Origin of the sequence: Stenotrophomonas acidaminiphila (genome assembly GCA_002951995.1) — a bacterium.
Lineage (GTDB): Bacteria > Pseudomonadota > Gammaproteobacteria > Xanthomonadales > Xanthomonadaceae > Stenotrophomonas > Stenotrophomonas acidaminiphila_A.
In genome coordinates, this window is record CP019797.1 from 1,688,507 (window position 1) to 1,919,192 (window position 230,686).

Genomic DNA, 230,686 nt, shown 5'->3' on the forward strand with positions numbered 1-230,686 from the left:
ATCCGCGTGCGCGCGCTGCTGGACAACCGCGACCGCCAGTTCACCCGGGCCTGTTCGCGCGCGTGCGGCTGCTCGGCAGCGGTGCGTTCGAGGCCATGCTGATCGACGACCGGGCGGTGCTGACCGACCAGGACCGCAAGTACGTGTACGTGGTCGACAAGGAGGGCAAGGCGCAGCGCCGCGATGTCCAGCTGGGGCGCAGCGCGGAGGGCCTGCGCATCGTCGAGGCCGGGCTGGCGCCGGGCGACAAGGTGATCGTCGATGGCGTGCAGAAGGTGTTCATGCCAGGCATGCCGGTGCAGGCCAGGGCAGTGGCGATGCAGCCCACGCCGGCGTCCGGCGTGGGCCATGACGCCACCGCGCTGAACTGACCCCCGTTTCAACCTGACGCCGGCCCGGCGGCCGGCCGCCTGGCCTTCGCCCGCATGGGCGGGGGCAGGCGGGCTGCATGCCCCCGCCCGGCCATTGCAAGGATTCCGCAGATGGATTTTTCCCGTTTCTTCATCGACAGGCCGATCTTCGCGGCGGTGCTGTCGATCGTGATCTTCGCCGCCGGCCTGATCGCGATCCCGATCCTGCCGGTCGGCGAATACCCGGAAGTGGTGCCGCCGTCGGTGGTGGTGCGCACGGTCTACCCGGGCGCCAACCCCAAGGTCATCGCCGAGACCGTCGCTACCCCGCTGGAGGAGGCGATCAACGGCGTCGAGGGCATGATGTACCTGAAGTCGGTGGCCGGCTCGGATGGCGTGCTGCAGATGACCGTCACCTTCCGCCCGGGCACCGACCCGGATGCGGCCGCGGTGAAGGTGCAGAACCGCGTGGCGCAGGCGCAGGCGCGCCTGCCCGAGGACGTGCGCCGGCAGGGCGTGACCACGCAGAAGCAGTCGCCGACCTTCCTGATGGTGGTGCACCTGACCTCGCCGGGCGGCAAGTACGACACCCTGTACCTGCGCAACTACGCGCGCCTGCACGTCAAGGACGCGCTGGCGCGCATCCCCGGCGTGGGCGACGCGCAGGTCTTCGGCGGCGGCGACTACGCCATGCGCGCGTGGCTGGACCCGGGCAAGGTGGCCTCGCGCGGCCTGACCGCCAGTGACGTGGTGCGCGCGATGCGCGAACAGAACGTGCAGGTTTCGGCCGGCCAGCTCGGCGCCGAACCGCTGCCGGACAGCCGCTTCCTGACCCTGATCAACGCCCAGGGCCGGCTGAAGAGCGAGCAGGAGTTCGGCGACATCGTGCTCAAGAGCGGCGGCGACGGCGAGATCGTGCGCCTGTCCGACGTCGCCCGGCTGGAGCTGGGCGCCGGCGACTACACCCTGCGTTCGCAGCTGGACGGCAAGAACGCGGTGGGCATCGGCATCTTCCAGGCGCCCGGCGCCAACGCACTGGAGATCCGCGACCAGGTCATCGCCAGCATGGACGCCATGCAGAAGACCTTTCCGGCCGACGTGAAGTACGAGGCGGTGTACGACACCACCATTTTCGTGCGCGATTCGATCAAGGCGGTGGTGTCCACGCTGCTGGAGGCGATCGCGCTGGTGGTGCTGGTGGTGATCCTGTTCCTGCAGACCTGGCGCGCTTCGATCATCCCGCTGATCGCGGTGCCGGTGTCGGTAGTGGGCACGTTCGCTGCGCTGTACCTGCTGGGCTTCTCGATCAACACGCTGAGCCTGTTCGGCCTGGTGCTGGCGATCGGCATCGTGGTCGACGACGCGATCGTGGTGGTGGAGAACGTCGAGCGCAACATCGAGGAGGGCCTGTCGCCCACCGCCGCCGCGCACCAGGCGATGAAGGAAGTGTCCGGGCCGATCATCGCCATCGCCCTGGTGCTGTGCGCGGTATTCGTGCCGATGGCGTTCCTGTCCGGCGTCACCGGCCAGTTCTACAAGCAGTTCGCGGTGACCATCGCCATTTCCACGGTGATCTCGGCGATCAATTCGCTGACCCTGTCGCCGGCCCTGGCCGCGCGGCTGCTCAAGCCCCACGGCGCGCCGAAGGACGGCCCGAGCCGGTTGATCGAACGCCTGTTCGGCTGGGTGTTCCGCCCGTTCAACCGCTTCTTCAGGTCCAGCTCGGAGAAATACGAGCGTGGCGTGGCGAAGATCCTCGGCCGCCGCGGCGCGGTGTTCGTGGTTTACGCCGTGCTGCTGTTCGGTACCGGCGTGATCTTCAAGCTGGTGCCGCCGGGCTTCATCCCGACCCAGGACAAGCTGTACCTGATCGCCGGGGTGAAGCTGCCGGAAGGCGCGTCGATCGCGCGTACCGATGCCATGCTGCGCAAGGTGGCGAAGATCGCCCAGGAAACCGACGGCGTGGCCCACACCATCTCGTTCCCGGGCCTGAACGCGCTGCAGTTCACCAATACCCCCAATACCGGCGTGGCGTTCATCCCGCTCAAGCCGTTCAACGAACGCAACGGCCGCAGCGCCGCGCAGATCAATGCCGAGATCAACCAGAAGATCGCCGGCCTGCAGGAAGGCTTCGCGTTTTCGATGATGCCGCCGCCGATCCTGGGCCTGGGCAATGGCAACGGCTACCAGATGTTCATCGAGGACCGCGGCAACCTCGGCTACGGCGCGCTGCAGAACGCGGTGCAGGCGATGCAGGGCGCGGTGGCGCAGACCCCGGGCATGGCCTTCCCGATCACCAGCTACCAGGCCAACGTGCCGCAGCTGGACGCGGAGGTGGACCGGGTCAAGGCCAAGGCGCAGGGCGTGCAGCTGACCGAACTGTTCGACACCCTGCAGACCTACCTGGGGTCGGCCTACGTCAACGACTTCAACCAGTTCGGCCGCACCTGGCAGGTGATCGCCCAGGCCGACGGCCCGTTCCGCGAGAGCGTGGAGGACATCGCCCGGCTGCGTACCCGCAACGACCGTGGCGAGATGGTGCCGATCGGGTCGATGGTCACGATCAAGGAAACCTACGGCCCCGACCCGGTGCTGCGCTTCAACGGCTACCCGGCCGCCGACCTGGCCGGCGAGGCCGACCCGCGCGTGCTGTCCTCGGCCGAGGCGATGAACCGACTGACCGAGATCGCCGGCAAGGTGCTGCCGGTGGGCATGACCACCGAATGGACCGACCTGAGCTACCAGCAGGCCACCCAGGGCAAGGCCGCCTTCATCGTATTCCCGGTGGCGATCCTACTGGCCTTCCTGGTGCTGGCGGCGCTGTACGAGAGCTGGTCGCTGCCGCTGGCGGTGATCCTGATCGTGCCGATGACGCTGCTGTCGGCACTGTTCGGGGTATGGCTGAGTGGTGGCGACAACAACGTGTTCGTGCAGGTCGGGCTGGTGGTGCTGATGGGCCTGGCGTGCAAGAACGCGATCCTGATCGTCGAATTCGCCCGCGAACTGGAGATGGGCGGCAAGGGCATCGTCGACGCCGCGCTGGAGGCGTGCCGCCTGCGCCTGCGCCCGATCGTGATGACGTCCATCGCCTTCATCGCCGGCACCGTGCCGCTGGTGCTGTCGCATGGCGCGGGCGCCGAGGTGCGCTCGGTCACCGGCATCACCGTGTTCGCCGGCATGCTGGGCGTGACCCTGTTCGGCCTGTTCCTGACCCCGGTGTTCTACGTCGCGCTGCGCACCTTCGTCACCCGCAACGGCGGCGGCCAGCTGGTGCGGCATGGCGAACCGACCCTGCACCACTGACCCGACCTTCGGCCGTCGCCTGACACCCTCCGGCGACGGCCCATCCAACCGAGACATGCATCCATGACTACCCAACACAACAAGATCGCGCTGGTCACCGGCGCCACCCGTGGCATCGGCCTGGAAACGGTGCGCCAGCTGGCCCGCGCCGGCGTGCATACGCTGCTCGCCGGCCGCCAGCGCGACACCGCGCTGGCACTGGCACTGCAACTGCAGGCCGAAGGGCTGCCGGTGGAGGCGCTGCAACTGGACGTCACCGATGCCGCCAGCATCGATGCGGCGGTGCGCGATGTCGAGCAGCGCCACGGCCGGCTCGACATCCTGGTCAACAACGCCGGCGTGCTGCTGGAAGACCCGTCGCTGCCACCGTCGGCGCAGCCGCTCGATACCTGGCGCCGGACCTTCGACACCAACGTGCATGCGCTGGTGGCCGTCACCCAGGCGTTCCTGCCGCTGCTGCGGCGCTCGGCGGCCGGGCGCATCGTCAACGTGTCGAGCATCCTCGGCTCGCAGGCGTTGCATGCCGATCCCGGCTCGCCCATCTACGACTTCAAGGTGCCGGCCTACAACGCGTCCAAGGCGGCGGTGAACAACTGGACCCTGTCGCTGGCGTACGAACTGCGCGGCACGCCGATCAAGGTCAACACCGTGCACCCGGGCTACGTGCGGACCGACATGAACGCGGGCGCGGGCGAGATCGACGTCGCCGACGGCGCGCGCTCCAGCGTGCAGATGGCGCTGCTCGGCGCGGACGGGCCGAGCGGCAGCTTCACCCATCTCGGGCAGGTGCTGCCATGGTGAGGGCGGCACTGGCCGCGGCGTTGTCCGGCCTGCTGCTGGCCGGCTGCGTCAGTGTCGGCCCGGATTACCACGCCCCGGCGCAGCCGCCGGTGGTGCTGCGCGGCGCCGCCGCACCGGTGTACAGCGCGCAGTCGCCGGTGGCGGGCTGGTGGGCGCAGTTCGATGATCCGGTGCTCGCGCAGCTGATGCATGCGGCGTTGTCCGACAACCTCGACCTCACGCTGGCACTGGCGCGCGTGCAGCAGGCGCGGGCGGTGTTCGTCGAGCGCCGGCTCGACCAGGCGCCGCACGTCACCGCGGCCGCCAGCCAGGAACGCCATCGGCAACCGGATCCGGCGCAGGGCGGTGCACGCGTGTCCGGCGAGCAGTACCAGCTTGGTTTCGATGCCGGCTGGGAGCTGGACCTGTTCGGACGCCAGCGCCGCGCCGCCGAAGCGGCGCGGGCCGACCTGGACGCCGAATGGGCCAACCTGGTCGATGCACAGGTGCTGGTGGCCGCCGAGGTCGCGCGCAATTACTTCGAGCTGCGCGGTACGCAGAAGCGCATCGCGGTGGCCGAACAGACCCTGGTCAACCTGCGCGACACCCAGGCGCTGACCGAGACCCGCTGGACCCTGGGCGCGGGCAGCGAACTCGACGTGCAGAGCAGCCGTGCGCGGCTGAAGGCGATCGAGGCCGACATCCCGCTGCTGGAACTGGCGCAGACCCAGTCACGGCACCGGCTGGCGGTGCTGCTGGGGCAGCGCCCCGGCACCCTGGATACGCTGTTGCAGCCGCGCCCGGTCCAGGCGTTCGCCAGGCCGCTGCCGCTGGGCGATACCACCGTGCTGCTGCAGCGGCGCGCCGACGTGCGCGCCGCCGAGCGCCGCCTGGCCGCGGCCACCGCGCGGGTCGGCGTGGCCACCGCCGACCTGTTTCCGCGGCTGTCGCTGACCGGCTTCGTCGGTTTCCTCGGCGGCGATGCCGGCGGCCTGGTCAATGGCGCCAACAAGGCCTGGTCGCTGGTGCCATCGCTGCGCTGGAGCGCGTTCGACGTGGGCAGCGTGCGCGCGCGGCTGCGCGCCAGCCGCGCCCAGGCCGACGGCGCGGCGGCCGAGTACGAGAAGACCGTGCTGCTGGCGCTGGAGGATGCCGAGAACGCGCTGGCACGCTACGCCAGGCAGCAGGCGCGACTGCTGATCGTGGCCGAACAGGCCCAAGCCGCGCGTCGTGCGCAGGCGCTGGCGCAGGTCCGTTACCGCGAGGGCTCGGCCGATTTCCTGGCGCTGCTCGACGCGCAGCGCAGCCAGTTGGCGGCCGACGATGCGCTGGCCGACGCCGAGGCCGGGGTCAATGTCAGCGTGGTGGCGGTGTACAAGGCGCTCGGCGGCTGGGGCCAGGTCTCGGCCACCGCACCGTCGGTCGCGGTGGTCGAAACGCACTGACTCGCCCGGCAGATGCGCGGCTTGCCTGCATGCAGCCTTGCCGGCCGAGCGCCGTGCCGGGCAAGCCCGGCACCTACGGGTGGGTTCCTGCAGTGCCGGGCAAGCCCGGCACCTACGGTGGGTTCCTGCAGCCTTCGCATTTCCGTGGATGCGGGTCTCGCCCCGCATGCGGCTTGCCCCGGATGGAAAAAGGCGGCCAGGTGGCCGCCTTTTTCCGCTTTCCGTCTGTCATCTGCCCGGGGCGTGCAGGCCTTGCCGGCCGAGCGCCGTGCCGGGCAAGCCCGGCACCTACGGGTGGGTTCCTGCAGCCTTCGCGTTTCCGTGGATGCGGGGCTTGCCCCGCATGGGCTTTCCCCATGGAAAGAGGCGGCCAGGTGGCCGCCTCTTTCAGCTTTCCGTCTGTCATCTGCCCGGGGCGTGCAGGCCTTGCCGGCCGAGCGCCGTGCCGGGCAGGCCCGGCACCTACAGGTGGGCTCTTGCAGCCTTCGCGCTTCCGTAGATGCGGGGCTCGCCCCGCATGGGCCTTCCCCATATGGAAAAAGGCGGCCAGGTGGCCGCCTCTTTCCGTTCTCCATCCCTTGCGGCAATCAGGCCGCGTCGGCCTGCTCGCGGCGCGGGCCTTCGGCCAGCGCGCGGCCGACCATGTCCACCAGCAGGTCCAGCTCGGCTTCGTCCATGCCGAAATGCGGGGTGAAGCGCAGCGAGTTCTCGCCGCCATGGATCACGTTGACGCCGTGCATGCGCAGCCATTCCTCGGTGGAGTTGGCGCCATAACACTTGAACTGCGGGGCCAGTTCGCAGGAGAACAGCAGCCCGGTGCCCTGGACCTTGGTGATCAGCCCGCCCAGCCTGGCCTTGAGCGCCTCGAGCTTGCGCACCGCCTGTTCGCCGCGTTCGCGGATGTTGCGGCGTACCTCCGGGGTCAGCCGGGCCAGGGTGGCGCAGGCCACGTCCAGCGCGCGCGGGTTGGTGGTCATGGTGTTGCCGTACACGCCCTTGCGGTACAGGTGCGCGGCGTGTTCGGTGACGGCCAGCACCGACAGCGGGAACTGCGCGCCGTTCAGGGCCTTGGAGTAGGTCTCCATGTCCGGCGGGTCCAGGGTCTCGTAACCCGGGTAGTCGACGAAGGACAGGGTGCCATGGGCGCGCAGCGCGGCCTGGATCGAGTCGATCAGCAACAGGCTGCCGTGGGCGCGGGTCAGTTCGCGGGCCAGCTTGTAGAAGCTCACCGGCACCGCGCGGCCCGGGTCGCCTTCACCCATCACCGGCTCTAGGAACACCGCTTCGATGAACCAGTTGTGGGCCTTGGCGTCGTCGAACACCTTGCGCAGCGCCGCCTCGTCGTACGGGGCGATCGCGATCACGCTGTCCTCGCCGCGGTAGCTGGCCAGGAAGCGGTCGTAGGTCTTGCGGGTCGAGTCCGAATACAGCGCCGGGCGGTCGGTGCGGCCGTGGAAGCTGCCCTTGATGACCACGCGCTTGATCGTGGCGCCGGCGTGCGGCGCGCCCGGGTCGGTCTGCAGCTTGGCATTGATGTCGGCGATGCGCGCGGCCAGGCCGACCGCCTCGGAGCCGGAGTTCAGGCACATGAAGTGCGAGAACGGGCAGCCGCCGCGGGTATGGCCGATCTCCTTGCGCAGCGCCTGCACGAAGCGGCGCTGGGACAGGCTCGGGGTCATGATGTTGGCCATCACCTGCGGCTTGGCCGCGGCGGCCAGCACCTCGGGCGGGGTGTGGCCGAAGCCGAGCATGCCGTAGCCGCCGGCGTCGTACAGCACCGCGCCCTTGAGCGAGACCACCCACGGGCCGCAGGCGGCCAGTGCGATGTACGGCACCACCGCGTCATCGGCGTAGAAATTGACGAACCCGGACTGCATCGCGGCGATCTGGTCCTTCTCGTCCAGGTCCAGCAGGTCGGCCGCCTCGTCCTTGATGCGGGCGTATTCGCTGGCGGCCGCGGCGATCGCCGCGACCAGGTCGGGATGGGCGGCGGCCAGGCGTTCGACGGCGGCATCGTCCAGCCCGTGGTCAGGCGGGCGCCGGCGTGCGCGCGGAGCGCGGCGAGGGGGCCGAGTACGGTCATGCTCATCTCCAGAAAGGTCTTGTATAGCCATTATCTGGAGATTCTGGTCATATGGCAGCTGTCATTCCGTCGAAAATCGGGTTAATTTCGTCGAATCGACGAAACCGGGCCAAGATGTGAAGATTTCCCCCGCCGACGAACGCCTGTTGTCCGTGCTGCGCGAGGACGCGCGCGCGTCCACCGCGCAGATTGCGCGCCGGCTCGGGCTGTCGCGCACCACCGTGCAGAGCCGCATCGACCGGCTCGAGCAGCAGGGGGTGATCGCCGGCTACACGGTGCGTACCCACGAGGATTACGAGCAGGGCCAGGTACGCGCGCACGTGCTGATCACCGTGTCGCCGCGCAAGATGCCGGCGGTGGTCAAGGCGCTGCGCGAGATCGCCGAGGTGCGCAGCCTGCATTCGGTCAGCGGCGCCCATGACCTGGTGGCGATGGTGGTGGTGGGCGGGGTCGGCGAGATGGACGTGGTCACCGACGCCATCGGCGTGATCGACGGGGTCGAGCGCACCACCAGCGCCATCATCCTGTCGACCAAGTTCGAGCGCTGACGCATCCGGGCGTCCACGCAGGTGCGGGGCAAGCCCCGCACCTGCGGGTATGCGGCGCGCGCCCGGTACAATGGCCGGCTCCCCCGTTCGATGTTCCGGCCTTGAAGAAGTCCGATTTCCACTACGACCTGCCCGAGGAACTGATCGCCCAGGCGCCGCTGGCCGAGCGCTCCGCCAGCCGCCTGCTGGTGGTGCCGCCGGCGCCGGCCGCCTACGACGACCGCCACGTGCGCGACCTGCCCGAGCTGCTGCAGCCCGGCGACCTGCTGGTGTTCAACGATACCCGGGTGATCCCGGCGCGGCTGTTCGGACACAAGGCCAGCGGTGGCCGGGTGGAGATACTGATCGAGCGCCTGCTCGGTGGCCAGCAGGCCCGTGCCCAGGTCGGCGCCAGCAAGTCGCCCAAGCCCGGCAGCCGCATCCAGCTCGACGCCGGTGGCGAGGCCGAGGTGCTCGGCCGCGACGGCGAGTTCTACCTGCTGCGCTTCGACCTGCCCGAGCCGCTCGAAGCCTGGCTGGCGCACGCCGGCCGGCTGCCGCTGCCGCCGTACATCCAGCGCGAGCCGGGCGCCGACGACCGCGAGCGCTACCAGACCGTGTTCGCGCGCGAGGTTGGCGCGGTGGCGGCGCCCACCGCCGGCCTGCATTTCGACGACGCCCTGCTGCAGCGGCTGCGTGCGCGCGGCGTGGCGTTCGGCCATATCACCCTGCACGTGGGCGCCGGCACCTTCCAGCCGGTGCGGGTGGACGACCTGTCGCAACACGTGATGCATCGCGAATGGCTCAATGTCGGTGCCGGGCTGGTGCAGCAGGTGCGGCGGACCCGCGCCGCCGGCGGTCGCGTGATCGGGGTCGGCACCACCGTGGTGCGGGCGCTGGAGAGTGCGATGCGCGAGGGCGAGCTGCAGCCGTTCGCCGGCGAAACCCAGATCTTCATCACCCCGGGCTACCGCATCCGCAGCGTGGACGCGATGGTCACCAACTTCCACCTGCCCGAAAGCACCCTGTTGATGATGATCTCGGCGTTCGCCGGCAGGCAGCGGGTGTTCGACGCCTACGCCCACGCCATCGCCAGCCGTTACCGGTTCTTCAGCTACGGCGACGCGATGCTGCTGTTCCCGCAGCCCGATGCCTGATCCCGCCTTTCCTGCGCCAGCGTCGCCGATCCGCGACAATGGACGGCAGACCGACCGAAGCACACCCATGTCCAGACTGCAGTTCACCCTCCAGGCCACCGACGGCAACGCGCGCCGCGGCCAGCTTTGCTTCCCGCGCGGCACCGTGCAGACCCCGGCGTTCATGCCGGTGGGCACCTACGGCTCGGTGAAGGGCGTGCTGCCCGAGCAGATCCGCGCGCTCGGCGCCGAGATCATCCTCGGCAACACCTTCCACCTGTACCTGCGCCCGGGCCTGGAGGTGATCGGCGACCATGGCGGCCTGCACGGCTTCTGCCGCTGGAACGGACCGATCCTGACCGACTCGGGCGGCTTCCAGGTGTTCTCGCTGGCGCACCGCCGCAAGATCACCGAGCAGGGCGTCACTTTCGCCTCGCCGACCGATGGCGCCCGCGTGTTCCTGGGGCCGGAGGAGAGCATGAAGATCCAGAAGGTGCTCGATTCGGACGTGGTGATGATCTTCGACGAATGCACCCCGTACCCGGCCACCGAGGACGTGGCGCGGCGCTCGATGGAACTGAGCCTGCGCTGGGCGCGGCGCTCGCGCGATGCGCATGATGCGCTGGGCAACGACGCGGCGCTGTTCGGCATCGTCCAGGGCGGCGTGCACCCCGACCTGCGCAGCCGCTCGGCCGAGGGCCTGCAGCAGATCGGCTTCGACGGCTATGCCATCGGCGGGCTGGCGGTGGGCGAGCCCGAGCACGAGCGCAACGCCATGCTCGAGCACATGCACCCGATCCTGCCGGCCGACCGCCCGCGCTACCTGATGGGCGTGGGCCGCCCCGAAGACCTGGTCGAGGGCGTGGCCCGCGGCGTGGACATGTTCGACTGCGTGATGCCGACCCGCAACGCGCGCAACGGCCATTACTTCACCTCGACCGGCACGGTGCGCATCCGCAACGCCCGCTACGAGCGCGACATGGACACCATCGAGCCGGGCTGCGGCTGCCATGCCTGCAGCAGCGGCTACACCCGCGCCTACCTGCGCCACCTGGACCGCTGCAACGAGATGCTGGCGCCGATGCTCGGTACCCTGCACAACCTCTATTACTACGAGAAGCTGATGGCCGACATGCGCGCGGCCATCGAGGCGGGAACCTTCCTGGCCTTCCGCGAGTCCTTCTATGCGGCGCGCGGGGCGCTCGCGCCGGCGCTGTAGCGTTTTTCCTGCCCCCACAGCAGGGTGGCCGCCGGGCCGGGCCGCGCCGGCAGGCGGTAGGCAGGGGCAGGGCGGGCGGACAGGCACGACACGGGCGCCCGGGAGTAGGGCCGTGCGGCAGTCAGCGGCAGGCCCCGCCTTGCAATTGGACCGGCCCGCCTCTATGGCATACTTCCACGCTTGAATCCGTTCCGCGGCGCCGGCCCCGGCAGGCACCGCCCGACAGTTAAGGACACACGATGAACCCGATGGCTATCCTGCTTCCCGTCGCCCAGGCCGCCCCGGCCGCCCCGGGCATGGGCACTTTCCTGCTGCCGATCGCCCTGATCGCGGTCATGTACTTCCTGATGATCCGCCCGCAGATGAAGCGCCAGAAGGAACACAAGGCGATGCTGGAGAAGATCGCCAGGGGCGACGAGGTGCTGACCAACGGCGGCATCGCCGGCGTGGTGACCGACATCGGCGACAACTTCATCACCGTCGAAGTGGCCGACAACGTCCGCATCCGCGTGCAGAAGGGCGCCATCGGCAACGTGCTGCCCAAGGGCACGCTGAAGTCCGCGGCCTGAGCCCGAGTTTCCCTTCCGTCATGACGCGGCGCCGGGACCGGCGTCGCGCAGGAACCCGCAATGCTTGAATTCCCACGCTGGAAGTACTTCCTGATCCTGGTCGTCCTGGCGGTCAGCGCGCTGTATGCGCTGCCCAACGTGTACCAGAAGGACCCGTCCGTGCAGATCACCGCCAACCGCGGCGGGCAGATCGACGATGCCCTCAAGCAGCGCGTCAGCGCGGCGCTGGGCGAGGCCGGGGTCACGCCCAAGTCGGTGGAGAAGGAAGGCGAGAGCCTGATCGTCCGCCTCGGTTCGCTCGATGCCCAGACCCGCGCCAACGACGTGCTGCGCGAGACGGCCGGCGAGAACTACACCGTCGCCCTGAACCTGGCCTCGACCGTGCCGGACTGGCTGGCCGGGCTCGGCGGCAAGCCGATGGTGCTGGGCCTGGACCTGGTCGGTGGCGTGCACTTCGCCCTGCAGGTGGACAAGAAGGCCGCGGTGGACAAGCGCTTCGACGCGTTCGCCGAGGACATCCGCACCACGCTGCGCGACAGCCGCGTGGGCTACCGCGCGGTCGAGCGCCGCGGCGAGAGCGACATCCAGGTGACACTGGCCAATGCCGCCGACGCCGACAAGGCCCGTGCCGCGCTGGTCAAGGCGCAGCCGACCCTGACCTACTCCGGCAGCGGCGAGCGCATCACCGTGACCGTGCCGCAGGCCGAGATGCTGCAGATCGCCTCCGGCGCCATCGAGCAGAACCTGACCACCCTGCGCAACCGCGTCAACGAGCTGGGCGTGGCCGAGCCGATCATCCAGCGCCAGGGCGACGACCGCATCGTGGTCGAGCTGCCGGGCGTGCAGGACACCGCAGAAGCCAAGCGCATGATCGGCGCCACCGCCACCCTGGAGTATCGCCTGGTGGTGGACGGCAACGCGCAGGACGCCATGACCAGCGGCCGCATCCCGCCGGAAGCGCGCCTGTACCGCGACCGCCGTGGCATGCCGGTGCTGCTGAACAAGCGCACCATCGTCACCGGTGACCAGATGGTCAAGGCCGAGGTCTCCACCGACCAGAACGGCCTGCCGGCGGTCGCGGTCACGCTCAACAGCGTCGGCGGCCAGCGCATGTTCGACGTCACCAGCGTCAACGTGAACAAGCCGATGGCCGTGGTCTACACCGAGCGCATTCCGCAGGTGACCATGGTCGATGGCAAGGAAGTGCGCAGCTTCCGGGTCAAGGAAGAAGTCATTTCCGTGGCCAACATCAACAGCCCGCTGGGCAAGAACTTCATCACCACCGGCCTGGAGAAGACCGAGGCCGACAGCCTGGCCAAGCTGCTGCGCGCCGGTTCGCTGGCCGCGCCGATGGACTTCGTCGAGGAATACGTGATCGGCCCCAGCCTGGGCGCGGAGAACGTGGCCCGCGGCGTCAAGGCGGTGGTGTTCTCGTTCGTGTTCACCCTGGTGTTCTTCACCATCTACTACCGCATGTTCGGCGCGATCACCTCGGTGGCGCTGCTGTTCAACCTGCTGATCGTGGTGGCGGTGATGTCGCTGTTCGGCGCGACCATGACCCTGCCGGGCTTCGCCGGCCTGGCGCTGTCGGTCGGCCTGTCGGTGGACGCCAACGTGCTGATCAACGAGCGCATCCGCGAGGAACTGCGGCTGGGCATGCCGGGCAAGGCCGCCATCGCCGCCGGTTACGAGAAGGCCTCGGGCACCATCCTCGACGCCAACCTCACCGGCCTGATCGTGGGCGTGGCGCTGTATGCGTTCGGCACCGGTCCGCTGAAGGGCTTCGCGCTGACCATGATCATCGGCATCTTCGCCTCGATGTTCACCGCGATCACCGTGTCGCGTGCGCTGGCGGTGCTGATCTACGGCCGTCGCAACAAGCTCCAGTCCGTGGCGATCTGACGCGAATCCCTTCGCGAAAGCCCGCACATGCGTGTGCGGGTTTTTTAAGGAAAATCCCTGCATGAAACTATTCCCGCTCCACATCGTCCCGAACGACACCAACATCGACTTCATGCGCCACCGCAGGCCGGTGCTCGCGTTGATGGTGGTGCTGCTGCTGGTGTCGCTGGCGATCATCGGCTTCAAGGGCTTCAACTACGCGCTGGAGTTCACCGGCGGCACGGTGGTGCGTACCCACTTCGAGAAGAGCGTCGACGCCGAAGCGGTGCGCGAGCGCCTGGCCGCGGCCGGCTTCGAGAACGCCCAGGTGCAGAGCGTGGGCGGCGGCAACGACCTGATGATCCGCCTGCCGCCCGATGGCGAGCACAACAACGCCGCCGACGCCGCGCAGAAGGTCGCCGAGAAGGTCCGCGCCGCGATCAGCCTGCCCGGCAACGCCGCTACCGCGCAGCCGGGCGAGTTCGTCGGCCCGCAGGTCGGCAAGGACCTGGTGATGAACGGCATCTACGCGACGCTGTTCATGGTGATCGGCTTCCTGATCTACATCGCCGCGCGCTTCGAGTGGAAGTTCGCGATGGTGGCCAGCATCACCGCGTTCTTCGACCTGATCCTGACCGTGGCCTACATGTCGCTGCTCGGCCGCGAGTTCGACCTGACCGTGCTGGCCGGCATGCTGTCGGTGATGGGCTTTGCCATCAACGACATCATCGTGGTGTTCGACCGCGTGCGCGAGAACTTCCGCAGCCTGCGCGTGGAGCCGCTGGAAGTGCTGAACCGCTCGATCAACCAGACGCTGTCGCGCACGGTGATCACCGCGGTGCTGTTCTTCCTGTCGGCGCTGGCGCTGTACCTGTACGGTGGCGAGTCGATGGAAGGCCTGGCCGAGACCCACATGGTCGGCGCGGTGATCGTGGTGGTGTCGTCGGTCATCGTGGCCGTCCCGCTGCTCAGCATCGGGCCGTTCAAGGTCTCCAAGCAGGACCTGCTGCCCAAGGCCAAGGACGTCGAGGAACTGGCGCGCCGCCCGTAAGGCCCGCCACCTCCCGACCGCGAAAGAGCCGCGCACCGCGCGGCTCTTTCCATTTGCGGCCTGCCCGCGATGACGCCGCCGGGGCGCCGGTTCCATGCGGTGGCGTCGGTTGTTTTCGCTGCGGGCGCACACTACGATCCTCGCGGTTCGGCGCCTGCCCGGCGTGTGCCGCGGCGCTGTTTTCCCGTATCCAACCGAGGTTTCCATGGTCATCAAACCGCGTGTGCGCGGCTTCATCTGCGTCACCACCCATCCGGCCGGCTGCGACGCGGCGGTCAAGGAACAGATCGACTACATCAAGGCGCAGCCCAGGCTCGCCCATGGCCCGAAGAAGGTGCTGGTGATCGGTGCGTCCACCGGTTACGGCCTGGCCGCGCGCATCAAGGCCGCCTTCGGCAGCGGCGCCGCCACGCTGGGCGTGTTCTTCGAGCGGCCGGGCAGCGAAAGCAAGCCGGGCACGGCGGGGTGGTACAACTCGGCTGCGTTCGAGAAGTACGCGCACCAGGCCGGCCTGTACGCGCGCAGCGTCAACGGTGATGCATTCTCCGACGAGGTCAAGGCCAAGGTCATCGAGATCATCAAGGCCGACCTGGGCCAGGTCGACCAGGTGGTCTACAGCCTGGCATCGCCGCGCCGCAAGCACCCGAAGACCGGCGAGGTGATCAGCTCCACGCTCAAGCCGATCGGCGCGCCGATCACGCTGCGCGGCCTGGATACCGACAAGGAAGTGCTGACCGAGACCACCCTGCAGCCGGCCAGCGCCGAGGAAATCGCCGGCACCGTGCAGGTGATGGGCGGCGAAGACTGGCAGATGTGGATCGACGCGCTGCTGGAAGCCGGGGTGCTGGCACCGGGCGCGACCACCACCGCGTTCACCTACGTCGGCGAGGAAATCACCCAGGCGATCTACTGGAACGGCTCCATCGGCGCCGCCAAGAAGGACCTGGACGCCAAGGTCAAGGACATCCGCGCCCGCCTGCAGGGCATCGGTGGCGACGCCCGCGTGTCGGTGCTCAAGGCGGTGGTCACCCAGGCCAGCTCGGCGATCCCGACCATGCCGCTGTACCTGTCGCTGCTGTTCAAGGTGATGAAGGACGAGGGCACCCACGAAGGCTGCATCGAGCAGCTCGACACCCTGTACGACATTCTCTACAACGGGCCGCAGGGCGGCGCCAACGCCGCCGACCACATCCGCCGCGACCTGGTCGACGGCAAGGGCCGCAGCGTCGCGCTGGTGGACGAGGAAGGCCGCCTGCGCGCCGACTACAAGGAAATGGCGCCGGAGGTGCAGGGCAGGGTGGTCGCGCTGTGGCCGCAGGTGACCAACGAGAACCTGTACGAGATCAGCGACCTGGCCGGCTACAAGGCGGACTTCCTGCGCCTGTTCGGTTTCGGCATCGACGGCGTGGACTATGACGCCGACGTCAACCCGGACGTGAAGATTGAGAACCTGGTTGACCTGACCTGATACGCAAAAGGCCGGCGTCCACGCCGGCCTTTTCGCATGCGACCCGGGCCGGCCGCTGGCCGGCGCGGTCTTACGCGTTGAACTCGAAGTTCATCTCCGGGCCGGCGGGGCCGACGAAGTCGCCCTGCACGTAATCCACGCCGGAGGTGAACAGCAGGCTCATCGTCGCCGCATCGGAGACGAACTCGGCGATGGTGCGGATGTCCTGCGACTGCGCGCGCGTGGTGATTTCCTGGATCTTGGGCAGCTGCTCGCGGGCCAGTGCCGGGTCCGCGGTGAAGCTGCTGTCCAGCTTGAGGAAACCCGGCTGGAAGTGGGCCAGCAGCTGGAACGAATCGAGCCCGGAACCGAACTGCTCCAGCCCGACCTTGCAACCCAGCGCCGAGGCCGCGGCCAGGAACTGCTGGGCATTGCGCAGGTGGGTGAACACCTTGGCCTCGGGGACCTGCAGCCACAGCTGGTCGCCGGACACCCCCTCGGCCTGCAGGCCGTCGCGGATCACCGCCAGCAGCTGCGGATCGGAGAACGATTCGGGCGTGATCCGCACCATCATGCAGGTGCGATGGCCGGCGCGGCGGCGTTCGCCCAGCGCCTGGATCGCATGCCCGACCACCCAGCGGTTGATCGGCGCCAGCAGGCCCTGGTCCTCGGCGATCGGCAGGAAGGTCGAAGGCCCGACCATCTCGTTGTTGTTGCGCAGCTGCAGCGAGGTGTCGTACAGCTGGATCGCCTCGCCCATGAGGTTGATGACCGGGCGGAAGCGCAGCTGGAAGCCCTCGCCCTCGAGCGCGCCGCGCATCAGCTCCACCCAGCGCTGGATGCGCTCTTCCTCGACGCGGTCGGCGGCCCCCGGGTCGAACACCTTGACCGTGTTGCCGCCCAGTTCGGTCGCGGTGCGGGTGCAGTCGCTGGCGCGGGCCAGCACCTGGCCGACGCTGGCGATCTTCTCGCCGACCTGCACGCCGCCGATGCTGACGGTGACCGTCGCCGAGCGTGCGCCGATGCTGAATACATGTGAGGCGAAGGCGCCGCGCACGCGTTCGGCCAGCCCCATGGTATGCGCGTAGTCGCCCTGGGCGAGGATGGCGAAGCTGTGCTCGCCGAAACGCGCCAGCGACAGGCCGTCGCCGAGCGTTGCGGCCAGATGCTGGCCGAGCGCGGCAACCAGTGCGTCGGCCGAGTCCAGCCCGATGTCGGGCAGCAGCCGCGCGTAGTGGTCCGGCTCCACCAGCAGGAAGCCGTACTGGCCGTCGCTGCGGCTGACCTGGGCCACGGCGTTTTCCAGGTGCACCATGAAGGTCGGGCGGTTGAGCAGGCCGGTGACCTGGTCGCGCTGGCGCAGCGCCTCGACCTCGCGCGCCAGTTCGGGGTCGAACTCCTCGCGGCGGCGGAACACCACCTGGAAGCAGGACTCGCCCTCGTAGGTGGCGGCGGTGAACTCCATCGTCGCCGGGAAGCTCTCGCCATCCTGGTTGCGCGCATGCACCTCGTACTGCGGCGGCGGCGGCTCGCCCTTGCCCAGCGCCTTGAGCAGCTGCTTGAAATCCTCCACATGCTGCGGCGCGACCATGTCCAGCAGCGAAATGCCTTCCACGTCCTCGAACGCGTCGTAGCCGAACATCTCCAGGTAGGCCTCGTTGGCGCGGATGTGCATGCCTTCGTGGATGTAGGCGATGGGGTCGCGCGAAGAGGCGATCAGCGCGTCGCAGCGGCGCTCGGTCTCGCGCATCTGCGCCTCGATGCGGCGCAGGCCGCGGCGGGCCTGCAGGTCGGTCCATTCGTCGCGCACCACGGCCAGCAGGTGCTCGGGCCGGTGGCGCAGGGCAATGGCGCGGATGCCATTGGCACCCGATTCCACCAGCGTCTGCTCGTCCACCTGCTCGGCCAGCGCGATCACCGGGATGTCCTTGCCGCTGGCGGCGATCTGCTGGCTGAGCAGCAGCTGCGGGATCACCTGCGACGGCGCGCACAGCACCAGGTCGATGGCCTGGCTGGACACGATGTCCGCCAGTTCCGCCGGTGCCTGCGGCCGGTATGGGCGGACGGCGATGCCGCTGTTGCGCAAGGTGCTGACGATCGCCTCTGCGTTCTCGGCGCTGTCATCGACGATCAGCAGGCGCAGGGTTGATTCTTTGCCGTTCTGCATTCAGGACTCCCCTCTGACCGGGTTTAATACAACATGGCCGCGGTGCCGTCCATGAGCCGATCGCTTGCCTGTGACGCGGTTCCTGTGCCGGGCTCAGGCCGCCTGTCCGGCCGCGTGCCCGGAGGCCCAGGCCCACTGGAAGTTGTAGCCCCCAGCCAGCCGGTCACGTCCAGCACCTCGCCGACGAAATACAGCCCCGGCACCTGCCGCGATTCGAAGGTGGAGGACGACACCTGGCGCGTGTCCACGCCGCCCAGGGTCACCTCCGCGGTGCGGTAGCCCTCGGTGCCGCTGGCCACCAGCGGGAAATCGGCCAGCAATGCCGCCGCCTGTTTCAACTGCGGCTCGTCGAGCTGGCGCACCGGCCGGTCCGGCAGCCAGTGCTCGCACAGGCGCTGCGCCATCCGCTTGGGCATGACCTCGGCCAGCAACGTGCGCAGTTCGGAGGCGCCGCGCTCGCGTTTCATGCCGCGCAGCCATTGCAGTGCGTCCTGGTCCGGCAGCAGGTCCAGGCGCAGGTCGTCACCGGGCTGCCAGTAGGAGGAAATCTGCAGGATCGCCGGGCCGCTGATCCCGCGGTGGGTGAGCAGCATGAAGTTGCGGAACGCCTGCCCGTTGCAGCGCGCCTCCACCGGCAGCGCCACGCCGCTGAGGTCGGCCAGCCGTTCCTGGTGCCTGCCGCTGAGGGTCAGCGGCACCAGCCCGGCGCGGGTGGGCAGCACCGCGTGGCCGAACTGGCGCGCGACCTCGTAGCCGAAGCCGCTGGCGCCCATGCTGGGAATGGACAGGCCGCCGCTGGCGATCACCAGCGACGCGCAGTGGAACAGGCCGTGGCCGGTGCGCACGCGGAAGCCGTCGGCGCCACGCTCGATGCCCTCCACCGCGCAGTCGGTGCGGATCCGCACCGCGGCCTGCTGGCATTCGTCCAGCAGCATGCGCACGATCAGCTTGGAGGAGATGTCGCAGAACAGCTGCCCCAGCTCCTTCTCGTGCCAGGCGATGCGGTGGCGCTCGACCATGGCGATGAAATCGGCCGGGGTGTAGCGGGCCAGCGCCGATTTGCAGAAATGCGGGTTGGCCGAAATGAAGTTGGCGGCGGTGGTGCCGGTGTTGGTGAAATTGCAGCGCCCGCCGCCGGACATCAGGATCTTCTTGCCCGGCTTGTTGGCGTGGTCGATCACCTGCACCACGCGGCCGCGCTGGCCGGCGGTAAGCGCGCACATCAGGCCGGCCGCGCCGGCGCCGATCACCAGCACGTCGCAGTGCTGGGCAGCCATGCACTGGTTCATCGCAAGCGCGCCACTCAAGCCGCCGCGCGCTTGCGCCAGGCGGGGGTGACGTCGAGCTGGACCTGGTCGTTGAGGATCTGCAGCTCGCCGTCCTGGATCAGCACGCTCCAGCGCATCGCCCGCTGGATCTGCTGGCCCCAGCGCTCGACGAAGCCGGCGTCCAGGTCCACCACCGAGAGGTTGCCGAAGCGGGCCAGGCCCTTGCCCTGCTTCTGCCACCAGATGTCCGAGGCGTTGCCGCCGTAGTTGATCACCTGCACCTGGCGGCTGCGGTTGCACGCCTTGCGCACCCGCGACTCGTCGGGGTGGCCCAGGTCGATCCACTGCAGGATGTCGCCGGTGTAGTCGTGCTGCCACAGGTCCGGTTCGTCGTCGGTGCTCAGCCCGCGGCCGAACTCCAGGCGGTCATCGGCGTTCAGCGCGAAGGCGAGCAGGCGCACCATCAGGCGCTCGTCGGTCTCGGAGGGGTGCTGGGCCAGGGTCAGGTGGTGGGTCGCGTAGTAGCCGCGGTCCATGTCGCTGATCTGCAGCTCGGCCTTGCGGATGGTGGCGGTAAGGGCCATGGGATCACGGGGCAAAGACCGCCATTCTACTGCGCGGGCGCAGCCGCGACGGGCCGCGCTTCAGCGCTGCCGCGCCAGCCACTGGTCCAGGCGCGCGGCGAAGGCCTGGCGGTCGCGCGCGTGCAGGCTGGGCGGGCCGCCGGTCTGCACGCCCGCGCCGCGCAGTTCGGCCATGAAATCGCGTATCGACAGGCGCTGGGCGATGCTGTCGGGCTGAACGGCACGCCGCGCGGGTCCACGGCGGCCGCGCCCCTGGCCAGCACCCGTGCGGCCAGCGGAATGTCCTGGGTGACGACCAGGTCGCCGGCGGCCACGCGTTCGGCGATGGCGTCGTCGGCCACGTCCGGGCCACCGGCGACCTGCATGGCGCGGATGAAACGCGAGGGGGGCGTCTGCAGCCAGCGGTTGGCGACCAGGATCACCTCGATCCGGGTGCGCTCGGCGGCGCGGTACAGGATGTCGCGGATGACCGCCGGGCAGGCGTCGGCGTCCACCCAGATGCGGGGGGAGGGGGCGGCAAGGGTGGATTCCATGGCGCGCAGTCTAGCCGCTGCGCGGGCCCGGGACGGGCCGGAGCCGCCCGATGCGGGGCGCCAAGCCAATGAATTTAGCGGGATTGTTGCCGGGAGGTGGGGTTTCGGTGCGGATGAATGCGGTATTTGTCGCTTTTTGCTGGAAAGCCGCGTATCTTTCGCCCCACTGTGCTTGCAAGGGTCACCGTGAATCGTGGCCTGATGCAGCTGATCTCACCGATCCGCTCATCGTTCCGTTTTACCAACGCCTGCAACTCAGTCTCGGCCCCGATCCCCGGCGGCTGCGATTTCCAATCAATAGTTCCAGGAGTTTGTAATGTCTGAGCGTCAGACCGGCACGGTGAAGTGGTTCAACGATGCCAAGGGTTTTGGTTTCATCACCCCGGAAAGCGGCCCCGACCTGTTCGTGCACTTCCGTGCCATCCAGGGCACCGGCTTCAAGTCGCTGCAGGAAGGCCAGAAGGTGACCTTCGTCGCCGTGCAGGGCCAGAAGGGCATGCAGGCTGACCAGGTGCAGGCGCTGTAATCCAGCCCCCGCAACCGCAAGGTCGCCACGACGCCGGAAGCGAAAGCTTCCGGCGTTTTTGTTTATGGCGCCAGCGCTCCCGCCGGTTTTTGCGCCCGCCCTGCACGGCGGCCTCTCCGGGGCCTTCGGCCGGGGTGCCGGAAACCGGGCTGCCATCGCCGCCGTGCTTGTGACCCCGGGCCCAGCCCCCATCTGCTATCGATGACTATCCCGGTGCTGCATTTCGACAACCGTTTCCTGCGCGAACTGCCCGGCGACGCCGAAACCGGACCGCGCCGGCGCGAGGTGCCGGGCGCGGCCTGGTCGCAGGTCATGCCCAGCCCAGTGGCGGCGCCGCGCCTGCTGGCGCATGCGCCGGAGGTGGCGGCGATGCTGGGTTTCGACCGCGCGGCCGTGCAGGCGCCGGATTTCGCCGCGGTGTTCGCCGGCAATGCGTTGTACCCCGGCATGCAGCCATGGGCGGCGAATTATGGCGGCCACCAGTTCGGGCACTGGGCCGGGCAACTGGGTGATGGCCGCGCCATTTCGCTCGGCGAATTGCTGGCCGATGGCCGGCGCTGGGAGCTGCAGCTCAAGGGGGCCGGGCCAACGCCCTATTCGCGCGGCGCGGACGGCCGCGCGGTGCTGCGCTCGTCGATCCGCGAATTCCTGTGTTCGGAGGCCATGCATCACCTGGGCGTGCCGACCACGCGTGCGCTGAGCCTGGTCGCCACCGGCGAGACGGTGGTCCGCGACATGTTCTACGACGGCCATCCGCGCGGTGAGCCGGGCGCGGTGGTGTGCCGGGTGGCGCCTTCGTTCCTGCGCTTCGGCAGTTTCGAGTTGCCGGCGGCACGCGGCGACCGGGCGTTGCTGCGGCAGCTGGTGGATTTCTGCATCGACCGCGACTTTCCGCAGTTGCCGCCCGGCCCCTCGCGCCATGCCGACTGGTTCGCCGGGATCTGCACGCGCACCGCGGTGCTGGTGGCGCAGTGGATGCGGGTGGGCTTCGTGCACGGGGTGATGAACACCGACAACATGTCGGTGCTGGGCCTGACCCTGGACTACGGCCCGTATGGCTGGATCGAGGATTACGACCCGGACTGGACGCCGAACACCACCGACGCGCAGGGCCGCCGCTACCGTTTCGGTGCGCAGATGCAGGTGGCGTACTGGAACCTGGTGCGGCTGGCGCAGGCGCTGTCGCCGCTGTTCGCGGAGGCGGCGCCGCTGCAGGCGGGGCTGGATGCGTTCCAGGCGCGTTACGCGGCCGAAGCCCGCGGCCACCTGGTCGCCAAGCTCGGGCTGGGCGACTACCGCGAGGGCGACGAGGCGCTGATGGCCCGGTTCCAGGCACTGCTGCATGCCGGCGAGATGGACATGACCCTGGCGTTCCGGGCGCTGCTCGACGTCGACCCGCAGCGGCCGGACGTGGCGGCGCTGGAGGGTGCGTTCTATTCGCCCGCGCGCCGCGAGCGGGTGATGCCGGATCTGCTGGACTGGCTGCAGTGCCACGCCGCGCGCGTGCGCGGGGCCGGCCTGGATGCCGCCGCCCGGCGCCGGGTCATGCAGGTGGCCAATCCAAAATACGTACTGCGCAACTGGCTGGTGCAGCAGGCCATCGACCGCGCCGAGCAGGGCGACAGCGGCGGCATCGACGAACTGCTGGAGGTGATGCGGCGTCCCGGCGACGAGCAGCCCGGCCGCGAAGCGTTCGCCCGGCGGCGTCCCGACTGGGCGCGTACGCGCGCCGGCTGCGCCATGCTGTCGTGCAGTTCCTGATTCCTTCCCTTCCGAATGACCCGATGACGAACCCCTATCCCGACTGGTCCAGCACGATCCGCGACGTGGCCGACTTCCGCGGCCCGGTATCCGCTTCAAGGACATCACCCCGCTGCTGGCCGATGCCGATGGCTTCCGCGCGGCGATCGCGGCGATGGCCGAGCCCTGGCGCGCGGCCGGCGTGCAGGCGGTGCTGGGGGTGGAGGCGCGCGGCTTCATCCTCGGCGCCGCGCTGGCGCTGGAACTGGGCGCCGGCTTCGTGCCGGTGCGCAAGCCGGGCAAGCTGCCCGGCGCCACCCTGGCCCAGGAGTACGCGCTGGAGTACGGCAGCGACCGCATCGAGGTCTGCGCCGGTGCCATCGCCCCGGCACTAGGGTGCTGCTGATCGACGACGTGCTCGCCACCGGCGGTACGCTGGCCGCGGCGCTGCTGCTGGCGCGGCGGCTGGAGGCCGAGGTACTCGGGGCGGCGGTGCTGGTGGAACTGGACGGGCTGGGCGGCCGTCCGCGCTGGCCGGCAGGGCTGCCGCTGCAGGCCACGCTGGTGTATTGAGTCCCGGCTTCGTGGTGAGGCGTCGGTAGGTGCGGGGCTTGCCCCGCACGGAACCTGCCGGTGGAGCCTCGGTGCGGGGCAAGCCCCGCACCTGCGGCCTCATGCCAGCCGGGTCCGCTGGAGGGGCAGGATCGTGTTCTGGCTTACAGCTTGCGCACGCGGAAGCGCCTGCCCTTGATCTTGCCCGCTTCCAGTCGTGCCACCGCCTTGCCGGCGTGCTCGCGGGCGATGGCCACATAGGAGCGGGTGGGGAAGATGTCGATCTTGCCGATGGTCTTGGCCGACAACCCGGCATCGCCGGTGAGCGCGCCGAGGATGTCCCCGGCGCGCAGCTTGTCGGTCTTGCCGCCATCGATCCGCAGCGTGGTCATCGCCGCCTGTGGCAGCTGTGCCGGGCGTGCGGTGGCCAGCGGGGTCTTCTGCCAGTCCAGCGCGCTGCCCTGGTCGGCTTCCAGTGCATCGGCGCGGTGGCGCTCGCGGCCGGCGACCAGGCTCAGCGCCAGGCCGCGGCGGCCGGCGCGGGCGGTGCGGCCGACGCGGTGGCGGTAGGTGTCCAGGTCGCTGGGCATTTCGTAGTTGACCACCGCGGCCAGCTCTTCCACGTCCAGGCCGCGCGCGGCCACGTCGCTGGCGACCAGCACGTTGCAGCTGCGGTTGGCGAACTGCAGCAGGACCTCGTCGCGGTCGCGCTGTTCCATGTCGCCATGCAGGGCCAGCGCCGAGAAGCCGAACTGGCGCAGTGAATTGGCCACCTCGTCCACGTCCTTGCGGGTGTTGCAGAACACCACCGCCGATTCGGGCGTGTACCTGAGCAGCAGCCCGGCCAGCGCCTTCTGCCGGTGCGCCGGCTCGACCTCGAAGAACAGGTGCTGGATCGCCGGGGCTTCCTGCTGGCCATTGATGGTGACTTCCACCGGGTCATCAAGCAGGGCGCGCGCCAGTTCGCGGATGGCGTCGGGGAACGTGGCCGAGAACAGCAGGCTCTGCCGCTCCTTGTGGGTGCGCCCGGCGATCTCGCGGATGGGCTCCTCGAAGCCCATGTCGAGCATGCGGTCGGCTTCGTCGAGCACGAACGTGCGCACCTGGCCGAGGTTGAGCGCGCGCCTGCGCGCCAGTTCCTGCACGCGGCCGGGCGTGCCCACCACCACCTGCGGGTCGTGCGCCTCCAGCGACGCCAGCTGCGGGCCCAGCGGCACGCCGCCGGTCAGTACCAGCAGCTTGAGGTTGGGGATGCCGGTGGCCAGTTTGCGCAGCTGCCGGCCGACCTGGTCGGCCAGTTCGCGGGTAGGGCACAGCACCAGCGCCTGGGTACGCAGGGTGGCCGGGTCGAGCCGGTTCAGCAGGCCCAGGCCGAAGGCGGCGGTCTTGCCGCTGCCGGTGGGAGCCTGGGCGATCACGTCGCGCCCGTCCAGGATGGGCGGCAGGCTCTGTGCCTGCACCGGGGTCATGGCGGTATAGCCCAGCGCGTCGATGCCGGGTGCGAGGGCCGGGATCAGCGGCAACGAGGAGAAATCGGTCATGCCGTATTTTCGCAGATGCCGGCGGGCCGTGCCGCCCTGGTGGCCGCCGCGGCGCGCCCGATTCAGGACAGCGCACGTACCGCGAGGTTGATCAGCAGACCGCCGCCGAGCAGCCAGGCGGCCAGCAGCGCGGCCAGCAGCATCGGCCGCGGACCGGCCTGGCGCAGGGCCGAGACATGGGTGGTCAGGCCCAGCGCGGCCATCGCCATCGCCAGCAGCGCGGTGTCCAGCTCGACCAGGGCGGCGACCAGCCCGGCGGGCAGCAACTGCAGCGAGTTGAAGCCGACCATGCCGATGAAGCCGAACGCGAACCAGGGCACGGCGATCCTGGAGCGCGTGCCCTGGCGGTCGCGGCGGCCGCGTGCCAGCAGTGCCGACAGGCACACCAGGAACGGCGCCAGCATCATCACCCGCACCATCTTGGCGATGACCGCCGCGTCGGCGGCCGGCTGGCTGACCGCGCGGCCGGCGGCGACCACCTGGGCCACCTCATGCACGGTGGAGCCGGTGAATACGCCGTAGCCGGTTTCGTCCAGCGGCATCCAGCCGGCATGCAGGCCCCACTGGTACAGCAGCGGGTACAGGAACATCGCCAGGGTGCCGAACACGACCACCGTGGCCACGGCGATGGCAACCTGCTCGGCGCGGCCCTTGACCACCGGCTCGGCGGCCATCACCGCCGCGGCGCCGCAGATGGAGCTGCCGGCGCCGATCAGCAGCGCGGTGTTGCGCTCCAGCCCAAGCACGCGGGTGCCCAGCCACCACGCCAGGGCGAAGGTGGAGCACAGCACCAGCGCGTCGATCAGCACCCCGGCGACGCCGACCTGGCCGATGTCCTGCACGGTCAGGCGCAGGCCGTAGAGGACGATGCCGGCACGCAGCAGGGTCGCCTTGGAGAAGCCCACGCCTGCCGCCGCGCGCGGCGCCAGCCTGCCGTAGGCGGTGTTGCCCAGGGCGATACCGAGCAGGATCGCCAGCGTCAGCGCACTGATGCCATGGGCCTGCAGCCACGGCAGGGTACCCAGCCACAGGGAAAGCATGGCGATGGCGGCGGTCAACAGCAGGCCGGGGAGGCGATGTGGGTGGGCCGGGGCGTGGCCCTGGAGGGCGGTGTTCATGACGGACGGTTATGAGGAGATGGCCCATCCTGCCGTCGCGCCAATAATCTGTAAAACAGATAATATTCGTATGGATAAACAATATTTCAGGTAAATAATGCATCTCTCCCTGCGCCAGCTGCAGATTTTCTCCGCCGTCGCCGAAACCGGCACCACCACCGCCGCGGGCGAGGCCATCGGCCTGTCGCAGTCGGCGGTAAGTGCGGCCCTGGGCGAGCTGGAGAGCCTGCTCGGGCTGGCCGTGTTCGACCGCGTCGGACGCCGGCTGGTGCTCAACGGCCACGGCCGTGCGCTGCTGCCCGAGGCACGGGCGCTGCTGGCGGCCGTGGACGATATCGAGCGCCGCTACGGCCGGGCCGGGGAGGCCGCCGCGCCGGTGCGCTGGCGGGTCGGCGCCAGCACTACCATCGGCAACTACCTGATGCCGTCGCGCATCGCCGACCTGCGCGAGCGCAACGACCAGGCCCGGGTCGACCTGGTGATCGGCAATACCCGCGAAGTCGCCGCTGCGGTGCAGCGGCTGGAGGTGGACATCGGCCTGATCGAGGGCCCGTGTCACGAGCCGGGGCTGGACGTGGCGCCCTGGCGCGAGGACGAACTGGTCGTCGTGTTCGGCGATCGCCACCCGCACGCGGCGGCACTGCGGGCCGGTGCGGACATGGCGCGGCTGCGCGGTGCCTGCTGGTTGCTGCGCGAGCCGGGCTCGGGCACCCGCGAGGCGGCCGAGCAGGCGCTGCTGCCGCACCTGCACCGGTTCGCCGAGGTACTGCAGCTCGGCGGTACCGAGGCGATCAAGCAGGGCGCCGTCGCCGGGCTGGGCCTGGCCTGCCTGTCGCGGCACGCGGTGGCCGATCTCATCGCACTGGGCCGGCTGCACGTGCTGGCCACGCCGTTGCCGCCGCTGCGGCGGCAGCTGTGGGTGCTGCGGCACCCGGGCAGGCCGGTGGCGGCCAGCCTGCGGCGGCTGCTGGCGCTGGATCCGGGCACGTTCGCCGACGCCTGAGCGCGGCTCCCGTACAATGCGCGCATGCCTTTGATCACCCTGCAGAACGTCGACTACAGCGTCGGCGGCCCGTTGTTGCTGGAGAAAGCCGAACTGTCGATCGAAAGTGGCGAGCGCATCGCCCTGATCGGCCGCAACGGCGCCGGCAAATCCACCCTGATGAAGCTGATGGCCGGCGAACTGAAGCCGGACGACGGCGAAGTGCGCGTCCAGCAGGGCGTGCGCGTCACCCGCCTGGAGCAGGAGGTACCGCATGGCGCCGCCGGCAGCGTGTTCGACGTGGTCGCCGATGGCCTGGGTGAACTCGGCCACTGGCTGGCCGAGTTCCACCGGCTGAGCCATGCCGACGTGTTCGATGGCGATGCCATGGGCAAGGTGCAGGCCAGGATCGACGCCGCCGATGGCTGGGCGCTGGACCAGCGCGTGTCCGAAACCCTGACCAAGCTGGAGCTGGACGGCGATGCCGAGTTCGGGCGCCTGTCCGGCGGCATGAAGCGCCGCGTGCTGCTGGCGCGCGCGCTGGTCGCCGGGCCCGACGTACTGCTGCTGGACGAGCCGACCAACCACCTGGACATCGAGGCCATCGACTGGCTGGAAGGCTTCCTCAAGGGCTGGAACGGCTGCGTGGTGTTCGTCACCCATGACCGCCGCTTCCTGCGTGCGCTGGCCACCCGCATCGTCGAGATCGACCGCGGCCAGGTGACCAGCTGGCCGGGTGACTGGGACAACTACGCGCGCCGCCGCGAGGAACGGCTCAACGCGCAGGCGCAGGAGAACGCACGCTTCGACAAGCTGCTGGCGCAGGAGGAAGTGTGGATCCGGCAGGGCATCAAGGCGCGCCGCACCCGTGACGAAGGCCGCGTGCGCCGGCTCAAGGCCATGCGCGTGGAACGCAGCCAGCGCCGCGAGCTGGGCGGCAACGTCCGCCTGGAAGCGGCCTCGGGCGAGAACTCCGGCAAGAAGGTCATCGACGTCAGGGACGTCAGCTTCGCGTTCGGCGAGCGGGTGATGATCAGGGATTTCTCGACCACGATCCTGCGCGGCGACCGCATCGGCCTGATCGGCCCCAACGGCAGCGGCAAGACCACCCTGCTCAAGCTGCTGCTGGGCGAACTGCAGCCGGATGCCGGCGAGGTGCGCCAGGGCACCAACCTGCAGATCGCCTATTTCGACCAGTACCGCGCCACCCTGCGCGAGGACTGGAGCGCGATCGAGAACGTGGCCGAGGGCGCGGACTTCATCGACCTCAACGGCAAGCGCAAGCACGTGCACGCCTACCTGCAGGACTTCCTGTTCACCCCGAGCGCGCGCGGGCGCCGATCACCCGCCTGTCCGGCGGCGAGCGCAACCGCCTGCTGCTGGCCAAGCTGTTCGCGCAGCCGTCCAACCTGCTGGTGATGGACGAACCGACCAACGACCTGGACGTGGAGACCCTGGAGCTGCTGGAGGAGCTGCTGGGCGACTACACCGGCACCCTGCTGCTGGTCAGCCACGACCGCGATTTCCTCGACAACGTGGTCACCTCCACCCTGGTGCTGGAAGGCGAGGGCAGGGTCGGCGATTACGTCGGCGGCTATACCGACTCGCTGCGCCAGCGCCCGGCGCCGGCGCAGAGCGGCATGGCCGTGGCCAGGGCCTCGGCCACGGCGGTACCGGCCGCGAAGCCGGCGACCACGCCGGCGGCCGCTGCCGAGCCGGCGCCGGCCAGGCGCAAGCTCAGTTTCAAGGACGCGCGCGAACTGGAACAGCTGCCGGCGAAGATCGAACAGCTGGAGCGCGACGTGGAAGGCCTGACCGGCGCGATGAACGACCCGGCGTTCTACACCCGTTCCAGCGCCGAGGTCAGCGCGCACACCCAGCAGTTGGCCCGGGTGCAGGCGGAACTGGATGCGGCCTACGCGCGCTGGGAAGAACTCGACGGCTGAGCCTGGCTGCCGCCCGGCCCACCGGTGCTCACGGGTGGGCGCAGCGCCGCGGCGTTCCTCCAGCGCCGCGCCAACCGCGGTTGCGGCCGTGTGACAATCGCCGTGCACGGGCGCCGGTCATCGACCCCGCTTCCCGGGTTTCTGCATGGAGCATGCGATGGAAATGCCGTTTTCGGTGCAGCGCATCGACCATGTGGTGTTCCGCGTGCGCGACCTGTCGCGCAGCACCGCCTTCTACCAGGCCGTGCTCGGCTGCGAGGTGGTCAGGCGGCGCGCGCACCTGGGCCTGGTACACCTGCGCGCCGGCGCGTCGATGATCGACCTGGTCAGCGTGGACGGCGCCCTGGGCGCCCGTGGCGGTGCCGCGCCGGGGCAGGGCGCGCGCAACGTGGATCACCTGTGCCTGCGGGTCGAACCATTCGACGAGGCGGGCATCGTCGCCCACCTGGGGCGCCATGGGGTCGCCGTGCCGGCCGCGGCGGAGGTCAACTTCGGCGCCGAGGGCGACGGACTGTCGCTGTATTTCAGTGATCCGGACGGCAACGTGATCGAGCTCAAGGGCCCCGCGCGGCCGCCGGGCTGACGGCGCCGGCTCAGAGGTCGTCCGTTGCTGCGGCCTCGCCGCCGTGCGGCAATTCGAAGAACGCCCAGAACGGCACGTTGTCCGCGGCCCAGCTGGCCGCGGCTTCGGAGAGGACGTCCAGCAGGGTGTCGAAATCCGCCGGGCTGGCGTCGCGCAGGTCGCCGGCATCGCCGAACAACAGCGCATACCCCCTGGCCGGCAGCCAGGACAGGTCGCGCAGCGCATCGGACAACGCATCCCAGTTGCGGCCGCGGCCCGCCGGGAAATCCAGTTGGGTGCCGATGCGCAGCAGCAGGGTGCGCTTGTCGGTGCATGATTCCAGGTCCACGCGCAGCACCTTGAGCCCGGCATCGCGCGCGGCCGCCGCCAGCCCGCCGAGATCGCCGTGGGCCACGCCATAGACCCCGGCCTGGCCCACGTCCTCCAGGCCCATGTCGAATCCGCTGTCGCTCATTGCGCGCCTCCGTTGGCCGGGACCTGGAAATCACGGAAGGTCTCGTAGTGGTCGTCGGTGTAGTACCAGACGTCGGGCGGATCGCCGCCGGTGACGATCCGCCGCGCGCCGCGGTGGCCGAGGTCGGGCGTGCGCACGGTGTACTCGCGGTAGTAGCCGCGCGGGCGCTGCGGCAGGCGCCGTTCGCGGTTGCCGAACACGCTGCCGTCCTGGCGGTGCGGGAACGGGCCGCCGCGCAGGATCAGCGCGATGGTGTCGTGCGCCTCCGCTGGCAGGAAGGCCGGCAGTGCGTCGCCCGCGCCGGACCGGCGCGGCTCGCCAGCGCGCTCCGGCGCCACGGCCTGGCCCAGCGCCGGCGCGAACTGCGGGGGCGCTGGCTGCTGCAGCGTGCGCATGGCCCACAGGCCGGCCACCAGCACGACCACGGCGGTGAGCAGAAGCAACGGTTTGCGCATGGAGCCGGGCCTGTGTCGCGTGCAAAGGGCGATTATCGCGCCTGCGCGCGTTTTTTCTTGAACGCGGGCCATCGGCCGGCGGCGGCGGGCGCTGTGCCGTGCCGGCGCGTGGAACACGCGGATTTCGCGGCGCGCGTGAGGTTTGTACCCACGGCAGGACGAAGTTTCCTTTACATCGACCTTGGTAAGTTGCCGCTTCCTGCCTACCATTGCCGGTGCACTGCCCGGCATGCGCCGGGCCCCCGAACCCAGGCATCACACCCAAGGAGAATCCTCATGGCCTACACCCTGCCCAAGCTGCCCTACGCTTACGACGCGCTGGAACCGTACATGGATGCGGCCACGGTGGAGATCCACTACTCCAAGCACCACCAGACCTACGTCAACAACCTCAATGCGCTGGTCGAGGGCACCGAGTACGCCGACCTGCCCATCGACGACCTGCTGCGCAAGGTCAAGACCCTGCCGGAGAACCTGCAGCAGGGCGTCCGCAACCAGGGCGGCGGCCACGGCAACCACTCGCTGTTCTGGGACGTGATCGGCCCGAACGCCGGTGGCACCCGGGTGGCGCGCTGGGCAAGGCGATCGACGAGCAGCTCGGCGGTTTCGACAAGTTCAAGGAGGCCTTCACCAAGGCCGCGCTGACCCAGTTCGGTTCGGGTTGGGCCTGGCTGAGCGTGACCGCCGACAAGAAGCTGGTGGTGGAGAAGACCGGCAACCAGGAAAGCCCGCTGATGGAGGGCCGTACCCCGGTGCTGACCATCGACGTGTGGGAACACGCCTACTACCTGAAGTTCCAGAACCGCCGCGCCGAGTTCATCGAGACCTTCTACAGCCTGATCAACTGGAAGGAAGTGGAACGCCGCTACGAGGAAGCCGTGGCCTGACCGGTCGCGGTGATCGACGCGGGCGGGGCAGTGCCCCGTCCCGCGCACGGATGACCAACGAAGCCGGGCGGAAACGTCCGGCTTCGCCGTTCACGGCGCCGATGGATCGGCCGGCGTTTCGCCGATCAGGCGCAGGGTGGTCATCACCCCCAGCACCAGCGGCGCCGGTTCCTCGCCGGTGGGTGCCAGCGCCACTGCCTGCTGGGCCACGTCGGCGAAGCTGCGGACCTGGTAGAGCACGTCCAGGCCATGCGGGCGGCCCCCGGACGTGCCGCCGGCGGCCGGCTGCCGCGCCGACGGGTTCCGCCGTGCCGGCTGGAAGCCCGGCAGTTGCCGGACCAGTTCGTCGGTGGGCGCGGAGAACTCGCCCACGACCAGCGATGGCTGGTCCGCGTCGGTCGCGCCGATCCAGGCGAGCAGGTCCGCCGCCTGCCGCGCCCGCACCTCCGGGTCGTTGCCCTCCGGGGCGATGCGCGCGACGTAGATGTTGACCGCCTGCCGCTGCAGGCGCGCACGCTGCATGCCGGCGGCGGTGAGCTGCCCCGGGCCATGCAGCAGGGTCAGCCCGTCCTCGATCACGTCCAGTCCGGCCAGCAGCGCGCTGCCGCGGCGCTGCGCATGGCTGGGCGGGTCGGCGGTGATGAAGTCGCAGCTGTAGCTGAGCCGGGTGGCCAGCCAGCAGGCGGCGTTGGGTGCGCCCGGCGACTGCCGCACGTCCTGCACCGCGATCACGTCCGCGCGCAGGTCCGCCAGCAGTTCCAGGATCCGCCCGCGCTGGCGCTCCCACTGCGCGCTGTCCTGGGGCAGCCGCAGGCTGGCGATCCGCAGCACCGGCGGGGCGGGCTCGGCGGCCACGGCGAAAGACAAGGCGAGCAGCGCCAGACAGCCCCAGTGCTTCATTGCGACGACCAGTACGGACTGGCGGCCATGCTAGCGCGCGGCGCTGTCGAGGGCCCGTGCAGGCGCGGCGTCGTGCGCTGCCGCGCGCGCGCGGGCGGCCGCTTGCGTTACCCTTGCCCCCTTTGCATTCGCAGGATCGCCTTACAGATGACGAGCAACGACGTGGCAGCAGCCCCCGCCGGCAAGGCCGGCATGCCCCGCCAGATTCCCTACATCATCGGCAATGAAGCCTGCGAGCGCTTCAGCTTCTACGGGATGCGCAACATCCTGGTGCAGTTCCTGATCACCTCGCTGCTGCTGCAGGAGTTGACCGCCGACGGCCGTGCCGGCGAGGCCAAGGACATCATGCACAGCTTCATGATCGGCGTGTATTTCTTCCCGCTGCTCGGTGGCTGGCTGGCCGACCGCTTCTTCGGCAAGTACCGCACCATCCTCTGGTTCAGCCTGGTCTACTGCGCCGGCCACCTGTGCCTGGCGCTGTTCGAGAACAGCCGCGAGGGCTTTTTCCTCGGCTTGGGCCTGATCGCGCTCGGTGCCGGCGGCATCAAGCCGCTGGTGGCCTCGTTCATGGGCGACCAGTTCGACCAGGGCAACAAGCACCTGGCCAAGATCGTCTTCGATGCCTTCTACTGGATCATCAACTTCGGTTCGCTGTTCGCCTCGCTGCTGATCCCGCTGGCGCTGAAGAACCTGGGTCCGCAGTGGGCGTTCGGCATCCCCGGCATCCTGATGTTCATCGCCACGTTCGTGTTCTGGCTGGGGCGCAGGCGCTACGTGCTGGTGCCGTTGCCGCCGAAGGACCCGCATTCGTTCGCCAACGTGGTGCGCACCGCGCTGCTGGCGCGCGCACCGGGGCAGGGCAATGCCGGGCTGCTGGTGGCGCTGGCCGGCATCGCGCTGGCGTTGTGGGCGCTGGTGCTGGCGGCGCTGACCCTGGGCGGGCTGCATGAAGGCGGGCTGGGCGTGGTGATCTACCTGTGCCTGGCGCTGGTGGCACTGCTGGCCGGCATCGGCGGCGGCACCATGCTGCAGCTGGACCGCGCCCGCGGCGCGCATCCGGACAGCGCGGTGGAAGGCGTGCGCTCGGTGCTCAAGGTGCTGGTGATCTTCGCCCTGACCACACCGTTCTTCTCGCTGTTCGACCAGAAGGCCTCGACCTGGGTGCTGCAGGGCCAGCAGATGACCATGCCGGCCTGGTTCACCGCCTCGCAGATGCAGGCGATCAACCCGCTGCTGGTGATGATCCTGATTCCGTTCAACAACCTGGTGCTGTACCCGATGCTGCGTCGCTTCGGCTTCGAGCCGACCGCGCTGCGGCGCATGACCGCCGGCATCGCCTTCAGCGGCCTGGCCTGGGTGGTGGTGGGCGGCCTGCAGGTGGCGATGGACGGCGGCGACGCGTTGTCCATCTTCTGGCAGATCCTGCCCTATGCGCTGCTGACCTTCGGCGAGGTGCTGGTGTCGGCCACCGGCCTGGAGTTCGCCTACAGCCAGGCCCCGGCGTCGATGAAGGGCGTGGTCATGAGCTTCTGGAACCTGACCACCACCATCGGCAACCTGTGGGTGCTGCTGTCCAACGCGGCGGTGCGCAACGACACGGTGACCGCGCGCATCGCCGGCACCGGGTTGAGCGAGGCGGCGTTCCTGATGTTCTTCTTCGCCGGCTTCGCGTTCGTCGCGGCCCTGGCGTTCGGCCTGTACGCACGCCGCTACAGGATGGTCGACAACTACCGGGCAGCCTGACCATGCAAGGACCGATAACCCTGTTGCTGATCGCCGTCACCAGCCTGGTCTCGTGGCTGGCCTTCAGCAACCGCAAGCTCGCCGACCGGCTGATCCTGTGGCCGCCGGCGGTGGACCGCCATCGCCAGTACGACCGGCTGGTGACCTACGGCTTCATCCATGCCGATTTCGCCCACCTGCTGTTCAACATGGTCACGCTGTTCTTCTTCGGGCGGCTGATCGAACAGATCATGCTGCGCGTCACCGGCAACTGGTGGACCTACCCGCTGTTCTACGTGGCGGCGCTGGTGGTCTCGATCCTGCCCAGCTACCTGAAGAACCAGAAGAACCCGAACTACCTGAGCCTGGGCGCGTCCGGCGCGGTGTCGGCGGTGCTGTTCGCCTTCATCCTGATTTCCCCGTGGTCGCTGATCTTCGTGTTCTTCATTCCGGCGCCGGCGATCCTCTACGGGGTGTTCTACGTCGGTTACAGCATCTGGATGGACAAGCGCGGCAACGACAACGTCAACCACAGCGCGCACCTGGCCGGTGCCGCGTTCGGGGTGATGTTCATGCTGTTCATGGAACCGCAGGTGCTGCAGGTGTTCCTGGAGCAGCTGATGAACCCGCGCTTCGGGCGCTGACGCGCAGCGCCACCGGCCCGGGACGGTGCGGCGCGCCGTCACCGGGGCAGGGCCCAGCGGGGGCCGTGGCCAGCACCGGCCGCGGCCGGCCGTACTAGGCGGCGTAGGCCGCCAGCAGGCGGGCGTGCACTTCCTCGTCGATCTTCTTGAACTCCCAGCCCTGGGTCTCGCCGTTGAAAGCCAGTTGGAACAGGCCTTCAAGCAGCAGTGCATCGGGGTCGTCGGGGGCAGCGGGTGCGAAACGTCGAACGGTACGGGCATGGGACGGCGAGCGGAAAAACGTCCACGTCCCGCAGCAAGCCGCGTGCCAGCCGCTCCGCCCGCGCGTGGCGAAGGGCGACCGGCCGCTGGGCGCCGGGTGGCCGGTCGGAAAGTGACGTCCCGCGGCGGTGCGCCGCGCTTTTCACGTCACACCGGCGCGCGACCGCGGCACAATGGGCTACCCCGTCCAGCGAGTCCTGCCATGAGCCATGATGACACCGCGCTTCCACCGGTGGCGCACGATGCCGCCGCGCACCGCTTCAGCGTGGTCGTCGACGGCCACCCGGCGGTGCTCGATTACCTGCGGCGCGGCGACGCGATGGTGATCACCCACACCGGCGTGCCCGGCGCCATCGGCGGCCGCGGCATCGCCGCGTGGTTGACCCGGGCGGCACTGGCGCATGCACGCGCGGCCGGCCTCAAGGTGATCCCGAGTGCAGCTATGCGGTGGCCTTCATGCAGCGTCATGGAGAATATGCGGACCTGCTGGGATAATCCGCGGCGGACGCGGCTCCGGGTGGAGCCGCGCGATCCATCCACAAGGGAAAGGACATGAAAAGGTCGGGACAGGGAGCCTGTGCGGCGGCATTGATCGCACTGGCGATGGCAGGATGCGGGAAACACGAGGCGCAGGCACCGGTGGCCGCGCCGGATGCGGCGCCGGTGGCGGAGGCACCTGCCGATGCCGCGCCGGTGGCGGTGGAGCTGCATGACGTGATCGACACCAATGCCCGCTACGTGCTGGGCATCAGCTACCCGCCTGCCGCCAACGCCTACCCCGGTCTTGCCAAGGCCCTGTCCGACTATGCCGAACATGCCCGGTCCGAGCTGCTCAAGGCGGTGGACGAGCTTGGCAACGACACCCCTACCGCGCCTTACGAACTGTCGCTGGCCTTCGACATGGCCGTGAACACCCCGAAGGTGGTGGCGGTGTCGGCCGAAGGCAGCAGCTATACCGGCGGCGCGCACGGGCAGCCGCTGGTGGCGCGCTTCGTCTGGCTGCCGGAACGGCAGGAACTGCTGACCGCGCAGGCGCTGGTCGATTCGCCCAGGGGCTGGCAGGCGGTCAGCGACTACACCCGCGACAAGCTGCTGGAGCAGGCGATGGTCCGCGCCCAGGGCGAGGACATGACCCCGGAAGAGCAGCAGGCGCAGGTGCGCAACCTGTCCAAAATGATCGACCAGGGCACCACCGCCGACGCCGCCAACTTCGCGCAGTTCGAACCGGTGATGGACGCCGCCGGGCGCATCGCCGCGCTGCGCTTCGTGTTCCCTCCCTACCAGGTCGGTCCATACTCGGACGGCACCCAGACCGTGGACGTTCCGGCGTCCGTGCTGTTGCCGCACGTGGCCGCCGGTTACCGGGAGCTGTTCGCACACCCCTGAACCGTGGAGGCCAGCGATGGATGCAGGGCTGCAACGACGCGTCGAGGCACTGCTGCACGAGGCGGGCATCACCCCCGGCGGGGGCCGCCCGCAGGACATCGACATCCTCGACCCGCGCTTCCACGCGCGGGTGCTGGCCGACGGCTCGCTGGGCCTGGGCGAGAGCTACATGGACGGCTGGTGGCGGGCGCGTTCGCTCGACGCGTTCCTGGCCCACCTGCTGGAGGCGCGGCTGGACGAGCGCGTGCATGGTGGCGGCGAGGTCTGGGACGCACTCAAGGCACGGCTGTTCAACCTGCAGGCCGGGCAGGGCAGCTATGAGGTCGGCAAGCGCCACTATGACCTCGGCAACGACCTGTACCGGGCCATGCTCGGCAAGCGCCTGGTCTACAGCTGCGGCTACTGGCGCGACGCGGGCAACCTCGATGACGCGCAGGCGGCCAAGCTCGACCTGATCTGCCGCAAGCTCGGCCTGCGCCCGGGGATGCGCGTGCTGGACATCGGCTGCGGCTGGGGCGAAGCGCTGAAATACGCTGCGCAGCACCATGGCGTGGAAGGCGTGGGCATCACCATCTCCCGGGAACAGGCCGAGTTCGCCCGCGGACTATGCGCCGGCCTGCCGCTGGAGATCCGCCTGCAGGACTACCACGAGCTGGACGAACCGTTCGACGCGATCCTGTCGGTGGGCATGTTCGAGCATGTCGGGGTCAAGAACTACCGCGGCTACTTCGAGGTGGCGCGGCGCTGCCTGCGCGAGGACGGGCTGTTCCTGCTGCACAGCATCGGCAGCAATGTCAGCCGCGAGCGCACCGACCCGTGGATCGCGCGCTACATCTTTCCCAACTCGATGCTGCCCTCGGCCGCGCAGATCACCGCGGCGATGGAAGGGCTGTTCGTGCTCGAGGACTGGCATAACTTCGGCACCGACTACGACCGCACGCTGCAGGCATGGCGGGACAACGTGGAGGCGGCGTGGGAGCAGCTGGATCCGCGCTACGACGAGCGTTTCCGGCGCATGTGGCGCTTCTACCTGGCGGCCTCGATGGCGAGTTTCCGGACCCGCCATGCGCAGCTGTGGCAGCTGGTGCTGTCGCCGCGCGGGGTGGCGGGCGGCTACGTCGCCCCGCGCTAGCCGCCCCCCGGCGCATACCCCGCCGCCGCGGTCATCGGCGTGCCAGCAGCGCGGCAAAAACAAAGCCGCCCGGCGAACCGGGCGGCTTTGCGCGGAGCGCGGCTGGAGGGCTTACTTGCCTTCGGCGCCGGTCAGGCCACGCTTCTCCAGCAGCGGCCCGATCTGCGGTTCGTGGCCGGCGAAGTTGCGGAACAGTTCCATCGCATCGACGCTGCCACCGCGCGACAGCAGGGTCTTGCGGAAATGGTCGCCGTTGGCGCGCGACAGGCCGCCATTGTCACGGAACCACTTCTGGGTGTTCGCGTCGAGCACCTCGGACCAGATGTAGGCGTAGTAGCCGGCCGAATAGCCGCCCATGATGTGGCTGAAGTACGTGGTGCGGTAGCGCGGCGGCACCGGCGCGTAGTAGATGCCGTCCTTGACCAGCGCCTCATGCTCGAACTTGACCACGTCCTGCGGGGCCGGGACCTGGTCGACGCCGATCTGGTGCCAGCTCTGGTCCAGCATGGCCGCGCCGAGGTACTCGGTGGTGGCGAAGCCCTGGTTGAACTTGGACGCGGCGATCACCTTGTCCAGCAGCGCCTGCGGCATCGCCGAGCCGTTCTGGTAGTGCTTGGCGTAGTTGGCCAGGATGCTCGGCTCGTCGGCCCACATCTCGTTCACCTGCGAGGGGAACTCGACGAAGTCGCGCGGCACCGCGGTGCCCGAGAAATACGGGTACTTCACGTTGGAGAACATGCCGTGCAGGGCGTGGCCGAACTCATGGAACGTGGTGGTCACCTCGTCCCAGGTCAGCAGCGTCGGCTTGCCGGCCGGCGGCTTGGGGATGTTCAGGTGGTTGGCGACCACCGGCTTGTCGCCGGTCAGGCCCGACTGCGACACGTAGGCGTTCATCCACGCACCGCCGCGCTTGGACTCGCGCGCATACGGGTCGAAGATGAAGATCGCCAGCTGGCTGCCGTCGGCGTCGAACACGTCATAGACGGTGACGTCGTCGTGGTACACCGGCAGGTCGGTACGCTGCTTGAAGCTCAGACCGAATTCCTTGCCGGCGGCGAAGAACACGCCGTTCTCCAGCACGTTCTTCAGCTCGAAATAGGGCTTGAGCTGGGATTCGTCGAAGTTGTACTTGGCCTGGCGCACCTTCTCGCTGTAGAAGGCCCAGTCCCACGGCTGCAGCTCGAAGCCCGGCTTGCCGGCGGCCTTCTGCTCGGCGTCGATCATCGCCTGCAGGTCGGCGGCTTCGCGCTTGGCGTTGGCCACGGCGGCCGGGGCCAGCTGGCCGAGCATGGCGTTGACCGCCTCCGGGGTCTTGGCGGTCTGGTTGCCCAGGCCATAGGCGGCGTAGTTGGCGAAGCCCATCAGCGCGGCCTTCTGCGCGCGCAGGGTCATGATCCGCGAGACCAGCGCGGTGTTGTCGTATTCGCCGCCCTTGCTGCCGCGCGACACCGACGCCTCGTAGATGCGGCGGCGCAGGTCGCGGTTGGTCAGGTTGGTCAGCGCCGGCTGCCCGGTGGTGTTGAGCAGGGCGATGACGTACTTGCCGTCGAGCTTGCGCGCCTTGGCGGCTTCGGCGGCGGCGGCGATCTGTTCGGCCGACAGGCCATCGAGCTGCCTGGCATCGTCGACCACGATGTAGGAGGCGTTGACCTCGGCCAGCACGTTCTGGCTGAACTTGGTGCCCAGCCGCGCCAGCTCGGCGTTCATGTCCTTGAGCTTGGCCTTGTCCGCGTCGGACAGCTTGGCGCCGGCACGCACGAAGTTGTCGTGGTACTTCTCGACCAGGCGCAGGCCTTCGGCGTCCAGGCCCAGCTTGGCGCGGTTGTTGTAGAGGGTCTCGATGCGCGCGAACAGCTTGCCGTTGAGGTTGATCGCGTCGCTGTGGGCGGCGAAGCGGGCCGAGTAGTCGGCCTGCAACTGCTTGCGCGCATCATTGGTGTCGGCGCCGATCAGCGAGAAGAACACGGTGGTGGCGCGGTCGAGGATGGCGCCGCTCTTTTCCAGCGCGATCAGGGTGTTGTCGAAGGTCGGCGGCGCCGGGTTGTTGGCGATGGCCTCCACTTCCTCGAGCTGCTGCTTCATGCCGGCGTCGAAGGCGGGGGCGAAATCGGCGTCCTTGATCTTGTCGAACTGCGGGTAGTGCAGGGGCAGCGGACTCTCGGCGAAGAACGGGTTGGCCTGCTGGGCGGTTTGCCCGGTGGCGGCGTTCGCGGCCAGGCTGTAGGCCGGCACGGCGACGCCCAGGGACACGGCCAGGGCGAGGGCAAGACGGGTGTTCAAGGTCGGAAACTCCGGAAAAATGCTGAACCTTCAGGGTAACCCGGTGGCCCCGCCGGCGGGTGTGTCGAATGGCAGGGTTGCGGCGGAACGCCTGCTGCTGCAAAGCCATGCCGGCGAATGGCGTACGCTGGAGCTCCGCCTGGAGCCTGCCGTGACCGTTGCCACCGATTTCGAACTCACTGCCCTGGACGGCACGCCGTTGCCGCTGTCGGCCTACGCCGGCAAGGTGCTGCTGGTGGTCAATACCGCCTCGCGCTGCGGCTTCACCCCGCAGTACGCGGGGCTGGAGCGGCTGTGGCGCCAGTACGCGGCGCAGGGGCTGGTGGTGCTGGGCTGCCCCTGCGACCAGTTCGGCCACCAGGAGCCGGGCGACGCGGCCGCGATCCAGGCGTTCTGCAGCCTCGATTACGGGGTCAGCTTCCCGATGTCGGCCAAACTGCAGGTCAACGGCACCGGCGCGCACCCGCTGTGGCGCTGGCTGCAGCGCGAGAAGCGCGGCGCGCTGGGAATCGCCGCGATCAAGTGGAACTTCAGCAAGTTCCTGGTCGGGCGCGACGGCCGGGTGATCGCCCGCTATGCGCCCACCGCGCGCCCGGAGTCGCTGGAAGGCGATATCCGGGCGGCGCTGGGCTGAGCCGCCGGCCGCTCAGGCCGGCGTCGCGTCGCCGGCGGCTTCCAGCAGGTCCTGGTGCTGCAGCCGGGTGCGGGTCGGGTCGCCATCCTGCGCCATCGCCCGTTGCAGGGCGCGACGGGTGGCGGCGGTGACCAGCGATTGCAGGTCGCGCCCGGAGCGGCCTTCGGTGGCCGCGGCCAGCGCATCCACCACTTCATCGACGGCGAAGTCCAGCGGTTTGCCGGCCAGCTGCAGGCGCAGGATGGCGGCACGCGCCCCGGCGTCGGGCAGGCCGATCCGGATCTTCCGCTCCAGGCGCGAGAGCAGCGCGCTGTCGATGGCATCGGGGTGGTTGCTGGCGGCCAGCAGGAACACCTGGCCCTGGCGGGTGCCCACGCCATCCAGCTCCTGCAGCAGCTGGGCGACGATCTCGGCGTTGAGCTTGTCCGAACCTTCGCCGCCGCGTGGCGGGGCGATGGTGTCGATTTCGTCCAGGAACACGATGCACGGTGCCTGCGCGCGCGCCTTCTCGAACAGCTGCTTGACCCGTGCGCCGCCGTCGCCGAGGAACTGCCCCTTGACCTCGGTGGAGGACGCGGCGATGAACGACAGCCCGGACTGGCTGGCCAGCACGCGCGCGATCTGGGTCTTGCCGGTGCCCGGCGGGCCATAGAGCAGGATGCCGCGCGGTACCGGGATGTTCATCCGCGCCAGTTCCTCGGCGTGCAGCAGCTCCTTGCCCAGGCTTTCGAACTCGGCGCGGGTGGAGGCGGGCAGGATCACGTCGTCCCAGCCCAGCGCCTGCACCGAGGTCGAATTCTTGCCGCGCAGGCGCGCGATGGCGGCGCTGAAATCGTCCGCCGTCGGGCGCCCGGCCGGGTGGGTGGAGACCACGCTGGTCACCAGCGTGGACAGGTCGCGCCCGGACATGCCGCTGGTCTCGCGCACCAGCGCCTCGGTCACCGGCAACGCCAGCTGCGCCTTGCCGAACTCCGCCTGCAGGATGCGCTCGCGCGCGGTTGCGTCCGGTGCCGGCAGCTCGATGGACACGGTGAAGCGCGACAGCACCGCATCGTCGATCAGTTCACGGCGGTTGGTGGCACCGATCACCAGCACGTTGCCGCCGCCCTGGTTGAAACCGTCCCATTCGGCGATGAAGGTCTGCACCAGCTCGTTGCCGAAATTGTCGGTGTCGCGGCTGCCGCGGCGCGCGAACGCGCTTTCGCATTCGTCCACGAACAGGATCGTCGGGCCTTGGCGCGCGCCTGCTCCCACAGCTTCTTGACCTTGGGCCCGGTGTGGCCGATGTGCTCGCCCTTCAGGTCGGCGATGGTGACGGCGACGAAGTTGCAGTCCACGTGCCGGGCCAGCTTGCGCGCGATCAGGGTCTTGCCGGTACCCGGCGGGCCCCACAGCAGCATGCCCTTGGGCAGCGGCGGCTGGCCGGCGGCGAACCGGTCCACCAGCTTGACCACCTGCTCCAGGGTCGCCTCGGGAATGGCCACGTCCTGCCAGTTGGCTTCCATCTTGTCGAGCGAACCCAGGCGGGTGAGCAGCGACTGCAGCACCTGCTGCTCGCGCTCGTGCGGCGCGCTGAGCTGCTGCAGCTCGACGATGGCCGGCGCGAACGGCACCAGCAGCGGCGCCAGCTTGGCGGCCAGCGGCTCCCAGACGGCACGGTGGCCGTCGACTTCGGCACGGACCCGTACGAAGCCGCCCGGATGGCCGTTGAGCGGCAACCGGATGAAGATGTCCGGGTCCTTGTCGGCGGCGATGTCGGTGCCCAGGCCGACCATCACCGCATGGGAATTGTCGTGCTTGTCGGCCAGCTGCCAGCTGATGCCCAGCTTCTCCGCCGACGGTGCCGGTGCGCGCACCACCGGGTAGGGATGCGCGCGGCCGTCCTCATGCTTCCTGCCGAAGGCGTTCAGCTGCAGCTGGCGCTTGCCCAGTTCGTCGATCGAGGCCAGCACCGGGGCGGCGTTGCGTCGTACCAGCCGACGCCGGCCCAGCCACACCAGCGCGGCGTACAGCGGCAGCGCCGGCGGCACCACGGCGCACAGGCCGAACAGCAGGCTCACCGGGAACGGGAAGCGATAGCTGTACAAAGTGAAGATCTGGCTGAGCTGGAAGTACAGCAGCAGGCTGCCGAGCAGGCCCAGCCATACCAGCAGCCGCAAGCCACCGGTGCCCAGCGCCGCCTTCAGGCTCAGCGCCGGGCCCAGGGTGCCCTTGCGCGCAGCCTGCAGCGCATCGCGGCGCGCCTGCGCCAGGCCCTGCTCGAATGCCGGGCGCATGGCCTGGGCGGCCTGGCAGGCGGCAGGGTAGGCAGTGCCGAGCGCCTGCTTGGCGCTGTCGAGGCGTTGCCGGCACTGGGCCAGTTCTTCAAGCAGCACGGTGCGCTGTCGGTCGATGAAGCTGCTGCGTGAAGCGACTGGATCCATGAACTGTGTCCTGTAAAGAAAACGGCCGGATCTTCGTGATCCGGCCGGTACGTTAAACGATCGACATGGCGCTTCAAAGGCGCCGGCTGTCGGTGAATTCCCTACAGCCTCACTTCTCCACGAACGCGCGCTCGAACACGTAGTGCCCCGGCGAACCGATCCGCGGCGAGACCTCGAAGCCGCGTGCGTCCAGCACCGTGCGCAGGTCGGCCAGCATCTGCGGGCTGCCGCAGATCATGAAGCGGTCGCTGGCCGGGTCGAACGCCGGCAGGCCCAGCGTGCGCGGCATCTCGCCGGTTTCGATCAGCGTGGTCAGGCGGCCCTGGTTGCGGAACGGCTCGCGCGTGACCGCCGGGTAGTACAGCAGTTTGTCGCGGACGATGTCGCCGAGGATATCGTCCTCGAACAGCGCCTTCTCGAAGTACTCGCGGTAGGCCAGGTCGCGCTCGTAACGCACGCCGTGGCAGACGATGACCTTCTCGAAGCGCTCGTAGGTCTCCGGGTCCTTGACGATGCTCAGCCACGGCGCCAGGCCGGTGCCGGTACCCAGCAGGTACAGGTGCTTGCCGGGGTGCAGGTCGGAGATCAGCAGGGTGCCGGTGGGCTTCTTGCCGACCAGGATGGTGTCGCCGGGCTTGAGGTGCTGCAGCCGCGAGGTGAGCGGGCCGTCCTGCACCTTGATGCTGAAGAAGTGCAGCTGCTCTTCCCAGTTGGCGCTGGCGATGGAGTAGGCGCGCATCAACGGCCGGCCGCCCTCGTTTTCCAGGCCGATCATCACGAACTGGCCGTTCTCGAAGCGGAAGCCATTGTCACGGGTGGTGGAAAAGCTGAAGTAGGCGTCCGTCCAATGACGGACTTCAAGCACCGTTTCGGTGCCGTAAGCGGAAGACATGCCGGGATTCTTCGGGGGATGTAAACCTGCGCATTCTAGCAAACCGCCTCCGGGCGGCCGTAATGCGACCGTTTGTCGCCCCTGCCGGCGGGGGGCGCTGCTGCCGGCCGGGGCGCCGGCGCGCTGCGCGCGCTCAGCGGTAACCGGCGGCCTGCAGCTCGAACAGCTCGGCGTAGCGCCCGCCCTGGGCCATCAGTTCGGCATGGGTGCCGCTGGCCTCGATGCGGCCGTCGGCCAGCACCAGGATCCGGTCGGCCATGCGCACGGAGGAAAAACGGTGCGAGATCAGCACCGCGGTGCGCTGTTCGGACAGTTCCTTGAAGCGCTGGAACACCTCGAACTCGGCACGCGCGTCCAGCGCCGCGGTGGGTTCGTCCAGGATCATCACCTGCGCGTCGCGCATGTAGGCGCGGGCGATGGCGATCTTCTGCCATTGGCCGCCGGACAGGTCCACGCCGTTCTTGAAGCGGCGGCCGATCAGCTGCCCATACCCTTCGGGCAGGGCATCGATCACCTCGTCGGCCAGCGCCCGCCGCGCGGCGTCGCGGATGCGCGCCGTGTCCGGCATCGCATCGACCTGGCCGACGCCGATGTTCTCGGCCGCCGTCAGGTGGTAGCGCACGAAGTCCTGGAAGATCACCCCCATGTTGGCGCGCAGGTCGTCCAGGTCGTAGTCGCGCAGGTCGCGCCCGTCGAGCAGGATGCGGCCTTCGTCCGGGTCGTAGAGCCGTGCCAGCAGCTTGACCAGGGTGGTCTTGCCGGCGCCGTTCTCGCCGACCAGGGCGATCACCTCGCCGGCCCTGAGCTGGAAATCGAGATGCCGCACCGCCCAGCGCTCGGCATCGGGATAGCGGAAGCCCACGTTCTCGAACACGAATCCCTGGCGGATCGGGCGCGGCACCGGCAGCGCATCCGGGCGCGAGCGGATCTCCGGCTCGATGGCGAAGAACGAGAACAGGTCGTCCAGGTACAGCGCCTGCCCGGCGACCTGCGAAAAGCCGGTCAACAGGCCTTCCAGCAGCTGCCGCAGGCGCAGGAAGCTGCCGGACAGGAAAGTCAGGTCGCCGATGCTGAAATCGCCGCGGATCGTGCGCCAGGCGATGTAGGCATAGGCGGCGTAGTAGCCCAGCGTGCCCAGCGCCGCCAGCACCGTGCCCCAGAGCGCACGCTTGCGCGCCAGCCTGCGGTTGGCCTGGTAGAAGCGCCCGGCCAGCAGTTTGTAGCGGTCGATCAGGAACCGGTGGAGGTTGAAGATCTTCACCTCCTTGGCGGTTTCCACGCTGGCGCCGACCTGGCGCAGGTAGTCGAGCTGGCGCCGCTCCGGGGTCCAGCTGTAGTTGAGCGAATAGCCCAGCGTGTTGAAGTGCGACTCGCCCAGGAACGCCGGCACCAGCGCCAGCGCCAGCAGGGCGATCAGCCACGGCGCATAGGCGACCAGGCCGGCGGCGAAGCTGATCACGGTGACCATGTCCTGCGCCTGCCCGAGCAACTGGCTCATCAGGTTCATGCGGCCCATGGTCTGGCGCCGGGCGCGGTCGAGCTTGTCCTGCAGCTCCGGGTCCTCGAAATCTTCCAGGTCCAGTTCGGCGGCGTGTTCCATCAGGCGCACGCTGGTGGCGTTGGTGAACAGCTCCGACAGCAGGGTGTCGGCATAGCTGACGACACGCCCCAACAGGTCCGAGGCGATGGCGATGCCCAGCTCCAGTACCAGCAGCTCCAGCAGCGTGTCCAGGTGGCCGCTGGCCAGTGCCTCGCCCAGCGGCGGCATGGCACCGGCGCCGGCCAGGCGCACCGCCTCGTCGATGATCAGCTTGCCCACGTACAGCATCGCCACCGGCAGCAGCGCGCGCAGCAGGCGCAGGCACAGGCTGGCCAGGGTCAACCCCGGGCTGGTCTGCCATACCTGCCGCAGGAACGGCGGCAGGTTGCGCATGGCGTTCATGCGCTCGCGGAAGCTGGGGCGTTTGCCGGTGGCGGAAACGGACGGCGCGTGCGGCATGCGGGGCTCGTGCGAGGGGCCGGCTCAGGTTAACCGTTGCCGCCGGGATTCAGCCGTTCCCGTCCTGGCCGGTGGCGCCGCCGTGCGCGGCACCATCGCCGCCCGGGTCGTCGCGCACCGCACGGCCGCGCGGGCCGAAGGAATGGCTGCCGCTGTCGATGTTGAGGTGGCTGCGCACGCCGCGGACGCCGTCGATCGCCGCCACCGTGGCTTCCACCTGCCGCCTGGTCGCCGCGTCGGGCACGTCGCCGGAGAGCGTGACGTGGCCCTCGCTGACCTGTACCAGCACCTGCGAGAAACGGCCCTCGGCGCCCAGCGTGCGCACTACTTCGTCACCGATCAGCGTATCGGAACGTTCCGCGGCCATGGCCGTCTCCTGCGGGAAGGGGGTTCCACCATGGCGCAGGCGGCGTGAGTGCCCCGTCACCTCAGCGGCGCGGGCCTTCCGGTGGCGGCGGGTCGGAGGACTGCAGCGCCACCGGCAGGTGCCAGCCATAGTGCATGGCCATCATCCGCAGCCCGAAGCACAGCCCGGCACCGGCCAGCGCGCACGGCAGCGGCGCCAGCCCGAGCCAGTAGCCGAGCGCCACCACCGCGGCGCCGGCCAGCGCGGCCACGGCGTACAGCTCGGCCTGCAGCACCAGCGGCACCTGCGCCAGCAGCACGTCGCGGGCGATGCCGCCGCCGATGCCGGTGAGCATGCCCAGCGCTGCGGCCATCGGCGGGGCGATGCCGAAGGCCAGCGCCTTCTGCGTGCCGGCCACCGCGAACAGCGCCAGGCCCATCGCGTCGAACATGCGTACCGGGTACTGCAGGCGTTCGATCAGCGGCGCCCAGAAAAAGGTCACGATGCCTGCGGCCAGGGTGATGGCCGGGTAGCGCCAGTCGCTGATCGCCGCCACCGGGGTGGCGCCGATCAGCAGGTCACGGGTGATGCCACCGGCCAGCGCGGCGGCGAACGACAGCACCAGCACGCCGAAGATGTCCAGCCGTCGGCGTACCCCCATCGTCGCCCCGGACAGGGCGAAGACGAAGGTGCCGATGAGGTCGAGGATCAGTACCAGGGTTCCCATGCGGCGGTATTGTGCCTGATCGAGTGGATCGAGCAGGGGAGGGCGAGTCGCTTCGGGAGGGGATCTATCTACAAGTCCGAAGGTCACGCCTGTTTTTGGATGTCTAAGTCTGCCGGAGTCAGTCCTCTGTTCAAGGCATGCCGGCGCTATGGGGTATTTTGAGCATCTTGATATAATCGAGATGCTCGTTTTTCTGGTGAACGTTGGCTTGGGTTGTAAAAAAAATAATTTGATCCAATGAATAAAATATTGTCAGCAGCATAAGGTTCCAGTAAGTCGATGGATGTAGTAGTGAACTCCATGCTCGATCATGGAGCGCCCTCAGGGGGTTGGGGCGCTGGACTGCGTAATACGTGTAGGGCGAGCATAGATGTCAAATTCGCTGATTGCCATTGAATGCTGAATGCCATCGCGAACGACTACTCGTCTGACAAGTGGCCGGATTTTTACGGATGAATCATCAGAGCCGCCCCATTGCCATCCATATGTGGGCGGGAATGGCATGCTTGGCACATCTTGGTCGCTCAAGTAAGTTAATTCTTCCATTTCAACTATTGAGCCGGCTGGTGTTTTTAGGCGTGAGCCGAGTAGTCTCCCTTCGTTTAGCATATAGACAATTCCAAAGTCAATTTCGCGGCGAGATCCATCCGGTTCGATAGTGACGAACGTCTTCTTTAGCGGGCAGGTGGTGCATGGTGGAATGCTGCCAGTCCATAGTTCAAAATTAAATCCGCTGTATTGGTAATTCCATGTCAGCGGAGATGGGAGGCCAGGGCCGTGTAGTGTTTTGGATGTTATGGCGAAGAGTTCGTAAAATATTGGAATAGTTGGATAAAAGAAGATGGTAGACTGATTTGTGTCAACTTGAGCGACACAACTTATTTCGGGAATGCCTGATCTATATTCCTGAGTATGGCTGAAGTTGAACGTTCCAGTGGCGCCGGATGGATGCCCGATAGTGAGTGATAGGCTTCGTTCGGTCATGGGGGGCCGTCCAGACAACCGGGCCCCAGTCGATCAGCCCAGTAAATATCGGGCATGAGCATGTCTGCTGTCGACGAAAACGTCCACTTGCTTGCATCAGGAAGTATGACCGTAGAGAGTCCTGTTGTTGAATACTGGTAGCTCCAGGTTCTTCCGGATGCTGTCACAGTTGCAACGCTTCCATTGGAATAGGTAATTGTGATCTGCCGACCATCGCTGGCTGTGATTGCTATGGGGAGTCGGCTGGGCGTATTGTCGTAGGTATATTCAACCCAATTACCATATCTATCTTCAATTTTGCTGGCAAGAAAAAATATTTCGGCACGATTGTACGAGTCTCCATTTTCATAATTTCCCATTGCTCCTGCATTTCGTTCGGTTGCAACATTTAGATAATATTTTATTCCGGAGGTGGTTTCTATCACAAAGCCTTCGCCGGGATAATTTCCGAGCATGCTTGTGCATGAAACAGAATCCAGTTTGCTTGTCGTCCACTTCCTAATTTTACCGTCTTGCTTTACAAACTGCTGATGATTGACGGCAATCAGTGACCTCTTGCCGTCTCCCGGTATGCTGAATGTAAATCCTGAAAATATGTCGTCTATTCGCGATGGTGGAGCTGTTCTGGGAAAGAAGTTGGAGGAGCAGCGTGGCTCAGGATTGGGGCCGGATCCGCTCCAGCCATAGCGTTCATCGAATACGCCGGAAAGATGTGGAACCTCTATTTCCCAGTCTCCCGCGCCGCCATATGTCTTCGCCTGGGACGAAGCCAGGATTGGGCGAATCTTCAATTTTCTAGAAAAAGAGACCGGGAGATTGCTGTTGCCAGGCAAGTCTACATCTACGTGTCGGAACTCCACCGTGCCGTCAAATCCATTTATGGCATCGCCGAAAAGATCAGACTTCAGTGGGCCGACCACCTCGGCTGATCTTACTTTCTTGTCGTAGTCTGCCCACGGCGGAAGAGCGGCACTGGCAATTTTTAAAAATATTACATTTATCGTAATTATTAAATAAATCCATTTCTTCATGATCCACTCCTGGATATTGTCTGTCTGAGGGTGCTTGATGGCGAGGTTGGTGCAATCGATACACGGGGGCTTTCAGGGTGATGTTATCCAGTGCGGATCTCGAACATGCGCACCGGGTACTGCATGCGCTCGATCAGTGGCGCCCAGAAGAAGGTAACGATGCCCGCGGTTAGAGTGATGGCCGGATAGCGCCAGTCGCTGATGGCCGCCACCGGGGTGGCGCCGATCAGCAGGTCGCGGGTGATGCCGCCGGCCAATGCGGCGGCGAAGGACAGCACCAGCACGCCGAAGATGTCCGACCGCCGGCGCACCCCCATCGTCGCCCTGGACAAGGCGAAGACGAAGGTGCCGATGAGGTCGAGGATCAGGACCAGTGTTCCCATGCGGCGGTATTGTGCGGCCTGCCGCCGGTGGAGGCCATTGCAGCCGCCAGGCGTGCCGGCGCGTCATGGCGGTACTCCCCCATGGGCCGTCATGGACGGGAGCCCGTGACGGATGGTGGGGCGGACAGGAAACCGCCGGAGCGGTTTCCAACATCGCGCAGCGATGGCCCACAGGGCGCCCGCCATGGATGGCAGGGCGTAAAATGCCCGGCTCAACCCCCGCCAGCCTCGAGCAAGCCGTGACATCGATCAAGCAGGAAGACCTCATCCAGTCCATCGCCGACGCGCTGCAGTACATCTCGTACTACCACCCGGTCGACTACATCAAGAACCTGGCCGCGGCCTACGAGCGCGAGGAGTCGCCGGCGGCGAAGGAGGCGATGGCGCAGATCCTGATCAACTCGCGCATGTGCGCCGAGGGCCACCGCCCGATCTGCCAGGACACCGGCATCGTCACCGTGTTCCTGGAAATCGGCATGAACGTGCGCTGGGACGACGCCACCATGGGTGTGGAGGACATGGCCAACGAGGGCATCCGCCGCGCCTACGCCTACCCGGACAACAAGCTGCGCGCCTCGGTGCTGGCTGACCCGGCCGGCAAGCGCACCAATACGAAGGACAACACCCCGGGCGTGGTCAACGTCAAGGTCGTGCCCGGTGACACCGTGGAGGTGATCGTCGCGGCCAAGGGCGGCGGTTCGGAGGCCAAGAGCAAGTTCGCCATGCTCAACCCGTCCGATTCCATCGTCGACTGGGTGCTCAAGACCGTGCCGACCATGGGCGCGGGCTGGTGTCCGCCGGGCATGCTCGGCATCGGCATCGGCGGCACCGCCGAGAAGGCGATGCTGTTGGCCAAGGAAGCGCTGATGGAGCCGATCGACATCAACGAGCTCAAGGCCCGCGGCCCGTCCAACCGTGCCGAGGAGCTGCGCCTGGAGCTGTACGACAAGGTCAACGCGCTGGGCATTGGCGCGCAGGGCCTGGGCGGCCTGACCACGGTGCTGGACATCAAGGTCAAGGACTACCCGACCCACGCCGCCAACCTGCCGGTGGCGATGATCCCGAACTGCGCTGCCACCCGCCACGCGCACTTCACCCTGGACGGTAGCGGCCCGGTGATGCTGGACCCGCCGTCGCTGGAAGACTGGCCGCAGATCACCTACGACGCCTCCAAGGGCACCCGCGTCGACCTGGACACCATCACCCCGGAAGAAGTGGCCAGCTGGAAGCCGGGCCAGACCCTGCTGCTCAACGGCAAGCTGCTGACCGGCCGCGACGCCGCGCACAAGCGCATGGTCGACATGCTCAACAGGGGCGAGCCGCTGCCGGTGGACCTGAAGGGCCGCTTCATCTACTACGTCGGCCCGGTCGATCCGGTGCGCGACGAGGTGGTGGGCCCGGCCGGCCCGACCACGGCGACCCGCATGGACAAGTTCACCCGCCAGATCCTGGAGCAGACCGGCCTGCTGGGCATGGTCGGCAAGGCCGAGCGCGGCCCGGCCGCGATCGACGCGATCCGTGACAACAAGTCGGCGTACCTGATGGCGGTCGGCGGCTCGGCCTACCTGGTGTCCAAGGCGATCAAGGCCTCGAAGGTGGTCGGGTTCGCCGACCTGGGCATGGAGGCGATCTACGAGTTCACCGTGCAGGACATGCCGGTGACGGTGGCGGTCGATTCCACCGGCGAGTCGGTGCACACCACCGGCCCGCGCGAATGGCAGGCCCGCATCGGCAAGATCCCGGTGGTCGTGGAGTAAGGTGCGGCCGCCCTGGCGGTGTCTTCGAAGCGGCCCGGGCGTATGCTCGGGCCGTTTCTCTTTGAGGCGTGCAGACATGCGTAAAGGGCTGTGGGCGGTGCGGGTGGGCGTCACCCTGCTGGTGGCGGGGTGCTCCAGTGACGGCGGGTGGCGCGATCCACCGCGCGACGACCCGGCCGCATGCGTGAACCACTGCCAGAGCGCCTATCAGCGCTGCAACGCCAATCCACGCGGCTACGGCGATTGCGGCCAGGCCAGCCGCGACAACCAGTGCGACACGATCACCAACCCCGAACTGCGCGGCGCCTGCCAGACCTCGCAGGCGTTCTGCCAGAACCGCTCGGCGGCCGCGGTCTGCGGCGAGCGGCTGAACAGCTGCATGGCTGGCTGCAACTGAGCGGCCACCCCGCCACGGCGGGCCTGGGCGGGCGGGAGGCAGTCGCGGCGCGGCGGCCGCGGCGACGCTAAGATGGCGCACCACTGCCAGGGAGAGCCGCATGTCCGTCGTCCTGTATGGATCGCAAAGTACCGCTTCACTGGTGGTGCACTGGTTGTTGATCGAACTGGGCATCGAGCATGAGCTGCACCAGCTCGATTTCGAGCGGCGCGAGCAGAAGTCGCCCGGTTACCTGGCGATCAATCCGGCCGGCCGGGTGCCGACGCTGCTGATCGATGGCCAGGTGCTGACCGAGTCGGCCGCCATCGCCATGCACCTGGCCGACCTGCACCCGCAGGCGGGCCTGGCGCCGGCCCCCGGCACCGCGGCGCGCGGCGCGTACTACCGCTGGATGTGTTTCTGCGTCTACACCCTGATGCCGGCCTACCGGGCGTGGTTCTATCCGCATGAACCGGCCGGCGAGGGCAACATCGACGCGGTGAAGGGGCGTGCCCGGGTGCAGTTGGAGGCGGCCTGGCAGCAGGTGGCCGATCACCTGCAGGACGAGGGGCCGTACATGCTCGGCGCGCAGCTCTCGGTGGTGGACTTCATGATGACCATGCTGATGCGCTGGTCGCGCAACATGCCGTGCCCGAGCGACGCCTGGCCGGTGCTGGCCGCGCATGCGCGGCGGATGAAGGACCGCCCCGCGCTGGCCGAGGTCTACCGCCGCGAGGGCATCAGCGACTGGACCTGAACCCGCGCCGCGGCCGTTGCCCGCCCGTGCGGGCGCGCTGCCGGGCACGGGCCTGCCTGGGGCGGCTCAATCCACGTAATCGTCGAATTTGCGGCCGCCCTGGAATGGCATCAGGTGCTGGCGCACGATGCCCTTGGGCACCGTTTCCAGTTTCATCACGCCGTACTCCTGCGGCCACTGCGCCGGGTCGCGCGGCAGCTTGAAGGTGCCCATCAGCATGTCCACCAGCGGCAGGTGGATGGCGTAGTTCACGTCCACGTACTCCCGCTGCCGGGCGTGGTGCCAGTGGTGATAGCGCGGCAGCACCACCAGATACTCCAGCCAGCCGAAGCGGAGCCCGAGGTTGGCATGGGCCAGCACCGCCTGCAGCCCGACCAGGATCACGTAGGCGTTCACCGCCGGGGTCGAGAAGCCCAGCACCAGCAGTGGCAGCAGCACCGCGCTGCGGGTCATCACGATCTCGACGATATGGATGCGCGAGCCGGCCAGCCAGTCCATGTGCCGGCTGGAATGGTGCACGGCGTGGAAGCGCCATAGCCACGGGATGTTGTGGTACGCGCGGTGCAGCAGCGCCTGCGCCATGTCGGCCACGAACACCGCGATCAGGAACTGTGCCCAGACCGGCAGCGACTGGATCGCCGCCTTCAGCGCCGGGAACGCGGCCAGCCCGGCGAGGGTGGAGGTGGAGGCGGTGACCAGGATCAGGATGAACTGCACCAGCACGTGGCTCATGAAGAAATAGGCCACGTCGGTGCGCCAGCCCGGGCGCAGCGGCGACAGCATGCGCTTGCCCAGGTAGCGCTCCAGCGGCACGAACACCAGCGCCGAGAAGAACAGCGACAGCACGAACCAGTCCAGTCCCAGCGAATAAGGGGTCTGCCCGATCGCGTCGAACTGCACGTTGGTGCCGCCCAGCAGCACCGCGAGGGTCGCGCTGCCGACGCCGATCATGGCGATGCGCTTGTTGCGGTTGCGCAGGATGGCCAGCGTGCCCAGCACGAACGCGGCGGCCAGGCCGACCAGCAGCAGGTGGCGGGCGAACTGTTCGTTGTAGACGGCGCGGAACTCGCGGCTGGTCAGCAGTTCGGGAAAGTGGAAGCAGGCCACCGCCATCAGGCTCAGCAGCCCCAGCAGCGCGGACGCGTGGGCGAAGAAGGAGCGGTGCGGTCGGGCCATGCGCGGACTTCCTGTCGAGGGGCCGCGCGATTCTGCCTGTACCCGGCGAAGGGCCACAAGTCCGGCCCTGCCGGGTGCAGGGCGCGTGGTGGCGGCCGGCGGCGGCATTGCCCGCCGCCGCGGAGGCCTGCGCCGTTGCCGGCGCGTGCCCGCGAGGACTACAGCAGCGTGCGCACCGTCTCCGGCGGGCGGCACAGCGCGGTGCCCTTGGGCGTGCGCACGATCGGCCGGTTGATCAGCGCCGGGTGCATCGCCATCGCCTCGACCAGCGCGGCCTCGTCGTCGAGCCGGTCGGCCAGCCCCAGTTCGGCATAGGCGGGTTCCTTGCTGCGCAGCAGCGCGCGCGCGGGGATGCCCATCTCGTCGAGCAGCTGGCGCAGGGTGGCCGGGTCCGGCGGCGTGGCCAGGTAGTCGATGACCTCGATGTCGGCGCCGGCCTGCTGCAGCAGGGCCAGCGCGCCGCGCGAATTCGAACAGCGGTTGTTGTGCCAGATCGTTGCTTTCATTGCCTTCAGAACCATTCCAACAGCGAGACGCCGACGCCGACATAGGTGGCGCGGTGGTTGTAGTCGATCATGCTTTCGCCATAGCCGTCGAACACCTGGACGTGGCCGCGCAGCAACCGGCTGAGCGGGAAGCCGTAGTCCAGCTGCACCGAACCGTGCGAGCGGTCGCCGCCGCGCAGCGAATGGCGCGCGGTCACCGAGAACTCGTGGCCGTTGCGGTTGTAGACCACGGTGGCGTCGCCGCGGCCGATGTAATCCTCGATGTCCGGGTTGTTGTCGTCGCGGCCGTTCTCCGGGATGCGATACCACGGCCGCAGCATGATCGCCCAGTTGTCACGGTCCAGGCCGACGTTCAGGATCACCCGGTTCCAGCTGCGCGACAGCGGGTCGCTGCGGCCATTGGACTGGTGGTTGAGGCTGATGCCGGTCATGCGCCCGTTCCAGCCGAACAGCGAATAGCCGTTGCGGAACACCAGCATGGCCTCGGGCTCGTAGTTGGTCTCGCGGAACGGGCGCGAGATCTCGCTGTTGTAGGCCTGCCAGCGCGAACTCTGGGTATAGCCGACCCAGATGTCGCCGTTGTCGCCGAACAGGTTCTCGGCGACCTTGGTCTTGAAGCTGAGCTGGAACTTCAGTTCGGTGGCGTCCAGGTCCTCGGCCTCGGTCGCGGTGTTGGCCGGGTTGGGCGAGTGCGGCAACCGGTTCGGCTTGCTGCTCCAGAACGCGGGCAGCAGGTACACCGGCTTGTAGGCGCGCAGCTGGAACAGGCCGAGCTTGGAGTCTTTCGCCAGCTCCCAGCGACTGTCCAGCATCGACCCCCGGCCGGCGTTGGCCACGGCCGAGGCCAGGTCGTCATGGGCGAACAGCTCGTTGCGTCGTGGCAGCGGCTGCTCGGCCTCGCGGGCGCTGGCCTTGGCCTCCTTGAGCGTCTGCTGCGCGGCGCTGGCCGCGGCGTCCGCGGCACGGGTATCGGCCGGGGTGCGGCCGAGCGCGCTGTCGTAGCAGCTCAGGCGCGCAGCGTCCGAATCCAGGGCGAAGCAGGCCTGCGGCGAAGCGGGCGTGGTGATCGACTCCTGCGCCAGGACGGCGGCGGAGCAGCCCGACAGGGCCAGCAGCAGGGCGGGGCGGGCGCGGGAGATGTGCATGCGGGAACGGTCCATCGGTACAAAGGGCAGGCGCCCTGCGGCCAGGGCGTGATCCAGGGGGATTGTCGGTCATCCCCGTGTGCAGCGGGAGTCACGGGTGCCGTACCCGCGGTTCAGACGAACCAGGCGACGGCGAATACCCCGAGCATGGCCACCGCCAGCCCGAGCTTGAGCGCGACGCCCAGCACGATGCCCAGCCAGGTGCCCAGGCCCACCCGGGCAGCCTGGCCCAGCCGGCGGCCATGCAGGTATTCGCCGAGCAGGGCGCCCACGAAGGGGCCGGCGAACAGCCCGACCGGCATGAAGAACAGCCCGACGATGGTGCCCAGCACCGACCCGGCCAGCGCCAGCCGGCTGGCGCCGAGCCGTTGCGCCCCAGGGTGGTGGCGAGCACGTCGATCACGATGGACAGTGCGGTAAGGGCGCCCAGCACCACCAGCGGCAGCCAGCCGACGTGGGCAAACCCGTCGGCCCAGGCCGCCACCAGCAGGCCGGCGAAAACCAGCGGCAGCCCGGGCAGCGCGGGCAGGATCACGCCGGCCAGGCCGACGAGCACGAGCACGGCCGCTAGCAGATACAATATGAATGAATAGTCCATGCAGGTTCCGGGGGAGGACCAAAAGGGGTTGACAAGATTGTCTTTAGCCGATTGATTTTTGGTTATGGTCGGGTTAAGTTTCAGCCGCTGAGCTTGGCAAGGTCACCGTGAATCGTGGCCTGATGGGTAGATCGCATGATTTGCTGCATCGTTGCACCTCGCTTCCTCCTTGCAGTCAGCCGCCTTCCAGGGCGTATCCATCAAACGAGAGAGCAACAGGGAGTCAGTCGAGATGTCCGATCGCGAAACCGGCATTGTCAAGTGGTTCAATGACGCCAAGGGCTTCGGCTTCATCAGCCGCGAGAATGGCGAAGACGTGTTTGTGCACTTCCGCGCCATCCAGACCCAGGGCTTCAAGAGCCTGAAGGAAGGCCAGAAGGTCACCTTCACCGTGGTGCAGGGGCAGAAGGGCTTGCAGGCTGACGCCGTGCAGCCGGTCTGATACCACACGCGGTACCGCAGAAAGGAAAAGGCCCGCGGATGCGGGCCTTTTCCGTGCGCTCCATGCGGGCGGGCCGGGCTCAGCGCAGCACCACGCGGCCGTTGACCACGCGCACGTAGGTGTTCTCGCGGATGCCGCCCAGGTCCTTCTGGTTGACCACGATCACCCGGCCGTCGTCCATCCGCACCTGGATGTCGTAGGAATTGCCGGTGACGTTCTGCTGGATCTTGTTGCCGGCCAGCGCACCGGCCGCCGCGCCGGCCGCCGCGGAGATGTTCTGGTTGCCCTTGCTGCCGCCGGTGTGGCTGGAGATTTCATGGCCGGCCACGGCGCCGACGATGCCGCCGAGGATGGCGCCGGTGGCCGAGGGTGCGGTGCGGCCCGAGGCCACCGTGTCGATGCGGGTGACGATGCCGCAATCGGCGCAGCGGGTGGTGTTGTAACCGCCGTTGTTGTAGCCGCCATTGTTGTAGCCACCGCCATAGCTGCCGCCATAGCCCGGGGAGGTCGCGCAGCCGGCCAGGGCCAGGCTGGCGATGGCGCCCGCAGCGATCAACTGGATCTTCATGGTGATTCTCCTTGCCAGATGGGTAGCGGGTATGGCCATACCCGGCAGGGTGAATCCTCCCTTTTCACGCGTGAATGGCGAGCCAACCACGCGTGAAACCCGGGTCGAATCACCTGAAATCCTGGTGGCAGGCCTTGCAGTCGTTTCCAAGCTGTTCAGTGACCGCGGCCAGTGCGGTGCAGTCGGCCGGGGCGCGGCCAGGGCGTCGTTCAAGGTGGCGCGGAAGCGGCTTGCGTGCTGCTGGAAGCGCGCATCGTCGCGCAGGCCGGGGAAGGCCAGGTCCAGGTCGTTGGTCAGCAGGCGCAGGGTCTGCAGGCGCGGGGTCGAGTCGTTGATCGTGCAGCGGTTCTGCTTGCGGCTGTCGCCCAGCAGTTGGGACTGGCGTGCCATGACATTCATCAGGCTGTGCGGGAACGGATCCTGCCGCGCCTGGATGGCCCGCATCGCCATCACGGTGGCGACCCCGCCGATCAGCAGGCCGGCGATCAGCACGAACAGGTAGCGGGATGCGTTGGACTGGGTGCGGCTGGGTTCGGTCATGGGCCCGGGCTCCTTGGGGAATGCACCGATGGTACGACGCACGGCACCTTTGCGGCCACGTTTAGAATGCGCGGATGAAAGCACAACTGCGCGAACGTTTCGCCGGCATCGACCGGCTGTATGGCGCCGGCGCCATCGAACGGCTGTCCGCCAGCCGGGTGGCGGTGATCGGCATGGGCGGCGTCGGGTCCTGGGTGGTGGAGGCGCTGGTGCGTTCGGCGGTCGGCCACCTGACCCTGATCGACGCCGACGACATCTGCGTGTCCAACACCAACCGGCAGCTGCCGGCGATGGCCGGCCAGTACGGGCGCAACAAGGCGGTGGCGATGGCCGAGCGCTGCCGTGCGATCAACCCCGATGCCAGCATCGAACCGGTGCAAGCATTCCTGACCGCAGCCAACATGGCCGAGCTGCTGGATCGCGGTTTCGACCTGGTCATCGACGCCTGTGACAGCTTCCGGGTGAAGGTGGAGGCCATCGCCTGGTGCCGACGCCGCAAGCTGCCGTTGATCACGGTGGGCGCGGCGGGCGGCCGCACCGACCCGACCCTGGTACGGGTGCGCGACGTGTCGCGCACCGAGCACGACGCGATGCTGGCGCTGATCCGCAAGAAGCTGCGCGGCGAATTCAACTTCCCCAAGAACCCGCAGCGTTATTTCGGCGTACCGGCGGTTTACTCGCTGGAGAACGTGAAATACCCGCAGGCCGATGGCAGCGTCTGCGGGCTGCGCCCCAACCTGGGCGCCGACGCGGCGCTGAAGCTCGATTGTGGTGCCGGCCTCGGCGCGGCGACCCACATCACCGGCGCGTTCGCCTTCGCCGCGGTCGGCAAGGCCCTGGAAATGCTGCTCAAGCCGAAGGCCTGATCACGCCGTAGCGCGGCAACCGGTGTCGGCCCGCGCCGTTGTCACGGTCGCCGGCGCCGCGGATCATGCAGGCGGCAGCTTGAACAGGCGCCGCGCGTTCTCGCTGGTGCGCGCGGCGATCTCCTCCACCGTTTGCCCGCGCAGGCCGGCGATGGCCGCGGCCACGGCGGGCAACCGCGCCGGTTCGTTGCGCTGGCCGCGGATGGCGGCATCGGGCTGGTCGGGCGCGTCGGTTTCCAGCAGCAGGAACTCCAGCGGCATGGTCGCCACCAGCGTGCGCAGGCGGTTGGCGCGCGGGTAGGTGAGCGGTCCGCCCAGGCCGATCAGGAAGCCCAGGTCCCACAGCTGCCGCGCCTGTTCCGGGCTGCCCGAGAAGCTGTGGACGACCCCGCGCAGGCCGCCCACGCGGCGCAGGGTGTGGATCACTTCCTCGGTGGCACGGCGGGCATGCACGATCACCGGCAGCCCGGCCTCCCGCGCCAACTGCAGCTGCGCGTGGAAGTACTGGCGCTGGGTGTCGGCGTCCAGGCCTTCGACGAAGAAGTCGAGCCCGCACTCGCCGATGGCACAGGGCGCCTCGCGCTCCACCCAGGCGCGCAGCGCATCCAGATGCGGCGGGCGATGCTCGGCCAAGAACATCGGGTGCAGGCCGTAGGCCGGATGCAGCGCGGGGTTGGCGGCGCAGGCCTGGCGCAACCCGGGCCAGCCCGCCGCGGTGACCGCCGGTACCACCATCGCCGCCACGCCGGCGGCACCGGCGCGCGCCAGCACCGCGTCACGGTCGCCATCGAACGCCGGGGCGTCCAGGTGGCAATGGCTGTCCACCAACTGCATGGTTCAGCGCTTGCGCGGCAGCGCGGGCGGCTCGACGGCGGCAACCGGATCCTTGCGCCGCTTCCAGTTGGCCAGCAGCAGGGTGCCCAGGCCGAACAGGATCTCGTCGATGAAGGGCACCGGGTCAGGCAGCAGCAGGCTCAGCACGAACAGGCCGGCCGTGATCTTGAACAGGGTCGGGTAGCGCAACTTGCGCGCCCATTCCATGAAGGGCAGCAGCAGGGGACTGGACATGGGGGATCCTTGGCGGCGGACGGGGACGGCAGGTGCAATATTGCGACAGCCGGCCGGCATTTCACGAGCGGGCGGGTCCGTGCGATGCCTTCGTTCAGGTTTATCGTGCTGGAATTGCGCGCAGGTCAACAGGCGGACGACCCGCTGGGAGCAGACGATGAAGAGCAACACGACTACTGTTCTGGTGGCTGCCGGTGCCCTGCTGGTGGGAGGCATCGCCACGGCGGCGTTCATGAGTACCCGTGACAAGGCCGTACCGCTGGCGCCGGGCCAGGCGCCGGTACTGGACAACACCCCGCTGGCCGACGACGCCGCGGCCGGCAACGCGCTGGCGCCGCAGCAGGGCATGCTGGAGTACGCCGACGTACTCAAGGTCGAGCCGGTGACCCGCAGCGAACCGGCCTACGCCACGGTCATCGGCAGCGAGCCGGTCCGCGAAACCTCCACCACCACAGTGCCGCGCGAGGTGTGCGAGGACGTGGTGGTGCAGGAGCGCCTGCCCGAGCGCGATGGCAACGTCGGCGGCACCGTGGCCGGCGCGGTCATCGGCGGCCTGCTGGGCAACCAGGTGGGCAAGGGCGACGGGCGCAAGGCGGCGACCGCGGCCGGCGCCGTGGCCGGTGGCGTGATCGGCAACCAGATCGACAAGCGCCATGTCGGCGGCCGCGTGGTGCAGCGTACCGAGCGCCAGTGCCATACCGAGCAGACCGCGTCGGAATCGTCGCGGGTCACCGGCTACAACGTCACCTACCGCAAGGCCGACGGCAGCACCGGCAGCATGCGCATGGACAAGCAGCCGGGCAGCCGCATCGCCCTGGGCAATGCCAGCCGCACCGTCGGCTATGACGTCACCTACCGTTTCAACGGCCAGGAAAAGAAGGTGCGGATGGATGACAAGCCGGCCAGCGACCGCCTGCCGGTGATCGACGGCCAGGTGGTGACGCAGACCGCCGCGGTGGATGCCGCGGCCGCCCGCCGCTGAGTTCCCCGCGGGAAGGCGTCCGCTTCCCACAACCGTACGCTTCAGGCAGCGCCCCGCATCGGGGCGCTGTTTTCATCTGCCATCCGCGGCGGCAATTCGGCGGCGGCAACAGCGGCGGCGCAGAGCACGGCGGGGCGGCGAGAAGCAGTAAAAAAAACAGGCCCCGGTTTCCCGGGGCCTGTCATGGATCAAGCGGTCGCCCGGCGGGCGCGGCTCAGGAGGCGGCCTTGCTCTTGGCCAGCCGCAGCCAGGTATCGACCACGGTGTCCGGGTTCAGCGACACCGACTCGATGCCTTCCTGCATCAGCCATTCGGCCAGGTCCGGATGGTCGGACGGGCCCTGGCCGCAGATGCCGACATACTTGCCCTTGGCGCGTGCGGCCTTGATCGCCATCGACAGCAGCTTCTTGACCGCCGGGTTCCGCTCGTCGAACAGGTGGGCGACGATGGAGGAATCGCGGTCCAGGCCGAGCGACAGCTGGGTCAGGTCGTTGGAGCCGATCGAGAAGCCGTCGAAGATCTCCAGGAACTCATCGGCGAGCAGTGCGTTGGACGGCACCTCGCACATCATGATGATCTTCAGCCCGTTCTCGCCCTGCTTCAGGCCGTTCTGCGCCAGGACCTCGACCACCTTGCGGCCTTCCTCCAGGGTGCGCACGAACGGGATCATCACCCACAGGTTGTCCAAGCCCATTTCGTTGCGCACGCGCAGCACGGCCTGGCACTCCAGGGCGAACGCGGCCGAGAAGCTCGGGTCGACATAGCGGCTGGCGCCGCGGAAGCCGATCATCGGGTTCTCTTCATGCGGCTCGTAGTTGCTGCCGCCGATCAGGTTGGCGTACTCGTTGGACTTGAAGTCCGACAGGCGCACGATCACCGGGTTCGGCGCGACCGAGGCGGTGAGGGTGGCGATGCCCTCGGCCAGGCGATCCACGTAGAAGCTCACCGGGTCCTTGTAGCCGGCGATCTTCTCGTCGATCTTGTTCTTCGTTGCCTCGTCCTGGCGGTCGTATTCGAGCAGCGCGTTCGGGTGCACGCCGATGTGGCTGGCGATGATCATTTCCAGGCGGGCCAGGCCGATGCCGGCGTTCGGCAGCTGGCCGAAATCGAAGGCGCGTTCCGGGTTGGCCACGTTCATCATGATCTTCAGCGGCGCCGGCGGCATGTTGCCCAGGTCGGTGGTCGCGCGCTCGAAGCCCAGCTTGCCCTCGTAGATGAAGCCGGTATCGCCCTCGGCGCAGCTGACGGTGACCAGCTGGCCGTCCTCGATCACCTGGGTGGCGTTGCCCGAGCCGACCACGGCCGGCACGCCCAGCTCGCGGGCGATGATCGCCGCGTGGCAGGTGCGGCCACCGCGGTTGGTGACGATGGCCGAGGCGCGCTTCATCACCGGCTCCCAGTCGGGGTCGGTCATGTCGGCGATCAGCACGTCGCCGGGCTGCACGCGGTTCATGTCGTCCAGGGTCTTGACCACGCGCGCCACGCCGGCACCGATCTTGGCGCCGACCGCACGGCCTTCGGCCAGTACCTTGCCGCCCTTCTCGGTCAGCGCGAAGCGCTCGATCTGGGTGGCGTGGCTGCGCGATTTCACCGTTTCCGGGCGTGCCTGCACGATGAACAGCTTGCCGCTGACCCCGTCCTTGGCCCACTCGATGTCCATCGGGCGGCCATAGTGCTTCTCGATGGTCAGTGCCTGCCGGGCCAGCTCGTGCACGTCTTCGTCGCTGATGGAGAAGGTGTTGCGCAGCGCGGCCGGGGTGTCCTCGACCTTGACCCGCTCGCCGGGGACGTCCGAATACACCATGCGGATCGCCTTGCTGCCGAGCGCGCGGCGCAGGATCGCCGGCTTGCCGGCCTGCAGCGTGGGCTTGTAAACGTAGAACTCGTCGGGGTTGACCGCGCCCTGCACGACCATCTCGCCCAGGCCGAACGAGGAGGTGACGAACACCACGTCGCGGAAGCCGGACTCGGTGTCCAGGGTGAACAGCACGCCGGAGGAACCCACGCCCGAGCGCACCATCAGCTGCACGCCGGCGGACAGGAACACGTCCTCGTGCTTGAAGCCGTGGTGCACGCGGTAGGCGATGGCGCGGTCGTTGTACAGCGAGGCGAACACTTCCTTGACCTTGCGCACGACGTCGTCGGCGCCGGTGACGTTGAGGAAGGTTTCCTGCTGGCCGGCGAAGGAGGCATCGGGCAGGTCTTCGGCGGTGGCCGACGAGCGCACCGCCACGGCCACCTCGCCGCCGCCATTGTCGGCGCACAGGCGGGCGTAGGCGTCGCGGATGTCCTTGTCCAGCGCCGGCTGCAGCGGGGCGTCGATCACCCAGCCGCGGATCTCGCCGCCAGCGGCGGTCAGGGCGTTCACGTCCTCGACGTCGAGCGTGGCCAGGCGGTCGAAAATGCGCTTGGACAGGTCGTTGTGGGCGATGAAATCCTTGAACGCCTCGGCCGTGGTGGCGTAGCCGCCCGGCACCGAGACTCCCAGGCCGGCAAGGTTGCCGATCATCTCGCCGAGCGAGGAATTCTTGCCCCCCACGCGGGCCAGGTCGGCCAGGCGCAGTTCATGCAACCACAGGATGTTCTCGTTCAAGCGCGATGCTCCGTTGAGGCCATCGCCCGAGGCGGGCTGGTATGGCCACGTCCGTAGGAAGAAGCCAATATGATGCAGTGCACACCTAAGCGGCACAAGCTTGTGACATTACTTTGTCTTGTGCTTGTCTTTCCCGGGACAGCGGCGGGTCATCCGCCGCCCCCCGTGCCATCCCCCCTCCAAAGGAGTCCTGCATGACGGCGATCCGGCCGGTGTTCTATGTCTCGGACGGTACCGGCATCACCGCCGAAACCGTGGGCCACAGCCTGTTGACCCAGTTCTCCGGCTTCAGTTTCGTGACCGATCGCATGTCGTTCGTCGACGATGTGGACAAGGCGCACGAGGCCGCGCGCCGCATCCGTGCCGCCGGCGAGCGCTACCAGGTGCGCCCGATCGTGGTCAGCTCCTGCGTGGACTCGGCGCTGGGGCGGATCCTGGAGGAGAGCGGGGCGCTGGTGCTGGACGTGTTCGCGCCGTTCATCGGCCCCCTGGAGCAGGAGTTGGAGTCGACCCGGCATTCCAGGATCGGCCAGGCCCACGGCATGGTGGATTTCGACACCTACCACCGCCGCATCAATGCGATGAACTTCGCGCTGAGCCATGACGACGGCATCGCGGTGAACTACGACGAGGCCGACGTGGTGCTGGTGGCCGTGTCGCGCGCGGGCAAGACGCCGACCTGCATCTATCTGGCGCTGCACTATGGCATCCGCGCGGCCAACTATCCGTTGACCGAGGAGGACCTGGAAAGCGACCGCCTGCCGCCGCGCCTGCGACCCTACCGCAACAAGCTGTTCGGGCTGACCATCGACCCCGAGCGGCTGCAGCAGATCCGCCAGGAACGGCGGCCCAACTCCCGCTATGCCAGTGCCGAGGTCTGCCGGCGCGAGGTGGCCGCGGCCGAAACCATGTTCAGGATGGAACGCATCCCGACCCTGAGCACCACCCATACCTCGATCGAGGAGATCTCCAGCAAGGTGCTGGGCACGCTGGGGCTGCAGCGGGAGATGTTCTGAACCCGGGGCGCATGCCGCGGCCGGGGCGCCGTGTAGGATCGGCGCATGAACCAGGCTCTTTCCCGCGTCGATCGCATTCCCCGGCTGGGCCGCCTCGGCTGGCTGATGGGGCTGTACGCGGAAAACTACCAGCACCTGATGCGGCTGTTCGCGCCGGACCGCCTGCACCCGGGGCGTTACGCCTCGTCCATCGGCGACGGCCTGGACCTGTACCTGGACGTGATCGAGTGCCACCGCTACACGGTCGAACTGCGCATGACCTACGGCATCCTCGATCCGCTGACCGGCGAGCCCGATCCATCGGCCTACGTGCGCCTGTACCGGGATGCGCGGCAGGTGGAGACCACACACTGCTATGTCGGGCGGCGCTGGCAGGACGTCATGGGCATGTACCCGCCCGCGGACGAACTGGTCAGCCACCGCCTGCGCATGAACACGTTCCTCGGCAAGTGGCTGGAGTACCTGGCAGAACGCGGCCATGGCGTGGCCACGCTGCGCCGCCTCGACGAGGCCGGCGTGCTGGTCTAGGCCCGGCGCGGCCGTCGTGCCGCGGGGCGATCGGTCATACTGCGGGTTTTCGCCGCGCGCTCCGAGTCCGATGCCCTATACCCCGATTCTCGCCACCCTGGGTTACGTGTTGTCCAAGGACGGCACCCAGGCCCTGATGATCCATCGCAACACCCGTCCCGGCGACATGCACCTGGGCAAGTACAACGGACTGGGCGGCAAGATGGAGCCGCAGGAGGACGCGCTGGCCTGCATGCACCGCGAGATCCGCGAGGAAGCCGGGATCGAATGCGGCACCACCCGCCTGCGCGGCACGCTCAGCTGGCCGGGCTTCGGCAAGCAGGGCGAGGACTGGTTCGCGTTCGTGTTCGTGATCGATGACTGGACCGGTACCCCGTTGCAGTCCAACCCCGAAGGCACGCTGGAGTGGGTGCCGGTGGACCAGCTCGAATCGTTGCCGCTGTGGGAAGGTGACCGCCATTTCCTGCCGCTGGTGTTCGACGCCGATCCGCGGCCGTTCCATGGAGTGATGCCGTATCGCGACGGGCGCATGCAGTCGTGGAGCTATACGCGGCTGTAAGCCGCCGCCGCTCACCTTGGCTCACCTGGCCGCACCGGCGCCGTGCGCATCCGACATGGCCGTATTCACGGCAATCGCGCTAGGCTGACGCCGCCATGATCCGGAAACCCGACATGAAACGCCATTTCTCGATGCTGCGCGAGTTCCGGCTCGCGGACTGGTTCACCCTGGGCAACGCCTTCTGCGGCACCGGCGCGGTGTTCGCGGCGATGCGCTTCCTGCAGGACGGCCAGCGCGGTTTCCTGCTGTTCGGCATGGCGCTGATCCCGCTGGCGTTCGTGTTCGACGCGCTCGACGGCCGCATCGCCCGCTGGCGGCAATCGTCCTCCACCCTGGGGCGCGAACTGGATTCGCTGGCCGACGTGATCTCCTTCGGCGTCGCACCCGCCGCGCTGGCCTACGCCTGCGGCATGCAGGGCGGCTGGGACTGGCTGGTGCTGAGCTACTTCGTCTGCTGCGGCGTCAGCCGGCTGGCGCGCTACAACGTCACCGCCGAGGAAATCGCCGGCGACTCGGACAAGGTCCCGTACTTCGAGGGAACCCCCATTCCCACCAGCCTGGCGCTGGTGATCCTGCTGGCGGTGGCAGCGCATTTCGGCGCGATCGGCGCCAGCCTGTGGGGCGGCGTCTGGCAGCTGGGACCGTGGCAGCTGCATCCGCTGGTCCTGCTGTTCGCACTGTCGGGCTCGCTGATGATCAGCAAGACCCTGCATATTCCCAAACCCTGACCGCGGCGACGCGGCCGCGTTGCTATCATCGCCGCGACAACGGCGGAGCAGGGCAAGGGCAGTGGCCGACGACAACGACAGCACGGGGTTCGACGCCGGCCTGAAGCGCGCCTGGGAGGCATGGCAGCAGGCCGTGGGCCGGGGCGGCGCAGGCGCCGCCGAGTCCTTTCCCTGGCAGGAGGGCATCGCGCAGTGGGCGCGGCTGGTCGGCACCGGCGCCACGCCACAGGTGCATGAACTCGGCGCGCGCTTCCAGCAGCAGGCCGGCGACTGGCTGGGCACGATGCAGCAGGTCGCGGCGCGTTTCGCCGGCCGCGACAGCAGCGCCGCCGAAGTCGCTGGCGCCTGGCGCGACGCCGTCGAGGGCCAGGGCGACGCCATGATCCGCTGGATGCTCGATGCGGCCCGCGGTGGCAACGCGCTGGGCGACCAGCCCTGGATACGCGATTTCGTCCACGCGCTGCAGGCCGGTCATGGCGAGGACGGTTGGCTGAACGCCCCGGCGTTCGGTCCCGCGCGCGAACACCAGGCGCGCTGGCAGGCCCTGCTGCGTGCGCAGCAGGAACACCAGGCCCGCATGCAGGCCTATGTCGGCTCCATCCGCGGGGTGCTGGACGACGCCTTCCACCGCTTCGAGGCCAAGCTGGCCGAACACGAGGCGCCGGGCAGCCAGCTCACCAGCGCCCGCGCGATGTTCGACCTGTGGATCGACGCCGCCGAAGAGGCCTACGCCACGGTTGCCATGTCCGAGGATTTCCAGCGCATCTATGCCGATCTGGCCAACACCCAGATGCGCCTGCGCGCCGCCACCCAGCACGAGCTGGAGCGCGCCTGCGAGCTGATGGGGGTACCCACGCGTACCGAGATGGATGCGGCCCATCGCCGCATCGCCGAACTGGAGCGCTGGATGCGGCGCATGGCTGCCGGCAATGCCGCGGCCGCCCCGCCGTCGGCGCCCGCGACGCCCCGGGCCAGGGCGAAGTCCGCGCGCAGCGCCGGCACCGCGCCGCAGGACCGGCCCGCGGCAACCAAGGCCAGGAAAACCAGCAAGCCGGCCGCACCCGGCAGTGCCGGCGCACCCAGCAGTGCGTCCCGCCCGGCCAGGTCGCGGCGTGGAGGCGGGCCATGAAGGGGCCGCTCGGGTTCGGCATGGACGACCTGCTGCAGGAAACGCTGCAGCTGCAGCAGAAGCTGGCCGACGGGCTGAAGCTGTTGCCGGGCGTGGAGGACGTCGACTATGGCGTCACCGAACGCCAGCCGGTGTGGCGCGACGGCAAGGTCACGCTGTACCGCTTTGTCGGTGGCGCGGCGCCGTCCGGGCAGCGGCCGCCACTGCTGATCGTCTACGCGCTGGTCAACCGGCCGTACATGGTGGACCTGCAGGATGGCCGCTCGCTGGTGCAGAAACTGCTCGCCGCCGGCCAGGATGTGTACGTGCTGGACTGGGGCTACCCGGACCGTTCCGAGCGGTTCCTCACCCTGGAGGACTACCTGCTGCGTTTCCTCGATGGCGCCGTCGACCACCTGCAGGCGCAGCACGGCGGCCCGCCCAACCTGCTGGGCATCTGCCAGGGCGGGGTGTTCTCGCTGTGTTACGCCGCGCTGCGTCCGCACAAGGTGCGCAACCTGGTCACCATGGTCACCCCGGTGGATTTCCACACGCCCGACAACATGCTCTCGCACTGGGCGCGGCACGTCGACGTGGACCTGTTCGTCGATACGCTGGGCAACATCCCGGCCGACCTGATGAACGCCAGCTACCTGATGCTCAAGCCGTTCCGGCTCAACGTGCAGAAGTACGTGGGGCTGGTGGACATCCTGGACGACCGGCAGGCGCTGGAGGATTTCCTGCGCATGGAGAAATGGATCTTCGACTCGCCCGACCTGGCCGGCGAGGCGTTCCGCGAGTTCGTCAAGCAGTTCTACCAGGGCAATGGCCTGATGCATGGCGGCATCCACATCGGCGCCGAGGCGGTGGACCTGGAAAAGCTGCGGATGCCGGTGCTCAACATCTACGCCGAACAGGACCACCTGGTGCCGCCGGCGGCGTCGCGGGCACTGCGCGGACGCACCGGCAGCAGCGACTACACCGAAGTGGGCTTCCGGGGTGGCCATATCGGCATCTACGTGTCGGCGCGGGCACAGCGCGAAGTGCCCGCCGCCATCCACGACTGGCTGAGCGCGCGGACATGAGCCACGGCCCGCTGCTGGCGGTGTTGCTGGGGCTGGGACTGGCGGCGGTTCCCGCTACCCTGCCGGCCGCGCCGGACGCCACCGCCCGGCAGGAGATCGACGGGCTGATGCAGGCGCTGGCCAGTTCCGGATGCCGCTTCCAGCGCAATGGTAGCTGGCACGATGCCGGCGAGGCGCGCAGCCACCTGCAGCGCAAGTACGATTACCTGCTCAAGCGTGGCCTGGCCGACACCGCCGAGCAGTTCATCGAGCGTGCCGCCAGCCGCAGCAGCCTCAGCGGCAAGCCCTACCGGGTGGCCTGTCCCGGCCACGCCGAGCAGGACGCCGCGCCTTGGTTCCGGCAGCAGTTGCTGCGGCTGCGCGGCGGTTGACGGTTCCAATGCATCTTCCAGGCGGCGCGGCCGCGGGCAGGCACGGGCGCGTGGCGGCATGGGCCCTGCGCCTGGCATGCGCGCTGGGCGCGCTGTGGACGGCGCCCAACACCCTGTTCGGCCTGGTGGCGGGCCTGGCGGGCATGCCGGCCGGAGCGCGGCCGCGCTGGAACCGCCGCGACTGCGCGCTGGTATTCCACCGCTGGCCGTGGGGCCCGGGCGGCGCGATCACGCTGGGCATGGTGATCCTGCACACCGGCGACAGCCTGGACGTGGCCTGCGCGACCTACGAGCACCGTGCGGGCCGCTGCCTGCATCCGCCGGTGCGGCTCGGCGACCATGAGCGCGCGCATGTGTTCCAGTACATGGTGCTGGGGCCGCTGTTCCTGCCGGTCTACCTGGCCTGCGGCGGGGTCAGCGTGCGCAACCCGTTCGAACGCGCCGCCGACCGCTATGCGCTGCAGGGGCGCGGCTGGTGGCCGCGCCTGCGATGAGCGGTGGCCGGCGCCTGTCTTCGGCATGCAACCGGCGCGTCATGGCGCATCAACTTTTTTTGTACATCCTGGTAACGCCCGCCCACCTAGAGTGGGCCCGTTACAGACGCAACAGGAGTACCGGTCACCATGGCAGTCGTTCTTTATATCGGTGGCAGCAAGGATGGCGAGAAGGGCGTGGTGCCCTATGGCTTCAGCAAGACCCGCAGGGATACCGAGGCAGGCCCCGAGATCTACGTGGAACGGGTGATGGACGTCAGCGGCCGCGGCCGCATGCGGGTGATGGTGCTGGAAAGCCTGCGCGACGATATCGCGTTCCAGCGCCTGAGCCGGCACCTCGGCTAGCCGCCGGTCGCCGCGCCGCGAAGCAATCCCGGGCCGGGCTGTCAATGGCTTTCCCCTCCCGGGACGCGCTGCCAGAATGCGGGCTTCCCCAGTAGCGGTAGCCCCCTGGAATCCATGCAAGACAGCAAGCTCGCGCAGCAGATCGCGCAGACCATCGCCGACGAGATCGGCGCCCAGCCCGCGCAGGCCAAGGCCGCCATCGCGCTGCTCGACGAAGGTGCCAGCGTCCCGTTCATCGCCCGCTACCGCAAGGAAGTCACCGGCGGCCTGGACGACACCCAGCTGCGCAACCTGGAAGTGCGCCTGACCTACCTGCGCGAGCTGGAAGACCGCCGTGCCGCGGTGCTGGCCAGCATCGCGGAACAGGGCAAGCTGAGCGACGAACTGCGCAACGAGATCCTGGCCGCCGACACCAAGTCGCGGCTGGAGGACCTGTACCTGCCGTACAAGCCCAAGCGCCGCACCCGCGCGCAGATCGCCCGTGAGGCCGGGCTGGAACCGCTGGCCGACGGCCTGCTCGCCGACCCGACCCGCGATCCCCAGGCCTTTGCCGCCGGCTTCGTGGATGCCGGAAAGGGCGTGGCCGATGCCAAGGCCGCGCTGGAAGGCGCCCGCGCGATCCTGATGGAGCGCTGGGGCGAGGATGCGGCACTGGTGGGTGAGCTGCGGCAGTGGCTGGGCGAGGTCGGGGTGATCCGTGCCCGCGTCGCCGAAGGCAAGGAAACCGAAGGCGCCAAGTACCGCGATTACTTCGAGCATGCCGAGCCGTTGGCGAAGATTCCCTCGCACCGGCTGCTGGCGCTGTTCCGCGCGCGCCGCGAGGAAATCCTGTTCCTGGAACTGGACCCGGGCAGCGACGCCGACGCCGGCCACCAGTACGCCGAGGGCCGGGTGGCGCGCAGTGCCGGCGTCGCCGACCAGGGCCGTGCCGCGGACCGCTGGCTGCTGGATGCGTGCCGCCTGACCTGGCGCGCCAAGCTGCACATGCACCTGTTGCTGGACCTGTTCAACCAGGCCCGCGAAAAGGCCGAGGCCGAGGCCATCGCCGTATTCGGCGACAACCTCAAGGACCTGCTGCTGGCCGCGCCGGCCGGCCCCAAGACCGTGCTGGGGCTGGACCCGGGCATCCGCACCGGCTGCAAGGTCGCCGTGGTCGACGCCACCGGCAAGCTGCTCGCCACCGAAACCATCTATCCGCACGAACCCCGGCGCCAGTGGGAGCAGTCGCTGCAGACGCTCCGCCACCTGTGCGTCAAGTACAACGTCGAGCTGATCGCCATCGGCAACGGTACCGCCAGCCGCGAGACCGACAAGCTCGCCGGCGAGGTCATCAAGGCCTGCGACAACCCGAAGCTGCAGAAGGTGGTGGTCAGCGAGGCCGGCGCTTCGGTGTATTCGGCCTCCGAGTTCGCTGCGCGTGAGTTTCCCGATCTGGACGTGTCGCTGCGCGGCGCGGTGTCGATCGCGCGGCGGCTGCAGGATCCGCTGGCCGAACTGGTCAAGATCGAGCCCAAGGCGATCGGCGTCGGCCAGTACCAGCATGACGTGGACCAGTTCCGCCTGGCCCGGGCGCTGGACGCGCGCGTCGAGGACTGCGTCAACGCGGTGGGCGTGTTCGTCAACACCGCCTCGGCCGCGCTGTTGTCGCGGGTGTCGGGGTTGTCGTCGACGGTGGCCGAGAACATCGTCCGCCATCGCGACGAGAACGGCCCGTTCCGGCGCCGTCGCGACCTGCTGAAAGTGCCGCGCCTGGGCGACAAGACCTTCGAACAGTGCGCCGGCTTCCTGCGCATCGCCGATGGCGACGAGCCGCTGGACGCCTCGGCCGTGCATCCCGAGGCCTACCCGGTGGTCGAGCGCATCGTCGCCGCGGCGCAGCGGCCGATCAAGGCGCTGCTCGGCGACGGCAGCTTCCTGCGCGGGCTCAAGGCCGAGCAGTTCACCGACGAGACCTTCGGCGTGCCGACCGTGCGCGACATCCTGAAGGAACTGGAGAAGCCCGGCCGCGACCCGCGCCCCGAGTTCAAGGCGGCGCGCTTCGCCGACGGCGTGGAAGACATCAAGGACCTGCGCGAGGGCATGGTGCTGGAGGGCGTGGTCAGCAACGTGGCCGCCTTCGGCGCGTTCGTCGACATCGGCGTGCACCAGGACGGGCTGATCCACATCTCCGCGCTGTCGGATACTTTCGTCAAGGATCCGCGCGACGTGGTCAAGGCCGGCGATATCGTCAAGGTGAAGGTGCTGGAGGTCGATGTCGCCCGCAAGCGCATCGCATTGACCCGTCGCCTGGACGACAGCCCGGCCCCGGCCCGGCGCCCGGACAGGGGAGCGGACCAGGGGCGGGGCAGGGCACGGCCGGGCGCCGCGAGGGGGGGCGTGGTGCGCCCGCGCGGGGGCGCGTCCCGGCAGCGCCGCGCCACCGGCCAACAACGCATTGGCCGAGGCGTTCGCGCGCGCGCGTCGCGGTTGATGCGGCGCTGATCGCGCCCATGGCGGAGGGCCTGTCGCCCGGCCTTCCGCCATGCACCCGCGCCAGGGCCAGGGACGCAAAAAAGCCAGGCATCGCTGCCTGGCTTTTTGCTGTGCTGGTGCCGAAGGTGGGACTCGAACCCACACGCTTTTAAGGGCGGCGGATTTTGAGTCCGCTGCGTCTACCGATTCCGCCACTTCGGCTGGCAGGGGCGCAAGTATAACGGAGGGCCTCCGGGTTGGGCAGGTCCGGGCGGCTGTTTTCGCAAAGTGGGCGCGGGTGGCGCTGGCTATACTTCCCGCATCCGAGACCAAGGGATGGCGATGGATCCGCTGCACTCCATGCGTGTGATGATCGTGGAGAACGACGATTTGAACGCGACCCTGCTGCAACTGCAGCTCGAGCGTGAGGGCATGCGCGTGGTCGGCGTAGCCGCGACCGTGCAATCGGCGCTGGGCATGATCGACGCACTGCAGCCGCAGTTGGCGTTCCTGGATTTCTGCCTGGCCGACGACGAGGACAGTACGCCGGTTGCCGAGGTGCTCGCGGGGCGCGGCATTCCCTTTCTGGTCGCCACCGGCATGGATGCGGCGCGGTTGCCGCGGATATTCGATGCGGGCGTGAAGCTGATCAAGCCCTATGTCGGAAGTGACCTGCGTCAGGCCCTGCACAGGGCCGTGCGGCCGCAGTGAGCCGCCCTGCAGGCCGGCAGCGGCGCGCACGTCTTTTCCCGAGGCATCAAAAAAGCCCTGCCTGGGCAGAGCTTCCTTGAATTGGCGTCCCCACGGGGATTCGAACCCCGGTCGCCACCGTGAAAGGGTGATGTCCTAGGCCTCTAGACGATGGGGACGCGTATGCTTCGTTTTCATTCAACCCGGACGGCCTAATGTCCGGATTTGGTGGAGCCAAGCGGGATCGAACCGCTGACCTCCTGCATGCCATGCAGGCGCTCTCCCAGCTGAGCTATGGCCCCGTATCCAAATTTTCGAGCGCGGAATACTACCGGACTCTTCGTTGGAGTGGAAGCTCTTTCTTCCTCATTGCCTGTTGGGCAGGGCAATGACTCCAACAAAAAAGACCCTGTGACTGCCTGGGTCTTTGTTTTTCGATGAATGGCGTCCCCACGGGGATTCGAACCCCGGTCGCCACCGTGAAAGGGTGATGTCCTAGGCCTCTAGACGATGGGGACGCGTAAACTTCATCAAATTTTTTCGGCTTCCGGACGGCCTAATGTCCGGATTTGGTGGAGCCAAGCGGGATCGAACCGCTGACCTCCTGCATGCCATGCAGGCGCTCTCCCAGCTGAGCTATGGCCCCGTTGTTGCGTTGTTGCCGAGAACGAAATGATAGCCCGGCTTTTCGGGCCGAGCAAGCCATTTGTGAAAAAAAATTGCATGCGCGCATCGGCGGGTTGCCTGACCTCGAACCGGGTATCGCGCCGACGCGAGGCGAGGCCGGAAGGCGATGTTTCCGCCGCGTTGCCTGCCTCAGCATGGCTCCGGAAATGGCTGAACGGAGTCGGCGATGGCGACCCTTGGAATCCCCATGGGCATCCTGTTCCTGCTGGCGGCGGCCGGGCCACCCCGGGCAGTGCCGATGCAGGTGTTCAAGTGTCTCGACGACGGCCAGGTGTCGTACCAGTCGTTGCCGTGCGCAGGACCGCCTGCCAAGGCATGGACCGTCCTGCGCCTGCCGCCGGCGGCGCCATCCGTGGTGGTGCCGCCGGCGGCGAGGGGCGAGCCGCGATCGCGCCGCCTGGCTCCGGCGCGGCGCAACGCCCGCGCGGTGGAGAGCGCATGCGCCAAAGCCAGGCGGCAGCGGGAAGCGGCCTTCCGCAAAGCCGGGCTGAAGCGTGGGTTCGCGCTTTCCAGTGAATGGGACAACAAGGTCCACGAGGCCTGCTGGTAGGTCTGCCTGGCAAGGCCGGTACTGCAGCCCGGCCACCGGTGCTGCCTGCAGGCGCCTGCACGTGGCGGTGCGTGCGCCCCGGCAGGAAACGCAGGGGAGAGGCAGGGCGCCACGATGCCGGCGGCGGGGGAGGGCGCCGGCGGCGTGACATGCGGCCTGTGCCAGATGCGGGGCAAGCCGCGGCCCGTGAAAGGGGCACTCAGTCGCATGCACGGGAGCAGCGCAGGTGCGTTCCGCGCAAACGACGCCATGCGTGCCGTGGCGGGCGCAACCACCGCCCGCGTGGCGATGCCACGCCAGGTTGGGTGGCGGTGTTTCGTGGCGGGAATGCCATGGGCTGGATGCTGGCGGCCGCGGTCAAGCGGGGCATTCACGGCACCTGCACCGATCTTCCCGCGCCGGTCACGTCGCGGGCGCTATGACAGTGCTCCCGCCGTACCGCAGGAGAAGGGTGATGAAGCGCTTGCTCTCGCGCAGCTTTTCAGCCGTTGTCTACATGTCGCTCGGCGCGCTTGCGGCGATCATGGCGCAGTCGATCTGGTCCAGTGCCGTGGCGGCGTATTGAGCAGCGTACGCGTCATGATGGGGTGGGGGTCACCCTGCTGCGCCATTGGCCGCGGATCCGCGCGGGTTGCCGCCTGCCTGCCGGCGCCATCGTTGCGTGGTCCACGTGGACCCATCCACGGTTGCCGCCGAGCCGCACCCGCGCCCGGCCACGCTGCCGCAATGGCGGTGCCGCCGCCGGCATCGGGTGTGGTCAACGGTGCATGCAGCGCCCGGTGCCCACGACGTGCGCGCGGCAGACCTTGGCGCAACACCGGTGTCGCGCGCCACGCCCGCGGCTTCGACGGCGCACGCCGGTCCTGCGGGGGCTGCGCGCTGCAGCGCGCCGGGTCTGTCGCAGGTCTGTCCCCTTCCCGGAGGCGGGCACATCGCGTGCCGACGAACGCCGACGGTCGTGTGTCGCGCTGTCGCCGGCGCGGGCCCCGTATCCGTTGACCAATGTCATGTCGAGGTGATTCAACAATGAAACGAAGCCACTGGATGTTGCTCATAGGCGCCGTCGTGCTGGCGCTGGTGCTGGTGCTCGTCATCCCGCCGTGGTGACCGGCATGCGGCGGCCGCGTTGGCCGGGAGCGGTGTCGCGGCGTCCGCCGATGGTCCGGCGCGGCGATGGCTGAGGCAGGGCTGCGCCACGTCCACGACCGGCAGCCGGGCATCGCCCGGTTGCGCGTGGGCAAGGGTTTCCGCTACGTCGACGCCGATGGCAGGCCGGTGCGTGATCCCGCGGTGCTGCGGCGGATACGCCAGCTGGCGGTCCCGCCGGCATATACCGATGTCTGGATCTGTGCCAGCCCGGAGGGGCACCTGCAGGCGACCGGCCGCGATGCGCGGGGCCGCAAGCAGTACCGCTATCACCCGGACTGGATGCGCCAGCGCGGCACCGACAAGTTCGACCGCATCCTGGCCTTCGGAAAGGCATTGCCGGCATTGCGCAGGCAGGTGCGCCGGCACCTGGCGCTACCCGGCATGCCGCGCGACAAGGTCCTGGCGCTGGTCATTTCGGTCATGGGCCGCACCTATGCGCGGATAGGCAACGCGGCGTATGCCCGCAGCAATCATTCCTACGGACTTACCACGCTGCGCGCGCGGCACGTGAGCCTGCCGGGCAAGCGCGCCGCGCAGATCCGGTTCGCTGGAAAGTCCGGCCGCCTGCATGTGCTGCACATAGACGATCCCCGGCTGGTGGCGCTGATCCGGCGCTGCCACGACCTGCCCGGGAAAATGCTGTTCCAGTACCAGGATGACGACGGGCAGGTGCGGCCCATCGATTCGGGCGACGTCAACCACTACCTGCGGCAGGCCGCCGGCGACGATTTCAGTGCCAAGGATTTCCGCACCTGGGGCGCGACCCTGACCGCGTTGATGGCGCTGGCACGGTTGCCGGTGCCCGATGACGCCAGCCCGGCCCGGTGCCAGGCACTGCAGAACGAGGTCATCGGCGTGGTGGCCGCCATGCTCGGCAACACCCCGGCGGTATGCCGCAGGTCGTACATCGACCCGTGTGTGTTCGACGCCTGGCGCGCCGGACGGCTGCAGCCGCTGGCGGCGCTGCGCGGCATCCGCCAGATGGAAGCGGCGGCGCTGCGGCTGTTGCGTTCCTGCCACCGCTGACCGCACGCCATGGCCGCTGCTGCGGCGCCGGCGCCGTGCACATCGCGTCCACGTTCTTTCACGGTTGACCCGCAGGGGGGCATCCAATAATCCGTGCATCACCCGGCAACCACGAGCACGGAGTCCGTCATGGCAACCTGCGATGTCTGCGGCAATGCATACCGGAACAGCTTCACGGTCACCCAGGGCGCGGTAACCGGTACCTTCGATTCCTTCGAATGCGCGATCCACGCCATGGCCCCCCGTTGCGCGCACTGCCAGTGCGCGGTCATCGGCCACGGCACTGAGCGCGACGGGGTGGTGTACTGCTGCGAGCACTGCGCACGCCATGCGCGGGGGTGAGGCGATGACCGGCACGCAGACCCGCGCGGAGGCATGACCGATGGCAACCAGCAGGAAAACGACATCCAGGAAGGCGCCGCCGCGTGCCACCACGCCTGGCGCGACGTCCCGTGGCCAGGCGGCGGGACGGCAGGCGGAACGCACCGCCTTGCGCCAGCGCGACCTGCAGGCCCAGGCCGGCGGGCGCAAGGCGAAGAAGCCCGAAGCGAAGCGCGGCGGTGTACAGGCCGGCGCGCGGCGGCAGCCGGCGAAGATGCCGGCGCAGCATCTGGACAAGCCGGGCAACGAGCATGAACTACAGCTGCCACCGCGCTACCAGGCGCCGGGCTACCGCGGCAGCGGCAAGCTGCAGGGCATGCGTGCCCTGGTGACCGGCGGCGACTCCGGCATCGGTCGCTCGGTGGCCGTCCTGTTCGCGCGCGAAGGGGCCGACGTGGCGATTCTGTATCTGGACGAGCATGAGGATGCGCAGGTGACCCGGGCGGCGGTGGAGGCGGAGGGCAGACGCTGCCTCGCCATCAGCGGCGACGTACGCGACCCGGTCTTCTGCGACCAGGTGGCACGGCAGGTGCGTGAGGCGCTGGGCGGCATCGACATCCTGGTCAACAACGCGGCCTTCCAGCTGCATTGCCATCGCCTTGAGGACCTGCAGGACGCGCACCTGCAGGAAACCCTGCAGACCAACATCGCCGGTTATGTGCACATGGCGCGGGCGGTGCTGCCGCATCTCGGCCAGGGTGCCAGCATCATCAACACCGGCTCGGAGACGGCGCTGTTCGGCAGCCAGTCGCTGGTCGACTATGCGGCCACCAAGGGCGCGATCCATGCCTTCACCCTGTCCTTGGCGGCGCAGCTGTTGCCCCGCGGCATCCGCGTCAACTGCGTCGCGCCGGGGCCGGTGTGGACGCCGTTGAACCCGGCGGACAAGGCGGCTGCGGACGTGGCCACGTTCGGCAAGGACAGCGACATGGGCCGGCCCGCGCAGCCGGAGGAGCTGTCACCGGCGTATGTGTTCCTGGCCTCGCCGGTCAGCGCCAGTTACATCAGCGGCGTGATCTTGCCGGTGATGGGCGGCCCCCGGGGTTGAGTCCGGCACCGCGGGCATGGCATCGCGCAAGGCAAACGCGACCGCGTTGATCATCCTGGACATGGTCAACCTGTTCGACTTCGAGGGAGGCGACGCGCTCGGTGCGCGGGCAGTGGCGATCTGCGCCCCCATCGCGCGCCTGCGCCAGCGCTTCGACGCGGCGGCGCAGCCGGTGATCCACGTCAACGACAACTTCGCCCGCTGGCAGGGCCAGTTCAGCGACCTGGTGGACGCCTGCCTCGCGGCCGGCGGCGATGCCGCGGCCACGGTGAGGCGGTTGTCACCGCGCCGGCATGATTATCACGTGCTCAAGCCGAAGCATTCGGCGTTCCACGCCACGCCACTGGCGATCCTGCTGCACAAGTTGGGCGTGCGGCGGCTGGTGTTGACGGGGGTGGCCGCCGATTCGTGCATCCTGGCGACCGCGCAGGACGCCAAGATGCACGAGTTCGGGCTGTGGGTGCCGGCCGACTGCGTGGCCGCCATCAGCCCGCGGCGCAAACGCGATGCGCTGGCGGTGGTCGCGCAGTCGCTGCTGGTGCCGGTGGTGCGCTCGCGCGACGTGCGCGGGGTGTTCCCGGCACAGCCGTGAACGCGCCGGGGCGGTTCTTCACGCCTGCTTTAGCCGTGATTGGCGAGCGTTGCCGGCAATCCACCACGGGAGGCACGCCATGGCGCGTCCGATCTGGACGGGAACCCTGTCTTTCGGCCTGCTGAATGTCCCGGTGTCGCTCATGAGCGGCGAACGCCGGGTGGACATCAGCTTCCGCATGCTCGATTCGCGCGACCGCAAGCCGATCCGCTTCGAGCGGGTCAATGCCGAGACCGGCGAGGAAGTGCCGTGGAAGGACATCGTGAAGGCCTTCGAGTACGACAAGGGCAGCTATGTGGTGGTGGACAAGGAGGACATCGCCTCGGCCGCGCCGCAGACCCATGATTCCATCGACGTCGAAGCGTTTGTCGAGCGCGGCGAGATCAGCCTGCGCTTCTACGAGAAGCCCTATGTGATCGTGCCCGGGAAAAAGGCGGAGAAGGGCTACGTGCTGCTGCGCGAGACCCTGCGCGACACCGGCCGGGTCGGCATCGCGCGGGTGGTCATCCGCACCCGCGAGTACCTGTGCGCGGTGGTGCCCGAGGGCGATGCGCTGCTGCTGCTGATGCTGCGCTACCCGCAGGAGCTGGTGGACCCGGCCGAGTACCGGCTGCCGGAGGGCAAGCCCGCCGACTACCGCATTTCCAGGCGCGAGTCGGAGATGGCCGCCAGCCTGATCGAGTCGATGTCGGTGGCCTGGCGCGCGGACGATTACCAGGACGAGTTCCGCGGCCGGCTCGAGGCCATCATCCGCAAGCGCCTGAAAGCCAAGGGTGCCACCACCCGGATCGTCGACGAGCATGCCGAGCCGGAGGACGCCGCCACCAACGTGGTCGACTTCATGGCCCTGCTGCAGAAGAGCCTGGACGAGAACAAGCGCACGCCCGCCGGCAAACGTGCGCCGGCCAGGAAGACCGCTGCACGCAAGACGCCGGCGAAGAAGCCCCGCAAGAGCACGCGGCGCACGGGCGCGTCCTGACGATGGTCGGTGGTCGCCGCATCGTTCCGCTGGGCAGCATGGGCCGCCGCATGCGGGGCCACACCTGCCTCTACGTGCTGCCCTGCGCCAACGAGGACCACGTGAAGCTGGGCATCGCCGGAGACCCGATGACGCGGATGCAGGCGTTCTCGTCGCGTTACTTCGAGTTCTTCGACCTCGATGCAGGCTGGCTGCTGGAGGCGGGCAGCGAAGCCGAGGCACGGGGTTGGGAGACCGCGTTGAAGCGGCAGTTGCGCGCCCATGCCGCGCCGCCGCCGCTGCGGGTGCCGGCGCGTGCCGGCGGGCGTACCGAATGGCTGCGTGGAGCGGGCGCGCTGCTCGCCGCCTGGCGCGACGGGCAGGTGGCGCGGGGATTCGTGGCGCACGCTCCACTGCGTGGCTGGGTGCGCCAGCGCCTGATCCAGGCGCATGAGCGGTGGCACCACGACGTGCAGGCGCTGCTCGACCGCTTCGGTCCCGCCGGGGATTGGCCGGCCGCCGACGGCAGCACGCCGCTAAGGCAGCTGCGCGATGCGATGGATGCGCAGGTGGTGCTGGATGCGCGGCCGCCGGATGACGATATTCCCGGCCTGCGCGCATGGCATGCACGCAACCGCCTGGTGGCAGCGCCCGCCTGCCCGGTCCAGGAGCACGCATGAGCCTGCACGAGTACCGCCGCAAACGGCAGTTCGAACGCACCCCGGAGCCATCCGCCGAGGCCCGCCGCGCACCGGCCGCGCAGCCGATCTTCGTGGTGCAGCTGCACCACGCCAGCCAGCGCCATTACGATTTCCGCCTGCAGGTGGGCCCGGTGCTGCGCAGCTGGGCGGTGCCCAAGGGACCCAGCCTCGATCCCACGGTGAAACGGCTGGCGGCCGAGGTGGAGGACCACCCGCTTGATTACGCGCGGTTCGAGGGCGACATCCCCGCAGGGCAGTATGGCGCCGGCCATGTCGCCATTTTCGACCACGGCGTGTGGAGCAGCGACGGTGACCCGGAAGAACAGCTGGCCAAGGGCCACCTGCGTTTCGAACTGTTCGGCGACAAGCTGAAGGGCAGCTGGCACCTGGTGCGCTCGGGTGGCCGCGGGCGCAAGCCGCAATGGCTGCTGTTCAAGGCGCGCGACCGCTACGCCGCGAAGCAGGAGGCAGACGACCTGCTGGACCAGCCCGCGCCGGCGGCGCAGCACGCCGCGGGCAAGCGGCGGCGGCCGGCCGCGGCGACCGCGCGGATCCGGCGCCTGCTCGACAGCGTCGCGACGCTGCCCGGCGCCCGCCGCACCCGCCGCGCGCCGGCGTTCCATGCGCCGCAGCTGGCCACGCTGGCAACGGCGGTTCCGGCCGGCGAGGGCTGGCTGCACGAGGCGAAATGGGACGGCTACCGGTTGCTCGCCCAGCTCGGCGGCGGCAAGGTGCGCCTGTGGTCGCGCAACGCGCTGGAATGGACCGCACGCCTGCCGGCGATCGTGCAGGCGCTGCAGGCACTCGGCGTCGAGGCGGTGCTGGATGGCGAGCTGGTCGCCGGCGCAGGCCGCCAGCAGGATTTCGGCCTGCTGCAGGCGACCTTGTCAGGCGAACGCGCCGCCCCGCTGTCCTACGTGCTGTTCGACATCCTGCAGCTGGGCGACGTCGACCTGTGTGGTTGCCGCCAGGAGGCGCGCAAGAGCGTCCTGGCCGCGCTCTTGGGGCAGCCGGAGCCGCCGCTGGTGTACAGCTCGCACGTGAGCGGTGACGGCCAGCGCGCCCTGGCCATGGCGGTGGAACGCGGGCTGGAGGGCATCATCTCCAAGCGGGCCGCGGCACCGTACCGCGGCGGCCGGGGCGACGACTGGCGCAAGATCAAGCAGCGCGCTTCGGAGGAGTTCGCGGTAGTGGGTTACACCGCGCCCAAGGGCAGCCGCAGCGGCCTGGGCGCACTGCTGCTGGCGGCACCGCAGGGACGCCGCGGCTGGCGTTATGCCGGGCGCGTCGGCAGCGGTTTCGACCAGCACACGCTCGCCGACCTGGTACGGCGCCTGCGGCCGCTGGCCCGCGACACGCCCGCGGTGGCGACCGGCGTGGCGGTCACCGGTCTGGGCCAGGTGCAGTGGGTGAAGCCGGCCATGGTGGTCGAGGTGTTCCACCACGGCACCGGCAACCTGGGCCTGCTGCGTCAGGCGTCGTTCAAGGCCATTCGTGCCGACAAGACGGTCGCCGACCTGCGCGCGGCCGGGTCGGCCCCGCCACCGGAGGTCCCCGTGCCGCATACGCCCGCCCCATCCGCCCCCCGTGCCAGCGCCGACGCGGTGGTGCTGAGCAGTCCGACCCGGGTCGTGTACCCGGATGCGGGCATCCGCAAGCAGGACGTATATGCGTATTACGAGGCCATGCTGCCGTGGCTGCTGCCGGAGATCGCCGGCCGGCCGTTGTCCGTGGTCCGTTGCCCACAGGGCATCGCGCGCCCGTGCTTCTTCCAGAAACACCTGCCGGCCGGCATGCAGCATGTCGATGCGGTTGCGATCGAAGAGGAGGACGGCACCCGCGCCGATTACATCGTGGTGCGCGACGGCGCCGCGCTGCTGGAACTGGTGCAGTTCAACGCACTCGAGTTCCATCCGTGGGGCGCGCACGCCGAAACCCCGGACAGCGCCGACCGTATCGTGTTCGATCTCGACCCGGGCGCGGGCGTGGCCTGGACACGGGTGGTGACCGCGGCACGCTGGGTGCGCGACCGCCTGGACGAGCTCGGCCTGGCATCCTTCGTCCGCACCTCCGGCGGCAAGGGGTTGCACGTGGTGGTACCGCTGCGACCGGCCTGCCCGTGGCCGCGGGTGAAGGCGTTCGCGCGCGCGTTCGCCGAATCCATGGCCGCGTCCGACCCGCTGGCCTACGTGGCCACGGCCAGCAAGCGCGTGCGCAAGGACCGCATATTCGTCGACTACCTGCGCAACGGCCGTGGCGCGACCAGTATCGCCTCGTTCTCGTTGCGTGCCCGGCCCGGTGCACCGGTGGCGATGCCGGTGCGCTGGGAGGAATTGTCCAGGGTGCGGCGTGGTGACGCCTACGACATCGTGTCGGCGCCACGCCGGATGAAGCGGTTGAAAGGTCACCCGTGGGGCGACATCGAGCGTATCCACCAGGACCTGGGCCAGGTCACCGCACAGCTGGCCGGGCGCAGCCCGCGCGGTCGCAGGCGCTGAGCCGGCGGGCGCCGGGTATCCCGCGCATGCCATGCCGGGCGTCGCCCGGGCGTCGATCACATGGGCAGGGCCGCCAACCGCACTGGTTGCAGGCGGCCTGCGGCGCGAGCGCGCGGGCCGCCCTGCAGCGCGCAAAGGCGGCCGCCTGCCCCGTGGGCCGAGCGGCCGCCAGGGGCGGTTACCTGGCGCCGCGGACCATCAGCCGGTTATCCACGCGGCTCACGCCCTTGATGCCCTTGGCGACGGCCACCGCCTTGTCCGCCTCGGCCTGGCTGTCGACGTCGCCGCTCAACGACACCACGCCGTTGACGGTCTCCACCTTGATCGCCATGCCGGGGATGTCCTTGCTGGCGAGCAGGTCCGCCTTGACCTTGGTGGTGATCCAGGTGTCGCTGCCGGGCTGCGCCGACTCATGCCCCTGGGTGCCGTGCGCCTGTGCGCTGGCAGGGCCGGTGGCGATGGCACCCGCGCAGGCGGTCGCGACGATGCCCAGGAGCAGGAGATGCTTCATCTTGCTGGTGTCCATGTCGATTCTCCACGCGGAGCGGAAGTGCTCCGGGGGTCATCCTCGCCGGCCGGGAATTAAGAGCGTGCAGCAGGCCGGTGACGACCACGTACACGGCGATCACTGCGCGCGGTACGCCATGCGGCGCCGCGCCGCACCCGAGCCATGCGCGCCGGGGGCGCAGGCACCGGCATCGGCGTGATCCACTTCATGGTTTCACGCCGCGTCCGCATGATGCAGGCAACGGCTTCACCCCGCGCGCGCTAAAGCAGGCGTGCCGGGGCGGGAATAACCATGAGGAAATCTTGCTGTGAAAGGTGTTCAACTCTATCTGGTGGGACCGGGACAAGAGCGTCGCCCGGTCAGGCGCATCGCCACGGAGCTGGCCGACATCAAGACCATGGGCATTCCCATCAGGAGCGCGCCTGCGGCCGCCAACACACTGATCGAGGTCAGCACGCTGGCGGACGACCAGGGCAACCTTGCCCGGCAGGTCGACTGCGAAGGGTTCCGCTACAAGTTCATTGGCTCGGAGATTCCTTGGTCACTGGTGGTCGGCTGATGTGCGCGGCAGGCCTCCCCGCGCGGGAGGCCTGCCGCGCCGGCCACGCGCCGATGCATGTGCTTCACACCCGATCACGCGCTCGTTTCGATTGCCTGTCTATACCGGGGGACCTTCATCCCACCAGGAGCAATGTCCATGACATCTAAGCCCAACGCCGCGCATGTCCGCGAACTGCTGCTGCAGGCACTGGAAACCGAACGCGGTGGTATCCAGGTGTACGGCGCGGCGATCCGCGCGGCCCGCAACAAGGACCTGAAGCACGAGTGGGAGGGCTACCTCGAGGAGACGCGCAACCACGAACGGGTCCTGACCCGCGTGTTCGAGGCGATGGGCCTGGATACCGAGATGTCCAGCCCCGGCCGTGAGGTCGTGGCCCACCAGGGCGCGTCGCTGGTGGCGGCGATCGAGATGGCCATGGCCAACGCCAAGCCGGCAGACGCCGAGCTGGTCGCGGCCGAATGCGTGGTGCTGGCCGAAACCAAGGACCACATGAACTGGGAGCTGATCGGTCAGGTCGCAGAGCAGGGCGGCCCGCATGCCGAGGTGTTGGCGCAGGCGCACGCCGCGGTGGAGACCCAGGAGGACCATCACCTGTACCACACCCGCGGATGGGCGCGGGAGTTGTGGATCCAACGCCTGGGCATGCCTGCGGTGCTGCCGCCGCCGGAAGAGCAGAAGGACGTGCAGACCGCCATCGGCGCGGCGCGCGCGGAAAAGGCCCGGCAGGACTACCTGTAACGATGGAAGCCGGCAACGACGGCGCGGCGGAGGACGCGCCCGGCACCCGGGCCGCGTTCTTCTGCCGCTTGTTCGACGCCCGTGGGCAGTCGCAGGTGGTCAGCCGGTGCGCGCTGGGCGCCTGCCAGCCGGCGCGCGACACCCTGGCGTGGGTGGACCTGTGCGACCCGTCCGACGCGGACATCGACGCGGTGTGGGCGGCGTGGCAGTTGCCGCCCGCCGCGCGTCCTTTCCTGGACGGCGGCACCGTGCCGGAGGTCGGGCAGAGCGAGGCGTTCTTCTGGGTGCGCGCGGTGGTTGCCGGCGGCGGCGACAAGGACCGGATCAACGGCGTGGTGCTGGTGTGCGTGGCGGGCGCCGACCGGGTGGTCACCTTCCGCCGCGAGCAGGTCGCGTTCCTGCAGGACATGCGCGTGCAGCAGCCCGGCAGGGTCGGCGTGCTGGGCGCGGAGAGCTTCGTGGCCACCGTGCTCGACCGGCTGCTGGGCAGCTATTTCAAGGCCATCGACGAACACGAACTGGCGATCGAGCGGCTGGAGGTCAGCATCCTGGGCAAGGGCGCATGCGATGCGCTCAAGGAACTGCAGCGCCTGCGCCGCTGGGCGTCGCGCCTGCGGCGCATGCTGGCGCCGCACCGGGTCGTGTTCGGTGCGATGTCGCGCCCGGATTTCCGCCCGGATGAAGGGCGCGAGGCGGACCGCCACTTCATCGCCCTGAACATGCGCTTCGAACGCGCCCTGGACATGGTCGAGAATGCGCGCGACCAGGTACTGGGGAGTTTCGAACTGTTCAGCAACCAGACCGCGTTGCGCACCAACGAGGCGATGCGGGTGCTGACCTTCGTCACCGTGGTGACCGGGTTGATGGCGACCATCGTCGGCGCGCTCGGCATGAACTTCGGCGCAGGCCTGTTCGACAGCGGCGACGCTGGCTTCTATGGGGTGATCGCCGGCCTGCTGGCGATGGCGCTGGGCGCGTTCGCGCTTGGCCGCCGCCAGCACTGGTTCTAGCAGAAGGAACACCGTGGCAACGCGCGGGCAGGGCGGCGCAGTAGCGCCGCACCCGCCACCGCGGCGTTCACTCCGGGGTCTTGGCCGGTACGAACGGGGACACCGGGTCGCTGGCCGGGAACGTCTCCTCCAGCGCCTCGTCGTGATTGTCGCTCTCGTGCCGTTTGCGTTCGCGGCGCTCCTGCGGGGTTTCCGTGCAGTCGCGGTCTTCGCCCGGATCGGGCGGGTCTTTCCGGTCTCGGTTCATCGCATGGCCCTCGCTGGGGAGAGGTGCTGGAGCGCCGATTGTTGTCGGGGTGGTTTGCTGCCGGCGTGAAGCGGCTGCATGCGTGATGCATGGCGCTGGCCGGATGTTCATCGATGTGAGCCGGCCGGGCGCGTGGCAGGGCGATCGTTGACGTCGACTTTCGCTGGCGCCGACCAACGTGCTGCCCGCACCGAAGGGAGGAACACCCATGACAAGCAAGCAGACATCCTTCATCTACCGCAACGGACTCTCGCTGGTGCTGCTGGCCTTGTTTGCCGTCTCGCTGGCCGGGCAGGTATGGACCGGGTTGCGCGCATTCAATGACGAACGCGCCGACCAGGGTGCAGCCCCGGTGACGCTGGCCCGCTACCTGCACAGCGGCCACTTCCTGTCGGCCACGTTCGAGAACTGGGAAAGCGAGTTCCTGCAGATGGGCATGTATGTGCTGCTGACCGTCGGACTGCGCCAGCGTGGTTCGGCCGAGTCGCGCAAGCTGGAGCCGGCCGCCGAGGTGCAAGACATCGCGCCCGGCACCCCGCCGTGGCCGGTGCGCAGGGGCGGTGTATGGAAAACCCTGTACGCCAATTCGCTGTCGTTGGCCTACCTGGCGCTGTTCCTGTTGACGTTTGCAGGCCATTCCCATGGAAGCTGGCGGCACGCGAACCAGCAAAGAGCCCTGGAAGGCATGCCCGGTATCGATTGGGCCGAACACGTGGGCAGCGCGCAGTTCTGGTTCGAGTCCATGCAGAACTGGCAGAGCGAGTTCCTCGCCGTGCTGTCGATCGTACTGCTGAGCATCTACCTGCGGCAGAAGGATTCGCCGGAATCCAAGCCGGTGGAAGCGCCGCACTCACAGACCGGCACGTGAGCGCGACCGCGGCGGTCAACGCACCGTGAGCGGCCGGCGACGCCGGGTCACTTCGGCTTTACCGCCGGCACCTATGTTGGAAGGCCGTTTCCGCAAGGTGTCCCCATGGCCAGCAAGAAAGGCACTCCCTCCCACCCGCCACGCAGCAAGGACGCGGCGCGCTCGGACAGTGGTCCGGCCGCCAGCCGGTCACGCCAGCCGCTGCGCCCGCAGGACGAAGTCCCCGGCCTGATCGACGCCTGGGCTGGCGAACGCGCCCACAACGCCGGCAAAGCGGCCGAGTATGGCCCGGATGCAGCGGTACCGATGCAGGGCGAGCACTTCCCCGCGCCATCGCCGGCCGCCAGCGCCAGCACGGTGAGCGAAACCAACGCCAGCGACAAGGCAGGCGCACCGGCGGCAGTGGGCCAGGACGCCAATGCCGCGCCGCTGTCGCGCGTGCGCAACGACGGCTCGGGCCGGCGCCTGACCACCAACCAGGGCGTGCCGGTGTCGGACAACCAGCACAGCCTCACGGCGGGACTGCGCGGGCCGGCGCTGCTGAAGGATTTCATCCTGCGCGAGAAGATCACCCACTTCGACCATGAGCGCATTCCCGAACGGGTGGTGCACGCGCGCGGATCCGGTGCGCACGGCTACTTCGAGGCCTACGAGGACCTTTCCGCGCTCACCCGCGCAGCACCGTTCCAGGCAGCCGGCAAGATCACCCCGGTGTTCGCGCGCTTCTCCACCGTGGCCGGGGAGCGCGGCTCGAAGGACACCGCGCGCGACGTGCGCGGCTTCGCGGTGAAGTTCTATACCGACGAGGGCAACTGGGACCTGGTGGGCAACAACATGCCGGTGTTCTTCATCCAGGATGCGATCAAGTTCCCGGACCTGGTGCATGCCGTCAAACCCGAGCCGCACCATGGCATGCCGCAGGCGGCGTCCGCGCATGACACGTTCTGGGACTTCGTGTCGCTCATGCCCGAGTCCACCCACATGCTGATGTGGCAGATGAGCGATCGCGCCATCCCGCGCAGTTACCGGACCATGCAGGGCTTCGGCGTGCATACCTTCCGCCTGGTCAATGCGCGTGGCGAATCGGTGTTCTGCAAGTTCCACTGGACGCCGCTGCTGGGCACGCACTCGCTGGTATGGGACGAGGCGGTGAAGATTTCCGGTGCAGACCCGGACTACCACCGGCGCGACCTGTGGGAGGCGATCGAGGCCGGCGACCCTCCCGAATACGAGCTGGGCATCCAGGTGTTCAGCGAGGAAGAGGCGGACGGTTTCAGTTTCGACGTGCTCGACGCCACCAAGATCGTGCCCGAGGAACTGGTGCCGATACGCCCGGTCGGGCGCATGGTACTGAACCGCAACCCGGACAATTTCTTCGCCGAGACCGAGCAGGTGGCGTTCTGCACCGCCCACGTCATCCCCGGGATCGACTTCAGCAATGATCCGTTGCTGGCCGGTCGCATCCATTCCTACGTGGACACGCAGATCAGCCGCCTGGGCGGGCCGAACTTCCACGAGCTGCCGATCAACGCCCCGGTGGTGCCGGCGCACAACAACCAGCGCGATGGCATGCACCGGCAGGCCATCCACCGCGGCAGGGTGTCCTACGAACCCAATTCACTGGCCGGTGGCTGCCCGTTCCAGGCCGGCGCGGGCGGGTTCGTCTCCTTCGCCGAACCGGCGCAGGGCGACGAGGTGCGGGCCAGACCGGAGAAGTTCGCCGAACACTACGCGCAGGCCACGCTGTTCTACGACAGCCAGAGCCCGGCCGAGCGCCGCCATATCGCCGATGCATTCCGCTTTGAGCTGAGCAAGGTCACGGTACCGGCGGTGCGCCGGCGCGTGGTGTCGATGCTGCGCAACGCGTCCGAAGCGCTGGCTGCCGAGGTGGCGCGCGGACTGGGCATGGCGCTGCCACCGGCGATGCCGCGCGTGGCCCGCGCCACGGTGACCCCGGAGGTGGTGTTGTCGCCGGCGCTGTCGCTGTTGGCGCGGCCCGGCGATGGCGGCATCCGCACGCGCAGGATCGCGCTGTTGGTGGCCGATGGCAGCAGCGCGCTGGACGTGGCGACGCTGCACCAGGGCCTGACCGCGCAGGGGGCGATGGTGCGCCTGCTCGGCCCCCATGTCGGGCGGCTGCTGGATGCCGATGACGGTCCGCTCGACGCCGATGCTTCGCTCGAGAACGAGCCCGGCGTGCTGTTCGATGCGCTGGCCGTTGCCGGTGGCGCGGCAGGCGCGGCGGCGCTGGCCGCCGACATACGGGCGCTGGAGCACATCCGCGATGGCTACCGCCATGGCAAGCCGCTGCTGTTCGTCGGCGCGGGGCGCCAGGTCTGGGACGCCGCCGGCATCGCGCCACTGGACAACGATCCATTGCTGTTGTTCGCCGAAGCCGGTGCGGACGACACCGTGGAGCGCTTCGTGGCGGCCATTGCACGGCACCGCTATCCCGAGCGCGAGCCGGCCATGCTGTGACGCATGAAGCATGGCGCCTGCGTCGGCAGGCGCCGCACGCCGGGCCGTCGGCATTCGCGGGGGCACGGCCGGACCACGGACGCGGGGCTGGTTGTCCGCTGGGCACAGGCGGCCACCCGCACAGGCACCGCAGGAGCCGCGGGGCATGCGGGGAGCGGGCCTGCGCGATGGCGGTGCATCACGCCCCTCGAGCGACGCCGGCCCGCGTCAGTAGCGCTCTTTCTACCCAACAAGCGAGGACAGGATGAGCAGGACAGCACCGCGTGTGCATCTGGACCAGCCCGGCATCGAACACCTCAAGCGGCTGCAGCAGGCGCTCGATGCCGAACTGCGTGTCACGCTGCGGATGCGCGATGGCAGCCGCCTGGTCGGCACCCTGCTGGACCGACCCACGATCCAGCAGTTCCGCGGCCCCGACGGCCGCGAAGGCACCAATGGCCAGCTCCGGATCGACCTGGGCGGCGGCGACATCCGTGACCTGTGGCTGGACGAAGTGGCGCACTACACGCCGATGGGGTCGAGCTAGGCCATTCACTCTCTCCTGTGCGGGAACAGCGGGCGCTCATAGTCGTCCGGGTGGGCAGTATGTTCGGCCTCGGGCATGTCCGGGCGTTTCCACTGTGCCTTGTCGTTGCGCAGCTTGTCCGGGGTGTGTGCCTTGTCCTGGTCGCGGGGCGCGCCGACATCGGGTGGCCGGGTGTCGTCCGTTGCATCCGCCGCAGGCTCCGTCCCCGGCGGGCGGCCGCAGATGCGGCCGGCCCCGGTGTACAGCGAGTTCCCCTGCCAGCCCGGCTGGCGGTACTCGTCGCCGCGCGCCTGCCGGCCATACTCGCGCAGGGCGCGCTCCTCCGCGTCGGCATGGCTGCGTTCGCTGTGCCGATCCTCGCCGCCGCCCGGCAGCCGGCGCGCGCCCGGTGCCGCGCCACGCCGTGTGTCGTGCTCCGCGTCATGCGCCGGATCGTGGGGGCGCTGGTGAGCGGTGTGCGGGTTCCGTGGTGGCAATTCATTGCGATTCATCTGCTTCTCCTGCATGTGGCGTGGCCGGGGCATCCGCGCTCTGCGCTGAGGGCGGACAGGTGATGCGGTCGCAACGCGCGTGCCAGTGGCGGGACGCCTGCCACGCGTGGTCGCAACGAGTGGCGGCGGGCTGCGGATGCCTGCAATCCGTGCAGGCGGGTGGAAAATGCTGCGCGGTGCCGCACGTTCCCGCGTGGCTGCATGGCCGGCACGGCTCAGCCGGGCGTGGCGGCCGCGAGCGCTTCGGCGCAGCGTTGTGCGGCCAGTTCGATCCTGCGCAGCGTGTCGCGCGTTTCCGGCGACACCTCGCGGTCCAGCTGGCGCCTGAGCAGCGCCAGGCCCAGCGCCACCACGTTGAGGTCGTTGCGCAGGCCGTGCAGGGTGCGCTCATCCATGGCGGCGGCTCCGCGCCAGGTGGTTGTGCACGGTGCGGACGCTGATCCCCAGGGTGCGCGCGGTGGCGGTCTTGTCGCCGTCGTGGAACGCCAGCGTGCGCCTGAGCATCTCCTCCTCGACTACCTGCAGCGGCGTGCCGATGCGGAACCGCACGCTGTCGCCGTCGTCAGGCGCCCGTGCTGCCAGCGCCCGCGGGTTGATGTCGACCCACGGTCCACTGGCGCTCACGTGCGCGCGCTCGGTGGCGGCCATCAGTTCGCGCACGTTGCCCGGCCAGGGGTAGGACGAAAGCCGGGCGATGCCTGCCGGGTCCAGTCGCTTGGGCGGGCCGCCGTACTTGTCGTTCAACCTCGCCACGAACCGGTGCGCCAGCAGGCGGACGTCGTTGCCGCGCGCGCGTAGTGGCGGCAGTTCGATCACGTACTGGCCAAGGCGGTAGAACAGGTCGTCGCGGAGCGCGCCGTCGGCCGGCAGGCGGTTGGTGGCCGCCACGATGCGCACGTCCACGGGGATTTCGCCGCTTCCGCCGACCCGGACCACACTGCCGGTCTCAAGCACGCGCAACAGGTAGACCTGCAGGGCCGCGGGCATCTCGCCGATCTCGTCCAGGAACAGGGTGCCGCCGTGGGCCTGCTCGAGGACGCCGGCATGGCGGCTGGCGGCCCCGGTGAACGCGCCGCGTTCGTGGCCGAACAACTGGCTGGCCATCAGCTCCGCTGGCATGGCACCGCAGTTCACGCACACCAGCTTGCCGGTGCGGCCACTGTGCGCGTGCACGGCCCGCGCCACCAGTTCCTTTCCAGTGCCGGTTTCGCCCAGGACCAGCACGTTCATGCCGGTCGGCGCCACTCGCAGGATGTCCTGCCTGACCCGGCGCATGGCCGGGCATTCACCTACCAGGCCCAGGTCGCTCGCCTGCTGCCCGTGCTCGGGAACCTGCAGGTCTTGCTGCACCTGGCGGAACAACTGCTCCAGGGTGTCCGCACCGACCGGCTTGCCGATGAACGCGGTCGCCGGGCTGGCCACCGCACGCCGGATCTGCTCGGCGTCACTGGTGCCCGATACGAACACGATCTGGCCATGGCGGTCGGCGGGGATGCGGTCCAGGACGTCCAGTCCGGTGCCGTCGGGAAGCGCCATGTCCAGGATGGTCAGGTCGGCGTCGTTGCTCGACAGCCAGAAGGTCGCCTCGGACACGCTGTGGAACTGATGGGTGACAAACCCCTGGCGCCGGGCGACGCGCGTCAGGAACACGGAGAAGTCGGGATCATCATCGACGATGGCCAGCGTGGGAGTAGTCACTCGCATGTCCTCGGTTGCAGACCGCAGACGCTAGGCCGCGTGGTGTTACCCCGCTGTCAGACGCGTGTGGCCGCATTTGATCGGCGCCATACATCGCCACCACATGAGCGGGCACCGCGCGTGTGCCTGTGCGGCATCCACCGCATGCCGACGAAACCGCAAGGCCCGCGGCGCCCGCCCGGGCGCGCCCGGCGTGCCGACCTTGATCCACCCATGACCTCTGCTCACGTGCGGCGAATGGCCGCGCGCCGATAGTGAGGTATCGCAGCTGCGGACGAGAGGCACATGACTTCGCCCTTTTCCGGCCGCCGGATCCTGGTGGTGGAGGATGAATACCTGCTCGCCGAGTGCCTGCGCGAAATGCTGCGGGGCGAGGGCGCCGAGGTGCTGGGGCCCGCCAGCTGCGTGGAGGATGCCAATGCGCTGCTGGACCGCCATCCCGCGCCGGACGCGGCGGTGCTCGACATCAACCTTGGTCGCCAGGACGTGTACCCGGTGGCCGACAGGTTGAGCGGGCAGGGCATTCCCTTCCTGTTCACCACCGGCTACGACCATGGCCTGATTCCGGCGCGGCATGCGCAGCGGCTGCAGTGCGTCAAGCCGTTCGGCGCGGACGACATCCGCGCCCTGCTGCTGGAACTGCTGGGCGGCGATGCGCGCTGAGAGCGCCGACGCAGCGGGGGACGCGGGGCCCCGTATCACCGCCCCGACCCATCTGGCCGGATGGGTGTGGGACGTGGCCAGCGATGCGATCACCTGGTTCGATTCGGATTTCGACCTGGCAGGTTACCGGCCCGGGGGCTCGCCCCGGATATGCGCCGGCTCCTGTCGCGCGTGCACGAACACGACCGCGAACGCCTGCGGGCGGTGCTGGCACGGGCCGGCCAGAGGCGTGGGGAATCGACCTGCCAGTTCCGCTACTGGCTGCCTGACGGGCGCCAGCGGCAACTGCAGTTGAAAACGCTGTTCCGCCTGGGCGATGCGGAAGACCCGGGAAGGATCGCCGGCACCCTGCATGATGTCACCGGCCATCTCGACATCGAAAAGGCGCTGCACGAGAGCCTGGCGCGCTTCGCCCAGTTCGGCGACGCGGCGTCGGACGTGCTGTGGATCCGCAATGCGCAGACCCTGCGGCTCGAGTACCTGAGCCAGGCGTTCGACCGGCTCTATGGCTGTGACCGCGGGACGATGCTCGCCAATCCCACGCTGGACAACTGGATCCGCCTGATCGTGCGCGAGGACCGGCACCACGTGCGCGACGCGCTGCAGCGTGTCAGGCGCGGCGAGCGCGTTGTGGTCGAGTACCGGATCCGGCACGCGGACGGCCGCATCCGCTGGATGCGCAACACCAAGTTCCCGCTGCTCGATTGCGAGGGCCGGGTCGTACGCATCGGTGGCATCGGCCACGACGCCACCGAGGAGAAGGAAGCCGCCGACCGCGCCGGCGTACTGCTCGCCGAACTGCAGCATCGCACCCGCAACCTGATGGCGGTCGTGCGCGCGGTGGCCGAGCGTACGCTCGACGAATGCCGGACCCTGGCCGAGTTCCGCGACAGCTACCGCGGCCGCATCACCGCGATCGCGCGCGTCCACACCCTGCTCTCCAGCCTGGATGGCGGGCACAGGGTCAGCTTCGACCGGCTGCTGCGCGAGGAACTGCAGGCGCATGGCGCCGATCGCGCGCAGGTTCAGCTGGACGGCCCGGCCGGCGTGGGCCTGGAATCGGCGACGCTGCAGACCCTGGCCCTGGCGCTGCACGAACTGATGACCAATGCCACCAAATATGGGGCGCTTTCCGCGGGCAGCGGGCGACTGGCGGTGCGCTGGCGCCGGCAGCATCGCGACGATGGCGTACCGGTGCTGCAGGTGGAATGGAGCGAGCAGTGCGGCGACGTGCGGCGGCCGCCGGCCGGGCGCAGCGGCGGCTACGGCCGCGAACTGATCGAGCGTGCGCTGCCGTATCAGCTCAAGGCACGCACGTCGTATGCGTTGACCACGCACGGCGTGGAGTGCGTCATCGAAGTGCCGCTTCGCGCATCCTGAGCCCGGGGGCGGTCGGCGCAGCGGAGTGCCTTGCCGACGTGGATTCGCTCCACCAAGGCGGATGCATTGCCTACGGACGATGCGCCAGGCAGATGCGGGTGCGAGGCCAGCGTGCCACCGGCGGTCCTGGCCGCCATGAATCACATTGGCGGGCACGGAAACATCTGCAGCCGGCGTGCATCTTGTTCGCGCATGCCCGCCGTGCGGATGCGGAGAAATCCCTTGAAACACCGCATCCACGGCGATTCCCGGGTTGGCATGGTGTGTGCTGACAGTCCTGCTACCCGCACACGGAGTCCAGGACATGAAGGCAAAAACCACCCAGGCCGTCGCGAAGAAGCCCGCCAGCAAGCGTGTCGCCAAGGCCACCGGCAGAACCGCTGCCCAGGCCGCGACAGCCGGTGGCGGCAGGTCATCTGGAAAGGCCTCGTCCAGCGTCCAGGATGCGGTTGCGCTGCTCAAGGCGGATCACCGCGCGGTGGAGCAGATGTTCGTGCGGTACGCGAGCAGCGATGACGCCGACGACAAGTCCGAACTGGTTCGCGCCATCGGCAACGCGCTGGTCATCCACGCCCGGCTGGAAGAGGAAATTTTCTATCCGGCATGCCGCCAGGGCGGTATCGAGGACGCGCTCATGGATGAGGCGCAGGTCGAACATGACACGCTCGCCCTGTTCATCCGCGAGCTGGTGGAAGAACGCCCCGATGCGCCGTTCCACGACGCGAAAGTCAAGGTACTCGGTGAGTACGTGAATCTGCATGTCCGCGAGGAGGAGAAGCCGAGCAGCGGGATCTTCGCGAAGGCCGTGGCATCCGGCCTGGACATGGCAGTGCTGGGAGAACGCCTGGCGGCCCGCAAGCAGGAACTCGAACTGCAGGCCGACACTGACGGCGTGATTCTCCCGTCCCCCGCACGCTCGGCACCCAGTGTTATTCCGATCATGGAGATATGAACATGGCACGATACAACCAGGAACGCGACGAGCAGGGACGCTTCGTGAGCGATGACGACCGCCGCTACTCCAGCCAGGGGCGCCAGGACGATGAACGTGGCTACGGCCGTTCCCGCGATGACGACGACCGCGGTTCGCGTGGCCGCGACGACGACCGCGGCGGCCGCTACAGCCGCTCGCGCTACGACGACGACCGCGGCAGCGCCAGCCGCGCGCGGGACGACGATGACCGCGGCGGCGCACGGGGCGGCCACGGCGGCTGGTTCGGTGACCCGGAAGGCCATTCGCGCGCCTCCGAGCGCGGCTGGGAAGGCCGTCGCAACGACGATGACGAGCGGGGCGGCCGCTACAGCCGTTCGCGCTACGACGACGATCGTGGCGGCTCCAGCCGCTCGCGCTACGACGACGACCGGGGCGGTTCCTCGCGTGGTGGACATGGCGGCTGGTTCGGTGATCCGGAGGGTCATGCGCGCGCCGCCGAACGTGGCTGGGAGAACCGCCGCGACGATGATGACGACCGCGGCCGCTACAGCCGCTCGCGCTACGACGACGACCGCGGTGGCTCCAGCCGTTCCCGCTACGACGATGACCGGGGCGGCGGCGGACGCGGGGGTGGTTCGGCGACCCGGAAGGCCACGCCCGGGCGGCAGAGCGCGGTTGGGAAACCCGTCGGGATGACGACGACGACCGTGGCCGCCGCGGCGGTTCGCGCGGCCGCTGAGCAGCGCGGTATGAGTGCGGCATGCAGGGCCCGTTCGCGGGCCCTGCATCCATCCACGCGTCATCCGCGCGCGCCACGACGGCGCGCCCGCCGGCGGGCGCAGCCTGCGACGCAATCCGGTGGACGGTGCGGCGCTGCTGCGGCAAGTGCAACAGCGGGTCCTGATCGCAGGATGGGCGGGTGTGCCGTCCGGCAGGCCCGCATCCCGTCGTGCTGGCGGCGTACATGATGGTGGCGTGACGCGCCGGATCGATTGGAAAATTCAATGGTGCGCGAGGGCGTCGCCGGGCTGATCATCGCCATCCAGACGGTGCAGAATGCATCACCTTCCACCGGATGCTGCCGATATGAACCAGACCGTCAAAGCCTATGGCGCCCACGCCGGCGACCGCCCCCTGGAGCCGCTGGACATCACCCGCCGCGCGCCTGGCGCGCACGACGTGCAGATCGAGATCGCCTATTGCGGCATCTGCCACTCCGACCTGCACCAGGTGCGCGCCGAGTGGCAGGGCACCCACTTCCCCTGCGTGCCCGGGCATGAAATCGTCGGCCGCGTCTCGGCGGTCGGCGCCGAGGTGACCGGCTTCGCGCCGGGCGATCTGGTCGGCGTGGGCTGCATCGTCGACAGCTGCCGCCACTGTGACGACTGCGCCGAAGGGCTGGAAAACTACTGCCACGGCATGGTTGGCACCTACAACGGCAAGACCGCCGACGCCCCGGGCTGGACGCTGGGCGGTTACTCGCAGCGCATCGTGGTCCACCAGCGCTACGTGCTGCGCATCCGCCACCCCGAGGCACAGCTGGCCGCGGTGGCGCCGCTGCTGTGCGCCGGCATCACCACCTGGTCGCCGCTGCGCCACTGGCACGCCGGCCCCGGGCGCAAGGTCGGCGTGGTCGGCATCGGCGGCCTGGGCCACATGGGCATCAAGCTGGCCCACGCGCTGGGCGCGCGGGTGGTCGCCTTCACCACGTCCGAATCCAAGCGCGAGGCGGCGCTGGCGCTGGGCGCCGACGAAGTAGTGGTCTCGCGCGACCGCGCGGCAATGGCGGCCCATGCCGGCAGCTTCGACCTGATCGTCAACACCGTGGCCGCACCGCACGACCTCGACGCCTTCCTGGCGCTGCTGCGTCGCGACGGCGCCATGGTGCTGGTCGGTGCGCCGGCCACGCCGCACCCGTCGCCGAACGTGTTCAACCTGATCACCCAGCGCCGCACCCTGGCCGGCTCGATGATCGGCGGCATTCCCGAGACCCAGGAAATGCTCGATTTCTGCGCCGAGCACGGCATCGTCGCCGACATCGAGCTGATCGCCGCCGGGCAGATCAACGACGCCTACGAGCGCATGCTGGCCGGCGACGTGAAGTACCGCTTCGTCATCGACAACGCCACCCTGGCCGACTGAAGCCGGGGAGCCCGGGGTGCCGGGGCGCAGCGCGCCGGCACCCCGGGCGGGCGTTGCCCGCCCTGCGCCTCAGCGGGTGCGCTTGCCGGGCGGAATGGTCAGCAGGATCGAGGCGATGGCGCCGATCACCATCAACCGGTTGAACCCCATTGCCACGATTGCTGCCTCGCGCATGGCCAGCTCGTCCTGGATCCGCGGGGCGATGTTGAGCGTGGTCTGCGCGGACAACCAGAACGTGACCACGCCCAGGATCATGCCGTACAGCAGGCGGTCGGTGCCGTGGAATGCGGTACCCGCGGTGCGCGTGGTGGCGTTCATGCGTTCCCGTCCCGGGGGCCTTCGGGCGGCGCGCACAACCAGGCCGCGGCCGCGCTGAGCATCGCCTGCAGCCCGGTCTTCAGCGTCGGCTCGAGCACCGGTGCGAAACGCGGCGAGTGGTTGCTCGGCAGCGTATTGAGGGTGCCTTCGGCCCGGGCCTTGGCGTACGCCCGCGGATCGGTGCCGCCGACGAACCAGAACACGTAGGGCACGCCCCAGGTGCGGCCGAACACGCTGAAGTCCTCGCTGGCGGACATCGGCTTGCTCTGCAGCGCGTTGTCGCCGAACTGGGCATGGAACGCCGCCGCCACGCGCGCGGTGGCGTCATGGTCGTTGTCGGTCATCGGGTAGCTGCTGAGCGTGGTGAACTCCGGCGGCCGCGGCGCGCCCGAGGCGTCGCACTCGGCGCAGCAGATGCGCCTGACCGCCTGCAGCATGTGCGTGCGCACCGCCTCGTCATAGGTGCGCATGTTGAGCTTCAGGGTGGCATCGTCGGGAATGATGTTCTCCTTGGTGCCGGCCTGCAGCGCGCCGATGGTGAGCACCGCGCTGTCCAGCGGTGCCACTTCGCGCGAGACGATGGTCTGCAGGCGCATGACCGTGGCCGCGGCCATCACCACCGGATCCACCGCGGTCTGCGGCTGCGAGCCATGCGACCCGCGCCCGAACAGCGTGACCTTGAGGCTGTCGGCCGCCGACAGGATCACCCCGGGCCGATAGCTCACCGTGCCGGCCGCGCCGACCATCACATGCTGGCCCAGCACCACCTCGGCACGCGGCAGGCCCAGGCGCTCCCAGTCGGCGATCATCGCGTTGGCCCCCTGGGCGGTTTCCTCGCCGGGCTGGAACACCACCATCAGCGTGCCACGCCATGCGCCACGCGCCCCGGCGAGCACCTGGGCGGCACCCATCAACCAGGTCACGTGCAGGTCGTGGCCGCAGGAATGGGCTACGCCCACCGTGCGCCCGTCGCCGTCGGTGGCGGTCGCGGTGCTGGCGTAGGGCAGGCCGGTCCGCTCGGCCATGGGCAGTGCATCCATGTCCGCGCGCAGCATGACCGTGGGCCCGTCGCCGTTGCGCAGCAGCCCGACCACGCCGGTGCCCCCGACGCCGCGGGTCACGACATAGCCGAGCCGTTGCAGGTGGTCGGCGGCGATGCCGGCGGTGCGCTGTTCCTGCATCGACAGTTCCGGGTGCTGGTGCAGGTCCTGGTAGATCTCCACGAGGCGTGGCTGCAGTTGCGCGAAGAGCGGTTCCAGTGCGGCGGTCAGCGGGTTCATGGTCGATCCTCCGGAAAGCCGGCATCACGCTGCGCCTGCGACTGTTACTGGCGCGAAAAGAACCGGGCTTCCACCGCGTCCGGCGGAAACCGGGGCAGGGTCGGCTTCCGCCCCCGGGCGCGGGGCGGGGTGAGCCTCCCGCCGCACCCCGCCGGGGAAGGTGGTACGTTCGGCTGCAGCAGCAGGCATCGGCTGTTGGCGGTGCCGGGCAGGCCCGGGCTCGCGCCGGCGCCCCATGACGGATGGCGCGCCGGGTGTCGGATCGCGGGCGGCCGCGGCGCGGGGGCAAGGGCGCACGGGATCGGCACCGTGGCGGTGCCGGGGACGCCCGCCGCGCAGTACCGATGACCGGCGTCCAACAATCATGGCGTTGGCTGTAACCGGAATGCCCCGCGCAGCGAAACCCTTTGGATGACCGACTTTTCGCCAAACACGCCCGTGTCCCTCCCGCCAGCCCCATGCGCGCAGCGCTGGCGCTGCGTCGCGGGAATGGGTGGGTGGCGCGCCTGTCCGGGCCCGGGGGCAGGGAAGGGCGGCCGGTGAGCAGCCCGGTGTCCATGCCGGCGTCCGCGGCGCCGCCACCCGCCGACCCGATCGAGACCGTGCTGCGTGCGCAGTTCGAGGCCGGGCTGGGCGGCGACACGGCGGCGTACCGGCGCTTCCTGGACGCGTTGAGCGCACGCCTGCGTGCGTTCCTGCGGCGTCGGCTGGGTGCGGCGCCGGATGACGTCGAGGACATCCTGCAGGAGACCCTGCTGGCCATCCACAACAGCCGCCATACCTACCGCAGCGGCGAACCCCTGACCGCGTGGGTCTATGCCATCGCCCGCTACAAACTGATGGACTTCCATCGCAGCCACCACCGGCGCGAGGCGCTGAACCTGCCGCTGGAGGCAGCGCAGGACGTGTTCGCCGCCACCGACACCGAATCGGCCCAGGCCCGGCATGACCTCGGACAACTGCTGCAGGCGCTGCCCGACCGCCATCGCCTGCCGATCCTGCACGTCAAGCTTGGCGGCCTGTCCGTCAGCGAAACCGCGCGGCTCACCGGCATGTCCGAATCGGCGGTGAAAGTGGGCATCCACCGCGGCCTGAAGGCACTGGCATTGAAAATACGGAGTGCGGCATGAAAACCCATGATCTGATCGATCTGCTGGCCAGCGACCCGGTGCCGGTGCAGCGGCACGCGGCCGCGCGCCGGTTCGGCCTGGCGCTGCCGGCGGGAGCGCTGCTGTCGCTGGGCCTGATGCTGGCCGGCTATGGGCTGCGGCCCGACCTGGCCGAGGTCTCGGTCCAGCCGCTGTTCTGGGCCAAGGCCGGGTTCGCGCTGGCGATGTTGTGCGGGGCACTGTGGGTGACCGCGCGGCTGTCGCGCCCGGGCCGGACGGTGGCGGCGGCCTGGTCGGGACCGGGAATTCCGCTGTTGCTGCTGTGGGGCGCCGCCGCGGCCGCGCTGTGGTTGGCACCGGGCGACGAGCGCGTGGCGATGCTGCTGGGGCGCAGCTGGCGCAGCTGTGCCTTCAGCATCGCCGGTCTCTCGCTGCCCTTGATGGCAACGACCTTCTGGGCGCTACGTGGACTGGCGCCGACGCGCCTGCGGCTGACCGGTGCCGCAGCCGGGCTGCTGTCGGCCGCCGTCGCCGCCGTGGTCTACAGCCTGCATTGCCCGGAGATGGACGTGCCGTTCTGGGCGGTGTGGTACGTGCTGGGTCTGTCGCTGCCCACCGCCGCCGGCGCACTGCTGGGGCCGCGCCTGCTGCGCTGGTGAGCCGCGCCCGGGGCGGCGCCGGACCTACCTCGATGGCGGCAGCGCATTGGCCCGGCGGATGCCGCGGCGCGCGCCGGTTCCGCCCGTCGCCAGGCCGCAACGGCCGGATGCTGGAGCGGCGCCGGCCGCTGGCGCACTGCGCATGAATGCAGCAGCACGCGGTTGCGGTGGCGTGTAACCGCCGGCCCGCATCGCGCGAATGGATATCCACCCACCCACTGGAGATTCCCATGCATTGCTTCCGTTCCCTGCTTGCCGTTGCCGTCCTCGCCGCTGCCGGCGTGCCCGCCACCAGCGCGCTGGCCGCCGACCCGCCGGCCGCCGCGCCGGCCATGGCCATGGCGATGACGCCCAGCGTGGCGATCCGCGCCTATGACCGGATGGCATTCGACCAGGCGCAGGCGGCCAACAAGCCGATCCTGGTCTGGGTGCACGCGCCGTGGTGCCCGGTGTGCCGCGAACAGGAAAAGGCGATCAAGCAGATCACCGCCGATCCCGCCTACCGCGACCTGCTGGTGCTGCGCATCGATTTCGATACCCAGAAGCCGCTGTGGCAGAAGTTCGGCGCGACCATGCAATCGACCCTGATCGGGTTCCATGGCAAGCGTGAAACCGGCCGGGTGGCGCACGAAAGCGACGCGGCGCGGGTCGCGCCCGTGCTGCGCTCGACCCTGTCCGGCAGCTGAGGCCGGCGCTGCATGAGCCTGGGTTTGAATCCGGCACTGGCCTACGTGGCCGGTGCCCTGACCATCCTGTCACCGTGCGTGCTGCCACTGGTGCCGATCGTGCTGTCGTCGGCGGCGCAGCGCCACCGCCTGGCGCCGCTGGCGCTGTCGGCGGGCCTGGTGCTGGCGTTCACCGCCACCGGTTTCGTGGTGGCGGCGTTCGGCCAGTCGCTGGGCATCGACACCCTGGCGGTACGCGCCGCGGGCGCGGTGATCCTGTGTCTGGCCGGGCTGGTACTGCTGTTGCCGCCGCTGCAGCGCCTGCTGACCCGCGTGGCCACGCCGCTGGCGAGCTGGGCGGGCCGCACCCAGCTCGCCGTCGACGCGCGGGGAGGGCTGTGGGGCCAGGCCCTGGTCGGGATGCTGCTGGGCGTGGTGTGGGCCCCCTGCGTCGGGCCGACGCTGGGGGCCGCCATCGCGCTGGCGGCGGCAGGCCAGAGCCTGGGCGCGGCCTTGCTGGTGATGGCGGCGTTCGGCCTGGGCATCGCCAGCGTGCTGCTGGTCATCGCCTTTGCCGCACGCGGCGCCCTGGACCGCTGGCGTGGCCGGCTGATGGGCGCCGGCAGCCGCGGCAAACAGCTGCTGGGCGTCCTGCTGCTGCTCGTCGGCGGGCTGATCCTCAGTGGTGCGGACCGCCGGATCGAAGCCTTCGCCCTGGACCACCTGCCGGACTGGATGACACGCCTGTCCACCGCGTTCTGAGGACGGGCTGCGCGCTGTGCCCGGGATGCGGCCCGCATGGCCGCATCCCGGTTGCGCATCGAGCCGCCTCGGTCACGGCGGAGGGGCCATGCCCTGCATGCGGGCCGCGGCACGACGGAACATGCAGGCCATGGTGGAGGTCGGGCTCAGGCCGTTCCGCCCGCCGGCCGCGTCGCTTCAAAGGTGACGACCTGGTCGCCCTTCCGGGGGCGGCGACCGCGCTGGTAATTGCCTGAAACGACCACGTCCGTGAAACCGGCCGCGTACAAGGCCAGAGCGAATTCCTCGACTCCCCACCAGCGCAGCTTGAACAGGTCGAGCTCGGTCGCTGCCAGGTTGCCTTTCCGCCAGTGCTCGTAGCGCAGGTGGGACAGGGTCGTCTGCGCGATGTAGTCGGTTTCGACCCGATGATCCGTCAGCGTCAACAGTTCACCTTCCCCGGTGGTCCAGCTACGCAATGCACCGGACGGGCCCAGGAAGCCGTCGATCGCGTCGAGGTCGAGGACCAGCTTGCCACCCGGCAGCAGATGTTGATGGAACCGCCTGAGCACGGCGCAGGCCGCCGCGGCATCCGTGATCAGCTGCAGGGAGCCGGCCGGGATGATGATCGCGGCGAACTTCCTGTCATAGGCGAAGTCCTCGAAACCGCGGCGCGTCAGGTTCGCGGGTACGCCATGCGTCCGGCATGCCGCGCGGCAGTAGCCCAGCATTTCCTCGGAGGTGTCGAACCCTTCGACCGCGAATCCAGCCTTGAGCAGCGGTACCAGAATCCGCCCGTTGCCAACCGCAGGTTCCAGCACCGGGCCTGCGCACTCGCCAAGCAACTGCTGGTAGTACTCCACATCACCGAACGACCGGCCGACCGGCTTGTCCAGGTTGTAGACCCATGACGCGAGCCTTCCGTAACGATTTTCCATGCCACTCCCGTGCAGCCGCGCTGCGCTCCCGTTCGCATCTGGCCGCGCAGCATACCGTCGGGCAAGCGCGATTGCGCCCCTGCCGCGTCTGCGGGGCCAGCGGCGCGGACCGGATTGAAACGGCAGGCAGGCAACAGGTGTGTCGAGCTATGAAGGGGCCGCGTGCGCGTCCGGCGGTACGGGCTGGCTGTCTGATGCGGTGGCCACGCGTGGCGCTCCCGGGTCACCTGCCAACCCGTGGTGAGAGCGAAAATCGCAGCCAGCCAAGCCAGCCAAGGCAGGCTGCATAGGCCAGCCACCCAGGCGACACGACAACCCATGCGGGGCCTGCACATGGAGCGCTGGCCCCGCTGCGGCGTGTAGTGATCCGTCAGACGGTGGCCGTGGCCACCACGGCCAGGGGCGCTCGTGCTCGACTCGACACCCCCGGGTTGCCGCCATCGACGGTTGCCGACCGTGAGAGGCGGAACTGGGACACTGCCCTGGACAGTTCGGCAGCTTGTTCCTCCATCGCTCGGGCCGCGGCTGTTGCTTCCTCCACCAGCGCGGCGTTCTGTTGTGTCGCTTCGTCCATCTGGGTAATGGTCCGGTTGACCTGTTCGATCCCTGCAGATTGCTCCTGTGACGCTGCCGAGATCTCCCCCATGATGTCTGTGACCCGCTGGACCGACCCGACGATGTCATCCATCGTAGCCCCGGCGCGGCCCACCAGGTTCGAGCCATCGGCGACCTGTTCCACCGATTCATCGATCAGTCGCTTGATCTCCTTGGCAGCGTTTGCCGAGCGCTGGGCCAAGGTGCGGACTTCCGAAGCAACCACGGCAAAACCACGGCCCTGATCACCGGCACGCGCGGCCTCGACTGCAGCGTTCAAGGCGAGAATGTTCGTCTGGAAGGCAATTCCGTCGATTACCGAGATGATCTCCGCCATCTTCCTTGAGCTGGCTTCGATGCCCGACATTGTCTCCACAACGCGGCTCACCACCTCGCCCCCCTGCAACGCAATCGTGGCGGCCGAACGGGCCAGCTGATTTGCCTGCTGCGCGTGCTCGGCGTTCTGCCGCACGGTCGAGGTCAGCTCCTCCATGGACGCTGCCGTTTCCTCCAGATTCGCTGCCTGCTGTTCGGTACGACGTGAAAGATCATCATTGCCCGCGGCGATCTCCGTGGCGGCCGTATCGGTACTGTGCGCCGCCGCCTGGATCCGGGAAACGATGCTTGCCAGCTGGCCAATGGTCGCGTTCGCGTCGTCCTGCATCCTGGCGAAGACGCCTTGAAATTCGCCCTCCATCCGATTGGTGAGGTCACCCTCAGCCAGGGCACGCAGCAGCTCAGACAGTCTACCCAGGTTCTTGTCACTGACTTCCATCATGGCATTCAGGCCATCAACCATGATCCTGAAATCATGATCAAAGGCGGCTGCGTTGCCGCGTTCCGAGAAGTCGCCGGCGGCGGCCGCCCGCGCCAGCCGCTTTATCTCTTCGTTTATGGCCGACAAGCTTGCCTTTGCCGCATCCATGGCCTGGTGCAGTATCGCGCGGCTACCAGGCAGGCGGCGCGCATCGCGGCTCAGGTCTCCTTTTGCATAGGCATTGAGAACGTCGATGGCGTCCACGATGGCATCAAGATGCTCGAACATCATGGTATTGATGCCCTGTGCCAGATCGCCGTATGTTCCAGGGAAATCCGTCGGCATCCTGTGCGCGATATCCGGGCCTGCGTGCTGAGTGATCATCAGGCCGGTCTCGCTGGAGAACCGGCGAATTTCGTCCTGCATCTGGCCCATGGCACGCAGAAGCTGGCCGGGCTCGTCCGTGGCAGAGGTCTCCACGTCGTTCTGAAGCCGTCCTCCGGCGATTGCGTTCGCCACCTGGGTCGCGCGGGTCAGAGGACCCACCAGGCTTCGAGTGATCGCCCAGGACAGGGCCGCGCCCAAAGCCACGAAGATGCACAAGGCGGCCAACAGCACTGCCCGCGTCCTGCCGGCCGTTCTCTTGGCCTCTTCGTATGCGGCCATGGCTTTGCGGGTATGCGCGTTGGCAGCATCCTTCAGCAGCAATTGCCATGCGGTTACCGCGGGCCTCGCCCTGGACAGCAGCATTGCCTGTGCTTCCGCATTCCGATCCGCCAGTGCGAGCGCGATAACCTCGTCATTGCGCGTGCGGGCCAAGGAACGTGCGGCGGCGATTCGCTTCAAAAGCGCCTTTCCATCCGCGTCGTTGGTCAGTTCTTCCATCTTCTTTTCGGCTTCGGAGTACTGCTTGCGACGAGCCTCAATCTCCTTGAGTGCCTGCTGGTTCTGCTGTTCACCGGTGACCATCGTGAGAACATCCATCGCGGCGATGATCGCTGCGTTCGCCTCTTGCATCTCTGTCGACTGCTTGATTACCGTCAAATTGCGGCCCATCACCTCATCCATCTGCTGCTGGACATGCCTCAGTTGCCAGATGGCGAATGCACAGATTGCACTTGCGAGTACGATTAATGCAGAGAACGCCAGTGCAAGCCGCGCGCCAACCTTGAGTCGCATGAGTACCGTTTTCATCCCGCCTTCTCCAGCAGGCCCAATGCCCGCTATCCCAGTTGTCGTCAATAACGGCAACTGGGCCGCAGCCTTGCTGATCCATTGGTCGTAGGAATTGCCCTGACATTACGAATATCTCAAGTTTGGCGACCTGAAGCCGCTGCCGAGTAAAGCCCCTCCCCCCGCCATGTTCAGTGCGACCCGGCCCCCGGGGCGCGACCGACGGAGCGACGTGATGCTCGATCCCTCAAACTTTCAGCACTTCCTGGAGGCGAGCCCGCTTCCGATGTGGGTTTATGAAATTGAAACCCTGCAGTTTGTCTGGGCCAACCAGGCCGCGGTCAACCATTACGGCTACAGCCTGGCGGAGTTTCGGGGGATGACCATTCTGGACATACGCCCGGCCGAGGCCCGTCCCGAGGTCACGATGCTCGCGCGTAGTGAGGATCGGATAGGCGCGAACAAGTCGAGGCTTTGGCAGCATCTGACCAAAGACGGCACCATGCTCGACGTGCGCGTCGCCACCGTGGACCTGCTGCCATCCGGATGCGGTTTGCGCCTGGCGCTGGTAGAGGATGTGAGCTCCTTTACGTCCATGACGCATGCGCTGGAGCACATGGCGAAGCATGATGCGGCTACCGGGCTGCTCAATCCACAAGCTCTCGCTCATCTGCTTGATGGCGGACTACTCGGCGCCCGTTACGAAATTGCCGCCCTGCGTCTGCATGGGCTTACCGAAATTTCCGATCTGTTTGGCAACAGCGTCGCACTTGCTATCGCGAAAGAGGCGATCTCCTTCCTTGGGAACGGAAGGACCGGGGAGCTTTGGGGGTTTCAGCCTCCCAACTGCATCCTGGTGGCCAGTGCGCATGGTGAGGATCTGCGGGAGCTGGTTGTCAGGGCCGGTGATTTTCTGGAGAAACCGGTCCGCGCAGAGGGTGGGCAATGGCAGGTTTATCTGCGCTGTGGCCTGTCTCGCTTTCCGCATGATGGGAGGCGAGCTGAACAGATAATTGCATGTGCTGGGCTCGCAGCGAGGTCGCGCGGCACGGAAAGCAATCCGTCCTCGCCCTCCGTATATACGGAGGCACTCGGTGAGCGCTCTCGACGGCGGAGATGGCTCGCCGTCGAGCTGCGGCGAGCGATACGGGGAGAAGAAATCGAAGTCTATTTCCAGCCGATTGTACCCGCCGTGGACAATGGCAACGGTGGAGGCTCACGCAAGTACGAGGCATTGTCCCGCTGGAAGCTTAACGGCGAGCCGGTGCAGCCTACGGAGTTCATTCCAATCGTCGAAAGCGTAGGGCTGAGCAAGGAGCTTCTGCGCCTCATAATGAAGCGTTCCTTCGAGGTGATATCCATCCATAGGAAGCATGGTTTGGATTGCCTGGTGACCATCAACGTACCGGCGATCGCCTCGGTCCTGGCAGATCTGCCGAGTGAGTTATTGGAAATCAGTGAGCTGCATGGCCTCCGACCAGATTGTATTGGCATCGAAGTCACCGAATCCGCGCTGATTGACGACGCCGCCCATTGGCGGAAGAGCTTCGCAGTTCTCCGCTACATGGGTGTCCACGTAGCCATCGATGACTTCGGTACAGGCTTCAATTCGCTCTCGTACCTGGACCTTCTGCCGGCTGACGTAATCAAGCTCGATCGCACATTCATTGGCCAGATTTCCCTGAATGACCGCCAGGCACTGATATGCGCCTCGATCATTCGGCTTGCCCACGGCCTTGGACTGAAGGTGGTTGCTGAGGGGGTGGAAAATGACGAGCAGCGTAAATGGCTGTTGAAGCATGGGTGTGATGAGTTTCAGGGCTACCTCATCGGCCGTCCCATGACGTTTGCCCAGGTTCTCGACTCCTTGTTGGCGGATGCCGGGCATGAAGGGGAACTCACCAACGATGCTGCATGGCATCCTTAGATTCAGCTTCGTGCTACATGGACGTGGAAATCCACTATGCCGAGGGTGGTGATTTCAGATCTTGCAGTCGGCATGGCACCGGCGATGAGGGTTGTCGTCCGCATGTCGCTCATCGAATCCAGTCATGCCGGTCATGTTGCCATGAGCGTGATTCCCGGGCGGCTTTCCGTTTCGGGCTTCCGGGGAGGCTTCCCGGTTGATGCAGGCGCGGCGTGCTCTCTCACCGAAGTTCCCCACCCGATAACCTGCACGTCTTTGGGCTGGCTTGGGGCAGACCACGTAAGCGTCGCCACGGATATCGGGACAGACGCCCATAGAGTTCAGGCAATGTCTCCAGAGGCAGGGCCGGGCGGTCGTCATCGATCTGAGTAGCGTACCAACCGGCGACATCGGGCGGTCGTGGCTGACCGTACCAGTATTTTTCCGGCTTGGGGCTTCTGAGGCTGGTCGGCCACGTCCAGGATACTGGCGCATGGCAAACAGGGGCAATTGCTCTGCCTAAACTTCCTCCGGCTCGCCGGGACAATTCACCGGAGGGCCCGACTGCGTCCATGAGGGACGCGGGGGTAGCCGGGGAGTGTGGTCATGTCGGCAGTGTTCACGGGTAACGGTCTGGGTCTGTTCAACACCTCGCTGAGCCAGTTGGGGTATGGGCTCGGTGGTGGTGCCGGGGTGGGGCAGGGGCGAGACAGCCAGTACGTGAATGCGGCCACCGGCAACCTGGTTTGGCAAAGCAGCGACGAGCATCTGGTGTTCCGCGGGCTTGGCGTGAACCTGACGCGGACATACAACAGCCTGGGACTGTTGTCCGAGGTCGGGGCCGATGGCTGGGTGACCGGCTTCGAGCGGCGGGTGGCGTTGCAGGGTGGTGTGTTCAACGCGGCTGGCAGCGTGATGCGGCGGTATTCCGGTGATGGCTCCTACCAGGACTTTCCGCTCTATGGGCGGACGCGATGGACAGCAACCATCGAGTACCGCTGGAACCATTGGAATCCATGCGCGATGGCGACAATGATGAGCTTGTTGCCTTCGTCGTTAGTGTCGTCGGACTGGGCTTGGGCCTGATGCTGGATGGGCAGTGCGCTTAACTTCAATGCTGAGATGCGATTCATGGAGCTGGAGTTCACTATTGCACGAGTCACTTCTCGACATCCCGGTGCGCCGTCGCGAGATGCTGATCGACCACTACATCCATCAGAAACAGTTTCAGGATATTGCGAGGGAGATGGGGGCAACCAAGGGCAGTGTATCTCAGCTGCATAAGTAGGGAATTACTGCACTCAGAGATTGCCTGCGGAGGCGAAATATGGAAAGGAGCAACTTCTTCTGAGTTCCTGTCTGCATCGGGCCTGGGGCTGTGGTCAATAACTGCCTGGTTGGAGGTTTTTCGAGGGTAGGGAGGGACTCATTCCGGCTCGGAAATGACATCCGCACCTCATCCACCTTGATAATCTGGCGGGGGCTCGGACAGTGCGTCACGGTACGCTCGTGCTTTGGGATAAAAGCAGGCCCCAACTGCGCTTTCCATCGGGCCTCACGCCCTGTTGACGGAGTCCAAGCCACACCATGAAAGCAAAGAACATCCGCATTTTCCTGACCGTGCTGTGGTCGATCCTGCCGGCGATGGCCTGGGCCGCCAGGCCGCAGGCGTCCGCCGATATCGCGGAGCTCAGCCGATGGCTGGCGCAGCGCCAGCGGGACAGCGGCGTGGTGGGTGTGTCGGCCGCGTTGGTCGTGGATGGAAAGATCGTGTGGAAACAGGGCTTCGGCTATGCGGACAAGAACGCTGGCATTGCCATGACCCCGGGCACCCAGGTCGGTATCGGCTCGGTGACCAAGACCTTCACCGCGTTGGCGGCCATGCAGCTGCAGGAGCAGGGCGTGGTCGATATCGACCAGCCGTTGTCCCGCTACCTGCCCGAGTTCCGTATCCGCACCCATGGCGAAGACCGCAACCAGGTGACGCTCAGGCGCCTGATCACCCACAGTTCCGGCGTGCCGACCGATGTTTTCCGCGACATGCGGAGCGATCAGGCCCGCTATACCGATGTGGTGACGCTGCTCAACCGGACCGCATTGGCGCATGCGCCCGGCACCGTGGGCCTGTATTCGAACGCTGGCTACAACCTGTTGGGGCACGCGCTGGTCAAGGCCAGCGGGATTGATTACCCGGACTACCTGAAACAGCGGATCTTCATGCCATTGGGCATGAACAACACCGGTTTCGCAGACGACCCGCATGCGGCCGGCCGCAGCAAGGCCTACGGGCCGGACGGTGCCGAGGCGGCGGCCTTCGAACTGCGCGACATCGCCTCCGGCGGCATCTATTCCACGGCGGAAGACCTGGCCGCCTATGCGGCGGCCTTGATGGCCGCGTATGGCGGCGAGCGCTCTCCTCTGGCCAGGGAAGCCACGGTCCGGTCGATGTTCACCCAGCGCAGCGACATTCCGATCGACACCAACAAGAAGGGACTGGGGTGGTTCCTGTTCCGCAACGACAGCGGCTTCGCCGCCTACCATGCCGGCAGCACGTTCTATTCCAATGCCGCAGTGCTGTTGATCCCGGAACAGCGGACGGCCGCGGTCATCCTGGCCAACACGGTGGGGAGCGATGCGATCTGCGAGCAGTTCGCTTTCCGCTGGCTGGAGGCACATGGCCTTTCGGTGAAGGATATCGTCCCGCTACCCGCGCCGCTGCCCATATCTTCCAGCGTTTCGCGTTCACGGCATGCGGGCTACTACGTGCAGAAGAACGGCTACGCGAAATTGGACGAAACCGAGACAGGCCTGTCCATCCGGCGCGACGCGGAAACCCACCGGGCGATCGAGACATCCCCTGGCGTGTTCACCGTGCAGGGTGCCGGCGAGGCGGACGGCGATCTCTACTACTTCCGTGATATCGGGCCGTACCACGTGCTGTTCTGGCGCCGGGGGCAGGGCGAGCGCCAGCTGGGCTACCGCATCGCGGACGACGCGCCCGGCACCCTGTGGAAGCAGCGGCTGGGCCGCTACCGGCCGGTCGGGTACACGATGCCGGGGTTCGAGAAGATCGCCGAGGCCGAGGTACGCCTGCAGGACGATGGCCTGCCGGTGCTGAAGGTCAGCTACAACACGGGCACGTTCACCTATCCATTGGTGCCGGTCGCCGCGGACGAGGCCCGGACCGGCGGGCTGGGCCCGAGCATGACGGGTGATGCGGTGTCGTTCGGTACGGATGCGGGAGGTAAGGTGATGACTTACCTGGGATTGACCTTTCGGAAGCAGTGATACGTGGGCTGGAGCTATCAGGACTCCCTGCGCAGAGCTCGCCTTTGTCGGATAGCCCTGGTAGACGGCCACGTCTGCAGTCAAGATCGCCAGCAAGAACCGGCGGGCTTACCGTTCTCTCGATGCACACCGGGACGAACTCAGCATCCAGATGACCTGTCGTCTGCCCGGGTGGCTCCCACCGATTACCCCAGTGCTGTGGCTGACAGAGTCGTAAGGAGCGCCCCTGTTGGTGAGCCCGCTTCCGGCCATCGCACGCACTAGAGGCGATGCGGGAGAGATGGCGAGCTTCTGAATTGACGCCACCATTTTGCGCTCATGTTTAAGGGAGAGGCGATGCGTACTAGCCAAGCTGTCTATTGGTTCATGTGCTTCCTGGTCTTTGCGGGTGCGTTGACTCTGGTTGGATGCGACAGGGCAAGCTGAAATGGTCGGAAGAGGTTCGGCTTGTGGATGGGCGAATGATTGTGGTTGCTCGGACTGCACAAGGGAGGACGTACTCGGAGCTTGGTGGTACCGGAGGTTGGAGGGATCCCGTGGAGATGTCGATTGCGATCACCAAAGCGCCGGGCGATATCAAACTGCCACCCGAATGGCGGGACACCTACGTGCCGGTGCTTCTTGATTACGACGAATCCGACAAATCATGGTCAATAGTGACGACCTTCTATTACTGCGAGACGTGGCATGCACTCGGAAGGCCGATACTCCCCTACATTGAGTACCGATCAGTAAACGGTGCCCCTTGGCAACGTGTGCCGCTTGAGGAAAGGCTTATTGATAGGAAGGCAAACATGTTGACGGGGCCTAGTACGGACGGAGAGCCAAGCTTCGTGACAGTTGAAGAGAAAGAAAGGATTCAGCTTCGCGCTGGATCTAAATATCAGCGAATTCTCCGTAGATGGGGTGGCGAGGAAGGAAATGGGTGCAGTTTCTAAACTGCTCAACAACATCTGCGTCGGTTTCCCAGCGTCTCCGTCGGGATCGCCCAAGATTCTCTGCGGTGAACACCTGAATCTCTTCGTCCTTGGGTGGACGCTGCGGCAAGCAAGAGACGATCCAGAGCCAGATCCACCTAAGCCGACGGAGGGCCAGAAGCGGGGCTTGGGGGAACAGGGCTGCGGCCACGCCCAGCACGATCAGGAGTGGTCCTGTATTTCGCATAATGTATATTATGTTAAATGCGAACAGGTCGCATCGGGTCCGCCGGCTCTTACGGTCGGCACCCATCCTGCCACGGCAATTGATGGCATGGAGCGTGTGACGTGAAGGACAGAAAGCTAACCGGCCACTGGGCCGGTTTCGCGTTTAAGAGCGGCCGTTTGGTCACTCCCGAGGGCCGCGAACTGGAGCCCCAAGACCTCGCGTGGTTGGGCCTAACGGCCACAATTGCGCAGGAATGGCGCACGATGATGGCCGAGGCAAGCATCGAACGTGGGGCGCCATGGCAGGCAATCGTGGCCCGGAGGCACCGTAAGAACGGCAAGCCCGCCCAGGTGGTCTATCTGCGCGACGAACTCAGGCTGGCGAGGGCCAAGAGGGAGAAAAAGCGGGCTTTGCATGAGGCGGTAGCGCTGGATTGCCGGGAGGACGCCGGTAGGCCGATCACACCGGGGCAGAAGCGCCGCCAGCGCGGGTGAATCGTTATCCGTAGGGGCTACGCCCCTACACCCCTGCCCCTGCATTGCGAGCCGCATAGAGAGCGTCCTCGCCGATCTTGCCGGCGGAATGGTGCCGCCGCACAAGCTCTTCGATGTACATATCACGCACGTCCGGTTCGCCATCGCGGATATTGCGCCGTACGGCATCAATCAGCGCCGCATCGCTGACCTCATGAAGCGTAGACAGCAGGAGCCCGAGGGCGCGCCGTCGCCGGTACAGTCGGGCCCGGACAGCGGCGGACATGGGTTTGCTCCCACTGCATGGGCGGCCACGCTTCCGCGCAGGCAACGGCAACTCCATTTCGACAGTGCCCGGGTCATTTGCGTCGCGCATCACGATATTCCTGTACTTGACGACTCGAAAATATCGTGACGCATCACGTATATCAAATGATCGCTGGTTATATGTGATGCGTCACGTATTTACAGGGTGCTGGTCGGCGGCGTGAAGCCGCCAATCGTCTGCGGCGGATTTCGCGGAAAGACGTCCGCACGACTCCCCTGCGAATAGGTCACGACCGCCCCGGGTACAGATGCGGGCGGCGCAGGCGTCTGTGACTCGCTCGCGCTCGTCAAAGGCGCCCCCGCCGCCGCGCGGATACGCTCAGTGGTTGCGTTAGATTGCTCGCCCATGGGATCAACAGGCCAACGTGTCGCGATGATCTCGTGACGCAGCGCTTTCAAGAGCACGCCATACTCCGTGCGCCTCACGGACCAGCCTAGCGCCCACAGCTGCTCAGTGGTGAATCGGTCCAACACCTGCCCTCCCCGGTGGCACGAAATTCCACCACGTCGCGGGATTCAAGGTATCCAGCATGGCGAACCCTTGAAGTTTCGGCCAAGTCCAAGATATAGCGAACGCCGGCGGGAACAGGCTCGCGCTTCTGATCCGGCGCAGTGGTGCTAACAACTGTCGCAGGCTGCGCACCTGGCGCGCCCTGCATGGCCGGGATGGCGGCCCGTTGACTCTCTACGACCTCGTGCACCTTGCTCACGACGCCGGTGCTTTCACCGCCGGAGAAGAAGAAACGAAGCAGCATGAAAATGCCGACGATGAGGCCGAGGCCGACCAGAATGGCGGGAGTGCGCAGCGTGCGCCATAGCGTGCGCGTGTTGCCCTTATAGACCTCATTGGACTCTACGCCCGGCTGCACGCCATGGTAGAGCTCCCAAATGGCGGGATCATACTTGCGGGTTTCAGTGCCGACGCACTCATACTTGCCGGTGCCGGTAGCCGCGTAGAACCTGACCGAATAGCGTTCATCCGCACCCAAGGCATCGAGCTTTGTATAGGCGTTCTTCTTCGCCATGCGGCGAATAATCAGGCGGTGCAGGTCCTTACAGTCCTGCGAAATGATGACCATATCGATGCTGATATGGCCGTGCTTGGCAAAGAAGTTTGCCGTGCGCTCGGGCAGGTTGGCGCGGTTCACCGGCCAATACTCTTGCGCCTCATCAACGACCACTAGCGCGTGCTTCTCAATGTGCGGGAACGAAATCGCGCCATCGTTGTCGGTGTCGCATACGCACCAATCCACCGCCTCTTTGTCGCCCATGATGTGCACCAAAGAGCGCACTTCATCATGCGGCATGCCGAGGTAGTCGGCGATCTTTTCGAGGTTCTCACGCACACCATTCAAGCGGACGTAGACATGCCGGCGAGCGCGAAGGGCCGGCAGAATGTGATGCAACACGGCCTCATAGCTCTTGCCGCTACGAGGCAACCCCTCATGCCCAAAGATCATGGTTTAAGTCCACTGGAAGAGAGTGAGGAACACGCGCAACAGGCGGAATATCAATGCAGCCGCAAGGAGCGCCATCGCTTCGCCGACGCGAAGCTGCCCGACAATAAATGCTGTCCATGGGCCGGCTGCACTCAGCATTCCGCAGAAGCTCACGTCCGTCAGGAAGTCCGGCGACGGAATCAGGTAGACGATTGCGCTTACAAACGACAGCACTAGCTCAATGAAATCCGTTTGCAGATCGTGGGCGAAGAACACCACGTCAGCCCATAGTGACGTGATCTGCTCGCGCGCCCAGGTGGTGAGGGCGGTGACAGGCCCGACCCCATCCGCAGCCGCCCACGAGGCAGAGACAGCGAGGACGAGGAGTGCGGCAAAGAGAACAAAGACGTGCTTTCGATTCATAGGAGTGCCCACCGAAGCGCGACGACGCTAGCGCCTGCCAAGAAAACGAATCCTGCGAACTGGAACAACTCAAGAAGCGGGCCGCTACATAGGCTCGATAGATCAAAGCTCCCCGCATACTCGCCGCCGTCCCAAGATGCATTAGGGCAGCCGCCAGCGCCGGTGCACTCTCCGAAAAAGCCCCTCACCTTAGAAAGTATCGGAGCGCCCTCAACGCGAGACTTAAAATCCGCAAGCACCTGCGGAACTGTCTTACCTGATGGCGTGTATAGCCGCCCCGTCGTCGGTCCTGGCGCACCGCCACCCCCATCACCTTCAATCGTCACTCGGCACGGCGGATAGCTACCGTAACCGCACGGCGATCCCCCTGCCCTGTTTCCCCGCCGGGATTCGTGCCACCGCCCGGGTCAGTACCGCCACCGGGATCGGTGCCACCGCCCGGGTCAGTGCCGCCACCCGGATCGGTCCCACCCCCTTCGCCCGGATCCGTTTCGCAGCCCTCAGCTGAGGGGTTTTCCTCGCAGGTTTCCGGCTCGGGATCGGGATCCGGATCGGGAGGGATCAACTCAGATGGCACGGGATCATTGCCAGTAGCGCAGACCTCGCCAGTGGGGAACAGAGTAGTAGCGGGCCCGCCGACCGGCCCCCGTTGAGTGCGGTGTCATAGACGCAGCCCACGACGCAGACAAGGCCGCCGACACCGGGCCCCGGGCCTTTGTACCCCGGAATCTCGGGGCGCGATGCACACAACCCCTCATAGCGCGAAAGCACCTCAGGTGAGGTGTACGTCTCACTAGACAGCGACCGCGCAACAACGGCATATCCGTCGCCCTTCACGAAGGAATAGCCGGGCGCTTGCCGAAGCTGATTGAGGGACCAGATAACGAAATACAGGTCGGCATAGTTATTGGTGCGGACCTTTTCAGCGTGCTGCGCGTAGATATAGCGATAGGAATGCCCCTCATCGCAATCAACGTAGTACGAGCCGGACGAATGCAGATAGGGCTTACATGTCGAGGATGGCAACGACGCATGCGCGGCGAAGCCCCAGCAGAACCCCGCAACGGCCGCAAGGGCCACCAGCCAGCGCAAGCGAACGATCGCGCGCAGGAAGCTGCCGAGCCCGGTCATTGACTTGCTTCATTGAATGCCAGGGCTACGGCGTGCCCCGCGATCCCACCGATAAACGCAAACACCATGCAGACAAACATGTTCACTCCCCCTCGCGCGTAGCACCACAGAAAATGCACTCGTCTCCGTCAAAGTCGTGGCCCGTCTCAGCACACACGACCTCATCAACATCACCCGCCTCATCATCGGCGTGGGAATCCTCTTCATCGTCCAACTCACGATCCGAGAAGAACCCCGCGATCTTGTCGACACACCAGCGCCCGAACCACGGCAGCGCCATCAACGCGCCAGCACCGACGATGGCAGCGACAACCAGCGCGACGGACAGCCCTTTCAGCACACCGCTAAAGTCCATGGGAACCTTCCCTAGTAGTCGATTACTTGTTGGCACTCGCGGCAGAACAAGGTGCCGTCATCAAGCACGATCACGTCATCACCGCAGCACTCGGGCACCAGTCGTCATCGTCCCCATCGGTGATCGCGTCATCAGGCTCTGTATTCATTGGATAGCGGGGCCGGTTTCCCGGCCCCCTTTGGCATCAACGGAAGAACGTGGCGACCTTGTTGGTGGCCCAGCGGGCGAAGCCCGGGGCGGCCTTGATGGCGCCGGCACCGATGATGGCGCTCACGGCGCTGGTGACGACGATGCCCGACAGAATCTCGCTGAAATCCATGGTTTTGCTCCCTTGTTGGTTGTGCGCGAAATGCGCGATGTGGGCTGGTCAGGCCCGCTCAGTACTGACCGACTTGACGACGGCGCCGACCACGTACCCCACAACGTGGAACGTGAGAACAAGGCCAAACACCCCCGTAAACCATGCGGCCGCAACTTCCGGTTCCGGCCACTTGAAGAGATCGACCAGAATGGATGCCTGGGCGTGTTCGGCGGCCGAAGGCATCACATAGCCCGCGCATTCGGAGACAGGCTGTCCAGTAGGGACGAGCGTGCCGTCGGCCTGCAGAACGACGCACAGGGCCATCTGCTTAAGCCTTCGCCGGCAGCAGCACGGTGTACTTGCTCAGGTTGAGCGCGCCGCGGTTGACGGAAACCATGGAATCCATGTCGAGCGTGTACTCGCCGACCGGGTAGGCGCGCTGGCCGGCTTCCAGACGCACATCGAACGGATAGGCGAAGCCGCCCGCTTCGAGCTTCGCTTTCTGCTTGCGCGTGGTGTAGTTGATCTGGTCGCCGTTGCGGCCCTCGAAAGTGCCGTCGCGCTCTTCCACCTGGGCAGACAACACAGTGACTTTGATGCTCATGATTCTCTTCTCCGTTGTGCCCGCTATGTCGGGCGTAAGTAAGCTGCATGACCTGTCATCCGCGCCCGCAGCTATCAGGCGCGCAGGATTCAATCTCCGACAGACACCTGCCGGGTTTCGGATTCGATTTCGCTTGAAGGCGCGAACAGGACAGCCACGAGCAGTTGCGCAGCGTCATCGGGACGCGGGCACCACGCCGGCAGTGTCGAGCGCGCAGTACCCAGCACCAGCCGCGCGAGCGTGGCCTCATCGCCGCCAGCGGCGTGCAGCATCGCGTTGAGCATGGGGCCGTACTGGCGACGGAAATGCGCCACGTACCGCTTACAGTTCGCCATCATCTTTTCGACCGCGATGCGCAGGCGTTCGCCGATGCCGCCTACGAAGTCGAGCACCGGATAAGTGCCGACCAGATACGGCGCGGGATCGACCAGCATATCGAGCGGCAATTCGCGCCGGTTGCTGGCATGAAACTCGCCCTCATAGCGCACCCACTCGGACGCGGGATCACCCTGCTCCCTGCCCTTTTCGTACACCCGCAGTTGGTTTTCCGACTTGCGGCTGCCGACATAGAAGGTCTTACCAGTGCGGTTCCCCATGTCATCAATGAGGCGCGCTTTCGGGCGCTGTCCGCGGCGGTCGAAATCGCCATCGTTATAGCGATCAATAGCCCACTGCACCGGATACAGGCCGGCGAAGTCATCGGCGGCGATATCCACGCGCGTCAGCCGCGCATCGACAATGCCAAGCGCCGTAGCGAGGGACGACCACCGCTGCGCATGGTCATCCCCGGCGCTTGCTTCAAACACGCGGCAGCCGTCGCCGGTCAATTCAAGACGGGCGGTATAGGTGCCATCGCGGCGAATGGTGTTCAGGCCACCGAACTCCAACAGGCCGACATGCTCGCCACCCACACGCAACGCCACGCGCCAGTTGTAGAACCGGCCGCGCGACGGGGCGCCAAGCTCATACAGGCCCGGGAAGAAGTGATCCGCCAGCGCTTGGGCGACAGCCGGGGCACAGGCACCGACAACGCCGTTCAGGTCGGCACAGACCGCATCGCGGTCCTCAGGCACGTGATGGAACGCATAGGCGTCCAGAACAGCGAACAGATCGAAGGAGCAGGCTACCCAGTCGATAACCACCCCGATCCGTTCAGGTTCACTGACTCCCCTGTTAGACGCGGGGAGTCCAGAAGCTGCGGCATCAACCATGGCCGGCGCCCTCCCCGAAAACCACGGTGCAGCTATCACCTAGTACCGACACGACGCGGTACTGCCGGCGACCACGCAGGAGCGCGTTCCACCACTTCACGCGCTCAACGGCCCATGCCACGTCCTGGCCGTAGCGGCATTTCAGCGTCCAGCCGGGGACGCCTACGATGCGCTGCTGTATCCAGTACTCGGCCACTGGCGCGGCCATGACCGCTTGCACGTCGGCGTCCAGCGGGTAGACGCCCGGAACGGACTCATGGAAGCGCGCATGAAGTACGCGACGGTCCACGCCCAAGAGCCGGCCGTTAGCAGCCATGGCCCTTTCTCCAGCGCACATAGCTGAGGATGACGCGCGGTGCGACGCACAAAACCAGCACGCCGATTGCGGCGTATCGAACCGCGTCAGGCAGGTCAGCCATGACGCACCCCAATGGCGCGCTCGGCGGCGATGACGGCGGCCTCCATCTGCGCCCAGGTAATGAGCCGGTCCGCCTGATGCCGCGCATGCCGTGACGCATCACGGTAATCCAGACGCCACACCCACAGCCAAACCAGTCCCCATCCGATCAACAGCGCGGAACCCAGCGCCAGACCTTGCATGATTTCGTAATGCATCACGGAATCCCCCACCCTGCGCCCTGAGCCCGCACACCCGGGCAGGGCGACCGGGGGCGGGCGTGTCCTACGGCATAGGACACGGCGTGGATGTAACATCACATAGGACACTCCTGTCAAACGGTGTAGGACATGCAGACGATCAATCGGCTCATCGACGCAGCGCGCAAGGCATGCGACCGCGAATCGGACATGGCGCTAGCCGAGAAAATGAAGGTCGCCCGAAACTCGGTTTCGGTCTGGAGGAAGGGCGGAAAGATCACCGACGAGCACCTGGCGGCGCTGGTGGAATTGGCAAAAGCCGACCCGTCCGAAGCGATCAAGGTCCGGGCCGAACAGGCATCATCAAAGGCTGAAATTCGCCTTTGGAATCATATGCTTACGCGACTATCAGCGGCCGCACTGCTCGGGTCAATGTATATTATGTAAAAATCCGATCAGCGAAGCAGGCCAGCCCGCATGCTCACACTAGCTGGTCCAATGCCTGCCGCAATGCACTTACCTGTTCCGCATCGGATTGGATCCAGTCGCTTTCCAGGCCGATGAGCGCCGGGTTGTGGTGGCGCATGGTCGAGCGGCGTAGCGCCTTCGCCGAGGCATGGAGTTCGGTGCAGCCGCTGTATTCGGCGATCGTCGCGATGTTCCGCGCATTCAGGCCGGCGCCGGCCATCAGCCCGATGCGCCCGCCGGCCTGGGTGACCAGTTGCCGCAGCACGTGGCGGCCGGCCATGGCGCTGGCGGCGCCGCCGGAGCTGAGGACGCGCTGGCAACCCAGGTCGATGATCGCTTCCAGGGCCGCCGGCAGATCACGGGCGGCGTCGAAGGCACGGTGGAATGTGGTGCCCAGCGGGCCGGCCGCCGCGACCAGTTCCCGGCACAGCGCGACGTCGACATCGCCGTCAACGGTGAGCGCGCCGATCACCACGCCATCGCAGCCCAGTTGCCGGCAGCTTTCGATGTCGCGCAGCATGATCTCGGCTTCCTGGGTGTCGTAATGGAAATCGCCCGGTCGCGGCCGGATCAGGACGAACAGCGGAATCCGCAGGCGGTCGCGGGCCACGGCGACACTGCCGCGCGACGGCGTGGTGCCGCCCTGGGCCAGGTTGTCGAACAGTTCGATGCGGTCGGCGCCGCCGGCCTGCGCGGCCAGCGCCGAGGCGACCGAGTTGCTGGCGATCTCCAGCAGGCGGCGCCCGCTCATGTCTGCTCGCTGGTGTAGACCGAACGGGAATCCAGCAGCGTGTCCTGCCTGCGCGCATCGCAGACCGCGTACACGAAGCCGCGATGCAGGGCGTAGGCGCCGACGTCGCCGTTCCTGCCCATGGCAAGGAAGCACACCTGCAGGGTACGGCTGGCTTCGGGGCGCTTGTGCACTACCCGCTCGATGGCTTCGCGGCAGGCGTCGGCCGGCGAGCGTCCCTGGCGCATCAGTTCCACTACCAGGAACGAGGCCGCGTTGCGGATCATTTCCTCGCCCATGCCCGACGCCGTGGCCGCGCCGACTTCGTTGTCGACGTACAGCCCGGCACCGATGACCGGGCTGTCACCGACGCGGCCGTGCATCTTGAAGGCCATGCCGCTGGTGGTGCAGGCACCGGCCATGTGGCCGTTGCCATCGATGGCGAGGATGCCGAGGGTGTCGTGGTTGTCCTTGTCGCCCGGGCGCCCGCGACGCTCGGCGTTGATCTGCGGCGCGTAGTGTTCGGTCTTCAGCCATTCGCGCCAGGCGTGTTCGGCTTCCGGGGTGAGCAGCCTGCGCCGCTCGAAGCCCTGCTGCACGGCGAACTGCTGCGCGCCCTCGCCCACCAGCATCACGTGCGGGGTCTGTTCCATCACCCGGCGCGCGACCGATACCGGGTGCAGGATGTCGCTCAGCGCCGCGACCGATCCGCAACGGCCATCGCCGGCCATGATGCTGGCATCCAGCGTCAGCACGCCATCGCGGTCCGGGTTGCCGCAGCGGCCCACGGTGGGGTTGCACAGGTCGCTTTCGGCCCAGCGGGCGCCCGCCTCTACCGCATCCAGCGCGCTGCCGCCGGCCGCCAGTACCTTCCACGCGGCCTGGTTGGCGCCGACGCCGAAGTCCCAGGTGGAGACCACGCGCGCGCCATTGGCGGCCATGGGCGATGCCAGCATGCGTGGCGCGGCGCCGGCGGTGGCCAACAGCAGCGAGGTCTGCAGGAACTGCCTGCGGTTGTTCATAACGTCTCTCCCGTGGGAATGCGGCCGCGGCCGCTGGTGTCCGCATGCCAGGCCAGCGCGCCGAGCACGCCGAGTTCGCCGTCGTCGATGCGCCACACCGGCACCCGCTGCAGCGTGGACGACAATGCGCCCTTGGCCAGGAAGCGCTGCTGGAACCCGCCTTCGTGCAGCCACGGGGCGAGATGCCCGGTGATGCCGCCGGTGAGGTAGACCGAGCGGGCGCCGAAGGTGAGCGCGAGGTCGCCGGTGACGCTGCCCAGCCACGCGCAGAACGCGCGGATGCTGGCCAGTGCGAGCGGGTCATCGGCGGAACGCGCCGCCTGCACCAGCTCGGCCGGCGTCTGCCAGCGCGGTGCCACGCCTTCGCGCTCGCAAAGGCAGGCGTGAAGCGTCATCAGCCCGGGGCCGGACAGGATGCGCTCGCAGTCCACATGCCCATGGCGCTGCAGCAGCATGCGCAGCACGTCCAGCTCCAGCGCGTTGCCGGCGCTCAGCGCGGCGTGCCCGCCTTCGCTGGCCAGTACCGGCGGCTGGCTGTTCTCAAGGCGCAGCGCCACACCCAGCCCGGTGCCGGGGCCAAGCACCAGGGCCGGGCTACCGTGGTCATGGGCGGGGTCGCCGGACAACGGGTGCAGCGCATCGCGCGCGACGTGGGGGATGGCCTGGGCCACCGCCACGAAGTCGTTGATCAGCTCCAGTTCGCCCAGCCCCGACTCACGGCGGGTGGCGGCCAGCGAAACCGGCCACGCCAGGTTGGTGTTGAGCAGGCGGTCGCCCTCCAGCAGCCCGGCGATGGCCACCACCACGCGGCCAACCGGCGGCAGCGCAGGATCGGCGCGCAGGCCGCTGGCGTAATCCTGCAGGATCGCCGCCAGGCTTGGATGTTCGGCACAGGCGTAGCGGCGGAAACCGTTGATGCGGATCGGCTCGCCTGGTCGCAGGGTGGCCCAGCCCAGCCGGGCGTAGGTTCCGCCGACGTCGGCACCGATGATGGTCGTTGCCGGTACCGGCTCGCTCACTCTACCCTGCTCTACCGGCATGTCGTCTTTCGATCGCTACAGATGGAAAGCGGATCATGCGTTGGAAAGCCGGTTCACGCCAAGGGGCGCAACAGTCGCCAGGTGGCCCAGCCCAACGCGGTCATCGACAGCGAGCCGGCCAGGTGCAGGCCCATGGTCGCCAGCGCCCAGCCCAACTGCTGGCGCAGGAACAACTGCACCACCTCGGCGGAGAAGGTGGAGAAGGTGGTCAGACCGCCGAGCAGGCCGGTCACCACGAACAGGCGCCACTGCGGCGCGATGTCCGGGCGTACCGCGAACCATGCCAGCGCCAGGCCGATGGCGTAGCCGCCGAGCAGATTGGCGGCCAGCGTGCCCAGCGGAACGGTGGAATGGAGCGGATTGAGCCATACGCTCAGGCCGAACCGCAGCCATGCCCCGATGGCCGCTCCGACGCCTATCGCCATAAAGGAAAGCCACATCGGCTGATGTCTCCTGTTGCTGTCATGGAAACCGCGCAAGGTTGCCGGGCGCGGCACGGGGCGCCGCTCAGTCCTTTGTCGAGTCGCCGCCCCTGGCCTGTTCGCGTGCCGCGCGCAGCCGGTCGAGCTTTTCCTTGAGCTTGATTTCCAGCCCGCGCTCGACCGGCCGGTAGTACACGCGCTCGCCCATCCCGTCGGGGAACGCGGTCTGGTCCAGGGCGATGCCGCCGGCGACGTCGTGGTCGTACTGGTAGCCCTTGCCGTAGCCGAGGGTCTTCATCAGCCGCGTCGGCGCGTTGCGCAGGTGCAGCGGTACCGGCAGCGACCCCAGTTCACCGACGTCGGCGCGGGCGGCGTTCAGTGCCGCATAGGCGGCGTTGGATTTCGCGGTGCTGGCCAGATAGACCACCAGGTTGGACAGGGCGATATCGCCCTCCGGCGCGCCGATGCGGTCGTAGGCGTTCCAGACGTTGATCGCCATTTCCAGGGCGCGCGGGTCGGCCAGCCCGATGTCCTCCACCGCCATGATGGTCAGGCGCCGCAGCAGGTAGGATGGGTCGCAGCCGCCATCGAGCATGCGCGCCAGCCAGTAGATCGCGCCGTCCGGGTTGGAGCTGCGCACCGACTTGTGCAGCGCCGAGATCTGGTCATAGAACTGCTCGCCACCCTTGTCGAAGCGGCGGGTGCGGTCGGCCAGCACCTGCAGCAGGGTGTCGGGGGTGATCCGCCCGCCCTCGCCCGCCGCCAGCTCGGCGGCGATTTCCAGCAGGGTCAGTGCACGCCGCACGTCGCCGTCGGCGGCGCGGGCGATCTCCAGCAGCGATTCGCGGGAGACCTGGATGACCTCGCCGCCGAGCCCGCGCTCGCCATCGTCCAGGGCGCGCTGCAGCGCTTCGGCCACGTCCTCGGGCGACACCGCCTCGAGCACGTGCACCCGGCAGCGCGAAAGCAGCGCGGAGTTGAGCTCGAACGACGGGTTCTCGGTGGTGGCGCCAACGAAAATGATGGTGCCGCGCTCGATGTGCGGCAGGAAGGCATCCTGCTGCGACTTGTTGAAGCGGTGCACCTCGTCGACGAACAACACCGTGCGCCGGCCTTCGGCAAACCGCTGCGCGGCCTCGGCCAGCACCTGGCGCACGTCGGGCAGGCCCGACAGGACCGCCGAGATCGCGCGGAACTCGGCATCGGCATAGCGTGCCAGCAGCAGCGCCAAGGTGGTCTTGCCGCACCCCGGCGGCCCCCACAGCACCATGGAGTGCACCCGGCCGGACTCGATGGCCCGGCGCAGCGCGGTATTGGGCGCCAGCAGGCGCTTCTGCCCGACCATTTCGTCGAGCGTGCGCGGGCGCATGCGTTCGGCGAGCGGGCGCATGCCCTCCCGGTCCGCGCTCAACAGGTCGGCAGGAGGGTCGGAGAACGTGTTTCTGGATCTGGCCACGCCGGCATTCTAGCGTGGCCGCAGGTGACGGCGACCGTCATTGCGCCGCCCGCTATCGGGGCTGGCTGCGGCGCTCAACGCTCGCCGATGACGTCCACGTTGCTGGCCGGGGTGAAGCGGAAGGTGCCGGCGGCGAAGCCCGGGTTCTTCTTCCAGCCGCTGAAGTCGATCACCGTGCGCTGGCCGACCGCATCGACCACTTCCATGCGGCTCAGCCCGCCCTGGCCGAAGCCGAGTGCGGCGTACTGGAAGCTGGCATCGGTTTCGCGTTTGGGGCTCAGCGACAGCCACTGCAGGCCATCGCGCGGAGCCGCCTCTTCGCTGACGTCGTACTGGCGTTCCAGCTGCGCCGGGTTGATCAGCGCGGTCAACGGGCTGTTCTGCTCCTCCTCGCCCTGGCTGCGCACGGTGGCCTGCTCCAGGTCGGGTTCGTAGACCCACACCTTGCTGCCGTCGGCGACGATCAGCTGCGGATGCGGGCGGGTGTACTCCCAGCGGAACAGGCGCGGTGCCGACAGTGCGACGCGGCCGCTGGACGACTCCTTGAGCTTGCCGCGGGCGTCGAACACCTGCTGGCTGAACTGCCCGTCCAGGCCGCGGAGGCCATTGGTGAAGGACTTCAGGTCGTCGCGCGCGCCGGCATGGGCGTCGGCGGCGAGACCGGCCGCGGCCAGGGCGACGGCAATCAACGTGGGACGCAGGAAGACGTTCATGGCGGTAGTCATCGATGGACGGGGGAATGGGCAGAGTCTGCCCGGCATAAACTGAATGGGCGGCAATCGCGATCGAATGCCGCCGCGGCACTCACTTGGGCGGCGGCGGTGCCAGCACGCTGCGGTCGCCGTTGTGCTCCGGCGCGCTGACCACGCCGGCCGCTTCCATCGCTTCGATCAGGCGCGCGGCGCGGTTGTAGCCGATCTTCAGCCGCCGCTGCACGCCGGAGATCGAGGCGCGCCGGGTCTCGGTGACGATGCGCAGCGCCTCGTCGTACAGCGGGTCGGATTCGTCGCCACCGCCGCTGGATTCGGGCAGGCCGGTGGCGCCGACCACCACCCCGTCGCCCATGGTCTGGACCTCGTCCAGCACGCCCTCGATGTAGTCGGCCGGGCCGCTGGCCTTGAGGTGCTCGACCACCCGGTGCACTTCCTCGTCGGAGACGAACGCGCCGTGCACGCGGTCCGGCATCGCCGTGCCCGGCGGCAGGTACAGCATGTCGCCATTGCCCAGCAGCGCTTCGGCGCCGGACTGGTCGAGGATGGTGCGCGAGTCGATCTTGGAGCTGACCTGGAACGCGATGCGGGTCGGGATGTTGGCCTTGATCAGGCCGGTGATCACGTCCACCGACGGGCGCTGGGTGGCCAGGATCAGGTGGATGCCGGCGGCGCGCGCCTTCTGCGCCAGGCGCGCGATCAGTTCCTCGACCTTCTTGCCGACGATCATCATCATGTCGGCGAATTCGTCGATGAAGATGACGATGAACGGCAGCGGCTCCAGCGGGCGCGGCGCCTCGCCCATTTCCGGGTTGGGCTTGAACAGCGGGTCCATCAGCGGCTGGCCGGCGTCGATGGCGTCCTTGATCTTCTTGTTGAAGCCGGCCAGGTTGCGCACGCCCACCGCGCTCATCAGCTTGTAGCGGCGCTCCATTTCGGCCACGCACCAGCGCAGGCCGTTGGCGGCCTCCTTCATGTCGGTGACCACCGGCGCCAGCAGGTGCGGGATGCCCTGGTAGACGCTGAGCTCCAGCATCTTCGGGTCGATCATGAGCATGCGCAGGTCTTTCGGGCTGGCCTTGTACAGCAGGCTCAGGACCATGGCATTGACCGCCACCGACTTGCCCGAGCCGGTGGTGCCGGCCACCAGCAGGTGCGGCATGCGCGCCAGGTCGGCCACGGTCGGGCGGCCGGCGATGTCCTTGCCCAGCGCCAGGGTCAGCACGCTCGCCGACTTGTCGTATTCCTTCGAGCGCAGCAGCTCGGACAGGAAGATCATCTCGCGGGTGACATTGGGGATTTCCAGGCCGATCACCGACTTGCCCGGGATCACGTCGACCACGCGCACCGATTTCACCGACAGCCCGCGGGCGATGTCCTTGTCCAGCGAACTGATCTGGCTGACCTTGATGCCCGGCGCCGGTTCGATCTCGAAACGGGTGATCACCGGGCCCGGATAGGCGCCGACCACCTGGGCGTCGATGCGGAAGTCCTTGAGCTTGAACTCGATCTGCCGCGACAGCGTTTCCAGGGTCTGCTCGTCGTAGCCCTTGGGCTGCGGCTTGGGGTCGTCCAGCAGTGCCAGTGGCGGCAGGTCCGAGCCGTCGCCATTGACGCCCTGGAACATCGGGATCTGGGTCTCGCGCTTGGCGCGTTCGCTCTTCTCGATGACCGGCACCGGGCGCGGCTCGATCTTCACCGGCTCGCGCCTGGCGCGCACTTCGGCATCGACCTTGCGCACTTCCTCGCGTTCCTCGCGCAGCGCCCGGGTCTGCTGCCAGGCGCTGGCCTGTTCCTTCTTGCGGTCCAGCAGCGGGCCCAGCGCCAGCACCCACTTGCCGATCTTCTCCATCACCCAGAACCACGACAGGCCGGTAGCCAGGGTGATCGAGGTCAACAGCAGCACCAGCAGGAACAGGTTGCTGCCGACCGGGCCGAAGCCGCTCTGCAGCGACTTGCCCACCAGCACGCCGAGGCCGCCACCGGCGCGGGCGACATCGCCCGGCGGCAGGCGCAGGTAAAGGAAGCCGGTGGCGCCGATCAGGAAACCGACGATGCCGACCAGCCGCAATGCCGGGCCGAGGTCGTCGTTGTTGCCGCGGTCCTCGCGGTTGAGCCCGAACATGGCGATCCAGGCCACCGCCGCCAGCATCAGCGGAATCAGGTAGGCCACGTAGCCGAACAACTGCCGCAGCACGTCGGCGATCCACGCCCCCACCCGGCCGCCCATGTTGTGGATCGGGGCGACCACCGAGCCGGCCTGCGACCAGCCCGGGTCCGCCGGCGAATAGGTGAACAGGCTGGCCAGCAGGTACAGCAGTGCCGGCGCGATCGCGATCAGCGCCAGGTCACGCCACAGCCTGTTGCGACGTGGATTGTCCGCGGCGGCCGCCTGCTTGCGCGCGTTGCCGCTCGGGCCAGCGCCCTTGTCACGTTCCGGGACCTGTTTCGCCACCTTGGACCAGACCTTAGAAATGCAGGGTTAGTGATTGATATTAAACGACACGCGGCCCCGTTTCATCCGCCCGATGCAGCGGGTGACGGGCACGGCAGCGAAAGGACATCGGCACGCATGCGGAGCGTCGGCGACGGGGGCGACCGTGGGTGCGGGCGGTCCGGTGGGCCGCGCAGTTCCATCACTGCGCCTTGATTCACCGGAGCCCGGTCTCCACTCTATGAGCGGTCCGGACGGTCGCCATGCAGCGCGATCGCGCCGCCAATCCCGACTTCCCGCGAGTATACATGAGCACTTCCAGCGCCCCGTCCCTGCCCACCCGCCACCACAAGCTCGTCATCCTGGGCTCCGGCCCCGCCGGCTGGACCGCCGCGGTGTATGCCGCGCGCGCCAACCTCAAGCCGGTGGTGATCACCGGCCTGCAGCAGGGCGGTCAGCTGATGACCACCACCGAAGTGGACAACTGGCCGGGCGACGCCCATGGCCTGATGGGGCCGGACCTGATGGCGCGCATGCAGGCCCACGCCGAGCGCTTCGATACCGAGGTGGTGTTCGACCATATCCACACCGCCGACCTGTCGCAGCGTCCGTTCACGCTCACCGGCGACAGCGCGCAGTACACCTGCGACGCGCTGATCATCGCCACTGGCGCCACCGCCAAGTACCTGGGCATCCCGTCCGAGGAGGCGTTCAAGGGCCGTGGCGTGTCGGCCTGCGCCACCTGCGACGGCTTCTTCTACAAGGACCAGGACGTGGTCGTGGTCGGTGGCGGCAACACCGCCGTGGAAGAGGCGCTGTACCTGTCCAACATCGCCCGCAAGGTCTACCTGGTGCACCGCCGCGACACGCTCAAGGCGGAAAAAATCATGCAGGACAAGCTGTTCGCCAAGGTCGCGGCGGGCAAGATCGAAACCGTGTGGCACCACCAGGTCGACGAAGTGCTGGGCAACGAGATGGGCGTGACCGGGGTGCGGGTGAAGTCCACCCAGGACGGCAGCACCCGCGACATCGCCGCGCATGGTTTCTTCGTGGCCATCGGCCACCACCCGAACACCACCCTGTTCGAGGGCCAGCTGGCGATGAACAACGGTTACCTGGAAATCCGCTCGGGCCTGGGCGGCAATGCCACCCAGACCTCGGTGGAGGGCGTGTTCGCCGCCGGCGACGTGGCCGACCAGCATTACCGCCAGGCCATCACCTCGGCCGGCTTCGGCTGCATGGCCGCACTCGACGCCGAGCGTTTCCTCGACGCCCAGGGCCACTGAGCCCGGCCGTCCCGGCAGCCGGGCATGGACAAGGTGTTCGCCAAGCAACTGCTGTTCCACGGCAGCTGGCTGGTGTTCCCGGCCATCGTCTGGCTGCTGTGGCAATGGCGCCGCCGCCGATACCGCGCCGTGCTCGTAATCCTGCTGCTCGGCTGCGGCCTGTTCGCGTGGGCGCGCTTCATCGAGCCGCAGTGGATCCGCGTCGCCCATACCGAGCTGCGCGGCACCGGCATGCACGTGCGCATCGCCCTGGTCAGCGACATCCACCTCGGGGTCTACAAGGACCGCCGCTTCCTCGAGCGGCTGGTGGCGCGGCTGGATGCGCTGCCGGTGGATGCGGTGGTCATTGCCGGCGACCTGACCTATGAACCGCAGCGGCTGGTGCTGTCCGAAGCGTTCTCGCCGCTGTCGGCGCTGCGGGTGCCGGTCTACGCCGTGCTCGGCAACCACGACCAGCAGGCGCCGGGCCCGGACATCGATGCCGCGCTGCGTGCGGCTTTGCGCGCCAATGGCGTGCGCATCATCGAAGGTATGCGCCTGGTCGATGCCGGCGGCATCCGCTGGGCCGGCCTGGGCGACCGCTGGGCCGGCAAGGATGCTCCGGGCTTCCTGCATCGGCCGCCCGGTCGCGCGCCGGCGATCGTCGTCGCGCACAACCCCGACAGCGCCATGGACCTGCTGCCGGGCGATGCCGCCATCGTCCTGGCCGGGCATACCCACGGCGGGCAGATCCGCATCCCCTGGCTGTACCGCAAGGTCATCCCCAGCGCCCACGGGTTCGACCGCGGGGAACAGGTGGCAGCGGCGGCGGCCGGTCCGGTGCGGGTGTTCACCACCCGCGGCGTGGGCGAAGTCGGCCTGCCCCTGCGCCTGTTCAACCCGCCGACCATCGACGTGCTGCAACTGCGGCCATGACGTCTTCCCTGCAAGTGCGGGTGCTGCCGTCCCTGGCCGAGGTAGGGGCGGCACAGTGGGATGCCCTGCACGACCGGCGCAACCCGTTCGTCAGCCACGCCTTCCTTGCCGGCCTGGAGCAGCACGGCTGCCTGCGCCCGGAATGGGGCTGGCAGCCCTGCCACATCACCCTGTGGCGCGGCGATGAACTGGCCGCCGCGGTGCCGGGCTACCTGAAGCACAACTCGCACGGCGAGTTCGTGTTCGACCATGCCTGGGCCGATGCGTATGCACGGCATGGGCTGGCTTACTTTCCCAAGTGGCTCGGCGCGGTGCCCTACTCGCCGGTCACCGGCCCGCGCCTGCTGGCCCGCGACGCCGCCGACCGGCGCCTGCTGCTGGAAGCGATCGCCGCGCATGTGCGCGCGCAGGGGCTGTCCTCGGCCCATGTCAATTTCCATGTCGCGGCCGAGGACACGGCTTTCGATACGGACTGGCTGCGGCGCGCGGACGTGCAGTTCCAGTGGCAGCGCCGGCCCGGCTGGCAGGATTTCGACGGCTTCCTCGCGTCGATGGACCACAAGCACCGCAAGAACATCCGCCAGGAGCGCGCGCGGGTGGCGCGCAGCGGCATCGGCTTCCGCGTGGTCCACGGCGACGAGGCAAGCGCGGCCGACCTGGACGCGATGCATGGCTTCTACCTGCAGACCTTCGCCGGGTACGGCAATGCGCCGGCGCTGACCCTGCCCTTCCTGCGGCATCTGGCCACCGCCATGCCGCGGCACCTGGTGATCTTCCTGGCCGAACAGGATGGCGAGCCGATCGCCGGCGCGCTGTGCCTGCGCGGTGGCGAGACGTTGTACGGTCGTTACTGGGGCGGCGCCGCCCTGCCCGGCCTGCATTTCGAGACCTGCTACTACCAGGGCATCGACTATTGCCTGCGCGAGGGGCTGCAGCGCTTCGAGCCGGGGGCGCAGGGTGAACACAAGCTCGCGCGCGGGTTCCTGCCGACCCTCGTGCGCAGCCGGCACTGGGTTGCCGATGCGCAGTTCCGCCAGGCGCTGCGCGAGTGGTGCGCACGCGAGGAGCGCGATGTCGCACGCTACGCGCAGGCGCTGCGGCGGCACTCCCCGTTCCGCGACGGCGACGGCGCATGAGCCGGGCAGCGCCTCCGTTCGTGCGTCCCGCGCCGCTTTGCGCGGCATTCCCGCCGGCGTAACCGGCGCTGGCCGGGCGGCCATTGGTGGCGACCTGTCGCCGCGCACACGACGCGGGCACACCGGCGGAGCGTGGCGTTGCGTTGGCCGCTACGCCACACCAGCGATCTGCGGCAGGCATCCGCCACGCATGGTGCCAACGGCTCGCGCTGCACGCCGAACCCACGCTGGCCGCGCGCAATGGTCAGGATTTGAGGCCTGCGACGATGCGAGCGGCGCAGCCGCCTGCGCGGCCTCGGGCTTCTGTTCCGGCATGCGCCTGGACCCGGCCAAACGACCACCGGGCGCAGACGCGGGACGCGCCCGCAGGCGCGCCCCGCAGTACCGCGGCGGGCCTCGCTCAGCCCGCGATTTCCAGCGGCACCGGCGGGAAGTCAACCGCCGTCCCGGCCAGGTGGTTGGTGTAGTTGGTCAGCGTGTTGAGCGCGACCAGCGCCACCACTTCCAGCGCGGCGGCGTCATCGAAGCCGGCGCGGCGGAATGCCGCCAGGTCGTCGTCGCCGACAACCCCGCGCTGCTCGGTCAGGCGCCGCGCGAAGTCCGCCAGCGCGGCGTCGCGCGGGTCGGCGCCGCCGCCGGTGCGCGCCGCACGGATATCCGCTTCGGACAGGCCGGCGCCCTTGCCGATCAAGGTGTGCGCGGCCAGGCAATAGCCGCACTGGTTGGCCTGCCCGACCGACAGCGCGACGATTTCGCGCTGGCCGGCGCTCAGGCCGCCATTGGCGAGGGCATCGGACAAGGCCAGGTAGCCGTCGAGCGCGACCGGCGCCCGGGCGAAGGTGCGGATCAGGTTGGGGACCACGCCGAGCTTGGCCTTGACCGCGGCGAGCGTAGCGGCGACGGCCGGGGTGGCCGAGGCCGGGTCGAGGGGGGCGATGCGGGGGGATGCGGCAGACATGGCGGGCTCCTTGGAAGCCGTGGTTGGGAGTCGCCACTGTGCCCGCCCGGTCGATACGATTGGTATCATTTCGTCCAGAATAACGCACGGATCGTCTCGACATGCAGGACCGACTCAGCGCACTGCTCGATTGCTTCCGCCTGCGGGCCCGGGTCTTCCACACCGGCAGCCTGTGCGACACCGCCGATTTCGACGCCCGCGACGGCGTCGGCCACCTGCACGTGCTGCGCGGGGGGCGCTGCGGATCGGCGATGCGGTCGCCGGCGAAACCGTGGTCGACGCGCCCAGCCTGATCTTCTATCCGCGACCGGCGCCGCACTGGATCCGTGGCGAGGGGGCGATGGGCGCGGAGCTGGTCTGCTCGTCGATCGAACTCGGCGCCGATGCCGGCAATCCACTGACCCGCAGCCTGCCGGCGCGGCTGGTGTTGCCGCTGCGCGACCACCCGCTGCTGCACGGCACGCTGACGCTGCTGTTCGAGGAGGCGTTCGCCGAACACTGCGGACGACAGGCGGCGCTGGACCGGCTCAGCGAACTGATGATCCTGCAACTGCTGCGCCACTGCATGACCGCAGGCGTGGTCGCGCAGGGCGTGCTCGCGGGCCTCGCCGACCCGCGCCTGGCCAAAGCCCTCAACGCGCTGCATGGCGCTCCGGGCGAGGCCTGGACCCTGGACGGCCTGGCGCGGGTCAGCGGCATGTCGCGCGCGCGGTTCGCCGCGCACTTCCACCATGTCGTGGGCATGCCGCCGGGCGAGTACCTGGCCGAGTGGCGGCTGAGCGTGGCGAAGACGCTGCTCAAGCGGGGGCAGCCGCCGAAACAGGTGGCGCTGGAGATTGGCTATGCAAGTGCATCGGCGTTCGCGCGCGCCTTCGCCGCGAGGCATGCCGGGGTCTCGCCGACCGCCTGGCTGTCGGCGTCGCGCATATCGCCCGCACAGTGAACGCGGACGCCGGACCCGACCCGGGAGCGGGATAGTGCCCCGGGGCACGCCTTCCGGGCCTCCGGGCCGGCGGATCCCCGGACGCGGCAAACAGGTGGCAGGGCCCCGGGCCGCGGGCGTCCGGCTCCATCCCCGGACACGACCGGCCGTCGCGTCGAGCAGGCCACCTGCGGCGCGCATCGTCTACCGGCCGGAGGGTGCGCGCTGTTCGATGATGTCCGCGCATCGCTCAAACGCAGGCGGGAATCGGCAGGCTGGCGCCGCAGGCCCAGGCTGGCCCGACACGCGGATGGAAGATGGCGGGGCAAGGCAGGCGCGGACGCGTTCCGGGCCGATCGACTGCCGCCGGCTCGGGACGATGTATCCATGGCCGTGTCCCGGCGCCAACCGTCCGACCGGGCATCGGCATGCCGCAGCACGCCGGAAAGCCATTTATGATGCCGATCCGCACCGGGGCGACTGCGTGCCCGGGATTGCGCGAACAGGTACAGGTCAAGCCACTCAGGATGCGCACTCCCCTTACTTCGTGTCCGGCGTCTGCCACGCAGGCGGCGGCTTCGCCGGGCCCTGCAGCGGCGGCCGCGGCGGCGTCCCGACCGGCGGGCTGGCCAGGGTCGCCCCGGTCATGCGGCGATCATCCGGTGAACCGTGTCCTGCTGGCCGCAGAGGTCCCGTGCACGGCGTTGCTGCCGTACCCGCGTATGGCGCTGCGCTCCAGGCGCCGCCGGCCGGTGCCGCGGCAGCATCCCCGATTCCTTGACGGCGACGGCACATGAGCCGCGCAGCGCATCCGTTTCTGCTTGCCGCGCAGCCCGACGCGGCGTTCCCGCCGGCGGAGCTTGCGCTCGCCGAGCCCGATGGCCTGCTGGCCGTCGGCGGCGATCTGTCGCCGGTGCGCCTGCTCAACGCCTATGCCGGCGGCATCTTCCCGTGGTTTTCCGAAGGCCAGCCTATCCTGTGGTGGTCGCCGGACCCGCGCATGGTGTTCCGCACCGATGGCGTGCATCTGTCCTCGCGCTTCCGCCGGGCACTGCGCTCCAGCCCCTGGACAGTCACCGCTGACACCGCGTTCGCCGAGGTGATGCAGGCCTGCGCCAGCGCGCCGCGGCCGGGCCAGGATGGCACCTGGATCACCGCCGGGATGCTCCGCGCCTACGTGGAACTGCACCGGCTCGGGCATGCGCATTCGGTGGAGGTGTTCGACGGGCCGCACCTGGTCGGCGGCATCTATGGCGTGGCCATCGGCCGCATGTTCTTCGGCGAAAGCATGTTCAGCGGGCGCAGCGGTGGTTCCAAGATCGCGCTGGCGGCACTGGCGCACGTCCTGCACGGCTGGGGCTGGCCGCTGATCGATGCCCAGGTCGAGAACCCCCACCTGCTGCGCATGGGGGCCGTGCAGTTGCCGCGCGCCCTGTTCCTGGCCCAGGTGCGGGCGCTGGTGCGGGAGCCCGGTGACCCGCCGCCGGGAAGCTGGACCCGCCGTTTCGGCCACTGGCCGGCCGCCCGGCTGGGCAGCACGGGCGCGGCTTAACGCAAACTTTGCATGATTCCGCGGCGCGGGGTAAAATGCTTGGCTTCCGGGCCTGAAAAGGCCATCCGCAGAACCGCACAGGATTACATGTCGAAAGACGACTCCATCGAGTTCGAGGGCACCGTCAGCGAGACGCTGCCGAACACCACTTTCCGCGTTCGACTGGAAAACGGGCATGAGATCATCGCCCACATTTCCGGCCGCATGCGCAAGAACTACATCCGCATCCTTACCGGCGACCGCGTCAAGGTTGAAATGACGCCGTACGACCTGACCAAGGGCCGCATCACCTACCGCATGAAGTAAGCGCGGTAGCCGGGCACCCCGAAAGCCAGCCCTGGGCTGGCTTTTTTGCGTGTCCGTGACAGTGGTATCGGGGAAGCGGAGCGGACCGGTGACGGGCGGCGGGCGCGACCCCGCCGCCTCCTGGCAGAGCCGCTCCATGCCCTGCCCGCCTTCCGCACGCCTGCCCGCGCATGGCCGTCGCCGCCTCAGACCGTGGCCGGCAACAGGTGCTCCGGTTCGGCTTCGGTCTCGACCACCAGTTCGCCGTCGCGCACGTCGATGCTGACCCTGCCGCCGCCGACCAGCTTGCCGAACAGCAGTTCGTCGGCCAGCGGGCGCTTGATCTGGTCCTGGATGACCCGTGCCATCGGCCGCGCGCCCATCTGCGGGTCGAAGCCGTGGCGGGCCAGCCAGTCGCGTGCGGCCGGGGTCGCCGACAGCGAGACGTGCTTGTCCTGCAGCAGCATTTCCAGTTCGATCAGGAACTTGTCCACCACCCGCAGGATGTGGTCCAGCCCCAGCGCCTGGAACTGCACCACCGCGTCGAGGCGGTTGCGGAACTCCGGGGTGAAGCTCTTGCGGATCACTTCCATCGCGTCGGTGGCGTGGTCCTGGCGGGTGAAGCCGATCGAGCGCCGCGACGCCTGCGCCGCGCCGGCGTTGGTGGTCATCACCAGGATCACGTTCTTGAAATTGGCTTCGCGGCCGTTGGTGTCGGTGAGGATGCCGCGGTCCATGACCTGCAGCAGGATGTTGAAGATGTCCGGGTGCGCCTTTTCGACTTCGTCCAGCAGCAGCACGCAGTGCGGCGTCTTGACGATCTTCTCGGTCAGCAGCCCGCCCTGGTCGAAGCCGACATAGCCCGGGGGCGCGCCGATCAGGCGGCTGACCGAATGCGGCTCCATGTACTCGCTCATGTCAAAGCGCACCAGCTCGATGCCCAGCTGCAGTGCCAGCTGGCGGGTGACCTCGGTCTTGCCGACGCCGGTGGGACCGGCGAACAGGAAGTTGCCGATCGGCTTCTCCGGGTTGCCCAGCCCCGAACGCGACAGCTTGATCGCCGAGGCCAGCGATTCGATCGCCGGGTCCTGGCCGAAGATCACCATCTTCAGGTTGCGCTCCAGGTGCCGCAGCACGTCCTTGTCGGTGGCGGTGACCTGCTTGGCGGGAATGCGCGCCATCTTGGCGACGATGGCCTCGACCTCCTCGACGTCGATGGTCGCCTTGCGCTGGCCCTCGGGCAGCAGCCGCTGGCGCGCGCCGGCCTCGTCGATGACGTCGATGGCCTTGTCCGGCAGCAGGCGGTCGCCGATGTGCTTCACCGACAGGTCCACCGCCGCCTGCAGCGCGTCGTCGGCGTAGGTGACGCTGTGGTGCGCCTCGTACTTCGGGCGCAGGCCCTTGAGGATCTCGTAGGCTTCGCCCACGGTGGGCTCGACGATGTCGATCTTCTGGAAGCGCCGCGCCAGCGCCCGGTCCTTCTCGAAGATGCCGCGGTATTCCTGGAACGTGGTCGAGCCGATGCAGCGCAGCTCGCCGGACGCCAGGGCCGGCTTGATCAGGTTGCTGGCGTCCATGGTGCCGCCGGAGGCGGAACCGGCGCCGATGATGGTGTGGATCTCGTCGATGAACAGCACCGCGTTGGGCACCTTCTTCAACGCGCCGATCACGCCCTTCAGGCGCTTCTCGAAGTCGCCGCGGTACTTGGTGCCGGCGACCAGCGCACCGAGGTCGAGCGAATAGATGACCGCGTCGGCCAGTACCTCCGGCACCTCGCCGTCGACGATGCGCTTGGCCAGGCCCTCGGCGATCGCGGTCTTGCCGACCCCGGCCTCGCCCACGTACAGCGGGTTGTTCTTGCGGCGGCGGCACAGCACCTGGATGGTGCGCTCGATCTCGTCGCGGCGACCCACCAGCGGGTCGATGCGGCCGGCACGCGCCTGCTCGTTGAGGTTGCTGGCGTACTCGGCCAGCGCGTCGCCCCTGGCCTCGCCCTCGCCGCCCTCGGCGCGGCCCTCGCCGTCGATCGACGGCGAGGCGTCGCCCTCCTCGCCGGACTTGGCGATGCCATGGGACAGGTAGTTGACGATGTCCAGCCGGGTCACGTCCTGCTGGTTGAGGTAGTAGACCGCGTGCGAATCCTTCTCGCCGAAGATCGCCACCAGCACGTTGGCGCCGGTGACCTCCTTCTTGCCGGAGGACTGCACGTGGTAGACGGCGCGCTGCAGCACCCGCTGGAAACCCAGGGTGGGCTGGGTGTCGCGGCCATCATCGTCGGCCAGCCGCGAGACCGAGGTCTCCACGGCCTGTTCCAGGTCCCGGCGCAGGCGGTCCAGGTCGGCGCCACAGGCCTTGAGCACGGCCTGGGCGGAGGGGTTTTCGAGCAGGGCGAGCAGCAGGTGTTCGACCGTCATGAATTCATGACGTGCCTCGCGGGCGCGCTTGTAGCACTGGCCAATCGTCTGTTCGAGGTCTTTGCTGAACATGGGGGACTCCGACTGCGGTTGGAGACAATATGCGGCCTGACTGCACGTTTTCCATCACCCTACCGGATGCCGGTGTTCAGACGGCGTTAGCAGTGGCCGGACGGGGGCGGCAGCGGCCGGTTGCCACGCCGGAAAGCGGCAGCCACCGGGGTGGATGCCAGCCGCCGGGGCGACCATTGCAAACAATGGATGCACGGTGGGCGCCAGCCAATACGGCCGACATCGCCATGCCCGGAACAGTGCGGGCCGCCGGTGGCGCGACCGGCGCGCGGTGCCGGACGCGCCGGCGCGGCGTGGATCAGGCCCGCTCCATCGTGCACAGCAGCGGGTGCTGGTTCATGCGCGAGTACTCGTTGACCTGGGCGACCTTGGTCTCGGCGACTTCGCGGCTGTAGACCCCGCAGATGCCGCGGCCGCGGGTATGGACATGCAGCATCACCTGGGTGGCCTTGTCCAGGTCCATGGCGAAGAAGTTCTGCAGCACGGCCACCACGAAATCCATCGGGGTGTAGTCGTCGTTCAGCAGCATCACCTGGTACAGCGGCGGCGGCGCGATCTCGGGCTTGCCGGGTTCCACCAGCAGGCCATGGTCGTTCTCGTGTTGGAGCTTGCGGGGCATGCCCGGAATTATAGCGGCTGGCCCGGCGCCGCTGCGCCGAATTGGACGTGAACACCCCCGCCGCCGCACAATTTGCACCTGTTCAACCACTCCCCGCAGGGAACGCATGAAGAAGTACGTGGCGGCAATGATGGTGGCGGGCCTGTGGGCCGGCATGGCTGGCAACGCGCGGGCCGGCGAGCCCGATGCGGCGGTCGGCCGGCTGCTCGATTCGCTCGAATACAAGTATGAGATCGACGAGGACGGCGATTACCGCCTGGTGTTCGACATGGACGATGACCGCACCCAGCTGGTGTTCGTGCGCTCGACGGTGGAGACCTACGGCGCGCATCGCGTCCGCGAGATCTGGTCGCCCGGCTACAAGGCCCCGGGCCCGCAGTTGCCGGCGCTGGTCGCCAACCGCCTGCTCGAGGATGCCAACGACTCCAAGCTCGGCGGCTGGGTCAAGCAGGGCGACATGGCCATGTTCGTGGTCAAGATCGATGCGAACGCCAAGGCCGACGTGCTCAGCGACGCCATCGACGCGGCGATCAAGAGTGCCGACGCGATGGAACTGGAACTGACCGCGAAGGACGAGTACTGAGGGTGGATGCGTTGAGCTCCCGGCGCTGGGCACCCCACGTCACCGTGGCCACCGTGGTGTGCCGTGCCGGGCAGGTGCTGCTGGTGGAAGAGGAGAAGGACGGACGGCGGGTGCTGAACCAGCCGGCCGGCCACCTCGACCCCGGCGAGAGCCTGGTCGAGGCGGCCGTGCGCGAAACCCGCGAGGAAACCGGCTGGGAGGTGCGGCCGACCGCGTTCATCGGCGCCTACCAGTGGAACGCGCCCGACGGCACCCCGTTCCTGCGCTTCGCTTTCGCCGCCGAGCCGCTGCGGCATCACCCGGACCAGGCGCTGGACAGCGGCATCGTGCAGGCGCTGTGGCTGACCCCGGCCGCGTTGCAGGCGGACATGGCCCGGCTGCGCAGCCCGCTGGTCTGGCAGACGGTGTCGGACTGGCTGGCCGGGCAGCGCCACCCGCTGTCGATCCTGAGGCAGGTGCCATGAGCCGCCCGGACGTGGTGGTGGGCGTGTCCGGCGGCGTGGACTCGTCCGTCGCGGCGCTGCTGCTGGTGCGGCAGGGGCTGGATGTCGCCGGCCTGTTCATGCAGAACTGGGCCGACGATGGCGATGCGCAGGACAGCGCGAGTGCCGCTGAAGGCGGGATGCCGAAAGCGGCCAAAGGTCATTGCCGCGCCGAGGAGGATCGCCGCGACGCCGTGGCCGTCTGCGGCCGCCTGGGCATCCCGTTCCATTTCCGCGATTTCTCCGCCGAGTACTGGCAGGGCGTGTTCGAGCACTTCCTGGCCGAGTACGCGGCCGGGCGTACCCCGAACCCGGACGTGCTGTGCAACCGCGAGGTCAAGTTCAAGCACTTCCTGGACGCCGCCCGCGAGCTGGGCGCCGGGCGCATCGCCACCGGCCACTATGCGCGGGTGGAGCAGGCGGGCGGACGCTGGCGGCTGCTGCGCGGTGCCGACCGCGGCAAGGACCAGAGTTACTTCCTGCACCAGCTGGGCCAGGCGCAGCTGGCCGCCACCGTGTTCCCGATCGGCCACCTGGAAAAGAGCCAGCTGCGCCGCATCGCCCAGGAAGCGGCGCTGCCGACCCATGCCAAGAAGGATTCGACCGGCATCTGCTTCATCGGCGAACGCGATTTCCGCCAGTTCCTGGGCCAGTACCTGCCCGCGCGCGAAGGCGAGATCCGCGATCCGCACGGGCAGCCCATCGGCCGCCATCCCGGCGTGTTCTATTTCACCCTGGGCCAGCGCGAGGGGCTGAACATCGGCGGCGTGCGCGGCCGGCCGGCGGCGCCCTGGTACGTGGTCGGCAAGGACGTGGCGGCCAACATCCTGTATGTCGACCAGGGCCACGACAGCCCGTGGCTGCAGTCCCGGCACCTGCGCACCGAAGCCATGCACTGGATCGGCGGCAGCGCACCCGCCAGCACCTTCAGCTGTACCGCGCAGACCCGCTACCGGCAGCCGGACGAGCCCTGCCAGGTGCGCGTGGGCGACGACGGCACCGTGCAGGTACGCTTCGAGCGCCCGCAGCGGGCGGTCACGCCCGGGCAGTCGCTGGTGCTGTATGACGGCCCCGAATGCCTGGGTGGTGCGGTGATCGCCGCCACCGACGCGCCGCTGGAGCAGCGTGCGCCCTGGCCCGTTTTCCCTGAGAGGCAAGCATGAGTTTTTCCTTCGACGACCGTGTCCTGGCGCTGGCCGGCATCGCCCAGGCCCTGCAGCAGGTGCGGCGCATCGCCGAAACCGGCCATTCCGACGGCGCCGTGGTCCGCACCGCGATGGACAGCGTGATGCGCATCGACGCCCCCTCCCCCGCCGCGGTGTACGGCGACAGCCACCAGCTGGAACCGGGGCTGCGCCTGCTGCGCGACTATTTCGGCAACCAGGGCAAGGACGAGCTGCTGCCGCGCCTGGCGCTGTCGGTGATGCAGCTGGAACGCCGCTTCGTGCGCGAACGCGCCACCGTGGACAAGGTCCAGGCCGGCATCGCGCGTGCCGCCGCCCAGGCCCGCGAGCTGGGCGACCCGGCACATCCGGAGGTGCTGGGCGCGATGGGCGGCCTGTACGCGGACACCATCAGCCAGCTCAAGCCGCGGATCATGGTCCAGGGCAACCCGCACTACCTGGGACAGGCCGGAGTGGTCGCCGAGATCCGTGCGCTGCTGCTGGCGGCGGTGCGCTCGGCGGTGCTGTGGCGCCAGCTCGGCGGCAGTTACTGGGACTTCCTGTTCTCGCGCCGGGCCATGCTCGAAGCGATCTCGCGCAGGTTGCGCGGCGGCGGCTAAAGACCGGACCGGCACGGCCGATACTGCAATCGTGACTCTCCCGAGAACGTCCATGTATTCACGCATTGCAATCCGCCTGGCCGCCCCGCTGGCCCTGACCTTCCTGCTGGCATTGGCGCTGGCGTTCGCCTGGCCCGCGGCCGTGGTATGGGCGATCCTGACCACGATGGCGCTGAGCTGGCTGGTGTTCGCCTACTGGAGCGCGTACAGCCAGTCGCAGCGTTCGCCAGAACACGCCCGCGTGCTCAAGGAGCAGGACCAGCTGCTCAACGAGCTGCGCAGCTTCGTCAGCAACGAGATCGATGGCTCGCGTGGCGAGATCGAACGCGCCCGCGAACTGATCCGCCAGGCGGTCGCCGGGCTGGGCAGCAGCTTCGATGCGATGAACCGCAAGTCGCGCCAGCAGAGCCAGGCGCTGGCCCGCATCGTCGACCGTGCCGGCGAGGATGGCGGTGGCGGCGTCGACGTGGCGCGGTTCGCCCAGCATGCCAGCCACCAGATGGAGCAGCTGGTCGAGGCGCTGGAGCAGGTCAGCGGCCAGAGCAGCAACACCGTGCAGCACATCGACCAGATGGCGCAGCACCTGGACGGCATCTTCGCCTTGCTGGAAGACGTCAAGTCGATCGCCGACCAGACCAACCTGCTGGCGCTGAATGCCGCCATCGAGGCCGCCCGTGCCGGCGAGGCCGGGCGCGGCTTCGCGGTGGTCGCCGACGAGGTGCGCAACCTGTCCGAACGCTCCACCACCTTCAACGAGCAGATCCGCAAGCTCGCGCACAGCTCCAAGGACGCCATCGCCAAGGTCCGCGAGACCGTCTCGCACATGGCCTCGCGCGACATGGACCGCTCCCGCGAGGCGCGCCACGAAGCGGCCGCCATGCTGGAGAACGTGGCGGCGATCAACAACTCGCTGGGCGAAGGCATGCGCGAGATCTCCGAGTGCGGCCGCGCGATCGACAGCAGCGTCGCCGAAGCCGTGCGCGCCCTGCAGTTCGAGGACATCGCCACCCAGGCCCTGGGCGGCGTGCACACCCACCTGGACCGCCTGACCGCGATCAACCGCGAGGCGGTGGCGCTGCAGGAACTGCTGCACCGTAGTGGCGGCGCGCTCGACGGCGAACTGGTGCTGGCGCTGCAGCGTACCGGCAGCCGCCTGCGCGAGATGCGCAGCGAGTGGGAGCGCCCGCCGCACAAGCCGGTGGCGCAGCAGAGCATGGGCGCGGGAACGGTTGAGCTGTTCTGATTCCCGCCACGAGGCGACAACGACCCCGGCCACGGCCGGGGTTTTGTCGTTGCCGGCCGGCTGGGCCGAGGCCGCCGCAATGGTGGGCCCGCAGGCCGCGGAGCCGGTGTCCGGCAGCCCCCACCTCCGCGACCGCCTGGCGGCGCTCGAGGCGCTGGCGCAGCAGGAGCTGGCACGCACCCCGCTGCTGCCGATGCCGGACCTGCCCGCGCACGATGATCCGGCGGCGATCCTGGTGGCCTGGGACCTGGCCTTCTGCCGGCCCCGCTGACGCCCGGCCAGCGGGTGCCGGCGATGGGCGCTGGGCCACGCCGACCGCAACGCCAACCCGGCGCAGCGGCGCGCGCGATCGGCGGGCACCGGTGCCGGCGACAGCGGCCGGAAGCGGCCGCGGAGGCATGCGCCACCGCTTGCATTGCAGCGCATTCCGCAGCCCGCACGGGCCGGACTGCCCTGCCCGCCAGACGATGGCGATGACGATGGCGTGGCGCTGCGCGGGCAGCGCGCCCTGCGGCCCGCGGCGCTGACAAACTTCGTATCGGTTTACGCCCGGCGCCACTGCGGCGGTACTGACAGCAGGATTCTGGCCGCCGGTACCGGAGGTTGCCGCAGGACGCGCCATCGGCGACAGCCACTGCGCCCGTCGCCGACGGTCGCCGTCGACAAGCGGGCACGGGGTTCAGGTGTGGGGGCGAGGAGGCGTGAAGCGCGTGCCCGGTGCCGGCGATCCGCGGGCCGGCGCGCGGCGGTCACGCCGCAGACGAGCGGGAGCGACGCGCGTGGAGAGCGCCGGGGCTCAGGTGACCGCGGCGGGGATGTCCGCGGCGGCAGCGGCCGCCGCGCCGGGGCCGCCGCGTTCGTCGCAGCGGCGCAGCCACTGCGCCATGTCCCGCGACGGCAGCGGCCGCGAGTACAGATAGCCCTGGATTTCGTCGCAGCCCTGGCGCAACAGCATCGCCTCCTCCTGGCGCGTCTCCACGCCTTCGGCCACCACCTGCATCCCCAGCGCATGGCCGAGGTGGACGATGGCCTGGGTCACCTCGGCGGTGCCGGCATCGTGCAGCATGCGCTGGACGAAGCTGCGGTCGATCTTCAGCCGCTGCACCGGGAAGCGGTTGAGGTAATGCAGGTTGGAGAAGCCGGTGCCGAAATCGTCAACGGCCAGCAGCACGCCGTTGCGCTCGAAGGTGTCGAAGCACTGCCGCAGCGCGTCGCTGTCGCGGATCAGGGCCGATTCGGTCAGCTCCAGCTCCAGCCGTTGCGGTGGCCAGCGGTGGCGTTCGCAGATGGCGATCACCTGTTCGGCGAAGCCACGCTCGCGCAACTGCATGGCCGACACGTTGACCGCCACGCGCTCGAACATCAGCCCCGCGGCATGCCAGGCGGCCGCCTGGCGGCAGGCCTCGTTCAGCACCCACTCGCCGATGCGCGCGATCTCGCCGCATTTCTCCGCCACCGGGATGAACTCGGCCGGGCTGCAGGGCCCGAGCTCCGGGCAGGTCCAGCGCAGCAGGGCCTCGATCGCCGGCGGCCGGGTCGCGTCGACATTGACCAGCGGCTGGTAGACCAGCTGGAACTCCTCGCGTTCGAGCGCGCCGTGCAGCGCGTGCTCGATCTGCAGGCGCCGCTGGATGCCGGCCAGCACGTCCTGGCTGTAGTACTGGTACGTGTTGCGCCCGGCTTCCTTGGCCGCGTGCATGGCGGCGTCGGCCGCGCGCAGAAGGGTGTCGAAATCGCGATGGCTGTCGTCGGCCAGCGCGATGCCGACACTCGCCCCCACCTTCAAGGTGGTGTCGCCGCGGTGCAGCGGCGAGGCCAGCGAAGCGATCAGCTTGCGCGCGACATGGCCGGCATCGGCCGGGTCGGCGAGGTCGCGCAGCACCACCACGAACTCGTCGCCGTTGAAGCGGCCGAACAGGTCGGCGTTGCGCAGGTTCTGGTGCAGCCGCGCCGCCGCGGCCTTGAGCAGCATGTCGCCGGTGGCGTGGCCGAAGGTGTCGTTGATCGACTTGAAACCGTCCAGGTCGACGAACAGCATCGCCAGGATCTTGCCGTTGCGGCGCGATTCGGCCAGGGCGTCCTCGGTCTGTTCGCGCAGCAGGATGCGGTTGGGCAGCCCGGTCAGCAGGTCGTAATGGGCCAGCAGCTCGATGCGCTCGTTGGCCTCGCGTTCGCGGGTGATGTCGCGGAACAGCACCACGAAGCGTTCCGGCAGGCCTTCGCGGCGGTCCAGTTCGACCTGTACCTGCACCCACACCCGCTGCCCGGAATGCCGGTAGAAACACAGGTCCAGCTGTTCCGGCAGGCCGCCTTCGGCGATGCGGGTGAGCGCGGCCTCGAAGCCGTCGCGCGAATCGGGGGTGTACAGCGCCAGCGCCTGCTCCAGCGTCACCGGTTCCTTGCGCAGGCCGTGGATGCGGTAGCACTCGTCGGTCCACAGCATGCCGCGGGTGCCCACCTCGATCTCGCAGCCGCCGATGCGGCCGAGCGCCGAGACCCGGTTGAGCAGTTCGGTGCGCCAGCGGATCAATGCGTCGGTCTGGCGCTGCTCGGTCACGTTCTGCAGTTGCCCGGCCACGCGCCGTACGCGCCCGCTGGCATCGTGCCGGGGATGCATCCAGACCCGCACGTGGATGCCGGGGGCGTCCATCGGTCCGGCCGCGAGCACCAGCTCGAACGCATGCGGCTGGCCTTCGCGGTGCAGCCGCCGCCATGCCGCCAGTACCTGGGCGCGGGCGTCGGCGTCGAGCCGGTCCAGCCAGCGCCGGCCCGGCGGCAGGCTGCCCGCGGGCAGGCCGATGGCGGCGTGCAGTTCGTCGGACCAGGAAAAGCCGCCGTCGCGTTCCCACGACCAGGTCCCCAGCCCGGCGATGCGCTGCAGGTGGCGCAGCTGCGCCTGTTGCTCCTGCGCTTCGGTATCGGCGGCGTCCGCCGTGGCGGTGGCGATGCGGATGCCGGCCATGCGCAGCGGCTGGCCGTCGGCCGTCCACGCCACCACCTGGCCATGATCGTGCACCGTCTGCCATCCGCCATCGGCGCGGCGCACGCGCAGCCGGCAGTCATAGGCGCTGGTGGCATCGCCCAGGTGCGCGCGCAGGGCGGCCTGCTGCGCGGCGCGGTCATCGGGATGGGTGTGCCCGAGCCATGCCTGCACGCTGCCGCTGGTGGTCCCGCCTGCGCTCGGCCCCGACTGCGCTAGCAGGTGTGCCGGCACGTCCCACTCCCAGACCTCGTGCCCGGCGTCGTGCAGCAGCCGCGGCCAGCGCCCGTCCGCCAGCGGCGTGGCCGGGGTGGCGCTGTAGATATAGGCGCAGACGGCGCCGTCCCCGGTGCGGGCGGCGCTCAGAAAGCCGTCCACACGCTGCTCCCCGGTGGGCACCGAGCATGGCAGCAGCCCCTGCCCCTGGCCGGCAACCCGGTCGCGCACCCCCTGCAGCGCCTGGCGGTGCGCCTGCAGGCCGCGCGGCAGGTCGAGGGTACGGGCCGTGGCATTGGCGGCCAGCGGCTGGCCCTCCGGATCGAGCAGCACGATCGCCCCCTCCAGCGGGTGGCCCATCATGCTCGCAATGACGCCCTGATCCACGCGCTACCGCTCCAGTCAAACACCCGAGGTCCGGGAACCCTATGGATAACGGCCGGCCTTCACGGAAATTGAGTACTGCGTCATCACGGTTTGCGATGGCCCGTTAAGATGTCCACGGATCGAACACGGCCCCCCGCCACGGCACATGCACAACGGCTCCCCCCTTCGCCGCACCCGGCCCCCACCAAGTCGGCAATGGCCAGCCTGCAACGCACTACCTATGGTGTGGTGGTGGCAGGCGGCGGCCTGATCCTGCTGTGCGGCCTGCTGCCCTGGGCCTGGACGGCGATCCCGGCCCATGCGCTGGCCTGGAGTGTGACCTCCGTCATCCTGGTGGCCGCCTACGCGGGCATCGCCCTGCTCCTGCTGCTGCCGCGGCTGGCCCGGGTGCGGCGCCTGGCCGCGCGCGACGTGGCCGAGCTGGAGGCCAGCCGCAAGGCGCTGGAGACCGGCAACCGCGAACTGCAGGCCATGGCCGGACGCCTGTTCTCGGTGCAGGAGGACGAGCGCCGGGCGATTTCCCGCGACCTGCACGACGATATCGGCCAGGCGGTCACCGCGATCAAGCTGGCCGCGCATGCGGCGATGGACGAGGACGATGCCCGGCGCCGCCGCGAGGACCTGGGGCAGATCGTGGAGCTGGTCGACAGCACCGTGGTGCGGCTGCGCAACCTGTCGATGCTGCTGCGCCCGCCGCAGCTCGATGCGCTCGGGCTCGAGGCGGCGCTGCGCTGGCAGGCCGGGCAGCTGTTCCGCTCCTCGGCGGTGGAGTTGCGGATGGAGGTCGAAGAGCTGCCGCAGCGCCCGGACAACGAAGTCGAGCAGGCCTGTTTCCGCATCGCCCAGGAGAGCCTGACCAATGCCCTGCGGCATGCGCTGGCCAGCCAGGTCCGGCTGTGCCTGGCGGACGCTGGCGATGGCCGGCTGCGGTTGCGCGTGAGCGACGACGGCGAAGGCTTCGACCCCGATGGCCCGCGCGGTCTCGGGCTGGTGGTGATGCGCGAGCGCGCGCAGAGCGCCGGCGGCTGGCTGCGCATCCATACCGCGCCGGGTGAAGGCACCCTGGTCGAGCTGCACCTGCCCTACCGCATGCCGCAGGCGAGCGCCTGCCAGGGAGCCTGAGGATGTGGAACCCCGCCCCGCCGGCGGCCGCCGCGATGCCCGCCCCGCCGCGCCTGGGCGCCGGCAACCCGGAACTGGCGGCGATGGTCGCCGAGGCCGCCGCCGGCGGCACGCCGCTGATGCTGCTGCACCTGGACATCGACCACTTCGCGTCGGTCAACGAGAACATGAGCGCGGAGGTCGGCGACCAGGCACTGGTGCTGGTCGCGCAGCGCCTGGCCGACCACCTGCGCGGCCGCGGCCGGCTGTGGCGGCACGGCAGCGACGAGTTCGTGCTGGCGATCCCGCGCGCGGACGGGGTGCCGTTGCCGGAGGACATGGCCGAACAGCTGCGCCAGCAGATGGAGCTGCCGCTTTCGGTGCTGCCCTACACCCTGTTCCTGACCGCCAAGATCGGGGTGTCGCTGAGCCCGGAGCACGCCACCGATCCCAGCCGGCTGCTCGACCTGGCCGAGGATGCGCTGCACCAGGCCGGCCGCGAGGGCGGCAACGTCGTACAGGTGCACATGCTGCACAAGCCGCTCAGCGCGCACAGCGAGAGCATCATTTCCCGGCAGCTGGTGGACGCCATCGACAACGGCGAGCTGCGCCTGCGCTACCAGCCGCTGGTCAGTGCCCGCGACGGCCATGTCGTGGGCATGGAGGCGCTGTTGCGCTGGCAGTCGCCGACGCTGGGCATGCTGGTGCCGGAACGCTTCATGCGTACCGCCGAACGGCTCGGCATCATCGTCCAGATCGGCGCCTGGGTGCTGGAGATGACCCTGCGCCAGGCACGCATCTGGCGCGACCAGGGCTTCGACGATTTCAACATCGCGGTCAACGTGTCCACGCTGCAGCTGCTGCGGCCGAGCTTCTTCGCCGAGACCATGGCGATGCTGCAGTCCACCGGGGTGCCGGCGCGCATGCTGACCCTGGAAATCAACGAAAGCGCGCTGACCAACAACGTCAACTTCGTCTACGAGACTCTGGCCAACCTGCGCAACGAAGGCATCAGCCTGAGCCTGGACAATTTCGGCACCGGCGACTCCAGCCTCAGCGCGCTGGTGCGCTACCCGGTGGACAAGCTCAAGATCGACCGCAGCTTCATCAAGAGCGCACCGGCGGCCAACCGCGAGGCGGCCATCTCCCGCGCGATCATCGCCATGGGCCACCAGCTGGGCATGACGGTGATCGCCAACGGGGTCGAGTCGCAGGCGCAGCTGGGCTTCCTGCGCCGCAACGACTGCGACGTGTTCCAGGGCTATCTGTTCGGCGAGCCGATGTCGGCCGAAGCCGCCGGCATGACCCTGCGCCGTCGCTACCTGCGCCCGGAGGCGTTCGCCGAGACCCGCCCGGACCGCACCCTGCTGCTGCTGGACGACGAGGAGAACGTGCTGCGCTCGCTGGTGCGCCTGTTCCGCCGCGATGGCTACCGCATCCTCGCCGCCGGCAACGTGCGCGATGCCTTCGACCTGCTGGCGATCAACGACGTGCAGGTGATCCTGTCCGACCAGCGCATGAGCGACATGAGCGGCACCGAGTTCCTGGGGCGGGTGAAGATGCTCTACCCGGACACCATCCGGCTGGTGCTGTCCGGCTACACCGACCTCAACACGGTCACCGACGCGATCAACCGCGGCGCGATCTACCGCTTCCTGACCAAGCCGTGGAACGACGACGAGCTGCGCGAGCACATCCGCCAGGCGTTCCGCACCCACGACGAGAAGCGCGGCGGCAGCCAGGGCCGGGCGATCAACGGCCTGGAGTGAGGCCCGTCGGCGCGCCCGCACGGCGGCGCCGGCGGTGGCCGGCGCTCAGCCTTTCGGCTGGCGGATCGGCAGCACGATGCGGAAGCGCGAGCCCTCGCCCACCGTGCTGTCCAGGTCGATGCGGCCGTGGTGCTTGTTGACGATGCCGTAGGAGATCGACAGCCCCAGCCCGGTACCGCTGCCAACCGGCTTGGTGGTGAAGAACGGGTCGAAGATGCGCTGGCGCAGTTCCGGGGAAATGCCCGAGCCATTGTCCTGGAACTCGATCCAGACCTCGTCGCCGTCCACTCCGGTGCTGACCACGATATGGCCGCGGTCGGCGATCGCATGGCCGGCGTTGAGCAGCATGTTCATGTACACCTGGTTCAACTCCGAGGGCAGGCACTCGACCATCGGCAGTTCGCCGTAGCGACGCTCCAGGGTGACCTTGTACTTGAGCTCGTTCCAGATGATGTTGATGGTCGATTCCAGCCCCGCGTGCAGGTCGGCCAGCTTCCACGACTCGTCGCGCCCGGAGTACGAGAAATCCTTCAGGTCGCGCACGATGCGCGTCACCCGCTCGATGCCCTCGCGCGATTCGGCCATCAGCTGCGGCAGGTCGCGGCTGATGAAGTCGATGTCCAGGCGGTCGCGGATATCGTCGATCTCCGGGATCAATGCCTTCGGATCCGGCGCGCGCAGGGCGCGCTCGTAGGCCTCGATCACGGTGAACAGGCTGCGCAGGTATTCCTGCAGGCTGCCCAGGTTGGAATGCACGTAGCCGATGGGGTTGTTGATCTCGTGGGCCACGCCGGCCGCCAGCTGGCCGATCGAAGCCATCTTTTCCGACTGCAGCAGTTTCTCCTGGGCGCCGTTGAGCCGCAGGTAGGCCTGGCGCAGCTCGGCATGGCGGCGCTGCAGCTCGTGCTCGTAATCCTCCTGCCCGTCGATGTGACGGAACAGGGCCAGGCAGGCGTGTTCGCCCGCGTGCTCGTGGTGGTAGAGGTGGACGATCACCGCGCGCGCGCCCAGTGGCAGGCTGCCGCTCCAGCAACCGGTTTCGCGCGCCTGGCCCAGCGCCGCCGCGGGCAGCAGGTCGGCCAGGCGCCGCGCGAGCCCGGCCACCTCGCCAGGCGCCACGCCGAACAGCTCGCGCACGACCGCGTTAGCCAGGGCAACCTCGCCCCGGTCGTTGAACAGCAGCATGCCGTCGCCCATGCGGTCGCTCAGCGCACGCAGCACGACGGGAGACGGAAAGGTCGCGAACGGGGAGAGGCGGTATCGGCCACGGGGCTGCGGGTCGGCGGAACGGTCGCCCACTATAACCGCGGATGCGCAGGCGCCAAGCGCCCGGCGGGGGCTGCGCTCAGGCGACGGCGAGCGGCTTGCGGGTGTGCAGCAGGTGCGCCTGGCCCTTGGCGTCGTAGGCCGACGAAGCCTCGCTGCGGCCCAGCTGGCGCAGCGCCCAGCTGACCTCGCGGCGGCGGCGGGCCAGCAGCACGCCGTTGGCGCGGTTGCGCTCGGCCAGTTCGCGCAGGCGTTCGGCGTGTTCCAGCGGCGGGCGCGCCTCGAGGATGCGCAGCGCTTCCAGTTTCAGGCTCGTGGCCGCCACCAGCGCCTGCACGTCGTGCTCGACCAGCGCCTGGCGCTCGCCATCGAGCGCGTCGCTCAACTGCTGCAGGGGATCGGCCACGCCCAGCTTCATGCCTGCAGCTGTCCGTCCAGCTCCAGCATGCGCTGGGCAATGGCGTCCGGGTTGATCCGGTAGCTGCCGTTCTCCAGCGCTTCGCGGACGGCCTGCACGCGTGCGCTGTCGATCGCCGGGGCGGCGGACAGCTCCCGCTGCATGGCCTGCAGGCTGGTGGCCTCGCCGGTCAGGCGCACGCTGTCGGCGGCCTCGACCGGACGTGGCTCGCCGCTGCCGGCGGGGGTAGCCTTGGCGGGCGTGGCGACCGGGCGCAACGGGGCGCTTGCCGTGATCCCGCCGTCGATTTTCTGGCTCATGTGATGGAAGTCCTGATTCGGTACACAAGGGTTAACGGCAACGGCGCACTGATCTTTAGTGGAATCTAACGGGAAACCAGCACATCGCCGCTGGCCGTGGCCACGCCCTGCACCACCCGCCGCGAGGACAGGTTCTCGACCGGCACCCGGTCGGCCTCGCCGGCATCGGCGAGCGCCTTGCCGGCCACCCGCACCTCGACCCCGCCGCGCCGCGACACCAGGGCGACACTGTCGCCGCGGCGGATGATCCGCGGGGCGACCAGGTCGTTGGCCGACAGCAGGGTGCCGGCGCCCATCGCCCGCCGCGCCACCCGGCCGATGGCCGCCTGCGGGTCGGACAATACCGCACCGGCGATGCGCGCGGTGTCACGGCGCACACTGCCGATATCGGCGGCGGACAGCACTTCTCCAGCGGCGATGCCGCGGGCCAGGACCAGCACGTCCTGCTCGCGCCGCACCGTCACCGGCACGAACAGCTTCCAGCCGCCGGCCTGGGGACATGCCACTTCCACGGTCCGGTTGCCGGTGGCCCGGGCCTGCAGGGGCGCCGGGCACGCCGGCAGGCGCAGGCCGGCATCGACACTGGCCTCGGCCTCGGTGGCCGGGTCCAGGGTGGACAGCGCGGCCGCGCGGATCGAGGCCACCGACTGGAAATCGGCGGCCTGGACCGGAAGGGCCAGCAGCAGGCATAACAGGGCCGTCAGGCGCATGGGCGAACTCCGCCACGGGAACAATGGCCATTGCCCTGCAAGCGGCGTGCCGGAACCGCCGCGGGCGGCGCCCGGACACGATGCATGGCGCAAGGTGCGGCCATCGCCCGCGCCGGCCCTCAAGTCCCGCCCCCGCCCTGCCGATACCGGCTGCATGTCACATGACCTGCTCAACCGCATCGACCAGCGCACCCGGCTGGCCGGCCACAACCGACTGGCCCTGCTGCTGTTCCGCCTCGGCGGCCGTCAGCTTTTTGGCGTCAACGTCTTCAAGGTGCAGGAAGTGCTGCGGCGCCCGCCCCTGTTCCAGGTGCCCGGCCTGCCCACCCAGTTCTCCGGGGTGGCCGACGTGCGCGGCCGCTCGGTACCGGTGCTGGACCTGGGGCTGGCGATCGGCCACCCGGAGCGCGAGCCCAACGCCGACACCTCGCCCGGCTACCTGGTGGTCACCGAGTTCAACCGCTCGGTGCAGGGGTTCCTGGTCAGCGGCGTGGAACGGATCGTCAACATCGCGGTGGAGGACATCCAGCCGCCGCCGGAACTGGGCGCCGAGGCCAGCTACCTGACCGCGGTCACCCGCTTCCAGGGCGAGCTGATCCAGGTGATCGACGTGGAGAGCGTACTGGCCGACATCGCCCAGATCAGCAAGGATGCGGTGCTGGACCCGTCGATGGTCCTGCCGCCCGGCGCGCCGCCGATGCAGGTGCTGGTGGTGGACGACTCGCGCGTGGCCCGCCAGCAGATCCGCAGCGTGCTCGACCAGCTCGGGGTCACCGCCACCCTGCTGTCGGACGGCAAGCAGGCGCTGGACCACCTGCTGCAGATCCACGCGGCCGGGGAGAACCCGGCCGAGCGCTATGCCATGGTCATCTCCGACATCGAGATGCCGGCGATGGATGGCTACACCCTGACGACGGAAATCCGCCGCCACCCGGGGCTGGCCGGGTTGTTCGTGCTGCTGCACACCTCGCTGTCGGGCGTGTTCAACAACGCCATGGTCGAGCGCGTGGGCGCCAACGCCTTCGTGCCCAAGTACAGCGCCCACGAACTGGCCGATTTCGTGCTGCAGCGCCTGCGCCAGGTGGCCGAAGCGGCCTGACCCCGGGACGCGTGGAGGCGGGCGCCTTGTGGTGAAGCAAGGGGGCCGCCCCGCCGTGGAGGCGGCCCGCCCCGCCGGCGCCCCGATCCCGATGCGGCAAGCCCGCCACCGGGGGCCGGCCCCCTCCCCCGTGCTCCCGGGTTCCCGCGCCTCCCCTGCCTTCCCCGCGTTCTGGCACACCGCTTGCAGCCTTCCGGGCATCGTTCCCCCGGGAGGCGCGCCATGCCCAACCTGATTTCCAATTACCTGGGCATCCACGCCCAGGCCATGCCGTTGCGCGAACAGCGCATGAAGCTGATCGCCGGCAACCTGGCCAACGCCGACACCCCGGGCTACAAGGCCCGTGACCTGGATTTCGACGCCGCCCTGCGCAACGCCAGTGGCGCCGACGGCAACGGCCTGCTGGCCACCACCGCCGAACAGCATTACCGCATCGGCGGCGACGTCCTGAACCCGTTCCAGGTACTGCGCCCCGGCGTGCAGCCGAGCCTGGACGGCAACACCGTCGACCCGGATGCCGAACGCGCCGCGTATGGCCGCGCCGCGCTGGAGTACCGTGCCTCGCTGAGCTTCGTCGAGTCGAAGGTGCGCACCCTGACCACCGCCATCACCGGCCAGTAAGGGGAGCGCCATGAGCAACCTGCCCATCTTCGACATCGCCGGCTCGGCGCTGCAGGCGCAGTCGGTGCGCATGAGCACCATCGCCTCCAACCTGTCCAACGCCGACTCCGTGGCGGGCTCGGCCGAGGCCGCCTACAAGCCGCTGGAACCGATCTTCCAGGCGGTCACCAGCCGCGAGGACCCGCGCCTGACCCGGGTGGAGGTCAAGCAGGTCACGCAGAGCGAGGCGCCGCCGATCAAGCGCTACGAACCCCACCATCCGCTGGCCGACGGCGACGGCTATGTCTACTCGCCGGACATCGACCCGGTGGCGCAGATGGTCAATCTCATTTCCACCTCGCGCAATTACCAGGCCGGCGTGGAAATGCTCAACACGGCCAAGGAACTGACCCTGGCCACCCTGACCATGGGCCGCTGAGCCGGCCGCCACAGGATCCCGCCATGAGCAGCATCAACACCAACACCGACCTGTTCGGCGCGCTCGGGCTCAACGCCCCGGCCGCGAAGAGCACCAAGAAGAAGGACGCGCTGGACCAGGCCGATTTCCTGCGGCTGATGACCACCCAGCTGCAGCACCAGGATCCGCTCAAGCCGATGGACAACAGCCAGATGGTCGCGCAGATGGCGCAGCTGTCCACGGTGCAGGGCATCAGCGAATTGAACAAGAGCGTCACCGGCTTCCAGGAATCGATGGCCGGCGACCAGATCCTGCGCGGCGCGGCCATGGTCGGCCACGACGTGCTGGTGCCGTCGACCAAGTTCATGCTCGGCGACGAGGGCGCGACCGGCGGCACCTTGGCCGCGCCCGGCGCGGGCACCATCGTCGTCGACATCACCGACGCCAACGGCAACAAGGTCGACCAGATCAGCGTCGCGGCCGACGCCTCCGGCGAAGTGCCGTTCCAGTGGGACGGCACCGACGCCAATGGCAAGCGCATGCCGGCCGGCGCCTACACCATCGCCGCCACCTACACCGACGCCAGCGGCAAGCAGACCAAGCTCAGCACCTACGTCGAGGCCGAGGTGGAGAGCGTGACGGTCGGTTCCGACGGCCTCTACCTGAACCTCAAGGGGCTGGGCGCGGCCCCGCTCGACTACGTGCTCCGCGTCAGCTGAGCCCCCTCTTCCACGGATTCCCAGGAGTATCGCCATGGGCTTCAATGCCTCCCTGTCCGGCATCAGCACCGCCAACGCCGACCTGAGCGTCACCGCCAACAACATCGCCAACGTCAACACCGTCGGCTTCAAGGAATCGCGCGCCGAGTTCGCCAACGTCCTGACCGCGACCGGCTATGGCCTGCAGAACAACGCCATCGGCTCGGGCGCGCGCCTGACCAACGTGGCCCAGCAGTTCTCGCAGGGCAACATCGACCAGACCGGCCGCAGCCTGGACCTGGCGATCGCCGGCGAAGGCTTCTTCACCCTGAACATGAACGGCTCGCGGGTGTATTCGCGCGCCGGCAACTTCCAGGCCGACAAGAACGGCTACGTGGTCAACCCGCAGGGCGCGCGGCTGCAGGTCTACGCGCCGAGCGCCGACGGCACCCGCTTCGACGGCGCCCTGACCGACCTGCGCCTGCTGTCCGGCGACAGCGCGCCGCGCCCGACCAGCCAGCTGCAGCTGGCCTTCACCCTGCCGGCCAACGCCAAGGAACCGACGATCACGCCGTTCGATCCGGCGGTCAGCAACAGCTACAGCCACTCCAGCGGCGGCATCACCGTGTTCGATTCGCTGGGCGTCAGCCACATCCAGACCTCGTACTTCGTCAAGACCGCCAATCCCAACGAGTGGGCGGTGTACAACTTCGTCGACGGCGTGCCGGTCAACAACGGCAGCGTGCCCGGCGATCCCACCGCCACCCCGCCGGTACCGGCGGTCATCGGCACCCCGACCCTGCTGCAGTTCTCCGACAGCGGCGCACTGACCGCGCCGGCCGACGGCAAGATCACCCTGGGCACCTTCACCCCGAGCACCGGCGCCGGCCAGCTGGCGATGAGCCTGGACGTGTCCGGCTCCACCCAGTACGGCGAGAAGTTCAACCAGCACAACACCGGCCAGGACGGCTATGCCTCGGGCAAGCTCAACGAGATCAGCATCTCGGAAAAGGGCGTGGTGTATGCGCGCTACTCCAACGGCGTGGACGTCGCGCTCGGCCAGGTCGCGCTGAGCAATTTCAACAACCCGCAGGGACTGCTGGGCGAAGGCAACAACCTGTGGTCGGAAACCTATGCCTCGGGCACGCCGCGCACCGGTGCGCCGGACAGCTCCGACCTGGGGCAGATCCAGGCCGGTTCGCTGGAGGCCTCCACCGTCGACCTGACCCAGCAGCTGGTGAACATGATCACCGCGCAGCGCAACTTCCAGGCCAACGCGCAGATGCTCTCGACCCAGGACCAGATCACCCAGACCGTGATCAACATCCGCTGAGGCAGCACGCCGGGCAGACGGGAGCGGGGAATGACACGGCGCGCACAGCTCGCGCCGTTCCCCGCGCCTGGCCCCTCGCCCTGCATCGCCGGCGTTCCGTCGTTCCCTTCTTCCCGCTTCCCGGTCCCCCTTGCCCATGGACAAAGCCCTCTACGTCGCCATGACCGGCGCCCGCGCCTCGCTGCAGGCGCAGGCCACCGTTTCCCACAACCTGGCCAATTCCGACACGCCCGGTTTCAAGGAAGCCCTGGCCAACACCGAGGCGTTCCCGGTCCAGGGCCAGGGCTACGCTTCGCGGATCGACGCGCTCCACGTCGATGCCGGCTTCAACCGTCGCACCGGCGCACAGCAGATCACCGGCAACGCGCTGGACCTGTCGCTGCAGCCGGGCAACTGGCTGGCGGTGCAGTCGCGCGACGGCAGCGAGGCCTATACCCGCGCCGGTGCGTTGACGCTCACCCCCAACGGCCAGCTGGTCACCGCCGACGGCAATGCGGTGCTGGACGAGAACGGCAACCCGGTGGCGGTGCCGCCACACCAGGCCATGGAGATCGGCCACGACGGCACCCTGTCGATCATCCCGCTGGGCGAAGGCCCGCAGACCATGGCCATGGTCGGGCGGCTGCGCGTGGTGCAGGCGCCCGACGCGCAACTGCAGCGCGGCCTCGACGGGCTGATGCGCAACAGCAACCCGCAGCAGCCGTTCGCCCAGGTCCAGGGCAAGGCGCTGGACAGCGGCATGCTCGAGTCCAGCAACGTCGACGCGGCCGGCGCGCTGGTGCAGATGATCCAGCTGCAGCGCCAGTTCGAGATGCAGGTCAAGGTCATCAAGCACGGCGACGAAAACGCGCGCAGCGCCAACACGCTGCTGCGCCTGAACGGCTGACGCCGCCGCGCCGGCCGATTGGCGCGCGGGTCTGGCACAGGCCATGCATTACATCCTGCAACGGCCCTGAGGGCCGGCACCCGTCGCAGAGGAACCGCTCATGAATCAGGCACTGTGGGTCGCCAAGACCGGCCTGGATGCGCAGCAGACGCGCATGTCCGTTGTCTCCAACAACCTCGCCAACACCAACACCACCGGCTTCAAGCAGGACCGCGCCAGCTTCGAGGACCTGCTGTACCAGCAGGTGCGCCAGCCCGGCGGCTCGTCCTCGGCGCAGACGCAGTTGCCGACCGGCCTGCAGCTGGGCACCGGCGTGCGCGTGGTGGCCACGTCCAAGAATTTCCAGCAGGGCGGCCAGCAGCAGACCGGCCGCGCCCTGGACGTGATGGTCAACGGCCGCGGCTTCTTCGAAGTGATGCTGCCCGACGGCAGCTCGGCCTACACCCGCGACGGCAGCTTCCAGATGAGCCCGCAGGGCGAGCTGGTGACCAACAGCGGCTACCCGGTGCAGCCGGGCATCCAGATCCCGGAAGGAGCGCAGTCGCTGACCATCGGTGCCGACGGCACGGTCAGCGTGAAGATGGCCGGTGACGCCGCTTCGGTCGAGATCGGCTCGCTGACCCTGACCGACTTCATCAACCCCGCCGGCCTGCAGGCCAAGGGCGAGAACCTGTACCTGGAAACCACGGCATCGGGCCCCGCGCAGAACGGTACCCCGGGCCTCAATGGCCTGGGCGGCATCGTCCAGGGCGCGCTGGAAGGCAGCAACGTCAACGTGGTCGAGGAGCTGGTGGCGATGATCGAGACCCAGCGCGCCTACGAGATGAACGCCAAGGCCATCTCCACCACCGATTCGATGCTCGGCTACCTCAACAACAACGTCTGATCGTGCCGCTTACGGAACCCGCCATGGCCTGTCTGTCCAACGTCCTCCGTCTTTCCTGCGCCGCGGTCAGCCTGGTGCTGCTGGGCGGCTGCGTGGTCGCCGGCGACATCCGCCCCTACCCGGCCATGGCGCCGGTGGTGCCGGTGGTCGCGCCCGCGGCCGAGGCCACGGCCGGCGCGATCTACGCGGCCGGTCCGGGCCTGAACCTGTACGGCGACCGCCGCGCCCGCGACGTCGGCGACCTGCTGACCATCACCCTGGTCGAGAGCACCTCGGCCACCACCAGCGCCAACACCGCCATCGGCAAGAAGTCGAGCATGGACATCGGCTCGCCGAGCCTGTTCGGCGCTCCGGTCACCCTGGGCGGCAAGGACGTGCTCGCCGCCAGCGCCAAGGGCGAACGCGACTTCAACGGCAAGGGCAGCAGCGCGCAGAGCAATCGCCTGCAGGGCAGCGTGACCGTGACCGTGATCCAGCGCCTGCCCAACGGCAACCTGGTGGTGCAGGGGCAGAAGAACCTGCGCCTGAACCAGGGCGACGAACTGGTGCAGATCCAGGGCATCGTGCGCGCGGCCGACATCGCCACCGACAACACCATCCCGTCCAGCAAGGTCGCCGACGCGCGCATCGCCTATGGCGGCCGCGGCGCGGTGGCCCAGTCCAATGCCATGGGCTGGCTGGGCCGGTTCTTCAACTCGCGCCTGGCGCCGTACTGAGGAGAAGAACGATGACCGGTACTTTCTCCACGGCGGCCAGTGAAGCGCGCTTGCGCCTGCCCGATTGCCTGCGCGCGCGCTTCGCCGCGCTCCCCGTCCGCGGGCCACCGGCCTGTGGGCGCTGGCGGTGCTGGCGTTCGTAGTCGCCCTGCCGGCGCACGCCGAACGCATCAAGGACCTGGCCCAGGTCGGCGGCGTGCGCGGCAACGCGCTGGTCGGCTACGGCCTGGTGGTCGGCCTGGACGGCAGCGGCGACCGTACCAGCCAGGCGCCGTTCACCGTGCAGAGCCTGAAGAACATGCTCGGCGAACTGGGCGTCAATGTTCCGCCGAACGTCAACCCGCAGCTCAAGAACGTCGCCGCGGTGGCGATCCACGCCGAGCTGCCGCCGTTCGCCAAGCCCGGGCAGACCATCGACATCACCGTGTCCTCCATCGGCAACGCGGTCTCGCTGCGCGGCGGCTCGCTGCTGATGGCGCCGCTCAAGGGCGCCGACGGCCAGGTCTACGCCATCGCCCAGGGCAACCTGGTGGTCGGTGGCTTCGGCGTGCAGGGCAAGGACGGTTCGCGGGTATCGGTGAACGTGCCCAGCGTCGGCCGCATCCCCGGCGGCGCGACCGTCGAACGCGCCCTGCCCGACGTGTTCGGCGCCAGCGGCGAGATCACCCTGAACCTGCACCAGAACGACTTCACCACGGTCGCGCGCATGGTCGCGGCACTCAACAACGCGTTCGGCGAAGGTGCCGCGCGCGCGGTCGACGGGGTCACGGTCGCGGTGCAGGCGCCGAGCGACCAGGGCGCGCGCATCGGCCTGCTGGCGCGCATCGAGAACATCGAACTGTCGCCGGGCGCCGCGCCGGCGCGGGTGGTGGTCAACTCGCGCACCGGCACGGTGGTGATCGGCGCGCAGGTCCGGGTCAGCCCGGCGGCGATCGCGCACGGTTCGTTGACGGTGACCGTCAGCGAGGCCACCCAGGTCAGCCAGCCCAATGCGTTCGGCGGCGGCCAGACCGTGGCCGCGCCGCAGTCCACCATCAGCGCCAGCAACGAAGGCAGCCGCATGTTCCGCTTTGAGGGCGGCACCACGCTGGACGAGATCGTGCGCGCGGTGAACGAGGTCGGTGCCGCGCCCGGCGACCTGATCGCGATCCTGGAAGCCCTCAAGCAGGCCGGTGCGCTCAGCGCCGAGCTGGAGGTGATCTGAGCATGCGCATCGCCGCCCCGTCACTGGAACTCAATCCGGTCGCCGGCAACGACCCGGCGAAGATCGACAAGGTCGCGCGCCAGCTCGAAGGCCAGTTCGCGCAGATGCTGATCAAGAGCATGCGCGCGGCCAGCTTCGGCGATTCGCTGTTCCCCGGCGAAAACCAGATGTTCCGCGAGATGTACGACCAGCGCATTGCCGAGGCCATGACCCAGGGCCGCGGCCTGGGCCTGTCGGCGATGATCGCGCGCCAGCTCGGCGGCGCCGGCCAGGCGAGCCCACCGCTGGACACCGCGCTGGTCCCGGCGGCGAAGGCCGCGCAGGCCTACCGTGAAGCCCTGCCTGGCGCGGCGGCCGGGGGGCGCGGCCGGCCGCCGCGGTGGAAAGCCCGCTGCCGGGCATGCCCGGCGGCTACGAGGCCTTGAGCGGCAATGTGCCGGCCATGCCGGAAGAACAGATGCTGGACCTGATCGCCGGCCGCGACAGCGGCAGCCTGCACGCGGCCATCGGCGGCCGCGGCGCGGCGCCGGATGCGGCGCCGGCAGCCACCGACTGGGCCCTGGCCAACGACCGCTGGAGTGGCGTCGGCCCGGCCGCCCCGCGTACCGATGGCGTGGACATGGCCACCGCCAACGCCGCCGCCGACCAGCTCGGCAAGCACACCCCGGAAGGCTTCGTCGCCAGCATCTGGCCGCATGCCGAGAAGGCCGCGCGCGAACTCGGCGTCAATCCGCGTGCGCTGGTCGCGCAGGCCGCGCTGGAGACCGGCTGGGGCCGCCGCCACATCAAGCGCGACAACGGCGGCAGCAGCCACAACCTGTTCGGCATCAAGGCCAGCGGCTGGAAGGGCGAAAGCGCCAGCGCCGCCACCCATGAGTACGTCGACGGCCAGCGCCAGAGCCAGACCGCGCGCTTCCGCGCCTACGGCTCGCCGGCCGAGAGCTTCGGCGACTACGTACGCATGCTCAAGAACAGCCCGCGCTACCAAGCCGCGCTCAAGGCCGGCAGCGACGTGCGCGGTTTTGCACAGGGCTTGCAACGTGCCGGGTATGCCACCGATCCGGGCTACGCCGCCAAGATCGCCGCCATCGCCGCCGGCCCGACCATCGACCGCGCGGTGGCCGCCATAGGCCAGGCCGGCGCCCGCCTCGGCCAGTCCTTCGCCCACGCCGCCGGCCTGTCCGGCCTCACCCGCCGTTGAGATAGAACCCGATGTCCAGTGTCCTCTCCACCGGTAGCAGCGCCCTCATCGCCTTCCAGCGGGCGCTGGCCACCGTCAGCCACAACGTGGCCAACATCAAGACCGACGGCTACAGCCGGCAGAAGGTCGACTTCGCCACGCGCAATCCCACCGACGTGGGCTATGGCGATGTCGGCAACGGCACCCGCATCACCGACATCCGCCGCGTGGCCGACCAGCTGGCGATCTCGCGCCTGCTCGACAGCAGCGGCGAACTGGCCCGGCTGAAGCAGCTTTCCGGGCTGGCCGACCGGGTGGATGCGCTGTTCTCGGACAGCGCGACCAACCTCAACGGCATCTGGTCCAACTTCTTCGACTCGGTCAGCGGGCTGTCGGCCAACGCCGCCGGCACCGCCGACCGCCGCAGCATGCTCGACAACGCCAACGACCTGGTCAACCGCTTCAAGCAGTTGAACGGCAACCTGGACACCCTTGGCAACGAGGTCAACAACGGCCTGATCGCCGGCACCGGCGAGATCAACCGCCTGGCCCGGGAAATCGCGCAGATCAACAGCGCGATCGGCGCCGACATCACCGGCGTCGCACCGGACCTGCTCGATCGCCGCGACCAGCTGATCACCCAGCTGGTGGGCTATACCGGTGGCACCGCCGTGATCCAGGACGGCGGCATCATGAACGTGTACTCGGCCGGCGGCCATGCGCTGGTGGTCGGCGGCACCGCCTCGCAGGTCACCACCGTGGCCGACCCGTACCAGCCCGAGCGCCTGCAGCTGGCGCTGAAGACCCAGGGCCAGACCATCGTCCTGGACGGCAAGGCGCTGGGCGGCAGCATCGGCGGCCTGCTGGAGTTCCGCGACACCGTGCTGACCCCGGCACAGGCCGAACTCGGGCGCATCGCCGTCGGCCTGGCGCAGGCATTCAACGAAAGCCACCGCGAAGGCATGGACCTGTATGGCGACATGGGCGTGGACTTCTTCAGCCTCGCCCCGCCCAAGGTCGCCGCGCACAGCGGCAACAGCAGCGCCAGCACCGCCACCGTCAGCGCCAGCTACGGCGACGTCGCCGCGCTCGACGGGCAGAACCTGGAGCTGCGCTTCAACGGCAGCGCCTGGGTGGCCACGCGCACCGACACCGGCGCGCAGGTGCCGATGACCGGCAGCGGCAGCGCCGCCGATCCGTTCGTGGTCAACGGCATCGAACTGGTGGTCGGCGGTACCCCGGCGCTCAACGACCGCTTCCTGGTGCAGCCCACCGCGGCCGCCCCCGGCGGGCTGGCGGTGGCGATCACCGACCCGTCGCGCATCGCCGCGGCCAACCCGGTGCGGGCCAAGGCCGATCTGGGCAACGTCGGTACCGGCGTGGCCGGCAAGCTCGACATCACCGACGCCGCCAACGGCGCCCTGCTCGACCCGGTCAGCATCGACTTCATCGATGCCAACAACTACACCATCAATGGCGGCCCGCCGCTGCCGTACACGCCCGGCCAGACCATCGCCGCCAACGGCTGGAGCCTGGTACTCGACGGCAAGCCTGCCGCGGGCGACACCTTCACCGTCTCGCGCACCCCGGCCGGCTCCAGCGACAACGGCAACGCCGCGCGCATGGCCGCGGTCGAGGACGCCAAGGCCTTCAACGGCGGCACCGTCACCCTCAACGGCGCGCTGGGCGGGCTGACCACGCAGATCGGGGCGGCCGCGCGCGCGGCCGACTACTCGCTGCAGGCGCAGCAGGTGATCAACGAGAACGCGCAGGCCACCCGCGATTCGATCTCCGGGGTGAACCTGGACGAGGAAGCGGCGGACATGCTCCGCCTGCAGCAGGCCTACCAGGCCGCCTCGCAGCTGATCTCCACGGCCGACACCATGTTCCAGTCGATCCTGCGGGCGGTGGGCTGATGAACAACCGCATCTCCAGCAGCATGATGTACGACCAGTCGGTGTACCTGATGCTCGCCAAGCAGAGCAAGCTCAACCACCTCGAGCGCCAGCTGGCCACCGGGCAGAAGCTGGTCTCGGCCAAGGACGATCCGGTCGCCTCCGGCACCGCCGTGGGCATGGACCGGATCCTGGCCGAACTGGACCAGCTGGGCGCCAACGCGGCGAACGTGCAGAACCGGCTGGGCCTGCAGGAAAACGCGCTGGCGCAGGCCGGTGAACTGCTGCAGCGCGTGTCCGACCTCACCATCCAGGCCAACAACGCGGCGCTGTCGGCCGAGGACCGCAAGAGCGTTTCGGCCGAGCTGCGCTCGATCCGCGAATCGCTGCTGTCGCTGGCCAACAGCACCGATGGCAACGGCCGCTTCCTGTTCGGCGGCACCGCCGACGGCGTGCCGCCGTTCGCGGCCAACAACGGCACGATCCTCTACAACGGCGACCAGACCCAGCGCCAGGTCGAGGTCGCGCCCGGCAGCTTCGTGCAGGACGCCCTGCCCGGCAGCGAGATCTTCATGCGCATCCGCACCGGCGACGGCACCGTCGACGGCAGTGCCGCGGCCGGCAACACCGGCCAGGCGGTGCTGACCGGCGCCAGCCGCGACGGCAGCGCGGCGTGGACCGGCGACAGCTACACGGTGCGCTTCACCGGCCCCGGCGCATACGACATCCTCGACAGTGGCGGTGCCACGGTCGGCAGCGGCACCTATGCCGAGGGCGACGACCTCGTCTTCCAGGGCCTGCGCGTGCGCATGAGCGGGGTGCCGGCGGCCGGCGACGAGTTCACGGTCGGCCAGGCCGGCAACCGCGATGTGTTCTCCACCATCGACCGCCTGTCCCAGGCGCTGCAGATGGACACCTCCACCCTCGCCGGCCGCACCGCGCAGCAGAACCTGCTGCAGTCCAGCCTGCGCGACGTGGCCCGCGCCGCGGAGAAGATGATCGATTCGCGCGCATCCGGCGGCGCGCAGCTCAGCGCCATCGACAACGCCGCCTCGCTGCGCGAGGCCAACGCCATCACCCTGAAGGATTCGCTTTCGCAGCTGCGTGACCTCGATTACGCCGAGGCCATCGGCCAGTACAAGCTCGAAGGCGCCGCCCTGCAGGCCGCACAGACCGTGTTCACGCAAATGCAGTCCATGTCGCTGTTCAACATGATCCGCTGATCCAGACAAACGCAAACCGCCTTCCCATATCACGCAAGACCCGAGCACAACGGAGAAGTCCCATGGCACAAGTCATCAACACCAACATCATGTCGCTGAACGCCCAGCGCAACCTGAACACCAGCGGCAGCAGCCTGGCGACCAGCATCCAGCGCCTGTCCTCGGGCCTGCGCATCAACAGCGCCAAGGACGACGCCGCCGGCCTGGCGATTTCCGAGCGCTTCACCACCCAGATCCGCGGCCTGGACGTGGCCACCCGCAACGCCAACGACGGCATCTCGCTGGCGCAGACCGCCGAAGGCGCGATGGTCGAGATCAGCAGCAACCTGCAGCGCATCCGCGAACTGGCGGTGCAGTCGGCCAACGCCACCAACTCCGGCAGCGACCGTGACGCGCTCAACGCCGAAGTGCAGCAGCTGCTGAGCGAGATCGACCGCGTCGCCAACCAGACCAGCTTCAACGGCACCAAGCTGCTGGACGGCAGCTTCACCGGCGCGCTGTTCCAGGTCGGCGCCGACGCCGGCCAGACCATCGCGGTCAACAGCATCGTCGATGCCAACATCGACCAGCTGGGCCGCGCCGGCTTCGCCGACACCGTCAGCGGCGCCGGCGTCGGCGGCACCGCGGCGACCGCCTCGGGCGCGATCAAGGGCATCGCCGTGTCGATCCGCGCCGCCGGCGCGCCGGCCGGCGCCGCCGGCCTCACCACCATCACCCTGGACGACGTCAAGATCGAAGTGGGCGACGACGCGGCGGCCGTGCAGAAGAAGATCGCCCAGGCGTTCAACAACAAGCTGGACCAGACCGGCCTGTACGCCGAGGTCAGCGGCGGCAACATCAAGCTGACCTCGCTCAAGGCCGGCCAGGACTTCGAGGGCGTGAGCAACGGCACCCTCAGCGGCGGCACCGGCATCACCCTGTCGCTGGCCGCCGACCTGCCGGCGTCGCTGGCCGCGGCCGGCACCGCGGCGGCCGGCGGCGGCATCAACCACCTGGAGAACCTGGACATCTCCAACTTCGCCGGCGCCCAGCGCGCCCTGGAGATCGTGGACAAGTCGCTGACCGCGGTGAGCGGTTCGCGTGCGGAGATGGGCGCGATCCAGAACCGCTTCACTTCGACCATCGCCAACCTGTCGACCACCTCGGAAAACCTGTCGGCCTCGCGCAGCCGCATCCGCGACGCCGACTACGCCAAGGAAACGGCGGAAATGACCCGCACGCAGATCCTGCAGCAGGCCGGTACCGCGATGCTGGCGCAGGCCAACCAGGTCCCGCAGAACGTGCTCAACCTGCTCAAGTAAGCCGGCACCGAAAGCGGCAGGAACCAGAGCCCCGGCCTGCCCGGGGCTCTGTCGTTGCGGGGGCGCGCCCCTGGCGGGGCGGCCGGCCGCGGCGGCGATGTAAAAAACAACGGCGCTGGAACCCTGCGGTTCCAGCGCCGTTTCCATATGACGCCATGCATCCGGACGCATCGGCGGATCGTGCGATCCGTTTTTCCAGGCGGCCCTAAAGCTGCCCGGGATGCTGCCGTTATTGGTATCAGCAGCGGTACTGCGGCGCCCTACGCCACTCCACTGCACTCAGTACCGGTCAGGTTGAGCTGCCGGATCAAACGCCAAAAAGGAATCCGAATCATGGCACAAGTCATCAACACCAACATCATGTCGCTGAACGCCCAGCGCAACCTGAACACCAGCGCCACCAGCCTGGCGACCAGCATCCAGCGCCTGTCCTCGGGCATGCGCATCAACAGCGCCAAGGACGACGCCGCCGGCCTGGCGATCTCCGAGCGCTTCACCACCCAGATCCGCGGCCTGGACGTGGCCACTCGCAACGCCAACGACGGCATCTCGCTGGCGCAGACCGCCGAAGGCGCGATGGTCGAAATCGGCAACAACCTGCAGCGTATCCGCGAACTGGCGGTGCAGTCGGCCAACGCCACCAACTCCGGCACCGACCGCGACGCGCTGAACGCCGAAGTCAACCAGCTGCTGAAGGAAATCGACCGCGTCGCCAACCAGACCAGCTTCAACGGCACCAAGCTGCTGGACGGCAGCTTCACCGGCGCGCTGTTCCAGGTCGGCGCCGACGCCGGCCAGACCATCGGCATCAACAACATCGTTGATTCGCGCACCGCCAACCTGGGCAAGATGAACTTCGCCTCCGACACCACCGCCGTCAACGTGGTTGCCGCGACCGCTTCGGGCGTCGCCGCCGCCGCCGGCAAGATCTCGGGCGTGAAGATCAGCGTGCAGCAGGTCGGTGCCAGCGCGGCGCAGACGATCAACATCGACGACGTCAAGTTCAACGCCGGCGACAGCGTGAAGACCATCAACCAGAAGGTCGCCACCGCCATCAACGACAAGATGGACCAGACCGGCGTCTACGCCACCCTGGACAGCGCCGGCGCGGTCAAGCTGCAGGCGGTCAAGGGCAACCAGTACACCACCGGCTTCACCTTCGGCACCATCACCGACGCCGTCACCGGCCAGGCCACCGGCATCACCGCCGGCGCCACCGCCTTCACCGCACAGACCGCCGCCGCGGTGACCGCCCCGGCCCAGGAAACCGTCGCCGGCAAGATGGACATTTCCTCCTTCGTCGGCGCCCAGCGCGCCCTGGAAGTGGTGGACAAGGCGCTGACCGCGGTCAACAGCTCGCGCGCCGACATGGGTGCGATCCAGAACCGCTTCAGCTCCACCATCGCCAACCTGGCCACCACCTCGGAAAACCTGTCCGCTTCGCGCAGCCGCATCCGCGACGCCGACTACGCCAAGGAAACGGCGGAAATGACCCGCACGCAGATCCTGCAGCAGGCCGGTACCGCTATGCTGAGCCAGGCCAACAGCTCGACCCAGAACGTGCTCAGCCTGCTGCGCTGATCCGTCGGGGTCAGCCCGACCAGGCCACGACCCGGAGCCCCCGCCAGCAATGGCGGGGGCTTCATCCATTTGCGGCCATGGACAGCGGCCGCCGTCGCCGGCACGGGCGGCGCAGGGGATCCCGGCACGGGACTTGCACCCCAGGCGTGACCCGCGCGGTCCCGTGGCTAAAGAAGCCGGGGAACGTGCCGATATCCGGGATGCCTGCAAGGGCGTCCATTTGCGCACAAGGAATCCAGATGGCCTCGTCCTCCCTTTCCGTCGTCGGCTCCGGCCTGGACATCCCCACCCTCGTCTCGCAGCTGGTCGCCAACGAGCGCAAGCCGGCCGCCGACCGCATCAACACCCAGGGATCGACGGTCACCGCCAAACTTTCGGCGCTGGGCAGCATCAAGAGCTCGCTGAGCGGCCTGCAGTCATCGCTCGATGCGCTGGTCAAGGGCGCCAGCAACCAGGCCTACAAGACCTCGGTGCCGGAAGGCAGCGGCTTCGGCGCAACCGTGGTGACCGACGCCACCACCGGCAAGACCCAGGCGGTGGCCGGCACCTACAACGTGGAAGTGCTGAGCCTGGCGCAGCCGCAGAAGCTCAGCTCCGGCGCGTTCGCCGCCGATGCGGCGGTCGGTGACGGCAGCCTGAAGATCGCCTGGGACGACAAGTCCATCGACGTCGAGATCGAGCCCGGCAGCACCCTGGCCGAGATCGCCGCGGCGATCAACAAGACCGCCAACGGCAAGGGCGTCAACGCCACCGTCATCACCGCCAGCGACGGCCAGCACCTGGTGCTCAATGCCGTGGACGCCGGCACCAAGGGCGCCCTGACCGTCTCGGCCAGCGGCGGCAACGGTGGGCTTTCCGCCCTGACCTGGGACGGCACCGGCGGCGGCCTCACCCAGACCGTGGCCGCCAGCAACGCGCGGGTGCGGGTGGACGGTTTCGAGCGCGAATCCAGCAGCAACAGCATCAGCGACCTCATCCCGGGCATCACCCTCACCCTGAACAAGGCCGAGGAAGGCACCACCAAGACCCTGACGGTCAGCCAGGACAACGCGCCGCTGAAGATCAACCTGCAGGCCTTCGTCAGCGCCTACAACGCCTCGGTCAACCTGCTCAAGAACTCCAGCGCCTACGATGCCACCAACAAGCGCGCCTCCACCCTGACCGGCGACTCGCTGGTGCGCGGCCTGCAGCAGCAGCTGCGCGGCCAGCTCAGCGCCAACGTGGTGGACATGAAGGCGCTGGGGCTGACCATCAACACCGACGGCACCCTGGCGCTGAACAGCAGCACCTTCGACAAGACCCTGGCCGAGAACCCGAACGCGGCCGCGCGCCTGCTGGGCAAGGACGGCACCCTGTCCGACGGCCTGTCCAAGCTGCTCAAGAGCAACCTGGACACCGGCACCGGCACCCTGACCCTGCGTACCGACGCGCTCAACAAGCAGATCAAGAAGCTGGAAAAGGACCTGGACGACCTCGACGCGCGCATGGAGAAGGTGTCGGCGCGCTATACCCGCCAGTTCACCGCCATGGACTCGCTGGTGGCGCAGATGCAGGGCACCAGCAACTACCTGGCGCAGCAGCTTGCCGCACTGCAGAAATAACCGTCCGACATTCAAGTAAACGGCCATGACGGCCGATACACGGATACCACCCCATTATTGCCGACGCTGCCCGGACCGCGCGCCGGACAGGTCCCAGGAGACTCTCACCATGTACGGTTCCAGCCGCAACTACGCCGAGCAGTACCGCAAGGTCGGCGTGTCCACCAAGGTTGTGGATGCCGATCCGCACAAGCTGGTGGCCCTGCTGTTCGAAGGGGCCGGCGAGCGCATCCGTCGCGCCGAGGCGTTCCTGGCCCAGGGCGACCAGGCGATGAAGGGCAAGGCCATCGGCGAGGCCTGCGCCATCATCGGCCACCTCAATGGCTCGCTCGACCACGAGGCCGGCGGCGAAATCGCCGGCAACCTCTCCGCGCTGTACGACTACGTCATCCAGCGCCTGACCGAGGCCAACCTCAACAACGACGTGGCGGCGCTGCAGGAGTCGCTGTCGCTCATGGGCGAGATCGAATCGGCCTGGAACGCGATCCCGCCCGACCAGCGCCAACGCCCCGCCGTCACCGGAGCCTGAGGACCATGATGGACCCCGATCACACCCTCAAAGCCCTGCACGACGACCTGGAAGCGCTGCGCGTGGCGGTGGAACAGGAAGACCACGCCCAGGCCGAGCGCATCGCCAGCGGCCACGACCGCCGCCTGCGCGAGTTCGTGGAGGCCTGCGGCGCGCAGTCCGCGGCCAACGGCCTGCGCAACCTGCTGGCGCTGCAGCAGTCGCTGATGGCCGACATGCTGGTACGCCGCGACATCGCCGCGGCGCGGCTGCGCGCCGGGCGCCAGTCGGTGCGCGCCGCGCACGCCTACCAGCAGGCCGAATCGCTGGCATGAACACGCCCGGCGCCAGCATCGTGCACCACCCGGCGGAGGTCGAGCTGTTCGAGGACACGCTGACCTGCGATGTCTCACTACCGGCGGTGTTCGAGCCGGGCAGCGGCGCGATCCGCGCCGGCGCGGCGGAAATGCTGTTGCGCAGCGTGGCGCTGGTGGAAGACTCGCGCGGCGCCGACGACAGTGACGAGCGCGGCGCCGACGGCAGCCAGCAGCTGGCACGGCTGGAAGCGCGCATGGACCTTGCCCTGGTATTGCTGGGGCGCCTGCTGCGGCAGTCCACCCAGGCGCTGCCGCTGCGCCCGGTGCGCTGGTCGCGGCGGGGCCTGCGGCTCGAGCTGGGCCAGCGCAGCGGCGCGGTCCAGGGCAGCGCCGGCATCGTGCGCCTGCAGCCGGCCGACTGGCTGCCCGACCATATCGAACTGCCGGTGCAGGTGCTGGGCGAAGCCGCCTCGGGCAACGGCGGGCTCTACCTGTGGCTGCGCCTGCAGAGTACCGGCGAGGCGCTGGACACCGCGCTGGAACGCCACCTGTTCCGCCTGCACCGGCGCCAGATCGCCGACAGCCGGCGCCCGCGTTGAAGCGGCCGGTTCATGACCTTTGCCGCTTGGCGCGCGTGCGCGCGCTCGGCTAAGGTGCGGCCATTCCCAAGCGATGCCCGTGCCCGTGCGTGTCCTGATCGTCGATGACCATACGCTGGTGCGTGCCGGCCTGTGCCGCCTGCTGCAGACGTTCGGCGGGGTGCTGGTGGTCGGCGAAGCCAGCAACGCCGACCAGGCGCTGGAGCTGGCGGTGCTGCACCGCCCCGAAGTGGTGCTGATGGATCTTTCCCTGCCCGGCCGCAGCGGCCTGGAGGCATTGTCCGACATCCGCCGGCGAGTGCCGCAGGCGCGCGTGGTGATGATGTCCATGCACGACGACACCGCGCATGTGCGCGATGCGCTGGACCGCGGCGCGGTCGGGTTCGTGGTCAAGGATGCCGCCCCGCAGGAGCTGGAGATCGCGCTGCGCGCGGCGCATTCCGGGCAGGTGTTCCTGAGCCCGCAGATCTCCACCCGCATGCTGGCGCCGATGCTCGGGCGCGAACGCCCCACCGGCATCGCCGCGCTGTCGCCGCGCCAGCGGCAGATCCTGCGCCAGCTCGGCAACGGCCGCACCACCAAGGAAATCGCCGCCGAACTGGGCATCAGCGTGAAAACGGTCGAGACCCATCGCGCGCGCATGATGGAAGCGCTGGGCTGCCGCCGCGCCAACGACCTGCTGCTGCTGGCGGTGCGCCATCAGCAGGAGCTTGCCTGAGCCCTCGCCCGCGGACCGGCGTTGGCAACGCGTCACAGATTCGGAAATCCGTCGCGTGGCGCGTCAGAGTTCCGTAAGTCATTGATAGTCCAATCTCCGCCCCGCCGCGGCGACGGATTAATGGCGAAATGTAGGAAAACCCCCTACACCCCCTCAGGGGACTCCCGGATGGCGCCGGGTTTTCTCCTATTCATTCCCTGACACCCCCTACGCAAGATGTGTTCCATCACGGTCGCTTCACGCAGCGGCCACGGGGACCAGACGCCATGAAAGCCACGCTCACCACCCAGCTCGGGCAGCAACTCCACCTCACGCCCGCCCTGTTGCAGTCCATCCGCCTGCTGCAGCTCAACGGCCTGCAGCTGGAGCAGGAAATCCGCCAGGTGCTGGAGAACAACCCGCTGCTGGAGATCGAGGAAGAGGCCTCCGCCAGCGCCGCCGAAACTGCCGGCGCCGGCGACCCGCAGCTGGAGACCGCGGCGTTCGACGAGCTGCCGGAGAGTTCGATGTGGGACGTGCCCGGCGCCAGCTGGAACGACGCCGACGAGGACCGCACCGCGCGCCTGGCGATGGGCGAATCCAGCGACCCGCACCTGCGTATCCTGCAGGCGCTGTCGCTGGACCTGGACGAGGGCGACCTGGCGATCGCCGGGTTCTGGCTGGAGCATTGCGACGACGCCGGCTACCTGCAGGCGCCGCTGGCGCAGCTGACCCTGCTGGCCAGCGCCCGCTTCGACCGCGACGGCGCGCACGTCGAGCGCATCCGCCAGCGCCTGCTGCAGGGCGAGCCGGCCGGCATGGCCGCGCGCGACCTGCGCGAATGCCTGCAGGCGCAGCTGGCCGCCCTGCCCGGCACGGTGCCGGCCCGGCACCTGGCGGCGCGGCTGCTGGACGGCGACCTGAACCTGCTCGCCAGCCACGACTACGCCGCCATCGCCACCGGCCTGGACGCCGAACACGCCGACGTGCTGGAGGCGTTCCGGCTGGTGCTGTCGCTGCAGCCCCGCCCCGGCGACACGCTGCAGCCGCAGGCCGACGACGCGGTCATCCCGGAAGTGGTGGCCTGGCGCGCCGATGGCCAGTGGCGGGTGGCGCTGAACCCGGCCACCACGCCGCGGGTGAGCCTCAACCCGGTCTACGAGCGCGCCCTGGGCGCCAGCGAAGGCAGCGCCGCCCAGCCGATGCGCGAACTGCTGCAGGAGGCGCGCTGGTTCACCCGCGGCCTGTCCATGCGCTACGACACCCTGCTGCGCACCGCGCGGGTCATCGTCGAGCGCCAGGCCGCGTTCCTGGCCGAGGGCGAGGAAGCCATGGCGCCGCTGACCCTGAAGGAAGTGGCCGACGCCATCGGCATGCACGAGTCCACCGTTTCGCGCATCACCTCGGGCAAGTTCATGCAGACCCGCGCGGCACCTTCGAGCTGAAACACTTCTTCGCCGTGCGCCTGGACGGCGCCAGCATCTCCGGGCAGGCGGTCAAGGCAATGGTGCGGCGGCTGATCGAATCCGAACCGCCGGCGCGCCCGCTGGCCGACGAGGCCATCGCCGAACTGCTGGCGCGGCAGGGGGTCAACATCGCCCGCCGCACCGTGGCCAAATACCGCGAACAGCTCGACATCGCCCCGCGCGCGAGCGGAAGCGGCACAATGCGCGTCCGCTGCTGGCCCGCGCAGGCTGATCCGAGGAATTCCATGAGCAAGCTCACCGTTCTGCTGGTCGACGACCACGAAGGCTTCATCAACGCGGCCATGCGCCACTTCCGCAAGGTCGACTGGCTGCAGGTGGTCGGCAGCGCCGCCAATGGCCTGGAGGCGATCGAGCGCTCCGAGGCGCTGCGCCCGCAGGTGGTGCTGATGGACCTGGCGATGCCGGAGATGGGCGGGCTGCAGGCCACGCGCCTGATCAAGACCCAGGACGAGCCGCCCTACATCGTGATCGCCAGCCATTTCGACGACGCCGAGCACCGCGAGCACGCCCAGCGTGCCGGCGCCGACAACTTCGTCAGCAAGCTGTCCTACATCCAGGAGGTCATGCCGATCCTGGAGCACGTCAGGCAGGAACAGGGCCATGAGTGAATCGCGCATCCTCGTGATCGACAGCGAGGGCGTCCGCGCCGAACGCACGGTGGCGCTGCTGGAGTTCATGGACCTCAACCCGCGCTGGGTCACCGACGTGGGCGACATCGATACCAGCCGCCACCGCGTCAACGACTGGATGGCGCTGGTGGTGGGCACCATCGAGGACCCGGCGCGCGCCATGCCGTTCTTCCACTGGCTGGCCGGTACCGGCATGCCGCCGGTGCTGCTGGCCGAAGGCGACCCGCTGGCGTTCGCGCGCCACTACGCCCTGCACGAGGCCAACGTCTGGCCGCTGGAGCAGCCGATGCGCCACGCGCAGATGGAGGCGCTACTGCGCCGCGCCAGCCTCAGGCGGCTGGACGCCGAGCACCATGCCGGCGGCGGCGAGGACACCGGCCCCACCGGCACCAGCCCGGCGGTGACCGAGCTGCGCCAGCTGATCGAGCAGGTGGCCGGGTTCGACACCACCGTGCTGGTGCTGGGTGAGTCCGGCACCGGCAAGGAAGTGGTGTCGCGCGCCATCCACCAGCGCTCGCCGCGGCGCGACGGCCCGTTCGTGGCCATCAACTGCGGCGCGATCCCGCCGGACCTGCTGGAAAGCGAGCTGTTCGGCCACGAAAAGGGCGCCTTCACCGGTGCGCTGAGCGCGCGCAAGGGCCGGTTCGAGATGGCCGAGGGCGGCACCCTGCTGCTGGACGAGATCGGCGACATGAGCCTGCCGATGCAGGTCAAACTGCTGCGCGTGCTGCAGGAGCGCAGCTTCGAGCGCGTCGGCGGCAACCAGACCATCCGCTGCAACGTGCGGGTGATCGCCGCGACCCACCGCAACCTGGAAACGCGCATCGCCGAAGGCAAGTTCCGCGAGGACCTGTTCTACCGCCTGAACGTGTTCCCGATCGACGTGCCGGCGCTGCGCGAACGCATCGCCGACATCCCGGCGCTGGTGGAAACCATCGCCGCGCAGCTGGCGCGCACCGGCCGTGGCGAGGTCCGCTTCGCCGCCGAAGCGCTGCAGGCGCTGGCCGCCTACCGCTGGCCGGGCAACGTGCGCGAACTGACCAACCTGGTCGAACGCCTGGCGGTGCTGCACCCGGGCGGGCTGGTGCGGGTGCAGGACCTGCCCGCGCGCTACCGCAGCGAGGCGGCGCCGCCGCCGGTGGCGCTGGACGACGAGCGGCCGCTGGCCAGCCTGACCGCAAGCCCGGCGCCGGCATCGCCGCCCGCCGCGGCCGCCGCGCCGCTGCCGGTGCAACTGCCCGACGACGGCCTGGACCTGCGCGACCACATGGCCGGCATCGAGCTGAAGCTGATCAACGAAGCCCTCGAGCGCACCCAGGGCGTGGTCGCCCACGCCGCGCAGCTGCTCGGCCTGCGCCGCACCACCCTGGTGGAGAAACTGCGCAAGTACGGGATCGACCGCGAGCAGGCGGCGGACTGAGGCCGCCGTCCGCGCGGGTCGGCAGCGGCAACGGCACGGAACTTGCCTGATGCAGGCCGACCATGGCTGCCTGGATTCCCCGCTCATGACGCTTGTTCTGACCTACGGCACGTTCGACCTTCTGCACGTGGGTCACGTCAATCTGCTGCGTCGCGCCCGCGCATTGGGCGACCGGCTCGTGGTCGGCCTGTCCTCGGACCGGTTCAACGCCATCAAGAACAAGACGGCCACCCAATGCTATGCGGACCGCGAGGCGGTGCTTCGCGCCATCCGCTACGTCGACGACGTGTTTCCCGAGGACAGCTGGGAACAGAAGGCCGCCGACATCCGCCGCCATGGCGCGGCGATCCTGGTGATGGGCTCGGACTGGACCGGGCATTTCGACGCCCTGTCGTGCCACTGCGAGGTCCGCTACCTGCCCCGCACCGAGGACATCTCCAGTTCCTCGCTGAAGGCCAGGATCCGCCGTGACCCCGCAGAGGCGGCCGTCGCCGGGGCGCCGCGGATCGGCGGTCCGCTGCTGGGCGGTGCGCGCTGATGCGCCCGGTGTTCGACATCCGCCCCGCGGCCGCCGACGGGGAACATGGGCTCCTGCTTTCGCTGCAGCCCGGCCCGCCGCGGATGAGCGGGCTGCGCCTGCGTTCGCGTGACGGTGCTCGGGTCCTGCCCCTGCATTTCCACCGCGAGGGCGACACGGTCCGGGCGGAGCTGCCGGTCGCCCCGCTGCTGGAAGATCGCCCGCTGCGCTGGGATGTCCAGGCCGAGCTGGACGGCAACGGCGTGTTCGAGCCGTTGATCGGCACGACCGGCACGACCATCCCCCGCCATTTCTTCCAGCAGGCGATCGGTGAGCACGGGATCTCGGCCTACCTGAGCGACAGCGTCAGTTCGCTGGCGCTGTTCACCGCGCCGTCGCAGCAGCACGCCTACACCGTGGACGCCGAGAACACGCGTGCCGCGTTCCCCATGCTGCTGGAGGAGCTGCCGCTGCAGGAGGACCTGGTCCTGTTCGAGAGCTTCCTGGGCAAGGCATACGCGGGCAATCCCCGCTATATCCATGAAGCGCTGCGGCGGATGCGTCCGGACCTGCGCTGCGTCTGGGCCTACAACGGCGACACGCCCATCCCCGGCAATCCTGCGCGCGTGCGCCGCGGCTCGGCCGCCTACCACCGGCTGCTCGCCCAGGCCAGGTACCGCGTCAACAACATCCTGTTCACCGCGCATGGCCGCAAGCCGGACACCCGCTACCTCCAGACCTGGCACGGCACCCCGCTCAAGCGGCTGGGATACGACATCGACGTCGCCGGCCCCGAGGTCGACGCCCGCGACAACCTGTACCGCGAGTCGCGCGCCTGGACCCACCTGCTGAGCGCCAACAGCTACTCCAGCGCCGTGCTGCGCCGTGCCTTCCGCTACGAGGGCGACGTGCTGGAAACCGGCTATCCGCTGACCGACCCGCTGACCGCCGCGGACGGCGGACGCACGGACGTCCTCCGCCGCCTGGATCTCCCGCTCGATCGCCGTTACGTGCTGTACGCCCCGACCTGGCGCGACGACCGCCAGGTCGGCCACTGGCAGTTCGACCTCGACCTGCGGCTGGACGTCGCCCGGGTGGCCGCGGCACTGGCGCCGGACCAGATGCTGCTCGTCCGTGCGCACCACCTGGTGAGCGGCGGCCTCGGGGACCGGCCACTGCCGGCCAACGTCCGCGATGTGTCGCACGTGGATGATGCGACCGACCTGTGCGTCATCGCCGACGTGCTGGTGACCGACTATTCGTCGATCTTCTTCGATTTCGCCACCAGCGGCCGCCCGATCCTGTTCTACTGCTACGACCTCGACCAGTATGCGCAGCGGATCCGCGGCTTCTACCTGGACATGGAGCAGGACCTGCCGGGCCCGATCGCGCGCAGCACCGACGCGCTGATCGCCCTGCTGGCCGACCTGCCCGCAGTCCAGGCCGCCAACGCCGAACGGTATGCCGCGTTCCGCCAGCGCTTCTGCGCGCTCAACGACGGCAGGGCCGCCGCGCGCGTGGTCGATGCGTTCTTCGGCCCGTTCCCGGCGACGAACCGCTTCATGACCGACCTGGTGGCGCTGGGCATCGGTGGCGCGGCGGACGACGACGCCCGCCTGCAACGCCTGATCCAGCGCTACCTGGCTGATTCGGACGCAATCTCAACGCTGCTCTACGAACGCCTGCAACCGGCCGAGCAACAGCGTTTCCTGGTGTGGTTCCTCAAGCGCTGGGCCGGCATTGATCGCATCGACCCGGCCGAGATGGCGTTCTACAACGCCGAGGTGGAGCGCATCCGGCAGGCGGAGCGCCCCCGGTCGAGATCGACGGCGGCCACTACGTGCTGCAGGACATGCGCCCACAGGGCCATGATTTCCGCCTGGCCACCTATGCCTGGGCGCTGAGCATCCATGACGTGCTGTTCGACCAGTACCAGGACGAAGGTTTCCGGGTGCAGCCGGGCGACGTCATCATCGATGCCGGCGGCTTCATCGGCGACACCGCCGCACTGTTCTGCGCCAAGACCGGCGGCGACTGCCAGGTGCACGCATTCGAACTGCTGGACGAGAGCATCGCCCTGTTCCGCTACAACAATGCGCTGAACGGCATCAGCGACCGCGTCGTGCTCAACAAGCTGGCCCTGTCCGACCACAGCCAGGGTTCGCTGGTGATCAAGCAGGCCAGGCTGCAGGGCGCGACGTCGGTCGAACCCGGCGACGGGCCGGGCGAGCGCATTCCAACCATCACCCTTGACGACTATGTCGCCCGGCACGGGCTGCAGCGGGTGGACCTGATCAAGATGGACATCGAGGGGTCGGAGATCCCGGCCCTGCACGGGGCCGTGCAGACCATCCGCCGCTTCCGCCCCAAGCTGGCGCTGTGCCTGTACCACAAGTGGGACGACGTGCTGACCATCCCCCGCTTCATCGCCGGGCTCGGCATCCCCTACCGCTTCAACTTCAAATGGGTGCAGCTGCCACAGGGCTGGGAGGCCGTCCTGCTGGCCCAACCGTGCGAGGACGCAGGCCCATGACGGTGAACGTGCTGGTGTTTCCGTGCGGGTCGGAGATCGGCCTGGAGATCCATGCCGCCCTGCGCCATGCCAAGGACATCCGCCTGCATGGCGCGTCCTCGGTATCGGACCATGGTGAGTTCGTCTATGCGCGTTACCGCCAGATCGCGGCGCAGGCCAGCTCGGCCGAGCTGGTGCCCCAGCTCAACGCGCTGATCGATGCGTGGGATATCGACCTGGTGGTGCCGGCGCACGACAGCGTGATCCCGGTACTCGCCGACAACCAGCAGCAGCTGCACGCCCCGGCGATGGTGCCCGACCCGGCCATCGCCGCCATCTGCCGCAACAAGAACCGGACCTACGCACGACTGCAGCACCTGGGCATCGTGCCGCGCGGCGTCGAACCGGGCACCGCCGATTACCCGATCTTCGCCAAGCCGGCGGTCGGCCAGGGCAGCCAGGGCGCCGAGCGGGTGGACGATGAAGCACGCCACCGGCAACTGGCCGGCAGCGGCGTCGAGTACGTCTTCAGCGAATACCTGCCCGGTACCGAGTACACCGTGGACTGTATCTCCAGCGCCGAGGGCACCCTGCTGCACGCCGCCGCCCGCGTCCGCGGCCGGGTGAAGTCCGGGATCAGCGTACGCACCGAACCGGCGGCGGCCGATCCCGGGCTGGAGGCGATGGCGCGGGCCATCGCCGCCGAACTGCGCCTGAAGGGGGCCTGGTTCTTCCAGGCCCGGCGCGACCGCCACGGCGTGCCCAAGCTGCTGGAGGTCGCCCCCCGCATCGCCGGGTCCATGGCATTGAACCGCATGCGCGGCATCAACTACCCCCTGCTGGGCATCTACGCCTACCTGGGAAAGCCCTTCAGCGTGCTGCCCCAGCACTACCCGCTGGTCATGGACCGCGCGCTGGGCAACCGCTGGCGGGCGCAGCTGGCCTACGAGCGGGTCTATCTGGACCTGGACGACACCCTGCTGGTGCGCGGCACCCCGGAGCCGCAGGTGATGGCGCTGCTGTACCAGTGGAGCGCCCACGGCATCCCGGTGGTATTGGTCACCCGCCATGCCTCCGCACCGGAGCAGACGCTCGCGCGGCACCGCATTTGCGCCGACCTTTTCGAGCGGATCGTGCACCTGCGCGACGGTTCGCCCAAGAGCGCCGTGATCCCGCCCGGCGAAGCGGCCATCTTCATCGACGATGCCTACCGCGAACGCGCCGACGTGGCGTACTCGCGCGGCATCCCGGTATTCGACGTGGATGCGCTGGAACAGTTGAGGGAGCTTCGCGCATGAGCCTGGAACGCATCGTCGACGTCGACCGGGCGCCCCTGCTTTCCATCGTGGTGCTGGTCTACAACACCGCGCCGTACCTGCCCGAATGCTTCGACTCGCTGCTGCAGCAGGACTACCGCGACATCGAGATCATTGCCGTCGACGACGGCAGCAGCGACGACAGCCTGGCGATCTGCCGCGCCTACGAGGCGCGCCACCCGAACTTCCGCTGCATCGGCAAGCACAACGAAGGTGGCGCGGTTTCTGGCAACCTCGGCGTGTCGCTGGCGCGCGGGCGCTACGTGGCGCTGGTCGACTCCGACGACGTGGTCACCCGCGATGGCTACCGCCTGCTGATGGAACAGGCGCTGCAGGCCGACGCCGACATCGTCATCGGCCGTGCGGCACGACTGCAGGATGGCAGGCTCTCGTCGGTGGCCTTCCTGTATGAGCCGTATGTCTGGTCGCGGCGCCGCCGCTTCGATTCGGTGACCGAGTTCCCCGACGTCATCCACGACTGCTTCTACTGGAACAAGGTATTCCGCACCGCGTTCCTGCGGGAGCACGGACTCGGCATGGTGCCGGGCCTGCTGTATGCGGACCGCCCGTTCGTGCACCGCGCCTACTGGTACAGCCGGCGCACGGTGATCATTCCCGAGCTGGTCTACCACTGGCGGCGGCGCCCGGAAGGCGCCACGGCCTCCATTTCGCAGAACATCCGCCAGGCCGACAACTTCATTGATCGCATTCATTCGATGAAGCTGGAGTGGCATGACTTCGACGACGTCCCGGAAGCGGCCGGCTACCGCCGTGCGATCGCCGTGGCCAACCTGCAGCGTGCGCTGCACGCCGCGCCGGGCATCGTGGCATCTCCGACCTTTCGCAGGGTATTCATCGAGCAGATGCAGGCACTGCTCGCACTGTATGGCGAGCTGGACTGCCGGGCGCTGGGGGCCAGGCGCTGCCTTTACCTGGAGCTGATCAGGCGCGGCGAGGTCGAAGCCCTGTGCTTCCTGCTCGGCGTGACCAGTGAACGGGGCTGGATCGCGGAAATCGACGGCGCCTGTTACTGGAAGCAACCGTTCCTGGACAACCCGGAGGTCCCGCTGCCGCGGGCCGCCATGCGCCTGGAGTTCCCCAACATCGGCTTCTTCCGCCTGCGCGACATCTGCCTGGGCGAGGACAGCCTGGACCTGACCCTGGACCTTCATGACCGCATCATGGAAGGCTGCGCGGTCTGGTTCGAGCTGCATTCGATCCAGGGCGAAGGCAGCTGGGAGTTCCAGCCGGAAGGGCGGATCGGCGAGCACCGCTGGCGCTACCGGCTGGACCTGCGGGGCCGCGAATGCAGGCCAGGCAGCCTGTACGGGCTGGTCCTGCACTATCGCACCGGTGACGGCATCCACGGCCGCTACCGCATCGGTCCGGCGATGGCCCCGCCCGGATGGCCCGCCTCGCTGCCGCTGCGCTCATCGCTGGGCAGCCTGATGTTCTCGCCGGAGGCCGGCGGCCTGGGCCTGGCCGTCAACTGACCGGCGCCGCGCCCCGGCACGGGAGTTGCATGTTCCCGCACGCCGGCATTCCGCCGACGCCATGCCCCCGGCCCGCCCGCGATGATCCCCAAGAAGCCGACCCCGGTCACCAGCCCGCTGCTGCCCCCGCTGGAAGAGTTCGTGCCCTACCTGGAGCGGATCTGGGAGAGCCGCATCCTGACCAACGGCGGCAGCATGCACCAGGCGCTGGAGAAGGCGCTGTGCGCCTACCTCGGGGTCGAGCACATCGCGCTGTTCGCCAATGGCACGCTGGCGCTGGTCACCGCCCTGCAGTCGCTGCGCATCACCGGCGAGGTGATCACCACGCCGTACTCGTTCGTGGCCACCGCCCATTCGCTGCTGTGGAACGGCATCAAGCCGGTGTTCGTGGACGTCGACCCGGTCACCTTCAACCTCGATCCGGCCCGGATCGAGGCCGCGATCACGCCCCAGACCACGGCCATCATGCCGGTGCACTGCTATGGCACGCCCTGCGACGTGGACGCCATCGGCCGCATCGCCGACAACTACAACCTGCGGGTGATCTACGACGCCGCGCATGCCTTCGCGGTCGGCGACACCCGCGGCAGCGTGCTGCGGCACGGCGACCTGTCGGTGCTCAGCTTCCATGCCACCAAGGTATTCAACACCTTCGAGGGCGGCGCCATCATCTGCCCGGACGCGCGCACCAAGCAGCGCATCGATCACCTGAAGAACTTCGGCTTCGTCAACGAGACCACCGTGGTGGCGCCTGGCATCAACGGCAAGATGAACGAGGTCAGCGCCGCGTTCGGCCTGCTCCAGCTCAAGCACATCGACCGTGCGCTGGAACGTCGCGCCGCGATCGACGCGCTGTACCGCCAGCGCCTGGCGGGCATCGCCGGCATCCGGTGCCTGGCACGGCCCGCGGATGTGCGCCACAACCACGCCTACTTCCCGGTGCTGGTGGGCGACGACTACCCGTTGCAGCGCGACGAGCTTTATCACCTGCTTCGCGCCGAACACATCCTGGTGCGGCGCTACTTCTACCCGCTGATCAGCGAGTTCCCGATGTACCGCGGCTTCGCATCCGCGGCGCCGGACAACCTGCCGGTGGCGCACGCCGCCGCCCGCCAGGTGCTGTGCCTGCCGATCCACCCGGACCTGTCCGATACCGAAGTCGGCCGGATCTGCGAGCTGCTGACCGCGCATGCGCGGGTCCGCGCCGCGTGATGCGAGGCCGGCCGTGATGCCTGCGTGGCTGGGGGTGCCGCTGCTGCTGGCGTGGCGGCTGCTGGACCTGCTGGTGCCCAAGCGCCGCGACCATTGGGCGTTCTTCGACCATCCTCTCAAGCCGGGCCAGTTCATCGAGAACGCACGCGCGGTCTTCGAGCAGGTAAAGGACGACCCGCGGGTGCACTGCCGGGTGTTCGTGCGCGGTGGCCAGCGGCCCCTGGACGTGAGCGAGCACGCGCACGTGCGCGTGCTCCGCCTGGACTCGCCGCGGGGGCTGTGGGCGCTCGCCCGCTGCGGCGTGCTGCTGCTGACCAATTCCACCGCGCTGGACATGTCGCTGGCCTGGCGCAACGGCGGCTACGCCGCGCCACGGCCGTGGCTCCGGCGGCGCGTCACCGTCAACCTCTGGCATGGCATTCCGCTGAAGCGGCTGTTCGCGCTGGCCAACCCGGACCAGCGCCAGCATGGCGACCGCGACCGGCACCGGCGCCGCGAACGCCGCTTCTACACCGGGCTGGTCGCGTCCTCGACCATCGACGCGCACGCGATGGCGGCGATCTTCCATCCGCTGCCCCCGACCAACGTCTGGGTTACCGGGCTGCCGCGCAACGATTTCCTGCGCATCGCCGAGGACGCACTCCCCGCCGGCCTGCGCGACGAGCTCGCGCGCGTGCGGGCGCTGCGCGGCCGTCGCCGGCTGGTGCTGTACGCCCCCACCTACCGCGATGCCAGCGTCGCCGCCGAGCGCAGCTACCGCTTCAGCGATGACGAGGTCGTCCAGCTGCGCCAGGTCCTGCAGCGCCATGGCGCGGTGTTGGGGCTGCGCAGCCACTATCTGGTCAACGGCCCGGCGGCGCTGGACCCGGTGCGCCACCTCGATGGCGAGGTGCTGCTGGACCTGGGCCACGCGCAGTTCCAGGAGATCGCGCCGCTGCTGCGCGAAAGCGCGCTGGTCATCACCGACTACTCCTCGGTCTACATCGACGCGCTCTACCTGGGCCTGCCGGTACTCGGCTTCGCCTACGACCTGGAGCACTACCGCACCCGCCAGAATGGGCTGCTGTATGACCTTGACCTGGCGTTTCCCGGGCCGATGACCACGACCTTCGCGGGGCTGCTGGCCGCGCTGGATGCCGTGCTGGCGCAGCCGCAGTACCACCCCGACGAACGCTACCTCACCGCCCGCCGCCTGTTCTTCCAGCACCTGGACGCCGACAACTCGCGGCGCGTGGTGCAACGGATCCACGCCGCGGTCGCCGCAAACCACCCCGCCTGATGCCCATGAACCCACTCCCTTCCACTGCTCCGCTGGTCAGCGTGGTGATACCGGCCTACAAGGCCCGCTGGCTGCCGCAGGCGCTGGAAAGCGTGCGCCGGCAGACCCATCGCCCGCTGGAGGTCGTGGTCTGCGACGATTCGGCAACGGGCCACGTGCAGGCCGCAGTGGAGGCCTTCGCCGCGCGCGCGGACTTTCCGGTGCGCTACGCGCGCAACCCCGAGCGGCTGTGGGAAATGCGCAGCACCGCGCGCGCGATCGGCCTGGCCGAGGGTGAGTACATCAAGTTCCTGCACGACGACGACGTGCTGCACGAGGACTGCATCGCCACCCTGCTGGAGTCGTTCGCGCAGGTTCCCGGCCTGGCGCTGGCGACCGCCCGCCGGCGGCTCGTCGACGAGGCCGGGATGCCGCTGCCCGATGAACTGCCCACGGCGTTCCCGGCCGACCATGACGTATGCATCGACGGCCGCGACCTGATCGACTTCTTCGCCGACCACACCCTCAATTTCCTCGGCGAGCCCAGCGTGGCCCTGTGCCGGCACGCGCCCCTGCTGGCGATGGGCGACCAGCTGGCCGTCCTCGACGGCGTCCGCATCGCCTGGCTCGCCGACCTGTCGCTGTACGTCAAGCTGCTGCGGCACGGCGCGGTGGCGATCAGTGCCCGGCCGCTGGTCGACTTCCGCATTTCCCGCCAGCAGTTCAGCCAGCGCGGGCGTGACCAGCCGGGTATCGCCGACGACTGGCACGAGACGTTCCGCCAGGCGCTGCGGCGGCTTGGCTGGTACCGCGGGGCGACACCCGGCAGGTGGCCCTGGCACCGCTGGACGGCAGCCAGCCCGCGCGGAAGGTCGATCTGCCGCAGGCACTGGAACAGGCCCTGGCCATCGCCCAGGCGCGCTGGCCGCTGCTGGACTGGCAGGCACGGCGCCGGCTCACCGCCGCGCAGTGGCGGGCCCTGCAGGCCAGCCTGCGCCGCCTGCCCCGGCCCTGCCTGGAGATCGCCATCCGCGCCGGCGGCCAGTCCGCCGCCGACCTGCGGCGCACGCAGGCCAGCGTGGCCCGATACGCCACCGCCGACGATGCGATCCGCGGCTGCGTGATCGGCGCGCCGCCGTCCGCGGCGGCGGGTCGCGTGCGCACCCGCTACCTTGCCGCGGACACGGCGGTGGACGAGGTGCTGCGGACCAGTCCGGCCCAGTGGGTCCTGTTCGTGGATGCCGGCACCGAGTTCCATGTCTTTGGACTGGACCGGCTGCTGGTCGAACTCGCGCGCAGCGACGCGGCGGTGCGCGCCCTCTACGCCGACGAGTGGCACCAGGATGCACGCGGCGACCTGGCACCGGCGCTGCGCCCCGACCTCAACCTCGACCTGCTGCTCGGCAACCCGGCGATGCTGGCCGGGCACTGGGTGTTCCGTCGCGAGGCGGTGCTCGCCGCCGGCGGTTTCGACGCCGGGGCCGGCGACGCCGCGGAACTGGACCTGATCCTGCGCCTGGTCGAGCACGGCGGCCTGGACGGCATCGCCCACCTGCCCGAGCCGCTGCTGACCTGCGCGCCGCCGCGCCTGGACCGGCTTGCGCAGCAGCGCGCCATCCGCCGCCACCTGCACGCGCGCGGCTATCCCGGCGCGACACTGGAAAGCGCCGGCGACGGGCTGTACCGCATCGACTACGGCCACGACCGGCAACCGCTGGTTTCGATGGTGCTGGCGGTCGCGGCGGACACCGCGCTGGCCACGCTGGAACGCTGCGTGGTGTCGTTGCTGGAAAAGACCGCGTATCCGAACTACGAGCTGCTGCTGGTCGACAACGGCGCCGGCGCCGACGTCCGCCAGTGGATGCAGCAGGTGGAGGCGCTGGCCGCCGGCCGGGTGCGCGCGTTCGCCTTCGATCCGCCACTGGCCCATGCCGCGGCCTGCAACCTGGCCGCCAGCCAGGCCGCCGGCGAGTTCCTGCTGTTCCTGCGTCCGCAGGTAGCGGCGCTGCAGCCGCAGTGGCTGCACGCGCTGCTCAACCACGGGCTGCGTCCGGAAGTGGGGATCGTCGGCGCCAAGACCATCTCCGCCGACGGCACGGTCACCCACGCCGGGCTGGTGCCCGGGCTGCTGTGCAGTGGCGGCCGCGCCTTCGCCGGCTCGCCGATGGACGCGCCCGGCTACATGCACCGGCTGCAGGTGGCGCAGGACTATTCGGCGGTCGCCGACAGCTGTCTGCTGGTCGGCACCGCGCTGTTCGCCGAGCTCGACGGTTTCGACCATGCCGCCTTCGCCGACGAAGGCGCCGACGTCGACCTGTGCCTGCGCGCGCGCCAGCGTGGTTACCTCACGGTATGGACGCCGCACGCGCTGCTGCTGCATTCGGTGGCGGCCGCACCGCTGCCGGCTACCGCCACCGATGCGCTGCTGGAACGCTGGCTGCCGGCGCTCGCGCACGACCCGGCCTACAACCCCAGCCTGCGGCTGGACGTGGCCGGTGGCTTCCGCCTGGGCGAATCGGACTTCTCCTGGCAACCGCTGCCGTGGCGGCCGATGCCGCGCGTGCTCGCGCACCCGGCCGACCCCTGGGGCAGCGGCCAGTACCGGGTGATCCAGCCGTTCGAGGCGCTGCGCGCCGCCGGCCATGCCGAGGGCGCGCTCTACGCCACGTTGCTGGACCCGGTCGAACAGGCCCGCATCGATCCCGACGTGGTGGTGCTGCAGCGCCGGATTTCCGACGAGGACCTGGAACGGATGCGGCGCATGCCGCGCTTCTCGAAGGCGCTCAGGATCTACGAACTGGACGACTACCTGCCGAACCTGCCGGCCAAGAGCGCGCACCGCGAACACATGCCGCGCGACATCCTGCGCACCCTGCGCCAGGCGTTCGCGCGGGTCGACCGGGTGGTGGTCTCCACCCCGGCGCTGGCCGAGGCCCTGGCCGGCCTGCACCCGGACATCCGCATTGCCGGCAACCGGCTGCCGCCGGGCTGGTGGCGCGGGCTGCCGGCGCCGCGCCGCGGCAGCGGCCCGCGTCCGCGGGTCGGCTGGGCCGGTGGCGTGGGCCATACCGGCGACCTGGAGATGGTCGCCGACGTGGTGGCCGAACTGGCACGCGAGGTGGACTGGGTGTTCTTCGGCATGTGCCCGGAACGCCTGCGCCCGCACGTGGCCGAGTTCCATCCCGGCGTCGACATCCAGGCCTACCCGCGCTACCTGGCCCGTCTCGACCTGGACCTGGCGATCGCGCCGCTCGAGCAGAACCGCTTCAACGAATGCAAGAGCAACCTGCGCCTGCTGGAGTACGGCGCCTGCGCGGTGCCGGTGGTGTGCAGCGACGTCGGTCCCTACCGCGACGACGCGCTGCCGGTGACCCGGGTGCGCAACCGCCACCGCGACTGGGTCGGGGCGATCCGCGAGCAGCTGGCCGACGCCGGCGCGCGTGCCACCGCCGGCGACGCGCTGCGCGCGGTGGTGCACCGCGACTGGATGCTGGCCGACGCCGGGCTGGCGCAGTGGCAGGCGGCCTGGCTGCCCTGAACTGCATTGCCCCCGCCCGGCGCCGGTTTCCCGGCTGCTGATGCCCGCCGCCGGGCGGCACGCCGGCGGGCTCTCCCGCGCCTCGACGGCAGCGGCCAACGGGCGGCCGGCGGTGGCGGCATCCGCCGCCCCGGGCCCGCCATCGCCCCGGCCCCTGCCGCAGCGTCACCATTCCCGGCGTCACCGACGGAAAACCGTCGCCGGGGCCGCGGCCCGCCCCGCCGTCACATGCTTCCCGCGGGTTTTCCCGCCGTTCCGGTTCCGGCACGCGACTTGCACATGAACAGGCAGTTCTCCCCTGTCCCGGAACCTTGTCGATGTCCCACTCCGTCAATTCCATCCTTTCCCAGATCCGCAGCTACCAGACCCAGGCGAGCCAGTCGTTGCCGGCCGCCGACGTCGCGCGCAGCAACGCCATCGACGGATTGGCCGGGGTCCGGCCCGCCACCGCCCCGGTGGCCAGCTTCACCGACACCCTGCAGGGCGCGCTGGCCGACGTGAATCGCGCCCAGCAGGTCTCCGGCGCGCTGGCCGCTGCGTTCGAGCGCGGCGAACCCGGCGCCGACCTGGCCAAGGTCATGGTCGCCTCCCAGCAGTCCCAGCTGGCGTTCCGCGCCACCGTGGAAGTCCGCAACCGTCTCGTCCAGGCTTACCAGGACGTGATGAACATGCCGCTGTAAGGAACCGGTCGCCATGGCACTCGCGCTGTCCAAGGATTCACTCAATTCGGAAAAGGCCGGGGCCTGGTTCGACCGGCTGCAGAGCCTGCAGATCACCCGCCGGCTGGGGTTGATGGCGATGATCGCCATTGCCGTGGCGGCCGGCCTGTTCGTGTTCTTCTGGGCGCAGAAGCCGCCGATGGCGCCGCTGTACACCGGTCTTGACCAGAAGGCGACCGCCGAGGCGACCGACCTGCTGCGCGCCGCGCAGATCCCGTTCGAGCTGGACGCGGCCACCGGCGCCATCAGCGTGCCGGAAAAGAACATCCACGACGCCCGGCTCAAGCTGGCCGGCTCCGGCCTGACCGACAGCGGCCGGCTCGGCTTCGAGCTGATGGAGCGCGACCCCGGCTTCGGCGTCAGCCAATTCATGGAAAACGCGCGCTACCAGCACGCGCTGGAAACCGAGCTGGTGCGCACCATCACCACCCTGCGTCCGGTGCGCGACGCGCGCGTGCACCTGGCCATTCCCAAGCCCAGCGCGTTCACCCGCCAGCGCGACGTCGCCAGCGCCTCGGTGGTGCTGGAACTGCGTCCGGGCCAGCAGCTGGAGCGCAACCAGGTCGATGCGATCGTGCACATGGTCGCGTCCAGCATCCCGGACCTGGCCCCGGAGCGGGTCACCGTGGTCGACCAGAGCGGGCGCATGCTGACCATCGCCGACCCCAACAGCGATGCGGCCCTGAACGCGGCGCAGTTCGACCAGGTGCGGCGCCTGGAGACCTCCTACAACCAGCGCATCCGTGAGCTGCTGGAGCCGATGACCGGCCCCGGCCGGGTCAACCCGGAAGTCAGCGTGGACATGGATTTCTCGGTCACCGAGGAAGCGCGCGAGCTGTACAACGGCGAACCGCAGAAGGTGCGCAGCGAGCAGATCAGCGAGAACACCACCACCACCCAGGGCCCGCAGGGTGTGCCCGGCGCGGCCAGCAACACCCCGCCCGGCCCCCAGGCCGCGCCGGCCACCGCCGCCACCCGAGCGAAAGCAGCAAGAACGCCACCCGCAACTACGAGCTGGACCGCACCCTGCAGCACACCCGGCAGCCCGCCGGGCGGGTCAAGCGGGTGTCGGTGGCGGTGCTGGTCGACCACGTGCCGCGTGCCGGCAGCAACGGCAAGATCAGCGACCAGGCGCTCAGCACCGCCGAGTTGACCCGGGTCGAGGCACTGGTCAAGCAGGCGGTCGGCTTCGACACCGCGCGCGGCGACACGGTATCGGTGATGAACGCGCCGTTCGTGCGCGATACCACGCCGGACGAACCGATCAAGTGGTGGGAACTGCCGCAGGTCCGCGACGGCCTGCGCCTGGTGCTGGGTGCGGTCGTGGTGCTGGCACTGCTGTTCGGCGTGCTGCGCCCGGCGCTGCGCCAGATCGCAGGCCCGCCCAAGGCGCTGCCCGGCCCGGACGAGGATCCGCTGCGCGCCGACGTGCACCTGGTGGACAACGCCGACGGCCTGCCCGGGCTGGCCAACGACCACCTGCAGCTGGGGGGCGCCGCGCCGCTGGCGTTGCCGCTGGATGCCTACGAGGAACGCCTGCGCATGGCGCGCGAGGCAGTGCGCTCCGATTCCAAGCGCGTCGCCCAGGTGGTGAAGGGATGGGTGGCCAATGACTGAGTCCGTCGTTCCCATGAATGGCGTGCAGCGCGCCGCGGTGCTGCTGCTCTCGCTGGGCGAAGCCGACGCGGCCGAGGTGCTGCGCCACATGGAGCCCAAGGAGGTGCAGAAGATCGGCATCGCCATGGCCACCCTGACCGACGTCAGCCGCGAACAGGTGCAGCAGGTCATGGACGAGTTCAGCAGCGAACTCGGCAACAAGACCTCGCTCAGCGTCGGCTCGGACGACTACATCCGCAACATGCTGGTGCAGGCGCTGGGCAACGAGAAGGCCAACAACTTGATCGACCGCATCCTGCTGGGCCGCAACACCACCGGCCTGGACACGCTGAAGTGGATGGACCCGCGCGCGGTCGCCGACCTGGTGCGCAACGAACACCCGCAGATCATCGCCATCGTCATGTCGCACCTGGAAAACGACCAGGCCGCCGAAGCGCTGAAGCTGCTGCCCGAACGCACCCGGGTCGACGTGCTGCTGCGCATCGCCACCCTGGACGGCATCCCGCCCAATGCGCTGAACGAACTCAACGAGATCATGGAGCGCCAGTTCGCCGGCAACCAGAACCTGAAGTCGTCCAACATCGGCGGCGTGCAGTGCGCGGCCAACATCCTCAACTTCATGGACGGCGGCCAGGACCAGGCGATCCTCAGTGCGATCGCGCAGGTCGACGCGCCGCTGGGCAGCCGCATCCAGGACCTGATGTTCGTGTTCGACGACCTGGTGGACCTGGACGACCGCGAGATGCAGCTGGTGCTGCGCGAAGTCAGCGGCGAGCGCCTGGGCCTGGCCCTGCGCGGCGCCGACATCAAGGTGCGCGACAAGATCACCCGCAACATGTCCCAGCGCGCCGCCGAGATCCTGCTGGAGGACATGGAGGCGCGCGGCCCGGTCAAGCTGTCCGACGTGGAGGCCGCGCAGCGCGAGATCCTGGCCATCGTCAAGCGCATGGCCGATGAGGGCACCGTCACCATCGGTGGCAATGCGGAGACCATGCTGTGAGTCCGGTCGTGCGCTGGATGGCTCCCGATCTGACCGCCGCGCTGGAACCGGCGCCGGCGCTGTCCGACGACCATTCCGGCGATGCCGCGGAACTGCCGCCGGAGCCGTTGCCGCAGCCGCCGACGCTGGAGCAGATCCAGGCCATCCAGGACGCCGCGCGCCAGGAAGGGCTGGAACAGGGACACGCCGAGGGCCATGCCGAAGGCCTCGCCCAGGGCCAGGCCGAGGTACGCCGGCTGGTGGCGCAGATCGAAGGCATCCTGGACAACTTCAGCCGCCCGCTGCTGCGCCTGGAAGGCGAAGTGGTGGCCGCGCTGGGCGAGTTGTCGGTGCGCGTGGCCGGGCAGTTGCTCGGCCGTGCCTACGAAGCCGAACCGGCGCTGCTGCAGGAGCTGGTCAACGAGGCGCTGGAAGCGGTCGGCGGCAGCAGCCGCGAGGTCGAGGTGCGCCTGCACCCGGATGACATCGCCGCGCTGGCGCCGCTGCTGAAACTGGCGCCGGGCCAGCGCCTGAGCCCGGACCCCGGCCTGAGCCGCGGCGACCTGCGCGTGCACGCCGAAAGCGTGCGCATCGACGGCACCCTCGAGGCGCGCCTGCGCGCGGCGCTGTCCACGGTGATGCGCAAGGCCGGAGCCACCCAATGAACCCCACCCACCCCGACACCGCGCCGCCCGACCGCCCGCCACCGGCGCCCGCCGCCTGGTCGGCCGCGCGCAACCTGCGCCTGGCCGCCCGGCTGGACGCCATCGACATCGAGCCGGGGCACGGCCGCGGCCTGATCCGCGAGGGCGTGCTGCGCCGCGCGGTGGGCCTGACCCTGGAAGCGGTCGGCTGCGAGGCGCCGATGGGCGCCACCTGCAAGGTCGAGGTCGACGGCGGCTGGGTCGACGCCGAGGTGGTCGGCTTCGCCAGCGACCGCACCTACCTGATGCCCAGCGCCGAACTGCACGGCCTGCTGCCCAACGCACGCGTGGTGCCGTCCTACCGGCGCGGCGGGGTGGAGGTCGGCGAAGGCCTGCTGGGCCGGGTCATCGACAGCGACGGCGTGCCGCTGGACGGCAAGGGCCCGATCCGCGCCGAAGGCAGCGCCAGCATGGCCGGGGTGTCGATCAACCCGCTCGCGCGCGAACCCATCACCCAGCCGCTGGACGTGGGCGTGCGCGCGATCAACGCGCTGCTGCCGATAGGCCGCGGCCAGCGCGTGGGCCTGTTCGCCGGCTCCGGCGTCGGCAAATCGACGCTGCTGGGAATGATGACCCGCTTCACCTCGGCCGACGTGATCGTGGTCGGGCTGATCGGCGAGCGCGGCCGCGAAGTGCGCGACTTCGTCGAGACCACCCTGGGCGAGGAAGGCCTGCGCCGGGCGGTGGTGGTGGCCGCGCCGGCCGACCGCCCGCCGCTGGCGCGCCTGCATGGCGCCTATCGCGCCACCGCGATCGCCGAGTGGTTCCGCGACCAGGGCCTGAACGTGCTGCTGCTGATGGATTCGCTGACCCGCTTCGCCCAGGCGCAGCGCGAGATCGGCCTGTCCGTCGGCGAACCGCCGACCACCCGTGGTTACCCGCCCAGCGTGTTCGCCAAGCTGCCGGCGCTGGTGGAACGCGCCGGCAACGGCGCCAAGGGACGCGGCTCGATCACCGCCTTCTATACCGTGCTCACCGAGGGCGACGACCCGCAGGACCCGATCGCCGACGCCGCCCGCGCCATCCTCGACGGCCACATCCTGCTTTCGCGCCGGGTCGCCGATTCCGGCCTGTACCCGGCCATCGACGTCGAGTCGTCGGTCAGCCGCGTGGTCCAGGACATCGCCGACGACGCCTGGCGCCTGCGCATCCGCAAGCTCAAGCGGCTGGTGGCGGCGTATTCGGCCAACCGCGACCTGATCGCCATCGGCGCCTACCAGCGCGGCAACGATGCGGCCACCGACGAAGCGCTCGAGCGCTGGCCGGAAATCCTCGAATTCCTCGGCCAGGACGTGAGCCTGGCCGCCGACCTTCCCCACAGCCTTGCCGCCCTGAAACGCCTGGTCGAAAGCGAGAACGTCCCATGAACCAATCCCGTCGCCTGGACCCCCTGCTGCGCCGTGCGCAGGACCACGAGGACGCGGTCGCCCGCGCCCTGGCCGAGCGCCAGCAGGCGCTGGACATGCACCTGTCGCGGCTGGAGGAACTGCGCCGCTACGCCGAGGAATACGCCGGCGCGCAGATGGCCGCCACCAGCCCGTCGCAGCTGATGAACCGGCGCGCGTTCCTGGACCGCCTGGACAGCGCCGTGCAGCAGCAGAGCCAGACCGTGGACCGCAACCGCGAGCGGGTCGATGCCGAGCGCGCACGCTTGCTGCTGGCCAGCCGCGACAAGCAGGTGCTGGAGCAGCTGGCGGCCAGCTACCGTGCCCGCGAAAAGCAGGTGGAAGAACGCCGCGACCAGCGCGAGATGGACGACCTGGGCGCGCGCCGTGCCCGCCAGGCCCAGCTGTCGGGCGAGGACGACAGCCCATGACGCCGCTGTCGCTGGGCGCGGCGAGCGCCAGCCAGGCGCCGGGCGCGGCTTCCCTGCCGCGCGCCGGCAGCGGCGCCGACAAGGACGCCGCTGGATTCGACGCGCTGCTGCAGGCCGCGCCGCAGCCGTCAGCGGCAGCCACGCCGCGGCCGAAACCCGCGGCCCGCCCGGCCGCGGACGACCCGGGGCGCGGGAACGCCGACCCGGCGGCCGCGCCGGCGCCGGCCGATGCCGCCGGCGGCGGCGAAACCGCCGCGGCCAGCGACGCCGGGAAACCGGCGGCCGCCGCTGAGGGCGGTGGCGACCAGGACGACAGCGACGACGACGCGCCGCAATGGCCGCCGGCCGGCCTTGCCGGGCTGTTGCCGGCAACCACGACGGCCCCGGCCGTGGCCGACGCCGTTCCGCTGGCCACCCGCGACGGCGGCGCCCTGCCCCGCTCCGGCGGCGCAGCGTCGCCGGCCGCATCCACGGCGGCTGCCGCGGTGCCGACCGCGCTGGCGCCACCGCCCGCCCCCGTCGCGGCTCCGGCGGCCACCACGGCCACGGCCATGGCCGCTGCGGCGGCGCTCGCCGCCGACGCCGAGATCCTGGCACCGTCGCTGCCCGGCGGCGACGCCGCGCCGGTGCTGCCCGGCGCCCCGGCCGGCAACGCGCCAGCGGCCACCGATCCAGGCGCCGGCGCGGCGCTGTTCGGCCCGCTGCTGCAGAACCTGGCCAGCGCGGCCGAAGCCCGTCCGGCACCGGCCTTCCCGCCGGCGCTGTCGGCGCCGGTCGACATGCAGGCAGCCGACTTCGACGACGCCATCGGCGCCCGCGTCGGCTGGCTGGCCGACCAGAAGATCGGCCATGCGCACATCCGCGTCACCCCGAACGACCTCGGGCCGGTGGAAGTGAAGCTGCAGCTGGACGGCGACCGGGTCCACGCGACCTTCTCAAGCGCGCATGCCGAGGTCCGCCAGGCGCTGGAAAGCGGCCTGCCGCGGCTGCGTGAAATGCTGGGCGAACAGGGCCTGCAGCTGGCCCAGGCCGATGTCGGCCACCGCCAGTCCGAGCCGGGTTCGTCGAACACCGGCGGCACCGGCACGGGCACGGGCCACGACGGCGAGCCGGGCGAGGCCGGCGCCCTGACCGGGCGCGATGTCCGTCCCCTGCGCCTGCGCGGCCTGCTCGACGCCTACGCCTGAGACGTAGGCGCGGCCCACGGCTGGCGCGCGCCGCGCGTCGTGGCCAGCCCCGTCAACTTTCCGTCATCGCCACCGGCACGCACTGCGGCACGCGTTTTGCATATTCAGGGACAGCAACCCTGAGGAGCACAACGTGGCAGCCGCCGCCGACAAATCCCGCAAGCCAGACACTTCCAAGGACAAGGACAAGGATGCCGCGGCCAAGCCGCGCCGTTCGCTGCTGGCGACCCTGCTGATCGCCGTGGTCGCCGCCGGCGGCGCCGGTGGCGCCGTCTGGTATTTCACCCAGGGCCGCGCCGACGCCGCGCCGTCCAAGGCCAAGGCCGCGGCCCCGGCCACGCCGGCCCCGGCGCAGTACTTCGCGCTGGACCCGGCCTTCGTGGTCAACCTCAACGGACGCGTGGACGGCCCGCGCTACCTGCAGGTCGAGGTGCAGCTGATGACCCGCGACCCGGAGGCGCTGCCGGCGCTGCAGACCCACGCCCCGGCGATCCGCGCCAAGCTGCTGATGCTGTTCTCCCAGGTCGAGCCCGAACAGATCGCCGACCGTGCCGGCAAGGAACGCCTGCAGGCCGCGGCGCTGGCCGAGGTGCAGAAGCTGATGCAGGCCGAGACCGGCAAGAAGACCGCCGACGACCTGCTGTTCACCAGCTTCGTCACCCAGTAAGGCGACGCCGATGAGCATCAACGACCTGCTGTCCCAGGATGAGATCGACGCCCTGCTGCACGGCGTCGATTCCGGCACGGTGGACACCGCCGAGCCCGAGCCGCCGCCGGGCGAGGCGCGGCCCTACGATTTCGCCAGCCAGGACCGCATCATCCGCGGGCGCATGCCCACCCTGGAGATGGTCAACGAGCGCTTCGTGCGGCTGTGGCGCATCGGCCTGTTCAACCTGATCCGGCGCTCGGCCGAGATCTCGGTGCGCGGCATCGAACTGATCAAGTTCGGCGACTACCTGCACTCGCTGTACGTACCCACCAACCTCAACCTGGTCCGCTTCAAGCCGCTGCGCGGCACCGGCCTGATCGTGTTCGAGCCGACCCTGGTGTTCGCGGTGGTGGACAATTTCTTCGGCGGCGACGGGCGCTACCACACCCGCATCGAGGGCCGCGAGTTCACCGCCACCGAGATGCGCGTGATCCAGCTGATGCTCAAGCAGGCCTTCGTCGACCTGCGCGAGGCCTGGAGCCCGGTGATGAACGTCGATTTCGACTACATCAATTCGGAAATCAACCCGCACTTCGCCAACATCGTCAGCCCGCGCGAGTACGTGGTGGTGTGCCGCTTCCACGTCGAGCTGGAAAGCGGCGGCGGCGACATCCACATCACCCTGCCGTACTCGATGCTGGAGCCGATCCGCGAGCTGCTCGACGCCGGCATCCAGAGCGACCGCAACGACCGCGACGAGAGCTGGGCGATCATGCTGCGCGAGCAGCTGGACACCGCCGAGGTGGAGCTGTCCAGCGTGATCGCGCGCCGGCGCATGAGCCTGCGCGAGCTGAGCCGGCTCAAGGTCGGCGACATCCTGCCCATCGAGATGCTGAAGGAAGTGCCGTTGTGCGTCGAAGGCATCCCGGTGTTCACCGGCGAGTTCGGCATCGCCCGCGACCGCAACGCCATCAAGATCACCGCTACCCATCCGCCGGGCAGGCCGCCACGCCCGTCCGCGTCCCAGGAAAACTCCCATGACTGAGCACGACCCCACCGAGATCCCCGCTCCCGCCGCGCCCGCCGCCGAGCCGGCGCAGTTCGCCAACCTGCAGGCCGAGGGCGACGGCAACGCCGACCTCAACCTGGACGTGATCCTGGACGTGCCGGTGACGCTGTCGCTGGAAGTCGGGCGCGCGCGGGTGCCGATCCGCAACCTGCTGCAGCTCAACCAGGGCTCGGTGGTGGAGCTGGAACGCGGCGCCGGCGAATCGCTGGACGTGTTCGTCAACGGCACCCTGATCGCGCATGGCGAGGTGGTGGTCATCAATGACCGCTTCGGCGTGCGCCTGACCGACGTGGTCAGCCCCAGCGAGCGCATCCGGAGACTGCGTTGAGCCTGCTGCCGGCTACCACCCTGGCCGTCGCCGCGATGGCCCAGGGCCATCCACAGGTGGCGCCGGTCGGGCAGCATGCGGCCGCCGCGCCGGGCCTGTTCGGCGCGGTGCTGGCGCTGCTCGCGGTACTGGCGCTGATCGTCGGCCTGGGCTGGCTGCTCAAGCGGCTGCCCGGCGCCGGCTTCCGCCCGGCCGAGGGGTTGAAGCTGGTGGCCAGCCTCAACGTCGGCGCCAAGGAGCGCGTGGTGGTGGTCGACGTCAACGGCCAACAGCTGCTGCTGGGCATCACCGCCGGCGGCATCAGCGCGCTGCTCGCACTGCCCGAACCGCTGCCGGCGCCGGCGCCGGCCACGCTTCCCCACCTCAAACATCTACCGAATTTCGCGCAGCTGCTGCAACAGAAGCTGCGCAAGGACGCCTGAGCATGCTGCCGCACCGCCTCAATTCCCGTTTCTGCTGCCAGCTGGCGGTCGTGTTCGCGCTGCTGGCGCTGCCGCTGCTGGCCTGGGCAACCCCCGCCGCGCCGCAGCTGCCGGCCCTGCCCGACGTGAACGTCGGCAAGATCGGCGGCGCCCCGGTCAGCCTGCCGCTGCAGACGCTGCTGCTGATGACGGCGATCACCCTGCTGCCATCGCTGCTGCTGGTGCTCACCGCCTTCACCCGCATCATCATCGTGCTCGGCCTGCTGCGGCAGGCGATGGGCACCGGGCAGACGCCCTCCAACCAGGTACTGCTCGGGCTGGCCCTGTTCCTGACCGCGATGATCATGATGCCGGTCTGGGACAAGGCCTGGTCCACCGGCATGGCGCCCTACCTGGACGGCAAGATCGACTTCCAGACCGCGTGGACCCTGACCACCCAGCCGCTGCGCGCGTTCATGCTGGCGCAGGTGCGCGAGACCGACCTGATGACCTTCGCCGGGCTGGCCGGCCAGGGCCCCTACGCCGGTCCGGACGCGATCCCGTTCCCGGTGCTGGTGGCCTCGTTCGTCACCAGCGAGCTGAAGACCGCGTTCGAGATCGGCTTCCTGATCTTCATCCCGTTCGTGATCATCGACCTGGTGGTGTCCAGCGTGCTGATGTCGATGGGCATGATGATGCTCTCGCCGATGCTGATCTCGGCGCCGTTCAAGATCCTGCTGTTCGTGCTGGTCGATGGCTGGGTGCTGGTGGTGGGCACGCTGGCGGCGAGCTTCAACGCGGTGTGAGCCGCCACTCATGAATTCATTGCACGAAGCCGCGATCAACTCGCGGCTTCGTTGTTTCCGGCCCAGCAACTGACGGAGGCTGCCCCCGCTTCGGCCGCTTTCGCCTTTGACATTAGCTGTTGCTGCCGTTGCTGCCGTTGCTGCCGTTGCTGCCGTTGCCAATGGATTTTGACTTGCCGGGTTCCCTCCCGTAGCAACGGAGCTGACGGACAAGACCCCGAAGGGGCGGCGTGCATGGATGCACGTCGTTTTTCGACGAGACAGGGATGTCTCGTCGAAAAATCCCGGCAGCGCAGTGGACCTGGAGCGCGCAGCGCGGAGGGTGCGCAGGCAGGGCGTGCTTTCTTTTGGTTAGCTTTTCTTTGCACGAGCAAAGAAAAGTAACTCGCTCCCCGAAGGGGAGTGAAAGCTCTCGCTCTGACTTTGACTTTGGCCCTTTTAGAAGCAACTTCAGAAGCAAAGGCTTTCGTGCCCCTAAAGGGGCCCGAGCCACCTTTCTTTGCTTGTGCAAAGAAACCTGGCGCAAAGAAAGCACACCCTGCCTACGCGCCCACGATGCTGCGCATCGCGGGTCCACTCCGTCGGCAGGATTTTTCGACGAGACATCCCTGTCTCGTCGAAAAACGCCGCACATCCTTGTGCGGCGCCCCATTCGGGGTCTTGTCTGCCGCCTCCGTCGCTACGGAAGGGAACCCGGCAAGTCAAAATCTATTGGCAACGGCAACGTCGGAAACCTTGCCCCTCTGGCACCAACCTTGCATCCACCCCGGCATGAGTCCCGAACTTGCCCTTACCGAACTGCGCGGCGGCCTGGTCGCCACCCTCTGGATCGCCGGCCCGCTGCTGGTGGTGGTGCTGGTGGTCGGCGTGGTCATCGGCATCATCCAGGCCGCCACCCAGCTCAATGAGCCGACCATCGCCTTCATCGCCAAGGCCGCGGCGCTGACCGCGGCGCTGTTCGCGCTGGGCAGCCTGCTGCTCGGCCACCTGGTGGAGTTCACCACCCTGCTGTTCCAGCGCATCCCGCACCTGATCGGCTAGGCGGCGCCATGGATCCGATCACCCGGATGATGATCGACGGCCAGCAGGCCTTCGCCATCATCGGCACCACCCTGTGGGTCATGCTGCGCATCGGCGCGATGCTGATGGCCATGCCCATGGTGGGCTCGCGCGCGGTGCCGGCACGGGTGCGGGCGCTGCTCGCCGTCGCGCTGTCGGTGGCGCTGGCACCGGTACTGCCGCCGGTGCCGGTCTGGAACGGCTTCGACGCGGCCACGGTGCTCAGCATCGCCCGCGAGCTGGCGGTCGGGGTGAGCATCGGCTTCCTGCTGCGGCTGATCTTCGAGGCCGGCGCGATGGCCGGCGAACTGGTCGCGCAGGGCACCGGCCTGGCGTTCGCGCAGATGAGCGATCCGCTGCGCGGTGGCAGCTCCGGCGTGGTCGGGCAATGGTTCTACCTGCTGTTCGGTCTGCTGTTCTTCACCAGCAACGGCCACCTGGCACTGATCTCGCTGCTGGTGGACAGCTACAGGGCATTGCCGATCGGTACCGCGCTGCCCGACCCGCACGCGATGGCCGCACTGGCACCGACCCTGTTCCTGCAGGTGTTCCGCGGCGCATTGAGCCTGGCGCTGCCGCTGGTGGTGGCGATGCTGGCGGTGAACCTGGCGTTCGGCGTGCTGGCACGCGCGGCGCCGGCGCTGCACCCGATGCAGCTGGGCCTGCCGGTGTCGCTGCTGCTGGGGCTGGTCCTGCTGGCACTGCTGGCCGGGGAAATGGCCGCGCCGGTGCAGCGCCTGCTCGACAGCGCGTTCGACGCCGCGCGGCGGGTAACGGGCTGAGCCGGAATCGCCGCGCCCACCGTGCGCGGCGGCGAACCGCTTGCCCGGCGTGCGCCGGCCCGGGATAGTCTGCAGGCGGGACCGGCAGGGATCGGGCCGGCCGCCGCCGGATGCGTGGCACGCCCTGCGTGCCATCGGGTGCAAAGGGAGGATGCCATGCTTGCAGGAAGCTATAACCCGTCGCTGGTCGCGCTGTCGGTCCTGGTCGCGATGCTTGCTTCGTTCACCGCGCTGGACATGGCCTCGCGGGTATCGGCCTGGCGCCATCGCGGCGCCGCCGGCGGCTGGCTGCTGGCGGGCGCCGTCGCCATGGGCACCGGCATCTGGTCGATGCACTTCGTCGGCATGCTCGCCTTGCGCCTGCCGATCCCGCTCGGCTATGCGCTCTGGCCGACCCTCGAATCGCTGCTGGTGGCCATCGCCACCTCGCTGTTCGCGCTGTGGCTGGTGTCGCGTCCCGCCCCGGCGCCGGCGCGGCTGGCGCTGGGCGCGCTGCTCATGGGCCTGGGCATCGCCTGGATGCACTACACGGGCATGGCCGCGCTGCGCATGCGCCCGGCCATCGACTACGCGCCATCGTGGGTCGCGCTTTCCATCGTGATCGCGGTGGGCGCCTCCTGGGCCGCGCTGTTCATCGCCCTGCGCATGCGCAGCCGCGCGCGGCCGCTGGCGCAGCGCCTGGCCGCCGCCGCGGTGATGGGCCTGGGCATCGTCGGCATGCACTACACCGGCATGGCCGCGGCGCGGTTCGCGGCCGGCTCGGTGTGCACCGCGGCGACCGGCGGCGGCATCGGCGCCGAATGGCTGGCGGCCGGGGTGCTGCTGCTGGCCGTGGCGATGATGGCGGTGGTACTGGTCATTTCGCTGTTCGAGCAGCGCCTGCAGGCGCGCCTGCTGCGGCGGCGCAACACCACGCTGTCGGCCTCGCTGGACGGTGCGCGCAAGGAGCTGTTCCATGCCAGCCGCCACGATCCGCTCACCGGCCTGCCCAACCGCCAGCTGTCGCACGAACGCATCGAACAGCTGCTGCAGCACTGCCGCGCGACGGGGCTCGGGTGCGCGGTGATGACCCTGGACCTGGATGAGTTCCGCCACATCAACAGCGCCTTCGGCCCGCAGGCCGGCGACGCGGTGATGGTCGACGTGGCCGAACAGCTGCGCCGGCAGCTGCCGGACGGCGGCCTGGTCGGGCGCCTGGGCGGCGACCAGTACGTGATCGCGCTGCCGCTGGCCGACGATGCCGCCGCGGCGCCGCTGGCCGAGCGCATTCTCATGGCGGTCAACACGGTGCGCGTGGACGAGCGCGACATGCGCGTCACCGCCAGCCTGGGGCTGGCGCTGTACCCGGCACAGGGCGCCACCGCGCCACAACTGCTGGCCCATGCCGAGACCGCCACCCGCCATGCCAAGCAGGCCGGCCGCAACCGCCACGCCCGCTTCGCCGCCTGGATGAACGCCGACGCCGAGCAGGACCGGCGCCTGCTGGAGGACCTGCGGCAGGCGCTCGCCGCGGCGCAGCTGAGCCTGCATTACCAGCCCCGGGTGCATGGCGACAGTGGCCTGGTCACCGGCGCCGAGGCGCTGCTGCGCTGGCGCCATCCGGTGCACGGGCCGGTGCCCAGCGCACGCATCATCCGCCTGGCCGAACAGCACGGACTGATCGACGTGATCGGCCGATGGGTGCTGGACGAGGCCTGCCGGCAGATGCGCTGCTGGCACGATGCCGGCCACCCCGGCTGGCAGGTGTCGGTGAACCTGTCGGGGCTGCAGCTCGGTTCGCCGTGCCTGGTCGAGGAGGTGCGGCGGGTGCTGCAGCGGCATGAACTGGCGCCGTCGCGGCTGGTGCTGGAAGTCAGCGAGAACGCGGTCACCCGCGACGCCGACGCCGCGATCGCGGTGCTGCGCGCCGTCGCCGCGCTGGGCGTGGGTATCTCGATCGACGATTTCGGCACCGGCTTCTCCAGCCTGCTGCAGCTGCGGCGGCTGCCGGCCACCGAGATCAAGATCGACCGCGCCTTCGTGATGGCGCTGGAGGACAGCGACGAGGACGTGGTGGTGGTCTCGGCGATCGTCGCGCTGGGCCACGCGCTGGACATGGAAGTGGTGGCCAAGGGCATCGAAACCCCGGGCCAGCGCACCTATGCCGAGCGCCTGGGCTGCGACCACCTGCAGGGCTACCAGCTGGGGCGGCCGGTCGGCCCGGAGAGCTTCATGCGCCTGTACGCCAGCGGCGGCCTCTGAGCGCGGCGCCCGGCGGCCCCGGGCCATGACCCCGGCCGCACCCGCCGGCCGCGGCGGCGCTGGCCCGGTTCTTGCACGGCCGATGCCGGATCCAGTACCCGCGCCAGGCCATGGCTGAGAACGAAGACGGCACCGAAAAAACCGAACAACCTACCGGCAAACGGCTGCGCGACGCCCGCGAGAAGGGCGACATCCCGCGCTCGCGCGAACTGGCCACCGCCGCGGTGTTCGGCGCCGGGGTGATCGCCGTGGCCACCCTGTCCGGGGTGATCGGCGGCAATGCGCGCGCCTGGATGCGCACGGCGCTGGCGCCCGAGCCGGGGCTGTTCCAGACCCCCGACGCGCTGTTCGGCCACGCCGGGATGCTGCTGCTGCGGCTGCTGCTGGCGGCCTGGCCGCTGTTGCTGGCCTGCCTGCTGGCCAGCTTCGTCTCGCCGCTGGTCATGGGCGGGTTGCGGGTGTCGTCCAAGGCGCTCATGCCCGACCTCAACCGCATGAACCCGATGAGCGGGATCAAGCGCATCTACGGCATGCAGTCGCTGGCCGAGCTGGCCAAGTCGCTGCTGCGCATGCTGTTCGTCGGCGCCGCCGCCGGGCTGTGCATCTGGCACGGCTTCGATGCCCTGCGTGTCCTGCCGCAGCTGCCGCTGGAACGGGCGGTGCTCGATGGCCTGGGCTTCACCCTGCGGCTGCTGCTGGCCACGGCCGGGGCGTTGGTGCTGCTGGCGGCGATCGATGCGCCGTACCAGCACTGGAACTGGCTGCGCAAGCTGAAGATGACCCGCGACGAGGTCCGCCGCGAAATGAAGGAAAGCGAGGGCAGCCCGGAGGTCAAGGGCCGCATCCGCCAGATGCAGATGCAGCTGTCGCAGCGGCGGATGATGGAGGCCGTGCCCAATGCCGACGTGGTCGTGGTCAACCCCACCCACTACGCGGTGGCGCTGAAGTACGAGGCCGGGCGCATGAACGCACCGACCGTGGTGGCCCGCGGCGTGGACGAACTGGCCCTGCGGATCCGCCAGGTGGCCGACGGCAACCGGGTGGCGATCGTGTCGGCACCGCCGCTGGCACGCGCCTTGTATAGGGAAAGCCAACTCGGCAAGGAAATCCCCGTGAGACTGTATTCGGCCGTCGCCCAGATCCTGTCCTACGTCTACCAGCTGCGTGCCTGGCGCGGCGGGCCGATGCCGCAGCAGCCGGCCATCGACATCGACGAGTTCGGCAAGGGGGCCCGCCCATGAGCGCCCAGCCCATGCCCACCACCGCGCGCCGCCTGCTGGATGCGATCCGCCAGGGATTCGGCGCGCCGCTGATCGTGCTGGCGCTGCTGGCGATGGTGGTGGTGCCGCTGGCCGCGCCGGTGCTGGACGCGCTGTTCACCTTCAACATCGCCATCTCGCTGATGGTGCTGCTGGCGGTGGTGTACGTGAAGCGGCCGCTGGACTTCACCATCTTCCCGATCGTGCTGCTGGTCACCACCATGCTGCGGCTGGCGCTGAACGTGGCCTCCACCCGCGTCATCCTGCTCAATGGCCAGAACGGCCACGAGGCCGCCGGCAAGGTCATCGCCTCGTTCGGCGAATTCGTGATCGGCGGCAACTACGCGGTCGGCATCGTGGTGTTCGCGATCCTGACCATCATCAACTTCGTGGTCATCACCAAGGGCGCCGGGCGCGTGTCGGAAGTGACCGCGCGCTTCATCCTCGACGCCATGCCCGGCAAGCAGATGGCGATCGACGCGGACCTCAACGCCGGCCTGCTGACCCGCGAGGAAGCCAAGGCGCGGCGCGAGGAAGTGCGCGAGGAAGCCGATTTCTACGGCGCGATGGACGGTGCCAGCAAGTTCATCCGCGGCGACGCCATCGCCGGCATCCTGATCCTGTTCATCAACCTGCTCGGCGGCCTGGCGGTGGGCGTGCTGCAGCACGGCATGCCGTTCGCCGACGCAGCCTCCACCTATACCCTGCTGTCCATCGGCGACGGCCTGGTGGCGCAGCTGCCGGCACTGCTGGTGTCCAGCGCGGTGGCGATGCTGGTCACGCGCGCCTCGCGCGCCCAGGACATGAGCCAGGCGATGATGGGCCAGGTGTTCGGCCAGTACCGGGCCCTGGCCATCGCCGCGGCCATCATCGGCCTGGTCGGGCTGGTCCCGGGCATGCCCAACCTGGCGTTCCTGATCCTGGCCGCGATCCTCGGCTTCCTGGCCTGGAAGCTGTGGAAGCGCGACATGGCCGCCGCCGCGGCCGGCACCGAGGCCGGCGCGGCCGCCGCCGGCGAGATCCCGGGGCTGCTCGGCGCGCCGCCGGCGCCGACCGCCGAGCTGAGCTGGGATGAGCTGCGTCCGGTCGACCCGCTGGGGCTGGAGGTCGGCTACCGGCTGATCCCGCTGGTGGACAAGGCCCAGGGCGGCGAACTGATGGCACGCATCAAGGGCGTGCGCCGCAAGCTCACCCAGGACGTGGGCTTCCTGATCCCGTCGGTGCACATCCGCGACAACCTGGAACTGGCGCCCACCACCTACCGGGTGCTGATCCACGGCGTGCCGGTGGCCAGCGCCGAGATCCACCCCGACCGCGAGCTGGCGCTGGACCCCGGCAGCGCGATGGGCCAGCTGGACGGCATTCCCGGCAAGGATCCGGCGTTCGGCCTGGACGCCACCTGGATCCAGCCGCACCAGCGCGCCCACGCCGAGTCGCTGGGCTACACCGTGGTCGATCCGGCCACGGTGGTCGCCACCCACCTGTCGCACCTGATCCGCGAACACGCGCCGGAACTGCTGGGCCACGAGGAAGTGCAGCAGCTGCTGGCGACCCTGGCCAAGAGCGCGCCCAAGCTGGTCGAGGACCTCACCCCCAAGGCGCTGCCGATCTCGGTGGTGGCGCGGGTGCTGCAGAACCTGCTGATCGAGCGCATCCCGATCCGCCAGCTGCGCAAGATCGCCGAGGCGCTGGTGGAGAACGCCGCGCTCAGCCAGGACCCGACCGTGCTCACCGTGGCGGTGCGCAACGCGCTGGGCCGGTTCATCGTGCAGGAAATCGCCGGCATGTCGCCGGAACTGCCGGTGTTCACCCTGAACCCGCAACTGGAACGGGTCTTGCAGGAATCCACGCAGGGCAACGGTGCCGCACTGGAACCCGGTCTCGCCGAGCGCCTCCACCAGAGTCTTGCCGAATGCGTCGGCAAGCAGGAGGCGCGCAACGAGCCGGCCGTGGTGCTGGTACCGGGCCCGGTCCGCGCCGCCCTCGCGCGGATGGTCCGCCACAGCGTCCCCTCGCTGTCGGTGCTGGCCTACAGCGAGGTACCGGAAGACAAGCGCCTGAAGCTGGTCGGCACGATCAGCTGAGGACAGCCTGGAAACCGGCGGCGGCGCAGGACGACGTCAAAGAACGGACACCAGGCCGGCCACCGCCACACACGAAGGACGAGGAGCACGCACCGCCATGCACGACACCGCCAACGCTACTGCTCCCGCGTCGCACCCGCACACGAATTCCCGGTACTCCAGCATGAAGATCAAACGTTTCGTCGCCGCCGACATGCGCACCGCCATGAACCTGGTGCGCAAGGAACATGGCCCCGACGCCGTCATCCTGTCCAACCGCCGGATCGAGGAAGGCGTCGAGATCGTGGCGGCCGCGCACTATGACGAGAGCGTGGTGCAGCGCGCCCTGGAGGCCGCCCGCCCGGCACCGCCGCCGGCGCCCAAGCCGCGCAGCGCCGCCGAGGCGATCATCGCCGCGGTGACCCGCCGCAAGGCGCCGGAGCCGGAACCGGTGGTGGCCACCGCCTCGGCCGTGGCCGCCCTCGCCCGCTCGGCGGTCGGCGCCACCGGGCGCTCGATCGACAGCAGCCTCGAGCTGGCCCCGGGCAGCCGTTTCTCGTCGCTGCTCAAGCCGCAGCCCGCGCCGGCGGCCGTCGCTGCGCCCCCGCCGGCGCTGCCGGAACAGATCTTCGCCACCTTCCCGGCGCTGCAGGACGATGCGCCGGTGGTGCCGGCGTTCCGTCCCGAAGGCTTTGCCGTCGCCGCGACGGCGCCGGTACCGGCCGCCCGTAACCGTGCCCACTTCGCGATCGATCCGCCGCTGGACGCGCCGGCCACGGCGCTGCCCGCAGCCGCCGCGCCCAGCGAACCGGCGCTGGCGGTGCCGCCCGTGGCGGTCGCGGCCGCGGAACCGGCACTGCCCGCCCCCGCCCCCGCCATCGCCGCGCCGGCACCGGCCCCGGCATCGACGCCGCTCAGCGTCAATGTTCCGGCACCGGCGGCCGACCCCGCCGTCGCCGCGCCCGCGCTGAGCGTGGTCCCGGCGGTACCGCGCGATGACCGCCAGCTGGCCGAACTGCGCCAGGAAGTGGCCGGCATGCGCCAGCTGATCGAGCGCGAGATGAACCGCTTCACCGACGAGCGCCTGCGCGGCAGCCCGGTGCGCGCCAATGCGCTGGACCTGATGGACGAGTACGGTTTCGACGCCGGCCTGGCCCGCGACGTGGCGGTGCAGATGCCGGCCGATACCGACCCGGCGCGCGCCCGCGGGCTGATGCTGGGCCTGATCTCCAAGAAACTGCCGATCGCCCCGGTCGACCCGATCGAGGCCGGCGGCGTGATCGCCCTGGTCGGCCCGACCGGCGCCGGCAAGACCACCACCATCGCCAAGCTGGCTTCGCGCTTCGCCGAGGCCCATGCCGCGCGCGACGTGGCCCTGGTCACCACCGACACCCAGCGCATCGGCGCCCGCGAGCAGCTGTACGGCTTCGGCCGCCAGCTCGGCATCGCCGTGCACGAGGCCAGCAGCGGCACCAACCTCAACCAGCTGCTGGAGCGCCTGGCCGATTACAAGCTGGTGCTGATCGACACCGCCGGGCTCGGCCAGCGCGACCGCGCCCTGACCGCGCAGCTGCAGTGGCTGCGTGCCGCCGGCCAGATCCGCACCCTGCTGGTGCTGCCGGCCAACACCAGCTTCCAGGACATGGACGAGGTGGTGCGCCGCTTCGGCGCGGCCAACCCGCAGGGCGTGGTGCTGACCAAGCTGGACGAGACCGGCCGCTTCGGCTCGGCCCTTTCGGTGGCCGTGGACCACCGCCTGCCGATCACCTGGGTGACCGACGGCCAGGACGTGCCCGAAGACCTGCACCGCGCCTCGGCGGCCAATCTGGTGCTGCGCCTTGAAGATTTGCGCCGCGCGGCCGATATGCCCTGCAATCCGGAGTTGAACCATGCCGTCGCGTGAGTACGCCAAGCTGACCAATGCCTTCCCGCTGTCGGCCACCCGCCGCCAGCCCGCGGGCCCCGTGCGCACCATCGCGGTGACCGGGGGCAAGGGTGGCGTGGGCAAGACCAACGTCTCGGCCAACCTGGCCGTGGCGCTGGCCGGCATGGGCAAGCGCACGCTGCTGCTGGACGCCGACCTCGGCCTGGCCAACATCGACGTCATCCTCGGGCTGCAGCCCAAGCACACCCTGGCCGACCTGGTCGCCGGGCGCTGCACCCTGGAGGACGTGATCATCGAAGGCCCCGACGGCCTGCTGGTGGTGCCGGCCGCGTCCGGCCGCCGGCACATGGCCGAACTGCAGCCGGCCGAGCACGTCGGCCTGGTCAACGTGTTCTCCGAGCTGGAACGCGACCTGGACGTGATGATCATCGACACCGCCGCCGGCATCACCGACAGCGTGTTGACCTTCTGCCAGGCCGCGCAGGACACGGTGGTGGTGGTATGCGACGAGCCGGCCTCGATCACCGACGCCTACGCGCTGATCAAGGTGCTCTCGCGCGAGCGCGGGTGGACCGCATCCAGGTCGTGGCCAACATGGCCCGCGACCCCAACGAAGGCCGCATGCTGTACGAGAAGCTGGTGCGGGTGTGCGAGAAGTTCCTGGCCGACGTTTCGCTCAACTACCTGGGCTGCGTGCCGCAGGACGACTGGCTGCGGCTGTCGGTGCAGCGCCAGCAGCCGGTGGTCAAGCTGTACCCGTCGGCGCCGGCGGCGCTGGCGCTGCAGGAGATCGCCCGCCGCACCGCCCGCTGGCAGGCGCCGACCGAGCCGCGCGGCGGCGTCGAGTTCTTCCTGGAGCGCATCATCCAGCGCGGGGTGGCGACATGAACCCGGCCGCCCATTACCGCGAAGTCCAGCGCGCCAGCGCCAACGACTGCATCGCCCGCCATTCGGACCTGGTGCGGCGCATCGCCCACCACCTGGCGGCGCGCCTGCCGGCCAGCGTCGAGATCGACGACCTGATCCAGGCCGGCATGATGGGCCTGATCGAAGCCTCGCGCAGCTACGACGCCGAACAGGGCGCCTCGTTCGAGACCTACGCCTCGATCCGCATCCGCGGTTCGATGATCGACGAGATCCGCCGTGGCGACTGGGTGCCGCGCTCGGTGCACCGCCGCGCCCGCGACGCCGCCGCGACCATCCGCCGCATCGAGCAGGCCACCGGCCGCGCCGCCAGCGCGACCGAAGTGGCGCAGGCCATGGACATGCCGCTGCCCGAGTACATGCGGCTGATCGAGGACGCCGCGCGCGGCCAGGTGCTGAGCCTGGAATCGCGGATCGAGGACCAGGGCGAACTGGACACCCCGGCCACCGGCGGCCCGACCCCGCAGCAGGTGCTCGAGCGCAGCCAGTTCGGCGAGGAACTGGGCAAGGCGATCGGCCAGCTGCCCGAACGCGAACAACTGGTGCTGTCGCTGTACTACGAGCAGGAGCTGAACCTGAAGGAGATCGGCGCGGTGCTCGGGTCAGCGAGTCGCGGGTATGCCAGATCCACGGCCAGGCCATGCTGCGGCTGCGTGGCCGGTTGAAGATTTTCGAGGCGGCCGACGCCGGCCTCGTCGAACCATGAAGAGGAACACCTTTTGAACAAGAACATGCGGATCCTGATCGTCGACGACTTCTCGACCATGCGGCGCATCGTCAAGAACCTGCTGGGCGACCTGGGCTTCACCAACACCGCCGAAGCCGAGGACGGGCATGCCGCGCTGGCGCTGTTGAACAGCCAGCCGTTCGATTTCGTGATCACCGACTGGAACATGCCGGTGATGACCGGCATCGAACTGCTCAAGGCGATCCGCGCCGATGCCAAGCTCAAGACCCTGCCGGTGCTGATGGTCACCGCCGAGGCCAAGCGCGAGCAGATCATCGAGGCCGCGCAGTGCGGCGTGAACGGCTACATCATCAAGCCGTTCACCGCGCAGACCCTGGAAGAGAAGCTCGGCAAGATCTTCGAGCGGCTGGCGGCGAGCGCCTGATGACCATGCCCAGCGGAACTCCGAGCGAAAAATCGATCCTGGTGCAGCACCTGCAGGACGCGCTGGCGGCGCTGGAAAGCGGCGACGAACACGGCTGGCGCCGGGAAATCGACGCGCTGGCGGCATTGCGCACGCAGCCGATGATGGCCGGGCTGGGGCGGCTGGCGCGCGAGCTGGGCCAGGCCCTGGGCGAACTGCCGACGGTGCCCACCGAGGCCGGCGAGCTGGACGACGCCTGCGCGCGCCTGGACCACGTGGTGGAGATGACCGAAAAGGCCACCCACCGCACCCTGGACCTGGCCGAGCAGTGCCGCGAGCTGGTCAGCGGCCTGCGCGAGGGCAGCGTGCCGGCGATCGAACACGAGCAGGCGCTGGAGCGCATCCGCCACAACCTCACCGAGATCGCCCTGACCCAGAGCTACCAGGACCTGACCGGGCAGATCATCCGCCGCGTGGTCGGCATCGTGCGCCGCGTGCACGAGGGCTTCGGCGCGCTCGGCCTGCCGCCGCCGGAAGACGAGGCCCGTGGCCGCGGCCTCGCCGGCCCGGCGCTGGAAGGCATCGACCGCCACGCCGTCAGCCAGAACGACGCCGACGACCTGCTCTCCAACCTGGGGCTGTGATGCCATGAGCGCCTTCGCCGACGACATCGCCGCCGATTTCATCATCGAGGCCCAGGAAATCCTGGATCGCCTCGGCGAACAGCTGGTCGCCCTGGAGCAGTCGCCCCAGGACAACGACCAGCTCAACGCGGTGTTCCGCGGCTTCCACACGCTCAAGGGCGGCGCCGGCTTCCTTGGCATCAACGCCATGGTCGAGCTGTGCCACGCCGCCGAGGAAACCCTGGGCATGGCGCGCTCGGGCAAGGCGGTGCTGCAGGCGCACCACTTCGACGCCGCGCAGCAGTCGCTGGACTGGCTGCAGGCGATGCTCGACGCGGTGTCGGCCGGCACCGATCCGCAGCACGCGCCGCCGTCGCTGATCGCGCTGTTCGACGTCGATGCGGCCCCGGCCCCGGCGGCACCGGTCGCGGTGGCCGCGCCGGCGACGGCCGGCGACCTGATCACCGAAGACGAGTTCGAGAACCTGCTCGACCAGCTGCACGGCGGCGCCGCGCCCGGCACCCGCCCGGCGCCGGCCAGCGCCGCGCCCGCCGCCAAGGGCGGCGACGAGCTGATCACCGAGGACGAGTTCGAAAGCCTGCTGGACCAGCTGCATGGCGGCGCCGCACCCGGCAGCCGCCCCGTCGCGGCCAGCGCCGCGCCCGCCGCCAAGGCCGGCGCCGACCTGATCACCGAGGACGAATTCGAAAGCCTGCTCGACCAGTTGCACGGCGGTGCCGCGCCCGGCGCCCGCGCCCTGCCGGCCACCACGCCGGCCGCACCCGCGCGCGTCGCGCCCCCGGCACCCGCATCGACGCCGGCACCGGCACCGGCACCGGCCGCGGCCAAGGCCGCGGTCGAACCGGAACAGACCGTGCGCGTGGACACCAAGCGCCTGGACGCCATCGTCAACCTGATCGGCGAACTGGTGCTCTCGCGCAACCGGCTCAAGACCCTGCGCACGCGCCTGAAGGACGAGGAACTGGACCGCGCCGTCTCCACCCTGGACATCGCCACCGCACGCCTGCAGTCGGCGGTCATGCGCACCCGCATGCAGCCGGTGGGCAAGGTGTTCTCGCGCTTCCCCAAGGTCGCCCGCGACGTCGCCCGCAGCCTCAAGAAGGAAGTGGACCTGGAGCTGATCGGCGCCGAGACCGAGCTCGACCGCAACCTGGTCGAGGCGCTGGCCGATCCGCTGGTGCACCTGGTTCGCAACGCCATCGACCACGGCGTGGAAATGCCCGACCTGCGCGAAGCGCAGGGCAAGCCGCGCATGGGCCGGGTACGGCTGTCGGCGCAGCAGGAAGGCGACTACGTCAGCATCGAAGTGCAGGACGACGGCGCCGGCATCGACCCCGAGCGGCTGCGCGCCAAGGCCCGCGAGAAGGGCCTGCTGGACCCGGAAGCGGCGGCTCGGCTGAGCAGCGAGGAGTGCCTGCACCTGGTGTTCCTGCCGGGCTTCTCGACCAAGCAGCAGGTCACCGACATTTCCGGCCGCGGCGTCGGCATGGACGTGGTGCAGTCGCGCATCCGCGAGCTGAGCGGGCAGATCCAGATCCAGTCGGAGCTGGGCCGCGGCAGCCGTTTCCTGATCCGCGTGCCGCTGACCCTGGCGATCCTGCCGACCCTGCTGGTGCAGGCCGGCGAGGACATCTACGCGCTGCCGCTGGCACGGGTGATGGAAGTGCTGCACGCGCCGCGCACCTCGCTGGGCTGGTTCGACGGCCGCGCCGTGCTCGACCGCAAGTCGCACACGCTGGCGCTGGTCGACCTGCGCCAGTGGCTGGACGTGGAACCGGCGCAGTCGACCCTGCTCACCATCGTGGTGCTGCAGATCGGCGAGGCCCGCTTCGGCCTGGTCGTGGACCAGGTGCGGGGCCGCGAGGAAGTGGTGATCAAGCCGCTGCCCAAGGCCCTGCGCGGGCTCAAGGGCTATGCCGGCGCCACCCTGATCGGCGACGGCCGCATGGCGCTGATCCTGGACGTGGACGGGCTGCGCAGCCAGGAGTAAGCCCACCGGTCGCGCCGGTAGCGGCGCATGACCGCCGCAGCCCGCGGCCACACCCGCCCGCCGGGCCCGCGCCCGCGGCCGCCCCCCACCCGTTCAAGTACCCCGCGCAAACGCCGATATCCGTAAAATGGACAGACTCAGCATCATCGGACTCTTCCTCGCACTGGCCTCGCTGGTGGGTGGCAGCATACTCAAGGGAGCCGGCCTGTCCTCGCTGTGGTCGCCGGCCGCCTTCGTCATCGTCATCGTCGGCACCGTGGCGGCGATCCTGCTGCATACCTCGCCGGCGATCTTCCGCCATGCCTTCAGGATCGTGCGCTGGGTGGTGCAGCCGCCGGCCAGCGACCGCCAGGCGCTGATCCGGCAGATCGTGGAATGGAGCAACATCGCCCGCCGCCAGGGCCTGCTCGGGCTGGAGCCGCAGGTGGAGATGCAGGACGACCCGTTCCTGCGCAAGGGCCTGCAGCTGGTGGTGGACGGCGTCGAGCCCGACGCGATCCGGCACATGCTGGAAATCGAACTCAGCGGCCAGGAACACCGCGACCTGGCCGCGGCCAAGGTGTTCGAGGGCATGGGCATCTACGCCCCGACCCTGGGCATCATCGGCGCGGTGCTGGGCCTGATCGCGGTGATGAAGAACCTGGCCGACCCGAGCAAGCTCGGCCACGGCATCGCCGCCGCGTTCACCGCCACCATCTACGGCATCGCCTCGGCCAACCTGCTGTTCCTGCCGGTCGCGGCCAAGCTCAAGAGCGTGATCGCGCACAACAGCCGCGAGCGCGAGATGATCATCGAAGGGCTGATCGCCATCGCCCATGGCGAGAACCCGCGCAACATCGAAACCAGCCTGGCCGGCTTCGTGGGCTGAACCATGGCACGCCGCAAGTCCCACGAAGAGCACGCCAACCACGAGGCATGGGCCATCCCCTATGCCGACCTGATGACGCTGCTGCTGGCCTTCTTCGTGGTGATGTACGCCATTTCCTCGCTCAACGAAGGCAAGTACCGGGTGATGGCCGACGCCCTGACCACCGCCTTCGGCGGCGCGCCGCGCACCATCACCCAGGTCCAGGTCGGCCACCAGCAGCTGCAGGGCGGCGGCCACGACACGCCGGCGGTGATCCGCGCGCCAAGCATGACCGGCGGCGCGGTTTCCGACCCGACGCGGCTGCCGTCGATGGCGTCGCAGATGACGCGCCCGGTATCGCTGCGCGACCGCGAGCAGCTGCAGCGCGCCGAACGCCAGCTCGGGCAGATCGCCGAGAAGCTGACCCGGGCGCTGGCGCCGTTGGTCAGCCAAGGCGTGATCAGCGTGCGCCGCACCGAACTGTGGATCGAGGTCGAGATCAACAGCGACATCCTGTTCGCCACCGGGTCGGCGGCGCTGGACGCCGACGCGCGACAGACCCTGGGCAAGCTGGCCGACGTGCTGCGCGACGTACCCAACGGGGTGCGCGTGGAAGGCCATACCGACGACATGCCGATCGCCACCGCGCAATACCCGTCCAACTGGGAACTGTCGGCCGCGCGTGCCGCCAGCGTGGTGCACCTGTTCGCCGACCACGGCGTGCAGCCGCAGCGGCTGGCGATGATGGGCTACGGCCAGTTCCGCCCGCGCGAGAGCAACGCGCTGGCCGAGGGCCGCAACCGCAACCGCCGGGTCATGGTCATCATCCTGGCCGATTCGGCCGCCAGCGCCGAGGCGCTGGCCGACGGCGCGACCACGGTCGACGCCGCACAACCCACCCGCGATGCCGCCGGCGCCGAGGCGCCCGCGCGCACGTCCGGACCGGCCTTGCCGGCAGCAATAGAAGGAGTGCACTGATGCGTATCTGGGCCATTGCCAACCAGAAGGGCGGCGTCGGCAAGACCACCACGACGCTGGCGTTGGGGCGCGGCCTGGCCGCGCTGGGCCAGCGCGTGCTGTTGATCGACCTCGATCCGCACGCCTCGCTGACCCGGGCCTTCGGGGTACCGCTGGACCCGCCGCCGCCGGGCGTGCTGGAACTGTTCGCCACCCCGCCCGGCGAGATCGCCGCGCTCGCGCGTGGCAGCGCCATCCCCGGGCTGGACTACCTGTGCGCGCAGGCCGCGCTGGCCACCCTGGAACGGCGCAGCGCCAACCAGCCGGGCCTGGGCCTGGCCCTGCAGCATGCGCTGGCGCAGCACGGGCAGCGCCACGACTACATCCTGCTCGACTGCGCACCGACCCTGGGGCTGCTGATGATCAACGCGCTGGCCGCGGCCGACCGGCTGATCATTCCCACCCAGGCCGAACCCCTGGCGCTGCACGGGCTGGAAGGCATGGTGCGCACCGGGCAGATGGTCGAGCGCTCGCGCGGCCGGCCGCTGCCGGTGTCGATCCTGCCGACCCTGTTCGACCGCCGTACCCGCACCGGCAACGAAACCCTGCGGCAGATGCAGGACCGGCATGGCGAGCGCGTGTGGGAAGACGCGATTCCGATCGACACCCGCATCAGCACCCCGGCCACCCTCACCGCCCCGGCGCACGACGACGCCTACCCGGGCCGCGGGCTGTCGGCCTACCGGCGCGCGCTCGAATGGCTGCGCGCCGAGGACGCCGCGCAACTGGAGCGCGCGGCATGAACGGCACCGACGTACTGGACGACTACCTGGGCGAGCTGCTGCTCGACGCGATCCCTGCGCCGGCACCGGCAGCGGCGCCGGTCGCCGTCGCCGTGGCGCCGGCCGCGGCTGACGCGCCGGTGGCCGTACCCGCGCCCGTCCCGGCCGCGCCGGTCCCGGCCCGCGCCGACCCGGTCATCCCCACCCCGGCACCACCTGCAGCGGTGGCGGCGCCGGCGGTGACCGCGCCAGCTGCGCCGGCCCCGACCCCGATCCCGCCCCGGCCCCGGCCGCCACGCCCGCGCTGGCGCGGACCGCCGCCCCGCCCGCGGCCAGCGAACCCGGCCCCGCGCCCGCGGCGGCGGACGGCAACAACGTCTGGGCCGCGTTGCAGGCACAGGCGCGCGAGCCGCAGCGCCCGCAGCGCCGCGCCAGCGAGCGCACCTCGCGCTGGCTGCGCCTGCGCTGCGGCGCCCAGGCCTATGCACTGGAGCTGCTCAAGGTGCAGGAAGTGGTGCTGCCGGTGCCGCTGCTGGGCCTGCGCGGCACCGCCGCCTCGATGCTCGGCATCATGAACCTGCGCGGCCAGGTGGTACCGGTGATCGACCTGGGCCTGCACCTGGGCTTCGCCGCGGTCGGCGAAGGCAGCCAGACCCGCATCGTGGTGCTCGAGGAAAAGGGCGAGGTGCTCGGCCTGCGGGTGTCCGCGGTCGAGGACGTGGCCAACCTGACCGAATCGCAGATCGAGCCGCCCGACACCGCCCGCATCTGCCAGATCTCCAACACCCTGTTCCGCGGCGTGGCGCGCATCGGCCAGCAGCCGATGATCCTGCTCGACGCCTCGGAACTGCTGCAGTGCGAGCGCTGAAGGCGGATGCGCGCCGGCAGCGGACACCCGCCTGGCGCGGCCGCCGTTCCGTGCGCCAGTTCACGAATTCACGCGCCTGTGCCCGCGCCCCTTAAAGATCGTTCCAGCGCTGCCGTTAACTGGTCCAGTACCGTCTCTCCGGAGCAACGATGAGCACTGTGGCACTGGCGCAGGACCTGGGTATCGAGTCCACCAGCGACCTGAAGCAACACCTGGCCCCGCACCTGGGCCAGAGCGGCGCGTTGCGCGTGGATGCCAGCCAGGTGGGGCGGGTGCACACCGCCGCCATTCAGGTGCTGTGTGCCTTCGTCCAGGCCCGCCGCCAGGCCGGCCATGCCACCGTCTTCGACGACGCTACCGACACTTTCCGCGACGCCGCGCGCCTGCTCGGCGTCCTCCAGGCCCTGGGCCTGGACGCAACCCCTGACAAATCGAATTCTGTGGAGAACGTTGCATGAGCGCTCGAATCCTGGTGGTGGACGACTCGGCGTCGATGCGCCAGATGGTGGCCTTCGCCCTCACCTCGGCCGGCTTTTCCGTCGAGGAAGCCGAGGACGGCGCCATCGCCCTGGGCCGTGCCAAGGGCGCCAGGTTCAACGCGGTGGTCACCGACGTGAACATGCCCAACATGGACGGCATCTCGCTCATCCGCGAACTGCGCCAGCTGCCGGACTACAAGTTCACGCCGATGTTGATGCTGACCACCGAGTCGGCCGCCGACAAGAAGTCCGAGGGCAAGGCCGCCGGCGCGACCGGCTGGCTGGTCAAGCCGTTCAACCCGGAACAGCTGGTCGCCACCGTCCAGAAAGTCCTGGGCTGATCGCCCACCCACCGCCCCGAACCCGACCGGATAGCGCGCCCATGAGCATGGACCTGCAACGTTTCCACGCCACCTTCTTCGAGGAAAGCCGCGAAGGGCTGGACGCCATGGAGGCCGGGCTGCTGGCACTGGAGGACGGGCAGCAGGATCCGGAAATCATCAATTCGGTGTTCCGCGCCGCGCATTCGATCAAGGGCGGCGCCGGCACCTTCGGCTTCGAGGCCATCGCCGGCCTGACCCACGTGCTGGAAACGCTGCTGGACGAGCTGCGCGCCGGCAAGCGTGCGCTGGAAAGCGCCGCAGTCGATGCCATGCTGTCCTCGGTGGACGTGCTGCGCGCGCTGCTGCGCGAGGCCGAACACGGCCAGGCGGCCGACCCGGCGCTGGTCGCCGCGGTCAAGGCACGCCTGGAAGCGGTGTTGTCCGGCGCGGCCGCCGCGCCGGCCGCGGCCCGCCAGGAAGCCCCCGCGACCGAGCCGGACGGCTGGCAGATCGGCTTCGTGCCGGCGCCGTCGCTGTTCATGAGCGGCAACGATCCGCTGCGCATCATCCGCGAACTGGAAACCCTGGGCACGCTGCAGGTCCAGGCGCGCATGGAGCGGCTGCCCGGCTTCGAGCAGATGGACCCGCTGGAAGCCTACATCGCCTGGGACCTGGGCCTGACCGGGCGCATCCCGCGCAGCAAGATCGAAGACACCTTCGCCTGGGTGGTGGATGACTGCGAGCTGGACATCCAGCCGATCATCGCCCCGCCAAGCCTGGCCACGCACGCGCCGACGCCGGCGCAGGAAGTGGCCGCCGAGGTGGTCGCCGCCGCGCGCCCGGCGGCAGCCGCGGCGCCCGCCGCGGCGGGCGGCCACGAGGCCGAGAGTTCGATCCGGGTCAGCGTCGACAAGGTCGATGCGCTGATCAACCTGGTCGGCGAACTGGTGATCACCCAGGCGATGCTCAAGCAGGTGTCCGGCGGCCTGGATCCCTCGCACGCCGAACGCCTGCTGGCCGGGCTGGACCTGCTCGAACGCAATACCCGCGACCTGCAGGAAGCGGTGATCGGGGTGCGCATGCTGCCGGTGGACGCGGTGTTCCGCCGCTTCCCGCGGCTGGTGCGCGACCTGTCCTCGCGCCTGGGCAAGCAGGTGCGGCTGCGCACCATCGGCGAAGGCACCGAACTGGACAAGGGGCTGATCGAGAAGATCGCCGATCCGCTGGTGCACCTGGTGCGCAACTCGATCGACCATGGCCTGGAAATGCCCGACGTGCGCCGCCAGGCCGGCAAGGACGAGATGGGTACCATCACCCTGGCCGCCTCGCACCAGGGCGGGCACATCGTCATCGAGGTCAGCGACGACGGCCGCGGCCTGAACCGCGACAAGATCCTGGCCAAGGCCCAGGAGCGCGGGCTGGCGGTGCCCGACAACCCGACCGACACCCAGGTCTGGGACCTGATCTTCCAGCCGGGCTTCTCCACCGCCGATGCGGTCACCGACCTGTCCGGCCGCGGCGTCGGCATGGACGTGGTCCGCCGCAACATCCAGGCGCTGGGCGGCGAAGTGCAGCTGGAAAGCCAGACCGGCGCCGGCACCCGGGTGCTGATCCGGCTGCCGCTGACCCTGGCCATCCTCGACGGCATGACCGTTTCGGTCGCCGGCGAGACGCTGATCCTGCCGCTGGCCTACGTGCTCGAGGCGCTGCAGCCCAAGGCCGAGGACATCCGCACCATGGCCGGCGAAGGCCGGGTGCTGCGCGTGCGCGGCGAGTACCTGCCGATCCTGTCGCTGGGCCAGTACTACGGCTACCGCCAGGACAGCCACGCCGACCCGTTGGTGGTGGTCGTCGAGGGCGACGGCCAGAAGATCGCCCTGGAAGTGGACGAACTGCTCGGCCAGCAGCAGGTCGTGGTCAAGAACATCGAGAACAACTACCGCCGCATCGGCGGCGTCTCCGGGGCCACCATCCTCGGCGATGGGCGGGTCGCGCTGATCGTCGACGTCGGCGGGCTGGTGCGCTCGCTGCGGCTGCCGCAGGCCGCCTGATCGGCCCACCGCGTCGCGCCATGGCCTGGCATGCACGCCAGGCCGCGCGGCGGTGCCGGGATGCTTGTGCCGGGGTGCTTCCCGCGCCGGCGCGGCACCGCCCCCCTGCCGTTGCCGCCGCATCCTGCTCCCCGCAACCCGCTCCGCCGCGCGCCGCATGGCGTACGGATACGGCTTCCCGCGCCACCCGCGGCGCGGGAAGCCCCACCGAACCCGGCCCACGCCCCGGCGTGCCGCCCCCTCGCTCCAGGACACCCGCATGCATCGCCTCGCCCCGCTCGCCCTGCTCACCCTCGCCGCCCCGGCCCTTGCCGGCACGCAGGCCGACGCATGGCCCCCCCGGCTCGCCCTGGCCAACGGCACCGAGGCCACGCTCACCGGCAACTTCGCCTGGGACGTCAACCGCTTCGACGCCGATGGCGCCGCCCTCGACAACGACCAGGACTGGCGCCGCAAGGAGTTCGGCGTCGCCATCAAGCGCAAGGGCCTGTACGACTTCACCGCCTCCTACGACTTCCAGTCCGACACCTGGTTGGACGTGGCCCTGCGCCTGGAGAGCAAGGGCCTGACCGGCCGCGACCTGGGCAAGTGGCGCATCGGGCAGATGAAGCTGCCGCTGGGCTTCGAAGGCAATACCGCCACCCGCAGCGGCGCCTTCATGGAGAACGCACTGCCGACGCAGGCGTTCTACGAAGGCCGCCGTATCGGCGTGGACTGGGCGCTGGAGCGGCCGCGCTGGCTGTTCAACGCCGGCGCCTACCGCCACGACCTGCAGGGCAACAACCGCGGCGACAGCCTCGCCGCGCGGCTGGCCTGGACCCCGCGCAAGCAGGCCTCGCACGTACTGCACCTGGGCATTTCCAGCACCCGCGAGCGTCCCGACACCGAAACCAACGGCCTGGGCGTGGAGGTCGCGCCGAGCGTGCGCTGGCGGGCCAGGCCGGAGGCGTCGCTGACGTCGCTGCGGCTGGTCGACTCGGGCACCCTGCGCGAGGTCGAGCGCATCGACCGCCGCGGCCTGGAGGCACTGTGGATCGAAGGCCCGTGGTCGCTGCAGGGCGAGTACCTGCAGCAGACCACCCGCCGCCACGCCCTGCCGCACTACCGGAGCGACGGCTGGTACCTGGCCGGCAGCTGGCTGCTGACCGGCGAATCGCGCACTTACAGCGGCGGCAACGTCGCCAATCCGCGCCCGGCCGGCAGGCACGGTGCCGTCGAGCTGCTGGCGCGTTACAGCCGCATCGACCTGGACGATGGCCTGATCCGTGGCGGCCGCGAACACAACTGGACCGTGGGTGCCAACTGGTACCTGGGCAACCACCTGAAGTTCCAAGCCAACTACGTCCACGCTGACGCCCGCCGTGGCACCGCGCACTGGCAGCCCGAGGTAGTGCAGCTGCGCGCGCAGCTGCATTTCTGAGGCCACCGGCGGGCCGCCCTGCCGTTCGTCCGGAACCCGCCGCCGGCGGCTGCACGGACGTCAAGAAGCGGACGCCAGCGCCGATACCGCAAATGTGCACCCCGGGGTGCAGGCCTCCCGTCGCGGCCCTTCCACATTGATGACGTCATGCAGGCGCGCCGGGCCTGCCCGTCGCTGAGCCTGTCACTGGAGATATCTGCGATGAAATGGTTCCAGAACCTTTCGATCACGCGGAAACTTGCCCTCGCCTTCTGCATCACCTGCATGATCACCCTGTTGATGGGGGGCTTCTCGCTGTGGCGGATGATGCTCGCCAACACCCAGATCGAGCAGATCAACAACAACTGGATGCCGGCGGTGCAGCAGCTGGGCGAGATGCGCGCGCAGCTGGGCGAATTCCGTACCTATGAGCAGGCGCAGCTCAGCTACCAGGGCAACCCCGAGCAGCTGGCCGACTACGACAAGCGCCTGGCCGACACCCGCGGCCTGATCGAGGCCGCCGAGAAGGCCTACGACGACATCGACACCGACTACACGCCGGAAGAACTGGCGATGTACGAGAAACTCAAGCAGCACCGTGCGGCGTACTTCGCCGCGCACGAGCGCATTGCCGCGGCCATCGCCGCCGACGATTTCGACACCGCGCGGAGCATCTCCTCGGACGAATCGCGCAAGCTGCGCCGCCTGCTGTTCGACCAGCTCAAGCAGATGTCCCAGTACAACCAGGAACAGCTGGCCCGGGATGTGGCCGCGTCCCGGCAGGCCTACCAGCGGTCGCTGATGGCGGTGGCCGCCGGCATGGCGCTGTCGCTGCTGCTGGCCGCCCTGCTGGGCTGGGCCATCATCCGCTCGATCACCCAGCCGCTGGGCGAAGCGGTGCGCGTGGCCGACGATGTCGCCGCTGGCAAGCTCGACCGCCGCATCGACGCCTCGCGCCGCGACGAAGTCGGCAAGCTGCTGTCCTCGATGCAGCGCATGCAGGCGCAGTTGCAGGCGGTGATCGCCGCGCAGCAGGAAATGGGCCGCCAGCACGACGCCGGCATCATCAGCTACCGCATGGACCAGGCCGCGTTCCCCGGCGACTACGGGGTGATGGTCGCCGGCACCAACCAGCTGGTCGGCAACCACATCGGAGTCAAGATGCAGGTGATCGAGCTGGCCCAGCGCTATGCCGTGGGCGACCTGACCCGCGACATGCCGGCGCTGCCCGGCGAGAAGGCCGAGATCACCGAGACCATGGCCACCATCAAGCGCAACCTCACCGCCATCAGCAGCGAGATCCGCCGCCTCAGCGGCGCCGCCGCCGCCGGCGATTTCAGCCAGCGCGGCGACGAGCAGCGCTTCGAGCATGATTTCCGGCAGATGGTGCACAACCTCAACGCGATGATGGAGGCCACCGACCACAGCCTGGCGCAGACCTCCAGCCTGCTGCAGGCCATCGCCCGCGGCGACCTGACCGCGCGCATGCACGGCGAGTTCCAGGGCGTGTTCGCGCGGATGCGCGACGACGCCAACGCCACCGTGGCGCAGCTGACCTCGATCGTCGGCCGCATCCAGCAGGCCGCGTCCAGCATCAACCTGGCCGCCTCGGAGATCGCCACCGGCAACAACGACCTCTCCCGCCGCACCGAGCAGCAGGCCGCCAACCTGGAGGAGACCGCCGCCTCGATGGAGGAACTGACCTCCACCGTGCGCCAGAACGCCGAACACGCGCGCCAGGCCAACCAACTCGCCCAGGGCGCGGCCGGGGTCGCCTCGCAGGGCGGCCAGGTGGTCGGCCAGGTGGTCACCACCATGGCCGACATCGAGGCCTCCTCGAAGAAGATCGCCGACATCATCAGCGTGATCGACGGCATCGCCTTCCAGACCAACATCCTGGCGCTCAACGCCGCGGTGGAAGCGGCGCGGGCCGGCGAACAGGGCCGCGGCTTCGCCGTGGTCGCCTCGGAAGTGCGCACCCTGGCGCAGCGTTCGGCCGGCGCCGCCAAGGAGATCAAGGAGCTGATCGAGAATTCGGTGGACAAGGTTTCCGAAGGCTCGGCGCTGGTCCATCAGGCCGGCAGCACCATGGGCGAGATCGTGACCTCGGTGCAGCGGGTGACCGACATCATGGCCGAGATCTCGGCCGCCTCGCAGGAACAGAGCGCCGGCATCGAACAGGTCAACCAGACCGTCACCCAGATGGACGAGACCACCCAGCAGAACGCCGCGCTGGTGGAGGAAGCCACCGCCGCCGCGCGCGCGATGGAGGAGCAGGCGCACCAGCTGAGCGAGGCGGTCTCACAGTTCCGGCTGGCCGCCGCGCCGGGCACGGTGCGCGTGGCGGCGGCCGCACCCGCGGTGCGCGGCATCGGCCTGGCCGCCGCCGGCGCGCAGGCGCACTGAAGTATCCGTCGCGCGGTCCGCCACGGACCGCGCACGGGCGTTGCCGGGCGGCGGTGATCCGACACCACCGCCCTTTCTTACAAAGTCATGAGCCGGTGTCCCGATGTCCCGGGGCACCTGACCGCAGGAGAGAGCTGTGTCCCAACCCCGTTCCGGTTCCAGCATCGTCAGTCGCCTGATGCTGGGCGTGGCGCTGATCGCCTTGATTTCCTTTGGCGTCACCGCCGCGATCAGCTACTGGAAGAGCAGCAGCGCCCTGCTCTCGTCGTCGCAGGACGCGATGCGCAACCTGGCCGGGCTCGAGGCACAGCGGGTTTCGGCCGGGCTCGGCGAAGCCTACGACACCGCCACCACCCTGGCCGCCACCCTGCGCCTGCAGCACCAGCAGGGCCTGCTGACCCGGCCCGCGGTGTCGGCACTGCTGCAGCAGCAGCTGCTCGCGCACCCGGAGTGGGTCGGGGTCAGCACGCTGTGGGAGCCGGACGCGTTCGACGGCGCCGATGCCGCGCACGCCAATGCCGAGGGGCACGATGCCAGCGGCCGCTTCATGAGCTACTGGGCCTGGGCGGACGGCAAGCCCGTCACCGAGGCCCTGCGCGGCTATGACGTGGCCGGCGACGGCGACTGGTACCTCAAGCCCCGCCAAAGCCGCCAGCCCACGCTGGTCGAGCCGTACAGCTACACCATCAACGGCAAGCAGGTGCTGATGACCACGCTGTCGATCCCGATCGTCGAGCAGGAGCGCTTCCTGGGCGTGGTGACCGTGGATTTCGCCCTGTCCTCGCTGCAGGAGCACCTCGCGCGGCTCACGCCCATGGGCGAAGGCCACGTCGAACTGCTGTCGCCGGCCGGCCGCGTGCTGGCCAGCCGCGACCCGGCCGGGGTCGGTACCCAGCGCCAGGACCCGGCCACCGACGCCATGCTCGCGCGCATCGCCAAGGGCGAGGTCGCCGAGGCGTTCACCCCGGATGCCGACGGCAATGTCGCGGTGTACGTGCCGATCCAGGTCGGCAAGGCCGCGCAGCACTTCGCCCTGGGCGTGATCGTCCCGCAGTCGCTGCTGACCCGGCAGGCCGACGTGCTGCTGTACATCGTCGTCGCGGTCGGACTGCTGGCCGCGCTGGCGCTGTGCAGCGCGCTGTTCGTGCTGCTGCGGCGGCAGGTGGTGCTGCCGCTGGCCGCCGCCGCCGGCGTCGCCAACGACATCGCCCACGGCAAGCTCGACGGCCGCATCGAGGCCACGCGCCACGACGAGATCGGCACGCTGATGCGCTCCATGCAGACCATGCAGGGCAACCTGCGCGAGCGCATCGAGCGCGACGCCGCCCTCGCCGCCGAGAACCTGCGCATCCGTTCCGCGCTGGACGACGTCACCACCAGCGTGATGATCGCCGACGCCGACCTCACCATCATCTACGCCAACCGGCCGCTGTTCCAGATGCTAGGCAAGGCCGAGCAGGACATGCGCCGCGACCTGCCGAACTTCGACATGAAGACCCTGATCGGCAGCAACATCGACGTCTTCCACAAGCACCCCGCGCACCAGCGCAGGATGCTCGGTGAACTGCACGGCACCCATCGCGCGCAGATCACCGTCGGCAACCACGTCATGCGCCAGATCATCAACCCGGTGACCGACGGCGACGGCAACCGCCTGGGCTACGTGGTGGAGTGGGACGACCGCACCGTCGAGGTGCAGGTCGAGCGCGAGGTCAGCGGCATCGTCGCCGCCGCCGCCAACGGCGAGCTCTCCGGGCGCATCATGCTGGACGGCAAGAGCGGCTTCCTGCTGCAGCTGTCCGAACAGCTCAACGGCCTGCTGGATAGTTTCGCGTCCAGCGTCGGCCAGGTTTCCACCCTGCTCGGCGCACTGTCGCGCGGCGACCTCACCGCGCGCATGGAAGGCAACTACCAGGGCGTGTTCGCGCGCATCCGCGACGACGCCAACGCCACCGTGGCGCAGCTGACTTCGATCGTCGGCCGCATCCAGCAGGCCGCGGCCAGCATCAACCTGGCCGCCTCGGAGATCGCCACCGGCAACAACGACCTCTCCCGCCGCACCGAGCAGCAGGCCGCCAACCTGGAGGAAACCGCCGCCTCGATGGAGGAACTGACCTCCACCGTGCGCCAGAACGCCGAACACGCGCGCCAGGCCAACCAGCTCGCCCAGGGCGCGGCCGGCGTCGCCTCGCAGGGCGGCCAGGTGGTCGGCCAGGTGGTCACCACCATGGCCGACATCGAGGCCTCCTCGAAGAAGATCGCCGACATCATCAGCGTGATCGACGGCATCGCCTTCCAGACCAACATCCTGGCGCTCAACGCCGCGGTGGAAGCGGCCCGTGCCGGCGAACAGGGCCGCGGCTTCGCCGTGGTCGCCTCGGAAGTGCGCACCCTGGCGCAGCGCTCGGCCGGCGCCGCCAAGGAGATCAAGGAACTGATCGAGAATTCGGTGGACAAGGTTTCCGAAGGCTCGGCGCTGGTCCACCAGGCCGGCAGCACCATGGGCGAGATCGTGACCTCGGTGCAGCGGGTGACCGACATCATGGCCGAGATCTCGGCCGCCTCGCAGGAACAGACCGCCGGCATCGAGCAGGTCAACCAGACCGTGATGCAGATGGACGAAACCACCCAGCAGAACGCCGCGCTGGTGGAGGAAGCCACCGCCGCCGCGCGTTCGATGGAGGAACAGGCGCACCAGCTGAGCGAAGCGGTCGCCCTGTTCCACCTCGACGATGCCGCCGCCGCGCCGGCCATTGCCCCGCCGGCCCCCCGCCGCGCCGTCGCCCCGGCCCGGGCCCCGGCGCCGAAGCTGGCGCCCGCGCCGCGCGTGATCGCGCCGGCGAAGGACGCCGATGGTGGCGACTGGCAGGAGTTCTGAGCCGGTCCAGGCCGCGGGCTGCCGCCGGTTTCGAATGAAGCCGGCGGTCCGGCGCGGGTTTTCCGACGGACGGCAGCGGCGGCCCTCAAGAACCGCCGCCGCCGACCGATGAAGCAGGAGATTCCGCCCTCATCGGTCCCTCCATGTCCGTCTCGTCCCCCGTTCCTTGTCCGGCGAACGCAAGAGCAGCGTCGCCACCCGCCTGATGCTGGGCATCGCCCTGATCGCCCTGGCCGCGTTCGGCCTCACCGCCGCGATCAGCTACTGGAAGAGCAGCCGCGCCCTGCTGGCCTCCTCGCAGGCGACGCTGGAGAACCTCGCCCGCTTCGAGGCCCAGCACCTGTCCACCGAGATGAGCCAGACCTACGACGCGGTGCAGACCCTGGCCGAAAACCTGGCCACCCAGCGCGGGCAGATCAGCCGCGCCGCCGTCTCGCAGACCTTCCGCCAGCAGATGGAGCTGCACCCGGAGCGCGCCGGCATGTGCGTGCTGTGGGAGCCGGATGCATTCGACGGCAATGACGCGCAGTTCGTCGATGCCCCGGAGCACGACGCCAGCGGCCGCTTCATGAGCTACTGGGCGCGGGTCGGCGGCGAGCTGGTCAGCGAGCCGCTGCGCGATTACGAGGATCCCAAACTGGGCGCCTGGTACGTCACCCCCAGGACGCTGAAGAAGCCGGTCATCATCGAGCCGTATGCCTATGAGGTCGGCGGCAAGACGCTGATGCTGACCACCATCGCGATTCCGATCATGGACGGCGACAAAGTGCTGGGCGTGGTCACCTCCGACTTCGAGCTTTCGGCGCTGCAGGCGCGCATCGCCGAGCTCCGGCCGATGGGCCAGGGCCGCACCGAACTGCTGTCGCCGATGGGCATGGTGGTGGCCTCGCCGGACCCGGCCAACGTCGGCAAGACCCGCGACGACGACACCACCAAAGCGATCCTGGCCGCCGTCGCCGAGGACAAGCTCTACAGCAACTTCCAGGCCGATGGGAACGGGATGGTGCAGGTCTATGCGCCGCTGCGCATCGGCAAGAGCGACCGCCGCTTCGCGCTGGGGGTGATGGTCCCGCGCGACCTGCTCACCGCGCAGGCACGCTCGCTGCTGGGGCTGGTGGCGCTGGTCGGGCTGCTCGCCGCCGCTTCGCTCTGCGCGGGCCTGTGGCTGCTGCTGCGGGCCATGGTGCTGCGCCCGCTGGCCGACGCGGTGCGCGTGTCCGCCGACGTCGCCCAGGGCAGGCTGGACACCCCGATCCCGGCGCGCCGCAACGACGAACTGGGCCAGCTGCTGCGGGCCCAGTCGCACATGCGCGACCAGATCCGCGCGGTGATCGATGCCCAGGGTGAGATGGCCGCGCGCCACGACGCCGGCAGCGTGAGCCACCGCATCGATGCCTCCCGTTTCCCCGGCGATTACGGGGTGATGGTCGCCGGCACCAACCAGCTGGTCTCCAGCCACCTGGAGGTGACCGCGCGGATCGTCGAAGTGATGCAGCGCTATGCGCACGGCGACCTGTCGGTGGACATGGACCGCCTGCCGGGCGAGAAAGCCGCCATCACCCGGGCCATGGACGAGACCAAGGCCAGCCTGTCGGCGATCAATGCCGAGATCAAGCGCCTGGCCGGTGCCGCGGCCGCGGGCGATTTCAGCGTGCGCGGCGATGCCACACGCTTCGAGCACGACTTCCGCGACATGGTGGCCGGGCTCAACCGCCTGATGGAAACCACCGACGGCAACCTGTCCGAGGTCTCCGCGCTGCTGCAGGCCATCGCCCGCGGCGACCTGACCGCGCGCATGCACGGCGAGTTCCAGGGCGTGTTCGCGCGGATGCGCGACGACGCCAACGCCACCGTGGCGCAGCTGACCTCGATCGTCGGCCGCATCCAGCAGGCCGCGGCCAGCATCAACCTGGCCGCCTCGGAGATCGCCACCGGCAACAACGACCTCTCCCGCCGCACCGAGCAGCAGGCCGCCAACCTGGAGGAGACCGCCGCCTCGATGGAGGAACTGACCTCCACCGTGCGCCAGAACGCCGAACACGCGCGCCAGGCCAACCAACTCGCCCAGGGCGCGGCCGGGGTCGCCTCGCAGGGCGGCCAGGTGGTCGGCCAGGTGGTCACCACCATGGCCGACATCGAGGCCTCCTCGAAGAAGATCGCCGACATCATCAGCGTGATCGACGGCATCGCCTTCCAGACCAACATCCTGGCGCTCAACGCCGCGGTGGAAGCGGCGCGGGCCGGCGAACAGGGCCGCGGCTTCGCCGTGGTCGCCTCGGAAGTGCGCACCCTGGCGCAGCGTTCGGCCGGCGCCGCCAAGGAGATCAAGGAGCTGATCGAGAATTCGGTGGACAAGGTTTCCGAAGGCTCGGCGCTGGTCCATCAGGCCGGCAGCACCATGGGCGAGATCGTGACCTCGGTGCAGCGGGTGACCGACATCATGGCCGAGATCTCGGCCGCCTCGCAGGAACAGAGCGCCGGCATCGAGCAGGTCAACCAGACCGTGATGCAGATGGACGAGACCACCCAGCAGAACGCCGCGCTGGTGGAGGAAGCCACCGCCGCCGCGCGCTCGATGGAGGAACAGGCCACCCAGCTGGCCGCGGCGGTCGCCCTGTTCCACCTCGACGATGCCGCGGCGGCGCCGGCGGCCGCGCCGTCCCCGCTGCCGCCCGCCGCCCGGCGCGCCGCCGCGCGTCCCGCCGTGGCGCCGCCGCGCGCGCAGCCCGGCGCGGCACGCAGGACCGAGCCGGCGCTGGCCGACGGCGACGACTGGCAGGAGTTCTGATCCAACGCCGACGGGCCCCCACCGGCGGGGCCCGTCGGCGCCTGCCCCGGCGGGGCGGGAGGCAACGCCGGTAGTGCGCCATCCCGCGGAAAGCCTGTTCCGTGATGCCAGTCGCACTGCAATCCCGCCGGCGGTCATGCAACCGCCACGTACCCGCCCGCGGCGCTGCAGCCACGGAACCGGGCGCCGATATCGCGGGAAGGCAGGCGGCCGTGTCGTGGCAGGGGCCGCAGGGCCTGTTCTTCCATGCACGGTGACGGAAAAGGAAACAGACGCATGAACGCCCACCCCGCCCTGCGCGTCTTCAGCGACCTGCCGCTGCGCCGCAAATTCATCCTCATGCTCGCGGTCCTGGCCACCGGGATCATCGCCCTGTGCCTGGTCACCGCCCGGCGCAACCACGACGAACTGCTGCGCAACGAGCGCAATGCCCTGCACACCCGCGTGGAGGCGGCGCTGGCGCTGGCCAACCGTTACGCCGACCGCGCCGCCGCCGGCGAACTGGGCGAGGACGAGGCCCGCCGCCAGGCGCTGGCGGCCATCGAGTCGCTGCGCAGCGCCAACGGCAGCGACTACCTGTGGGTGAACGACGAACACCCCACCATGCTGATGCACCCCTACCAGACCGCGCTGAACGGCAAGGACCTCAGCGACGCCACCAGTGCCGACGGCAAGAAGATCTTCGTGGAGATGGTCAGGCTTGCACAGCGCAACGGCGGCGGCTTCCTCGACTACACCTGGCCCAAGCCCGGCGTCGACGGCGCGGTGCAGAAGATCTCCTACGTCGGCCTGCACAAGCGCTGGGGCTGGATCATCGGCAGCGGCGAGTACACCGACGACATCGCCGCGCGCGCCTGGAGCTTCGGCCGGGTGCTGATCGTGGCCGGCATGCTGGTGTTGCTGGCGGCGCTGCTGGTGTGCTGGCTGATCGCGCGCTCGATCCTGCGCCCGCTGTCCGGTGCGGTGGGTGCGATCCAGGCGGTCTCGCACGGCGATCTCGACGTGCGCGTGGACTACCGCTCGCGCGACGAGATCGGGCAGATGTATGCCGCCATCGGCGAGATGATCGCCCAGCTCAAGGCCCGGGCCGACCAGGACCGCGCCCGCGCCGCCGAGGACCTGCGCATCCGCACCGCGCTGGACGACGTCACCACCAGCGTGATGATCGCCGACGCCGACCTGAACATCATCTACGCCAACCGGCCGTTGATGGAGATGCTGGGCAAGGCCGAGCAGGACATGCGCCGCGACCTGCCCCACTTCGACACGCGCACGCTGATCGGCAGCAACATCGACATCTTCCACCGGCACCCGGCGCACCAGCGCGGGCTGCTTGGCGGGCTGCATGGCACCCACCACGCGCAGATCACCGTCGGCGGCCATGTCATGCGCCAGATCATCAACCCGGTCACCGACGCCGACGGCAACCGCCTGGGCTACGTGGTGGAATGGGACGACCGCACCGTGGAGGTGCGGATCGAGCAGGAAGTCAGCGACATCATCGTGGCCGCCTCGCATGGCGACCTCTCCGGCCGCATCCGACTGGAGGACAAGAGCGGCTTCCTGCTGCAGCTGTCCGAACAGCTCAATGGCCTGCTGGCCGCCATCGGCTCCAGCGTCGAGCAGGTCTCGGGCGTGCTGCGCGCGCTCTCGCAGGGCGACCTCACCGTGCAGATGGAAGGCGACTACCGCGGCACGTTCGCCGCCATGCGCGACGACGCCAACGCCACCGTGGTCCAGCTCACCGGCATCATCGACCGCATCCAGACCGCGACGTCGCGCATCCACCAGGCGGCGGCGGAGATCGCCACCGGCAACAACGACCTCTCCCGCCGCACCGAGCAGCAGGCCGCCAACCTGGAGGAGACCGCCGCCTCGATGGAGGAACTGACCTCCACCGTGCGCCAGAACGCCGAACACGCGCGCCAGGCCAACCAGCTCGCCCAGGGCGCGGCCGGGGTCGCCTCGCAGGGCGGCCAGGTGGTCGGCCAGGTGGTCACCACCATGGCCGACATCGAGGCCTCCTCGAAGAAGATCGCCGACATCATCAGCGTGATCGACGGCATCGCCTTCCAGACCAACATCCTGGCGCTCAACGCCGCGGTGGAAGCGGCGCGGGCCGGCGAACAGGGCCGCGGCTTCGCCGTGGTCGCCTCGGAAGTGCGCACCCTGGCGCAGCGCTCGGCCGGCGCCGCCAAGGAGATCAAGGAGCTGATCGAAAGTTCGGTGGACAAGGTTTCCGAAGGCTCGGCGCTGGTCCACCAGGCCGGCAGCACCATGGGCGAGATCGTGACCTCGGTGCAGCGGGTGACCGACATCATGGCCGAGATCTCCGCCGCCTCGCAGGAACAGAGCGCCGGCATCGAGCAGGTCAACCAGACCGTCACCCAGATGGACGAGACCACCCAGCAGAACGCCGCGTTGGTGGAGGAAGCCACCGCCGCCGCGCGCGCGATGGAGGAACAGGCCAACGACCTGGCCACGGCGGTGTCGATGTTCCGCACCACGACCCGCCATGCCCCCGCGCGCCCGGCACTCACGATCGTGACGCCGGCCAGGCCGCAGGCGCCACCGCACGCGCCATCGCGGCCACTGCCCGCGCCGCCGGCGGATGGCGGCAACTGGCAGGAATTCTGAGCCACGGGCCGGGCGATGGCGCCGGACCGCCACCCCGGCGCTAAAGAGCCAGGCGATGGAGCCGATACACGGAGGTACCCTGCCGGTATGCTGTTGCCCCCAGGCCTCCGCCCTCCCTGTTCCAGAGATCATGTCAGAGCGCGAACCGACGGAATCCGCCCCTTCCTCCTTCGACGGCAGCCTGTATGCCGACGAGAAGTACATGGTTCGCAATCCGCGCCAGATCCGCCTGCTGCTGCAGGCGATGATCGACCAGCGTGCCACGGTCGCGGTCCACCCCGATGGCCGCGAACAGTCCTATCCCAGCGCGGTGCTGGACGTGGACGAGGACACCCTGCTGCTGGACGGCAGCCCGCTGCCCGCGGTCAACCGCAGCGTCGGCGAAGCCTCGCATTTGCTGTGCTTCGCGCAGGTGGACCGGGTGATGGTGCGCTTCCGCCTGGAACACCCGGAAGTGCTGGTGGAGGACGGGCGCACGGCGTTCCGCCTCGCCTTCCCGGAAGAGGCCTATCACCTGCAGCGCCGCGAGCTGTACCGGCTGGAAACCCCGGTCGGCGATTCGCCCTGGTGCGTGTTCCCCGATCCGCAGGGCGCCGAGCCGCTGCGCTGGCGCGTGGTCGACATCAGCGCCGGCGGCATCGCCGTGCTGCTGCCGCCGGACCTGAACCTGCTGCGGCTGCAGCAGCGGCTGGCCGGCTGCGAACTGCAACTGCCCGACTCGGCGCCGATCGCGGTCACCCTGGTGGTCTGCAGCCAGCTGGTGCGCAAGCAGGCCAACGGCATGGAGCAGCAGCGCGTGGGCCTGCGCTTCGAGGACCTGCCGCGCGGCGCCGACGCCGCCATCCAGCGCTACATCTTCCGGGTCGACCGCGAGCGCAAGGCGCGCAAGAACGGCGGCGCATAGCGGGCACCTAAAGTTCCGGCGGCCATGGCCGATACACGGGTGACGCCCCTCCGTACCCGCATCCCGCCAGGATCAGGACCCCAGATGAACGACACCAGCGCCCACGCCGCCACCTCCGGCGGCGAGTACCTCAGCTTCACGCTTGGCAACGAGCACTATGGGGTGGACATCCTCAAAGTGCAGGAAATCCGCGGCTACGACGCGGTCACCCGGGTGCCGGATGCACCGGACTACATCAAGGGCGTGATCAACCTGCGCGGCACCATCGTGCCGGTGATCGACCTGCGCCTGAAGCTGCGCCTGGACGAGGCCCGCTACGACGCCTTCACCGTGATGATCGTGCTCAACGTCGAGGACCGCGTGGTCGGCATCGTCGTGGACAGCGTCTCCGACGTGATCCCGCTGAGCGCCGAGCAGATCCGCCCGAAGCCCGAATTCGGCGCCGCGGTGGACACCCGCTTCATCTCCGGCATCGGCACCCAGGACGAGCGCATGCTGATCCTGCTGGACATCGAGACCCTGCTCGATACCGCCGACCTGGGGCAGGCCGCCACCACCGAAGAAGCCGCCGCCTGACAAAGCGTGGCGGCCATCACAGTTCCTGGCATGCCCTATCAATCATTGCCCGCGCCGGCCGATACCGAGCGCATGGCCGGCCGTTTGCCGGTGCAACCCAATCCGGAGAAAAAGATGTCCAAGCCCTTCATTTCGCTGATGTCCGCGGCCCTGCTGGCAAGCGTCTCCCTGGCCGCCGCCGCCGACGAGATGATCCCGCCGGAGAACGCCCCGCGCTTCGCCGGCAAGGACGGCATGGTCTGCGGCAAGGTCGAAAAGGCCCGCTACGCCGAAGGTTCCGAAGGCCAGCCGACGTTCCTGCACATGGGCGGTTCGTTCCCGCGCCACACCTTCTCGGCCCGCATCCCGGGCTCGGCGCGCGGCAACTTCAACTTTGACCTGATGACGCTCGAGGGCAAGACCGTGTGCGCGATCGGCAAGATCCAGCGCGACGCCTCGCGCGCCGAGATCGAAGTCACCTCGCCGTCGAGCCTGAAGCTGGCCAACATCAAGTAATCCATCCCGTCGACGCCGCGCTGGCCCGGCCGGCGCGGGCCCCGGCGCGCCCGTGCCGGGGAACGCAGCAGGAGACCGTGCACCCATGCAGTGGATCAAGAACCTCAACCTGATGCCGAAGCTGATGCTCACCTTCGGCATCGTCCTGCTCGTGATGCTGATCCAGGGCATCGTGGCGTACCGCGGCCTGCACTCGCTGGACGGCGTCACCACCGAGATCGCGGACAAGCGCATGGCCGGCCTGCGCACCGGCGGCGAACTGGCCGGCATGGTCAGCGAGTACCGCAACGCCTCCTACCAGAGCCTGATCCGCGCCAGCAGCGACGTGAAGGCCGAGGCCAAGACCCGTGCCACCGAACTGCGCACGCACATCGACGAATCCATCGAGAAGTATTCCAAGCTGGTGGACAACCCGCAGCAGCGCAAGCTGCTGGATACCTTCGTCGCCGACTGGGAAGCCGCCAAGAAGTCCTATGACTCGGTGACCGAGCTGCTGGAGCTGGACCTGCCCGACGACGCCATCGACACCTTCGTCGGCGAGACCCGTGACCTGCACCGCAAGGCGTACGCTTCGCTGGACGCGCTGTCCTCGGACGAAAATGCGCGCGCCCTGGCCGCCAGCGACCGTGCCGCCGACACCTATTCGGCCTCCGTCGCGGTCACCGTGATCGCGGTGCTGGTCGGCATCGGCGCCGGCCTGCTGCTGGCCTGGCTGTTCGCCCGCTCGCTGGTCGGCTCGATGCGCGGCGCGGTGGACGTGGCCAACGAGATCGCCAGCGGCAAGCTCGACGGCACCATCGACACCCGCCGCGCCGATGAGGTCGGCGAACTGCTGCGCGCCATGCAGCGCATGCAGCGCGACCTGCGCGAGCGCATCGAACGCGACCAGGCCGTGGCCGCGGAGAACCTGCGCATCCGCACCGCCCTGGACTACTCCTCCACCGGCGTGTACCTGACCGACAACGACCTGCAGATCGTCTACGCCAACCGGGCGCTGGCGCATACCCTGGAGCGCTACGCCGACGACGTCCGGACCGCGCTGGACCACTACGATGCCTCGCGCCCGCTGGTGGGCCAGCACGTGACCGCGCTGGAGTTCCGTGGCGAGATGGACCATGGCGTGCTCGACGCGCTGCAGCGCAACGGCGTGGCCTCGCGCGAAATGCGCTATGGCGACGCCCAGTTCGCGCAGACCATCTCGGCCATCCGCGACGATGCCGGCAGCGTGGTCGGCCATGTCGTCGAATGGCGCGACCGCACCACCGAAGCGATGGTGGAGCGCGAAGTGGCGCGGGTGATCGATGCCGCCGCCGCGGGTGACCTCAGCGGCCGCATCGACACCGCCGGCAAGGACGGTTTCTTCCTGGAACTGGCGCGCCAGCTCAACAGCCTGCTCGACGCCAACGCCAGCAGCCTGGCACAGATCTCCGACCTGCTGTCGGCGCTGTCGCAGGGCGACCTGACCGTGCGCATGCAGGGCGAGTTCCAGGGCGTGTTCGCCAGGATGCGCGACGACGCCAACGCCACCACCGAACAGCTGACCGCCATCGTCGGCCGCATCAAGCAGTCCACCGCCGCGATCAACGCCGCGGCCGGCGAGATCGCGTCGGGCAACAACGACCTCTCCCGCCGTACCGAGCAGCAGGCCGCCAACCTGGAGGAAACCGCCGCCTCGATGGAGGAACTGACCTCCACCGTGCGCCAGAACGCCGAGCACGCACGCCAGGCCAACCAGCTCGCCCAGGGCGCGGCCAACGTCGCCTCGCAGGGCGGCGAGGTGGTCGGCCAGGTGGTCACCACGATGTCGGCCATCGAGGCTTCGTCCAAGAAGATCGCCGACATCATCAGCGTGATCGACGGCATCGCCTTCCAGACCAACATCCTGGCGCTCAACGCCGCGGTGGAAGCGGCGCGGGCCGGCGAACAGGGCCGCGGCTTCGCTGTGGTCGCCTCGGAAGTACGCACCCTGGCGCAGCGCTCGGCCGGCGCCGCCAAGGAGATCAAGGAGCTGATCCAGGACTCGGTGGGCAAGGTCGGCGAAGGCTCGCAGCTGGTGCGTCGCGCCGGCAGCACCATGGGCGAGATCGTCAGCTCGGTGCAGCGGGTGACCGACATCATGGCCGAGATCTCGGCGGCCTCGCAGGAACAGAGCGCCGGCATCGAACAGGTCAACCAGACCGTCACCCAGATGGACGAGACCACCCAGCAGAACGCCGCGCTGGTGGAGGAAGCCACCGCCGCCGCGCGTTCGATGGAAGAACAGGCCGCGCACCTGGCCGAGGCCGTGGCCCTGTTCCGGCTCGACGCACAGGATGCACCGGCCGCAACAGCCAGGCTGGCGCCGGCGGTGGTTGCCAACGCAGCACCGTCGGCACCGGCCCCGGCACCTGCAGTGGCAGCCAGCACGCCGCAACCCAGGCCCCGCGCCGCGGCCCGCGTGGCCGTCGCCGAGGCCGTTGATTCGGACTGGCAGGAATTCTGATCCACCCCAGAACCCCGGCGCATGCCGGGGTTCTGCTGTCGGCCCGCGGCCCGGATGGCCCCCCCCGCCGGCGTTGCCATGGCTCAACTTGCGCGGGGCCTGGCCGATATCCAGCAGTGAAACCCCGCCGCCGCATGCACCGTCGCGGCTGCCCTCCCCCTCCATTCCCTATCGCGCATGAACATTCTCCGCATCTGGTCGAGCTTCATCTCCAACATCACCGTACGTGCCAAGCTCAATCTGCTCACCGCCATCATCGCGGTCGGCGTGATCACGCTGGCGGTGGTCGCGGCGCGCATGCAGTACGTGGATCTCTACGAAACCCGCAAGGTGTCGCTGCAGAGCGACGTGGAACTGGCCTATGGCGTGCTGGACCACTACGCGGCGCGCGCCAAGGACGGCACCCTGCCGCTGGAACGCGCCCAGGCCGAGGCGATGGCCGCGCTGGAAGCCATGCGCGCCAAGGGCGACTCCAGTTACTTCAACATCTACAGCGCCGACTACGTGGTGCTGATGCACCCGTTCCGCAAGGACCTGGTCGGCAAGGACATGGGGGACTTCCGCAGCGAGGATGGCGTGCGCATGTACCACGACCAGGTCGAGGTGGCCAAAAGCGGCGGCGGCTACGTCGGCTACGCCTGGCCCAAGCCCGGCCAGACCAAACCGATCCCCAAGCTCGCCTATGCGGGCATGTACAAGCCCTGGAACTGGGTGGTCTCCACCGGCGTCTACATGGACGACGTGCAGTCCCAGGCGCTGCGCTTCACCGGCATCATGACCGTCGCCGGCGGCGCGCTGGTGCTGCTGGTGTTCGCGCTGAGCTGGGTGATCGGCAGCCGCATCGTGCTGCCGCTGCGCAAGGCCACGGCCGTCGCCGACGCCATCGCCGGCGGACGCCTGGACAACGCC

Annotated in this window: 187 protein-coding genes, 5 tRNA genes and 25 pseudogenes (2 of these 217 cut by a window edge); 152 read left to right on the plus strand and 65 right to left on the minus strand. The window is 69.1% G+C overall.

Annotation, left to right across the window (positions count from 1 at the left end; genetic code table 11):
• From B1L07_07555 to B1L07_07570, 4 genes and pseudogenes are all read left to right on the plus strand, one after another.
• Positions 1-371 (plus strand): annotated as a pseudogene (locus B1L07_07555) (efflux transporter periplasmic adaptor subunit) (it extends 843 nt beyond the left edge of the window).
• 111 nt (positions 372-482) lie between these two features.
• On the plus strand, positions 483-3,653 hold the full coding sequence (locus B1L07_07560) for a multidrug efflux RND transporter permease subunit (protein ID AUZ54972.1): 3,171 nt from the start codon (positions 483-485) through the stop codon (positions 3,651-3,653).
• A 63-nt stretch (positions 3,654-3,716) separates the two neighbouring features.
• The gene (locus B1L07_07565) at positions 3,717-4,454 is read left to right on the plus strand and encodes a short-chain dehydrogenase (GenBank protein AUZ54973.1); all 738 of its coding nucleotides are present in this window, start codon (positions 3,717-3,719) and stop codon (positions 4,452-4,454) included.
• Entirely contained in the window at positions 4,448-5,878 is a 1,431-nt protein-coding gene (locus tag B1L07_07570; GenBank protein ID AUZ54974.1) for an RND transporter, read from the plus strand. Before B1L07_07565 ends, B1L07_07570 begins: the two co-directional genes overlap by 7 nt.
• A gap of 587 nt (positions 5,879-6,465) precedes the next feature.
• On the opposite strand, the pseudogene B1L07_07575 reads toward B1L07_07570, so the two are convergent.
• A pseudogene (locus B1L07_07575) lies at positions 6,466-7,961 on the minus strand (lysine 6-aminotransferase).
• A gap of 116 nt (positions 7,962-8,077) precedes the next feature.
• Between B1L07_07575 and B1L07_07580 the strand changes: the two are divergent.
• The 7 genes from B1L07_07580 to B1L07_07610 all read left to right on the plus strand — a co-directional run bounded on the left by B1L07_07580 (position 8,078) and on the right by B1L07_07610 (position 15,812).
• Positions 8,078-8,509, plus strand: coding sequence for an AsnC family transcriptional regulator (locus B1L07_07580; GenBank protein AUZ54975.1), 432 nt, complete (start codon positions 8,078-8,080; stop codon positions 8,507-8,509).
• A gap of 101 nt (positions 8,510-8,610) precedes the next feature.
• Positions 8,611-9,645 (plus strand): tRNA preQ1(34) S-adenosylmethionine ribosyltransferase-isomerase QueA, encoded by a 1,035-nt coding sequence (locus tag B1L07_07585; GenBank protein ID AUZ54976.1) that lies wholly within the window; start codon positions 8,611-8,613, stop codon positions 9,643-9,645.
• A 67-nt stretch (positions 9,646-9,712) separates the two neighbouring features.
• Positions 9,713-10,843: a tRNA guanosine(34) transglycosylase Tgt gene (locus tag B1L07_07590; protein ID AUZ54977.1), complete on the plus strand. Its 1,131-nt coding sequence runs from the start codon at positions 9,713-9,715 to the stop codon at positions 10,841-10,843.
• Between the two features lie 239 nt (positions 10,844-11,082).
• Complete coding sequence (locus tag B1L07_07595; protein AUZ54978.1) at positions 11,083-11,412, plus strand: preprotein translocase subunit YajC; 330 nt, start codon at positions 11,083-11,085, stop codon at positions 11,410-11,412.
• Positions 11,413-11,472: 60 nt separating this feature from the next.
• Complete coding sequence (locus tag B1L07_07600; GenBank protein ID AUZ54979.1) at positions 11,473-13,314, plus strand: protein-export membrane protein SecD; 1,842 nt, start codon at positions 11,473-11,475, stop codon at positions 13,312-13,314.
• Positions 13,315-13,375: 61 nt separating this feature from the next.
• Positions 13,376-14,344 carry a protein-export membrane protein SecF gene (locus tag B1L07_07605; GenBank protein AUZ54980.1) on the plus strand — a complete coding sequence of 323 codons (969 nt, stop codon included), beginning with the start codon at positions 13,376-13,378 and terminating at the stop codon, positions 14,342-14,344.
• Positions 14,345-14,549: 205 nt separating this feature from the next.
• Positions 14,550-15,812: a trans-2-enoyl-CoA reductase gene (locus B1L07_07610; GenBank protein ID AUZ54981.1), complete on the plus strand. Its 1,263-nt coding sequence runs from the start codon at positions 14,550-14,552 to the stop codon at positions 15,810-15,812.
• Between the two features lie 70 nt (positions 15,813-15,882).
• Here B1L07_07610 and B1L07_07615 read toward each other — a convergent pair whose 3' ends face one another.
• From B1L07_07615 to B1L07_07630, 4 genes and pseudogenes are all read right to left on the minus strand, one after another.
• Entirely contained in the window at positions 15,883-17,958 is a 2,076-nt protein-coding gene (locus B1L07_07615) for a PAS domain S-box protein (protein AUZ54982.1), read from the minus strand.
• Between the two features lie 93 nt (positions 17,959-18,051).
• Positions 18,052-19,235, minus strand: a pseudogene (locus B1L07_07620) (hypothetical protein).
• A gap of 26 nt (positions 19,236-19,261) precedes the next feature.
• Positions 19,262-19,810, minus strand: coding sequence for a hypothetical protein (locus tag B1L07_07625; protein ID AUZ54983.1), 549 nt, complete (start codon positions 19,808-19,810; stop codon positions 19,262-19,264).
• 60 nt (positions 19,811-19,870) lie between these two features.
• Positions 19,871-20,343: pseudogene (locus tag B1L07_07630) on the minus strand (hypothetical protein).
• A gap of 316 nt (positions 20,344-20,659) precedes the next feature.
• On the opposite strand from B1L07_07630, the gene B1L07_07635 reads away from it, so the two are divergent.
• The 3 genes and pseudogenes from B1L07_07635 to B1L07_07645 all read left to right on the plus strand — a co-directional run bounded on the left by B1L07_07635 (position 20,660) and on the right by B1L07_07645 (position 23,182).
• On the plus strand, positions 20,660-20,869 hold the full coding sequence (locus B1L07_07635; protein ID AUZ54984.1) for a cold-shock protein: 210 nt from the start codon (positions 20,660-20,662) through the stop codon (positions 20,867-20,869).
• Positions 20,870-21,076: 207 nt separating this feature from the next.
• Positions 21,077-22,630: a hypothetical protein gene (locus B1L07_07640; protein AUZ56508.1), complete on the plus strand. Its 1,554-nt coding sequence runs from the start codon at positions 21,077-21,079 to the stop codon at positions 22,628-22,630.
• Between the two features lie 23 nt (positions 22,631-22,653).
• Positions 22,654-23,182: pseudogene (locus B1L07_07645) on the plus strand (adenine phosphoribosyltransferase).
• A 143-nt stretch (positions 23,183-23,325) separates the two neighbouring features.
• Here the strand turns inward: B1L07_07645 and B1L07_07650 are convergent.
• A complete protein-coding gene (locus tag B1L07_07650; protein ID AUZ54985.1) occupies positions 23,326-24,702 on the minus strand; it encodes an ATP-dependent RNA helicase DbpA in 1,377 nt (458 codons plus the stop codon).
• Between the two features lie 62 nt (positions 24,703-24,764).
• Positions 24,765-25,820 (minus strand): hypothetical protein, encoded by a 1,056-nt coding sequence (locus B1L07_07655; GenBank protein ID AUZ54986.1) that lies wholly within the window; start codon positions 25,818-25,820, stop codon positions 24,765-24,767.
• A 97-nt stretch (positions 25,821-25,917) separates the two neighbouring features.
• Between B1L07_07655 and B1L07_07660 the strand changes: the two genes are divergently transcribed.
• The 3 genes and pseudogenes from B1L07_07660 (at position 25,918) to B1L07_07670 (ending at position 29,331) form a co-directional block, all read left to right on the plus strand.
• A complete protein-coding gene (locus B1L07_07660) occupies positions 25,918-26,823 on the plus strand; it encodes a LysR family transcriptional regulator (protein AUZ54987.1) in 906 nt (301 codons plus the stop codon).
• 24 nt (positions 26,824-26,847) lie between these two features.
• Positions 26,848-28,748, plus strand: a pseudogene (locus B1L07_07665) (ABC transporter ATP-binding protein).
• A gap of 157 nt (positions 28,749-28,905) precedes the next feature.
• On the plus strand, positions 28,906-29,331 hold the full coding sequence (locus B1L07_07670; protein ID AUZ56509.1) for a hypothetical protein: 426 nt from the start codon (positions 28,906-28,908) through the stop codon (positions 29,329-29,331).
• A gap of 10 nt (positions 29,332-29,341) precedes the next feature.
• Here the strand turns inward: B1L07_07670 and B1L07_07675 are convergent, their stop codons facing one another.
• Together B1L07_07675 and B1L07_07680 are read right to left on the minus strand one after the other, a co-directional pair.
• Positions 29,342-29,785 carry a barnase inhibitor gene (locus B1L07_07675; protein AUZ54988.1) on the minus strand — a complete coding sequence of 148 codons (444 nt, stop codon included), beginning with the start codon at positions 29,783-29,785 and terminating at the stop codon, positions 29,342-29,344.
• Positions 29,782-30,240 (minus strand): ribonuclease, encoded by a 459-nt coding sequence (locus B1L07_07680; protein ID AUZ54989.1) that lies wholly within the window; start codon positions 30,238-30,240, stop codon positions 29,782-29,784. Before B1L07_07680 ends, B1L07_07675 begins: the two co-directional genes overlap by 4 nt.
• A 276-nt stretch (positions 30,241-30,516) precedes the next feature.
• On the opposite strand from B1L07_07680, the pseudogene B1L07_07685 reads away from it, so the two are divergent.
• Positions 30,517-31,127, plus strand: a pseudogene (locus B1L07_07685) (superoxide dismutase).
• Between the two features lie 90 nt (positions 31,128-31,217).
• On the opposite strand, the gene B1L07_07690 reads toward B1L07_07685, so the two are convergent.
• The gene (locus tag B1L07_07690) at positions 31,218-32,027 is read right to left on the minus strand and encodes a hypothetical protein (protein AUZ54990.1); all 810 of its coding nucleotides are present in this window, start codon (positions 32,025-32,027) and stop codon (positions 31,218-31,220) included.
• 147 nt (positions 32,028-32,174) lie between these two features.
• Here B1L07_07690 and B1L07_07695 point away from each other — a divergent pair, with 147 nt between their 5' ends.
• The 5 genes and pseudogenes from B1L07_07695 (at position 32,175) to B1L07_07715 (ending at position 37,172) form a co-directional block, all read left to right on the plus strand.
• Positions 32,175-33,770: an MFS transporter gene (locus B1L07_07695; GenBank protein ID AUZ54991.1), complete on the plus strand. Its 1,596-nt coding sequence runs from the start codon at positions 32,175-32,177 to the stop codon at positions 33,768-33,770.
• 2 nt (positions 33,771-33,772) lie between these two features.
• Complete coding sequence (locus tag B1L07_07700; GenBank protein AUZ54992.1) at positions 33,773-34,393, plus strand: rhomboid family intramembrane serine protease; 621 nt, start codon at positions 33,773-33,775, stop codon at positions 34,391-34,393.
• A 463-nt stretch (positions 34,394-34,856) separates the two neighbouring features.
• Positions 34,857-35,149: pseudogene (locus B1L07_07705) on the plus strand (GNAT family N-acetyltransferase).
• Positions 35,150-35,206: 57 nt separating this feature from the next.
• Positions 35,207-36,040 carry a hypothetical protein gene (locus tag B1L07_07710; GenBank protein AUZ54993.1) on the plus strand — a complete coding sequence of 278 codons (834 nt, stop codon included), beginning with the start codon at positions 35,207-35,209 and terminating at the stop codon, positions 36,038-36,040.
• A 16-nt stretch (positions 36,041-36,056) separates the two neighbouring features.
• Positions 36,057-37,172 (plus strand): cyclopropane-fatty-acyl-phospholipid synthase, encoded by a 1,116-nt coding sequence (locus tag B1L07_07715; protein AUZ54994.1) that lies wholly within the window; start codon positions 36,057-36,059, stop codon positions 37,170-37,172.
• Between the two features lie 111 nt (positions 37,173-37,283).
• Here B1L07_07715 and B1L07_07720 read toward each other — a convergent pair whose 3' ends face one another.
• Positions 37,284-39,452, minus strand: a complete 2,169-nt coding sequence (locus tag B1L07_07720) for a dipeptidyl carboxypeptidase II (GenBank protein ID AUZ54995.1) — start codon at positions 39,450-39,452, stop codon at positions 37,284-37,286.
• Positions 39,453-39,603: 151 nt separating this feature from the next.
• Here B1L07_07720 and B1L07_07725 point away from each other — a divergent pair, with 151 nt between their 5' ends.
• Entirely contained in the window at positions 39,604-40,086 is a 483-nt protein-coding gene (locus tag B1L07_07725) for a glutathione peroxidase (GenBank protein ID AUZ56510.1), read from the plus strand.
• 12 nt (positions 40,087-40,098) lie between these two features.
• Here B1L07_07725 and B1L07_07730 read toward each other — a convergent pair.
• From B1L07_07730 to B1L07_07755, 6 genes and pseudogenes are all read right to left on the minus strand, one after another.
• Positions 40,099-42,509: pseudogene (locus B1L07_07730) on the minus strand (hypothetical protein).
• 109 nt (positions 42,510-42,618) lie between these two features.
• Entirely contained in the window at positions 42,619-43,401 is a 783-nt protein-coding gene (locus B1L07_07735; protein ID AUZ54996.1) for a ferredoxin--NADP(+) reductase, read from the minus strand.
• Positions 43,402-43,534: 133 nt separating this feature from the next.
• A complete protein-coding gene (locus B1L07_07740) occupies positions 43,535-45,400 on the minus strand; it encodes an ABC transporter ATP-binding protein (GenBank protein ID AUZ54997.1) in 1,866 nt (621 codons plus the stop codon).
• A 49-nt stretch (positions 45,401-45,449) separates the two neighbouring features.
• Complete coding sequence (locus tag B1L07_07745) at positions 45,450-45,767, minus strand: hypothetical protein (protein AUZ54998.1); 318 nt, start codon at positions 45,765-45,767, stop codon at positions 45,450-45,452.
• A 61-nt stretch (positions 45,768-45,828) separates the two neighbouring features.
• Complete coding sequence (locus tag B1L07_07750; protein ID AUZ54999.1) at positions 45,829-46,473, minus strand: hypothetical protein; 645 nt, start codon at positions 46,471-46,473, stop codon at positions 45,829-45,831.
• A 2,098-nt stretch (positions 46,474-48,571) separates the two neighbouring features.
• Positions 48,572-48,871 (minus strand): hypothetical protein, encoded by a 300-nt coding sequence (locus B1L07_07755; protein ID AUZ55000.1) that lies wholly within the window; start codon positions 48,869-48,871, stop codon positions 48,572-48,574.
• A 239-nt stretch (positions 48,872-49,110) separates the two neighbouring features.
• On the opposite strand from B1L07_07755, the gene B1L07_07760 reads away from it, so the two are divergent.
• The 3 genes from B1L07_07760 (at position 49,111) to B1L07_07770 (ending at position 51,761) form a co-directional block, all read left to right on the plus strand.
• A complete protein-coding gene (locus B1L07_07760) occupies positions 49,111-50,628 on the plus strand; it encodes a fumarate hydratase (protein AUZ55001.1) in 1,518 nt (505 codons plus the stop codon).
• 97 nt (positions 50,629-50,725) lie between these two features.
• Positions 50,726-51,025 (plus strand): hypothetical protein, encoded by a 300-nt coding sequence (locus B1L07_07765; GenBank protein ID AUZ55002.1) that lies wholly within the window; start codon positions 50,726-50,728, stop codon positions 51,023-51,025.
• Between the two features lie 100 nt (positions 51,026-51,125).
• Positions 51,126-51,761 carry a glutathione S-transferase gene (locus B1L07_07770; GenBank protein AUZ55003.1) on the plus strand — a complete coding sequence of 212 codons (636 nt, stop codon included), beginning with the start codon at positions 51,126-51,128 and terminating at the stop codon, positions 51,759-51,761.
• Between the two features lie 66 nt (positions 51,762-51,827).
• On the opposite strand, the gene B1L07_07775 is transcribed toward B1L07_07770, so the two are convergent.
• The 4 genes and pseudogenes from B1L07_07775 to B1L07_07790 all read right to left on the minus strand — a co-directional run bounded on the left by B1L07_07775 (position 51,828) and on the right by B1L07_07790 (position 55,186).
• Complete coding sequence (locus B1L07_07775) at positions 51,828-52,937, minus strand: hypothetical protein (GenBank protein AUZ55004.1); 1,110 nt, start codon at positions 52,935-52,937, stop codon at positions 51,828-51,830.
• A gap of 158 nt (positions 52,938-53,095) precedes the next feature.
• The gene (locus B1L07_07780; protein ID AUZ55005.1) at positions 53,096-53,443 is read right to left on the minus strand and encodes an arsenate reductase (glutaredoxin); all 348 of its coding nucleotides are present in this window, start codon (positions 53,441-53,443) and stop codon (positions 53,096-53,098) included.
• 5 nt (positions 53,444-53,448) lie between these two features.
• Positions 53,449-54,588, minus strand: coding sequence for a phospholipase (locus B1L07_07785; protein AUZ56511.1), 1,140 nt, complete (start codon positions 54,586-54,588; stop codon positions 53,449-53,451).
• Positions 54,589-54,701: 113 nt separating this feature from the next.
• Positions 54,702-55,186 (minus strand): annotated as a pseudogene (locus B1L07_07790) (hypothetical protein).
• A 232-nt stretch (positions 55,187-55,418) separates the two neighbouring features.
• Between B1L07_07790 and B1L07_07795 the strand changes: the two are divergent.
• Positions 55,419-55,628, plus strand: a complete 210-nt coding sequence (locus B1L07_07795) for a cold-shock protein (protein ID AUZ55006.1) — start codon at positions 55,419-55,421, stop codon at positions 55,626-55,628.
• Positions 55,629-55,707: 79 nt separating this feature from the next.
• Here the strand turns inward: B1L07_07795 and B1L07_07800 are convergent, their stop codons facing one another.
• Complete coding sequence (locus B1L07_07800; protein ID AUZ56512.1) at positions 55,708-56,196, minus strand: peptidoglycan-associated outer membrane lipoprotein precursor; 489 nt, start codon at positions 56,194-56,196, stop codon at positions 55,708-55,710.
• Between the two features lie 614 nt (positions 56,197-56,810).
• On the opposite strand from B1L07_07800, the gene B1L07_07805 reads away from it, so the two are divergent.
• Positions 56,811-57,602, plus strand: coding sequence for a tRNA threonylcarbamoyladenosine dehydratase (locus tag B1L07_07805; GenBank protein ID AUZ55007.1), 792 nt, complete (start codon positions 56,811-56,813; stop codon positions 57,600-57,602).
• Positions 57,603-57,665: 63 nt separating this feature from the next.
• On the opposite strand, the gene B1L07_07810 is transcribed toward B1L07_07805, so the two are convergent.
• Both B1L07_07810 and B1L07_07815 read right to left on the minus strand, forming a co-directional pair.
• The gene (locus B1L07_07810; protein AUZ55008.1) at positions 57,666-58,436 is read right to left on the minus strand and encodes a DNAase; all 771 of its coding nucleotides are present in this window, start codon (positions 58,434-58,436) and stop codon (positions 57,666-57,668) included.
• A gap of 3 nt (positions 58,437-58,439) precedes the next feature.
• A complete protein-coding gene (locus B1L07_07815) occupies positions 58,440-58,670 on the minus strand; it encodes a hypothetical protein (GenBank protein ID AUZ55009.1) in 231 nt (76 codons plus the stop codon).
• Positions 58,671-58,827: 157 nt separating this feature from the next.
• Here B1L07_07815 and B1L07_07820 point away from each other — a divergent pair, with 157 nt between their 5' ends.
• Positions 58,828-59,652, plus strand: a complete 825-nt coding sequence (locus B1L07_07820) for a hypothetical protein (GenBank protein ID AUZ55010.1) — start codon at positions 58,828-58,830, stop codon at positions 59,650-59,652.
• A 214-nt stretch (positions 59,653-59,866) separates the two neighbouring features.
• Here B1L07_07820 and B1L07_07825 read toward each other — a convergent pair whose 3' ends face one another.
• Positions 59,867-62,245 (minus strand): phosphoenolpyruvate synthase, encoded by a 2,379-nt coding sequence (locus B1L07_07825; GenBank protein AUZ55011.1) that lies wholly within the window; start codon positions 62,243-62,245, stop codon positions 59,867-59,869.
• Positions 62,246-62,439: 194 nt separating this feature from the next.
• On the opposite strand from B1L07_07825, the gene B1L07_07830 reads away from it, so the two are divergent.
• From B1L07_07830 to B1L07_07875, 10 genes and pseudogenes are all read left to right on the plus strand, one after another.
• Positions 62,440-63,261 (plus strand): phosphoenolpyruvate synthase regulatory protein, encoded by an 822-nt coding sequence (locus tag B1L07_07830; GenBank protein AUZ55012.1) that lies wholly within the window; start codon positions 62,440-62,442, stop codon positions 63,259-63,261.
• 45 nt (positions 63,262-63,306) lie between these two features.
• Positions 63,307-63,789 carry a hypothetical protein gene (locus tag B1L07_07835; protein ID AUZ55013.1) on the plus strand — a complete coding sequence of 161 codons (483 nt, stop codon included), beginning with the start codon at positions 63,307-63,309 and terminating at the stop codon, positions 63,787-63,789.
• A gap of 70 nt (positions 63,790-63,859) precedes the next feature.
• The gene (locus tag B1L07_07840) at positions 63,860-64,348 is read left to right on the plus strand and encodes a 7,8-dihydro-8-oxoguanine triphosphatase (GenBank protein AUZ55014.1); all 489 of its coding nucleotides are present in this window, start codon (positions 63,860-63,862) and stop codon (positions 64,346-64,348) included.
• 113 nt (positions 64,349-64,461) lie between these two features.
• Positions 64,462-65,076, plus strand: coding sequence for a CDP-diacylglycerol--serine O-phosphatidyltransferase (locus B1L07_07845; protein ID AUZ55015.1), 615 nt, complete (start codon positions 64,462-64,464; stop codon positions 65,074-65,076).
• A gap of 61 nt (positions 65,077-65,137) precedes the next feature.
• A complete protein-coding gene (locus B1L07_07850) occupies positions 65,138-66,205 on the plus strand; it encodes a hypothetical protein (protein ID AUZ55016.1) in 1,068 nt (355 codons plus the stop codon).
• On the plus strand, positions 66,202-67,269 hold the full coding sequence (locus tag B1L07_07855) for a class III poly(R)-hydroxyalkanoic acid synthase subunit PhaC (GenBank protein AUZ55017.1): 1,068 nt from the start codon (positions 66,202-66,204) through the stop codon (positions 67,267-67,269). Before B1L07_07850 ends, B1L07_07855 begins: the two co-directional genes overlap by 4 nt.
• Positions 67,266-67,640, plus strand: coding sequence for a hypothetical protein (locus tag B1L07_07860; protein ID AUZ55018.1), 375 nt, complete (start codon positions 67,266-67,268; stop codon positions 67,638-67,640). Before B1L07_07855 ends, B1L07_07860 begins: the two co-directional genes overlap by 4 nt.
• 8 nt (positions 67,641-67,648) lie before the next feature.
• Positions 67,649-68,134: a hypothetical protein gene (locus tag B1L07_07865; GenBank protein ID AUZ55019.1), complete on the plus strand. Its 486-nt coding sequence runs from the start codon at positions 67,649-67,651 to the stop codon at positions 68,132-68,134.
• 129 nt (positions 68,135-68,263) lie between these two features.
• Positions 68,264-68,479: a hypothetical protein gene (locus B1L07_07870; GenBank protein AUZ55020.1), complete on the plus strand. Its 216-nt coding sequence runs from the start codon at positions 68,264-68,266 to the stop codon at positions 68,477-68,479.
• A 114-nt stretch (positions 68,480-68,593) separates the two neighbouring features.
• Positions 68,594-70,949, plus strand: a pseudogene (locus B1L07_07875) (RNA-binding transcriptional accessory protein).
• Positions 70,950-71,065: 116 nt separating this feature from the next.
• Here B1L07_07875 and B1L07_07880 read toward each other — a convergent pair.
• Positions 71,066-71,152 (minus strand) — tRNA-Leu (locus B1L07_07880).
• A gap of 120 nt (positions 71,153-71,272) precedes the next feature.
• Here B1L07_07880 and B1L07_07885 point away from each other — a divergent pair.
• Positions 71,273-71,641 (plus strand): hypothetical protein, encoded by a 369-nt coding sequence (locus tag B1L07_07885; protein AUZ56513.1) that lies wholly within the window; start codon positions 71,273-71,275, stop codon positions 71,639-71,641.
• Positions 71,642-71,723: 82 nt separating this feature from the next.
• On the opposite strand, the gene B1L07_07890 is transcribed toward B1L07_07885, so the two are convergent.
• The 4 genes from B1L07_07890 to B1L07_07905 form a co-directional block, all read right to left on the minus strand.
• Positions 71,724-71,799, minus strand: a tRNA-Glu gene (locus B1L07_07890).
• A gap of 47 nt (positions 71,800-71,846) precedes the next feature.
• Positions 71,847-71,922, minus strand: a tRNA-Ala gene (locus tag B1L07_07895).
• Between the two features lie 140 nt (positions 71,923-72,062).
• Positions 72,063-72,138 (minus strand) — tRNA-Glu (locus B1L07_07900).
• A gap of 52 nt (positions 72,139-72,190) precedes the next feature.
• Positions 72,191-72,266 (minus strand) — tRNA-Ala (locus tag B1L07_07905).
• A gap of 228 nt (positions 72,267-72,494) precedes the next feature.
• On the opposite strand from B1L07_07905, the gene B1L07_07910 reads away from it, so the two are divergent.
• The 8 genes from B1L07_07910 (at position 72,495) to B1L07_07945 (ending at position 81,210) form a co-directional block, all read left to right on the plus strand.
• Entirely contained in the window at positions 72,495-72,857 is a 363-nt protein-coding gene (locus B1L07_07910) for a hypothetical protein (GenBank protein ID AUZ55021.1), read from the plus strand.
• A 1,173-nt stretch (positions 72,858-74,030) separates the two neighbouring features.
• Positions 74,031-75,032 carry a DNA topoisomerase gene (locus B1L07_07915; protein ID AUZ55022.1) on the plus strand — a complete coding sequence of 334 codons (1,002 nt, stop codon included), beginning with the start codon at positions 74,031-74,033 and terminating at the stop codon, positions 75,030-75,032.
• A 129-nt stretch (positions 75,033-75,161) separates the two neighbouring features.
• A complete protein-coding gene (locus B1L07_07920) occupies positions 75,162-75,374 on the plus strand; it encodes a hypothetical protein (protein AUZ55023.1) in 213 nt (70 codons plus the stop codon).
• 40 nt (positions 75,375-75,414) lie between these two features.
• Positions 75,415-76,461, plus strand: coding sequence for a short-chain dehydrogenase (locus B1L07_07925; protein AUZ55024.1), 1,047 nt, complete (start codon positions 75,415-75,417; stop codon positions 76,459-76,461).
• Positions 76,462-76,477: 16 nt separating this feature from the next.
• Positions 76,478-77,053 carry an isochorismatase gene (locus tag B1L07_07930; GenBank protein ID AUZ55025.1) on the plus strand — a complete coding sequence of 192 codons (576 nt, stop codon included), beginning with the start codon at positions 76,478-76,480 and terminating at the stop codon, positions 77,051-77,053.
• 79 nt (positions 77,054-77,132) lie between these two features.
• Complete coding sequence (locus B1L07_07935) at positions 77,133-78,032, plus strand: Ku protein (GenBank protein AUZ55026.1); 900 nt, start codon at positions 77,133-77,135, stop codon at positions 78,030-78,032.
• Positions 78,033-78,034: 2 nt separating this feature from the next.
• Positions 78,035-78,691, plus strand: a complete 657-nt coding sequence (locus B1L07_07940; protein ID AUZ55027.1) for a hypothetical protein — start codon at positions 78,035-78,037, stop codon at positions 78,689-78,691.
• Entirely contained in the window at positions 78,688-81,210 is a 2,523-nt protein-coding gene (locus B1L07_07945) for a DNA ligase D (protein AUZ55028.1), read from the plus strand. Before B1L07_07940 ends, B1L07_07945 begins: the two co-directional genes overlap by 4 nt.
• A 178-nt stretch (positions 81,211-81,388) precedes the next feature.
• Here B1L07_07945 and B1L07_07950 read toward each other — a convergent pair whose 3' ends face one another.
• Positions 81,389-81,736: a hypothetical protein gene (locus B1L07_07950; protein ID AUZ55029.1), complete on the minus strand. Its 348-nt coding sequence runs from the start codon at positions 81,734-81,736 to the stop codon at positions 81,389-81,391.
• A gap of 679 nt (positions 81,737-82,415) precedes the next feature.
• Here B1L07_07950 and B1L07_07955 point away from each other — a divergent pair.
• Both B1L07_07955 and B1L07_07960 read left to right on the plus strand, forming a co-directional pair.
• Entirely contained in the window at positions 82,416-83,018 is a 603-nt protein-coding gene (locus tag B1L07_07955; protein ID AUZ56514.1) for a hypothetical protein, read from the plus strand.
• 2 nt (positions 83,019-83,020) lie between these two features.
• A complete protein-coding gene (locus B1L07_07960; GenBank protein AUZ55030.1) occupies positions 83,021-84,028 on the plus strand; it encodes a hypothetical protein in 1,008 nt (335 codons plus the stop codon).
• Positions 84,029-84,095: 67 nt separating this feature from the next.
• On the opposite strand, the gene B1L07_07965 is transcribed toward B1L07_07960, so the two are convergent.
• Positions 84,096-84,275: a hypothetical protein gene (locus B1L07_07965; GenBank protein AUZ55031.1), complete on the minus strand. Its 180-nt coding sequence runs from the start codon at positions 84,273-84,275 to the stop codon at positions 84,096-84,098.
• 208 nt (positions 84,276-84,483) lie between these two features.
• Between B1L07_07965 and B1L07_07970 the strand changes: the two genes are divergently transcribed.
• The 3 genes from B1L07_07970 to B1L07_07980 all read left to right on the plus strand — a co-directional run bounded on the left by B1L07_07970 (position 84,484) and on the right by B1L07_07980 (position 88,147).
• Positions 84,484-85,143 (plus strand): hypothetical protein, encoded by a 660-nt coding sequence (locus B1L07_07970; GenBank protein AUZ55032.1) that lies wholly within the window; start codon positions 84,484-84,486, stop codon positions 85,141-85,143.
• A gap of 105 nt (positions 85,144-85,248) precedes the next feature.
• Positions 85,249-87,621: a catalase HPII gene (locus B1L07_07975; protein AUZ55033.1), complete on the plus strand. Its 2,373-nt coding sequence runs from the start codon at positions 85,249-85,251 to the stop codon at positions 87,619-87,621.
• Positions 87,622-87,865: 244 nt separating this feature from the next.
• Complete coding sequence (locus B1L07_07980; GenBank protein ID AUZ55034.1) at positions 87,866-88,147, plus strand: hypothetical protein; 282 nt, start codon at positions 87,866-87,868, stop codon at positions 88,145-88,147.
• A gap of 5 nt (positions 88,148-88,152) precedes the next feature.
• Here B1L07_07980 and B1L07_07985 read toward each other — a convergent pair whose 3' ends face one another.
• The 3 genes from B1L07_07985 to B1L07_07995 form a co-directional block, all read right to left on the minus strand.
• Positions 88,153-88,371, minus strand: coding sequence for a hypothetical protein (locus B1L07_07985; GenBank protein AUZ56515.1), 219 nt, complete (start codon positions 88,369-88,371; stop codon positions 88,153-88,155).
• Positions 88,372-88,853: 482 nt separating this feature from the next.
• A complete protein-coding gene (locus B1L07_07990; protein AUZ55035.1) occupies positions 88,854-89,033 on the minus strand; it encodes a hypothetical protein in 180 nt (59 codons plus the stop codon).
• Positions 89,026-90,342, minus strand: a complete 1,317-nt coding sequence (locus tag B1L07_07995; protein AUZ55036.1) for a hypothetical protein — start codon at positions 90,340-90,342, stop codon at positions 89,026-89,028. Before B1L07_07995 ends, B1L07_07990 begins: the two co-directional genes overlap by 8 nt.
• 279 nt (positions 90,343-90,621) lie before the next feature.
• On the opposite strand from B1L07_07995, the gene B1L07_08000 reads away from it, so the two are divergent.
• The 5 genes from B1L07_08000 (at position 90,622) to B1L07_08020 (ending at position 95,455) form a co-directional block, all read left to right on the plus strand.
• Complete coding sequence (locus tag B1L07_08000; GenBank protein ID AUZ55037.1) at positions 90,622-90,999, plus strand: hypothetical protein; 378 nt, start codon at positions 90,622-90,624, stop codon at positions 90,997-90,999.
• Positions 91,000-91,149: 150 nt separating this feature from the next.
• Positions 91,150-92,379 (plus strand): hypothetical protein, encoded by a 1,230-nt coding sequence (locus tag B1L07_08005; GenBank protein ID AUZ55038.1) that lies wholly within the window; start codon positions 91,150-91,152, stop codon positions 92,377-92,379.
• Positions 92,380-92,833: 454 nt separating this feature from the next.
• Positions 92,834-93,331 carry a hypothetical protein gene (locus tag B1L07_08010; GenBank protein ID AUZ56516.1) on the plus strand — a complete coding sequence of 166 codons (498 nt, stop codon included), beginning with the start codon at positions 92,834-92,836 and terminating at the stop codon, positions 93,329-93,331.
• On the plus strand, positions 93,328-94,281 hold the full coding sequence (locus B1L07_08015; GenBank protein AUZ55039.1) for a hypothetical protein: 954 nt from the start codon (positions 93,328-93,330) through the stop codon (positions 94,279-94,281). Before B1L07_08010 ends, B1L07_08015 begins: the two co-directional genes overlap by 4 nt.
• Positions 94,282-94,399: 118 nt before the next feature.
• Entirely contained in the window at positions 94,400-95,455 is a 1,056-nt protein-coding gene (locus B1L07_08020) for a zinc-binding dehydrogenase (protein AUZ55040.1), read from the plus strand.
• Between the two features lie 69 nt (positions 95,456-95,524).
• Here B1L07_08020 and B1L07_08025 read toward each other — a convergent pair whose 3' ends face one another.
• Both B1L07_08025 and B1L07_08030 read right to left on the minus strand, forming a co-directional pair.
• Positions 95,525-95,773 carry a hypothetical protein gene (locus B1L07_08025; GenBank protein ID AUZ55041.1) on the minus strand — a complete coding sequence of 83 codons (249 nt, stop codon included), beginning with the start codon at positions 95,771-95,773 and terminating at the stop codon, positions 95,525-95,527.
• The gene (locus B1L07_08030; protein ID AUZ55042.1) at positions 95,770-97,053 is read right to left on the minus strand and encodes an amidohydrolase; all 1,284 of its coding nucleotides are present in this window, start codon (positions 97,051-97,053) and stop codon (positions 95,770-95,772) included. The genes B1L07_08025 and B1L07_08030 overlap by 4 nt, the downstream gene beginning before the upstream one ends.
• Before the next feature lie 557 nt (positions 97,054-97,610).
• On the opposite strand from B1L07_08030, the gene B1L07_08035 reads away from it, so the two are divergent.
• The 4 genes from B1L07_08035 (at position 97,611) to B1L07_08050 (ending at position 100,248) form a co-directional block, all read left to right on the plus strand.
• Positions 97,611-98,183: an RNA polymerase subunit sigma gene (locus B1L07_08035; protein ID AUZ56517.1), complete on the plus strand. Its 573-nt coding sequence runs from the start codon at positions 97,611-97,613 to the stop codon at positions 98,181-98,183.
• Positions 98,180-98,821, plus strand: a complete 642-nt coding sequence (locus B1L07_08040; protein AUZ55043.1) for a hypothetical protein — start codon at positions 98,180-98,182, stop codon at positions 98,819-98,821. Before B1L07_08035 ends, B1L07_08040 begins: the two co-directional genes overlap by 4 nt.
• A 230-nt stretch (positions 98,822-99,051) precedes the next feature.
• A complete protein-coding gene (locus B1L07_08045; protein AUZ55044.1) occupies positions 99,052-99,507 on the plus strand; it encodes a thiol reductase thioredoxin in 456 nt (151 codons plus the stop codon).
• 12 nt (positions 99,508-99,519) lie between these two features.
• Positions 99,520-100,248 carry a cytochrome C biogenesis protein gene (locus tag B1L07_08050; GenBank protein AUZ55045.1) on the plus strand — a complete coding sequence of 243 codons (729 nt, stop codon included), beginning with the start codon at positions 99,520-99,522 and terminating at the stop codon, positions 100,246-100,248.
• Positions 100,249-100,394: 146 nt separating this feature from the next.
• Here the strand turns inward: B1L07_08050 and B1L07_08055 are convergent, their stop codons facing one another.
• Positions 100,395-101,165 carry an SAM-dependent methyltransferase gene (locus B1L07_08055; protein AUZ55046.1) on the minus strand — a complete coding sequence of 257 codons (771 nt, stop codon included), beginning with the start codon at positions 101,163-101,165 and terminating at the stop codon, positions 100,395-100,397.
• 370 nt (positions 101,166-101,535) lie between these two features.
• The gene (locus B1L07_08060; protein AUZ55047.1) at positions 101,536-103,710 is read right to left on the minus strand and encodes a methyl-accepting chemotaxis protein; all 2,175 of its coding nucleotides are present in this window, start codon (positions 103,708-103,710) and stop codon (positions 101,536-101,538) included.
• A 166-nt stretch (positions 103,711-103,876) separates the two neighbouring features.
• Between B1L07_08060 and B1L07_08065 the strand changes: the two genes are divergently transcribed.
• The 4 genes and pseudogenes from B1L07_08065 (at position 103,877) to B1L07_08080 (ending at position 110,298) form a co-directional block, all read left to right on the plus strand.
• Positions 103,877-105,616, plus strand: a complete 1,740-nt coding sequence (locus tag B1L07_08065; protein ID AUZ55048.1) for a hypothetical protein — start codon at positions 103,877-103,879, stop codon at positions 105,614-105,616.
• Between the two features lie 585 nt (positions 105,617-106,201).
• Positions 106,202-106,681, plus strand: coding sequence for a hypothetical protein (locus B1L07_08070; protein ID AUZ55049.1), 480 nt, complete (start codon positions 106,202-106,204; stop codon positions 106,679-106,681).
• A 501-nt stretch (positions 106,682-107,182) separates the two neighbouring features.
• On the plus strand, positions 107,183-108,883 hold the full coding sequence (locus tag B1L07_08075; GenBank protein AUZ55050.1) for a hypothetical protein: 1,701 nt from the start codon (positions 107,183-107,185) through the stop codon (positions 108,881-108,883).
• Between the two features lie 1,265 nt (positions 108,884-110,148).
• Positions 110,149-110,298, plus strand: a pseudogene (locus tag B1L07_08080) (hypothetical protein).
• A 250-nt stretch (positions 110,299-110,548) separates the two neighbouring features.
• On the opposite strand, the gene B1L07_08085 reads toward B1L07_08080, so the two are convergent.
• From B1L07_08085 to B1L07_08170, 18 genes and pseudogenes are all read right to left on the minus strand, one after another.
• Positions 110,549-110,788, minus strand: a complete 240-nt coding sequence (locus B1L07_08085) for a hypothetical protein (protein ID AUZ55051.1) — start codon at positions 110,786-110,788, stop codon at positions 110,549-110,551.
• A gap of 179 nt (positions 110,789-110,967) precedes the next feature.
• Positions 110,968-112,289, minus strand: a pseudogene (locus B1L07_08090) (Zona occludens toxin).
• 3 nt (positions 112,290-112,292) lie between these two features.
• On the minus strand, positions 112,293-112,691 hold the full coding sequence (locus B1L07_08095) for a hypothetical protein (GenBank protein ID AUZ55052.1): 399 nt from the start codon (positions 112,689-112,691) through the stop codon (positions 112,293-112,295).
• Positions 112,692-113,904: 1,213 nt separating this feature from the next.
• Positions 113,905-114,177, minus strand: coding sequence for a hypothetical protein (locus tag B1L07_08100; GenBank protein ID AUZ55053.1), 273 nt, complete (start codon positions 114,175-114,177; stop codon positions 113,905-113,907).
• A gap of 184 nt (positions 114,178-114,361) precedes the next feature.
• Positions 114,362-114,496, minus strand: coding sequence for a capsid protein (locus tag B1L07_08105; protein ID AUZ55054.1), 135 nt, complete (start codon positions 114,494-114,496; stop codon positions 114,362-114,364).
• Positions 114,497-114,544: 48 nt separating this feature from the next.
• The gene (locus tag B1L07_08110; protein ID AUZ55055.1) at positions 114,545-114,802 is read right to left on the minus strand and encodes a hypothetical protein; all 258 of its coding nucleotides are present in this window, start codon (positions 114,800-114,802) and stop codon (positions 114,545-114,547) included.
• Positions 114,803-114,806: 4 nt separating this feature from the next.
• The gene (locus tag B1L07_08115) at positions 114,807-115,082 is read right to left on the minus strand and encodes a single-stranded DNA-binding protein (protein AUZ55056.1); all 276 of its coding nucleotides are present in this window, start codon (positions 115,080-115,082) and stop codon (positions 114,807-114,809) included.
• 89 nt (positions 115,083-115,171) lie between these two features.
• Entirely contained in the window at positions 115,172-116,224 is a 1,053-nt protein-coding gene (locus tag B1L07_08120; GenBank protein ID AUZ55057.1) for a hypothetical protein, read from the minus strand.
• Between the two features lie 61 nt (positions 116,225-116,285).
• On the minus strand, positions 116,286-116,609 hold the full coding sequence (locus B1L07_08125) for a hypothetical protein (protein ID AUZ55058.1): 324 nt from the start codon (positions 116,607-116,609) through the stop codon (positions 116,286-116,288).
• Between the two features lie 95 nt (positions 116,610-116,704).
• The gene (locus B1L07_08130) at positions 116,705-116,908 is read right to left on the minus strand and encodes a hypothetical protein (protein AUZ55059.1); all 204 of its coding nucleotides are present in this window, start codon (positions 116,906-116,908) and stop codon (positions 116,705-116,707) included.
• 116 nt (positions 116,909-117,024) lie between these two features.
• The gene (locus tag B1L07_08135; GenBank protein ID AUZ55060.1) at positions 117,025-117,231 is read right to left on the minus strand and encodes a hypothetical protein; all 207 of its coding nucleotides are present in this window, start codon (positions 117,229-117,231) and stop codon (positions 117,025-117,027) included.
• Between the two features lie 140 nt (positions 117,232-117,371).
• Positions 117,372-118,109, minus strand: a complete 738-nt coding sequence (locus tag B1L07_08140) for a copper homeostasis protein CutC (protein AUZ55061.1) — start codon at positions 118,107-118,109, stop codon at positions 117,372-117,374.
• Positions 118,106-119,110 carry a N(4)-(beta-N-acetylglucosaminyl)-L-asparaginase gene (locus B1L07_08145; protein ID AUZ55062.1) on the minus strand — a complete coding sequence of 335 codons (1,005 nt, stop codon included), beginning with the start codon at positions 119,108-119,110 and terminating at the stop codon, positions 118,106-118,108. The genes B1L07_08140 and B1L07_08145 overlap by 4 nt, the downstream gene beginning before the upstream one ends.
• A complete protein-coding gene (locus tag B1L07_08150) occupies positions 119,107-120,150 on the minus strand; it encodes a glucokinase (GenBank protein ID AUZ55063.1) in 1,044 nt (347 codons plus the stop codon). The genes B1L07_08145 and B1L07_08150 overlap by 4 nt, the downstream gene beginning before the upstream one ends.
• 53 nt (positions 120,151-120,203) lie before the next feature.
• On the minus strand, positions 120,204-120,590 hold the full coding sequence (locus B1L07_08155) for a fluoride ion transporter CrcB (protein AUZ55064.1): 387 nt from the start codon (positions 120,588-120,590) through the stop codon (positions 120,204-120,206).
• Between the two features lie 67 nt (positions 120,591-120,657).
• The gene (locus B1L07_08160) at positions 120,658-122,028 is read right to left on the minus strand and encodes a recombination factor protein RarA (GenBank protein ID AUZ55065.1); all 1,371 of its coding nucleotides are present in this window, start codon (positions 122,026-122,028) and stop codon (positions 120,658-120,660) included.
• 74 nt (positions 122,029-122,102) lie between these two features.
• Positions 122,103-122,741 carry an outer membrane lipoprotein carrier protein LolA gene (locus tag B1L07_08165; GenBank protein ID AUZ55066.1) on the minus strand — a complete coding sequence of 213 codons (639 nt, stop codon included), beginning with the start codon at positions 122,739-122,741 and terminating at the stop codon, positions 122,103-122,105.
• A gap of 91 nt (positions 122,742-122,832) precedes the next feature.
• Positions 122,833-125,193 carry a cell division protein FtsK gene (locus B1L07_08170; GenBank protein AUZ55067.1) on the minus strand — a complete coding sequence of 787 codons (2,361 nt, stop codon included), beginning with the start codon at positions 125,191-125,193 and terminating at the stop codon, positions 122,833-122,835.
• Between the two features lie 287 nt (positions 125,194-125,480).
• On the opposite strand from B1L07_08170, the gene B1L07_08175 reads away from it, so the two are divergent.
• Genes B1L07_08175 through B1L07_08185 form a run of 3 tightly spaced genes read left to right on the plus strand, consistent with a single transcriptional unit; the run spans position 125,481 to position 128,509 of the window.
• Positions 125,481-126,458, plus strand: coding sequence for a thioredoxin-disulfide reductase (locus B1L07_08175; GenBank protein ID AUZ55068.1), 978 nt, complete (start codon positions 125,481-125,483; stop codon positions 126,456-126,458).
• Positions 126,459-126,482: 24 nt separating this feature from the next.
• Positions 126,483-127,373, plus strand: a complete 891-nt coding sequence (locus tag B1L07_08180; protein AUZ55069.1) for a hypothetical protein — start codon at positions 126,483-126,485, stop codon at positions 127,371-127,373.
• Positions 127,370-128,509, plus strand: coding sequence for a GNAT family N-acetyltransferase (locus B1L07_08185; protein AUZ55070.1), 1,140 nt, complete (start codon positions 127,370-127,372; stop codon positions 128,507-128,509). The genes B1L07_08180 and B1L07_08185 overlap by 4 nt, the downstream gene beginning before the upstream one ends.
• Before the next feature lie 400 nt (positions 128,510-128,909).
• Here the strand turns inward: B1L07_08185 and B1L07_08190 are convergent, their stop codons facing one another.
• The gene (locus tag B1L07_08190; protein AUZ55071.1) at positions 128,910-129,467 is read right to left on the minus strand and encodes an alkylhydroperoxidase; all 558 of its coding nucleotides are present in this window, start codon (positions 129,465-129,467) and stop codon (positions 128,910-128,912) included.
• A gap of 101 nt (positions 129,468-129,568) precedes the next feature.
• Here B1L07_08190 and B1L07_08195 point away from each other — a divergent pair.
• From B1L07_08195 to B1L07_08205, 3 genes and pseudogenes are all read left to right on the plus strand, one after another.
• Positions 129,569-130,410 (plus strand): annotated as a pseudogene (locus B1L07_08195) (hypothetical protein).
• Positions 130,411-131,182: 772 nt separating this feature from the next.
• Positions 131,183-131,941, plus strand: a complete 759-nt coding sequence (locus B1L07_08200; protein ID AUZ55072.1) for a leucyl/phenylalanyl-tRNA--protein transferase — start codon at positions 131,183-131,185, stop codon at positions 131,939-131,941.
• 87 nt (positions 131,942-132,028) lie between these two features.
• Entirely contained in the window at positions 132,029-132,247 is a 219-nt protein-coding gene (locus B1L07_08205; GenBank protein AUZ55073.1) for a translation initiation factor IF-1, read from the plus strand.
• A 185-nt stretch (positions 132,248-132,432) separates the two neighbouring features.
• Here B1L07_08205 and B1L07_08210 read toward each other — a convergent pair whose 3' ends face one another.
• Entirely contained in the window at positions 132,433-134,712 is a 2,280-nt protein-coding gene (locus B1L07_08210) for an ATP-dependent Clp protease ATP-binding subunit ClpA (GenBank protein AUZ55074.1), read from the minus strand.
• Positions 134,713-135,010: 298 nt separating this feature from the next.
• Positions 135,011-135,331, minus strand: coding sequence for an ATP-dependent Clp protease adapter ClpS (locus B1L07_08215; GenBank protein ID AUZ55075.1), 321 nt, complete (start codon positions 135,329-135,331; stop codon positions 135,011-135,013).
• Between the two features lie 106 nt (positions 135,332-135,437).
• On the opposite strand from B1L07_08215, the gene B1L07_08220 reads away from it, so the two are divergent.
• From B1L07_08220 to B1L07_08245, 6 genes are all read left to right on the plus strand, one after another.
• A complete protein-coding gene (locus tag B1L07_08220; GenBank protein ID AUZ55076.1) occupies positions 135,438-135,914 on the plus strand; it encodes a hypothetical protein in 477 nt (158 codons plus the stop codon).
• Positions 135,915-135,916: 2 nt separating this feature from the next.
• A complete protein-coding gene (locus tag B1L07_08225; protein AUZ55077.1) occupies positions 135,917-136,378 on the plus strand; it encodes an NUDIX hydrolase in 462 nt (153 codons plus the stop codon).
• Positions 136,375-137,559: a tRNA 2-thiouridine(34) synthase MnmA gene (locus B1L07_08230; protein AUZ55078.1), complete on the plus strand. Its 1,185-nt coding sequence runs from the start codon at positions 136,375-136,377 to the stop codon at positions 137,557-137,559. Before B1L07_08225 ends, B1L07_08230 begins: the two co-directional genes overlap by 4 nt.
• The gene (locus B1L07_08235; protein ID AUZ55079.1) at positions 137,556-138,179 is read left to right on the plus strand and encodes a lysogenization regulator HflD; all 624 of its coding nucleotides are present in this window, start codon (positions 137,556-137,558) and stop codon (positions 138,177-138,179) included. Before B1L07_08230 ends, B1L07_08235 begins: the two co-directional genes overlap by 4 nt.
• 52 nt (positions 138,180-138,231) lie before the next feature.
• On the plus strand, positions 138,232-139,422 hold the full coding sequence (locus tag B1L07_08240; GenBank protein AUZ55080.1) for a chemotaxis protein: 1,191 nt from the start codon (positions 138,232-138,234) through the stop codon (positions 139,420-139,422).
• A 79-nt stretch (positions 139,423-139,501) separates the two neighbouring features.
• Positions 139,502-139,693 carry a hypothetical protein gene (locus B1L07_08245; protein ID AUZ55081.1) on the plus strand — a complete coding sequence of 64 codons (192 nt, stop codon included), beginning with the start codon at positions 139,502-139,504 and terminating at the stop codon, positions 139,691-139,693.
• 525 nt (positions 139,694-140,218) lie between these two features.
• Here B1L07_08245 and B1L07_08250 read toward each other — a convergent pair.
• Positions 140,219-143,005 (minus strand): histidine kinase, encoded by a 2,787-nt coding sequence (locus tag B1L07_08250; protein AUZ55082.1) that lies wholly within the window; start codon positions 143,003-143,005, stop codon positions 140,219-140,221.
• A 405-nt stretch (positions 143,006-143,410) separates the two neighbouring features.
• Between B1L07_08250 and B1L07_08255 the strand changes: the two are divergent.
• Both B1L07_08255 and B1L07_08260 read left to right on the plus strand, forming a co-directional pair.
• A pseudogene (locus B1L07_08255) lies at positions 143,411-144,127 on the plus strand (DNA-binding protein).
• 2 nt (positions 144,128-144,129) lie between these two features.
• On the plus strand, positions 144,130-145,875 hold the full coding sequence (locus B1L07_08260; GenBank protein AUZ55083.1) for a c-di-GMP phosphodiesterase: 1,746 nt from the start codon (positions 144,130-144,132) through the stop codon (positions 145,873-145,875).
• 45 nt (positions 145,876-145,920) lie between these two features.
• Here B1L07_08260 and B1L07_08265 read toward each other — a convergent pair whose 3' ends face one another.
• The 4 genes from B1L07_08265 to B1L07_08280 form a co-directional block, all read right to left on the minus strand.
• Entirely contained in the window at positions 145,921-147,096 is a 1,176-nt protein-coding gene (locus tag B1L07_08265; GenBank protein ID AUZ55084.1) for a sensor histidine kinase, read from the minus strand.
• Between the two features lie 124 nt (positions 147,097-147,220).
• Positions 147,221-147,559 carry a flagellar protein FlgN gene (locus B1L07_08270; GenBank protein AUZ55085.1) on the minus strand — a complete coding sequence of 113 codons (339 nt, stop codon included), beginning with the start codon at positions 147,557-147,559 and terminating at the stop codon, positions 147,221-147,223.
• Positions 147,556-147,858 (minus strand): flagellar biosynthesis anti-sigma factor FlgM, encoded by a 303-nt coding sequence (locus B1L07_08275; GenBank protein AUZ55086.1) that lies wholly within the window; start codon positions 147,856-147,858, stop codon positions 147,556-147,558. Before B1L07_08275 ends, B1L07_08270 begins: the two co-directional genes overlap by 4 nt.
• 65 nt (positions 147,859-147,923) lie before the next feature.
• Positions 147,924-148,568, minus strand: a complete 645-nt coding sequence (locus B1L07_08280) for a flagella basal body P-ring formation protein FlgA (GenBank protein AUZ55087.1) — start codon at positions 148,566-148,568, stop codon at positions 147,924-147,926.
• Positions 148,569-148,722: 154 nt separating this feature from the next.
• Between B1L07_08280 and B1L07_08285 the strand changes: the two genes are divergently transcribed.
• The 71 genes and pseudogenes from B1L07_08285 to B1L07_08635 form a co-directional block, all read left to right on the plus strand.
• A complete protein-coding gene (locus tag B1L07_08285) occupies positions 148,723-149,667 on the plus strand; it encodes a chemotaxis protein CheW (GenBank protein ID AUZ56518.1) in 945 nt (314 codons plus the stop codon).
• A 222-nt stretch (positions 149,668-149,889) separates the two neighbouring features.
• Positions 149,890-150,288: a flagellar basal-body rod protein FlgB gene (locus B1L07_08290; protein AUZ55088.1), complete on the plus strand. Its 399-nt coding sequence runs from the start codon at positions 149,890-149,892 to the stop codon at positions 150,286-150,288.
• 10 nt (positions 150,289-150,298) lie between these two features.
• Positions 150,299-150,706 carry a flagellar basal body rod protein FlgC gene (locus B1L07_08295; protein AUZ55089.1) on the plus strand — a complete coding sequence of 136 codons (408 nt, stop codon included), beginning with the start codon at positions 150,299-150,301 and terminating at the stop codon, positions 150,704-150,706.
• Positions 150,707-150,729: 23 nt separating this feature from the next.
• Positions 150,730-151,404 (plus strand): flagellar basal body rod modification protein, encoded by a 675-nt coding sequence (gene flgD, locus B1L07_08300; GenBank protein ID AUZ55090.1) that lies wholly within the window; start codon positions 150,730-150,732, stop codon positions 151,402-151,404.
• A gap of 34 nt (positions 151,405-151,438) precedes the next feature.
• Positions 151,439-152,716, plus strand: a complete 1,278-nt coding sequence (locus B1L07_08305) for a flagellar hook protein FlgE (protein ID AUZ55091.1) — start codon at positions 151,439-151,441, stop codon at positions 152,714-152,716.
• Positions 152,717-152,852: 136 nt separating this feature from the next.
• Positions 152,853-153,602 (plus strand): flagellar biosynthesis protein FlgF, encoded by a 750-nt coding sequence (locus tag B1L07_08310; protein ID AUZ55092.1) that lies wholly within the window; start codon positions 152,853-152,855, stop codon positions 153,600-153,602.
• A gap of 100 nt (positions 153,603-153,702) precedes the next feature.
• Positions 153,703-154,488: a flagellar basal-body rod protein FlgG gene (locus B1L07_08315; protein ID AUZ55093.1), complete on the plus strand. Its 786-nt coding sequence runs from the start codon at positions 153,703-153,705 to the stop codon at positions 154,486-154,488.
• A gap of 23 nt (positions 154,489-154,511) precedes the next feature.
• Positions 154,512-155,204 carry a flagellar basal body L-ring protein gene (locus tag B1L07_08320; protein AUZ55094.1) on the plus strand — a complete coding sequence of 231 codons (693 nt, stop codon included), beginning with the start codon at positions 154,512-154,514 and terminating at the stop codon, positions 155,202-155,204.
• Between the two features lie 112 nt (positions 155,205-155,316).
• Complete coding sequence (locus B1L07_08325; GenBank protein ID AUZ56519.1) at positions 155,317-156,408, plus strand: flagellar biosynthesis protein FlgI; 1,092 nt, start codon at positions 155,317-155,319, stop codon at positions 156,406-156,408.
• 2 nt (positions 156,409-156,410) lie between these two features.
• Positions 156,411-157,609 (plus strand): annotated as a pseudogene (locus tag B1L07_08330) (flagellar rod assembly protein/muramidase FlgJ).
• An 11-nt stretch (positions 157,610-157,620) separates the two neighbouring features.
• Positions 157,621-159,504 (plus strand): flagellar hook-associated protein FlgK, encoded by a 1,884-nt coding sequence (locus B1L07_08335; GenBank protein ID AUZ55095.1) that lies wholly within the window; start codon positions 157,621-157,623, stop codon positions 159,502-159,504.
• Positions 159,504-160,706, plus strand: coding sequence for a flagellar hook-associated protein 3 (locus tag B1L07_08340; protein AUZ55096.1), 1,203 nt, complete (start codon positions 159,504-159,506; stop codon positions 160,704-160,706). The genes B1L07_08335 and B1L07_08340 overlap by 1 nt, the downstream gene beginning before the upstream one ends.
• Before the next feature lie 62 nt (positions 160,707-160,768).
• The gene (locus B1L07_08345) at positions 160,769-162,007 is read left to right on the plus strand and encodes a flagellin (protein AUZ55097.1); all 1,239 of its coding nucleotides are present in this window, start codon (positions 160,769-160,771) and stop codon (positions 162,005-162,007) included.
• A 333-nt stretch (positions 162,008-162,340) separates the two neighbouring features.
• Positions 162,341-163,588, plus strand: a complete 1,248-nt coding sequence (locus B1L07_08350) for a flagellin (GenBank protein AUZ55098.1) — start codon at positions 162,341-162,343, stop codon at positions 163,586-163,588.
• A gap of 239 nt (positions 163,589-163,827) precedes the next feature.
• Positions 163,828-165,189 (plus strand): flagellar protein, encoded by a 1,362-nt coding sequence (locus tag B1L07_08355; protein AUZ55099.1) that lies wholly within the window; start codon positions 163,828-163,830, stop codon positions 165,187-165,189.
• Between the two features lie 109 nt (positions 165,190-165,298).
• Positions 165,299-165,718 carry a flagellar export chaperone FliS gene (locus B1L07_08360; protein ID AUZ55100.1) on the plus strand — a complete coding sequence of 140 codons (420 nt, stop codon included), beginning with the start codon at positions 165,299-165,301 and terminating at the stop codon, positions 165,716-165,718.
• A gap of 5 nt (positions 165,719-165,723) precedes the next feature.
• Positions 165,724-166,032, plus strand: coding sequence for a hypothetical protein (locus B1L07_08365; protein AUZ55101.1), 309 nt, complete (start codon positions 165,724-165,726; stop codon positions 166,030-166,032).
• On the plus strand, positions 166,029-166,613 hold the full coding sequence (locus B1L07_08370; protein ID AUZ55102.1) for a hypothetical protein: 585 nt from the start codon (positions 166,029-166,031) through the stop codon (positions 166,611-166,613). The genes B1L07_08365 and B1L07_08370 overlap by 4 nt, the downstream gene beginning before the upstream one ends.
• 85 nt (positions 166,614-166,698) lie before the next feature.
• The gene (locus tag B1L07_08375; GenBank protein ID AUZ56520.1) at positions 166,699-167,331 is read left to right on the plus strand and encodes a DNA-binding response regulator; all 633 of its coding nucleotides are present in this window, start codon (positions 166,699-166,701) and stop codon (positions 167,329-167,331) included.
• Positions 167,332-167,597: 266 nt separating this feature from the next.
• A pseudogene (locus tag B1L07_08380) lies at positions 167,598-169,008 on the plus strand (RNA polymerase sigma-54 factor).
• Positions 169,009-169,021: 13 nt separating this feature from the next.
• Positions 169,022-169,405: a two-component system response regulator gene (locus B1L07_08385; protein AUZ55103.1), complete on the plus strand. Its 384-nt coding sequence runs from the start codon at positions 169,022-169,024 to the stop codon at positions 169,403-169,405.
• A complete protein-coding gene (locus B1L07_08390) occupies positions 169,398-170,846 on the plus strand; it encodes a Fis family transcriptional regulator (GenBank protein AUZ55104.1) in 1,449 nt (482 codons plus the stop codon). The genes B1L07_08385 and B1L07_08390 overlap by 8 nt, the downstream gene beginning before the upstream one ends.
• 49 nt (positions 170,847-170,895) lie before the next feature.
• Positions 170,896-171,384: a hypothetical protein gene (locus B1L07_08395; protein AUZ55105.1), complete on the plus strand. Its 489-nt coding sequence runs from the start codon at positions 170,896-170,898 to the stop codon at positions 171,382-171,384.
• Positions 171,384-173,267: a hypothetical protein gene (locus B1L07_08400; GenBank protein ID AUZ55106.1), complete on the plus strand. Its 1,884-nt coding sequence runs from the start codon at positions 171,384-171,386 to the stop codon at positions 173,265-173,267. Before B1L07_08395 ends, B1L07_08400 begins: the two co-directional genes overlap by 1 nt.
• 11 nt (positions 173,268-173,278) lie before the next feature.
• Positions 173,279-173,896: a hypothetical protein gene (locus B1L07_08405; protein ID AUZ55107.1), complete on the plus strand. Its 618-nt coding sequence runs from the start codon at positions 173,279-173,281 to the stop codon at positions 173,894-173,896.
• A complete protein-coding gene (locus B1L07_08410; GenBank protein AUZ55108.1) occupies positions 173,893-175,173 on the plus strand; it encodes a hypothetical protein in 1,281 nt (426 codons plus the stop codon). Before B1L07_08405 ends, B1L07_08410 begins: the two co-directional genes overlap by 4 nt.
• Entirely contained in the window at positions 175,170-176,684 is a 1,515-nt protein-coding gene (locus B1L07_08415) for a hypothetical protein (GenBank protein ID AUZ55109.1), read from the plus strand. The genes B1L07_08410 and B1L07_08415 overlap by 4 nt, the downstream gene beginning before the upstream one ends.
• A gap of 81 nt (positions 176,685-176,765) precedes the next feature.
• Complete coding sequence (locus tag B1L07_08420) at positions 176,766-177,896, plus strand: aminotransferase (protein AUZ55110.1); 1,131 nt, start codon at positions 176,766-176,768, stop codon at positions 177,894-177,896.
• Positions 177,897-177,912: 16 nt separating this feature from the next.
• Positions 177,913-179,175, plus strand: coding sequence for a teichoic acid biosynthesis protein B (locus B1L07_08425; protein AUZ56521.1), 1,263 nt, complete (start codon positions 177,913-177,915; stop codon positions 179,173-179,175).
• Positions 179,176-179,222: 47 nt separating this feature from the next.
• Positions 179,223-182,692: pseudogene (locus tag B1L07_08430) on the plus strand (O-antigen biosynthesis protein).
• 317 nt (positions 182,693-183,009) lie between these two features.
• A complete protein-coding gene (locus B1L07_08435) occupies positions 183,010-183,372 on the plus strand; it encodes a flagellar hook-basal body complex protein FliE (GenBank protein ID AUZ55111.1) in 363 nt (120 codons plus the stop codon).
• A 13-nt stretch (positions 183,373-183,385) separates the two neighbouring features.
• Positions 183,386-185,028: pseudogene (locus B1L07_08440) on the plus strand (flagellar M-ring protein FliF).
• A gap of 13 nt (positions 185,029-185,041) precedes the next feature.
• Positions 185,042-186,028 (plus strand): flagellar motor switch protein FliG, encoded by a 987-nt coding sequence (locus B1L07_08445; GenBank protein AUZ55112.1) that lies wholly within the window; start codon positions 185,042-185,044, stop codon positions 186,026-186,028.
• A 17-nt stretch (positions 186,029-186,045) separates the two neighbouring features.
• Positions 186,046-186,672, plus strand: a complete 627-nt coding sequence (locus tag B1L07_08450; protein AUZ56522.1) for a flagellar assembly protein FliH — start codon at positions 186,046-186,048, stop codon at positions 186,670-186,672.
• Complete coding sequence (locus B1L07_08455) at positions 186,669-188,078, plus strand: flagellum-specific ATP synthase FliI (protein ID AUZ55113.1); 1,410 nt, start codon at positions 186,669-186,671, stop codon at positions 188,076-188,078. Before B1L07_08450 ends, B1L07_08455 begins: the two co-directional genes overlap by 4 nt.
• Positions 188,075-188,527, plus strand: coding sequence for a flagellar export protein FliJ (locus B1L07_08460; GenBank protein ID AUZ55114.1), 453 nt, complete (start codon positions 188,075-188,077; stop codon positions 188,525-188,527). Before B1L07_08455 ends, B1L07_08460 begins: the two co-directional genes overlap by 4 nt.
• Positions 188,524-189,714, plus strand: a complete 1,191-nt coding sequence (locus tag B1L07_08465) for a hypothetical protein (protein AUZ55115.1) — start codon at positions 188,524-188,526, stop codon at positions 189,712-189,714. The genes B1L07_08460 and B1L07_08465 overlap by 4 nt, the downstream gene beginning before the upstream one ends.
• 133 nt (positions 189,715-189,847) lie before the next feature.
• Positions 189,848-190,381 (plus strand): flagellar basal body protein FliL, encoded by a 534-nt coding sequence (locus B1L07_08470; protein ID AUZ55116.1) that lies wholly within the window; start codon positions 189,848-189,850, stop codon positions 190,379-190,381.
• Between the two features lie 10 nt (positions 190,382-190,391).
• A complete protein-coding gene (locus B1L07_08475) occupies positions 190,392-191,408 on the plus strand; it encodes a flagellar motor switch protein FliM (protein AUZ55117.1) in 1,017 nt (338 codons plus the stop codon).
• Positions 191,401-191,760 (plus strand): flagellar motor switch protein FliN, encoded by a 360-nt coding sequence (locus B1L07_08480; protein AUZ55118.1) that lies wholly within the window; start codon positions 191,401-191,403, stop codon positions 191,758-191,760. The genes B1L07_08475 and B1L07_08480 overlap by 8 nt, the downstream gene beginning before the upstream one ends.
• A gap of 35 nt (positions 191,761-191,795) precedes the next feature.
• Positions 191,796-192,182, plus strand: coding sequence for a flagellar biosynthetic protein FliO (locus B1L07_08485; GenBank protein ID AUZ56523.1), 387 nt, complete (start codon positions 191,796-191,798; stop codon positions 192,180-192,182).
• 2 nt (positions 192,183-192,184) lie between these two features.
• Positions 192,185-192,967 carry a flagellar biosynthetic protein FliP gene (locus B1L07_08490; GenBank protein AUZ55119.1) on the plus strand — a complete coding sequence of 261 codons (783 nt, stop codon included), beginning with the start codon at positions 192,185-192,187 and terminating at the stop codon, positions 192,965-192,967.
• Positions 192,968-193,738: 771 nt separating this feature from the next.
• Positions 193,739-194,008, plus strand: coding sequence for a flagellar biogenesis protein (locus tag B1L07_08495; protein ID AUZ55120.1), 270 nt, complete (start codon positions 193,739-193,741; stop codon positions 194,006-194,008).
• Positions 194,009-194,016: 8 nt separating this feature from the next.
• Positions 194,017-194,808, plus strand: coding sequence for a flagellar biosynthetic protein FliR (locus B1L07_08500; protein ID AUZ55121.1), 792 nt, complete (start codon positions 194,017-194,019; stop codon positions 194,806-194,808).
• Positions 194,809-194,964: 156 nt separating this feature from the next.
• Positions 194,965-197,049 carry a hypothetical protein gene (locus tag B1L07_08505; protein ID AUZ55122.1) on the plus strand — a complete coding sequence of 695 codons (2,085 nt, stop codon included), beginning with the start codon at positions 194,965-194,967 and terminating at the stop codon, positions 197,047-197,049.
• A 110-nt stretch (positions 197,050-197,159) separates the two neighbouring features.
• Positions 197,160-198,290, plus strand: a complete 1,131-nt coding sequence (locus B1L07_08510) for a flagellar biosynthesis protein FlhB (protein AUZ55123.1) — start codon at positions 197,160-197,162, stop codon at positions 198,288-198,290.
• Positions 198,287-200,392, plus strand: a complete 2,106-nt coding sequence (locus B1L07_08515; GenBank protein AUZ55124.1) for a flagellar biosynthesis protein FlhA — start codon at positions 198,287-198,289, stop codon at positions 200,390-200,392. The genes B1L07_08510 and B1L07_08515 overlap by 4 nt, the downstream gene beginning before the upstream one ends.
• A gap of 163 nt (positions 200,393-200,555) precedes the next feature.
• On the plus strand, positions 200,556-202,274 hold the full coding sequence (locus B1L07_08520) for a flagellar biosynthesis protein FlhF (GenBank protein AUZ55125.1): 1,719 nt from the start codon (positions 200,556-200,558) through the stop codon (positions 202,272-202,274).
• Positions 202,261-203,144 (plus strand): annotated as a pseudogene (locus tag B1L07_08525) (cobyrinic acid a,c-diamide synthase). The gene B1L07_08520 and the pseudogene B1L07_08525 overlap by 14 nt, the downstream one beginning before the upstream one ends.
• A pseudogene (gene fliA / locus B1L07_08530) lies at positions 203,141-203,886 on the plus strand (RNA polymerase sigma factor FliA). Before B1L07_08525 ends, fliA begins: the two co-directional pseudogenes overlap by 4 nt.
• 13 nt (positions 203,887-203,899) lie before the next feature.
• On the plus strand, positions 203,900-204,292 hold the full coding sequence (locus tag B1L07_08535; protein AUZ55126.1) for a response regulator: 393 nt from the start codon (positions 203,900-203,902) through the stop codon (positions 204,290-204,292).
• Positions 204,292-204,915, plus strand: a complete 624-nt coding sequence (locus tag B1L07_08540; protein ID AUZ55127.1) for a chemotaxis protein — start codon at positions 204,292-204,294, stop codon at positions 204,913-204,915. The genes B1L07_08535 and B1L07_08540 overlap by 1 nt, the downstream gene beginning before the upstream one ends.
• A gap of 4 nt (positions 204,916-204,919) precedes the next feature.
• Positions 204,920-206,905: a chemotaxis protein CheA gene (locus tag B1L07_08545; protein AUZ55128.1), complete on the plus strand. Its 1,986-nt coding sequence runs from the start codon at positions 204,920-204,922 to the stop codon at positions 206,903-206,905.
• 127 nt (positions 206,906-207,032) lie between these two features.
• A complete protein-coding gene (gene motC, locus B1L07_08550; GenBank protein ID AUZ55129.1) occupies positions 207,033-207,773 on the plus strand; it encodes a flagellar motor protein in 741 nt (246 codons plus the stop codon).
• 3 nt (positions 207,774-207,776) lie between these two features.
• A complete protein-coding gene (locus B1L07_08555) occupies positions 207,777-208,730 on the plus strand; it encodes a flagellar motor protein MotD (GenBank protein AUZ55130.1) in 954 nt (317 codons plus the stop codon).
• A complete protein-coding gene (locus B1L07_08560; protein ID AUZ55131.1) occupies positions 208,730-209,512 on the plus strand; it encodes a chromosome partitioning protein ParA in 783 nt (260 codons plus the stop codon). The genes B1L07_08555 and B1L07_08560 overlap by 1 nt, the downstream gene beginning before the upstream one ends.
• Positions 209,513-209,688: 176 nt before the next feature.
• Positions 209,689-210,359: pseudogene (locus B1L07_08565) on the plus strand (chemotaxis protein CheW).
• 149 nt (positions 210,360-210,508) lie between these two features.
• Positions 210,509-210,817 carry an anti-anti-sigma factor gene (locus B1L07_08570; protein ID AUZ55132.1) on the plus strand — a complete coding sequence of 103 codons (309 nt, stop codon included), beginning with the start codon at positions 210,509-210,511 and terminating at the stop codon, positions 210,815-210,817.
• Entirely contained in the window at positions 210,814-211,179 is a 366-nt protein-coding gene (locus B1L07_08575; protein ID AUZ55133.1) for a response regulator, read from the plus strand. The genes B1L07_08570 and B1L07_08575 overlap by 4 nt, the downstream gene beginning before the upstream one ends.
• 41 nt (positions 211,180-211,220) lie before the next feature.
• Positions 211,221-213,212 (plus strand): chemotaxis protein CheA, encoded by a 1,992-nt coding sequence (locus tag B1L07_08580; GenBank protein AUZ55134.1) that lies wholly within the window; start codon positions 211,221-211,223, stop codon positions 213,210-213,212.
• Between the two features lie 259 nt (positions 213,213-213,471).
• Positions 213,472-214,632, plus strand: coding sequence for a porin (locus tag B1L07_08585; GenBank protein AUZ55135.1), 1,161 nt, complete (start codon positions 213,472-213,474; stop codon positions 214,630-214,632).
• 201 nt (positions 214,633-214,833) lie between these two features.
• Positions 214,834-217,108, plus strand: a pseudogene (locus B1L07_08590) (methyl-accepting chemotaxis protein).
• Positions 217,109-217,195: 87 nt separating this feature from the next.
• Positions 217,196-219,895: a chemotaxis protein gene (locus B1L07_08595; GenBank protein AUZ55136.1), complete on the plus strand. Its 2,700-nt coding sequence runs from the start codon at positions 217,196-217,198 to the stop codon at positions 219,893-219,895.
• A 205-nt stretch (positions 219,896-220,100) separates the two neighbouring features.
• Positions 220,101-222,683 carry a chemotaxis protein gene (locus tag B1L07_08600; protein AUZ56524.1) on the plus strand — a complete coding sequence of 861 codons (2,583 nt, stop codon included), beginning with the start codon at positions 220,101-220,103 and terminating at the stop codon, positions 222,681-222,683.
• Positions 222,684-223,085: 402 nt separating this feature from the next.
• Positions 223,086-223,547 (plus strand): annotated as a pseudogene (locus tag B1L07_08605) (hypothetical protein).
• A 204-nt stretch (positions 223,548-223,751) separates the two neighbouring features.
• Positions 223,752-225,182 (plus strand): annotated as a pseudogene (locus tag B1L07_08610) (chemotaxis protein).
• Between the two features lie 268 nt (positions 225,183-225,450).
• A complete protein-coding gene (locus B1L07_08615; GenBank protein AUZ55137.1) occupies positions 225,451-226,224 on the plus strand; it encodes a pilus assembly protein PilZ in 774 nt (257 codons plus the stop codon).
• 84 nt (positions 226,225-226,308) lie between these two features.
• Positions 226,309-226,800 carry a chemotaxis protein CheW gene (locus B1L07_08620; protein ID AUZ55138.1) on the plus strand — a complete coding sequence of 164 codons (492 nt, stop codon included), beginning with the start codon at positions 226,309-226,311 and terminating at the stop codon, positions 226,798-226,800.
• Between the two features lie 114 nt (positions 226,801-226,914).
• The gene (locus tag B1L07_08625) at positions 226,915-227,295 is read left to right on the plus strand and encodes a hypothetical protein (protein AUZ56525.1); all 381 of its coding nucleotides are present in this window, start codon (positions 226,915-226,917) and stop codon (positions 227,293-227,295) included.
• A gap of 85 nt (positions 227,296-227,380) precedes the next feature.
• On the plus strand, positions 227,381-229,777 hold the full coding sequence (locus tag B1L07_08630) for a methyl-accepting chemotaxis protein (protein AUZ55139.1): 2,397 nt from the start codon (positions 227,381-227,383) through the stop codon (positions 229,775-229,777).
• 177 nt (positions 229,778-229,954) lie between these two features.
• Positions 229,955-230,686, plus strand: the 5' end (the start) of a protein-coding gene (locus tag B1L07_08635) for a chemotaxis protein (protein ID AUZ55140.1). 1,419 nt of this gene lie beyond the right edge of the window; 732 of the gene's 2,151 nt are visible here — the first part of the coding sequence; the start codon lies at positions 229,955-229,957; its stop codon lies beyond the right edge, outside the window.

Coding starts and splice junctions, on each gene's coding strand:
- B1L07_07560 (AUZ54972.1), top strand. CDS start 483: ATGGATTTTTCCCGTTTCTTCATCGACAGGCCGATCTTCGCGGCGGTG.
- B1L07_07565 (AUZ54973.1), top strand. CDS start 3,717: ATGACTACCCAACACAACAAGATCGCGCTGGTCACCGGCGCCACCCGT.
- B1L07_07570 (AUZ54974.1), top strand. CDS start 4,448: ATGGTGAGGGCGGCACTGGCCGCGGCGTTGTCCGGCCTGCTGCTGGCC.
- B1L07_07590 (AUZ54977.1), top strand. CDS start 9,713: ATGTCCAGACTGCAGTTCACCCTCCAGGCCACCGACGGCAACGCGCGC.
- B1L07_07595 (AUZ54978.1), top strand. CDS start 11,083: ATGAACCCGATGGCTATCCTGCTTCCCGTCGCCCAGGCCGCCCCGGCC.
- B1L07_07600 (AUZ54979.1), top strand. CDS start 11,473: ATGCTTGAATTCCCACGCTGGAAGTACTTCCTGATCCTGGTCGTCCTG.
- B1L07_07605 (AUZ54980.1), top strand. CDS start 13,376: ATGAAACTATTCCCGCTCCACATCGTCCCGAACGACACCAACATCGAC.
- B1L07_07610 (AUZ54981.1), top strand. CDS start 14,550: ATGGTCATCAAACCGCGTGTGCGCGGCTTCATCTGCGTCACCACCCAT.
- B1L07_07615 (AUZ54982.1), bottom strand. CDS start 17,958: ATGCAGAACGGCAAAGAATCAACCCTGCGCCTGCTGATCGTCGATGAC.
- B1L07_07625 (AUZ54983.1), bottom strand. CDS start 19,810: ATGGCCCTTACCGCCACCATCCGCAAGGCCGAGCTGCAGATCAGCGAC.
- B1L07_07635 (AUZ54984.1), top strand. CDS start 20,660: ATGTCTGAGCGTCAGACCGGCACGGTGAAGTGGTTCAACGATGCCAAG.
- B1L07_07650 (AUZ54985.1), bottom strand. CDS start 24,702: ATGACCGATTTCTCCTCGTTGCCGCTGATCCCGGCCCTCGCACCCGGC.
- B1L07_07655 (AUZ54986.1), bottom strand. CDS start 25,820: ATGAACACCGCCCTCCAGGGCCACGCCCCGGCCCACCCACATCGCCTC.
- B1L07_07660 (AUZ54987.1), top strand. CDS start 25,918: ATGCATCTCTCCCTGCGCCAGCTGCAGATTTTCTCCGCCGTCGCCGAA.
- B1L07_07670 (AUZ56509.1), top strand. CDS start 28,906: ATGGAAATGCCGTTTTCGGTGCAGCGCATCGACCATGTGGTGTTCCGC.
- B1L07_07675 (AUZ54988.1), bottom strand. CDS start 29,785: ATGAGCGACAGCGGATTCGACATGGGCCTGGAGGACGTGGGCCAGGCC.
- B1L07_07680 (AUZ54989.1), bottom strand. CDS start 30,240: ATGCGCAAACCGTTGCTTCTGCTCACCGCCGTGGTCGTGCTGGTGGCC.
- B1L07_07690 (AUZ54990.1), bottom strand. CDS start 32,027: ATGAAGCACTGGGGCTGTCTGGCGCTGCTCGCCTTGTCTTTCGCCGTG.
- B1L07_07695 (AUZ54991.1), top strand. CDS start 32,175: ATGACGAGCAACGACGTGGCAGCAGCCCCCGCCGGCAAGGCCGGCATG.
- B1L07_07700 (AUZ54992.1), top strand. CDS start 33,773: ATGCAAGGACCGATAACCCTGTTGCTGATCGCCGTCACCAGCCTGGTC.
- B1L07_07710 (AUZ54993.1), top strand. CDS start 35,207: ATGAAAAGGTCGGGACAGGGAGCCTGTGCGGCGGCATTGATCGCACTG.
- B1L07_07715 (AUZ54994.1), top strand. CDS start 36,057: ATGGATGCAGGGCTGCAACGACGCGTCGAGGCACTGCTGCACGAGGCG.
- B1L07_07735 (AUZ54996.1), bottom strand. CDS start 43,401: ATGTCTTCCGCTTACGGCACCGAAACGGTGCTTGAAGTCCGTCATTGG.
- B1L07_07740 (AUZ54997.1), bottom strand. CDS start 45,400: ATGCCGCACGCGCCGTCCGTTTCCGCCACCGGCAAACGCCCCAGCTTC.
- B1L07_07745 (AUZ54998.1), bottom strand. CDS start 45,767: ATGGCCGCGGAACGTTCCGATACGCTGATCGGTGACGAAGTAGTGCGC.
- B1L07_07750 (AUZ54999.1), bottom strand. CDS start 46,473: ATGGGAACCCTGGTACTGATCCTCGACCTCATCGGCACCTTCGTCTTC.
- B1L07_07755 (AUZ55000.1), bottom strand. CDS start 48,871: ATGGGAACACTGGTCCTGATCCTCGACCTCATCGGCACCTTCGTCTTC.
- B1L07_07770 (AUZ55003.1), top strand. CDS start 51,126: ATGTCCGTCGTCCTGTATGGATCGCAAAGTACCGCTTCACTGGTGGTG.
- B1L07_07775 (AUZ55004.1), bottom strand. CDS start 52,937: ATGGCCCGACCGCACCGCTCCTTCTTCGCCCACGCGTCCGCGCTGCTG.
- B1L07_07780 (AUZ55005.1), bottom strand. CDS start 53,443: ATGAAAGCAACGATCTGGCACAACAACCGCTGTTCGAATTCGCGCGGC.
- B1L07_07785 (AUZ56511.1), bottom strand. CDS start 54,588: ATGCACATCTCCCGCGCCCGCCCCGCCCTGCTGCTGGCCCTGTCGGGC.
- B1L07_07795 (AUZ55006.1), top strand. CDS start 55,419: ATGTCCGATCGCGAAACCGGCATTGTCAAGTGGTTCAATGACGCCAAG.
- B1L07_07800 (AUZ56512.1), bottom strand. CDS start 56,196: ATGAAGATCCAGTTGATCGCTGCGGGCGCCATCGCCAGCCTGGCCCTG.
- B1L07_07805 (AUZ55007.1), top strand. CDS start 56,811: ATGAAAGCACAACTGCGCGAACGTTTCGCCGGCATCGACCGGCTGTAT.
- B1L07_07810 (AUZ55008.1), bottom strand. CDS start 58,436: ATGCAGTTGGTGGACAGCCATTGCCACCTGGACGCCCCGGCGTTCGAT.
- B1L07_07815 (AUZ55009.1), bottom strand. CDS start 58,670: ATGTCCAGTCCCCTGCTGCTGCCCTTCATGGAATGGGCGCGCAAGTTG.
- B1L07_07820 (AUZ55010.1), top strand. CDS start 58,828: ATGAAGAGCAACACGACTACTGTTCTGGTGGCTGCCGGTGCCCTGCTG.
- B1L07_07830 (AUZ55012.1), top strand. CDS start 62,440: ATGACGGCGATCCGGCCGGTGTTCTATGTCTCGGACGGTACCGGCATC.
- B1L07_07835 (AUZ55013.1), top strand. CDS start 63,307: ATGAACCAGGCTCTTTCCCGCGTCGATCGCATTCCCCGGCTGGGCCGC.
- B1L07_07840 (AUZ55014.1), top strand. CDS start 63,860: ATGCCCTATACCCCGATTCTCGCCACCCTGGGTTACGTGTTGTCCAAG.
- B1L07_07845 (AUZ55015.1), top strand. CDS start 64,462: ATGAAACGCCATTTCTCGATGCTGCGCGAGTTCCGGCTCGCGGACTGG.
- B1L07_07855 (AUZ55017.1), top strand. CDS start 66,202: ATGAAGGGGCCGCTCGGGTTCGGCATGGACGACCTGCTGCAGGAAACG.
- B1L07_07860 (AUZ55018.1), top strand. CDS start 67,266: ATGAGCCACGGCCCGCTGCTGGCGGTGTTGCTGGGGCTGGGACTGGCG.
- B1L07_07865 (AUZ55019.1), top strand. CDS start 67,649: ATGCATCTTCCAGGCGGCGCGGCCGCGGGCAGGCACGGGCGCGTGGCG.
- B1L07_07870 (AUZ55020.1), top strand. CDS start 68,264: ATGGCAGTCGTTCTTTATATCGGTGGCAGCAAGGATGGCGAGAAGGGC.
- B1L07_07885 (AUZ56513.1), top strand. CDS start 71,273: ATGGATCCGCTGCACTCCATGCGTGTGATGATCGTGGAGAACGACGAT.
- B1L07_07910 (AUZ55021.1), top strand. CDS start 72,495: ATGGGCATCCTGTTCCTGCTGGCGGCGGCCGGGCCACCCCGGGCAGTG.
- B1L07_07915 (AUZ55022.1), top strand. CDS start 74,031: ATGGCTGAGGCAGGGCTGCGCCACGTCCACGACCGGCAGCCGGGCATC.
- B1L07_07920 (AUZ55023.1), top strand. CDS start 75,162: ATGGCAACCTGCGATGTCTGCGGCAATGCATACCGGAACAGCTTCACG.
- B1L07_07925 (AUZ55024.1), top strand. CDS start 75,415: ATGGCAACCAGCAGGAAAACGACATCCAGGAAGGCGCCGCCGCGTGCC.
- B1L07_07930 (AUZ55025.1), top strand. CDS start 76,478: ATGGCATCGCGCAAGGCAAACGCGACCGCGTTGATCATCCTGGACATG.
- B1L07_07935 (AUZ55026.1), top strand. CDS start 77,133: ATGGCGCGTCCGATCTGGACGGGAACCCTGTCTTTCGGCCTGCTGAAT.
- B1L07_07940 (AUZ55027.1), top strand. CDS start 78,035: ATGGTCGGTGGTCGCCGCATCGTTCCGCTGGGCAGCATGGGCCGCCGC.
- B1L07_07945 (AUZ55028.1), top strand. CDS start 78,688: ATGAGCCTGCACGAGTACCGCCGCAAACGGCAGTTCGAACGCACCCCG.
- B1L07_07950 (AUZ55029.1), bottom strand. CDS start 81,736: ATGGACACCAGCAAGATGAAGCATCTCCTGCTCCTGGGCATCGTCGCG.
- B1L07_07955 (AUZ56514.1), top strand. CDS start 82,416: ATGACATCTAAGCCCAACGCCGCGCATGTCCGCGAACTGCTGCTGCAG.
- B1L07_07960 (AUZ55030.1), top strand. CDS start 83,021: ATGGAAGCCGGCAACGACGGCGCGGCGGAGGACGCGCCCGGCACCCGG.
- B1L07_07965 (AUZ55031.1), bottom strand. CDS start 84,275: ATGAACCGAGACCGGAAAGACCCGCCCGATCCGGGCGAAGACCGCGAC.
- B1L07_07970 (AUZ55032.1), top strand. CDS start 84,484: ATGACAAGCAAGCAGACATCCTTCATCTACCGCAACGGACTCTCGCTG.
- B1L07_07975 (AUZ55033.1), top strand. CDS start 85,249: ATGGCCAGCAAGAAAGGCACTCCCTCCCACCCGCCACGCAGCAAGGAC.
- B1L07_07980 (AUZ55034.1), top strand. CDS start 87,866: ATGAGCAGGACAGCACCGCGTGTGCATCTGGACCAGCCCGGCATCGAA.
- B1L07_07990 (AUZ55035.1), bottom strand. CDS start 89,033: ATGGATGAGCGCACCCTGCACGGCCTGCGCAACGACCTCAACGTGGTG.
- B1L07_07995 (AUZ55036.1), bottom strand. CDS start 90,342: ATGCGAGTGACTACTCCCACGCTGGCCATCGTCGATGATGATCCCGAC.
- B1L07_08000 (AUZ55037.1), top strand. CDS start 90,622: ATGACTTCGCCCTTTTCCGGCCGCCGGATCCTGGTGGTGGAGGATGAA.
- B1L07_08005 (AUZ55038.1), top strand. CDS start 91,150: ATGCGCCGGCTCCTGTCGCGCGTGCACGAACACGACCGCGAACGCCTG.
- B1L07_08015 (AUZ55039.1), top strand. CDS start 93,328: ATGAACATGGCACGATACAACCAGGAACGCGACGAGCAGGGACGCTTC.
- B1L07_08020 (AUZ55040.1), top strand. CDS start 94,400: ATGAACCAGACCGTCAAAGCCTATGGCGCCCACGCCGGCGACCGCCCC.
- B1L07_08025 (AUZ55041.1), bottom strand. CDS start 95,773: ATGAACGCCACCACGCGCACCGCGGGTACCGCATTCCACGGCACCGAC.
- B1L07_08030 (AUZ55042.1), bottom strand. CDS start 97,053: ATGAACCCGCTGACCGCCGCACTGGAACCGCTCTTCGCGCAACTGCAG.
- B1L07_08035 (AUZ56517.1), top strand. CDS start 97,611: ATGCCGGCGTCCGCGGCGCCGCCACCCGCCGACCCGATCGAGACCGTG.
- B1L07_08040 (AUZ55043.1), top strand. CDS start 98,180: ATGAAAACCCATGATCTGATCGATCTGCTGGCCAGCGACCCGGTGCCG.
- B1L07_08045 (AUZ55044.1), top strand. CDS start 99,052: ATGCATTGCTTCCGTTCCCTGCTTGCCGTTGCCGTCCTCGCCGCTGCC.
- B1L07_08050 (AUZ55045.1), top strand. CDS start 99,520: ATGAGCCTGGGTTTGAATCCGGCACTGGCCTACGTGGCCGGTGCCCTG.
- B1L07_08055 (AUZ55046.1), bottom strand. CDS start 101,165: ATGGAAAATCGTTACGGAAGGCTCGCGTCATGGGTCTACAACCTGGAC.
- B1L07_08060 (AUZ55047.1), bottom strand. CDS start 103,710: ATGAAAACGGTACTCATGCGACTCAAGGTTGGCGCGCGGCTTGCACTG.
- B1L07_08065 (AUZ55048.1), top strand. CDS start 103,877: ATGTTCAGTGCGACCCGGCCCCCGGGGCGCGACCGACGGAGCGACGTG.
- B1L07_08070 (AUZ55049.1), top strand. CDS start 106,202: ATGTCGGCAGTGTTCACGGGTAACGGTCTGGGTCTGTTCAACACCTCG.
- B1L07_08075 (AUZ55050.1), top strand. CDS start 107,183: ATGAAAGCAAAGAACATCCGCATTTTCCTGACCGTGCTGTGGTCGATC.
- B1L07_08085 (AUZ55051.1), bottom strand. CDS start 110,788: ATGTCCGCCGCTGTCCGGGCCCGACTGTACCGGCGACGGCGCGCCCTC.
- B1L07_08095 (AUZ55052.1), bottom strand. CDS start 112,691: ATGAATCGAAAGCACGTCTTTGTTCTCTTTGCCGCACTCCTCGTCCTC.
- B1L07_08100 (AUZ55053.1), bottom strand. CDS start 114,177: ATGGACTTTAGCGGTGTGCTGAAAGGGCTGTCCGTCGCGCTGGTTGTC.
- B1L07_08105 (AUZ55054.1), bottom strand. CDS start 114,496: ATGGATTTCAGCGAGATTCTGTCGGGCATCGTCGTCACCAGCGCCGTG.
- B1L07_08110 (AUZ55055.1), bottom strand. CDS start 114,802: ATGGCCCTGTGCGTCGTTCTGCAGGCCGACGGCACGCTCGTCCCTACT.
- B1L07_08115 (AUZ55056.1), bottom strand. CDS start 115,082: ATGAGCATCAAAGTCACTGTGTTGTCTGCCCAGGTGGAAGAGCGCGAC.
- B1L07_08125 (AUZ55058.1), bottom strand. CDS start 116,609: ATGGCTGCTAACGGCCGGCTCTTGGGCGTGGACCGTCGCGTACTTCAT.
- B1L07_08130 (AUZ55059.1), bottom strand. CDS start 116,908: ATGCATTACGAAATCATGCAAGGTCTGGCGCTGGGTTCCGCGCTGTTG.
- B1L07_08140 (AUZ55061.1), bottom strand. CDS start 118,109: ATGAGCGGGCGCCGCCTGCTGGAGATCGCCAGCAACTCGGTCGCCTCG.
- B1L07_08145 (AUZ55062.1), bottom strand. CDS start 119,110: ATGAACAACCGCAGGCAGTTCCTGCAGACCTCGCTGCTGTTGGCCACC.
- B1L07_08150 (AUZ55063.1), bottom strand. CDS start 120,150: ATGCCGGTAGAGCAGGGTAGAGTGAGCGAGCCGGTACCGGCAACGACC.
- B1L07_08155 (AUZ55064.1), bottom strand. CDS start 120,590: ATGTGGCTTTCCTTTATGGCGATAGGCGTCGGAGCGGCCATCGGGGCA.
- B1L07_08165 (AUZ55066.1), bottom strand. CDS start 122,741: ATGAACGTCTTCCTGCGTCCCACGTTGATTGCCGTCGCCCTGGCCGCG.
- B1L07_08175 (AUZ55068.1), top strand. CDS start 125,481: ATGAGCACTTCCAGCGCCCCGTCCCTGCCCACCCGCCACCACAAGCTC.
- B1L07_08180 (AUZ55069.1), top strand. CDS start 126,483: ATGGACAAGGTGTTCGCCAAGCAACTGCTGTTCCACGGCAGCTGGCTG.
- B1L07_08185 (AUZ55070.1), top strand. CDS start 127,370: ATGACGTCTTCCCTGCAAGTGCGGGTGCTGCCGTCCCTGGCCGAGGTA.
- B1L07_08190 (AUZ55071.1), bottom strand. CDS start 129,467: ATGTCTGCCGCATCCCCCCGCATCGCCCCCCTCGACCCGGCCTCGGCC.
- B1L07_08200 (AUZ55072.1), top strand. CDS start 131,183: ATGAGCCGCGCAGCGCATCCGTTTCTGCTTGCCGCGCAGCCCGACGCG.
- B1L07_08205 (AUZ55073.1), top strand. CDS start 132,029: ATGTCGAAAGACGACTCCATCGAGTTCGAGGGCACCGTCAGCGAGACG.
- B1L07_08210 (AUZ55074.1), bottom strand. CDS start 134,712: ATGTTCAGCAAAGACCTCGAACAGACGATTGGCCAGTGCTACAAGCGC.
- B1L07_08215 (AUZ55075.1), bottom strand. CDS start 135,331: ATGCCCCGCAAGCTCCAACACGAGAACGACCATGGCCTGCTGGTGGAA.
- B1L07_08220 (AUZ55076.1), top strand. CDS start 135,438: ATGAAGAAGTACGTGGCGGCAATGATGGTGGCGGGCCTGTGGGCCGGC.
- B1L07_08230 (AUZ55078.1), top strand. CDS start 136,375: ATGAGCCGCCCGGACGTGGTGGTGGGCGTGTCCGGCGGCGTGGACTCG.
- B1L07_08235 (AUZ55079.1), top strand. CDS start 137,556: ATGAGTTTTTCCTTCGACGACCGTGTCCTGGCGCTGGCCGGCATCGCC.
- B1L07_08240 (AUZ55080.1), top strand. CDS start 138,232: ATGTATTCACGCATTGCAATCCGCCTGGCCGCCCCGCTGGCCCTGACC.
- B1L07_08245 (AUZ55081.1), top strand. CDS start 139,502: ATGGTGGGCCCGCAGGCCGCGGAGCCGGTGTCCGGCAGCCCCCACCTC.
- B1L07_08260 (AUZ55083.1), top strand. CDS start 144,130: ATGTGGAACCCCGCCCCGCCGGCGGCCGCCGCGATGCCCGCCCCGCCG.
- B1L07_08270 (AUZ55085.1), bottom strand. CDS start 147,559: ATGAAGCTGGGCGTGGCCGATCCCCTGCAGCAGTTGAGCGACGCGCTC.
- B1L07_08275 (AUZ55086.1), bottom strand. CDS start 147,858: ATGAGCCAGAAAATCGACGGCGGGATCACGGCAAGCGCCCCGTTGCGC.
- B1L07_08280 (AUZ55087.1), bottom strand. CDS start 148,568: ATGCGCCTGACGGCCCTGTTATGCCTGCTGCTGGCCCTTCCGGTCCAG.
- B1L07_08285 (AUZ56518.1), top strand. CDS start 148,723: ATGTCACATGACCTGCTCAACCGCATCGACCAGCGCACCCGGCTGGCC.
- B1L07_08290 (AUZ55088.1), top strand. CDS start 149,890: ATGCCCAACCTGATTTCCAATTACCTGGGCATCCACGCCCAGGCCATG.
- B1L07_08295 (AUZ55089.1), top strand. CDS start 150,299: ATGAGCAACCTGCCCATCTTCGACATCGCCGGCTCGGCGCTGCAGGCG.
- flgD (AUZ55090.1), top strand. CDS start 150,730: ATGAGCAGCATCAACACCAACACCGACCTGTTCGGCGCGCTCGGGCTC.
- B1L07_08305 (AUZ55091.1), top strand. CDS start 151,439: ATGGGCTTCAATGCCTCCCTGTCCGGCATCAGCACCGCCAACGCCGAC.
- B1L07_08310 (AUZ55092.1), top strand. CDS start 152,853: ATGGACAAAGCCCTCTACGTCGCCATGACCGGCGCCCGCGCCTCGCTG.
- B1L07_08315 (AUZ55093.1), top strand. CDS start 153,703: ATGAATCAGGCACTGTGGGTCGCCAAGACCGGCCTGGATGCGCAGCAG.
- B1L07_08320 (AUZ55094.1), top strand. CDS start 154,512: ATGGCCTGTCTGTCCAACGTCCTCCGTCTTTCCTGCGCCGCGGTCAGC.
- B1L07_08335 (AUZ55095.1), top strand. CDS start 157,621: ATGTCCAGTGTCCTCTCCACCGGTAGCAGCGCCCTCATCGCCTTCCAG.
- B1L07_08340 (AUZ55096.1), top strand. CDS start 159,504: ATGAACAACCGCATCTCCAGCAGCATGATGTACGACCAGTCGGTGTAC.
- B1L07_08345 (AUZ55097.1), top strand. CDS start 160,769: ATGGCACAAGTCATCAACACCAACATCATGTCGCTGAACGCCCAGCGC.
- B1L07_08350 (AUZ55098.1), top strand. CDS start 162,341: ATGGCACAAGTCATCAACACCAACATCATGTCGCTGAACGCCCAGCGC.
- B1L07_08355 (AUZ55099.1), top strand. CDS start 163,828: ATGGCCTCGTCCTCCCTTTCCGTCGTCGGCTCCGGCCTGGACATCCCC.
- B1L07_08360 (AUZ55100.1), top strand. CDS start 165,299: ATGTACGGTTCCAGCCGCAACTACGCCGAGCAGTACCGCAAGGTCGGC.
- B1L07_08365 (AUZ55101.1), top strand. CDS start 165,724: ATGATGGACCCCGATCACACCCTCAAAGCCCTGCACGACGACCTGGAA.
- B1L07_08370 (AUZ55102.1), top strand. CDS start 166,029: ATGAACACGCCCGGCGCCAGCATCGTGCACCACCCGGCGGAGGTCGAG.
- B1L07_08385 (AUZ55103.1), top strand. CDS start 169,022: ATGAGCAAGCTCACCGTTCTGCTGGTCGACGACCACGAAGGCTTCATC.
- B1L07_08390 (AUZ55104.1), top strand. CDS start 169,398: ATGAGTGAATCGCGCATCCTCGTGATCGACAGCGAGGGCGTCCGCGCC.
- B1L07_08395 (AUZ55105.1), top strand. CDS start 170,896: ATGCAGGCCGACCATGGCTGCCTGGATTCCCCGCTCATGACGCTTGTT.
- B1L07_08400 (AUZ55106.1), top strand. CDS start 171,384: ATGCGCCCGGTGTTCGACATCCGCCCCGCGGCCGCCGACGGGGAACAT.
- B1L07_08410 (AUZ55108.1), top strand. CDS start 173,893: ATGACGGTGAACGTGCTGGTGTTTCCGTGCGGGTCGGAGATCGGCCTG.
- B1L07_08415 (AUZ55109.1), top strand. CDS start 175,170: ATGAGCCTGGAACGCATCGTCGACGTCGACCGGGCGCCCCTGCTTTCC.
- B1L07_08420 (AUZ55110.1), top strand. CDS start 176,766: ATGATCCCCAAGAAGCCGACCCCGGTCACCAGCCCGCTGCTGCCCCCG.
- B1L07_08425 (AUZ56521.1), top strand. CDS start 177,913: ATGCCTGCGTGGCTGGGGGTGCCGCTGCTGCTGGCGTGGCGGCTGCTG.
- B1L07_08435 (AUZ55111.1), top strand. CDS start 183,010: ATGTCCCACTCCGTCAATTCCATCCTTTCCCAGATCCGCAGCTACCAG.
- B1L07_08445 (AUZ55112.1), top strand. CDS start 185,042: ATGAATGGCGTGCAGCGCGCCGCGGTGCTGCTGCTCTCGCTGGGCGAA.
- B1L07_08450 (AUZ56522.1), top strand. CDS start 186,046: ATGGCTCCCGATCTGACCGCCGCGCTGGAACCGGCGCCGGCGCTGTCC.
- B1L07_08455 (AUZ55113.1), top strand. CDS start 186,669: ATGAACCCCACCCACCCCGACACCGCGCCGCCCGACCGCCCGCCACCG.
- B1L07_08460 (AUZ55114.1), top strand. CDS start 188,075: ATGAACCAATCCCGTCGCCTGGACCCCCTGCTGCGCCGTGCGCAGGAC.
- B1L07_08465 (AUZ55115.1), top strand. CDS start 188,524: ATGACGCCGCTGTCGCTGGGCGCGGCGAGCGCCAGCCAGGCGCCGGGC.
- B1L07_08475 (AUZ55117.1), top strand. CDS start 190,392: ATGAGCATCAACGACCTGCTGTCCCAGGATGAGATCGACGCCCTGCTG.
- B1L07_08480 (AUZ55118.1), top strand. CDS start 191,401: ATGACTGAGCACGACCCCACCGAGATCCCCGCTCCCGCCGCGCCCGCC.
- B1L07_08485 (AUZ56523.1), top strand. CDS start 191,796: ATGGCCCAGGGCCATCCACAGGTGGCGCCGGTCGGGCAGCATGCGGCC.
- B1L07_08490 (AUZ55119.1), top strand. CDS start 192,185: ATGCTGCCGCACCGCCTCAATTCCCGTTTCTGCTGCCAGCTGGCGGTC.
- B1L07_08495 (AUZ55120.1), top strand. CDS start 193,739: ATGAGTCCCGAACTTGCCCTTACCGAACTGCGCGGCGGCCTGGTCGCC.
- B1L07_08500 (AUZ55121.1), top strand. CDS start 194,017: ATGGATCCGATCACCCGGATGATGATCGACGGCCAGCAGGCCTTCGCC.
- B1L07_08505 (AUZ55122.1), top strand. CDS start 194,965: ATGCTTGCAGGAAGCTATAACCCGTCGCTGGTCGCGCTGTCGGTCCTG.
- B1L07_08510 (AUZ55123.1), top strand. CDS start 197,160: ATGGCTGAGAACGAAGACGGCACCGAAAAAACCGAACAACCTACCGGC.
- B1L07_08515 (AUZ55124.1), top strand. CDS start 198,287: ATGAGCGCCCAGCCCATGCCCACCACCGCGCGCCGCCTGCTGGATGCG.
- B1L07_08520 (AUZ55125.1), top strand. CDS start 200,556: ATGAAGATCAAACGTTTCGTCGCCGCCGACATGCGCACCGCCATGAAC.
- B1L07_08540 (AUZ55127.1), top strand. CDS start 204,292: ATGACCATGCCCAGCGGAACTCCGAGCGAAAAATCGATCCTGGTGCAG.
- B1L07_08545 (AUZ55128.1), top strand. CDS start 204,920: ATGAGCGCCTTCGCCGACGACATCGCCGCCGATTTCATCATCGAGGCC.
- motC (AUZ55129.1), top strand. CDS start 207,033: ATGGACAGACTCAGCATCATCGGACTCTTCCTCGCACTGGCCTCGCTG.
- B1L07_08555 (AUZ55130.1), top strand. CDS start 207,777: ATGGCACGCCGCAAGTCCCACGAAGAGCACGCCAACCACGAGGCATGG.
- B1L07_08560 (AUZ55131.1), top strand. CDS start 208,730: ATGCGTATCTGGGCCATTGCCAACCAGAAGGGCGGCGTCGGCAAGACC.
- B1L07_08570 (AUZ55132.1), top strand. CDS start 210,509: ATGAGCACTGTGGCACTGGCGCAGGACCTGGGTATCGAGTCCACCAGC.
- B1L07_08575 (AUZ55133.1), top strand. CDS start 210,814: ATGAGCGCTCGAATCCTGGTGGTGGACGACTCGGCGTCGATGCGCCAG.
- B1L07_08580 (AUZ55134.1), top strand. CDS start 211,221: ATGAGCATGGACCTGCAACGTTTCCACGCCACCTTCTTCGAGGAAAGC.
- B1L07_08585 (AUZ55135.1), top strand. CDS start 213,472: ATGCATCGCCTCGCCCCGCTCGCCCTGCTCACCCTCGCCGCCCCGGCC.
- B1L07_08595 (AUZ55136.1), top strand. CDS start 217,196: ATGCTGGGCGTGGCGCTGATCGCCTTGATTTCCTTTGGCGTCACCGCC.
- B1L07_08600 (AUZ56524.1), top strand. CDS start 220,101: ATGCTGGGCATCGCCCTGATCGCCCTGGCCGCGTTCGGCCTCACCGCC.
- B1L07_08615 (AUZ55137.1), top strand. CDS start 225,451: ATGTCAGAGCGCGAACCGACGGAATCCGCCCCTTCCTCCTTCGACGGC.
- B1L07_08620 (AUZ55138.1), top strand. CDS start 226,309: ATGAACGACACCAGCGCCCACGCCGCCACCTCCGGCGGCGAGTACCTC.
- B1L07_08625 (AUZ56525.1), top strand. CDS start 226,915: ATGTCCAAGCCCTTCATTTCGCTGATGTCCGCGGCCCTGCTGGCAAGC.
- B1L07_08630 (AUZ55139.1), top strand. CDS start 227,381: ATGCAGTGGATCAAGAACCTCAACCTGATGCCGAAGCTGATGCTCACC.